Consider the following 230,686-nt stretch of genomic DNA (forward strand, 5'->3'; position numbering starts at 1 on the left):
CGATCGCGACGCCCGCCGAGGCGAATGTTTCGGTGCCCGAACGATATCGGGCCCACGATCACCAGCCGCGCTCGGCCAGACGGTGCGGCTGCGGGATCTCTTCGACGTTGATGCCGACCATGGCCTCGCCCAGGCCACGCGAGACCTTGGCCAGCACGTCCGGGTCGTCGTAGAAGGTGGTGGCCTTGACGATGGCGGCGGCGCGCTGTTCGGGGTTGCCGGACTTGAAGATGCCCGAGCCGACGAACACGCCTTCGGCACCGAGCTGCATCATCATGGCGGCGTCGGCGGGGGTGGCGATGCCACCGGCGGTGAACATGACGACCGGGAGCTTGCCGGTCTGCGCGACCTCACGAACCAGCTCGTACGGGGCCTGCAGTTCCTTGGCGGCCACGAACAGCTCGTCCTCGGACAGCGAGGTCAGGCGACGGATCTCGCCGCGGATGGTACGCATGTGGGTCGTCGCGTTGGACACGTCACCGGTGCCCGCCTCGCCCTTGGAGCGGATCATGGCCGCGCCCTCGGTGATGCGGCGCAGGGCCTCGCCCAGGTTGGTGGCGCCACAGACGAACGGGACGGTGTAGTTCCACTTGTCGATGTGGTTGGCGTAGTCGGCGGGGGTGAGCACTTCGGACTCGTCGATGTAGTCCACGCCCAGGCTCTGCAGGATCTGTGCCTCGACGAAGTGGCCGATGCGGGCCTTGGCCATGACCGGGATGGAGACCGCGGCGATGATGCCGTCGATCATGTCCGGGTCGCTCATCCGGGACACGCCACCCTGGGCGCGGATGTCGGCGGGCACCCGCTCGAGCGCCATCACGGCCACGGCGCCGGCGTCTTCGGCGATCTTGGCCTGCTCGGCGTTGACCACATCCATGATCACGCCACCCTTGAGCATCTCGGCCATGCCGCGCTTCACGCGGGCGGTGCCGACGGTGTTGGTGGTCTCAGGCGTAGTCACGAATGTCTCCTGTGTCATGGGCGCCAATCAAGTCGCTCGGATTCGGTTCACCGTCGATTCTAGAGCTGCCCGAAATCGGCCTTCATAGCCAGTTGAGCACCACTGGCCTTGTCACGACCAGCGGTGATGTGTTCACCGCGCACCGCTGGCCTTGTCCGATGGCCTGGCATTCACCGTGCCACGGCTCCGACCGCGTCCGCCACGGGGCCGCGCCGTGCCCGGTCGACCAGCACGATCGCCGCCGCGACGGCCGCCGCACCGGCGGCGCACCACAGCGCCGCGACCGGGGTCCGCGCGCGATCGACGGCCACGCCGGCAACGACCGGACCGAGCACCGCGCCGATATACCGGGACGCCGCGCGTCGCGCGCGGTGTCCGAGATGAGGCGGCATCGAGCGAATCATGGCCCGGGTACTGTCCCCCGCTGGGCCTCAGCGGATCGAGCGGACCACGTGCTGGGTGTCGTCTTCAGCCGCGGAAACGGCTTCGGTGAGGAGTTCGTCGAGGTGGTACGGGTAGACGGCCTCGCCCGCGTCGTCGAGTGCGCGGATGTCGTCGGCGGAGCACCAGCGGTGGTCGGTGATCGTGCGGCGCTCCAGGGCGGTCAGGTCCGCCGGGCGCCATTCGAAGCCCGGCGAACGCAGGCTGAAGAACAGTTCCTCGGAGCGGATCAGCTCGCCGTTGAACGGGAACACCGCGACCCGCCGCCACAGCGGACCGCGCAGCGCGGCGGGATCCACCCGCTGCCCGGTTTCCTCGTAGATCTCGCGCACCGCGGCGTCGCGCAGGTTCTCTCCCGGTTCGACGCCGCCGCCGACGGTGAACCAGAAGGCCACCTCGGGGATCATCGGGTCGTGACCACGCAGCAGCAGCACGCGGTTGTGCTCGTCGAGCAGCATCACCCGGGCGGAGGTGCGGGTGGTGTGCACGGTGAGGCCGGTGGCGGCGGCGGGCGTCGCGCGTTCGGTGATCTCGAAGTAGGTCGGCAGCGGCGCGGTACCGCCGAGGTGCAGGATGCGCACGGGCCTGCGGGTGCGCAGGGCCAGGGTGTCGCGCACGGCGTCGTTGTGGAAGCGCCGGGCGATCAGCACGCGCGCCTCGGCGTCGGCGAGTTCGGCCACCAGCTGCGGTCGCAGGTGGTCGATGTCGACGAGCGACAGCGCGGCGGAGAGCTGGTTCTCGATCGTTTCCCGGTCACCGCGATCGGCGCGTTCGGCCCGATCGGCGAGTGTGGCGAGCTGGGTGGCCCGTTCGGCCCGGCGGGGATCGGTACTCACCGGACCGGCCTCCGACATCGCCACCGCGCGAGCCACCACCGCCCGGCGGGCGAGCGCGGCATCGAGTGCCTGCCAGGACTGATCGGAGCGCACGTGCAGCCGGTCGAGCCGGTTCGCCGTGGAGTAGGCCCACACGCCGAGGGCCAGGACGAGCAGGGCGATCAGCCCGAGAACGAGGACGGTGGTCGCGGAGAAGGTGATCATCCGGCGGCCCGGACGCGGTTGTCGCCGACGGTGACGGTCTCGTACACCCGCAGGATCTGTTCGGCCACGACCGGCCAGTCGTAGCCCGCGACCACCTGGGTCGCGGTGCTGACCAGACGCGTCCGCGTCTCGTCGTCGGTGAGGAGCGTGTCGATGGCGGTGGCCAGCGCGTCGGAGTCACCGATCGGGGTGAGCATGCCCGCGGTCCCGTCGCGCAACACACGACGGAAGGCGTCGAGTTCGCTCGCGACCACCGGGGTGCCTGCCGCCATCGCCTCGATCAGGATGATCCCGAAACTCTCGCCACCGAGGTTCGGCGCGACGTACACGTCGGCACTGCGCAGCGCGGCGGCTTTCTCCTCGTCGGAGACCTGTCCGAGGAACCGCAGATGCCCGGCGTGCTCCCCGGCTTCACGGCGCAACCGATCCTCGTCACCGCGCCCGACGATGAGGATCTCCACGTCGGGATGGTGGTCGATGAGCGCGGGCAGCGCGCCGAGCAGCACGTCCATGCCCTTGCGCGGTTCGTCGTAGCGACCGAGGAACAGCACGGTGCGGCCCGCGCGCGGGTATCCGTCGAGTGGCTCACCGCGCGCGAACGCGGACACATCGACACCGTTGGGGATCTCGACCGCGTCGGATCCCAGCGCCTCGACCTGCCAGCGCCTGGCCAGCTCCGACACGGCGATCCGCCCACTGATCTTCTCGTGATACGGGCGAAGCACACCCTGAAAAGTACTGAGTACCAACGACTTCGTGGTCGAGGTGTGGAAGGTCGCCACGATCGGGCCCTCGGCGATCTTGAGCGCCAGCATCGACAGGCTCGGGGCGTTGGGTTCGTGGATGTGCAGCACGTCGAAGTCGTTGCTGTCGATCCAGCGCCGGATCCTGGTGTAGGCCATGGGTCCGAACGACAAGCGCGCCACCGACCCGTTGTAGGGAATCGCCACCGCGCGACCCGCCGAGACGACGAAATCGGGCAGCGGGGTGTCGTCGGAGGCGGGGGCGAGCACGCTCACCTTGTGCCCGCGTTCGATGAACACCCGGGCCAGTTCGACCACATGGGCCTGCACGCCGCCGGGGACGTCGAACGAATACGGGCAGATCATGCCGATCTTCACGGCTGCCCTCCCGCCTGCTGCGCGGTGATCCGCGACAGTCGTTCGGGCGACAGATCGCCTTCCCAGAGCGGTTGCAGCATGTGCCAATCGGCCGGATGCTCGGCGATATTGGCGGCGAACCGGTCGGCGAGTGCCTGCGTCGCGGCCGCCACCCCACCGGAAACATCCAGGGCCGGTTCGGCTTTCAGCCCCCAGCCTTCGGTGCCGTCCTCGTCGACAGTGAACCAGCCGTGCACGGGAACCAGCGCGGCGCCGGTCTCGATGGCCAGTTTCGCGGCACCGCCGGGCATCCAGGTGCGCTCACCGAAGAAGTCGACGGGCACGCCCTTGCCGGTGAGGTCGCGTTCGCCCATCAGGCACACGATCCGGTTCTGGCGCAGGCGTTCGGCGAGCGCGGCGAACGGCGGCTGCTCGCCACCGGTCAGCGGGAACACCTCGAAACCGAGGCTCTCGCGGTAGGCCACGAACCGCTCGAACAGCGATTCGGGCTTCAGCCGTTCGGCCACGGTGGTGAAGTTGTCGTAGTGCTGCACCAACCAGACACCGGCCATGTCCCAGTTGCCCGAGTGCGGCAACACCAGGATGAGGCCGCGGCCCTGCTCGAGCGCGGCGTCGACGTTCTCCAGACCACCGACGTAGTAGTCGATCTTCGTGTGGTCCATCGACGGCAGGCGGAACGCCTCACGCCAGTAGCGGGCGTAGGAGCGCATGCTCGCCCGCATCAGGTCGCCGGGGACCTGGTCGGCGGGCACACCGAGAACGCGAGCGAGGTTGCGGCGCAGCTGTTCCGGCCCGCCGCCGCGCACCGAACGATCGGCACCGAGGTCGAAGACCTTGCGCGCCATCCCTTCCGGCGCCGAACGCACGAGGCCCCAGCCTGCGGCATAGCCCCAGTCGCTCAACCGATCCGTGAGGCTCACGAGGCAGATCCCGCGTCCGGCTGCGGCGTCGGCGGAATCACCACGCGGGCGCCCGGCGAATTGCGCACCGCCAGCACCCGCTGGAACACCGTCACGATGCTCAGCACCGCCAGCACCCACATCGCCACGTACACGGCCCAGGTGAGCCAGTCGAGCCCCCAGTGCCCGCCGATGCCGGTGAGCCCGGCGCCGACCAGCACGATGACCAGACGGTCCGGGCGTTCGATGAGCCCACCGTCGGCGGACAGGCCGCTGGCCTCCGCACGCGCCTTGGCGTAGGAGATCACCTGCGAGGTGACCAGCACGATCAAGGTCAGCGCGAACAGGTGCTTGCTGTGCTCGTGATAGACGGCCCACCAGGCGAGTCCGCCGAAGATCGCGCCGTCGGCCACCCGGTCACAGGTGGCATCGAGGACGGCGCCGTACTTCGTGCCGCCGCCACGGGCGCGCGCCATCGCACCGTCGAGCATGTCGAACATGACGAACAGCCAGATGACCATCGTTCCCCAGAACAGGTGTCCGGAGGGGAACAGCGTCACCGCGGCCGCGATCGTCGCGGTGGTGCCGATCAGGGTCATCGCGTCCGGGGTGAGCCCCGTCCCGACGAGCGCTTTGCCCAGCGGCGCAGTCGCTTTCGCAAACGTCTGGCGGCCGAAGAAGCTGAGCACGGTCCTTATTCCTCCCACGCCTCCGCCAGCAGCTGCCGCGTGTCGCGCAACAACTGAGGCATCACCTTCACCCCGCCGACCACGGTGATGAAGTTCGCATCCCCGCCCCAGCGCGGCACGATGTGCTGGTGCAGGTGGTCGGCGAGCGAACCACCGGCCACCCCACCGAGATTGAGACCCACGTTGAATCCGGCAGGCCGCGAGACCTGCTTCATCACGCGGATCGCCCGCTGCGTGAAGGCCATCAGTTCCGCGCTCTCGGCGGTCGTGAGGTCCTCCAGGTCGGCTACCCGGCGGTAAGGCACCACCATCATGTGCCCTGGGTTGTACGGGTACAAGTTGAGCACGGCGTAGACATTCTCGCCGCGGGCGATGATCAGGCCGTCTTCGTCCGACATCTTGGGGATATCGGTGAACGGATGCCCGGTCGCGTCCTTGGGCTTGACCTCGCCGGTGATGTAGGACATCCGGTACGGCGTCCACAACCGCTGCAGGCGGTCGGGCTGGCCGGCCCCGGCGTCGACGATCGAGCCGGCCTCGGGGGCGAGGTTCTCGCTCATGCCTGAACCGCCGCGGAGACGACCTCGAACCCCTCGGCGGTGGGTGAGGCGTTCACGCGGTGGGCGACCCAGGTGGTGATGGTGGCGACCGCGTCGGCGACCGGCACACCGTTGACCTGGGTGCCGTCGCGGAACCGGAAGCTCACCGCGTCCGCTTCCACGTCACGCGCGCCCGCCAGCAGCATGAACGGCACCTTCTGCGCGGTCTGGTTGAAGATCTTCTTCTGCATCCGGTCGTCGCTGCGGTCCACCTGGGCCCGCACGCCGGCGTCGCGCAGCCGCTCGATCACCGAATCCAGGTGCGGCGCGAAGTTCTCCGCCACCGGGATGCCGACGACCTGTACCGGCGAGAGCCAGGCCGGGAAGGCACCGGCGTAGTGCTCGGTGAGCACGCCGAAGAAGCGTTCGATCGAGCCGAACAGGGCGCGGTGGATCATCACCGGGCGCTGCTTGGTGCCGTCGGAGGCGGTGTACTCGAGGTCGAAACGATCGGGCAGGTTGAAGTCGAGCTGCACGGTCGACATCTGCCAGGTGCGGCCCAGCGCGTCCTTGACCTGCACGGAGATCTTCGGGCCGTAGAACGCGGCGCCGCCGGGGTCGGGCACCAGGTCGAGGCCGGATGCCTCGGCGACCTTCTCGAGGGTTTCGGTGGCCTCGGCCCAGAGTTCGTCCGAGCCCACGTACTTCTTCGGGTCCTTGGTGGACAGCTCGAGGTAGAAGTCGTCGAGGCCGTAGTCCTTGAGCAGGCCGAGGACGAACTGCAGGGTGCTGGTGAGCTCGGCGTGCATCTGCTCTTTGGTGCAGTAGATGTGCGCGTCGTCCTGGGTCATGCCACGCACGCGGGTCAGGCCGTGGATCACGCCGGACTTCTCGTAGCGGTACACCGAACCGAACTCGAACATCCGCAGCGGCAGCTCACGGTAGGAACGACCGCGCGCGCCGAAGATCAGGTTGTGCATCGGGCAGTTCATCGGCTTGACGTAGTAGTCCTGGCCGGGCTTGCGGACGGTGCCGTCCTCGTTGAGCTCGGCGTCGAGGTGCATGGCCGGGAACATGCCGTCCTTGTACCAGTCGAGATGGCCCGAGATCTCGTACAGATGTCCCTTGGTGAGGTGGGGGGTGTTGACGAACTCGTAGCCCGCGTCGACGTGGCGCTGACGCGAGTACTCCTCCATCTCCTTGCGGATGATGCCGCCCTTGGGGTGGAACACCGGCAGACCCGAACCGAGCGCGTCGGGGAAGGAGAACAGGTCCAGTTCGAGGCCCAGCTTGCGGTGATCGCGGCGCTCGGCCTCGGCCAGCAGCTCCAGGTAGGCGTCCATCGCCTCGGTGGATTCCCACGCGGTGCCGTACACGCGCTGCAGGTCCTCGCGGTCCTGGTCGCCACGCCAGTAGGCGGCCGAGGAGCGGGTGAGCTTGAAGGCGGGGATGAACTTGGTGGTGGGAATGTGCGGGCCGCGGCACAGATCGCCCCACAGCTTCTCGCCGGTGCGCGGGTCGAGGTTGTCGTAGATGGTCAGCTCGTTGCCGCCGACCTCCATGATCTCGGGATCGTCGATGCCGGACTTGTCACTGATCAGCTCGAGTTTGAACGGCTCGTTCGCCAGTTCGACGCGGGCGTCGTCGATCTCCACGACGCGCCGCGAAAAGCGTTGCGCGCCTTTGATGATCTTCTTCATCCGCGATTCCAGCTTGGCCAGATCCTCGGGGGTGAAGGGCTTGTCGACCTGGAAGTCGTAGTAGAAGCCGTCCTTGATCGGCGGGCCGATCCCGAGTTTCGCGTCGGGGAACTCCTGCTGCACCGCCTGGGCCAGCACGTGCGCGGCCGAGTGCCGGATCACGCTGCGCCCGTCCTCGCTGTTCGCGGGGACCGGCTCGACGTCGGCGTCGTCCTCCGGAATCCAGGACAGATCCTTGAGCGCGCCGTCGACATCGCGCACGACCACGACGGTGTCGGGGCCCTTGGTGGGCAAACCCGCCTCCCGTACCGCCGCGCCCGCCGTAGTCCCGGCCGGCACTCGAACGAGGGCGACTGGACTGATGGGTGCAGAGGTGGTCACGGGGATGCTCTCCTTGACTTCGGTGCCGGGTCGATCCGGCAGTTCTCGCAGGGTCCTTCCCGCGCCCGCCCATGCTATCGGGAGCGCGCGTGGGCCGTGTCGATGGACCTAGGAGGTCCGAGCGCGCGCGGCGGCGGCCAGGTGTTCGGCTCGGTCGGCGGGCGAGCGTTTCGGGCAGCTCGTGCACATCTCGCGGCCGGGCGCCTCGAAGACCAGGCAGCACGAGGCGCGGCGGACGAAGGTGCGGCCCGCGACGGTGACGAACCGCGGTGCGGGCAGGCGCGCGCCCACGTCGGCGGCCAGCCTGGTCGCCGCGTCCGGGGAGCCTGCGTCCAGCGCCCGGTTGCCGATGGCATCGGCGACAACCGCCCACAGCGCCGGAATCCCGGCCCCCGACACCGCCGCGACCTGGGTGATCACGGCGGTCAGGGTGTCACGCAAGGCGGCAGCGACCTCGTCAGCCGCTGCCGCACCGGTCTCGCCACCTACGTCCGAGCGCACGGAACGGCCGGTGGCATCGACCGGCACGCGGTGGAACTGCGCGTGTTCGACACCACCGTCGGGCCGGACCACGCACTCGAATTCGCCCAGGGCGGCGACCGGGGCGGGCGTGCCCGCCGCGTAGGCGACGGCGATCTGCTCGACCAGTGTCGAGGCGACCATGCACCACCACAGGGTGCCCGCGACCCGGGGAACATCGGTGCCCCAGGTATGGCTCATCGCGTCGATCCGCGCCGCGATCCAGGCGGGGTCGGTGAGGACGTGGCCGGGAACAGTGCTCACGACATCAGGGGACTGTGTAACCATGGCCAATCGACTCCGATCCACCCTGCGACCATCGAAAATGTACCGAGCAGCCACAACGTCACGAGGACGAGGGCGAAGGTGCCCACCGCGCCGAGCACCTTGATGAACCAACCGCGCGAGGTGTACCAGTCCATGACGATCCGGTACTTGCCGCGCACCCAGGTCAAGGTGTGGTGGGCCCAGACGAACTCGGTGGCCAGGATGCCGAATCCCGCGAACACCAGCGCCCAGCCGGGTCCGGGGTACGGGATCGTGACGATCCCGACGAGCAGGACCAGCCCACCGACCACGCCGACGACGATGCGGTAGCCGAGGTCGAGGGTAGGGCGCTGGGCGATGTGTGCCCGGAAGGCGCGCCCGCGTTCCTTCAACCCGTCCCACCGCTCCGGCTCGGCCGTGGACTCCTCGTCCGCGGAGTCGGGGCCGTCGGTGACGCGCTCGGCGGCGGTCGGATCGCTGGTCATGATTTCCAGACTACGAGTCCGACCGCCGACCGGTCGCGGTGTCGTCAGCCGGTGACGGCGAGTGCGGCGTGATCGTCGATCGCGCTGACCCCGTCGAGCGTCACCTCGAGCACCCGCGAGGTCGCGATGTCGAAGAACAGCCCCGACACCGCCAATCCGCGCTCGGTCACCGCCCGGCGCACCGCGGGATTACGTCCCAGGGTCTCCAGCTGCACGGCGACATTGACCATGCTCAGCTGGTCCACCTCGTCGTACCCGGCCGCCCTGGCCGCCTCGGCCACGGGGTGGCCCGCGAGGAACCGTTCCAACGTCGGCTCGGCGTGCCGCAACCAGGAGCTCAAGCCGCCTTCGGTGGCGGCGGCGGAGTGCACCGCCTTCATCGCACCGCACGAGGAATGCCCGCACACCACCACCGAGCGCACCGCGAGGCTGTCCAACGCGAAACTCAGTGCCGCTTCGACGGAATCGTCACCGCTGACCGGGACCAGATTGCCCACATTGCGCACGGTGAACAGGTCGCCGGGACCGCTGTTGGTGATCACGTTGGGCACGATCCGCGAATCCGAGCAGGTCAGGAAGAACGAGTCCGGATCCTGACTGTCGTGCAGCCCGTCCAGATGCGATCGCACGACGTGCGCGTGGCCGCGATGGTAGGCCGCGACGCCCGCGGTCACCGCGTCGCCGCCGGACTTCTGGTGCCGCCACGGACCGAGTATCTCGTCGATGGCGGCGCGACCGAATCCGCGGATCGGCGGCGCGGCCGGGGTATCGGCCATCCGCGCACTGCCGATTTCGACGAAATCGACACGGCCACCGCCGCTTTCCTGCTGGCGCTGCCACTCCTCGATCGCCTCGAACGCGGCGTGATCGAGGAAGTCGACGGTCATCTCGACGGTCACCTCGGCGCCCGCGGGTACCTTCGCCAGCTCGCCCGACAGTTTCGGCAAGGCGAGGAAGGTGCACGAGCCGTCGATATGGACCTGCCAGCGCCCGTCGGGCAACGGGGTCGCCGCCACCTGCACGCGCACGACCCGCCACAGCAGCAGCCCGAACGCCAGGGCGAGGCCGATGACCACGCCTTCGAGCAGGTTGGTGAACACCACGCCGAGCACGGTCACCACATAGACCAGCAGGTCACCGGTGCGCCGGGCCAACCGGATGTGGGCCAGTTTCAGCAGCTGCATGCCGATGACGATGAGCAGACCCGCCAGCGCGGCCTTGGGGATCTGCTCCACCAGGCCGACCAGCGCCACCGAGAACAGCAGAATCCAGAGTCCGTGCAGCACGGTCGATGCCCTCGTGCGCGCGCCCGCCTGCACATTGGTGGCGCTGCGCACGATCACACCGGTGATCGGCAGGCCACCGACCAGGCCCGAGACGACATTCGCCGTGCCCTGGCCGATGAGTTCCCGATCGAATCCGGTGCGCGGACCGGTGTGCATCTTGTCGACCGCGACGGCCGAGAGCAGGCTCTCCACACTAGCGATCAATGCGATGGTCAGCACCATCATGGCGACGGCGGACCAGTTGCCCGAGGGCAGTTCCGGCAGGCCGAGCGCGTCGAAGACCGACCCGCTCAGGGCGATGCGCTCGACCTCGGGCAGACCGAGCGAGAGCACGGTGCCCACCAGCACCGCGACCAGCGGGCCCGGCACCGCGCGCAGCTTCGGCGGGACGTACTTCCAGCCGAGCATCACCGCGATCACCACGGCGCCGACGAGCGCGTCACTACCGTGCAGCGCGAGCAGCTGTCCGGGGAGTTCGATCAGGTTGCGCAGCGCGGTGCTGTGCGAGGAGCCGCCGAGCAGCACGTGGACCTGCTGCAGGGCGATGGTGATGCCGATGCCGGCCAGCATGGCGTGGACCACCACGGGGGCGACGGCGAGCGCGGCCCGCGCGATCCGGCTGAGCCCGAACAGGATCTGCAGCACACCGGCGGCGACGACGATGAAACAGGTGACGCGCCAACCGAATTGCGAGATGGACTCGGCGACGACCACGGTCAGACCCGCGGCGGGACCGCTGACCTGCAGGACCGAGCCGCCGAGCAGGCCCGCGACCACACCACCGATCACGGCGGCGACGAGACCGGCGGCGATCGGCGCGCCGGAGGCGACCGCGATGCCGAGTGAAAGCGGCAGTGCCACCAGGAAAACCACGATGGAGGCGGGCAGATCGTGACGCAACAGCGTCTGTTGCCACGCGGGACGGGACGACTCGTTCGACGAGCCGTCCGCGTGGGGCGGGGCAAGGTCGTTCTCGACAGACATTGACTCTCCTTCGCCGGCTCCCGGCGCTGGGCCGAGGCCGATCATCACGAGGACGGTGAAGCAAAGGGACGGGAGCATCGAAGGATCCGGTGCAACGGCGAACCGGGTTCGGATGGATCCAACCTATTAGTAAAGAATTGGCAAAGCCAGTGTGCCGCACACATAGTGGGTCTCGCCATAACGGCAGGCAGTGTGTGGTGTGACCCACAACTACCCCTCTTTACACCGGTTCGGCGGCGGCCCGACGGGCCTCGTCGAAGTCGGCGATCCCGTCGGCGGTGATCTCGATGACCCGCGCGGTCGCCAGGTCGAAGAACAGCCCCGACACCGCGACCCCGCGCTCCTGGATGCCACTGCGCACCGCCGGATAGTCGATCAGGGTCTGCACCTGCCGGGCCACGTTCACCATGCCGAGTTGGTCGACCGGGCCGAAGCCCGCCAGCCTGGCGGCCTCGGCGACGGGGTGACCAGCGTGGAACGCCGCCAGCGTGGGCTGAGCATGGGCCAGCCAGTCGTCGAGTCCGGGCCCGGCCTGCACCTGCCCGTACAGCGCTTCCATCGCTCCGCAGCCGCTGTGCCCGCACACCACCACCGAGCGCACGTCGAGCTTGTCGAGCGCGTAGATCAGCGCCGCTTCCACCGAGACGTCGGAGCCGCCCACCGGCACCAGATTGCCGACATTGCGCACCGTGAACAGGTCGCCGGGACCACTGTTGGTGATCACATTGGGCACGATGCGGGCGTCGGCGCAGGCCAGGAAGAACGTGTCGGCATCGGGCCGGTGCCGCAACCCGTCCAGGTGCGGGCGCATCAGGTGCGCGTGCTGGCGATGGTAGGCCGCGATGCCCGCGGCGATCGGGTCGACGCCGCCGCTGCGCCGCCACGGCCGGATCGCCTCGTCGACCGCTTTACGCGCATGGCCGTGCTCGGGGGGCCCGTCGTGGGTGCGGGCCATCCTCGCGGCACCGAGTTCGACGAAATCGACGGTGCTACCGCCGGATTCACGGGCGTCGGCCCATTCCGAGAGCAACTCGCACGCCGCGTGGTCGAGGAAGTCCACGCTCAGTTCGACGGTCACGTCCACACCCGCAGGCACCTTCGCCAGTTCGGACGTGAGCCGGGGCGCGGCCAGGAAAGTGCAGGTGCCCGCGATGCGCACCAGCCAGGTCCCGTCCTCGCGCGGGGCCGCGGCGATGGTGAACTTCACGACCCGCCACAGCAGCAGCGCGAAGGAGGCGACCAGTCCGATCAGCATGCCCTGCAACAGGTTCAGCGCGACCACGGCGATCACGGTGACCAGGTAGACGTAGATGTCACCGGTGCGGCGGGCACGTTTGATGTGCGCCAGCTTCACCAGCTGCACCCCGATCAGCACCAGCAGCCCGGCCAGCGCCGCTGTCGGAATCTGGCGGACCAGGCCGACCAGCACGATCGCGAACACCAGGATCCAGCCACCGTGCAGCACGGTGGCCGCCCTGCTGCGGGCGCCCGCGTTGGCGTTGGTGATGCTGCGCACGATGACCGCCGCGATCGGGAGGCCGCCCAGCACGCCGGAGACCATGTTCGCCGCACCTTGACCGAGCAGTTCCCGGTCGAAGTCGGTGCGCTGATCGGGGCGCAATTTGTCGACCGCGACGGCCGAGAGCAGCGTCTCCACACTGGCGATGAGGGCGATGGTGAGCATGGTGAGCGCGATCGGCAGCCACCCGCCGTGCGGCAGCGCGGGCAACCCGATGCCGTCGAGCAGTGAGCCGTCGAGGCGCACCCGTTCCACCGTCACCGGCAGCACCAGCGAAACCACCGTCGCCGCCACCACCGCGACGAGCGGGCCGGGCACCACCCGTACCCGGCGCGGCAGATACTGCCATCCGATCAGTACGGCGATCACGAGCAGCCCGACGAACAGGTCGCCCTTCTGCACCGACATCACCTGATGCGGGAGCGCGACGATGCTCGCCCACGGCGAGCTGACCGTCGCTCCGCCGAGCAGGACGTGGACCTGCTGCAGCGCGATCACCACTCCGATGCCGGCGAGCATCGCGTGCACCACGACCGGCGCGATGCCCAGCGCGGCGCGCGCGATCCGACTGAGCCCGAACAGAATCTGCAGGACACCCGCGCCGACCGTGATGAAACACATAGCAGCCCAACCGAATTGCTGAACGGCTCCCGCCACGACGACGGCGAGACTCGCCGTCGGCCCGCTGACCTGAACCTTCGAGCCGCCGAGCAACCCGGCGACAACCCCGCCGACAGCGGCGGCGATGAGCCCGGCGACCACCGGCGCACCGGAGGCCAGTGCGACGCCGAGCGACAGCGGCAGGGCCACGAGGAAGACCACGAGTGACGCTGGAAGATCTTGCTGGAGAACAGCTTTCATAGACGCACACGACATCGGGCGCGCCGTGGCGATGGTAGTGGTCGAAGTGGTGCCCGGATCATTGTCGGTCATCATTCTCCTTCGCCGGGGCGGGTGAGCTCCCGGTTCATCGGTCGAACATGCACTGGCAATTGATGCTGAGCTGCGAGCGAACGGCGGATCTGCAGCACTGCTCGAAGAGATCGGACCCCAGACACAGAGTCGGGTTAATAGTAAAGAACTTCCCAAGCATTAGAAAACGTTCTGGGAAGAATGGGACGGAATCGCCGTCGTTCTGTGACCTCAGTCACAGAGCAGGTTCTCGGCGAGCTGCCGTTGCGTCGCCTGGTCGAGACCGGCACGGGTCGCCCACGCGGTGGGGCCACCGTGCTCGGTGTCCAGGTGGGTCAGGAACTGGCGCATGGTGATCGCGTCGGCGGCGAACACCCAGGCGGGGAGCCGATCGGCCGCGTCGTCCGGTCGGGCAGGCCGGCCGTCGCGAGCCCGTAGCGCGGCGATGTTCGGGGTGGTCGCGGCGTAGTCGGCGATGATGTCGTCCGCGCGTACCCCGGCGACCGCGAGCAGTAGGGCGATCACCACCCCGGTCCGATCCTTGCCCGCGGCGCAGTGGATCAGCGCGGGCAGTTGGCCCGGAACCGAGAGCAGACGCAGCACGGCGGCGATGTTCTCGCTGCTGTGCTCGAGGTACTCGCAGTACCGGTCGAACATGCTCCCGTCGGGCGAGACCTCGGTGAGGTCGAGCCGCACCCGGTCCGCGCCGTAGACGTGCAGGTTCCGGTAGTCGGCGACGGCATCGACCACCGCACCCGTTCCGTCCGTGACGATCTCGTCCGGCGCGCGCAGGTCGACGACCGTGCGAAGTCCACAGTCGGTGAGCAGAAACGCCACGTCCCCGGCATCCAGCCGGGTGAGCAGATCCGACCGAAACACCCGCAAGCGACGCACCTGCCGCCCGTCCACCGTGCGCAATCCACCCAGATCGCGCGCGTTCACCGCACCGCGCAGCGGCAATTCCCGGCCCATCGCAGAACTCACACCGTTGGTCATCACAATCCCCGTTCTCACTTTTCGCAGCACCTGCTGCCAAACATTGATCAACGGTATTCGGTGCCGAGCATCCCCCATTCCGAAATCCGCTCTCCCCGAAGGAGCTTCCGACTATTTGCGCAGGTCAGAACCCTTCATACGTCGATTCGATCGCGAAATACGATGGACGGATCGAAATATTCGATACGAGTCGGCGGCAGCCGTTCTCATCGATACCGTCGGCACGAAAACTCCCGTGTCGAAAGGTATGTCGCATGCACCTGACAATCGTCGGAAATCGAGCCGGTATGCCCGCCGACGGCGCAGCCAGTTCGGGCTATCTGGTCGAAACCGGCCAGTCGAGAATTCTGCTCGACTGTGGTCCCGGGATCGCGGTGATGCTCGGCAACTACCTGCACGCGAGCCTGCTCGACGCGGTGGTGATCAGCCACCTGCATCTGGATCACTGCTACGACGTGCTGCCCATCGGCAAGCAGGCTATGCGCAGCGCCCCCGACGCCCCGGACCGCCGGATCAAGCTGTTCGTGCCGAAAGGCGCTCGCGCGAGACTGGATCAGCTCGCCGCGCTGTTCCCGGTGAAGACCTTCCCCGACCTGAATCGGGCGTTCGACCTGGCCTATGAGGTCATCGAGTACGAGCGCGGCGCTACCTACCCGCTCACCGATTGCAGCATCGAACTGGTGCCCATGGTGCACACCGAACCCGCCTGCGGGATCCGGATCGAAAGCCCTACCGGCAGTATCGCGTTCACCGGCGACACCGGCTGGAACGACAACCTCGTCGCGCTCGCCGCCGATGTCGACATCTTTCTCGCCGAGTCCACCCTCGCCGAGCCGGATCACACAGCTCACGGCCATCTGTGCGCCACCGAGGTCGGGCGGGCCGCCGCGGCCGCGGGGGCGCGCTCGGTGGTACTGACCCATCTCGGCTCGGCGCAGCCGCAATGGCAGCAGGCTCGACGCGACGACGTGGCCGCGGAGTTCGACGGGCCCGTACACCTGAGCCGACCCGGCATGCGGTTCTCGGTACCCGCCGAACAGCCGAGCTGAGCCCTACACCGCGACCGTCAATGTCGCGAGGCCGCGCAGGTTGATCCGGCCGTTCCAGGTCTGGTCGACCACCGCGGCCTCGGGAAAACGGGTCACGAAGCGCGGGAACACGATCCGGGCTTCCATCCGGACCAGGGCGGCGCCGAGGCAGTGGTGGATGCCCGCGCCGAGGGAGACGTTCTGGTGCGCGTTCGGCCGGTCCAGACGCAATTCGTCGGCGTCGGGGCCCCAGAATTCCGGGTCCCGGTTGGCGGCGGCCAGCGCGCCGATCACCCAGCTGCCCGCCGGGATCTCGTGCTCGCCGACGCGCAACGGTGTGACGGTGATCCGGCGCATCAGGTGCACCGGGGTGTCGAAGCGCATCAGCTCGTCGACGGCGCTCACCGCCAGGTCGGGCTCGTTCCGCAGCCGCCGCGCCTGGTCCGGATGCTGCAGCAGCGAGCGGATTCCGCTGCCGAGGTGGGTCACCGTGGTCTCGTGGCCCGCGATGTAGAGGAACATCACCTGCGAGATCAGCTCGTCCTCGCCGAGCATGTCGCCGTCGTCCTCGGCGCTGATCAACGCGGAGAGCAGGTCGTCGCCGGGGGTGGCGCGCTTCCAGCGGATCAGCTCACGAACCATGCCGAACAGTTCCTGGTTGGCGGCTCTGATCCGGTCCTGGGTCTCGGCGCTCGCGAACGGCTCGAACACCAGCACGATGGTCGCGGTCAGCTCGCGCAGGCGGGTGTGCTCGCCGACGGGGATACCGAGCATTTCCGAGATGATGGTGAAGGGCAGCGGAAAAGCCAGTTCGGCGATGACATCCGCGGTGCCCGCGGCGGCGATCCGGACCAGTGCCTCTTCGACGAGTTCCTCGACGCGCGGCTGCAGCGATTCGATGGCCCGCGGCGTGAAGGCCTTCGACACCAGCCGTCGCAGGCGGGTGTGGTCGGGCGGGTCCTGGTCCAGCATCGACAGCCCGCCCATCACCCGGCTCTCCTTGCGGACCTCGGCACTGCCGCTCTTCCACGCGGGCAGATGCCGCAGGTGCGCCTCGTCGACCGAGTGCGCCGAGCGCTGCAGCGCGGCCACATCGGCGTGCCGGGCGATGATCCAGAACCCGAGCGGATGTTGCTGCGCGGGTCCCGCGGCCTGCAGCTGGGCGTAGTGCGGATAGGGGTCGTCGATGAATCCCGGTGCGGTGGGATCGAAGACGTAGGTCTCGGTGCTCATTCCAGGTACCGCTTTCTCGCTGCTGCTCGCATAATTTTTCCGCTGCTCGTCTTCTGCACGGTGTTCGGCGCGGCGAGCACCACATCCGCCACGGCGAGTTCGTGCTCCTGCGTCACCGCGGCCCGGATGGCCCCCACGATGTCGTCGGCATCGGCATCGGCATCGGCGTCGCGCTCGAGCTCCTGGACGACGACCAGCTTCTCGCCGTCGCGCCCCGGTACCGCGAACGCCGCGCCGCTGCCGGGTCGCAGCGCCGGGTGCGCGCGGGCCACGGTGTGCTCGATGTCGTGCGGGTAGTAGTTGCGGCCCCGGATGATGATCATGTCCTTGAGCCGGCCCACCACATACAGTTCGTCGTCGACGATCAGGCCGAGGTCGCCCGTGCGCAGGTAGGCGCGCTCGGCATCGTCGGCGATGCGAGCCTGGAAGGTCGCGGCGCTCATCTCCGGCAGGCCCCGATAGCCCTGGGCCACATGGTCACCCGCCACCCAGATCTCGCCTGCCCGATCCGGCGGGCAGGGCTCGCCCGTCTCCGGGTCGACGATGCGCAGCGACTCACCCGGCAGCACCACACCCGAGCCGACGAGCGTGCGCCCCTGATCCGCGGTGGCCGCGACGTAGCGCCGGTCGGCGAGCGCGTCGATATCGGCGTCCAGCAATCGCGGACCGCGACCTTTCCCACTGGCCGACACCAGCAGGGTGGCTTCCGCGAGCCCGTAGCACGGGAAGACCGATTGGGCGCTAAAACCCAGTGGGGCAAAGGTTTTCGCGAACCTGTCCAGGGTCTCGGCGCGGATCGGTTCGGCGCCGTTGAAGGCGACCTTCCAGGAACTCAGGTCGAGATCGGGCAGCTCGCCCGCCGCCGCGCGCGCGACACAGGCATCGAAGGCGAAGTTCGGGCCGCCGCTGGTGTGCGCGCGATAGCGTGAGATGGCCTCCAGCCACCGCAGCGGCCGCCGGATGAACGTGGTGGGCGACATCTGGATACACGTGGCGCCCACATACACCGGTTGCAGCACATTCCCGATCAGGCCCTGGTCATGGAAGAAGGGCGCCCAGCCGACGACGGTGGATTCACGGTCGTGGCCGAAACTGTGCCGGATCATCTCCTCGTTGGCCACCAGGTTTCGATGCGTGACCATCACGCCCTTGGGCGCGGAGGTCGACCCGGAGGTGTACTGGAGGAACGCCACGGAATCCGGATCGAGTACCTCCGGCGCGAAAGCGTTTTCCGCCGTGGGCAATTCGTCGACGGCCAGCCACTGCCGAGCCGTGCACACCGGCTCGAGCACCGATCGCAGGGGCTCGAGCACCGCGCCGATCGTCAGCACGGCCGTGGGCGCGCAGTCGGCGACGACAGCGCGGGTCGAGTCCTGCACCTTGCCGCGACGCGGCGGATTCACCGGCACCGCCACGATGTTCGCGTAGAGGCAGCCGAAGTAGGCGGTGATGAACTCGACGGACTGCCCGAAGACGAGCAGGGCGCGATCGCCCGGCTCGCACCGCGCGCGCAGCAGGCTCGCCACCGCCATCGCCGCGTCGTGGAGTTCGCGATAGGTCGTGGTGGTGTGCTCGGCACCGTTGTCGTCGAGGAAGATGTAGGCGATGCGGTCCGGCTCGTCGACGGCGCGGCGCGCGAGGATGTCGGGAAGAAGCTGCACGTCGGTCCTCAGGTCAGGGCGGCGGTCATGATCGCCGCGATCGCCGCGCGGTGTCGATGGTGGAACAGGTGATCACCGGTGAACTCGTGCGTGGCGAACGGACCGTCGGTCAGCGTGCCCCAGGCCCACACTTCCTCCGGATCGGCGATCGGGTCCTCGGTGCCGTAGAAGGTCGTGATCGGGCAGCTGAGCCGGGGCTGCGACCGGTGGCTGTACTCCTCCGACAACTCCAAGTCCGCCCGCGTCAGCGGCAGCGCGTACCGCAGGAAGCTCGCGCTGCGGCCCGCCGCGCCCCACGCCCCCATCGCGGCCATCGCGTCGGCGAAGTCGTCGTCGGGCAGGCGATGCAGGACCGCACGACTCGCCGCCAGGTGCGGTGCGCGGCGACCGGACACGAACAGGTGGATCGGTGGCCGATCAGCGAGGGTCAGCGCGCGAGCCAGTTCATAGGCGATCAGCGCGCCCATGCTGTGGCCGTAGATCGCCACCGGCGTTTCACCCGATTGTGTTATCTGGCCGGTCAATTCGTCGACCGCGTCGCCGACCCGGCGCAGCGGCGGCTGCTGCGCGACGTCCTCGCGGCCGGGGAGCTGGACGCGGACCACCCCGATCTCGGGGCCGAACAGGTCGGGCCAGCGGTTGAACGACGACGCCCCGGCGCCCGCGTGCGGAATGCACACCAGTCGTACCGCCGCGGGCGCGGTGTCACTGCGCAACCACGATTTGACCAGTCCGGTGCCGGTCATGATGCCCGCCGCACATCGACGGGAAGGCTCTTCAGACCGCGCACGATGAAACTGTGGTCCTGCCACTCGAGTTCCGCCGACCGTGATTCCAGGTACTGCGAGCGGACGAACAGGTACTCGAAGGCGACCTGAGCCTGTAGTTCGGCGAGCAATCCGCCGAGACAACCGTGCATACCGTGGCCGAAGCCCAGATGTCCACCGCCGGTGCGGGTCAGGTCGAACTCGTCGGGCCGGGTGAAGACGTCGGGGTCGCGGTTGGCCGCGCCGAGGCACACCAGGATCTGCTCGCCCGCCGAGATCCTGGCCCCGTCGAGCTGGATATCGCGGGTGGCCAGGCGTTTGGTCAACTGCAGCGGCGGGTCGTAGCGCAGTGCCTCGGTGACCGCCGCCTCGACCGACTCCGGTCCGCGACGCAGCAGCGCCGCCTGCTCGGGATTGCGCAGCAGGGCGAGTGTGCCGTTGCCGATCAGCGATTTGGTGGTTTCGTTGCCCGCGACGAAGCACATGATGCAGACGAACACCAACTCCTCGTCGGACAGCACATCCCCGCCCCCGGTCCGCGCGGCGAGCAACTGGCTGATCAGATCGGTGCCAGGCCGGGCTCGTCGCTGCGCCAACACCGCGTCGATGGCGGCGGCGAACTCCTCGACCACCGCGCAGACCCGCTCGAAGTCCCCGGCTTTCATCATCCCGGGTTCGAGCAGGAATCGGATGTCGTGGGTCCACGGCCCGACTCGGCCGCGCAACTCCTCGGGCAGGTCCATCCACTCACACAGCACCGCGACCGGCAGCGGCGCGGCCAGATCGGCGATCACATCGAAGCCACCGTCGCGCCAGGCCCGCTCCATCAGGTCGCCGGCGACCCGGGTCACCAGCGGTCGCAGCGATTCCACCGACCGGGCGGTGAACACCCGGTTCACCAGTCCGCGCAGGCGCGCGTGATCGGGATTGTCGGTGAACACCAACGACTTACGCCCGAGACGTTCGATCTGCTCGACGCTGCAATGGCCGAGCCGCTCGGCCTGCCGGGTCACCAGGCTGGGGATCAGCCCGGCGCTGAACGAGCGATCGTGCAGTACGCCGCGAGCCTCGGCGTGCCGGGTGAGCACCCACATGCCGAGCGTGCGGTGCACCGGTTCGACCTCACGCAACTGCTGGTAGATCGGGTACGGGTCGTGCCGGAATTCGGCGCTGAACGGGTTGAACCGCACCCGGGTCCGGGCGGGCGCGACGGGATCGGACGACTGCGTGGTCATGCCGACCGCACCGGATGGTCGGTGAAGAATCCGCTGCGATAGGGCACCAACACCAATCGCAGCAGGCCGATCTTGCCCATCCGGAAACCGAGCGCCGACAGTTTCAGGTAGCGCGCGTAACGCGCGACCACGTCGGCGCCGACGAGCTCGGTGGCCTCGGCACGGTTCGCGCGCAGCCTGCGCGCCCACTGCTCACACGTCCAGGCGTAGTCGAGACGACCGTTGCTGATCGAACGCACCTCGAACAGTCCCTCTGCCGCGGCGGTGATCTCGGCCAGGGTCGGCAGGTCGGCGTCGGGGAAGATCTCCTGCTGCATGAAGACGCTGGCCTGATCGCGGGACATGTTCGCGTAGGCGATCGTCTGCAACGACAGCGTGCCGTCGGGCTCGAGCCAGTCCCGGCAGCGAGTGAAGAAGTCCCGGTACACGCCGATCTTCTGTTCCGGCGAGTCGTCGGGGGTGGCGAAGTGCTCGAAGGCGCCGATCGAGATGATGCCGTCGAATCGGGTGTCCGGCTCGTAGTGCACCCAGCTCTCGGTCCGCACCTCGACGCCGGGGTAGGCGCGCGAGCGGACGAACTCGGCCTGCTCGGGGCTGAGCGTGAGCCCGACGGACCGGGCGACCCCGGCTTTTGCCGAGCGTTCGAGGATCGCGCCCCACCCGCAGCCGATGTCGAGGACCGAGGTGGCGTGCTCGGCGTCGATCGCGTCCAGGTGGTATCGCAGTTTGCGATCCTGGGCGATTTCCAGTGTGTCGTCGGGGTTTTCGCGCAGGGCGCAGGAGTAGGACAGCGACTCGTCGAGCCAGAGGCGATAGAAGTCGTTACCCGCGTCGTAGTGGTGGCGGATCGCTGCGGCGGCCGCGACGGACCGCTCGATATGCACCGACATCGCTACCCCACACTCCGCCGGCTCTGCTCGTGCAGGTAGGCAGCGACGGCGTCGAGGTTCGGGTTGTCGAACAGGTCCTCGGGCGCCAGATCGACGCCGTAGCGGTCCTCGACTTCGATCAGCAGCGCCACGGCCAGGGCCGAGTCGATGCCGAGGCGGTCGAAATCGGTGGCCGGGTCGATGGTGGCGGCCGGTACCTCGAGCAGACTCGCGAGGTATTCCTGGCACCAGGTGACAATGGCTTCTTTACTCGTATCCATGGTGAGAATTCCTTAGATTCGCTTGGCTGCCATGCGTTCGGCGGAGGGCATTTTCAGGTCCCAGGCGAGACCACAGAACGCCAGTGTTCGGATGAGCCAGAAACCGGGGTCGAGTCGATACCAATCCAACCCGAAAGAGGGCGACTCCGGAAACGCGTGGTGATTGTTGTGCCACGACTCCCCCAGTGTCGCCAGGGCGAATACACCACCGTTGTGGCTGTTCTCGCGGGATTCGTACCGACGGGTGCCGAACATGTGCAGGAACGAATTGATCGCCCACACGATGTGCTCGAGAACGAAGATGCGTACCAGTCCGCCCCAGAGCAGGCCGGCGACCGCGCCGGTCCAGCTCATCGAGACCAGACCGCCGATCACCGTCGGGATCAGCAGCCCGAGCGCCACCCAGTAGTAGTAGAGGCGGGCGATGCGGACCAGGCCACGGTCCTTGATCAGATCGGGCGCGTAGTGCACCACGTTCGGGTACTCGTGGCGGCGCATCCACAGGAAATGCGAGTGGGCCAGGCCACGCAGGGCTCCGCGCAGGCCGTCACCGGCGAGGTTGGGTGAGTGCGGGTCGCCTTCGCGATCGCTGTACTCGTGGTGGCGCCGGTGCAGCGCGACCCAGGAGATGACCGGGCCCTGGCCCGCCATCGAGCCGAGGATCGCGAGCACCCACGTCACCCACGGCGCCGCTTTGAACGTGCGGTGGGTGAACAGCCGGTGATAGCCGACCGTGACGCCGAGCCCGGTGAGCAGCCACATCCCGAAGAGCAGGGCGAATTCCAGCACACCGAAGGGCCGGACCAGCAGGAAGGCGAAAGCTACGACGGTGCCGATGATCGGGAGAATATCGAACAGCAGGAAGTGACGTCGTTGCAGTCTATGAATATAGGGACTACTGATCGTTTTTCTGCGCGGATCGGGATTCATTGCTCAATTCACCTCAGGCGGTATAGAAACCGGGCGCAACATTATTACCGTAACCGGGGTTCAACGGTCGGCGACGGCGTGTGACAATTGCCGATCGTCGGATCGGAATTGTTTATGACGGACCAGCGACAGCGCCACACTCAGCGCGCCGAAGCAGATAGCGAACATCCAGATGCGATCGGCCCCGAAGATCGCGATGACGGCCCCGCCGATCGCCGAGCCGAGTGCGGCGCCGAGATACAACGCCGACCCGTTGAGCGACAAGAGCATCGGCGCCTGCTCCGGGCTCGCGTCGGCGATCATGCTGTGCTGCTGCGCGGGCAGGAACGCCCAGCCGACCACACCCCACATCGTGACGAAGGCGACGGTGGTCGCCAGGGTCTGCGCGGCGATCGGCTGCCACGTCAGGTTCACGGTGAACAGTGTCAACGCGCCGAGCAGGACCGGCCGGGCACCGAATCGGTCGACCAGCATGCTCCCGCCCCACAGACCGACGATCGCCCCGACGCCGTGCGCCATGATCAACGTGCCGACATGGCCCGCGCCCACCCCCTGGGCGTCGACGAAGATCGGGCCCAGATAGGTGAACATCATCAATCCGGCGGTCATCGCCGAGATCGTCACCGCGAGCCCCAGCCACACCGGTGGGTGCCGCAGGGGTGCGAGCCGCTGTCGCAGCGACACCACGGGTGTGGCCTCGCCCGCCGGAACCGTCAGTGCCACACCGACAGTGGTGATCAGCGCCACCACGGCCACGGCGACGAACGCCATCCGCCACGACGACAACCCGGCGACCCACACCCCGAGCGGCACGCCCGCCACGGTGGCGATCGAGATGCCGCCGAGGATCACCGCCAGCGCCCGGCCGCGACGATCCGCCGTGGCCATGCCGGCCGCCGCCGCGGCTGCCAAGGGGACATAGATCCCCGCGACGCACCCGGCCGCGACGCGCGCCACCGCCATCACCCCCGGCGCCCAGGCCACCGCCGCGAGCAGATTCACGACGGCGAACAGCGCGGTCGCGGCCAGCAGCAGCCGCCGGGGCGAGCGCACCCGCAGCACGGTGACCACGACGGGCGCGGCCAGGGCGTAGGCCAGGGAGTAGCCGGTGACGAACAGCCCGGCACCGGTGATGGAGACCCGCAGGTCGGCCGCCATCGGCGCCAGTACCCCGGCGACGAGGTAGTTGTCGGTCCCCGCGCAGAACGCGCCGAGCGCGAGCACCAGGACCGGCAGCCACCGAATCGACGACGGCGCGGCATCGGTGACGGTCACCGAATGCCCCGGCGCCTCACCAGGGTCGGGCGCCGGCATCGCGCAACTCCACGGCGACATCGATGAGTTCGTAGATCCGCATGCTCGGTTTCCAGACGCTCGCGTCGGCGATCACCCGGATCCGGCCGGGTCGCCGTTCGACGCTCTTGATGTGCACCTCGAGGGTCATCAGCTCGTCGCTCGCCAGGATCTGCCCGCGATACCGCCACGACAGCGACACCCCGACCGGGAGGACGAATTCCGGCGCGACCAGCTCGGCGGCGAGACCGGAGTCGACCGTCCACTCCTGCATCGCCTGGATCACCGCCTCGACCCCGAGCGAGCCCGGCATCACCGGGTCGAGGTAGAAGTGGTAGCCGAAGAACCAGTCGTCGGCGGCGACCGGACGGGTGGCACGCAGGTAGCCGAGCCCGTAGGTGCCCGCGCTGTCGACGGTCTCGATGCGGTCGAGCATCGCCAGATGCCCGACCGCGCACGGCATGCCGGTACCCGCCGCGCGTCTGGCCGCCACGTCGATCACGCGGACGTCGGGACGTCGGTCCTGGCTGTCGAGCCAGGTCGGCACGAGCTCGCCGTTGTCGAGTCCGTTCTGGTTCGCCAACGCCGGGGCGTTGAAGAACCCGAACAGCGACTGCCCCGCGTAGAACGGTTCACCGTCCACCGAGAGTTCGTAGGAGAACGTCTGCAACACGACGCCGACCAGGACGGTGGTGTCGGTCAGCCTGCTCGTCTGCTGAATCGTCTTGTCCCGCAAGTCGACTTCGCGCAGGACGGTCGCGGAGCCGTCGAGATTGCGCAGGCTGAAATCCTCCCCGGGCGAGGTGAGGGTCGCGCCGAGGAAGTAGCCGAGCAGCAGCGCCGATTGCAGCGAGGTCTCCATGTAGACGACGTTGGGCATGGAGGCATCGGCCGACTCGAGGTAGTACCAGGAATCGGCGGGCGAGTCGTACTCGGTGTGCGAGCTGCCCGCGTCGAGCTGTCCGCGTCGGCCGTCGACGGCCATCACGCGGTCGCAGAGCTGGAGTCCGTGGTTGGGCATGCGGGTGGCCCTGCGGCCGGCGTAGGCCGAGAACTCCGGGCCGAGCGCGATGCCGAGATCACCGCGGGCGCTGTGGGTCATGTGGAATTCGCCGAGCAGCGCACGCTGACCGAAGGCGTTGCGGCGGCCGAGGAATCGGGGAATCTCACCGCCGGCCTCGGGACCGATCGGCAGACCCGATTCCTCCGCGACCTCGAGGGTGAGGCCGTGCACGCGCGCCACCACTGCGCCCGCACACCGGATCTCGGCGTTGATCCGGAGCCAGGGACGCGGGAGCAGGTCGATCTGGACCACGTCGGCGATCAGCTCGACGGGGCCTGTCATCGGCGCGGACACAGTCACCTCGAAGGGTTCGCCCGCCTGGAATCGGGCCCCGGCCAGGCACAGCTGCAAGCCCGCGCGCACCGCGAAGACCTGGGCGGCCTGCCAGGTGAGCTCGGTTGCCGCGGTGACCGGATCGGGGCCGTCGACGCGGCAGGTGGCGCGCAATCGCCCTCTGGCCCATGGCCCTTCACGTCCGGCGATCTCGAGCACCTCGGTGAGGGTGGCGTGGGTGCCGTCGGTCAGCCGGATGTCGGGGTTGACGCCTTCCTGGTCGTAGGCCGGACCGAAGACAGCGGCTATCTCGCCCCTGCCCAGCGCCGCGAGGTCGGCGCCGTTCAGCGTGGTGATCGGCGTGCGGGCGAGGAACTTGAAGGCGTTCATGGTGGTCGCGGGCGCAGGCAGCTCGAAGACCACCGGGTGCCCGGGCGCCGCGGAGACCGCCAGACCGGTTGCCGGCGTGTAGTCCACCATCACCGCGAAGGACTGTTCCGCCCAGGTGGGCGACTCGGGAGTGATTTCCGTGTCGGTCCGGGCGATGTGCTCGCCGCGACCGAGGCTCGCGAGCGCGCGCCGCTGCAATGCGGTCTGCACGTCCATCGCCGACAAGTGCGCCGCCACCAGCTCGGAGCGGACCTCGTGCAGGAGGGCGGAAATGGGGTCGGCGGGTGTACCGCCCGCCGCCACCGGCACAGTGGCCGATGGCGCCGGTGCGGTGGCCGACTGCGCCGGTGCGGTGGTGTGTCGCACCGCGGGCACCGCCGAGCTGGGCGCCGGGGCCTCCGGCGCTGTGGATGACGATCGGGGGGCGGGGCTGACGGCCGGCTCCAGTGCCAGCGACCAGGCGAGGACGTCGAAGGGCTCACCGTCGAAGTCGAGGGTGTCCAGTGGTGTGATGGTCATCGGATCTCCATTCCTCACATCGACGATGCTCACGCGCGCTGCTCGCGCAACCGCACGGCCTCGGCGAACTTCTCGGTCATCTCCGGGGTGGCGATCACGGCGAGATCGGAGTAGCGCTGCAGCACAGTGCCGTTCGGATCACACGCCGTGACGGTCACGGTGACCTCGGTGCCGGTCGCGTTGGCACGCAGGTCGTCGACCACCAGCACGAACGAACTGTCGTCGGGCAGGGGGGCGAAGTACTCGATACGCCCGATCGACAGCGGCAGGCAGGCCGAGTTCATGAACCACACACCGAGCAACGCGCCGGCCTGGATCGCGACGTCGGCCAGCACCGGACTGTGCAGTGCCCCCGCGTAGTTGCCGGTGCCGAGGCGAGCGTCGGGGAGCTTGCCTTCCACGACGAGGCGGCGGTCGGCTCGTTCCAGGATGCGGCGCACGCCCTGCAGCAGCGGCCCGTGGAACAGGTCCGCGGCACGGTAGACGTCGAGCCCGTTCTCCGGTCCCACACCGATCGCGTAGCCCGGCCATTCGGAAACGACGGGGGCGGGCCATGTTTCAGCGGCGAGGAGGAAGGTGCCGGTGAAGTGCGACGGCGCCAGTGTCTTGCCCGGTTCGTCGCTGCGGATCCAGACCGTGACGCTCAGGCGATCGTCGACGACGATCCCCGCCTGCGCCTCGAGCCGGTAGGAGCGTTCGTCCTTGCCGTCGTAGACGATGCCCCGCAGTACCTCGAAGCCGGTGCATTCCACCACCCGCAGGCCCGGGTTGGCGCGCTCGAGCACATTGATCGCCCAGCCGAGTCCGGCGGCCGCCGGGAACACCGGGAACTTGCCGACTCGATGATCACCGATCACCGCATCGCCGGCCAGCGGCGCGAGATCACGGTGCGTGGTGAAAGAGCTTGTCGGGGTGAGGGTCACGGCCGTGGCCAGCGGTGCCGCGGGACCGACCAGCACCGACACGTCGTCGGCGCGACCGGGGGCGAACTGTTCGGCGAACATCCGGGCTCCGGCGTCCATCCCGAGCAGCGCGACACCGCGGGCGAGGAAGACTTCGCGCAACTGCGGAGTCACCATGCCGCCGTCCCACGCACCCCAGTTGACGGTGGTGACGTGTCCGGCCAGACCTTGCCGTCGCCAGCTGACCGCCGCCCGGTTGAGGGCTTCGTTGGCGACCGCGTAGTCGGCCTGACCCGGATTGCCGTACACCCCGGCCACCGACCCGAACAGGATGAGGTGTCCGAGCGTGGCCTCGCGCAAGGCGGTGACCACGTTGTACAGCCCGTCCAGCTTGGTCGCGAGGACGAGACGGATGTCGTCGGCCGTCTTGGCGGGGAGCAGGGAATCCGCGAGGGCGCCTGCCCCGTGCACGATGCCGGTGATCCGGCCCGCGTCCGGCGCGAGTGCCCGCTCGGTGGCGTCGGCGTCGGTGATGTCGACCGCGAGGTAGCGCACCCGTGCGCCGGTCTCGGCCACCGCGTCGATGGTCGCGCGGATCTCGCGCTGTGCCAGCAGGTTTCGGGTGAGGCGGTCGACCTGCTTGGGCGTCGGCTGCTCACCCGCGGCGCGCACGGCGGCGATGGCGGCAGCCTTGAGCGCGTCGTCGGCGACACCTGCCGCCCACTCCGGCTCGTCCTCGAGTTCAGTGCGGCCGAGCAAGAGGAACTCGCACGGCTTGCGAGCAGCCAGTTCACGAACACACCGCGCGGTCACTCCCCGTGCGCCACCGGTGACAACGAGAACATCGTCGGTGGTGAGGGCGAGTTCGGTGGCCGTGGCCGTGCTGTCGACTGCCTGCGGGCGCAGTGTCCAGCGGGTGTGCTCGGCGTCGACCCCGACTTCGCGAGCGTCGATCGCGGCGTCGTCGAGCTCGGCGAGGAAGGAGACGATCAGTGCCTCGTCGGTCAGTTGCGGCGAGAGATCCAATGCCCGGCAGAACAGCCCGGGCGCTTCCTGCGCGAGGGTCTTCACCAGACCGCTGACCCCGCCGACAACGGCGGCGGCGGCCGCTCGTTCACCGCGGTGGCCGAGCACGCCGTCGATGCGGGTGAGCGTCACGAACGCCGCCCGTGTCCCGGCTTCGGCGGTCGCGACCAGGCGGTCGTGCACCAGCGTGGCGGTGTGGATGGTATCGGCGAGCCGATGACCGCCCACCAGCCACTGGCTGTCCGCGGGCAGAACGGTCAGGCACAGATCCAGCCGCGCGACATCTTTCAGCGCGGACTCGATCGCCCCCCGCACGGTGGCGCCGTCCCATGCGGCTACGCCGGCATCGTCGCGGGCCGCGACGGCGGCCGTGTGCACGGTCCAGCCCTGCTGTTCGAGGCCGGTCGCGAGAGTCGCCGCGGTGGTGTCACCGTGGTCGAGGATCAGGGCCGTCCGCTCCGCGGCGTAGGGCTGGGAAAGGCGGTCGATGTCGGGAAGTGCGACCGGCACGATCCGCAGCAGCACCGGATCGTCTTCGATCCCGTCCTGGCTGGATCCCGGCTGAAACCCGTGTGCACCGGCGGCTTCCGACCCGCCACCGACCGTGGGGACAGCCGGGGTTGCGGCGGGAGCGGCGGAGCCGGCGACGAAATCGACGATGTCGTTCAGGGTACGCAATTCCGCGACCTGCTCCGGGCCGACCGCGGGCACACCGTCGATACGCTCAGCGACCGCACCCATGATCTGAACCCGCTTGATCGAATCCACCCCGAGATCGGCTTCCAGATCCAGCGACAACGCCAGCATCTCCGTCGGATAGCCGGTCTTCTCCGAGACGACCTGCACCAACACCGACCACACCGCGTCGGCATCGACCGCCGATTCGGTCGCAGGCGCTACAGGTGCCGAAACCACCGACGCGGCAACGAAGTCCACGATGTCGTTCAGGGTCCGCAGTTCCGCGACCTGCTCCGGACCGACCGCGGGCACACCATCGATACGCTCACCGACCGCACCCATGATCTGAACCCGCTTGATCGAATCCACCCCGAGATCGGCCTCCAGATCCAGCGACAACGCCAGCATCTCCGTCGGATAGCCGGTCTTCTCCGAAACGACCTGCGACAACACCGACCACACCGCGTCGGCATCGAGCGCGGGGCCGGTCGGCGCCGAAGCGGCACCCGGAACCGAAACCACCGATGCGGCGACGAAGTTCACGATATCGCTGAGCGTGCGCAATTCCGCGACCTGCTCCGGGCCCACGGCAGGCACACCCTCGATACGCTCACCGACCGCACCCATGATCTGAACCCGCTTGATCGAATCCACCCCGAGGTCCGCTTCCAGATCCAGCGACAACGCCAGCATGTCGGTCGGGTAGCCGGTCTTGTCCGACACCACCTGCGACAACACCGACCACACCGCGTCGGCATCGAGCGCGGGGGCCTCGCTCACCGTGACGGCGGCGGGCATCGCGGCCTGGGGAGCGGGCTCGATGTCGGCTGTCCGGCGCGCCGTGGCAACATCCGCTGCTCGTGTCGGCTGTGGTTCGGGAGTCGCCACAGCGTTCGGCGCCGAGGGCTCAGCGACTGTCCGGTGGTCGAGCAGCGTCGCCGCGGAGGTGTGACTGCCGTTCCCGTTGCCGGTGGGGAGTTCGGCGTGGAAGCCGTTCGTCCCGTTCGTGCTCGCGGTATCGACGGTCGGCGCCGGGGACCCGAGTTCGAGGCCGGACAGCGAGGCGAGGATCTCGTTGACCTGGACATGGGTCCGGCCGATCGCCAGGCTCTGTTCCTTGATCGCGTGCACGGTCTCGTGCAGGCGGTCATCGACGCCACCGGTGCGCTGGGCGTCGCGCAGAACCGAGACCAGCCCTTCGGCGACCTCGAGTTGACCCTGCGCGTACCGGCTGTGGATGTCGAGGTGCTGCTGGGCAGCCACGTCGTATCCGGTCGCGGGCTGATGCCCGATGGTCGACTCCGCCCGGACCGGCGCGGCGGCCGGAGCTTCGGCGCTCACCAGTTCCCGAGTGACGGCGGGTGTCCGCGCGGCCTCGTTCCGACCGGCGGCGTAGGCCTCGGTGGTGAGGCGCTCCCGCTCGGCGGTATGCGCTCGCGCGGCCACCTGCGCCTGTGCCGCGGCCTCGGCTTCGGCGGCCTCTCGCGCCTGCGTGACGGCTTCCAACACGAGCTGCTCCTCGATTCCCTTGCGGTAGAGGTCTTTCCGGGATTCCGGCACGAAATCGCGGCCGTTGAGCCGCACGACCATGCCGGGCGCCTCCGGCACCGCGAACGGTGCGGCGTCGTGGCGGTGGATGTCGACGATGGGCGCACCGAGCACCGCCAGTTGCAGCGCCGCCTTCTTGAGCGCCACGTCGCTGTCGCCGGTCGGGCCCTGATCGGTGGACAGGGCGATCACCTCGGCGCCGAGCGTCCGGCGCACGAGCGAGGTGAGCGTGGCCTTCGGGCCGAACTCGACGAACACGTTGCAGCCGTCGGCCTGCATGGCCCGCAGACCTGCCACGAACTCGACGGTTTCGAGCAACTGCTCGGTGAGCACGCGACGGTTGGTCGCGACCCGCGCACCGTATTCGGCGTCCCGGGAATTCGCGTAGATCTTGGTCTTGGGGGCGCGAATGGCGACGCTCTTCACCGCGGCCTTGAACGGCTCGACCGCGTGGGCGACGTAGCGGGTGTGGAACGCGCCCGCTACCGGCAGCTCGCGCACGGTCAGTCCCTGTGCCCGGCCCGCCGCGACGAACTCCGCGACAGCCGCGGTGCCGCCGCCGACCACCACCTGATCGGGTGCGTTGTGGTTGCACACGCTCACATCGGGATGATCGGCGAGGATCGCGCTGACCTGTTCACGGTCGGCCTGTACCGCCGCCATGGTGCCCGCATCGGTGTCGGTGTCGATCGCCATCGCCGCACCGCGTGCCCTGGCAAGGGTGAAGTAGTCGACGGTGTCCAGCGAACCCGCCGCCCACAGCGCGGTCAGCTCGCCGAAGCTGTGGCCCATGAACCCTTCGCACGTGAGGCCGCGCTCGGACAGGAACCGGTACTGGCCCACCGACAACGCCGCGATCGCGGGCTGCGCGAACTCGGTGCGCCGCAACGTCGCCTCCTGGGCGTTGCGCAGCTCGGGGTCGAACACCGGCGCCGGGAACACCACCGAGGCCGGCGGCCGGGCGGCGTCGGCGAACACGGCGTTGGCCTCGTCGAAGGCGGTGGCGACGGTGGGGTTGTTCAGCACCGCGGCCAGGCCCATGTCCACGTATTGGCTGCCCTGACCGGCGAACAGCGCGCCGATCTTCAGATCGGGCATGGCGCGCCGGCGGAAGACGATGCCGCGCGGATGCGTCCATTCGTCGGCGTCACCGGCGAGTTCGGTCACCGCCAGTGCGCGCAGTGCCGATGCTTCCTCGTCGTCGCGCGCCACGAACCCGACGCGCGCGTGCTCGGCCGGAATCCCGGCGTCACCGTTCGGGGCGGCGTCCGAGCTCAGCAAGCTCGCCAACTCGGTTGTCGAGGCGGCGTGCCACAGGTGGACTCGCGCGGTGCGGTGCATGGTGAGCGCGTGCCCGCGGTCGTCGCCGGCTTCCTCGAGGATCGCGTGAAAGTTGGTGCCGCCGAAGCCCATCGCCGACGCCGCCGCACGGCGCTGCGGCCGGTGCGGATCGCGGATCCACGGCCGGGTCCTGGTGTTGATGTAGAGCGGCGAGGAGTCGTCGAGCGCCTTGTTCGGCGCGGTGACATTGATCGTCGGCGGCAGCACCTTGTGGTGCAACGCCAGCGCCAGCTTGATCAGGCTGGCCGCACCGGCGGCGCCCTTGGTGTGCCCGATCTGGGATTTCACGCTGCCGATCGCGGCGTACCCGGTCTCGTCGGTGGCCTCGCGCAGCACCGCGTTCAAGGCGGCGAGTTCGGTCTGATCGCCGACGCGGGTGCCGGTGGCATGTGCCTCGAACAGCCCGATCGTGGCGGGCGAGCAGTCCGCGTCCTCGTAGGCGCGGTGCAGGGCGGCCTGCTGACCTTCGGCGCGCGGGGCGTAGATGCTCTTGAACCGCCCGTCGCTCGACGATCCGATGCCCTTGATCACCGCGTACACCCGGTCACCGTCGCGCTCGGCGTCGGCAAGGCGCTTGAGGGCGATCATGCCGATGCCCTCGCCGACCAGGGTGCCGTCGGCACTCTCGTCGAGCGGCTTGATGACACCGGACCGCGACAGCGCCCCGACCTTGCTGAAGCACAGGTAACCGAAGATCGAGTTCTCGGTGTCACAGCCACCGGTGATCATCATGTCGGCGCGACCGGACACCAGCTCGCTGATCGCGACGTGGACCGCCGACAGCGAGCTCGCGCACGCCGCGTCGACGGTGCAGTTCATGCCGCCGAGGTCGAGGCGGTTGGCGACCCGGCCCGCGATCACATTGCCCAGCAGACCGGGGAACGAGTTCTCCTCCCACGACGGGAAGGCGTCGGCGTACTTCTGCGCGATCTGTTCGGCGTCGGCCTGGGTCAGCCCACAACTGCGGATGACCTCCTTGAGCACCGGCGTCGACAGACGGGCCGCCAGTGGGTGCGACAGTGTCGTCGGTCCGGCGACGCCGAGAACCACACCGGTGCGCTCGGGCCGGTACCAGTCCGACCCGACGGCGCCCGCGTCGGCGAGCACGTCACGGGCGACGAGCAGGCTCAGCAGCTGCACGACCGTGGTGACCTCGAGCTGATTGGGCGGCAGCCCGAACTCGGTGACGCTGAACGGCATCTCGGGCACGAAACCGCCACGGCGGCAATAGGTCTTGTCGGGCGCCGTCGGGTCGGCGTCGTAGTAGTCGTCGAGGTTCCAGTGCGTGGCCGGCACGTCGGACATGCAGTCCGCGGCGTCGACGACGTTCTGCCAGAAGTCACGGAAGTTGGCGGCCATGGGGAACAGGCCGCTCAGTCCGACGATCGCGATCGGATTGTCGGCTAGTCGCCGCGTCATGGCCGGGTCTTCGGAGTGCCGAAGGTGGTCGTTCATGGTTGCTATCCCTTGTCTTCTGCTCAGAGTTGCGAAACTCGCACAGTCCGGACCTCGTCGATGAGGTCGGCCATCGCCGTACCGATGAGCTGATGGCCCGCCGGGCTCGGATGCATGCCGTCCGGGGACCACATGACCGGGTCCGCGGTGATGGGTGCGTTCACCAAATCGAGTCGCACGAGATCGAACTCGTGGACGAGGTCGTCGAGATAGTCGTTGGCTTGCGCGAATCGCGACCGCAACACCGTGCGGACGGATTCGGGCAGGCCGGGCAGGCGGTCCGGGATATTCGGCCAGTTCGTGGTGAACACCAGCCGATCCGGGCGCGCCAGCCCGGCATAGATATGACGCAGGTTGCGGCGGAAGCGATCCGGGTCGTAGTCGGTGACCAGGTCGTTTCCGCCCACGATCACGCCGATCAGCGCAGCATCGGCGGCCAGGGCGATCGGCAGTTGCCGGTCGACGACATCCTGGGTGGTGGCCCCGTAGGAGCCGAGGTTCAGTATCGCGCCGGAAATTCCGAGCAGGTGCTCGACGTGCGCGACAAATCCCGCGAAGGAGCCGTCGGCGTTGACCGAACCGCCGCGCCCCTCCGCGAAACTGTCACCGAGCACCATCAGCTCATACGTTGGCACCGAGCAATTTCGCGATGCGTTCCGGCGCGAAGAATTCCTCGCCGGTCATTCCGCCGCCGACCATCGCATAGAAGTCCGTGGCATATTCTTCGTTCTTTTCCAGCGCACGGAAAACGGCCAGCAATTGCGGAGTCAGTTCCAGCGTGGAAATCGTGCAGGTGAACTCGAAACTCGACTGCGATTTCTCGTCACGCTCGCGCTGGTAATCGGCGAGCGCCTCGGCCATCGGTCGCTGATCGCTCAGACCCTCGTGCACCCGCTCGGCCAGCAGCGCCGCGTAATCGAACGCGTCGGAGATGCCGAGCCCGGTGAACGGGTCCTTGTGGTACCCCGCGTCCCCGACCAGCGCCCAGCCTTCGCCGTGCGACTGGCGGCGGTAGTTGTCCGGGTACCGCATCGGGGTGAAACGCTCCTCGCGCTTGCCCTTGGTGACCAGTTCCTCGGCGAACTCGGGCAGGATCTCGCGAGCGACCTTCACGAAGTTGGCCTCGACGTCGGCACGGAAATCAGCGTAGGTGTCGATCTTGCGCATGACCGCCACGAGGGTCTGGTCGTTGTGGGTCGGCCAGATGCCGATCTGCTGCTTGTCGCCGATCCGGCTGTGGAACTCCGACACCGACAGGCCGCTGAAGTAGCTGTAGTAGATGAAGCACTCGGCCGCGACCTTCGTGTAGGTCTCGGCGCCGACAGCGTTGGCGACGAACGAGTTGGTGCCGTCGGCACCGATCACGATGCGGGCCCGCTCCTCGGCGATCTCACCACCGGCGACCGAACCGCGAATACCGACGACCACACCGTCTTCGATGATCAGTTCGCTGACGGTGTACCCGGTACGCACCTCGGCGCCGGCCTCCCTGGCACCCTCGACCAGGATCGCGTCGAGTTCGGTGCGCCGCGGCGCGTAGGTGGCGTCGATGCCCTGGATGGGATCGGCGAACCCCGCGATGACGATGTCGAGGTAGGACACCGTCATGCGCTTGATCGCCGGCACACCGGTGGCGATCAGCTTGTCGAGCAGGCCCCACTGGGCCAGCCGGGCCAGCCCGCGCTGCTGAATGTAGTGCGTCGAGATGGTGTCGCTCGGGAACGTGGCACGGTCGACCACCAGGACTCGATGCCCCTGCCTCGCCAGCAACATGGCAACCGGTGAACCCGCGCATCGCGCGCCGACAACAATCGCGTCATACATCAGGGTGACTCCTCAGTAAATGAAACGCTTATGGCCCCGGATGCGATTTTACGGAGTCGAACCGCTCGATCCGCGTACCGATTTCCAATCGGATTACATGAATAGATGTTCCAGAACAATGATTTCGAATATTAGCGATCCGGCAGCTCGGATGAATAGTTGAATTCAACTTCCGTTCATCACGAAAAACGGTTCGATATGGGCTAATTGGGGCATGCCAACTGGAAATGAACCGGCCCCCGGAATCGCCGCAGCACAGGCTCGGCTGACGAATATGACCGGTGCCGCGACGCCGGACTACGAACAGATCCGCAAGACCGTCGACACGCTCGTCCCGTTCGTGAATCTGGTGGGCGTGCGCATGACCGAGCTGGGCCCCGGCTCGGCGGTGGCCGAGATCCCCGAGGCACCGGCGATGAGCAATCACCTGGGCACGGTGCACGCGGGCGCGCTGTTCCTCGCCGCCGAAGTCGCCTGTGCCGGTGCGTTTTCCGGCATCATCGCACCGCGCATCCTGCACGTGCGGACCTTCGTGCTGCGCAGCACCAAGGCCACCTTCTTCCGGCCTGCCCGCGGCCGGATCCGCGCCAGTGGCACGGTGAGCTCCCCGATCCTGGCCGAGGTGGTCGGGCGCAGGACCGAGGAGCAGTTCGATATCACCGGAAAGGCGCTGCTGCACGACGACAGCGGCGCCTTGCTCGCCAAGGTGGATCTCGAGTACTTCTGCTGGCTGGGCGCGGCTTAATCCGGATACAGCGTGGTGATGACGGCGCCGAAGTCGGCTTCGATCGCCGCGCGACGCAGCCGCAACGAGGCCGTCAGCTGACCCTTCTCCATCGAGAAGTCCTCCGCGAGAACGGCGAACCGGCGAATCGACTCCGCACGGGAGACGAGCCGGTTCGCCGCCTCGACACCGGCGGAGATCTCGGCGAGCAACCGGGCGTCCTCGGTCGGGACCCCGCCGGACACGTCCACGCCGTGCTCCGCGGCCCAGCGAGCCAGCACCACCGGATCGACGGTGATCAAGGCGGTCACATACGGTCGGCCTTCACCGACGAGCATGCAGTTGCTCACCAAGGCGTGCAGGCGAACCCGGTCTTCGAGCGGCGCGGGCGCCACGTTCTTGCCGCCGCTGGTGACGATGATCTCCTTGCGCCGGCCGGTGATGAACAGGAATCCGTCCTCGTCGAGCCGGCCGAGATCGCCCGTGGCCAACCAGTTCTCGGCCGAATGGCCGCCGTCGGGCCAGTACCCGGGGAAGACCTGCGGGCCCCGGACCAGGATCTCGCCGTCGTCGGCGATCGCGACGGTCGTGCCGGGCACCGGTCGGCCGACCGCGCCTGCCCGATTGGCGTGCGGCGCACTCATACTGACCGTCGACGACGCCTCGGTCAGCCCGTACGCGCCGATGATCTCCACACCGATGCCGGTGAAGAAGTCCGCCGTCGACGGTTCCAGCGACGCGCCACCCGCGACCATGTGCTCGAGCCGCCCGCCGAGCATGCCACGCCACTGTTCGTCGATCCGGGCGTCGATCACCGCGTCCGCCGGTGGCTGCTGACCGCGCCTGCGCGCATGGCCGACAGCGATCGCCGCCGCCTCCGCGGCGTCGTACCGATCACCGCCGAGGGCCTGACGCGCCGCCTTGCGGATCTTCTCCAGGACGTAGGGGACACCGATCAGGAACGTCGGCCGAAAGATCGGCAGTTCGGCGGGCAGTTGCGCGGGAGTGGCGACCAGGCCCGTGCGGACTCCGGCCAATACACACCCGAACTGCACGACCCGCCCGTACACGTGCGCGAGCGGGAGGAACAGCAGTGTCGACGCGGGATCCGCTGGGGTGCGGCGGAATACGGTGTCGAGGAGTTCGACCACGTTGGCCGCGGCGGCGAAAATATTGCGGTGCGTCAGCAGACAGCCCTTGGGGACGCCCGTGGTGCCGCTGGTGTAGACGATCGTCGCGACATCATCGGCGCGCACTGCCAGCCGACGCTCGGTGGCCTCGGCGTCGGCGATCACCTCGCCCTGCTCGACCAGCGCAGGAAACGACGAACCGAGCAGCCAGGCCCGGCCGCGCAGATCTCCCGCCGCCGCACCGATCAACTCGCACTGTTCGATCGTCTCCACGAAACACGCGCTGGGACGGGCATCGGCCACGATGTGCTGGATCTGCTCGGCCGACGATGTCGGATACACCGGTACGGCCATCGCGCCCACGCTCAGCACGGCGAAGTCCGCCGCCGACCATTCGAAACCGGTCCCGCCGAGGATCAGCACCCGATCGCCTACGCCGATCCCGTTGGCCAGCAGGCCCTTCGCGAGTTCGAGGACGAGCCGGGCGAACTCGTCGTAGCCGACGTCGAGCCAGCCCTCTGCCGTTCTCCGGCTGAACACCACGGCCGACGGGTCGGCAGCGGCCTTGGAGAACACTACGTTGGCCAAGTTGTCGTCATCGGCCATGGTGACCAGTGGCGCGACACTGTATTCCTGCGCGACCCGCAGTCCCTGCACGGCGCCGGCATCTTGCACGGCGCTATCCCCCTGCACGGCGCTATCTCCCTGCACGGCGCTACTCATCGTGACTCGATGCTGGTCAGCGGGGCCGGAACGTAGGTCGAGCAGCGGCCCGGGAGTCGCACGCCCGCCGCGCGCAACTGACTCACGCGGGTGGCGAACGCCGCACCGTGCATGATCTGCAACCCGACCTCGGCGACATGGCGGTGCGCCGGTGCGGCCAGGTAGGTGCCGGCGACCCAGTCGTTGAACGCGCCCATCGCGGGCCCGCACCAGATCTGATAGTCGAGGGTGCGCTCGGGCGTCGCGGCCGTGCTCCAGCCCGACGACCGGCCCAGATACCACCGGAAGATCAGTGCCATCCGGCGTTTCGGGTTCCCTTCGGCGCGCGCGATCTGCTCGGGGTCGCGCTCACGGAAGTAGCCCAGGCAGTCGTTCCACACCTCGTCGAAGGAGCGGGCCAGGATCCGCTGCTCGATCTCGGCGCGTTCGGCGGCGGGGATCGCCTCGATGCCGTCGTAGCGCCGATAGGTGTCGTACAACCGCCGTGCGCGGCTCGCGAACATCGTGCCGCGTTGCAGCACCTGCACGTCGACGCCGAGTTCGAACATGTCCGACGAGGGCGCCATGGTGGTGTCGGCGACGCCCGCCGCGGCCAGCAGCTGCTTCGCCGTCTCCGACTGCGCCGCTTCGACAGTGGCCTGATTGACCGACCCCGTGACCACGTAGGAGGCACCCATCGCGAAGGCCGCCGCGGCGGCCGCCGGAGTGCCGATGCCACCGGCCGCGCCGACCCGGACCCGCTGGGCGAAACCGTATTCACGCTGGATCCGTTCGCGCACCGCCAGCAGCGACGGCAGCAGCACCACCAGCGGACGGCGGTCGGTGTGGCCACCGGAGTCCGCCTCGCCGGTGATGTCGTCGGCCATCGGAACCGACGCCGCCAGCTGCGCCTGCTCGGCGGTGATCTCCCCCGCGTCCAGCAATCCGCGCACCAGATGCTCCGGCGCCGGGCGCAGGAACAATTCGGCCACCTCGGCGCGAGACACCTTGGCGATCACCCGGTTCCGGGCGATCACCTGGCCGTTCGGGTCACGGTGCAGGCCGGCCAGCCGGTAGCGCACCACCTGCGGGGTCAGGTCGAGGAAGGCCGACGCCTCCACACAGCGCACCTCGTGGCGCAGGCACGCGTCGACGATCGCCCGCTCCAGCGCGTTCTCGCTGGGACTGTGGATCAGGTTGCAGGCGAAGGGTTTTCCCGGCGCCTCACGCCCGATCGTGGCCAGGGCCTCGTCGATCCGGGCGGGCAGCACACCGGCGGCGCCGAACGAGGCGAGCAAGCCGGCGCGCGCCATCGCGACCACCATCGGCGCCGAGGCGATCCCGTTGGCCATCGCACCGGCGTGGTAGGCGAAGTTCACGCCGTGGGTCTGCCGGAACTCGTTGTTGCCCAGCGTTTCCGGCCGCAGCGCCGGAGCCGCTGCCAGCACTTGCGCACCGCGAGCGGTGCCGGCGTCGGTGGTCACCGCGACACCGCGTTCGTCACGGACCACGAACACCGGCTTGTCCAATTCCGACAGCGCACGGTAGATGGAGTTGTCGTCCCTGGCGAGCGCCGAGGGTGCAAGGGAAGTCGTCACTGTGCCAATCCTTCTGAGAGCCCGAGGGCAGAGGTCGCTATCGAGAAATGCCACGAACGGTCGGCGCCGCGAACGACGCACGTCGGCGCCCGGGTTGGTCGGCCGTCCTGCGGCGAGGCGGGCAGCCATCGCTACCGAGTCGGCCGACCATCGCTGAGCGATCGGCCTGCGCTACCGACCGAGATCGGTCTTCGATGCCGAGTGGATCGGCCATCGCTACTGGGGCGGTCGGCCTTCGGCAACCCAAGCCGCGACTGCGGGCGCGACCAGTTCGCTGTCCTTCACCCACGACGCATGGCCGATGTGGGTGAAGCCCGAGGCCCGATCGATGTGCCAGCGATGCTGATCCGCCGCGCCCATCCGCTTGCTCAGGAACCGCACCGTGGACTCGGGGCCCAGCGGGTCGCCGTCGAGCGAGATGAGCAGCACCGGCAGCGTGAATTCGCGCAGCAACCGGTCGTAGTCGCGGGCACTGCCGCTGGGCCGGTAGTTGCCGGTTCGCAGGTGCCGGGCCCAGTCGATCATCACGCCCGCGGTCATCGGCCCGATGCCGCCACCGCCGGTCCACCGGCCGCGCAGCCGGGTGACCGCACCGACCGACCAGCCGCGCGCCAGCACCTCGAGGCGCCTACGCAGTTCGAACGACCACCAGTACACCGAACCGGTACCGATCGTCGTGATGCTCGCGACCCGATCCGGTTCGGCCGCAGCGAACAGCAACGCGAGCTGTCCGCCCAGGCTGTGCCCGAACAGGTGCAGCGGCGCCTCGGGGAACCGCTCGCGCAGCGCGTCCGCCACGGCGGGCAGGTCGACCTCGATCAGCTCGCGATAGCCGAACCCGGGACCTTCCCCCAGTGCGGGCAGGCTGTCGCCCTGCGCGCGCAGATCGAGGACAGCGGCCGTCAGTCCGGCCGCGTGCAAGGCCGTGACCAGCGGCAGGTAGTACTTGGCCTTGATGGCCATGGCAGGCAGGATCAGCACCACCGGTGCGGCCGGATCCGCCTGCGGCAGCAGGCGTACCGCCAGGGTGGCGCCATCGGGGGTGGCGACGGTGGTCGATTCCAGCCCGACGATCTGGGCGCGTTGCTCGCTCATCACGCCTCCGCGGCCAGCGTGCAGACGTAGTCGAGCGCCACCTTGCCGACCAGCACACCCGCGGTGTCGTACATCAGCGCCCGCGCGTCCACATCCAGCCGCTGGCCGCCCTTGGCCGCCAGTACCGTCGCGACGTCGCTCGGGTCGATGACCCCGATCGCCCGGATCCGGCCGAGGGCGGGCTTGCGGAACGACAGCCGCGCGTCGCGCAGCACCAGGGTGTCGATGGCCGACAACCGCGACGCCAGCGCGCCCACGAAGGCGCACGCGCCGGCGATATCGGCGGCCAGGAATTGCGCACCGGCGTGCACGGTACGCAGATGGTTCAGGACGTAGGGCTCGTCGGGAATTTCCACGATCGCGCGGTGCGGACCGATTTCGGTGATCTCGGTCCCCGCGTGGGTACCGAAGGGGACCAACTTGCTCACAATTCGCTGCAGATGCAAGAAGTCGGGGTTATCCGGATCGATCGCCTCGAATACCGAACCGAGGGTGGCTGAGGTTTTCAGTTCAGGTGCCATGAAATAATTGCACCATCCGCACCCGCCGATTCGGATTTCCATTGCCGATCTCAATCGACCGAATGGTAATCAACTCGCCAGCGGTTCTCCGTACACCTTGCCGCGGATAGTGGATTGCAGGAAATTCTTCGTCGAATCGAGGCTGTCCAGGAATACCTGCACCACTTCGTTGGGACTGTCGACGCGCCAGGCGACCTGTAATTCCACCACCGGTTCCGGATCGACGAGGGGAACCACCTTCAAGCCCATCGGCCGCGGCTCGTCCATGCTGATGAACGACGCGAACCCCACATACCGGCGGGCGGCCACGGTGATCTCGGTGGCCACCGAGTCGTTCATGTACTCGGCGACCTTCGGGAACGCGCCCGCCCGCTCGCCCGCGGTCATGATGGCGTCGTACATCGCCGGGCTCACCTCGCGGTTGAACAGCACGCACGGCGTTTCGGCCAGTTCGCGGATCGAGATCGAGGACCGGTCGGCCCACCGGTGCCCCTGCCCCACCAGCGCGCCGATGCGCATCTGCAGCAGACACCGCGACAGCACCGACCCGCCGTTGGACGCACCGCCGTAGAGCAGCCCGACATCGAGCTCCCCGCGCGTGAGAGCGGTGAGCTGCGGCCCGGAGCGACCCGAGCTGAGTTTGGTGGTGATGTTGGGATAGTGCGCGTGCAATTGGGCCAGTGACCTGGGCATGATGAGCTGCCCGGCCCGCCCGTTGAACCCGATGTTGATCTTGCCCATCCGCCCGGCCGCGATGTCGCGGACGGTGTTGGTCGCCGAGTGCACCTCCCCGAGAATCCGTCGCGCGTCGGCGCGGAACGCCTCGCCCGCGGGGGTCAGCTGCACCACCCGCGACGTCCGCGACACCAGTTCGACGCCGAGATGGCGTTCCAGGCGCTTGAGTTGCTGGCTGAGTGACGGTTGCGTGAGATGGAGCCTGGCGGCCGCCCTTCCGAAGTGCAGTTCGTCAGCGATGGCAAGAAATGCCTCGATATGCCGTGTCTCCATAGTGCGCGCCTCGCGTGATCAGGTACGTGACTCGTCCGAGATATGCACCTTGTATAGCGGCACCGCACGTCATCGGGGAACGGGCCCGTGAAGCCCAGATGAGCAGCGACCGAATTCCTGCCGACCCTGCGGCGTGTCCACCCCGCCTCGCGGTGACCGGTGCCGCGAGCGGCACCGTGAACACGGTCGATTCGGCACTCGAATCGCTGACTCGGAAAAACCCGATGATCCCCGTCTTGACAGGGCGATCCATTTCGTACCGCAATTGATCAATAATGCGTTCCGCGTTGTCGCCCGCGACACCGGAGTGGAAGACTTTTATCCGGTGCAGGCGAAGTAATTTCGACGCCGATTTTCGAAGGAGCCCAGAATATGACGACCACGGTTGCCAGCCAGCACGACGCCGAGTCGACACTGGCCGAACTGTTCGCTCCCGATACCCGACCCGATCCGTATCCCGTCCACCGCGCACTGCGCACGAAGTCCCCGTTGGTCACCAAAGGCGGCGACCTCGTGATCATCGCCAACTACGCCGATTGCCAGCAGGTGCTGCGCGACCCGTCGGTGCGCAACGACCCCAAGCTTTCCCGGCTCGGCAAGGATCACCCGGAGCGCTCGGAGTCCCTGCTGTTCCTCGATCCGCCCGCGCACACCCGCATTCGCCGACTCGTGTCGAAGGCCTTCACACCCAGGGTTATTCGGGCCTCGCAGCCGCAGATCCACTCGATCGTGGACGAACTCATCGAAAATATCGCGAGCAAGAGCGAATTCGACGTGATCTCCGAATTCGCGCTGCCCCTGCCGGTGCGGATCATGTGCGCTCTGCTCGGCATCCCCGTCGAGGAGTTCGGCGACTTCGAACCCGCCGCCCGCAGGCTGGGCCGCGTCCTCGACTTCAACCTCGTCGTCCACAACGACGATCTCGACGACGCCGAGGGCGCGCGCAACGAGCTGATGAACTACCTGGTCAACCTGATCTCCCGCAGGCGCGGCAACCTCGGCGACGACCTGCTCTCGCGGCTCATCGAGGTCGAGGAGGAAGGCGAGGTGCTCAGCGAGGGCGAACTGCTCGCCACCTGTGTGCTGCTGATGGTCGCCGGCCACGAGACCACCGCCAACCTCATCGCCAACGGCGTACTCGCCCTGCTCCAGAATCCGGACCAGCGCGAGATCCTCGCCGCCGACCCCGAATTGGGCATCAGCGCCGCCGACGAGGCGTTGCGCTACGACGCGCCGATCCAGTTCGTGATGCGCATCGCCACCCGTGACATGGAGGTGAGCGGCACCGCGATCACCCCCGGCACCGCGATGCTGGTGCTGCTCGCCGCGGCCAATCGCGATCCCGAGCACTACCCCGACGCCGACCGCTTCCTGGTCGCCCGCGGCGCGGCCGACCACCTCGCCTTCTCGGCCGGGGCGCACTTCTGCCTCGCCGCGGCGCTGGGCCGGGCCGAGGGCGCCGCGGCGCTGTCCGCCTTCGCCGGGCGGGTGATCGACCCGGTGCTCGTCCCGGGCTCGCTGCGCTACCGGCCCAATGTGAACCTGCGTGGCATCGACGCTTTGACCGTCACGCACGGCGGAGTTCGTCTCCGTTGATCTCCGATTCGACCACCCCCTCCACAGAAAGCCTGTTATGAACTCGCACCACCACGGCCGTAAGGCCGGATGGGGGATCGTGCTCGTCGCGGTCACCACGCTGCTCGCGGCCTGCGGCCAGAACAGCTCGGCCCCGGTCGCGGCCGACGACCCGGTGACCATCACCTTCCTGTCCTACACCTACGGACAGACCAACCCGCTGGGCAAGGGCATCGAGAAGTTGATCAACGACTTCCAGACCGCCAACCCGAAGATCACGGTCAAGCCGCAGTCGGTCCCGACGGCCGACGCGCTCACCAAGCTCCAGAGCGAAGTGGTGGCGGGCAACCCGCCCGATGTCGCGCAGATCGGCTGGAGCAAGGTCGCGCAGGCCTCGCAGACCTTGCCGCTGCGCTCGCTCGAAGAGGTCGCCGGCACCGATGAGTGGAACAAGCACATGGCGGGCTTCGTGCCGTCGGTGCTGAAGGCGACCCCGGTCGCCGGTGCGAAGAAGCCGGTCGCGATGCCGTTCATGATGGCCACCCCGGTGGTCTTCTACAACGCCGACCTGTTCACCGCGGCCGGGCTCGATCCCGCCCAGCCGCCCAAGACGATGGCCCAGCTCAAGCAGGCCGCGCAGGCGATCAAGGACAAGACCGAGGCGCAGGGCGTGTACGTCTCGGCGGCCGACCCGGGCAAGTCCGACTACCTGACCCAGTCCCTGGTCAACAGTGCCGGTGGCGCGCTGGTGTCGAGCAGCGGTGAAGTCACCGTCGACTCGGCCCCGGTCATCACCGCGCTGTCGACGATCCAGGATCTGACCAAGTCCGGTGTGCAGCCCGCGGTCGACTTCGCTTCCGCGCAAAGCGCTTTCAACTCGGGCAAGCTCGGCATGCTGGTCACCACCGGCGGCGGTCTGCTGACCCTCGACGCGGCGGCCAAGGGCAAGTTCGCCCTGCAGGTGGCGCCGCTGCCCGCCTTCGACAACCTGCCTGCCCGCCCCACCTTCTCCGGGTCGGGCCTGACGGTCGTGGCCAAGGACGCCGCCAAAGCGAAGGCGGCGTGGAAGTTCGTGCAGTTCATGACCAACGACGAGAGCTTCAAGCTCATCGCCTCGCAGATGGGCTACCTGCCGCTGCGGACCGCGGCGGAGTCCTCGGCCGATCCGCGGCTCGGCTCGGCTGTCAAGCAGATGGCCGATCTGGCTCCCTACACCGCCTTCCCGGGCAAGCAGTCCAACCAGGGCGTCGTCATCCTCCAGGACGAGGCCGTCGAACCGATCGTCCTTCGCGGCGCCGACCCGGCGGCGACCCTGCGCGCCGCCGCCGCGAAGATCCGCGGACTCAACTGAGTTCACGCACCCTCCGCTGACCACCACCCCCTCGAAGAGAGACACCGTTGTCACACCAGGTATTCGCACACACGCCGCCGAACGGTTCGACCGACGGCGGCGCGATCCCGAACAAGATCGGCCTGACGGTCAATCCGTGGTCGGGAAAGCAGCTCCTACGCTCCGATTTCGAGGAGATGCGCGAATTCCTCGATGAGGCCGCGACCGCCGGGTTCGGCTATGCCGAACTCGGCGGCTGCGGCCTCGGGGTGGTGATCGGCGGACAGGTGCAGCGCTCCCGGCTGGCGGCGCTACGCGACGCGCTGGCCGATTGCCGAGTCCGGCTCACCCTGCACAGTTCGTGGCATTCCTCCGGACGCACCGGCAATCTGCTCGACACCGGGTCCGCGTCCTCGCAGCAACTCGGTCTGCTGGCGGATCTGGAGATCGCCGCCGCGATCGGCGCCGAGGTGCTGGTCTACCACGCCGGAGTGCTGCCGAGCCTCTACAGCGACGGTGCGGCACTGACCGAGGGCATGGCGACCGAGCGCACGATGTTGCGTGAGCTCGCCGACGAATCCGGCGCGCGCGGGGTCACGATCGCGATCGAGAACCGGGCGCCCGGTCCTGCGGTACTCACCCGCCGTTCCTACGGGATGCGGCTGGATCTGGTCGCCGAGCAGGTGCGCCAGATCGATCACCCCGCGGTGACGATGTGCCTCGATGTCGGCCACGCGTACCTGTCGGCCGGCTACCTGGACTACGACTACCTGGCCGCGATCCGCGAAGTCGCCCCGGTTGTCGGCCACATTCACCTGCACGACAATTTCGGCCGGATGCCGCGCCAGCCCGACGCGAACCCGTACGAACTCGAACTCCTCGGTGAGGGCGATCTGCACCTGCCGCCCGGCTGGGGCACGATCCCGCTGGACGAGGTGCTGGCGACGCCCTTCCCGCACGACCCGGCGATCATCATCGAGATGCGCCACGCCCGCCACCACGCGGAAGCCCTGCACACCACCCGGCGGCTGCTCGATGCGCGAGCCCGGTCATGACGCTCACCAAGGACCCCGAGGTCACGCCGAAGGCGCGCGTGGCCGAACGCCCCGCCGCGACCGGGCTCGCCTGGCTGTACTTCTCGCCGACCATGCTCTCGATCACCGTGTGGGTCTACGGGCCGCTCGTGTTCACCGCGGTACTCAGCTTCCTCGACTGGAACCTGGTGTCACCCGACATCGCGTTCAACGGCCTGAAGAACTACGAAACCCTCATCACCGAACCGGAATTCGGCAACGCAGCCTGGAACACCCTGAAGTACGCGCTGTTCGTGCTGCCGTTCGCGACGGTGGTGCCGTGCGCGCTGGCCATCGCGCTGTGGAAGCGCCCTGGCCGGATGAGCGAGTTCTACCGGATGCTGCTGTTCCTGCCGGTCGTGCTCGCGCCGGTGGCCAACGCGTTGTCGTGGCAGTTCATCCTGGACCCGCTGTACGGAACCCTCAATCAGGTACTGGGGTTCGCCGGGGTGGAACCGATCAATTGGCTCGGTGACCCCGCCACCGCGCTACCGACCGTCGTGGTAGTGACCGCCCCGAAAGTGGTGGCGCTCAACACCTTGCTCTTCGGCGCGGCGCTGGCGAACCTGGACCGCCGCACCATCGACGCGGCGCGCCTCGACGACGCCACCGAGGGCGAGATCACCCGCTCGATCATCCTGCCCCAGCTGCGACGCCCGATCATTCTGCTCGGACTGCTGTCGATGGTGGTGGTGTGGCCGTGGCTGTTCACCAATATCGGGGTGCTCACCCGAGGTGGGCCGAGCAATGCCACCGACAACGTCTACTACCGGCTCTACACCTACGGTTTCACCTTTTTCGACGCGGGCACCGCATCGGCGGCGGCCATCGTCATCGCGCTCGCGTTCGGGCTGCTCCTGACCGTTCACACCCTGCTCTCGAGGAGATTCCGTGCGACGCGGTGACGCGATCGGCAGACACCTGCTACTGATCACAGCCATTGTGCTGATGCTGTTCCCGGTGGCGATGGCCTTGGCCACCTCGTTCAAACCGGTGTCGACCATCTTCGATCTGAATCCGATCCCGCTTCCGGCGAGCTTGGAGAACTACGAAATGGCAGTGGGCAAGTTCCCGATCGGCACGCTGCTGTGGAACACCTTCGTGATGGCCGCGGGCGTCACCATCGCGACGATGCTCGTCGCCCTGCCCGCCGCCTACGCGCTGGTGCGCTTCGACAAGGCGCGCGGCCGTGGTTTCGTCCTCGCGGCCGTGGGCATTTCGCTGCTGATCCCGCCGCAGGCGCTGATCATCCCGCAGTTCCTGATGACCACGAAACTGGGCTGGCAGGGGCACACGATCGGGGTGATCATCCCGCAGCTCGGCGTCAGCGCGCTCGCGGTGCTGTTGCTGCGCGACCACATCCGTTCGGTGCCGCAATCGCTGATCGGCGCCGCCGTGCTGGAGGGCGCTACCTCGTGGGAGGTCCTGCGGCACGTGGTCCTCGGCGTGATGCGCCCGGCACTGGGCGCGGTGGCGATCCTGCTGTTCATCAGTACGTGGAACGAGTTCCTGTGGCCGCTGCTGGTGATGCCCGATCCCGAGGACACCACCATCCAGCCGGGTCTGGCGCTGTTCCTCGGCCCGGAGAGCGCGGACTACGGACCGATGCTCGCCGCGGCGATGCTGGCCTCGCTGCCGGTCGTCGTGATCTATGTCCTGGCGTCGCGACGGATCGCGGACGCCTTCCTTCATTCAGGGGTTCGGTAATCGACATGACCAGTCTCAGTGTGAGCGAGCCCCCGGTGCTGACCACCGAGCTCGATCTCTCGGCCGGCGTGGTGCTCGACGGCATCACCAAGCAATACGACGAGGACCGCCCGGCTCTCGACGTCGACCTGCTGCATGTGCCCGGACAATCGCTGACGGTGCTGGTCGGCCCGTCCGGCTGCGGCAAATCGACCGCGCTCGGCGTGGTGTCCGGCCTGATCACCCCCACCGCGGGACGGGTGCTCATCGACGGCGCCGACGTCACCGAGGTGGCGCCGGGACGACGCGGAGTCTCGATGGTGTTCCAGGATTTCGCGCTGTACCCACATATGACCGTCGAGCGCAATATCTCCTTCGGCCTGCGGCTCGAGGGCAAGCACAACCGCAAGTCCGGGCTGGACCGCACCGAGATCGAACGACGGGTGGCCGGCGCGTGCGACAGCCTCGGCCTGAGCGAACTGCGCCACCGCAAGCCCGCTCAGCTCTCGGGCGGTCAGCGTCAGCGCGTCGGGCTGGCCAGGGCGATCGTTCGGCAGCCGAAAGTGCTGCTGCTCGACGAGCCGCTGTCCGCACTCGACGCGCAGCTGCGCCAGCAGGCCCGGGTCGAGCTGGTACGACTGCATCGCGAGCTCGGCAATACCGTCGTGCTCGTCACCCATGACCAGCTCGAGGCCTTGTCGATGGCCACCCACCTGGTGGTGATGAACAACTCGCGGGTGTTGCAGGTCGGTAGTCCGGCGCAGGTGTACCGGCGACCGGTCGATCTGTTCGTCGCGACGTTCCTGGGTAGCCCGCCGATGAACCTGGCGACGGTGACGATGAACGACGCCGGGGACGAGATGACCGGGCGCGGACTGGAAGTACTGCTCCCCCAGGCTGTCCCCGGTGTTCCCGCCGAACTGACACTGGGCTGGCGGCCCGGTGACGGCACGCTCCGTGACCACGACGGCCCGGGCTTGCTCGTGCACGGTGTGGTGGAGCTGGTCGAGTTCACCGGCGACTCCAAGATCGCGCAGTGCACCGGCGAATCGGGTCGCTGGGCCGTGACGCTGCCCGCCAACGATCCGGCTCCGGCCGTCGGCGCGCGGATCCAGGTGTTCGTCCCGGCGCACCGGCTGCACCTGTTCGACCCCGACACCGGCTCCCGGGTAACGGCTTTCGATGCACCTGCTGATCACCAACGATGACGGATACCGCGCGCCGGGGCTCCTGGCGTTAGCGGAAGCCGTGCGGGCGCTCGGCATCGACGCGACGGTGGTAGCACCGAGCGGTCCGATGTCGGGCGCGAGCCAGTCCCGGCGCAGTGGCGTCGCAGTGGAGTGGGAGTGGGCCGCGCCGACCGCCGGAATTCCCACGATTCAGGTGGGGTCGACCCCGGCGGCCTGCGTGGTGTTCGCGCTGACCTCCGGGGTCCTGGCGCCGGTGGATCTGTGCCTGAGCGGTGTGAACGCGGGCGAGAACATCGGCGCCACACTCAATGTCAGCGGCACCTACGGTGCCGTCCAGGAGGCGGGAGCGCGCGGTGTGCCCGGCATCGCGCTCTCGCGCGAGTTCGGTGGTCCGTGGAACGCACCGCACGATTGGGATTGGAGCTGGGTCCCCGAGGCGACAGCCGGCGTACTCACCACGCTGCTCACAGCGCGGGCGGGCTGGTTCACCGCGAACGTCAACCTGTCCGGCACCGACCGGGGCGCGGATCCGGCCTACACCACGGTCAGCCGCGCGCTGTATTACACCGATGTCTTCGACATCGCCCAGGGCGCCATCCTCAGCACGATCGGTTACCGCGCCGAGGATCTGGCGCCCGACGACGACATCCACGCCTTCGCCGAGCAGCGGCGGACCAGCATCACCCTCGTCCGGCGGGCTTGAACGGTTCGGACCGCAACGCGGTCTTGACGATCTTCCCGCCGGGGTTGCGCGGCAACGGCGCCGTGCGCACCGAGAAGTACTGGGGCACTTTGAAATCGGCGAGCCGCTCGCGCAGGTGGTCGAGCACGGCGGCTTCGTCGAACTCGACGCCCTCGACCGGCACCACCACCGCGCCGACCTTCTCGCCCATCATGTCGTCGGGCACCCCGACCACCGCGGATTCGCCGATGCCCGGGGCGCCGGCGAGGGCGTTCTCCACCTCGACGCAGTACACGTTCTCGCCACCACGGTTGATCATGTCCTTGGCCCGATCGGCGATCGACACCAGCCCTTGCTCGTCGATGCGGGCGAGGTCACCGGTGCGCAGCCAGCCGTCGACGAAGGTCGCGGCGGTCGCGGCGGGGTTGTTCCAGTATCCGGCGACGACAGTGGCGCCGCGGATGAGCAGTTCGCCGACTCCGCTGACCGGATCGGGCGTTTCGATGGCCAGGTCGATGATCGGCGCGGCGAACCCCACCGATTCCGCGTGTTCGGTGGCCCACTCGTGGGGCAGGTAGGTCGCGATGGACGAGGTCTCGGTCAGACCGAACCCGTTGGCCAGCCGCGCGTTCGGGAAGTGCCGGGCGATCTCGGCGACCAGCGCGGGCGCGACCGGCGCGCCGCCGTAGGCGACCCGGTTCACCGCGCTCAGATCGAAGTCGGCGAAGTTCGGCTGCCGAAACGCAAGGTAGTAGATGGCGGGAGTGTTGGTGAGCGAGGTGACCCGCTCATCGACAATCGCGCGGAGGAAATCCTGAATCTTGAACTGCGGCAGGATGATCGTGCTGCCGCCGATGGCCAGCTGGGGAATCAGCTGACTGTTGCAGGCGGTGACGTGGAACAGGGGCACCGAGACCAGGTTGCGCAGGGTCGGGCCTTCGTCGGCGGCGATGTGGGCGAGCCGGCGCACGTTCTCCACGGTGGACAGCAGGTTGCGATGCGTGGTCATCGCTCCCTTGGGTCGTCCGGTCGTCCCACTGGTGTAGAAGATCGCGGCCAGATCCGTGGGACCCGCACCCTCGTGGACGTAGGGATCGCCCTGGGGCAGTGCCTCATTCGGCCGCAGACTGAACGCGGCGTCGGAATCGGTGAGGACATAGTCGATTTCGGGGTCGGCGAACCGGGTGTTGACCGGCACGGCAACCGCACCCGCGAGCACGATTCCGAGAAAGCCGACCACCCACTCCGTTCCGGCGTTCAACAGGATGGCAACACGGTCGCCCGGCTGAATTCCCTTGTCCCGCAACCCACCCGAGACCGCGGCGGCCCGGTCCCACAGTTGCCGGTACGAAAGTCGCTCGCCACCGATCTCGACGACGGCTTCCTGCTCGGGCCACGTCTGCACGGTGTGGCGCAGCATGTCCACCAGGGAATCGGGCAGGTCGGCGTAGTGCGCGATACCGTGCTCGTCGCGAAAGATCCCGGCGGTGCCGAACGGTTGCACGGTCATCGCGCACCCTGCGGGTTCAGCAGCGCGGCGAGGTTGTCCTCGGCGAAGAAGTCCCGGCCGCTGAGCCCGCCCGCCATCATCCGGAACCACTGCTGCGTGTGCTTCGCGCTGCTCGGCAACGCGCGCATCACCTCGACGTGCTTGTCCGGCAGCACCAGTCGCGAGGACTCACAGGTGAACCGGTACATCGGCTTGCTCGACCGATCCCGCTGCGCCTGATAGTCGGCGAGCGCTTCGTCGAGTGGCCGCGCCGCCGACAGCCCCTCGTGCGCCCGCTCGGCGAGCAGGTCGGCGTAGGTGAACGCGTCGCTGATCCCGAGGCCGGTGAACGGGTCCTTGTGATATCCGGCGTCGCCGACCAGCGCCCAGCCGGGGCCGTGTGATTCGCGGTAGAAGTTCTCCGGATAGCGGGCGATATAGAACCGTTCGTCGCGTTCGCCGGTGTCGAGCAGTTCGGCGAGGTCGGGCGCGGTTTCCTTGAACGCCAACGAGAAGTTGCGCTCGACATCGGCGCGGAACGGCGCGAACCGGTCGACGTATTGCACACACCAGATCAGCGTCTTGCCGTCGTGGGTCGGCCAGCCACCGACCGCCTGCTTGTCGCCGATCCGCAACTGGCTCTGCATGGTCAGGCCGGACCAGTACGAGTAGGCGGTGAAGGTCTCCCCCGGGATCACGTCGTATTTCTGAGCCCCGGTGAGCTGGGCGACGGTGGACGCGTATCCGTCGGCGCCGATCACGAGGCGAGCATGTTCGGTCACCGGTTCGCCGTCGCGGTCGCGGCCGACGATGCCGGTGACGAACTCACCGTCGCGCACCAGATCTGTCACGGTGACGCCTTCGCGCAGATCGACCCCGGCCTCGCGGGCGGCATCCTGCAACAGCTTGTCGAGCACGATGCGCCGCGGCGCGTAGGTCTCGGCGATACCGTCGATCGGGTCGGAGAAGCCTGAGAAGTGGGCGTCGGCGTAGGACATGGTGATCGAGTGGATGGGCGTGCAGCCGGTGGCTTTCAGCCGATCGAGCAGGCCCCAGTCCCGCAGCCGCGCCAGACCACTCTGCCGCAGCATGTGAGTCGACACGGCGTCTTTGGGAAACAGCGCCTGGTCGACGCAGAGCACCCGGTAGCCACGCCGCGCGAGCAGCATCGCGACTGTGGCGCCGGCGCAGCGCGCGCCGACAACAATGACATCGTGCACAGTTTTCGACCTTTCAGGCATCGAGCACGAGACGGTCCGTGCGCGCTCGGGAAACGCAGATCATCATGGTTTTGCCCGACTCTTGTTCAGCCGGGGTGAGCACCGAATCACGGTGCTCGACTTCGCCTTCGAGCACGGTGGTCTCGCAGGTCGCGCACGTTCCCTCACGGCACGACCACAGCACGTCGGCGCCCGCCCGTTCGAGTGCGTCCAGGACCGACGACCCGGCCGGAACCTCGATGGTCCGGCCGGAACGGTTGAGCACGACGGTGCTCGTCCGCTCGGGTCCGGTGGCCGCGATCTCCTTCGGATGAAAACGCTCGACCCGCAAGGCATCCGCGACACAGTGCTGCTCGACCGCGGCCAGCAGCGGCTCGGGGCCGCAGCAGTACACGAGCGTGCCCGAGGTCACCGGCGCGAGAATCTCGGCCAGTGGCATCAGCCCGACGTCGTCCTGCGCGTAGCGACGAACCCGCGCACCGTAGGCGGACAGCTCGCCGGCGAACGCCATCCGCGCGCCGGTGCGGCCGCCGTAGTGCAGTTGCCAGTCGGCGCCGCGCTGCTGCAGTTCGCGGATCATCGGCAACAGCGGGGTGATCCCGATACCGCCGGCGATCAGGAGGTAGCTCGCCGCCTGCGTGAGCGGGAAATTGTTGCGTGGCTCCCGGATCTCCAGCAGCGTGCCCGGCCGCACGTTCTCGTGCATCCACGCCGACCCGCCGCGGCCCTGCTCCTCGAGCAGCACCGCGATGCGATAACTGTCCCGATTCGCGGGATCGCCACACAGCGAGTACTGGCGAACGACGCCGTCGGGCAGGACGACGTCCACGTGCGCACCCGGTGCCCACGGCGGCAGTGGCGCGCCGCCGGGGTCGGTGAGCACAAAGGACAGCACGCCCTCTGATTCGTAGGTGATGGACCGAATTCGCACAATCGCGCTGATCACACGACGAGTCTCGCAGGGGTTCGGCGGCCCGCGGGGATTGATACTTTCAACGAATTGCCGGATTGAAATGGGGTCGATCGGCTATCGGCGGTCAGCGGGAGAAACGATCAGGAATCGAGAAGTTTCCAGGTCGGCGCCGTGTCAGCATTGTTTTCCATGGATCGACGAAAGGGTTTTGCGATGAACATCACCTGGGTTCGGCGAACTCATCGCGTGCTCGCCGTCGCCTTCCTCGCGGCCGTGCTAATCACGGTGCTCGGATTGTCGCTCAGCGGGCCCGAATGGGTGGTCTACCTGCCGCTCGTTCCGCTCGCCGGGCTGTTCCTGTCCGGTGCGTCGATGTTCGTGCGGCTCTTGCGCGGCCCGCACCCACTGTCGGCGTTCGGCGACAGTGCGGGTCGCGTCCGTCAGGTGCATCGCTGGTCCGCGGTGGTATTCGTCGTCACCGTTGTCGCCACGGTGATCGCGCTGGCACAACCGGAGCCGATCGTGTGGATCTCCTACCTCCCGCTGATCCCACTCGCCGGGCTCTTCCTGTCCGGCTCGTTCATGTTCGTGTCGCCGCTGGTACGGGCGCGGCGCGCCCACTAGCTGGGTGACTCCCGTCAGCCGATGTCGACCACTCGCGCCCATGCGGGTGGGCTGTCCGGGACGTAGTCCGGGTCGTCGTGGCGCCACGCGCGTTCTCGGCGGAAGAGGCCGACGACGGTTCGGCAGGCCGGTTGGTGGGAGGGCCAGGGGGTTTGGCCGTCGGTCAGGGCGACGAGTACGTCCGGGCGGGTGCGCAGGGCCTGGGTGAAACCGGTGCGCAGGTCGGTGCCGCCACCGCCGATCAGCGTCATGCCCTCGGCCTGGCACAGCGGGTGGGCGATTCTCGCCGCCGCGTCGCAGGAGAACACGGTGACCAGGTCGCGGCGGCCGCCGACGGCGCGGATGATGGCGGCGACTTCGAGCAGGGCGCTGCCCAGTTCGTCGTCGCTGACCGAGCCCGAGGTGTCGATGACCACGCTGACCTTGGGTGGGGTGCGACGCAGGCTGGGCAACACGATGCCGGGGAGTGCGGTGGAGCGGCGGGCGGGGCGCCGGTAGGTGTAGTCCTCGCCGACGCCGGGAGCCGAAGCGGCCGCGCGCAGTGCCGCGCCGAGCAGGTCCCGCCACGGCTGGGAAGGATGCAACGCCTCCTTCGCCCAGCGCCGCCACCCCTGGGGCGCGTCTCCCGGACGCCCGACGATGCCCTGTGCCACCAGGAATCGGACGCCGTCGCGCTGCTGTTCGCTGAGACCGTCCGCGCCGTCGGGTCCCAGCTCCCATTCGCGGTCCGATCCGTCCGCGCCGCTGCCGCAGTCGAGCCACGCCATGTCTTCGGTCAGCCGCCCGAGGCGGAACTGACTCAGGTAGTCCTCCATGAGTTGCCCCGGATCCAGCCCCAATGTGCTGGGCAGCACGGCGCCCTCGGGCCAGACCAGCCCGTCACCGAACGCGTCGTCGTTGATCTCGGCGTCCGCGGCGATGTTCATGCGCAGCCGCTCCCCCGGACCGGTCAGGTCGTGGGCGTGGGCGTAGCGGTCGCTGCGCACGTGATGGTCTCGCAGCAGGTGCGACACCTCGTGCACCAGGATCGAAGCCAGTTCTTCCACCGGTGTGTAGTCGACGAATCGTGGCGAGACGTAGCACCGCCAGTGTTTGTCCACGCCCATCGTCGGTGACCTCGGCGACTCGACGATGTGCAGCGCGTACAGAGCCGTCGCCAGATAAGGGCGGGCCGAAACCGCCTGCAGCCGTGCGGCATACAGCTTGCCGAAATCCAGTCCGGTGGCGTCCGCTGTCATCGGCCCGCCTGCACGGCAACGCGGGCCGCGGCGCGATCGGCACTCTGCGACACCGCCACCACCCCGGCCAGCTGTTCGATCGCCGCGGGCACCTCCCAGTTCTCGCGGCGCAGCGTGGCCAGCGTCGTCGCGGGAACAACCACCAGGTCGGGTGCTCCGGTTTCCACGGCTTTCACCAGCAGCGACCAAGCCGCGTCCCATCGAGCCCGCTCCGGTCGTTTGCGCACCGCCGCCACCACACCGTCGAGAACGGCCTGACGCAGGTCGCCCCGGGTCGGCAGTTCAGCGGCGACCGGATCGGCCAGCAATGCTTCCGGGTCGGGCAGATCCATCCGATCGATGCTGGTGAGCAGTTCGAAACCGGGCCCGTCACCGACTGTGCCGCGGATCAACTGCGACAGCACATCACGACTCGCGTCGGCCGCGGTGGCGAAGGCGATCAGCCGCACGGTCATCTCCCAACTCCGCGGTGACGCCCAGGCACCGCCCCGCCGGGTTTCGGTGGTGGGCATCTGGTGCACGAGCTTGGGCCGAGCCGCGAGCAAGGTGCATACCGCGCGACGGGCGAATGCGACCGCCTCCGGCAGGCTTTCGGCCGCGAGCCGCGGCAGGGTCGCGTGTGGCCAGGTTCCGCCGAGGCCGCGGACGACGACGTCGTGTTCGTGAGTCCACTGCAGGTGCACGAATCGGTTCGCCAGCGGCGGGCTCAGCTCCCAGCCGTCGGCGGCCGACGAGCGTGGGTTGGCGGCCGCGACGATGCGCACACCCGGCGGCAGTTCCAGTGCGCCGACCCGCCTTTCGAGAACGACGCGCAGCAGCGCGGCCTGCACGGCGGGCGGCGCGGTGGACAGTTCGTCGAGGAACAGCAGGCCGCGCCCGGCCCGCACGAGCCGAACCGCCCAGTCCGGCGGCGCCATCGGCACCCCCTGGGTCGCGGGGTCGTCGCCGATGATCGGCAGGCCGGAGAAGTCCGACGGCTCGTGCACGCTCGCGATCACCGTGGTCAGCGGCAGTTCCAGGGACTCCGCGAGCTGGGTCAGGGCAGCGGTCTTGCCGATGCCCGGCTCTCCCCACAGCAGCACCGGCAGGTCGGCGGCCACAGCCAAGGTGAGCGCTTCCAGTTGCGTGTTGGTGCGCGGCTCCGTCTTCACCGCACCCAGCAGGGCAAGGAGTTCGCCCGCGACGTCGAGCTGGGAGTCGGTGGCGCGAGTCGGAAGCGGGCAGAGGGTATGAACAGTCATGTGTGCATCACCTTTTGGGTTCGGAGGAATTCGATGGGCGAGCTCAGGCGGAGCGAGCCCGCCCTCGGGGTCTGTCGATGAAGTACGAGGTCGGCGGCGCGAAGGCCGCACGAATCCGCGGTCGAGGCGAGGTCCCGGCGACCCGCGGATCAGCCGGTCGTACCAGGCCCACACGACCCCACCTGTCAGCGAGACAAGGCGTGGCCCTGATGGCCCGGACGCCAACTCAGCGCAAGGCCAGGCGTTTCGGACGTGCGCGACGACCCTTGCGGTCGTAACGGTCGGGAAGAACGTGGCCGCGGCCGGGTGCGGGTAGACCGGCCCGGAACAGACCATAGGTAATCCGTTGCCGTACAGCGGCTTCGAGTGCGTCGCGAAGTGGTCCGTCGCGCAGCGTCGCGTCCGCGCCGAGCTGGGCTTCGACGATGGTGAGGGCGCCGTCGATATCGCCGTGGTCCAGGCGGTCGCAGACGCCGACGAGCCAATCCGGTTGGCGCAGTGACCGGTCGATGGCCTGGAGGCAGGGCATCGGTGTTCCGGTCAGGGCCGCCAGGAGTTCTTCACGCCGGATCTCGGTGGGGTCGTGATCCAGGGCGGCGAGCACCCCGTTCACCAACCCGATCCGATGACGTTCGCCCCGGCACTCCACGATCCGATGACCGGCGGCGGTGGTCCCGGAGGTCGCGGTCGGCGCGCCGTCACAGCCGAGCGCCGAGGCGACCAGCGGATGCAGTCGATCGGCGGCGATCGCGCCCGCGCGCAGCAATTCCAGGTCGGGGAGCACCCAGGTCGCCGCGTCGGGCAGAACCGGGAGGGCGGAGATTCCGCCACGCGGGTGTTCCCTCGAAATCCGCACGGCGAGTGGGTCCTCCGCACGCACGTCCAACACGAGGCGCTTGCGCGCACCACACCGCACCAATACCAACCCGGACCGGCGCCCCTCGGCATGCAGCAGAATCCCCGCTTCGTCCGCCCACCGGTCGACGGCGCAACCCGGGGGTGCCGTTGCGGACACAGAATCCCTGGGGTCGTCGCCTGCCGCAAGCCCTTGGGCGGCGAATTGCCCTGCACCAGAACGGGTTCGCAACTCTTCCACCCTGCGCGAATCCCACAGGTGACGGTGCAGGTCGAGCCGGTAGCGACTGCTGGGTCGGGGGTGTGGGTGCATGCGCGCGCTGGCGACGGGGCTCGCCGTGTCCCACAGCGCGAGGCTGATCCGCTGTCCGGCGGCCGCCCAGGCCGGTGGCGTACGGACCACCAGATACACGGAATCCGCACCGTCACACTGCGTTACGTCACCGGCCGCGCTGTCGAGGCCGGCGATGCCCCCGGATTCGTACCGAGCCAGCGCCATCGTCAACCCGGGTCGCAACAGACCGTCCGGCGCGATTCTGGGTAGATGCCAGCGCAACAGGTCCGGCGCCAGATATCGCAGGTCGGCCCGTACCCGGGCGGCGAATCCTCGACCGTGGGTCCGCGCCAACGTCCGCAGATCCACATCGAGATCGACGTGCGCAGCGGCGCAGGCCCCCGACCAGTCACCGACGAGCCGCCGTGCGGTGGCGGCCTCGATCATGGCGGACGGCACAGCGAGTTCGCGCACGCGCGACCAGAGGTCGAGGCGCGCATCGTCATAGGACGTTCGGGAGGACTGCTGATATTCGGTGAATTCCCCGCGTTCACGCGGGACAGAAGCCGGTTCGATGACCGGCGTGGGGCTCAACGGCCCGGGCGCAGAACGCCCTTTCGACTCGATGTCATGTCGCCAGTATGCACAACAACACGCGAGCCGACAAGCGGTGCTGGTCGGGTCGCGCGGTCTGCCACCGAGTCGACGAGGCAGGCGGGCCCTGGTCACCGACCAGATGCCCGCCTTGCCGGCGGGCCGCTATCGCGCGTCGGTGAGCTCGCGCACGTCGGACTGCGCACCCAGTTGCGGGTAGGTCGGGTATTCGATGCCCGAGATGTACTGCACGGTCCGCACCACCTGGCACGAGTAGCCGAATTCGTTGTCGTACCAGACGTAGAGGATGGCGGTGTCGCCCTCGACGATGGTGGCGTTGGCGTCGATGATCGAGGCCGCCCGCGAGCCGATGAAGTCGCTCGAGACCGCGTCGGTGGCGGCTGTGTAGTCGAGGTTGCGGCTCAACGGGCCCGCGAGGGATACCTGACGCAGGTACGCGAGCACGTCTTCCTTGGTCGTGTCCTGCTTCAGCTGCAGGTTCAGGATCGCGACGGAGACGTCCGGGGTGGGAACGCGGATCGAGTTGCCGGTGATCTTGGCTTTGAAGTCCGGCATCGCCTTGGCCACCGCGGAGGCGGCGCCGGTCTCGGTGAGCACCAGGTTGAACGGCGCGGAACGACCGCGCCGATCGGCCTTGTGGTAGTTGTCCAGCAGGTTCTGGTCGTTGGTGAACGAGTGCACCGTCTCCACGTGTCCACGCACGATGCCGAACTCGTCGTCCATGGCCTTGAGCGGCGGCACGATCGCGTTGGTCGTGCAGGAGGCGCAGGAGAAGATCTGCTGCGACAGGTCCAGGTCGCGGTGGTTGACGCCGTGCACGATGTTGGGCACGTCACCCTTGCCGGGCGCGGTGAGCACGACCTTCGCGATGCCGGGACGCAGGTGCTGCTCCAGGCCCTCGCGGTCACGCCAGCGACCGGTGTTGTCGATCAGGATCGCGTTGTCGATGCCGTAGGCGGTGTAGTCGATCGTCGTCGGGTCATCGCTGTAGATGAACTTGATGACGTTACCGTTCGCGGTGATCGTGTCGTTGTCGGTGTCGACCTTGATCGTGCCGTTGAAGTGCCCGTGCACCGAGTCGCGACGCAGCAGCGACGCCCGCTTGGCCAGGTCGTCGTCGCCGCCCTTGCGCACCACCACCGCGCGCAGGCTCAGCCCGTTGCCCGACCCGGCCTTCTCGATCAGCAGCCGGGTGACCAGCCGCCCGATCCGCCCGAACCCGTAGAGCACCACATCACGCGGTCCCTGCGACACGGCCTTGTTGCCGTCGCTCACCTCGGCCAGCACCGAGGTGGTGAACTCCTCGACCGACAGGCCCCGCTCGTCGGCGTGAAACGCCATCACCAGCTGGCCCAGGTCGATCTTGCACGGCCCCAGATCCAGCCGGCTGATCACCTCGAGGAACGGCAGGGTCTCGTCCACCGACAGCTCTTCGCCGCCGATCTGGCGCGCGAACCGATGCGTCCGCAGGATGCTGATCACCGACTTGTTCACCAGCGACCGGCTGTGCAGCAGAATCGTCACACCCTTGCTGCGGTACAACGTCCCGATGATGGGAATCATCGCCTCCGCCGCAGCTTCCTGAGCGTTCCAGCGATCAAGTTGTTCGGTAGTCAACACACGTCCTCTGGGTTCATCGATACTTCCGCTGCATCGATGCTAGTGAGCGCGGAATTTTCACCGTGGGCCACTCCCCACCGGTGAGATCGTGCGCACTGTGCTGAGAGGAATGCCCGCGATCGGGCGACTGTGACCCGCGGCACCGAACACGGCTCAGAACTTGCCGGTGTGGTGCTCGACGCGGTGGCCGAGCCGGGCGGTGAACTCGGCGATGAATTCGTCGGTCAGCGGTGGCCAGCCCCAGAAGTCGAAGGCAAGGGCGCCGAGGGCGAAGCCCCACGGCCATTGCCAGTCGGTGATCGCGCCGGCCGTACCGCACGCGGTGCATGCCACCGCACCGGTGCCCGTCTGCTCCCACCCTTCGATCGCGTCCGAAAACGGTTGCCACACTGCGGGATCAGGTTCCCAGGCCCGCGGGTAGTCGATGATCACCGTGCTTGCCCGGCAGCTCGGGCACGTCGCGTCGGCCGGGGCGATCTCACCCTGGCCGCCGTAGTGGGCGTGGCGGCCGACGATGACCCCTACCGGGGCGGGAATCCACTCGGCGCCCCAATCCTGGGCGATCTCCGCCCACGCGGGCCCTGCCACATACCCTTCGTCGACGTGGAGGCTGTACATCGCGTCCGCCGAGGTCTCCCGCAGCAGCCACCCCCGCGACACCATCCAGTCGATCGTCGCCTCCGCCGACGCTTCGGCATCCGCCGCGGCCACATCGAGATCGACGATCCGTTCGAAGTTGTCACCCACCCTTCGCATCCTGCCACCGCGGTCCGACAGAGTGTGGCGCACGCCAGCACCGCGGGTCGATGCTGTGGTCAGGTCGCGGCAGCCCAGCGGATCGACGCGGGTTCCACCCTCGCGCACAACGGGTTTCCGGTCGCGTCCGTGAGGCCGAGACGAGCCTCGAGCACGCCCGATTCGGTCGCGGCCGCCAGCGTCTCTGCGGGAACGTCGGCGAGCATCAGTTTGGCGCGCCGGAACATCGTGAGCGTTGCGGTGTCCTCGTCGCTGACCCAGCTGAGGTAGAGGAACCGCTCCCCCGGTCGGCCCTGGACGTAGGGCCCTCGGACGTCGGTCTCGTGGACGGTGCACTCGACCGTCCACGTGACGGTTTCCGAGTCACCACGCTGTAGGTCGAGCAGCTCCTGTGGCCGGTTCCTGCGCTGCACGCCGACATGAATGTTCGAGTACGCCGTCTCGATCCCGGGCGGTCGACAGGACGACCCCGGCAGCTGTGTCCCCACGATTCGGATACGCATTCCGCGATTCTCCCGCACGCCTGCGCCGATTTCCGCGCAATGTTCGACGACGCAGCGGAGTCCGCCGATTTCACCGCGGAGCTCAGTCCACGGCCACCGCTTCGGTCGAAGCAGGCTGTGCCGCTTCGGCTTTCGCGAGCGATCCCGGCCACCACACCTTGTCGCCCAGCAGCGCGAACAGCGCGGGGACAACCAGCGTGCGCACCACGAACGTATCCAGCAGGATGCCGATCCCGACCACGATGCCCAACTGGGTCAGGGTGATCAACGGCAGCACACCGAGCACACAGAACACCGCGGCCAGCACCACACCGGCGCTGGTGATCACGGCTCCGGTCGAGGCGACCGCGCGCACCATGCCCTGGGTGGTGCCGTGCGCGCCCGCTTCCTCGCGGGCCCTGGTGACCAGGAAGATCGTGTAGTCCACCCCCAGCGCGACCAGGAACAGGAAGCCGAACAGCGGCACGTTCGTGTCCAGGGCGGGGAAGCCGAAGATCGTGCCGCTGATCCAGCTGCCCGCACCGAGCGCCGCGAGCGCGCTGAGCACCGTGACGCCGACGAGCAGCACGGCGGCGGGCACCGCGCGCAGCAGTGCCAGCAACACCAGCAGCACAACGGCGAGGATGAGTGGAATGACCAGCGCCTGGTCACGGCGGGCGGCGTCGCGGATGTCGAGCGCTTCGGCGTCCGTACCGCCGACGAGGGCCTCGGCGCCGGGGACGGTGCCGACCGCCGTCCTGATCGCCTCGATGGTGGTGAACGCCGCCACCGAGCCGGGCGGCGCCTCCAGAACGACCGACCACCGTGTCGCACCGTCGGCAGAGGTACCGGTAGCGGTGGCGCGCGAAATGCCCTGTACGCCGTCGAGGGCCGACTGGATCCGGGTGGTGGTTTCGCTGCGCGCGATCACCACGGCGGGATCCGACGAGCCGGACGGGAAGTGGTCGGCCATTGTTTCGAGCCCGTCGACGGACTCGGCCTCGACGCGGAACTGCTCGGTCTGCGAGAGCCCGATATCGGTGGTCGCGAGCCCGGTCGCGAAGACGATCAGCACCGCCGAGGCCGCCCCGGCCACGACGGCAGGGCGGCGCACCACCCGCTTCGCGACGACCGCCCAGACGCCCTGCTCGGCCGCGTCGCGACCGTCCGCCTTCGGCACGAACGGCCAGAAGACCCGCCGACCGCACAGTGCCAGCGCCGGCGGCAACGCGGCGAGCACGAAGATCAGCGCCACCACGAGTCCGGCGGCGGCGAACGCGCCGAGGCTGCGGGTGTTGGGAAGCAGCGCCAGCAACAGCGTCAGCAGAGCCAGGACAACGGTGACATTGCTGGCCACGATGGCGGGCGCGGCATGGCGCACCGCGGCGCGCAAGGCCACTCGATGATCGGTGTGGCGATGCAGTTCGTCGCGATACCGCGATACCAACAGCAGCGCGTAGTTCGTTCCCGCCCCGAAGACCAGCACGCTGGTGATGCCCGACGTCGAACCGTCGAAGGCGAGCCCGGTGAGCTCGGCCAGGAGCGTGCCGACACTGGTGGCGACGCGGTCGGCGAGCCCGACCACCGTCAACGGCACCAGCCACAACACCGGGGAGCGATAGGTGACGATGAGCAGGGCCATCACCACGATCGCGGTGACGATGAGCAGCAGCGAGTTCGCACCGGAGAAGGAGTCGGCGATATCGGCGCCGAAGGCCGGTCCGCCGGTGATCTGCACGCGCAGCGCATCGGGTAGATCGGTACTGACGGCGGCGCGCAGTTCGTCGACCCGATCGGTGAGCGCGAAGCCGTTGAGCTGTGCGGACACCGGAATCTGGGCGAGCGCGGCCCGCCCGTCGGGAGCGAGCATCACCCGGGGATCGTCGGTCGGCGAACCACCCGCGCGGGTGAGCGCCGCGTCCACTGCCGTGAGATCGGCCGGTGTCAGCGGACCGCCGTCGTCGCGGGTCGCCACCATGATCGCGGCGGCGGTTCCGGCATCGGGAAACCGTGCCGCGGCCTCGGCGGCCAGGGCGGATTCCGCCGATCGCGGCAACGACACCGGGGCCTGGCCCGCGCTGTCGTTGCTCCCCGCCAGCGCCATCACCGCCATGGCGGCCGCGACGACAGCGAGCAGTACCGCCCACGATCGCCGACCGGTGACCAGCCCGGCGAACCGGTCCCAACCGTTTCCGTCACTCACTCGCATCACGCCGAAACTATTTCAGAAACTTAACTAATTGGCAATGCCGGCGGCTCCGACGGCTAAGCTGCCTGTCGGACAGAGAGGAGGCCGCGCGTGGATGACGACACCGCCGACACGAACCCGGCCGCCGACCGGACAGCGCTCGAGACCGGCATCGCCCGGGATCTGCGTGCGCTGACCGCGATCTCCGAACAGATCGGTCATGTCTTCGCGCGATCGAACGACCTGCGCCCGAACGATTTTCGCGCCCTGATGCACGTCGCCACGGCCGATGCCGAGGGCTCACCGGTGAGCGCGGGCCAGTTGAGCAAGCTGATGGGCGTCTCCGCGCCCGCCGTCACCTACCTGGTCGAGCGCATGATCGAATCCGGGCACCTCGACCGCGTGCCCGATCCGGCGGACCGACGGCGGGTCAACCTGACCTATACCGACCACGGCATGTCGGTCGCCGCCGGATTCTTCGGACCACTCGGTTCCCGCACCCGCGACGCGCTGTCCGCCCTGCCCGACAGCGACCTGACGGCCGCGCACCGCGTGCTCGTGAGCGTCACGGCCGCACTGCGCGAGTTCTACGCCGAACTGCCGGAGCCAGGGCGAACCGCCGAATAAACGTGTCCGGAACCGGCATACGCGACCGCTCGGCTCGACACGGCGCCGACGTCCAACGGGCCCGCTCGACCTGCGATCGGACACGCGTGTCGCCCTCTCCGCCGGTAGCCCTCAGGGAATAGCCTGGGCTGGTCAGCAGCATTTCCGACCTTTGTTGCCGCCGAATCGGTGTCCACGGTCGGCCGAATTCTTCTCCGCCTCGAACACCACAAGCGAGGGAGTTGGCTGTGTCGGATTTCATTCTCACCGCAGGCACCGTGATCACCATGGACGAGGACCGCCCCCGCGCTGACGCCGTCGCGGTCTCGGGTTCACGCATCGTCGCGGTCGGGTCGCTGGCCGAGTGCGTGTCGGCGGTGGCCCCGGACGCCGAGGTCATCGATACCGGCGCGCGAGCGTTGCTGCCGGGGTTCGTCGAACCGCACGGGCATCCGTTCCTGGGCGGGGTCCTCACCCAACCACCCATCGCACAGATCACCCCGTGGGTAGCGCCGACCTGGGACGATGTGGTGGCCGTGTTCACAGCGGCCATCGCCGCGACCGACCCGTCGACGCCGTTGGTGTTCAACGGGTTCGACGCACTGCTCCAGGAACACGCGGCACCGACAGCATCGGACCTGGACGCGATCTTCGGTGATCGGGTGGCCGTGGTCCTGGACAACTCCGCGCACGGCATCTACTTCGACACCGCGCTCATCGAGCGCTACGGCTGGTCCGACAACCCGCCACCGGACCCCGACGGCGGTCACTACGGCCGCAATCCGGACGGCTCGCTCGACGGTCAGGGCTTCGAAGTGCCGGTGCTCACCGCGGTCATGACGCCGTTGATCGCCGAGATGCCCAGCCCGCTGCTCAGCGGCGCCGGGTTCTTCGCGGCGATGTCGCGCGCCGGGTACACCACGACCTCGGACATGGCCTACGACCCGCAGACCGCACACGACTACGAAACACTGGCCGCCACCACATCGTGCCCGCTGCGGGTCAACCTGTGGGAGATGTCGACCACCGACACCTACACCGAGCCCGAGACCTTCGCCGCCGGCGACGAGATGCTGCGCAAGGCCGGCGTCAAACTCTGGACCGACGGTGCGGTCTGGGTGGGCAGTGCGGCGACGTCGTTTCCCTACCTCGATACCGACGCGACTCGGCGCGCCGGTATCGACCCGGCGACCGCGGGCGGCACCGGTTCGCTCAACTACACCCGATCGCAGCTGGACGAGATTCTGGACAAGGCCGCGCCCGCGGGCTGGCAGATGTCGTTCCATTCCAACGGCGATCTGGCCGTCGAGCTGGCCCTGGACGCTTACGAGGCAGCGTTGCAGCGCCACGGCCTGACCGGCACCGATCACCGGTGGCGGATCGAGCACCTGGGCGGAGCGAGCCGCGCGCAGATGGACCGAGCGGCCCGGCTGGGCGTGCACGTGTCGCTGTCACCGTTCCAGTACTACTTCTGGGGCGATCTGCTCGACGGCGCGATCTTCGACCACGAACACGGCAGCCGGTGGCAGCCCACCGCCGACGCGCTGGCCTCGGGGGCGTGCGTGTCCCTGCACAACGACGGGCCGGTCTCGCCACCGTCGCCGCTGGTCAACATCCAGACCGTCGCCTCCCGACGCACCCGCGCCGGCACCGTACACGGCGCCGATCAGGCGATTCCGCTCGAGGACGCGATCCGCGCGCAGACGATCAACGCCGCCCGAACCCTGCGCCGCGATCACCTGATCGGGTCCATCGCGGTCGGCAAGCTGGCCGACTTCGTCGAGTTGTCCGGTGACCCCTACGAGGTCGACCCGGCCACGTTGGGCGAGACCGCCCGGGTCAACGGCACGTGGGTGGGCGGGCGCCGGGTCGACCTCGACGCGTTCCTGGCCGCAGTGCCGAACAGCGACACGACCCCGCGCCCGAGCGCGCGCCTCGGACCGTGCTGCTGAGCCTGCGCCGACCCTGGACCGAGGGGAATCCCTGAGCTGAAGCTCCGGGTCGGGACCTGATGTGCCCGACCCGTCCCGACGGGAGCATCGAAGAATGGAAACCGTTGGCAATCAGGATATTTCAGGAACCGTTCGACCGCGTCTCGGTGTCGCGACGCTGGCATCGGCTGTCACGGTAGCGGGCTTGCTCGGGCTCTCGACGGCAACCGCGTCCGCGGACACCGCTGTCAGCTGTTCGTGGGCGGGCACCCCGTACACACAGGGAGCCACCGTCGTCGCCGGTGGCTGGACCTTCACCTGCGGCCGATCGCAGGCCGGGGACGCGCGCTGGGATCGCGGAGCATCGACGCATCGGACGAGCACGGTCGCCAATCCGGGCGCCGCCGCCGAGCCCACCGGCCGCTTCAGCGCGGGGGCGGTCCAGCCGGGCACCGGATACAACGACTATTGCGTGGGTGAGCAGCTCGTCAGCGGTCGGGAAGCCGTCTACGAAGCCGTGCCGGACGGGCGCGGCCTGCGCTGGCGGCAGGCGGGTCCGATCACACAGTGGCGTTTCGAGCAGGGCGACGGCACTGCCCCGGCGGGCCGGTCCGCGAGCGAGTGCCGGGTGGATCCTCAGTTCTGAGCAGCATCGACGGCGATGGGGTGATCCGGCGTCGGCGCGGACACGCTTCGACAACGCCGAGGACACGACCCTGGTTCTCCGGGCGAAGGGGAGAAATGATCGAACTTGACCGGCACTCCCCGGCCATCGGCACAACGTGGAGGTTCGAGCGATGTGGAACGCGATTGTTCAGATCTGTGGATTCTTGATCATCGGCGCCGTGGTCGGCGTGCTCGCCAGGGTGCTCAAGCCGGGTAAGGAGAACATGAGCATGGGCATGACCCTGGTGCTCGGCATGGTGGCGGCGCTGATCGCGGGCGTTATCGCCAGCCTCATCGGCGTCGGCTCCATCACCGAGCTCAACTTCTGGGGCTTCGTCCTCGCGGTCATCGCGGCGGTGGTGCTGCTGTTCGCGGCCGAGTCGATGGGCGCCCGCAAACACCCGCCGGTGGCCTGAGCCGAACGCGTCGGCGCTCGCCCGTCGCCGTGACCTGGCGACGAGGTGCAGCGCCCCCTGTGCGGCGCCGCTGCTCGGCGGGCCTCGGCCGGTAGTGCCGAGGCCCGCCGCAGCGCGGTCAGGTGATCTGCTCCGCGACCTCTCGATCGGCGTCGCGTGCTCCGGTGATCGCGGCCACCTTCGCGAACGACTCGGCTGGATCGCTGCCGACGATCTCGTGTTCGAACTCGCTGACGGTTCCAGGCCAGGCATTGGTGACCGTGCCGTCCGCGCGTTTCCACCATGCCGTCGCCGCACCGTCGCACCAGATGGTCCGGGCGAGAGCATGATCCAGACGGTCGAGGTAGCGCGCCATCGCCCGCTCGGTCACCTCCACCGGCGCACCCCAGTCCGCGCTGAGGGCCAGACAGCGCGTGATGTACCGGGCCTGGTGTTGCTTGACCGCGGGGTTGCTGTTCGACGGAGTGAACGAGTGCGGCCCCGCGATCATGTAGAGATTCGGAAAGCCGGGCACCGCGAGTCCGTAGAAGGCGGCCGGTCGACCTCGGCGCCGCCACCGGTCGTGCAGATCCACTCCACCACGGCCACGGATCCGCACCCCGGCGAGGAACTCCGGCGCACGGAACCCGGTGGCCCACACGATGACGTCGGCGCGGCGCTCGGTGCCGTCGACAGTGCGGATCCCGTCGGGGCCGAGCCGGTCGATGCGGTCGGTGACCAGTTCGACGTGTGGCCGGGTCAGCGCCGGATAGTATCCGCTGTCGAGCAGGATCCGTTTCTCCCCGATCCGGTAGTTCGGTGTGAGCTTCGCGCGCAGTTCACGATCGCGCACCTGCCACCGAAGGTGGGCGCGCGCAACGAGTTCGGCCGGTCCCGCCGACCACCCCGCGCGCATGATCGGCGCGAGAACCAGATCAGCCGCGTGGTAGATCCCGGCCCGATACAGGTCGTGCAGACCGGGCACACGCGTCAGCGCCCACCGCGACAGCGGACCGAACGACGCGGCGGGCTTGGGCAGCACCCAGGACGGGGAACGCTGATACACGGTGACACCGGCCGCGACTCGGGCCAGCTCGGGAATCATCTGCGCCGCCGAGGAACCGGTACCGACGACGGCGATCTGCCCGCTCAGGTCCGCGGTGTGATCCCACCGTGCGGAGTGGAACGCGCGGCCGCCGAAGGTCCGCGCTCCCCGCAACCGAGGAATCGCGGGTCGATGCAGTTGGCCGAGCGCCCACACGACCGCGTCGGTGCGGATCCGCTCCCCGGTGGTCGTGGTCAGGGTCCAGGTGCGGTCGGTGTCGCTGTAGTCGGCGGCCATCACGGCGGTATCGCAGCGCAGATGCGCACGCAGACCGTTGCGGTCGGTGACCTCCCGCATGTAGGTCAGGATCGCCTGCTGATCCGGATAACGCACGCGAACGTCTCGATAGGGGTCGAAGGCGAAGCAGTACAGGTGCGCGGGCACATCGCAGGAACAGCCCGGATAGGTGTTCTCCCGCCACACCCCGCCGACCTCCGGTCCTTCTTCGAGGATCAGGAAGTCGCGCACCCCGGCCTGTCTCAGCTGCGCGGCCATGGTGAGCCCACCGAAGCCCGCCCCGACGACAACTACTTCGTGGGTGATCGTGGGCCCGGTCATCGGCGGACGCCATAGGGGCGCGCGAGAATGACGAGTACATCTACTGTGGTCATCGCAGAGTTCTCCAAGTGTCTGCATCTGCTCTGCGGGCGGTGGCGACCGCCGTGCAGAGCTGTTTTCGGGTGTCTCCCCGTGCTCGCGGGGAGGCACCCGATCCGGTATCCGAGGGAGAATGCGCGCTGAATGCGGCGACACGACCCCGGTTGAATTCGCGAGCAGAGGGGTCGACAACGACCCTTCCGCCTTCACCACCGCGGCGGTCCACGGCCGAGTCCCGGGTGCGCCGAAGACGACATTGTTGCCCACGAAATCACCACCCGGACAATCGAATTGGGCCAGGTCATACCGTGAACTCCTCCAATGCTCGGGAACGGCCGCGCATGATTCGCTTGCTTCCGGACTCGGGAGTTCACTCCGACCGGCGCGCACGCGACTTGTCCCCGCCCCACCAGCAACGGCAATCATCCGGCAATCGAGCCGTTCGGCAGGCGGTCTCGGTCGAGCCGGGGTGTCGTCGCGCTTCGGGCCGGCATGCGCCACCGATCCGGCGGCCCACCGCTATTACGAGTGGCCACCACGTCAGTCAGCCGGGGGTTCGCGGAAGGCCGCGAGCGCGGATTGCGAACCTGAAACATCGCCGCATCAAGCGGCGAGTCTCCGGTAAACTCGCTGCGTGTCGAGCTAGACGGATCGTGGGCGATCGAACTCCGATCGCGAGCACCACCCTTCAGTCGGCGCTGCGCACCGGCGTGCCGCGCAATCCGCCGTCCCTACCGAAGTACGCGATTGCCTGTCATTGCGACCTGTCGGAGTCTCGGAGATCCGCGATGGCGGAATATCGCCGCAGCAAGGGGCTTGCCATGACCGAGCGCAATCCTTCCGCAAATCGTCCCGTTCCCGAAGAAGAGCCTTTCGCGCGGCAAGCCGCTGCCGAGGGGATCTCCGTGCTGGCGGCGATCATGCTGTTCATCGCCGCGGCGGCCTCCATCCTCGAGGGCATCTCCGCGATCGCCGAGGACGAGTTCTATGTCGCCGGCTTCAGCTACGTCTACGAATTCGACGCGACCACCTGGGGCTGGGTTCATGTCGTCCTCGGCGTGATCGCCATCGTCTGCTCGATCGGTCTGATGTCGGGCACCGCGTGGGCGCGATACGCGGCGGTGGGCATCGCGGCACTGGTGATCATCGCGAACTTCTTGTCCCTGCCCTACTATCCCGCGTGGTCCATCGTGATCATCGCGATCAGCGTGGTGGTCATCTGGGCCGTCACCGCCTGGCAGCCCGCTCGCCACGACCGGGCATGATGCCGAAAACTGCACAACGCGAAAGCCGCAGGCCAAGGCTCGACCGTCACACCGCGCGGCCCCCGGCAGCTAATCTGAAATGAAACTGTGTCTGAAAACCTCGGCGAAACCGACTGCGAGTGGCGAGAATTGGCCCCGACGGACGGTTCGGCGCAACTCGGCACCTGTCGTACGTCACGAATTCCCTTCGGCAACAGAGGAATTGGACGATGGACAGGTTGTCGAGATCCGCCGCGGCGATGCTGGTTGCCGCCGTCGTCGCGGTCGGGACCGCGGCGGTCGGCGTCGCGCGGGCGGAGACACCCAGCACGCAGCCCTGCACCCCGTACACGGCAATCTTCGCGCCGGGGACCTGGGAGACCACGCCGGGCGCCGATCCCGGGGTGCCCGTCGGGATGCTCCAGCCCGTCGGCGATGGCCTGCAACGGCAGTTCGGCCGGGACATCACCGTGCGCTATGTGCCCTATGCCGCCAGCGCTTTCGACCTTGGTCTGAGCTACGCGGAGTCCCTGGGCACGCTGGAATCCCGCTTGCACCAGATGATGCGCGGCCTGTGCCGCTCGACGCGGGTTATCCTCGCCGGCTACAGCCAGGGCGCGGACGGCATCGGCGATCTCGCCACCGAGATCGGCAATGGCGACGGCCCCATCGATGCCGATCGAGTGGTCGGTGTCGGACTACTGGCCGATCCACACCGCGATCCGAAGACCACACTCTCCCTGGGCAATCCGCAGCCCGGCCTCGGCATAGCCGGAACGCGAAGCCGGGATTTCGGTGCGTTGACAGACCGGGTTCGCACCCTGTGTACCGACGGCGACCTGTACTGCTCCCTCGATGCCACCACCTCCCCGTTCCTCGCTGTATTGGGCCGGGTCCTGAGCGGTGATCCCGAACCGATCGCGAATGTCATCCCCGCCACGGTCGATCCCAGCAGCCTGATCGCTCAGGCTGTCACCATGGGCGCCGGCTGGACCGCCACCGCGGCGAACCTGCCTACCATTCTCGACAACCTCACCCACCTCTCGGAATTCATCGCGGCGGGTGACATTCGCGGTGCGCACCGGACCGCGAATGCCCTGAACGTTGCCCTGTCCCCGTTGGTCGAGGCCGCCGCGGGTGTGGACCGAGTCCTGGTCGCCCAGGTCATCCGCGCGGCCGCCGCCGTCGACCCCGCTGGTTGGACCGCAGCCGTCAGCGTCATCGCCGACGCCCTCGTGCCCATCGATTTTCTGAGCATCGCCGACAGGGTGGGCCGAATTCAGGAAATCCTGTGGCGTGCGGTCGAATCCCTCGATCGCAACGACCCCCTCGCCGCCGCCACCGACCTGGCGACCTTGGCCGCCACCGGCGCCGACCTCACAGGTTCCGTGCTCGGCCCTGTCGCCGCCGGGCTCCGAGCAGACCTCCGCGCGACCACCCGAACCCTGCTCAGCATCGCCGACCCCGCCACCATCGACGAGCTCGTCCAGCTGGCCCGCCAAGGCGTGGACATGGCCAACTTCTACGCCTCCGAGGCTCACGTCGACTACGGCGACGACGTCCTGATCCTCCTGAACTACCTGAGCTCCCAGGTCGTTTCGTAGCCTCGCTGGTGTGTCGGCTCGACCTGCATCGAGCCGACACACCAGCATTCAGATCAGCACGTCACGGCATCGCCGACCGAGTTGTCGAGACGCACCCCCAGAACTCTCGACAACTCGCCGACATTGTCGGCACTGGGTGTCACCACATCGCGCTCCCACCGGCTGATCTGGTTTCCGTCCGCGATTCCGATCCAGTCGGCCAACTCCGCCTGGGTGAACCCGGAGGCCATCCTTGCCGCCCGAATCGCTTTGCCGATCGTGGACATGGTCTCCCCTTTCTCTCGATGCCCTCCGCGCGGACCGCATCGGCGCGGGTGCCCGTCGGCGAACCCTCGTACTCCTGATGCGGTCTCGCGCAGCCACATTCGAAAGGTATCGGCGAATCGGCCTGCGAAGGAGGCTGTGACTGCACGGCAACTGACTGTGCACGCACAAACGTGCGTGCATCCGGGCGCGGAACTCCGGCTACTTCGGTGGGTTGCCCACATCGGTGGCGCTGCGGCGCCAGTCACGGGGCGTCATCCCGAATGCCTCGCGGAATCGCCGGGCGAAGTGGGCGGCGTCGCGGAAACCCACGGCGCCGGCCACAGACGCGATGGACCGGTGCGCGTAGCCTCTGTCGATCAGCATGTCGCGGCCCCGGACCAGGCGTTGTTCGATGATCCACTGCTCGAGGCTGATACCCGACTGTGCGCAGACTTTGTACAGGTGGCGCACAGAGATGTTGTTTCCGGCGGCGATATCGGGGATCTTCAAGTCCGAATCCGACAGGTGGGTCCGCACATACCCGAGGATCTGCTCGATCAGCAGCTGCTCCGGGATGGCGGCGCCGTCACCCGGCCCCCGGCCGGCCGCCGAGATCAGTAGCGCCCGAACCATTTCCAGACACGACTCACCCACGGAAGCAGCGGCCGGATCCGTTTCGAGCTGGTCGGCGATCCCGACCAGATGCTGGATCTGCGCCGTGACCATCGGGTACAGCGGCGACGCCGCCAGCCGCCCATGCGCCGCGACGACCGTTTCCGCGGAAATGCCGAGGCGCTCCCTGGACAGCTGCAGGCACAGCGTTCCGCCGAGACCGTGCCAGCCGGAGGCGAACGTCGTGGCCAGGTCGATCACTTCGCAGGCGCCGGGCTCGATCAGCGTTTGCGCACCGAACTGTTCGTGCCTGCGAACCTGTCCGTTCTGCACGGTCACCGTCAGGGTGTCGCTGGGCGTGGTTCGCTCATGCCGACTGGTTCGGCAGACCTGATGACCGGATACCTCCGAGCGAGTGAGCGCGATCGGACCCAGCATCCAGGCCTGATGACGGCTGACCACTTCGGCCGGCGAATCCCACATCTGCAGGGTGGCCCCGATATCGGCTTCCTGCAGAATTGCGGTGACCGCCTCCCGCCGGTCCGCCGGCGTGAAGTAGTCGGAGTCGATCAGCACTGCCATTTGTGATCTCTACTTCGGATTCTCGTCGGCGGTGGTGTCCCTCCCATCGCCGGGCGCTGCGCGTATTCGGGTGGTGGCGATTCGGGGGTCTGTAGTCGGCGATGCTATCGCGCCGTGGCGCGCCCGGAGCCCGATTCGGCAGGGTTGCCGCACCGACTTCACCGGCCCACAGTGGCGTGTTCCCTTGCCGTGGTAGGCCGTAACGCCAGGATTCGACGTTCGGCAGGTGTCGCCGTCGCAGCCCATTCCGGCCGTATAGCCGCATAGATGCACACGTCGCGCCACCGACCCTGGGTTCGGTACAGCTGACGCAGCCGCGCCTCCGGCGTCAAGCCCACTCCCGACATCACCGTGTCCATCACCGGATGATCGTGGCGGTGCCCCGCCCAGACTCGGTGAATCCCGAGCGGCCCGAAGGCGAATGCCGCCAACAGCCGCCCTGCCTCGATACCGCCCGCGCGCAGCGCCCCCTCCGGAACCACGACCAGACCGCCGATCATCGCGTTGCTGCCGAAATCCTCCACCAGCAGGCCGATGGTGCCGACCATGGTGTCCTCACCCGGCGCCGTGATCGCCAATGTGTACTTGCGCCGCGGAGTCTCGCCTCGGGAACGCAGGGCGGCGTCGAACGACGTCGCGGCCGCCCGCACGCCCATGCTGTCGGTGCCCATGTATCGGGTCAGGTGCGGGTCGGTGAAGATCCGCTGATAGACGCCCAGATCACCGGCACGGAGATCACGCAACCGCAGCCGCGGACCGACCAGTTCCACATTGCGCAGATCGATCGTCAACGGACTTCCTCCATCACCCGCACGAATGCCGGAGCGATCTGTGGGCCTACCGCGGGGATCAGCTCGTCGAGGTCGATATAGGTTCGCCCCGACGGGATCAGCTCGCCGAGCAGGATCCGGCGAGCCGTGTCCGCCACCAAGGCGCCGCCGAGCATCACCCCGGAGGCGAGCTGCGGCCAGCTGCACAGGCTTCGGCCGATCTCACCGACAGCGTCGCGCATCGCCGGACTCAGCCGCGGCTCATCGACCACTGCCAGCAGAAGAGCCAGCAGCTCGCCCCGGTTCATCCCCGCGACATCGGACGAGGTCGACCCACCGATGCGGCCGTGGAACAGCGGGCGATGGGGTTCGCGATCGAAACGCTCCACATCCAGCAAGCCGCGATCGTTGGTGTCCATCAGTACCGGGATCTCTCGGCGCCGCGCGTACTCACGGGCAGCGACTTTCGCCCATACCGTGTCGCATTCCTCCACCAGCAGATCCAGCGGACGGGTGCCCTCCACTCCGTCGAAGAACGGCCCGATCGATTCCTCGGTCAACCCGTCGGTGAACACCTCGATATCGAGATAGGGGTCGATCTCGAACATCTGACGCGCCGCCAGCACGGCCTTGGAGACCCCGAGATCGCCCACCCCGGCCCGCAGCCGGTTCAGATTCGACAGCCCGACGGTGTCGAAGTCGGCCAATCGGAACGATCCGCCGACCCCTTCCATCGCCAGCGTCACAGCCGCGCTGTTGCCCACCGACAGCCCGATCACACCGATTCGGCGCTCACGCAGGACTCGCTGCTGCACTCGGTCGATCTTGTTGCGATTCCGATCTGTCCGTACCCGCTGGAAAACCTTGCGCGGCAGCACATGTACCAACCTGCCGTTCCACGGATAGAACACCCACGTCCCCCACTGCCACAACGGAGTCCCGTCACAGATCCGACGACGGGACGCCACCAGTGAGCCGGTCGACTGCGCGACCGCAGGGTCCTCGCAGCGGATCAGTTCGTCGAGCTGATCTTCGATCGTGTCGTGCACCGCACTGACCGAACCCGACGCTGTCAGCGCTTCGAGATCACGCAGCCCTTCCGGGCTCGATGCATCGAGCAGCTCGGGACGGAAATGCGACGTCGCGGCGCCGGGCGTGAGTGCCGCCGGACGCGGAACCGAGCGATGCCAAACCATGTGTGCACAAACCTCCGACCCTCATGAGGCGAACGGCCACCCGCTCGCCCCTGTCGACCAGGACGCGCAAAGGATACACACAGCACACCTTCAGCAAACCGACCTTCGGTCCACCGGCATGGCGCGACAATACCTCCGGCAAACTGGGACTATGACCAATTAAGTCGGCACGAAAGGCGACCCGTTCCACCGCTCTTTCTCACTATCGCAATAATCCCGCAAGCATCGATTCCAGGGTCTCGGGCGCCGACGACCGCTCACTGGCGCCCGGTTCACCAGAGCGGACACAGTTCGCACCGGCCGGCCACCCCGGGGACGGACTTCCACCGGCATGGCACAGAACAGTCCGGCTACACCGGCGGCGCAGTGGACCCGAGGCGCACCATTTGCTCGAATCGGAGCGATACCCTTGAGCAAGGGAGTCTTGATGGAAGGAGCTGACGTGGGGCAACTGTGCCGCATCGCGTATAGCCGCTCTGTGATCGCCCGAGGCTGATCTCGAGCTGCCGATGTCCGAGCCGATCGACCTGGTCGATGCAGCCGAACGAACCCGCACCGCGCTCGCCAGTGCCGTGGCGGAACTCTCGCAGGCTTGGGCGGCCGGTTCTCCACCCGACCTCTCGGCGTTCCTCCCCGGAGAACCCGCGGCGCGGCACACCGTTCTGGTCGAACTGATCAAGATCGACCTCGAATACCGCTGGCTTCGGTATCACTTTCCCAAACGACTGATCGAATACCGCGCGGAATTCGCCGAACTGCGGGATGGTCCGCTGCCCGCCGAGCTCGTCTATGAGGAATTCCATGCCGTGCGCCGCGGATCGGAGGCGACCGATGCGGCTCCCACCGCGGATGCGGTGACCGCGGGGGCGACCAGCCCCGACCTCGTGAGCGACTACCACAGCACGATCATCGCGCGTCCCGGCGCGCAGGTTCTGCTCGACGCCGTCGATGTCGGCGACCACGTCGACGACTTCGACCTCCTGATGAGGATCGGCGCCGGCGCCTTCGCCCAGGTCTATCTCGCTCGGCAACAATCGATGCAGCGACTCGTCGCGGTCAAGATCTCCCACAACCACGGCATCGAACCGCAGACTCTCGCCCAGCTGGACCACGAATACATCGTGCGCATCTTCGACCAGCGGCTCATCGCCGACGGCCAGCTGAAGCTGCTCTACATGCAGTACCTACCGGGCGGGACGCTGCTCGACGTGCTGCGGTTACGCCGCTCGACGCCGTCGCAACGCCACGGTGGGCAACTGCTGCTCGACGCCGTCGACGAGGTCCTCGCCGCGAAGGGTGAGGTCCGGCCGACCGAATCGGCGATCCGGACCAGGACCGCGGCACTGACCTGGCCGGAGACCGTCGCCTGGCTGGGTCGCCGACTCGCGGACGCGCTGCAGCACGCGTCCGAGCGAGGGGTGCTGCATCGAGATATCAAACCCGCGAATGTGCTGCTGAGCGCCGAGGGAGTGCCGAAGTTGGCCGACTTCAACGTCAGCTTCAGCCAACGGGTCAAGGGCACCAGCCCCCTGGCCTACTTCGGCGGATCCCTGGCGTACATGTCGCCCGAACAGCTCGAAGCCTGCCATCCGGACCTGCCCGCGACCGCTTTCGATCTCGATACTCGCAGCGACATCTTCGCGCTGGCCGTCATGCTGTGGGAATTGCTCACGGGGCGGCGGCCCTTCCCCGACGAGACCTCCGCGGGCGAGTCGGAGACGTCGCTGGCCCGCATGCTCGAATTGCGGCGCCGACCGGTAGAGGCGGCATTCTTGTCGGAGCTTCCGCCGGATTGCCCCATGGCGCTGCGCCGCGTGCTCCTGAAATGCCTGTCGCCCGACCGCGAGGACCGTTATTCGTCCGGTTCGGAAGTGGCCCAGCAGTTCGACCTGTGCCTCGAGAAGAGGGCCCGCGACCTCGTCGATCCGCCGCCGGACAGTTGGCGAACGCGACTGTCGCGATGGCCCACCCTCACCCTCTGGCTGTCATCGATGGTCGGTGTCGGCCTGGCTACGCTGTACCTGGCTGTGCACGCCCAGGAACTGATCAGAGAGCGCCTGCCCGATGCCGCGAACGCGCAGATCAACAGGGGCGTGATGGTGTGCATCCTCTGTGGCTTTCTGCTGGCCGTTGTCATCTACGTCTGCATTTCACGTGATCAGCTCGAGGTTCTTCGCGGCTTGCGCAAGGGCAGACGCTACGACGAGGCAAGGCTCGCGCGGGTGCGGTCACGGACACTGCTGTGGGGCGACCTGTGTGCGCTCAACACCCTGCTGTCCGCGCTTCTCGCCACCGGGACGGCCGTGCTGCTGCTGCGCTGGTTCACCGATCTTCCGGTGCGGTTGCAGGTCCATGCGGCGATGACTGTTCTGGTGGCGGGCACCATCTCGGTCGCCTACACCTTCTTCCTTTCCACGTTCTATCTCGTCCGCTGCGTCTATCCCCGCTACCTGCGCCACGGGCGCATGACGGAGCGCGACTCCGCCGACTTGCGCTGGCTGCGCCGCAGGACCACGGTCTACCTCGCGGTGACGGCGTCGGTGCCGGTGGTCGGGGTGCTGGCCGGATTCAGCTTTCTCGAACCCGAGGAGCTGTGGCTCGTGCGCGATTCGGTACTGGGGCTGTGCGCGGCCGGCGGGCTCGCCTTCGTCGCCGTGTACTGGTTGTTCCGGAAGCTGGACGCGGACCTGCGCGCGCTCAGCCGGGTGGTCTAGCGATCAACCCATGGCGACCTGGATCCGTCTGCCACGCTTCCCGTGCCGCAGGCAGGGAACCAACATTTCTTCACGCATATTGCACAAAAATGGCACTAGTCGATGACTCCTCCGGGAGCCCTCCGTCAACTCGCCCGCCACCATCGAGCTGCCTCCACCCCGAGCAGGGAAGAGTCGACGACCAGGGGCGGCCTAGTGGGCGAGTTGGTCCTCTGTGACGCGTCACTGAGCGTACTGCTCGCCGAAATGCGCGAAGCCGTCACTCGCTACGGACCTGTCATGGCGCCATCCACTCGGTCGACGACCGGCCAGCTCGCCAACGACTTACTGGGCGTGGAGACGTCCGACTTCGCTCTCGTCGACCGGGATCGGCAGTAACAAGCTCGCCGAAGCCGTGCGCGACATCGCCGTCCTACACAACGTCCTCGACACCAACCCGGTCAACAACGTCGCTTGCGGCAATCGGTCGACCGCGGCACTCTTCCCGCGCCTCGGGGGGCTGCGCGTCGGCGTGTCCCGGATCCGAGCAGGACCGAGCCGTCGGCACATCTCGCGCGTGCGCGCCTGTGATGCCTACCGGAGCAGCGGGCGTGCATCACCGGCGCCGGCGGGCTCCGAAGGCGATCTGTCATCGAGCAAGGTGAGAGGTAAGAACACGTGCGCTGTGACTCCGCCGTGGTCCGACTCGGTGAGTCGAACCTTGATCTCGTTGCGGCCGGCGAGGATCGAGACCACGATCAACCCCATGCGCGCATCGCTGGACAGGTGCATGATGCCGAAATCCGGTGCGCTGTCGAGAATTCGATTGATTCGGTTCAGTTCCCGCGGGGACAGTCCCCGCCCTTGGTCGGCGACCTCGACGACGGCGCCACCTTCGACGAGTCCGCCCGAGACCGTGACGGGTGCGGTCGTGGATGAGAAGTAGGTGGCGTTCTCGACCAGCTCGGCGAGCAAGTGGATGGTGTCGGCGACGACGCCGCCGTTGACCGAGACATCAGGGAAGCGGTTGAGTGTGACGCGCGTGTAGTCCTTGGACTCGGTGATCGCCCCCTGCACGACGTCGCTGAGCGGCACCGGATATCGCCATTGCCGTCCGGGACGTTCACCGCCGAGAATGATCAGGTTCTCGGCGTTGCGACGTTCGCGAGTGGCCAGATGGTCGAGTTCGAACAGCAGCTCCATCTTGTCCGGGTCCTCCTCGTGAGCTTCCGCGGCGTCCAGAACTTCCAGCTGGCGAGACGCCATGGCTTGGCTGCGGTGTGCGAGGTTCAAGAAGATCGCGTTGACCGCGCCGCGGGTCCGGGCTTCGGCCATCGCCGCGGACACCGCCGCGCGCTGTGCGGTGTCGAAAGCCTGTGCCAACTGCCCGATTTCATCGTCACCGAAGTCGGATGGAGGTAGAGCCGAGGTCAGATCGATCGCCTCACCAGCACCGATCCGGGACATGATCGCAGGCAGCTCGGTGTCCGCGACGGCCAACGTGTGCAGTCGAAGGCGTCGGAGTCGTCGAATGAGTCCACTCGCCAACCATGAGGTCAGAACGAACGCCACGGCGGCGATGATCAGCGCTGCGAGCATGGTCAGGGCGGAGGTGCGCACGGCGTTGTCCGCGATGTCGGTCGCTCGCTGTTGGACACCGGCGAAGTTGGTGCGCCACAGCGTCAACAGGCCGTTCACCATCAGCCCCAGAATCTGCTGTGCCGCCACGGAATCGGTGGGCAGCGGCTCGGTGGGGTCGTCGCGGTCCGACGGGGCGGGGGCAGCGCCTCTGGCCACGACGGCGTTCTCGAACTCGACCAATTGTCTCCACTGCGGGCTGGAGGTCAGTTGCACGAGCCTCTGCCGGATGGTGGGATCATCCTTGTGTGCCAGTGAGTCCAGGTCGGCGTGGTAGGCGCCGACCCTGGTGGCAAACGCTTGCAAGGCGGCCTGGTCGAGTGCTGTCTCTGCGTCTGCGGCCGCGACGAGTGCGTGCACCGCGGAGATGGCGTCAGCTGTGCGCAGCAAGGTCGCGGTCGTGGTCAAAGCGATAGTGCTGTCCACGTCGGGAGCTCTGGGGACCAATGCCTCGACCGCGATCGTCCCGGTCGCGGTGAGCAGGCTGTATGCCTGGTACACCTCGTCGACTGTCGAGGTACCGCTGACCGTACGCGCGCGCACGGCGCCGAGTCGGCGGACCGTGTCACGCAGCTGGTGAGCGGAATCGTCGAACGCTCCGGTGGTGAGTTCGCCGAGTGACGATGCGGCCTCCAGCAGTGCCGTGCCGGCGGCGTCGACGCGAAGGCGCTGGGCGTTGAGCTCGTCGGAGCCGAGTTCCGGCCGTGCGACGCGAGCCATCGCGAATCGACGTTCCCGCAGCATGGCTTCACTGAAGTCCACCGCCTGCGGCGCCACTCGGAGGATGAGTTCGGCCCACGCCCGGTTCTGCCGGTTCTCCTCGATGAGGTGCAGGCCTACCACGATCACCGCAGTAGCGAACACGATGCTCGGGATGAGCACGATGGCCATCACCCGTGCGCGAATTCCTGTCAGCGGATTCGATTTCGCCGGGCGCGCGGCAGGGTCGTGGCGGATCGGAGTGTGGGTCCGACCACCCCGTGTGCGCCGGAAGCGGGCGGCGCCGGCTCGTCGCGCGTTCGATTCCTTCCGTTCCAGCTGGTCTTTCATTGCCCACTCCCATCAGTTGATGAGAGAATCACATGCGATGTAAACATCAGTCAAGTGGCGTCGTGAGAGTGTCATTCCCGCTACTCGACTCGGTCGGACATCTCAGCTCCGTCGGCACCTCGGGGATCGGGGCAGGCGAGGACGACGGCGAGCCGTAGGCCGCCGAGTGGGCTCGTGATCAGTTCCGCGCGTCCGCCGTGTAGTTCGGCCTGCTGCGCGACCAGGGCGAGGCCGAGGCCCGATCCTTCGCGGGCCGCGCCGGAGCCCCGCCGGAATCGACCGAACACCACGTCGCGTTCGTTCTCGGGCAACCCGGTGCCGTTATCGTCTACCGCGAGCAGGAATCCGTCACCGGTTCGGTGGACGGAGATCTCGATTCGGGTGGCGCGGCCGTGGCGGACCGCGTTCGTGATCGCGTTATCGAGAATCAGGCGGATCCCAGCCGGGGAACAGTGGCAGTCCGCCCGTTGCTCGCCGGAGACGGCCAGGTGGAGTTCCGGATGGGTCCGTGCCGTGTCCGCGACGACCGAGTAGGCCAGCTCGACCACGTCGGACGGTTCACTGATGTGGCGCGATGTCAGTTCACCGGCGGCGAGCAGTTCCAGCGCCACGAGCGTCGATTCGACCCGGCCGTGTTTGCGGAGCGCGTCGTCGAGGATCTGCGCGCGCTCGGCGGGCACCAGTTCGACATCCCGCGCGATCTCGATGTCCATGCGGATGGCGGTGAGCGGGGTTCGGAGCTCATGGGCGGCCGTATTCGCGAACGTGCGCGCTGTCTCGAGAGCCGAGATCGTGCGCTGCTGCGCGGAGTCGATCCGCGCGAGCATCGACCGGACCGAACCGGCGAGTCGATCGGCTTCCCGCACACGGAACCATCCTCTCACCTCGGGCAATTCGTCACCGGCATCGATCCTGCGGGTCAGGTCGATCAGTGGCCGGATCGCCCGGCCGCCGAGTAGCCATCCCAATCCCGATGCCACCGCGATCGCCGCCGCCCCGGCGAGCAGGACGCGCTGACGCTGCTCCCGGGTCACCGATTCCGCCGCGGACAGTGGCGCGGCAACGGACACGAGGTGCGGGCCGATCGGAGACTGCTCCACCGTCATGGTCTTGACGCGGTAGCCGGCATCGTCGAGCACCAGGGTCTGGTGCCCCTCGGGCAGCTCCGGCAGTCGCGTGGACGTGCTGGCGAGAACGGCGCTGTCCTGGTGCAGGGTGATGGCGGCGACGCCGCCGTCGCGCACGCTGCCGATGAACAGTTGCGCGGTACCGACATTCGCTTCGACCAGGCCGGTGATGATGTCCAGTTGCTCGTCGACGTGCCTGATGTTGTTCCGCTCGATCGCGACGAACAGGAAGACGGCGAGCGCGCCGACGACGAGCGTCGTTCCCGTCGCCGCCGCCACCGCGACCCGCGTTCGCAGCGAGAGATTCCCCCTCACGGCCCTTCCTCCCGGAGGACGAACCCGACAGCGCGCACCGTGTGCAGGAGGCGGGGCACGCCGTCGTCTTCGAGTTTGCGGCGAATGTGCCCCACGACGACATCCACGACATTGGTCTGCGGCCGAAAGTCGTAACCCCACACCGTCTCCAGCAGCCGGTCGCGGGTCACGACCTCCCCGTGATGGGTGGCCAGGACACTGATCAGCTCGAATTCCCGCCGTGTCAGCGGAATCTCGCGGCCACGGACCGTCACCCGCAGCGCCGCGAACTCGACCCGCAACACCCCGATGGTCACCGAGTCCTGCGCGGTGCTCCAGCCACTGCCGCGGCGGCGCAGCAGCGCACGCAACCGCGCGGTCAATTCGACGAAGTCGAACGGCTTGGTCAGGTAGTCGTCGGCGCCCAGCTCGAGCCCTTCGATCCGGTCCGATACCCGCGTGCGAGCGCTCACCACACAGATGGGCACGTCGTTGCCGAGTGCGCGCAGCGCGGTGATGAAGGCCAACCCGTCCAGTCCCGGCATCTCGATATCGAGTACCACCACGTCGGGCGTCTGCTCGCGGGTCACCGTCAGTGCGGCCGCGCCGTCGGCCGCGGTACACACCGCGAAGCCGTTGAGACGCAGACCACGTTCCAGCGATTCACGAACGTCGGCGTCGTCGTCGACGACCAGCACCATCCCGCTCGCACCCGGGGCCGCGGAACCCTCGCGGGCGTCCACGGCGCGCGGCCGCACCGTTCGCGCCGTGGTTGCTACGTGCACCTGAATTCACTTCCTCTGCCGGTCGAAACGCTTCCTGTCGGAGGTTTACCGATTGCTTGAGAGTTCTCTGACGACGATTGACTGATCAGATGATCATCTGTGACGTTTTATACCACCAGGGCGCAGTTCCGCCGATGACGCCGGTCACGCTCCTGCCGACCTCCCCGAGACGAACGGAGCCAGACCGGTGCGGACGAACATGCACACCGCGGCCATCGCGTTGGCGGCCGGTGCGGCCATCGCGCTCACGACCGTGCCCGGCACGGTGACGGGCAGCGCCGCCGCGGATCCGGGCTGCCCCGGTCTCACGGTCATCGCGATCCCTGGCACCTGGGAAACCGGCGAAGCCCGGCACACCCCGGGCCCCGGCATGCTCGCCGGCGTCACCGACGGCCTCCCCGCGAGCCAACAGGTCGCCTATGTCGACTATCCCGCGACGGCCTTCCCCTGGGAGGGCAAGGTCTACGGCGCTTCGCAGCGGGTCGCCGTCGACACCGCGCGCGAGATGATGCGAACCATCGCCGACCGCTGCTCCGGCACCGATTTCGCGCTGGTCGGCTACAGCCAGGGTGCCGACGCCGCCGGTGATCTGGCGGCGGAGATCGGCAGAGGCGGCGGGGTCGTGTCGCCGGATCGCGTGCAGGCCGTCGGCCTGCTCTCCGATCCCCAGCGGTCACGGGCCGATGCCCAGGTCGGCCCGCCCGCCCGCGGCGTCGGCGTCCGGGGGCCGCGCCCCGACGGGTTCGGCTCGATCACGGCTCGAGTCCGCACGATCTGCGCCGTCGGCGATCTGTACTGCTCGACCGACGACGAGGACTTCGTCATCGCCATCGCCGGCACCCTGGCCGGAGTTTCCGCCGACCACCCCGACGATCTGCCCCGCTACCGCAGCAGAGCAGCGGAAATGCTGACCGCCCTGCGATCCGCCGACGAACAGGGCGAGCTCACCGACCAGGCCCGCGATGAACGCGCGCGACAGCTCGCGCACTTCTACGGATCCGGAACGCACATGTCCTACGGCAGCTACCCCGTCGACGGCCGGCACACCGCCGTCACCTGGCTGCACGACTGGCTGTCCGCGCTCGGCTGATCCGACCCACCAGACCCTCCCCGGGAAATCTCCGCCACGAAGAAGGAACAGAAATGCGCATCAAGCACTTCACCGCCGTCTCAGCGATCCTGATCGGCGCGCTGGCCACCGGCACCGGGACGGCCTACGCCGACCCGGCCGACGACCTCGGCGTCGTGAACTACACGACGACCACGACCGACACGTCCACGCTCGTCCAGATCGACGCGGGCTCCCTGGTCGTCGAGGACGGCGCCCTGAAGGTGAAGGCACCGGACGGCAAGGTTCTCGCCGGCACCGAACTGAAGTTCCGCGTCGACGAATTCGTCTTCCCCATCGGAGCTGAGATCAACGAGCGGACTGCGACGCTCACTCCGCAGTTCACCCTGGACAAGGCCCACTATGAGCCGGTCGCCCTGCCCTACGAGGAGCAGGCCACCTGGAAGAACGACTACGACCGTGAGCGCGACGCCTGGGCCCGCATGACGAGCACGATCGGACTCGGCGCCTCGATCGGCGCCATGGTCGGCGGAATCGGCGGCGCGGCGGTCGGTTGCGTCATCGGCGGCGCGACCGGCGCGACACTGACCGGCGCGCTCGCGACCATGTTCAGTGGACTCCCGTCCGAGGTGCAGGGCTGCATCGCGGGTGTGGCGGCCGGTGGTTTCCTCGGCGTGCTGGCGGGACAGCTGCTCATCGCCGCGCCCGTGGCGATCTACGCCGCGGTCCAGTACTACACCACGATCAACCAGCCGTCGGTGCAGAGCCAGCAGCAGTCGAAGTAGCGGTCGGAAAGCCGGGCGCGCGGTGGGCCCCGCGCGCCCGTGGCCTTCCACTTCGAGCTGAGCCTCCGCCCGGTGACCAGTATCGAACTGGCTCCGACAACCCATGAAAAGAGACGAAGCGTTGATAGCGCTCTCCCGAATGACATTGTGGCTTGCCCTGTTCTCCTTGCTCACGTTTCTGCTCGTAGCGACACCTCGGTCGAACGCCGCGTTCGATCCCGTCGGCGTCGACTTCTGGGTCGACTCCGATATGGGCCCCGTCAAGACCCGCGTATTCCGCGCGGCCGACGGCAACACCCAGCGCGTGGTCTACGCCCTCGACGGAATGTGGGCACGTGAGGACCTCAACGGCTGGGAGATCGAAACCGAGGTCGCCAGGACACTGACCGAGAACAACATCAATGTCGTGCTGCCGGTCGGCGGACAATCCAGTTTCTATATGGATTGGGATCGCCCGTCGTACCTTCCGGAGGGCGCCGTATCCGAAATCGCCGGTGATTCCGCACCCGACACCGGGCCGGGAAAGTCCTACACCTACACCTGGGAGACACTGTTGACCCGGGTCTTGCCCGCCGCCCTGCACGAACGGCTCGGCCTGTCCCCGACCCGCAACGGTGTCATCGGACTCTCGATGGGTGGTAGCGCCGCGTTCGCGCTCGCCGCTCATCATCCCGCCCAGTTCAGCTATGCCGCGTCCCTGTCCGGATATCTGAACCCGTCGGCTCCGGGCATGCGCGGAGCGATCTCGGCCGCCATGGCCAAGGCTGGTGGGTACAACATCTCGTGCATGATCAGCTCGCCGACCTCCGACAAATGGCAGTGGATGGATCCCATGTTCCTCGCCCCCGCTCTCATCCGGAACGGGACCGAGCTGTGGGTGTCGGCCGCCAACGGCGTGCCGTCCGAGGCCGGGGAGCCGAGCAAGCAGGCCGCGGAGGGCTCGGCACTCGAGACGCTGTCCCTGACCAACTCACGGTCGTTCCAGACACGCATGAAGTCACTGGGCGCCACCACCGTGACCTACGACTTCCCTTCCTCGGGTGTCCACGCCTGGAAGTACTGGGAAGCCCAGGTCGTGAAGATGCTGCCCGTCCTGTCCGGCGCCATCGGCTGAGCCGACCCTTCGCGCCGGTCGGTCGCTGTGGGTGCGACGCCGGGCCCACAGCGACCGCCACACCCACGCCACGAGTCGCACGCATCGGTACTGAATATCCGATCAGTTATGATTGCTGCGGCAACTCGAGGTGGAGGGCAGATGACAGCCGAGCAGACCACACCCACGCGTACCGATCGTCGCCGGGAACGCACGCGCAATGCGCTGCTCGGCGCTGCGCGGAAGTTCTTGTCCGAGGGCAAGTCATCGGTCAGCATCAAGGAGATCACCGACGCCGCGGACGTCGGTTTCGGCTCCTTCTACAACCACTTCGACTCCAAAGAACAGCTCTTCGACGAGGCCGTGCGGTCCGCGCTGAACGTCTACAGCACGATGCGCGACCAGGTCGTGGCTCGCTACGACGACCCGGCCGAGGTCTTCGCGGTCAGCTTCCGGCTGACCGGACGGCTACAGCGCCGACTTCCCGAGATGGTGCGCGTGGTCCTGCATTCCGGCATGGGGGTCATGTTGCGCGACGAGGGGCTCGCGCCCCGTGCCCGTCAGGACATCGTGGCCGCGCAGGAGGCAGGGCGCTTCGAACCGATGGATCCCGATCTGGCCGTCATGGCGGCGGGCGGAACGCTGCTGGGACTGCTGCAACTGCTCGACGCCGATCCGGATGCGGACGCGGCGGCACTCGCCGACGACATGGCATATCGAGCCCTGCGCATGTTCGGCGTGAACAAGCGAACCGCGCAGCGCCTCAGCTCCGGACCACTCCCCCAGCTGCCCGCCGACCCCGATCTGCCCCTCGGGGCCGGCGAGTAGACCCACACTCGGTCCGGCCGGGACAGATGCGGACAGGCGTCACCGGTTCGGGTCGAACTCTTCGGTTCCGAGCACGAGGCGCAGTCCGGAAATCCCGGAATGCGCTCGTGCGTAAGCGAGTTCGCGGCTGATGTCGCCGACATTGTTGATGATGGGCAACCCGAGCCCCACAGTCGAGAGCGTGCCCACCGCTCGTCCTTCGGCGTCGAGGAAGGCGCTTCCGCTGTCACCCGGAATGCCGGGCGTCGGCGATTTCAGGGCGTGGGTCCACCCGCCGAGTGAGCTGTCATCGGCGAAGCTCTCACCTCGCTGCGGCGACAGCCCGGGGAGGCCACCCCGGATTCTCGAGTTGCCATAGCTGTAGACGTGTTCGCCCTCGGGCGTGCCGGTGGTGTTGAGACCGGTGGGACCGCCCCAGTACGGCACGCTCGGATTGACCTGATCGACGAGGCCGGGGTCGATCTCGATCAGCGCGAAGTCGTTGTACGCGCAGGCATTCGGGTCCGCTTCGCCGAGTTGCCGCATCGTCAGCCAGCTGCTGTAGGCCAGCCGGCCGGTGCCGATGGTGGTGCCGTCGGAACGGAGTGAGCCACGGCGGGTGAAATCGACCGCGGTGTCGAGCGGCTGACTGGTGGCCGTACATCCGTCGGTTTCGGTGGATCCGCCCGTTCCGGCGCAGTGCGCGGACTGGCCGAGGTAGACCCTGTCGGTGTCGTCGACGAACACGTAGTTCGTCGTGCACTGCCCGCCTCCGTGCGTGTTCGCTTGGATCCCGGGGGTCAGGACGGCCGAACCGGCGGCCGCCCACCGATGACCGGCGTCTTCCGGGGTGACCACCTCCGCCGCGACGGGACTCGTCGTCCGGGGCGACGTCGCGACCGTGCCGCTCGCACCGGACTCCCGCGATCCTCCCGGTACGCCGATTCCACACCCGGAGATCAACAGTGACGCGGAGCACATGACTCCGATCACAGGCAGGGCGACTACGCGCTGCAGGTTCGACATCTCGACCCGGTCCCTTCTGCCGGTGCGGGGCATGGAGCAGCGCGCCGACCGGGCGATATTTTATGACTGTTTCATCAATAATGATGGTCAGTTCTATAAACTGCAACGACGCCGCACCGAGAGTGACGGGAGTCATCCCGATCCGAGCCCGACACTCCGGGCGTATTTGATGATTTCATCACCAGATCGTGTCGATGCTTCTATCATTTGTGATCGCATCATCATTTATTGGAGCGCGAAGGGACCCGTTCATGCTGGGCAGAAAGAAGGCCGGGTTCCACTGGCTGTGCGTCGCGGGCGGAGCAGCCGCCCTCACCCTCGGCGGTTGCTCCGCCCTGCCGACATCGACGCCTCCCACCAAGATCACCGCGGATTTCGAGAACATCGCGGGCATGTACGAGGGCAACGAGATCATGGTCCTCGGCCTCGCGGTCGGCAAGGTCGACAAGATCGTCCCCAAGGGCACCTACGTCGAGGTCCACATGACCGTTGACGCAGGCATCGAGATCCCGAAAGACGCCATCGCGGCGATCATCTCGCCATCGATCGTCACCGACCGCCACATCGAGATCACCCCGCCCTACACCGGCGGCGGTACCCTCGAATCCGGCGATCACCTGCCGCTCGCGCGGACCAGGACCCCGGTCGAGCTGGACACGATGATCAAGACCATCGACCAGTTCGCAGCCTCGCTCGAGCCCGAACCCGGCCAGGAGGGTCTCGGCCCGCTCTCAGGCCGGGCGCTCTACCCGGTGCTCAACGGCAACGGCCAGAAGATCCGCGAAACCCTCGACGCGCTCTCAGGTGCTTTGAAGGTCGGTGTCGACAACAAAGACGCCATCGCCAACATCATCATCAAGCTCAACGAGCTCACGACGATGCTGGCCGACAACGACCAGTCGGTGCGCGACTTCAGCGACCGGATGACCGCCATGTCGGGGCTGCTAGCCGAGCAGGCGCCCGGCCTGCAGGCAACACTGGACCAGCTCAACGCCTTCCTGGCCAACACCAGCATCGCATTCGCCGGGCACCAGGACGAGCTCGCCGCCTCACTCGCCGGTTTGACCAATGTCACCAACCAACTACGTGCGAACTCCGGCGCGCTCACCGAGATCGTTGACCTCACTCCGCTGCTCATGGAGAACATCGACCGCACGATGGACAAAGACGGAAGGTACTTCCGCCAGAACGTGCTGATCGGAACCGCCCTGTCGGGCGAGATCATCAGCGTCTTCTGCGAGCGGATCCAGATGCGCGCGGACGGCTGCCGCACCGGCAACATGCAGGACTTCGGTCCCGACTACGGACTCACGGCCGCCCTGCTGGGGCTGACGAAGTAGCCCGCACCCAGCGCGAAGCTGCTGACATTTTCATCACTATAGCTAGAGAGTCGTCGTAACTGATACTATCATCACATAAGTGCCGATGGTGTAGCCGCAGATCTCTCCACCATGAACGGAAGGACCCGATGAACGCGGACCGAATCGACGTGCATCAGCACATGATCCCGCCGGTCTATCGCGACGCGCTGCGCCGCCACGGCATCACCGCCCCGGGTGGCCGGGATCTGCCGGACTGGTCGCCGGACTCGGCTCTGAGCCTGATGGCGACTGCGAGGATCGGCTCGGCGATTCTGTCGGTGTCGACACCCGGAACCACCTTCCTTACCGATCCCGCCGAGGCCACGACGCTCGCCCAGGCCCTCAACGACTACTCCTGCGAGATCTCGGCCGCCCACCCGGGACAGCTCGGATTCATGGCCACCTTGCCCATGCCCGACGTGCGAGCGTCCCGGCTGGAAGCCGAACGAGCCCTCGATACTCTCGGCGCCGACGGAGTGGTGCTGCTCGGGAACTCCGCCGGGGTTTATCTCGGCGCCGAGGGCCAGGACGAACTCTTCCGCGCGCTCGACGACCGTCGCGCGGTCGTTCTGGTACACCCGGCGGATCTTCCCGGCGAGTCGGTTCCCGGAATCCTGCCCTTCGCCGCGGACTTCCTCCTCGACACGACCCGGGCCGCCTACCTGTTGGTGCGCAACGGGATTCGACGTCGGTACCCGAACATCAAGTTCATCCTGTCGCACGGTGGCGGCTTCGTCCCCTACGCGGCCCACCGGCTGGCGCTCACCATCTTCAGCGAAACCGGAGTGAGCCCGGCCGACCTGATCGACGAGTTCGCCGGGTTCTATTTCGACACCGCGCTGTCCTCGAGCGCGTCGGCCCTGCCGAGCCTGCTGTCGTTCGCCCGGCCGGGCCACGTCCTCTACGGCAGCGACTGGCCGTTCGCCCCCGATCCGGCGGTGCTCTACTTCGGCGGCGGCCTCGACGCCTACGCGGGTCTCGATGACGCCCAGCGCCGTGCCGTCGAGCGCGTCAACGCACTCACCCTGTTCCCCCGTTTCGGTGCCGCCCCGGCCATCGCACCGTCGACGCCGGTGCTGAACCGGGTTCGGAGCACGATTCGGCGCCAAGCCTTCCGTGGCATCGCACGGGCGATCGGTCCACGAGCGTAGGCCGGAGGAAGGTTCGATGACAGCCGAACCCATCACACGGAATCGGGTGGACCGGCGACGGGCACGCACGCGCAACGCGCTGCTGGCCGCGGCGACCACACTGCTGGCCGAGGGGCGGACCGCGGTCAGCATCCAGGAGATCACCGATGCCGCCGATGTCGGATTCGGGTCGTTCTACAACCATTTCTCCTCGAAGGACGAGCTGTTCGAGGAAGCCGTCCGCGCGGTGCTGAACACCTACGGCGTGCTGCGCGATGGCGTGGTCGCGGCATACGAGGATCCGGCGGAGGTGTTCGCGGTGAGTTTCCGGATGACGGGCCGCATGCAGCGCGACTTTCCCGAAGGCGTCCGCGTGATCCTGCACTCGGGCACATCGATCCTCGTTCGCGATGAGGGCCTCGCTCCCCGTGCGCGCCGCGATATCGCGGCCGCGCAGCAGGCGGGCAGGTTCGACCCGATGGATATCGAGATGGCCATGATGGCTGCTGGTGGGGCGCTGCTCGGGCTGCTCCAGCTACTGGATCGCACGCCCGACGCCGATGCCGGGGAGCTGACCGATCAGGTGACCAGCCGGGTGCTGCGCATGTTCGGGATGTCCAAGGAGGCCGCCGAGAGGCTGGCTACGAATCCGCTGCCCCGTGATCTGCCGAAGCCCCTCGGGTAACCACCAGCATCGCCATACTCGTCAGGAGCTCGATCAGGCTCGACGGCGGCAGCTCGGGGACGCACGACAGGCCTTCGCGCGCGACAGCGTTGACCGTCGCGGTCAGCAGCCCGACGGTGTCGTCGGCCGGACGTGAACCTCTCGCCGCCAGGAAACTCCGGATGTGTCCCGCCCATCGGTGGGCGTGCGCGCGGCACTGCTGCTGTGCGAGTTCACCGACACCGCTCACCTCGAGCAGGGCGAACCTGGCGCCGTACGGCTCACTCTCGATCGCGGCGAAATAGGCGATCAGGGCGGCGCGCAGTGCGACGACCGGTTCGACGGGTCCGGTCTGGTCCGCGAGCGCGCGTGCCACCGCGGCGGCCGCCCTGTCCTGGATCCGGGCATAGGCCGCGACGAGCACCTCGTCGAGAGTGTGGAATTCCTCGTAGAACTGCCGCTTCGACAGCGACGCCGACGCACAGATATCGCTGAGCGAGCAGCCGAAACAGCCGCGCTCCGCGCAGACGCGGGTGGCCGCGTCGAGGAACTGACGCCGTCGTCGCGCCTTGCGCGTCGCGACGGTCTGGCCGCCGTACCGCCTGACATCGGCGGCGGTCGTGGCACACCCGTGTTCCGACTCGTGGGGACGGCGGTCCCGGCCTCCTGTGACAAAGGCCGGGACCGCGTCACCTTCCGGTCCGCGCGAGCCGGAAGTCTCAGTGATCACCGACCAGGTCGAGCGCGATATCGGCGATCATGTCTTCCTGTCCGCCGACAAGCCCTCGCCGACCGGCGACGGTGAGCAGCGTGCGCACGTCCACGCCGTAGGTGGCCGAGGCGTTCTCCGCATGGCGCAGGAAGCTCGAGTAGACACCCGCGTAGCCGAGCGTCAGCGTTTCGCGGTCGACCTGGACGGGCCGATCCATCAGCGGCCGGACCAGATCGTCGGCCGCATCGGTCAGCTGATCGAGGTTCGCGCCGTGTTCCCAGCCGGTCAGGTCGGCGACGGCGACGAACGCTTCGAGCGGAGTGTTGCCCGCCCCGGCGCCCAGTCCGGCCAGGGATGCGTCCACCCGGGTCACGCCCTCCTCCACCGCGACGACACTGTTCGCCACGGACAGCGAGAGGTTCTGGTGGGCGTGGATACCGATTTCGGTGTCGGGCGTGAGCACGCCGCGGTAGGCGCGCACGCGTTCACGAACACCGTCCATGGTGAGGCGCCCGCCGGAATCGGTGACGTACACGCAGTGCGCGCCATAGGATTCCATGAGTTTCGCCTGGTCGGCCAAACCTTCCGGGCTGTTCATGTGACTCATCATCAAGAAGCCGGACACGTCCATGCCGAGTTCGCGCGCGTAGGCGATGTGCTGGGCGGAGATGTCCGCCTCGGTGCAGTGGGTGGCCACCCGCACCGAGCGCACGCCGAGATCGAACGCGCGACGCAGGTCCTCGATGGTGCCGATGCCGGGCAGCAGCAGGGTCGTCAGCCGGGCGAACCGCACCGCGCCCGCGGCGGCTTCGAGCCATTCCCAGTCGGTGTGGCTGCCCGGCCCGTAGTTGAGGCTGCCGCCGTGCAGCCCGTCACCGTGGGCGACCTCGATTGCGTCCACGCCCGCGGCATCGAGCGCGGCGGCGATCCGGGCCACCCCGGCGGGATCGATGCGGTGCCGCAGTGCGTGCATCCCATCGCGCAGGGTGACGTCCTGCAGGAAGATTTCGGCGCTCATCGGACACTCTCCTTCGTGGATGCCGCGATCCGCTCCGCGACGCGCACGGCGGCCGAGGTCATGATGTCGAGATTCCCGGCATAGGCCGGCAGGTAGTGCGCGGCACCCTCGACCTCGAGGAACACGCTGACCTGGTGGGTGACCGGAGTGTCGCCGACCAGGGTGCGCAGCGGAGCTCCGGCTTCGACGGGCGTGATCTGCACACCCTGCTTCAACCGGTAGCCCGGCACATACGCGGCGACGTCGGCCACCATGGCCAGGATCGACTCCTTGATCCGCGTGTGGACCTCGGCGTCGGCGGTGTCGATGAGCGCGAACACGGTGTCGCGCATGATCAGCGGCGGTTCCGCGGGGTTGAGCACGATGATCGCGCGTCCGCGCTGGGCGCCGCCCACCGCGGCGATCGCGGTCGAGGTGGTCTCGGTGAACTCGTCGATATTGGCTCGGGTGCCGGGGCCCGCGGATTTCGACGCGATCGAGGCGACGATCTCGGCGTAGGGCACCGCGGTGACCCGGGCGATGGCCGCGACCACCGGAATCGTCGCCTGACCACCGCAGGTGACCATGTTGACGTTGTCGGCCGCCACATGCTCATCGAGGTTCACCGCCGGAACGACGAACGGGCCGATCGCGGCGGGAGTCAGATCGATCAGGCGTTTGCCGAAGGGGGCGAGGGCGGCGGCGTTGGCCTTGTGCGCGCCCGCCGAGGTGGCGTCGAAAACGATCTCGATGTCATCGAAATCCGGTAGCCCGATCAAACCCTCGACACCATCGGAGGTGATCTGCACACCCAACCGGCCGGCGCGGGCGAGCCCGTCGGAATCCGGGTCGATGCCGACCATGGCGGCCATCTCGAGTGTGTCGGACAGGCGCAAGACTTTGATCATCAGATCGGTGCCGATATTGCCCGATCCGATGACGGCGACTTTGGTGCGGCTCATCGCTGTTCCTCCAGGGTGAAGTCGACGGTGCCGAGCGGCCCCGAACGCTGAGTCAGTTCGGCGTGGACCCGCGCGCCGGGCACCAGCGGCGCCATCGGCCCCAGCGCGCCGGAGAGCACGATCTCGCCCGCGCGCAGCGGATCTCCCAGCGCCTGAGCGGTGCGCGCGAGCCAGACCAGCGCCAGCAGTGGGTCGCCGAGGCAGTCCACGCCTTTTCCGCGCGAGACGATCTCGCCATCGATGCGCATGGCCATCGTGATCTCACGCGGTTCGAAGTCATCGAGGGAGAGCCGCTGTTCGCCCAGCACGAACCAGCCGCTCGAGGCGTTGTCGGCCACGGTGTCGCCGAAGGTGATGTCCCAGCCCGCGATTCGGCTGTCCACGATCTCGAGTGCGGGTGCGGCGTAGTCGATGGCGCCGCGCACCGAGATGGGATCGAGGTCGTCACCGGTCAGGTCGGCGCCGAGGACGAAGGCCAGCTCGGCCTCGATCTTGGGCTGCAGCAGCCTCGGCCGCTGCGACAGCGGCGTCGTGCCCGCGTCCATGTCGCCGAAGAGCACGCCGAAGTCGGGCTGGTCGACACCGAGCTGACGTTGCACCGCCGTGGAGGTCAATCCGATCTTGTGCCCGACGACGCGGGCGCCCTCGTCGATCCGTCGGCGAGTGCCCAGCCTCTGCACCGCGTAGGCCAGGTCCACGTCGTCGGCGCCGATCAGGTCACGCACCGCGGCCACGGGCACGCCCAGCTGCGTCGCGGTCGCCAGTCGCTCGGCGGCGGCGAGGACGGCGGGCAGTTCGCTGGTGGTCGTGGTCATCGGGCTTCCTCCAGGGGGCTCGGCGCGGCGGACGCCACGACGCGCAGGGGGCTGTGGTTCGCGGTCGACATCGCGGGCGTGACGGCGAGGCGGGCCAGCAGTGCGGTGACCAGCTCGCTCGCGTCGGATTTCGCGCTGATCCCGAACACGTATCGGTCCGGGCGGAGCAGGACCGTGCCACCCTGGGCGACACCGGCTTTGGCGAACCACCGGGCCATGTCCCCGGTGTAATCCTCGACGTCGGCGTAGTCGGTGGCGGCGACCCGGGCGTCGCCCGGCTCGCCCTGCGGACGGCCACCGGTCGCGTACACGGTGACGAACTGCGCGCCGAGTATCTGCAGGGCATTGCGCTGGGCGACACTGAGTCCCGCACGCGGATCGACACCGTAGCCGACGACGGCGAAGCCGAGGCCGAGCGCTTCGTCGAGGCGCTGGTGGCGGCCGTCGAAGGTGCGGATCTCCGGCTGCGGTGCCAGCGTGCCCTCGACGCCGCGCGTCAACTTGCGCGGGAGCCCGAAGTAGGCACCGCGCTTGAACCGCGGGGACGGCTTCATCTTCGCCTCCCGGATCCAGGTGTTGAGTCCGGGGACCTTCAGCGCGGTGGCCAGGGCGATATCGCGGGCACCCGCGGCGAGCTTGTTGTCGATCGAGACGAGGCTCTTGTTCAGCACCGACAGATCGATCATCGCCTTGGCGTGGGGCCGACGCTCGGTCTCGTAGGTGTCGAGGAGATCGAGACTCGCACCGTGCCCGATGATGGCGCCGAGCTTCCAGGACAGGTTGTCGGCGTCGCGGACACCGGCGTTCATGCCCTGGCCGATGAATTGGGGCGTCATGTGCGCGGCGTCGCCGGCGAGCAGGACGCGTCCCTCACGCCACTGGTCGGCGACCACGGCGTTGAAGGTGTAGACCAGTTTGCGCAGCACCGTCACTTCGTCGGGATCGACGTAGCGGGCGATGAGACTGCGGACCTGGTCGGGGTCCTCCATCTCCTCTTTGCTCTGCTCATCGTTGAGCATGAACTCGAAACGGTGATGCCCACCAGGCTGCGGACACGACACCGTCGGCAGCTCGGGATCACAGACGAAGTTGAAGTACGGCAGATGCCGGAACGCGTCGACACCGTCGTTGGCGAGCAGATCGACCACGAGCCAGCGTTCGGGGTAGCTCGTACCGGTCATATCGATACCCAGCTGCGTGCGGACCACGCTGCGGCCGCCATCACAGCCGACGAGGAACTTCGCCCGTACCTCTTCCGAGGTGGCCGCATCGGTGTCGGCGGCGTGTTTGCCGTACCCGGTTCCCTGGCATTCGGCATGCCGCACGAGCACGCCGTCGGCGTCCTGATCGAAACCGAGGACCTCCCGGCCGCGGCGAACCGTCACGTGCGGGTAGCGCTCGAGGGCGTTCTCGAGCGTGTTCTCCAGGTAGGGCTGGTACAGGAAGTTGGCCACCGGCCAGCCCAGCGGGCGCGAGACCTGGTTGAACTGGGCGAGCACCGAGCCGTCGCGGCGCACCCACTGCACGGTGCAGTCGAGGTTCATCTGCGCCGAGGCTTCGTCGGCGACACCGGCGGTCTGGAAGATCCGCATGCCTTCGTCGTCGGTGTACACCGCCCGCGCCAAGCCGTAGAACTCCGGTTCGCGCTCGAGTACCAGGACCCGCACGCCGCGACGGCCTAGCAGGTTCGCCAGGGTCAGCCCGGTGGGCCCCAGTCCGACGACTACCACGTCGTAGTCGAACGATGTCATCGCGCCATGCCTCCGGTGAGTTGGGGGACAGTGATCTCGGGGGTCCGCAGGGTCCGAACGACCTGCCGGAACTGCGTGAACTTGTCCAGCACGGTCTCGCCGACCGGCGTGTGACCCCAGATACTGATGCCCTGGTAGGTGGTCGGCTCCCACGTCGATTCGCGTTCCGGGCCGAACACGATCGGATTCCAGCCGACCTCGAGTTCGAATCCGGACGGGGTGACGCAGTAGAAGGACAGCTCACGATCATTGGTGTGCTGGCCGACCGACCAGGCCATCCGGAAGCCGAGATCGGTGACCCGCCCGTAGGCGGCCAGCACGTCGTCGAGGGAGCCGGACTGAATGTTGATGTGCTGCACCCGGGTTCGGATCGGGTCGATCTTCACTCCGCGGATGTTGGCGATCGCGATCGAGTGGTGCCGCTCGTTCACCCGCAGGAACCGGATCTTGAGCTTGAGGCCGGAGACGTTCTCGTCGATGTAGTCGCTGAGCCGGGAGTCGAAGACCGTCTCGTAGTAGCCCCGCAGTGATTCCGGTTCCCTCGACACGATCGCGACATGTCCCATGCCGGCTTCGCCGGTCACCCACCCGGAGCTGAGCATGCGCAGCGGCTCGGGCGTGGTCACCGGGACGGTGAAGATCTCCTGCCGGATCCCCTTGGGGCCGGCGAACCGCCACAGACGCTCCACGCCACGACGGGCCGCGTCCTCGGCACTGCCTTCGGCGATCGGCACGCCACGATCGGACACCCGCGCGATGATCCGGTCGAAGGTTTCGTGATCGTCGACCTGCCAGCCGACGGCCGTCACGTCCTCCTGCGGACCCTGCTCCACCAGGAAACGGCACGCGTGCTCATCGAGGCGGAACCGCAGCGTGGAGCTGTCGACGTCGTCGGCGTGCATGCCGATCGCGTCGACGCCGAAGCGACGCCACTCGCCCAGCCGCGCCGACTCCACAACGACGTAGCCCAGGTGCACCGCCCCGAAGACCGACCCGTCGCCGGGTACGAGGCCGCTCATCGCTCGGCCTTCAGGTACGCGATCGCGAGGGTGTTGAACAGTTCGGCCCGCTCCCACTGCGCCCAGTGCCCGGTACGCGCGACCAGGTAGAGGTCGCAGTTGGGCATCGTCTCGGCGAGCATCCTGCCCCCGGACGGCCGGTTGACCTTGTCGTCCTCGCCCCACACCACCAACGTGGGGTGCGCCACCTCGCTCAGGCGCGAATCCCGGGTGAAGTCCATCCGCCAGAGCGTGCGCAGGGCGAACAGGCCCGAGGGCCGGCGCAGCGGCGGGTTGGCGACGACCTCGGGGTCGATGCTGGCCCGGTAGCGCTCCTCGATCACTTCGTCCGGCACCGTCGCACCGTCGTACACCAGGAACTCACGGATGAAGCGGATGATCTTCTCGCGACTCGGGCCACTGCCGGGGTAGTACGCGAGGAGCTCCTGCAGACCCTTGGTCGGCAGGGCGCGCGTGGAACCGACGCCGCCGGGGCCCATCAGGATCAGGCGGCCGACCTTGTCGGGGCGGTCCATCGCCAGCCGCAGCGCCGCTGCCCCGCCGTAGGAGTTGCCGATCAGGTGCGCCGAGTCGATCTGCAAGGCGTCGAGGAACTCGCCGAGCACACGCGCCAGGTCGCCGAAGGGATCGGACTGGTCGACGTACTTCGACGACCGTCCGTAGCCCGGCATGTCGAGCACGAGCACCCGGAAGTGCTGCGCCAGCGCCTCGATATTGCGCGAGTAGTTCGACAGCCCGGTCGCGCCGGGGCCGCCGCCGTGCAGCAGCACGACCGCGGGTCCTGATCCGAACTCGGTGAAGTAGATCTCGCGGTTGCCGACCTGGACCGTGCGCCCGGTGTCGACTCCCTTGTCGATGCTTGTCACGATGTACCTCCCAATGCAGTTGATAATATCATCACCTCCGATCGAATCCACGTCAAGTGTTTCTGATGAAATACTCAGAACTGGTGGTTTGACCGGTTCTCATCCGAGCAGCAGGACACGGTTCGCGGTCTGGCGATCCATCTCGTCCTGCATCACCCGACGCACCCGCTCGGCGAACTCCCCCGGCGACTCCCCAACCTCCGGCCCCATCGCAGGCAGCACCGCGGTCCGAACCTTGGTCGGCAGCGGGATATAGGGGAACAACCCCGCGATTCCGACGGTGAGCCCCCACGGCAACGACAGCGTGATCGGGAGCCGCTTGAGCCGCAGCGCCTTGTCGAGGCGAAGCAAGCGCGCCAGCGCACGACCATCGGACAGGCAGATCAGCGACTCCCCCGCCCCCGACGTGACCACCGGAACGATCGGCACCCCCGCCTGGATCGCCAGCCGCGCGAAACCGGTCCGCCCGTCGAAGATGATCCGGTTGCGCTCGCCCCACGACTTGAACGCGTCGACATCACCCCCGGGAAACACGAGGACATGCTCGCCACGCGCGAGGGCCGCCAGGGCGTTATCACCGGTCGCGGGCTCGGCCCCCATCTTGGCGAGCAACGGGCCGAGCCCCATCGCCCAGGCCATGTGATGCGTCAGGACGACCGCCCGTCGCGGATCCCCGATGCGGACATAGGCCGATCGCGCGGCCAGGACATTCAGATCGAAGACACCGCCGAAGCCGTGGTTGGCCACGAACAACGCCGGCCCCGATGCCGGTTCGAGCACGCCCCCTACTTCGTGGCGGTGATACCACCGGAACGCCCCGAGCAGAATCCTCACGACAACCGGCGCCCGCGCGGATTCGACCCCCTTCCCACCCTGCGGCGCGTCGTCGAACGGCTCATCGTGAAGCGGCTGAACACCACTGTCAGGCACTACTTCTCACTTCCCGCGCTTGTCGCCGCGCTGTGACACGAACACCGGACAGCACTCCTATCAATGATCGCAACATTGATATTTTGATCATATTTGATCAACACATTCATATGACTGTGAGTTCACCCACTGGGGCCGGTCGTGCCCGCCATCGGACGACGAGGCCATGCGGTGGCCACCCCCGACGGCACAGCCCCGGTACGCCAGACTGGGAGACGATGAGCACCAGCACCCCGGGCGGCCACGCGATTCGCCGACGTCCACGCGACCGCCGCGCCACGATCCTCACCGCGGCCGCCGACGCCTTCGCCCGGGCGGGCTACCACGGCACGTCCATGGCCGAGATCGCCACCGCCGTCGGGATCTCCTCGGCGGCGCTGTACCGCCATTTCCGCAACAAGCAGGAGTTGCTCGGCCACTGCCTGATGTCCGGCATGGACGCGACGGTGTCCCGGCTGGAGGCCGCCGCGGTCCAGGACGCGAGCGGGCATCGGGTCTTCGAGGAACTCGTCGCCATCGCGCTCGAGCTGCGCGGGCTGCCGAGGCTGTGGCAGCTCGAGTTCCGCAACCTCACCGCCGCGCACCGCTCTTCGGTGTTGATCCGGGCGGTTCGATTGACCGGCTACCTGCGCCGGGCAGTGCGCGCGCGGCGCCCAGAACTATCCGACCATGATGTCGAGCTGCTGAGCTGGTGCGTTCTCTCGGTGGCGGTCAGCCCGTCGTACCACCGCCAGCAGTTGCCGCCGACGACATTCACCTCGGTGCTCGACGCCGCGATCCTGCGACTCCTCGCCACCGAATTGCCTCCGGGCGGGACCTCGCCCCGCACGTCGCGTCCGGCGCCGCCGCTGTCCCCTGAGTTCGAACGAATCACCCGGCCCGAGCGCCTCATCGGCGCGGCGGCGCGCCTGTTCAACACGCGAGGCTATGCCGCGGTGGGCATCGAAGACATCGGCGCCGCCGTCGGCGTGAGCGGACCCGCGCTGTATCACCACTTCGCGAGCAAGGCCGACCTGCTCAACGAGATCATCGTGCGCAACGAGCAGTGGATCGGCCTCTACACCTCCCGCGCACTGGCCGAGGGCCGCGACGCCCGCGAGGCGGTACATCTGCTGATGGAATCGTTCGTGGGATTCGCGCTCCAGCAGCCGGACCTGCTCGGTACCACCGTCAGCGAGGTCGGACACCTACCGGAACCGCAGGCCACGCGCTACCGCCGGATCCATCGCGACGGCATCCTGAACTGGGCCCGGCTGTTGCAGACGGCCCATGCCGAACTGCCACTCCCGCAGGCCCGCATCCTCGTCCAGGCGATCGGCACCGTCGTGATCGACGCCGTGCGCAACCCGCGCGCCCTCGGCCACCGGAATCTCGCGGGCGCGTTGATCGCCATCGGTGACCGGATCGCCCTGCACGACTGACTCGCTCATCAGCTTAGCGGTGGTCAACTTAATGCGAGAACGACGATCTCATGATCTGGTACCAGCGGCTCTCAGATTGAATCTACTTAGCCGAAAATAACTTACGGTTGCGTAGCGCTTCGGCGCGAACCCACAATGGCCCACGGCGCGCATCGGATCCGCGCATTCCACCTCACTCCCGGTCGTCTCGACCGGCCTGTCGAAGGGACTCGGCCGTGGGCCACTACAAGAGCAATGTCCGAGACCTCGAGTTCAATCTGCTCGAGGTCTTCGGCCTGGCGGACGTGCTGGGCAGCGGCGCGTTCAGCGACCTCGACGGCGACACCGTGCGCACGATGCTGGTCGAAGCAGCGCGGATCGCCGAGGGTCCGGCCGCCGCGTCGTTCGCCGACGCCGATCGCAACCCACCTCGATTCGACCCCGCGACCCACACCGTGCGACTACCGGATGCGTTCAAGCGCTCGGTACGGGCGTGGCAGGACGGCGAATGGTGGCGCATCGCGAAATCCGAGGCCATCGGCGGTATTCCGGCGCCTCGAATGCTCGCCTGGGCGATCAGCGAGCTCATTCTGGGCGCCCAGCCGGCGGCGTACATGTACCTGACCGGGCCCGGTATGTCCGATATCGTCGACCGCATCGGCACCGAGGACCAGCGCCGCTGGGCCAGGATCGCTGTCGAGAAGAGCTGGGGCGCGACCATGGTCCTGACGGAGCCCGACGCAGGCTCCGACGTCGGCGCGGGCCGCACCAAGGCGGTCCAGCAGGAGGACGGCTCCTGGCATATCGAGGGCGTCAAGAGGTTCATCACCGCGGCCGATGCCGACGATCTGTCCGACAACATCATCCACCAGGTCCTGGCCCGCCCCGAGGGCGCGGGCCCGGGCACCAAAGGGTTGAGCCTTTTCCTGGTGCCGAAGTTCCACTTCGACTCCGAGACAGGCGAACTCGGTGATCGCAATGGTGTGTTCGTCACCAATGTCGAGCACAAGATGGGACTCAAGGCCTCGGCCACCTGCGAGCTCACCTTCGGCGGCCACGGCGTGCCCGCGAAGGGCTGGCTCGTCGGCGAGGTGCACAACGGCATCGCGCAGATGTTCCAGGTCATCGAGGAAGCGCGCATGATGGTCGGCACCAAGGCCATCGCGACCCTGTCGACCGGTTACCTGAACGCGCTGGAATACGCCAAGACTCGCGTCCAAGGCACCGACCTGACCCAGATCGCCGACAAGACCGCACCGAAGGTGACCATCAGCCACCACCCGGATGTTCGGCGCTCGCTGATGATGCAGAAGGCCTACGCGGAGGGCCTGCGCGCGATCTATCTCTACACCGCCGCCCACCAGGATCCCGCAGTCGCCCAGCATGTCTCGGGCGCGGACGCCGAGCTGGCCGCGCGGGTCAACGATCTGCTGCTGCCGATCGTCAAAGGTGTCGGCTCCGAGCGCGCCTACCAGTACCTGACCGATTCGCTGCAGACCTTCGGCGGCTCCGGCTTCCTGCAGGACTACCCGATCGAGCAGTACATCCGCGACGCCAAGATCGACTCCCTCTACGAGGGCACCACCGCCATCCAGGCGCAGGACTTCTTCTTTCGCAAGATCGCCCGCGACCGCGGCGTTGCCCTGGCCCATATCGCCGACCAGGTCCGGGCGACCGCCCAGCCCGAATCCGGCACCCCCGAGTTCAAGGTCGAACGCGCGATTCTGCTCACCGCGCTCGACGACGTGCAGGCCATGACCGCCACCTTGACCCAGCACCTGCTCGCGGCCGCGAACGACAGTCGGGAGCTGTACAAGGTCGGTCTCGAATCGGTCCGTTTCCTGCTGGCGGTCGGCGATCTGCTGATCGGGTGGCGACTGCTGGTAGCCGCGGAAATCGCTTCGGCCGCACTCCCGTCCGCCGGATCGGACCGCGACTTCTACGCGGGCAAGATCGCGGTGGCGTCCTTCTTCCTCCGAACCGTGCTGCCCCGGCTCGGTGCCGACCGTGCCGTGATCGCGGATATCGACCCCGCCATCATGGATCTCGACGAGGCCGCCTTCTGATCGCGGGACCGGCGCCCACCATGACCTGGTCGGCGCCGGTCCGCGCAGAACTCACTGCTTGCCGGCCGCCGGGACAGCCCGGCGTTCGAGCCCCTTCCGGTCGTAGAAGATCGTCGCGGCCAGGCCGAGGACCAGTCCGATCAGCAGGCCGAGCAGGGCCATCCACACGCCGTGCGCCAGGCCCGAACTCGCCCGGGCGTCGTAGTAGAGGATCGCCCGCACCGCGATGAAGATCTGGTGCATCGGTTCGAAGGTCGACAGCCACGCCATGGCCTGGGGCGTCGCCTCGATCGGCACGGTTCCGCCCGCGGAGGGCAGGCCGAGGACGATGAACACGATGAGATTCACGAGCATCCCGGCCGCACCGAAGATCGCCAGGATGGACAGCGCGGTGATCCCGACCGCCACGATCGCGAGCACGCCGTAGAGGAACAGCATCGGAGCACGCTCGATCGACATCCCCAGCAGCGTCGCGACGGCCAGGTAGATCCCGGACACCACTGGCGCGACGACCACCAGAATGCCCCATTTGAGCAGCAGCGTCCGCACGCGCGAGATCGGAGTCGCCGGGTAGTGGACGTACCAGGGCCCGTATTCGGTCGGCGCGAAGCCCAGTGCCGAGTCCACCATCGCGTGGATGATCATCGCGCCGGTGAACCCGGCCAGCAGCAACAGCAGGGTGTAGAAGAACGCCGACAGTCCCCCACCGGCGCCGTCGGGAAGCTCACGGAACGGCACGACCAGCACCGAGACGGGCTCGGCCAGGGCGAGTCGGCTCACGCCGGAGAGCTGGGTAGCGGGTGCGCCCGATGTCGGCTGGAGCTGGTTCTGCACCCGGTCGAGCAGTTGCGCGCCTACCGCTTTGTTCGCCGCGTCCGTCGCCTGAGTGGTGATGCGCAGCATGATCTGCGTGGCGTAGGCACCCGCCGCCGGATTCGATTCGACGGTGATGACGGGCCAATCGACATCGCCGGGCACGACACCGGCCGCGCCCAGGATCGACACACGCTTGGTGAAGTCACTCGGGATGACGATCGCCCCGTAGATCTCGCCGTTGAGCATGGCCCGATGCAGCTCCGGCAGGCCCATCTCACGCAGCGCGACCTTGTCGGCGGGGATCTGCTGAACCATCGAGGCCGCGATCTGATCGCCGACGTTGACCTGCTCACCTCCGACGGTGTCGCCGACATCGAGGTTGACCAGTCCGATCGGGAAGTCGTGCATGTTCTTCTCCGGGTCGACGATGTATCCCAGATACATGGTCGCCAGCAGTGCCGCGAGCACCGCGACAACAGCACCGGGACGCAGCCACCTCGCAAGATTCCTACCGGTGATCGCCATGGAACCACTCCTCTACCGTCAGCTCGGCAACTTCGTCGCAACCCACCACGTCGATCATCGAGCACCGGCTCTTGGCAGGTCAAGCTATTCCTGATGAAAAGATCAGCACGTGTCGCCGGATACCGGGAGCTCGGTGGCGCCGCCACGGAGTTCGACCCGGATTCCCGTGTCGGCCACGGTCACGGACTCCGGTCGAAGCCCGAGCGGATAGTCGCGCAGGCTCTCCGTGAGCAGGTCGGCGATCTCGTTCGCCAGTTGCGGCGGGACCCCGCGAGAAGAGACGATCTCGACGCGGATCACCCCGTCTTCGATGTAGGGGCGCAGCCGCACCGACACCACGCCGATGACCCCGGTGACATCGACCGTGCCGTCGGCTGCGGACATCCTCACCTCCCCGGCCAGCCCGTGCAGCGTGCGCTGGATCGCCTCGGCGCTCCAGTCGACGCGCGCCTCGGAGCTGCCCACGGTGGCCGAAGCCCCGCCCTGCGCCATCGAGACCTGATGCAGTGTGGCATGGACCGCCATCCCGACCGCCGGACCGAACTGCGCGTCGTCGCCGTCCACGGTCAGCTCGGGAATCCGCTGGTCGATCAGACTGAACACGACGGGTCGCGGACCGAGATCCACGTCCACCGAGGAGCCGAGGTCGTCTCGCAGGCCGGCCGCGAGGCAGCCCTCGATCCGGTTCCGCAGATACAGCTCGACCGACACGATCCCGATCGTCGCCAGCACGAGCGAGACGACCAGGCCGAGAGTGATGCCGCGCGCGATTCGTCGCCGCACACTCCCACCGGGCACGTTGCCGGTGTCGACGGGATCCAGCTCTCGAAGCTTCATCAGTTCTCCTCCAGATTCCCCCTGGCGGGCCGGGGAGACGATCCCGGGCACAATCGCCACACCAACATGGTGATGATGAAATCATCATATCTGACGCAAAGCTCCATGTTGCGTGACGTCGCGCACACGCTTCCTGTCGGAGGTCTGCGGATCGCCTGAGAATTCTCTGGCAGCAATTGACTGACCATGTCGTCATCTATGACGGTCTATAGCAGCAGTGAGCGCCTCCGCCGATGATGCCGGTCGCACTCCCTGCCCAGACCCTCCGGCGGAACGACCTCGGTGCAAGAAGACCGGTTCAGCCACGTATCGCATCGCATCTGATACTTTCATCAGCGATTCGCGCATCGCTTCGCCCGATCAGCTCGATCGAGCACTCCCCACCCCGCAGCCCATCCCCGTTCGGGCGGACTCCGACCGCGCCGAGCGGGACTTCGCGATGCGACCGAAACAACCGAAGGAAAGGACATTCTCGTGAACGAATCCGATACTCCATCGCGCGCCGGCGTGAGCCGCCGCCGCATGCTGGGAGGAGCTGTCGCAGGCACGCTCGGTGTCGCCGCGGCCACGGCTCTCCCCCTCGGTACGTCGACCCGGTTCGGCGCGGCTGGAACCGCCCGCGCCCAGCAGCCCGCTCCGAGCGGTACCTACCGCATCGATCTGCATTCCCACGTCTTGCCACCGGACTACCGCGCGGCACTGCTCTCGCATGGGCACTTCACGATCGGCGGCTATCCCACGCCCCAGTGGTCGCCCGAATCCGCGCTGGAATTCATGGACTACTACGGCATCCAGGCGCAAGCCCTGTCGGTGTCCGATCCCGGCGTCGGTTTCCTGCCCGCGGGTAAGGAAGCCAACGACATGGCCCGATACTGCAACGACTACGTCGCCGGACTCACCAAGCAGCACCCCACCCGCTTCGGTTCCTTCGCCGTCCTGCCCATGCCGGACATCGCCGCCTCGGTCGCCGAGGCGATCTACGCCCTCGACGTCCTGCACGCCGACGGCATCGTCCTGCTGTCCGCCTACAACGGCGTCTATCTGGGCGATCCGCTCTACGAGCCCTTGATGATCGCGCTGAACGACCGCAAGGCCTACGTCTTTGTCCACCCAGCCGCTATCCCGGACGACGCCAAGCCGAAGCTGCCCCTGCCCGACTTCCTCGAAGAGTTCACCTTCGACACCACCCGGGCCGCGACGATGATGATGCTGACCGGCGTCACCCAGCGGTACCCCAACATCCGGTTCCAGCTCTCCCACGCCGGCGGCACCCTGCCTTTCCTGTCCTGGCGGATCGGCGTCGCCTCCGAGACGGCCATCGGCGAGAACTGGCCCGAGGGCCTGGGCAAGCCGTCGCTGCTCGACACGAAGACCCAGATCTCGCGATTCTTCTACGACACGGCTCTCAGTGCCTCCAATGCCGCGATGTCGGCGGTGTCGGCCGTGACCACGCGTGACCACATCGTCTTCGGCTCCGACTGGCCGTTCAGCGCGACCACCCTGCCGCAGTCCGGAACCCACGACCCCGCCCCGGGTCTCAGCGACATCTTCGACGCCGAACAGCGCATGGAAGTCGAGCACCACGCCCCGCTTCGCCAGCTTCCCAGGCTGGCCGCGGCGGTCAACGCGGGCTGATCTCCACGTCTGACCACGGGTCGGGCGCGGGGCTCCCCACGCGCCCGACCCGGGCCGACTTGGACCGACCTACGACCCGGCGGCGGACGCGGAACGTGCCGCCGGAACTCAGATCTCCGGCAAGGCACGTCGACTGATGTCGTGAGCCTCTTCCGCGCCGAGCCCGAGCATGCGCAGGAGGTCTTCGGTCACCTGGTCGACGGCCGCGGCGTCGTCACGGTCCGTCTGCTCGTGCAACAACTGGCCGAGGCGCAGCGCGGCGCCCGACACGATCACCAGCGCGAGTTCGACATCGCGCACCCGGAACCGACCAGCGCGCATACCTATCTCGATATCCCGGCGTGCTCGTGCGGCCACACCCCTGTCCGACCCGGCGTAGACCAGGCCCTCCGCGAGCAGAACCTTGCTGGCGGTGGGTTCACGCCGATGTACCCTGCCCACCAAACGAAAGCTCTGCGCGAAGACGTGCGCCGGGTCTTCGAGGTCTGCCGTCAGTTCGTCCAGCGCACCACCGAGCCGGTCGAGCACCTCCCCTACTGCCACCTGCAGGAGTTGCTCCCGGCTCGAGAAATGGTTGTAGAACGACCCCATGCCGACGTCCGCGGCCTGGGTGATCTCCAGAATGGGCACATTGAGCCTGCCCTGCGCGATGAAGACCTGCGCCGCCGCGACGAGCGCTGCCCGAGTCCGGGCTTTCCGCCGCTCCAGCCGATTGGTGCCGCCAGCGTCATCCATCGTGCCCTCCACACCGAGCCAGTCGATTACCGATCACACAAATGACCACTATCTCATAGTTGATGCTATCCTCCAGATGATCTCAACTGATGCATGCGTCTTAAGTGATGATATCGTCAGTATATGAGCAGCTGATCGGCTAGAAGAAAGTAGCGTTCATGGCACACACCGTTCTCCGTGCGATCGACGGCTGGTGGCTGCTGACCTCTGCGGGCGCGGCCCGGATCGCCACCGACGCCACCACGACCGCCGCACTTCTCGCCGACCGCTCCGCGATCACCCAGGCGGCGCGAACCACCGATCCGGTCCCAGTGCACGAACTCTCGTTGGTCTCCCCGGTCACGGTCCCGTGCCGGGTGGTCGCCCAGATGACGAACTTCGCTTCCCACGTGAAGGATTCCGGCGGAGATCCCGGATCGGTCCCGCTCACCTTCTTCAGGAAGGCATCGGGATCGATCAGTGGCCCCCACGACGAGGTCGTCCGTCCGAGCCACGTGCGACTCTTGGACTACGAAGTCGAAATCGGGTTGGTGTTCGGCAGGGAAATGCCCGTCGGTACCGAGATCGACTCCGACAATCTCGGCGACTACATCGCGGGACTCGTCGTCACCAACGACATCTCCGCGCGCGACGTGCAATTGCCGCAGACCCAGTACTACGAGGGCAAGTCGTATCCGACGTTCACCCCGACGGGACCGGCACTGGTCCTGCTGGAAGCCGACGAACTCGACCGGTTCGTCGACTTGCGGCTACGGCTGTGGGTCAACGGCGAGAAGCGCCAGGACATGACCGTGGCCGACATGATCTACCAACCGCTCGAGACCGTGCGGGCGCTGTCGCGATTCCAGCGGATGAGTGCCGGCGATCTGCTGCTCACCGGCACTCCGGTGGGAACCGCGATCAGCGCTCCACCAAAACCGGTGGAGATCATCGGCGCGATACTGCCACCCAAGATCAAGTGGAAACTGTTCTTCGACCGCCAGGCCAAGAACCCGAAGTACCTGCGCGACGGTGACGTCATCGAAGCGACGGTCGCCACCGATGACGGCGCGATCGATCTCGGAAGACAACATACGACCGTGCGGTACGCGTAGCGATCGCCTTGGGCAAGCACTCCCTATCGGATGGCTCTCGACCGGCCGATCAGCCAGGTCGACCGAGCCGGGTCAGCGCCAGCCTTCGGGGACGTGCCCGAACTCCCACGAAGAATGACTGACCGCTGGGAAAGGCCCTGTTTATCGGACCTCAGCGCCTCCGACCAACGGCCCCCGACCCGACTACCTGCAATCCCGTGTCCACGGAAGGCACATCGGTCGTGGGATCCGAGCCTCAGCCGACAGTGCGGAATCCACGGTCGACATAGACCAATGGAGCCGGTATCGGGTTGGTTCGAGCAACGGTGACCTGCCCGATCAACACCATATGGTCACCTGCCTCGTGTCGATTGACTGCGCGGCAATCGAGGGTAGCCAACGCATCCCCGACCACCAACGCACCGCCAGGCGCGCGTGTGAGTTCGCCACCGGTGAATTTCTCTCCCAGGCTGCCGGCGAACCGGCGGGCGGTGTTCTCCTGGTCCGCAGCGAGAACACTGATCGCGAACCGCTCGACCCGAGCGAAAACGGGATACGAGCGAGCCTTGCGTGCAAGGCAAACCAACAACAGTGGCGGATCGAGCGAGACCGAGCACAACGAACTGGCGGTGAACCCGTAAGGCATGCCGTCCTCGTCCTCGGCGGTGACGACCACGACGCCCGAAGGAAATCGCGACATCGCCAACCGGAAATCGTCAGCGGAGCACTGCTGCTGTTCGGCCGTGGTCACGCGGGTACCTCCTGACGAGTCGTGGAAGGGTTTCGGGTGCTGGCGGCGAACACACCAAGGGCCACCACACTCGCGCCGATCCCCAGCGCTACCACCGCGTGCCAACCGAACTGAGCCCACAACGCCGCGCCCAGCGCCGAACCGGCACTGATACCGGCGAACCGAGTGAAGAAGTACAGCGTGTTGAGTCGGCTGTGGTCGCGGGCTGCCGCGCCGAACAGTGCGGCCTGATTCACGACTTGGTTGCCCCACAATCCGACATCGATGAGTATCGCGCCGAGGACGACTACCGGCCAGCCAGGTGGCCCCGCAATGACGAGCCAGCCCACGACGAGCATGCTGATCAAAGCCGTCTGGGTCAGGCGAACCCCGTGCTGGTCCGCGATGCGACCGGCGACCGGCGAAGCCAGTGCACTCACCGCGGCGATCATTCCGAAGGCTCCCAAAGCCGCCGAGCCGAACCCGAATTCGGAATGGAGCTCGAAGGTGATCGTGCTCCAGAAGGCGCCGAAGGCGATCCCGACCAGGCCACCCGAAACGCAGATTCCCGCGACGGCGGGCCTGCGAATCAGCACGGCCATCGAGCGCATCAGCTGCGGATAGGTCAACGATTCGGTCGATTGTGCGGTGGAGGGCAGCGCCCGCAGGAGCAGTACCGTCACCACGATCATGGCCGCCAGCGAGCACCAGTATGCGCTGCGCCAGCCCACCCATTCGGCCATAGCTCCCGCGTAGGCACGGGAGCAGACGATGCCGATGAGCAGACCTGCTTGCAGGATTCCGACCGTCCGGCCCCGCGCTGCGTCGCCGCCGAGCAGCACGGCCAGCGGGATCACGACTTGCGGGATCGGGGTGAACAGGCCGACCAGGAAGCCCGCGACCACCAGTGCCGTGATCGACGGTGCCAACGCGGAGCAGACGAGTGCGGCGCCCGTCAGTCCCATCATTGTCAGGATCAGGGGCCGTCGGTCCCTGATGTCACCCAACGGCACCAGCAGCAAGATGCCGAGGGCATAGCCGATCTGAGTTGCCGAGAGCACAAGGCTCGTGGTCTCGGCCGTCGCGCCCAGATCGGCGCCGATCTGCGGCAGCAACGGTTGTGTGAGATAGATGTTGGACGAAGTCACTCCGCAGGTGATCGCCAACAGCACAGTCAACCACCGTGACACACCGTTCCCGTTCATCACCCGGTGACCGGATCCGGATCCACCGCGACACCGGGCACGACGGTGAACTCGGCGTCGAGCGGGCCCTTGCTGCGATAGACCGCGAGCGTGTCCCGCAACGCGGTCAAGGAGATGCCGCGTTGCGAGCCCGCGGCGATCTGTGCGCGCTCGGGATGGGAGAAGTAACTTCCGCCGCTCTGGTGTCTGCCCGCCGCGATCGCGCCCGGTAGGTCGGCGAGCACGGCCGAGAGCAGTTCGGTTCCGCTGCGGTTCACGACGTCGTCCTGATAGATGACGGACCGGCCCGCGTCAGGGACAGCCAACTGGCCGATGATCGGGCCCGCGTCGATCTGTTCGTCCTCGATCAGATGCGCGGTGATTCCGAAGGTTCGGTCGTTCTCGATGGCCGAGAACAGCACCGGCCACAACCCGCGGCACACCGGCAGCGGAGCTGCGTGCAGGTTGACCACGCCGTGGGCAGGCAGATCGATGACCCGCTGCTTCAGGATCTGGTCGAACCAGTAGATGACGATCAGATCGATGCCTTCGGCACGCATCGCCTCGATCACGTCCGCGCCGTTGACATTCTGCGAATGAACATGGCGCAGGTCGTTGCGCTCGCACAGTTCCGCCACCGAGAGGCGGTCGCGTTCGCTGCCGGTCACCGCCGAGCGAACCCTGTCGAAGCTCAGCCATGCGTTGTAGAACTGGAACGACGACAGCAGGTAGCCCGCGAAGCCGAGCCCGGAGCGGCGAATGTGCTGGACGGCCTGTTGGGCGGCACTCCCCCGGGCCGGGCGGGTGACGTCGGAGGTGACGATCATCCTCACCTCCGGGTGGCGCGCCACGATTTCCGCCATGGCTGCCCCGGTCTGCGCGCACTCGACGGTGAACAGCGCGATCCGGTATTCGCTCATCGCGCACCAGCTTTCTGTAGTTGGGTGTGGATGTAGTCGGCGAGCGCGTCGAAGGACGCGGTGGTGTCGGGAGCCATGTCGTCGTCCCACTCGACGCCGAGTGTGTCTTCGAGCTCGACCATGAATGCCAGCAGTTTCATGCTGGTCAGCTTCAGCGCACGGATGCTCTGAGGGCCGGTGGTGTCGACGTTCGCGGGCACCGCACCGTCGGTGACCTCGCGCAGTACTTCGACGAGACGGTTGACGAGTTCTGTGTGGGTCACGCGGCGTCCAGTCGCAGCGCGGCGCGCACGACGGCAGGCCAGGTCGACGGGTTGGTGCCGTGCGCGTGGATCAAGGCGAGAGCGATCCGTTCGAGTCCGAAGGCCGCACAGGCGGTGTGGGCAGGTTCGCCGGCGACGGTGATGTCGAACGGTTCGCCGAAGTGCTCCTTGTGGCAGTTGGCACTGGCGACCGCTTGCACGAGTCCGTCTCCGACGGCGACGCACTGCTCGTATTTGAGCTCCTGTTCCTTCTGTGTGGCGCTCATCAGTCGACCCGCCGCGCCGAAGAACGGATCACTGGCGGGAACCACCGACACCTCGAGACCCAACGATTCCAGCCAAACACGCTGCCGCTGGACCCATTCGTCGCGCCAGGCGGTGCAGTCGTCGGCACCGGCGATACGCACGAATTCGCGCATCCGGAAGCTGCGCAGCCGACCGAGTTCGTGAGTGCCCTCCTGCCGATAGCAGTGTGCTTCGGCGGTGAGCACGGTCGGTGCGTCGAGGTCCTGGCCCTCGAACAGCGGGTAGACGTGATAGCAGGTGGCAGGCAGTACGCACAGATCGCTGATCTGCTGGTCGTCATGCCAGTGGCCGGCCTCGGCCGTCCGAGCGGCATCCAACTCGCGCCACCGCTTGGCCGAGCCGGTGAACGAGTGGATGGTGCCGAGCAGATCGGGGAAGGTGTCGACATAGCCGACACGTTCGAGCAGCGATCGCGAAATCACCGGCGGCACCGCCAGTGGCGTCGGCTGCTGGGGAGCGGCGAGTTCGAGCAGCGCGGCGCGCATGCCGGAGATGATGGTGTCGAAGGCATGGTTGGTCACGCTGACACCCGGTGTTTCCGAGGCGATCAGCACGGCGTCGGGGGACGCCAGCAGGGTGTTCGGGGAGATGGTTTCGATGCTCATGGTCATCCTCGCTTCAGCAGGGCAAGTTGGGTATTGGTGGCGATGAGCCGCTCGTTGCCGATCATCAGCCGTGCGGAGTACAGGTCACGCAGGTGACGAGCGACTGACAGCGGGCCCGCTTCGGCGTAGCCGGCCATCCCGCAGATCTCGAGGGCGAGTTCGACGACATCGACCGATCCTCGGGAGACGAGCACCTTCAGGTCGTTGAATTGCATGGTCAACCCAGGCCCACCGAGGGTGTCCAGCGCCGCTGGGTCATCCCAGATCGGGGCATACCGGCGGACCGAATCGGCCAGCAACGCTTCGAGTTGGGTCAGGATTCGGGCCGCATCGGCCAGTCGCACATCGGTGGTTCCGCGTTTGCGGACCGCGGTTTGGGCGCGTTTGAAGGCATCGGCGGCGACGCCGATCCATACCGCGGCCCACAGGATGTGTGAATGGGGCACCATCGTGGCTGCCGCGATCGTGTCGAACCCGGCGGGCAGCACATGCGAAGCAGGAACCACGGCGTTGAAAGTAAAAGCAGGACTACAGGTTCCGCGCATGCCCATCGGATTCCACCCGGGTCCGGTCGGGACGAGCTCGCTCGACGAGGCATCGGCCAGAACCGCCACCTGGTCACCCGCGTCCGCGTCGGCACGGCGGCGTGCGGTCACCAGGTAGGCACCGGCGTGCGCACCGTAGGACACGGTGGGCGCTTTCTTCCTCAGCGCGGCGCGATCACCGTCGAATTCGACCGCGGCCGTCGAGGTGCGCAAGCTACCACCCACACCGACCTCGGAGGTGATCGAGGCGACGAGCGTGCCGTCGGTGACGTAGCGGGTCAGGGTGGCGACGAGTTCGGTACCGTCACCGTGGTGGCGTGCAATGCAGGCGATTTGGACTTGGTGCATCGCCCACACCATCGCCGATGCCGAGCACCCGCGGCCCAGTTCCTTCGCGACGCCGACTTGCTCGTTCAGCGACAGCTCTGCTCCGCCGTACCGACGTGCGACGGCCGCGCCTAGCAATCCTGCCTCGTGGATCGCCGCGACGGATTCGGCGGGAAACACCGCTTCCCGGTCGACGGTGGCGGCATGTGCGGAAAGCACCTGTGCTGCAACTGTCTTCGCGACCCTGATCGGGTCGCCGATCGTCATCGGCTCACGACCGACCGTGGTCGTCATGCCGACACCATCGTGTCGTCGTCGATCTGAGTCCGCACCGCGGCGGCGATCGAAGCGACAGAGGTGAATGTCGCTCGGGTAAGCAGCGCTTCGGGAAACTCGATGTCGAATTCGTCCTCGACGGCCATCATGACGTTCACGCTGTGCACCGAACTCATGCCGGCCGCCCACAGATCGGTGTCGGTACCGATGATGGTCCCGGCCGCGCCGAGCGAAGTGTGGGCCAGTACGAGCGAAGTGATGCGTTCTTCCATCGCTGTCCTCCTGTGGTTCTCGTAGTTCAGAGGGGGTCGATCGTGGTGGTGAATTGCAGGGCGACCATCGCGATCGCGTAGTCGCCGTCGTGGCTGAGGCTGACCGAGCCACCGACACACCCGTGCGCCAGTGCTGCGGCCCTGGTGTGCTCGTGTAACCGCAGCATCGGCCGGCCGTCGTCGTGGCTGACGGTCTCGATCTCGCGCCAGCGCAGCGTCGGTAGCGCTGAGGCCAGCGCCTTGAACGTGGCCTCCTTCGCCGCGAACCGGGCTGCCAGCGACGCGGTACCCGCAGTGCCTTGTGCGGCGCAGTAGGCGCGTTCGGTATCGGTGAAGACCCGGTACAGGAATCGCTGTCCGTGGCGGGCCAGCACCTGCTCGAACTGCGGTTGATGGACCAGGTCGACGCCGACTTGCGCGAAGCTCACGTGCGGATGCGGTCAGCGGCCAGATAGTCGGTGAGCATGGCGTTGAATGCCGTTTCGCGACCGTGCAATTCGGTGAGCAGTCGAGCCAATCGCGCCGGGCGCGGTGCCGCGTTACCCGAGGCGATCTCTCTGGCCATGGTGTGCGCCAGATACCAGCGTCGCGACAGTCCTGCCAATGCTTTGGCCACATCGGGAGCCCACGACCGGTCCAGGCCACCGACCAATTGCCCGAGCACGAGCCGTTCGGCGGCGACATCGGCGACATCGGCGACGCCGTCACCAGCTTCCACGTCCACCGCGAAAGCGGCGGCGATGCCGAGTTCGCCGCGGTGAGCCGCGACTTCGGTAGCCAGCAGCTCGATGATCTCGGCTTGATCAGCGGGCCGACCGGCGAGGCCGGAGCAGACAATCGATACGCCTGCTCCAGCCTCGCTCATCCGCGACGCGGCGTAGGCGGCCAGGTTCATCCGCCGCGGTTGTGGATGGTTCATGGCATCGGCAACGACCACGTAGTCGTCATGATGTTCGAGCACGGCAACGGCATGGGTGAGGTGCTCGAGATTCTCATACGGCGACGGGATGTCGAACGAATCCAGCCCAACGATCAGATCGCTTGTCGCAGCGAGGCTCTCGCGCTCGAATCGGATCGCGTCCGACCAATCGGTATGGTGATGCGAGTTCAGCGACAAGCCGGTCACCCGTGCGGTGTTGGCCACCGTGCGCTCGCCACCGGTGAGCCGAGTCGCACTCCGGCGCCCGAATCCGAGCGCCGGGCCGAGTGCACTCAGCGGTTCGGCGACACCCCGTTTGCCGAGGATGTTCGCCAGTGCCTGCAGGAAGCACGTGGCGAACGGGGTGTCGCCCTGCATGGTCAGCCCACCGCCCAACGCCCCGATCATTCCGATGCCTCCTGCAGTACCCGAATCTTGCGCAGCGGCGCCGGGAAGTACCAGTTCCAGCGGCCGAGCATGGTCATCGTGGCGGGGACGAGGATCAACCGGGTGATCGTGGCGTCGACCGCGACCGCGACAGCGCAGGCGATGCCGAGCTGCTGCACCACCGGAATACCGGTCACCCCGAAGGCGGCGAATACCGCGATCATGATCACCGCGGCGCTGGAGATGACGCCGGCGGTGCTCCCGACGCCTTCGGCGACCGCACGCCGATCGTCACCGGTGGCTTCCCACCGTTCCCGGATACGAGACAGCAGAAACACTTCGTAGTCCATCGAGAGGCCGAAAACGACAGCCAGGACCAGCGGTAGCGCCAGGCTCTGCACGTGTCCCAGCGGCTCGATGCCGGTCAGGTCCTTCAACCAGCCCCATTGGAACAGTGCGACGATCACACCGAATCCCGCGCCCACCGAGAGCATGTTGGTGACAATCGCTTTGAGCGGAAGCACCAGACTGCGCAGCAGCAAGGCCAACAGCAGATACGACAGCACCAGCACGAGAGCTGCCACCATCGGCAGCCGCTCACGAACGAGATCGATCAGGTCGACGCCGCCGGCGCCGGCGCCACCGACAGCGACCTGTGCGGTGCTCTCGATTCCGGTGGCGGGAACGATCTCGGAGCGCAGCGATCGCACAAAGGCGCGCGCGGCATCGCTCTCGTAGTCGGCGCGCAGCACGACAGCCAGCACACGGATGTCACCTTCGGCGCCGATAACCTCTGCCGATTCGACCAAGGAGTCAGCGCGCAGGGCAACAGCCAGTCGTCCGGTGTCGGCATCGACCGCACCCCCCTCGCGGGCTTGCAGGGTGATGACGACAGGCGCGTCAGCACCCGGCCCGAGCAGCCGGTGCGCGGTTTCAGCGGCCTGGCGTGCCGAATTCTGCCCCGGCAGCTGACGCAAGGTGTCATCGCCCATCCGCAAGGACAAGACCGGCGCGATGAGCAGCGCGAGAACGCCGAGCGCGAGAACCGTCGCAATGACCGGTCGTTCGACGACACGGACAGTCCAGCGGTACCAGAAGGTTGATTCCAGGGGTCGTTCGACCGCGCCGGCCTTGACTCGGCCGATCCGGGTGGCGAGCAGCTCGAGCAGCACAGGCAGCAACGTGACAGTCACCAGTACAGCAACGCAGACCACCAGCACCGCGCCGAGCGCCATGGAACGCAATGCCGCGTTGTCGATGATGAACACACTGCTCAGTGCCGCGACAACCGTCGCGCCGCTGGCTACCACCGCCATCCCCGACGTGCGCATACTGATGGCGCGAGCTTCCGCTACGCTCGCTCCGCCTCGCAGTTCCTCCCGGAACCGCACCACGACGAACAGCGCGTAATCCACCGCGACGCCGAGGCCGATCATCGACGACATGTTCACCGCGAAAACAGACATCAGCGCGTGTTGGGAGATCAGGTAGATCGCCGCACCAGTGACCGCCAAGCTGACGCCCGCGATCACCAGCGGCAGTGCCGCGGCCGCCAACGAGCCGAAGATGACCAGCAACATGATCAGAAGGACCGGCATGCCGATCATCTCGGCCTGTTTCAGACCGCTTTCGGAGACGTCGTGCAGCGCCGCCGCCTGGGCTCCGCGCCCGGCGACCTGAGTCCGGCAACCCTGCTCGCCCGACGACTCATCGAAATGATGGGTGAGGTCGCGACCCGCGTCGATCGCACCGTTCCATCCAGTCGCCACATGCAGTGGAATCGCCAGTTCACGGCGCCCCGCCGCGGCAGCCTGTTGCGCCGCGACCGCCGCGGTCGCGGGCACCGAGACGGCGCTGCCACCAGCGCCGACCTGGGCCAGTGACCGCTCCAGTTGCCTGCCCGTCGATTCCGGGGCGACGTCGCTGTCGCACCGGATGACCAGCAGCAGCTGTTCCTGGGACAAGGCCGGGAACTTCTCGGCAACCAGTTGCTGAACCTGCTGGGATCCGCTGCCCGGAACCTCGTAGCCGCCGGCAGTGAGCCGGTCGGACTGGTGCAGCATCAGCGGCAACGCGGCCGCGACCAGCAGCAGCCATGCCGCGACGACCCACCAGCGGTACGCGCCGGTGAGCTGAATCAGTTTCCTCACCTGCGGCTACTTCGCCCGAGCTTCGGTGGCGGCGACGAATCCCGCGACCGAGGACTGGAATCGGTCGGTAGCCTCGAAGAACGGCAGATGGCCACAGCCTTCGATGATGTCGACACTGGCCTCAGGCAGGATTTCCGCCAAGGCGTGCAGCGAGGCAGGGCTGTTGCAGAAGTCGTCGTCGCCATTGAGAAGCAGTGCGGGCGCGGTGATCGAGCGCAACAGATCCGCGTCATCGCTCGCATCGATCGACTCACGCAAGTTCTCGGCGAGCTGCTCGGCAGTGTTCATCGCCAAGAAGCGCTCACGCAGCGCCAGGTAAGTGGCGTTGCCGCCGAGCGCGAGCATCTTGTCGCCGAACACCAACGGATAGATCTGATCGAAAAGTGCTCGCGGACCGCCGGTTTCGACAGAGGCCAACCAGGACTTCGCGATACGACGACGACGATTGGAGCCCCACGGGCTCAGCGGCGTGCCGATCAGCACCAGCCCGGCGACACGATCAGGGTGTGCCACCGCGAAATCACGACAGATCAACGTCGAGATGGATGTACCGACCAGGTAGGTCTTCTCGATCCCGAGGTGATCGAGCAGCGACAGCAGATCGTCGGTGTGTTGACCGAAGCCGAGCGCGGCATCGCCGGAAGTTCCCTGATTACGCAGGTCGTAGGTGAGGACCTGGTGGTCTTGCACAAGATTGCCGGTAAAGGCACGCCACGCCGTACTCACCACGTAGATCGTGGACACGAAGGTAATGCTGGGGCCCTGCCCCTCGACCTCGTAGTACAGCTCGCAACCATCGGCCGTGCGATGGACCGGGCTACCCTCCCGATAGCTCAAATCCACCGCTTCGATGCGGTCAGCTTCCATCATGTTGCTCATCTGCATGCCCCTTGCGCACAGCAAAGCAGAGGCGCACAGCGCCTCCACTTCGACCTGAGAAAGTAGAGACCCCACCCCGGGGTTCCACGTGTCATCGAATTCAGGAATCCAACTGACCCAACGGTTTACGCCGTTGAAGCCCGGCCACAGTCGGCCGTCATCCCCCGTTACCGATCTGCCCCTCAGTAACGCCTGTGACTTTACGTCACAGATATTGAAACCCGCAACGCGACAACACCGTGCCCGCCCTCACACTCGATGCCGTAGCAGATCCATCGTGATGACAGTCTCAGCAACGAACATCAAGCGTCAGATCTCGACATGGCTGATTGCCATGGTCTTCCCACGCAAACACGAAACTCTCACTCCCCAAACAGGCCGCCGCGGCGGGGATCCGGATCGCGTCATCGTCGCCGCACCGACCCCGATGGTTTCGCCGAATCCTGGACCTACGACCGCGAAAACAACCACCTCGCCCACACCAACCGCAACGGCGGCACCACTCGCTACACCTACGGCGGGTTCGACAAGATCGCGACCCGAACCGACCCTGACGGCTCAACCACCCGATATCTGTACAACTCCGAACGCCAACTGACGGCCGTCATCAACCCCCTCGGCCAACGCTGGACCTACCAGTACGACCTTGCCGGCCGCCTGACCGCTGAAACCGACTACACCGGCGCCACGACAGCATTCACCCCCGGCGAACACACGAACCTGCACCCCCGCACGGGACTTCACGACCGGAACCGGATCGGATCCGAAGACGGAACCCGCAGCATCAGGCTCGGAAATCATGAAATGAGCAGCGAGCCAACCAAATTTCACTACCACGAAGAAACATGGACCTACAATCCATCCGCAAACGCGTGGCACCTCGACAACCGAGTTGTCCGAGTGCCCTTCCCGAAGGGAACATGGTGATGCTGGTTACCCTGCTGACCGACATGCCGACCGGCACATCGGGACTGGTCAGATCACGCAGCGGCGACTGGCCCGCAGTGTGGGCCGGACGGAACCCCGGAGTAGCGGGCGTCCAGTACGACGTGGAGATCGAACTGGGCGACGAGGTCTCAGAAATTCATGTTTATGATTCCGATGCACCTGAAGAGGGAATCTATCTGAAGGATGGTCAACTCATGGTTTGTGGTACAGTCACAACCATTTTCGACGACGGAATCGTTGCACTTGACCTTAAATCCGGAAACCTTCTAATCGAAGCCAGCAATCCACTCCCCACACTCCGTGTCGGTCAAGTAGCTTGCGCTTCTCCCAGCGAAATATCCTTATTCCCAACCGACATCTGAGCCTCACTCCATGGGATGGGGGTGCCGGACTGGTCAGCACGCCGGCAGTGATCGAGGGTTCACCGATGCATGTCGAGGCGGTCGGAGCCTGCCAGCGAGAATGACAGAACTCGGCGCCCGCGTTGATCCCAGGGGTTCCGCATGCATCTTCGTGAATCAGCCTCCCGTCCAAGCAAAGCCGCCTACGTTGATGCCGTGAGCCACCGCAGCCGCCTGTGCCACATCGTCATCGACGCCGACGACCTCGACGCCGAAGTCCACACACTCGAAGCACTCGGAGCCATCCGCTACGATCACCAACGCGAGCGCCGATTCGAATTCTGGATCCTGCAAGACCCCTGGAAGAACGAATTCTGCTTGCTGCACACCGAATTCCCCACACTGCTGTCCCAGCGGCCGACATGGACCTAGCAGCTCGCACCGAAATCGAAGACGCCCGTCCGCGCGACATCGGCAAAGATCAGGGTTCACCGCGTACCGAGGGGCACACGATTTGAGCGAGATCGCACTCGATCCGATCGCGAGCACGCGAGAGCTCGACCGGGTGATGTGGGTCCAGTCGCGCGGGCTATGGGACCTGCGGACTAGTTCGAGAACCCGGCATCGGCTCAGCAATGAATGCCCTCGAGCGCGGAAGCGCCCTGCCGATCGTCCCGGATCTGCCCGTTACCACGATCATTGAGATTCTCCTTGCCATAGCGGGCAGTAAATCAGCCCCCAGTCTGTGGACCCCCAACTCAGGACAGGACAAATGCCCGCCGGCTGCGATCCGATCGCTGCCCCGCCGAGGTCACGATGCCGACGCGGTAGCTGCCCGCGAGGGCGCCGAGGACGCGCTTCGACCTCATCTGCCACTGTTCCCGCCAGGTCAGCTAGCCATTGTCCGCCACGATCATGTCGACTGTTTGTGCTGCACAACGCCGGTTCTCGCCCACCCCACCGCGCCCGCCACGCTTTGCCCAGCCGACGACGTAGAGCCCCTCGATCGGCTCACCACTCACCGGCGAGACGACCCGGCCATGATGGTTGTCGACAGCGCCGTCGGATCTCAACGCAACACCCGGCAACGGTTCACAGGTGAACCCCGACGCCATGATGACCGAATCGGCGGTGACGACGTTTCCTGCCGCGGTCTTCAGTCGGACTCGACCTCCGGCGGCGACCTTGTCTGTGTCGAGGCGAATGCGGCCCTCAGCCGTTGTCAGCGCGGTCACTTCCTGTCCGAAGATCAGCTCGACCGACAGCCGCGCTGAGCGCGTCGGCGCACTGCCCTCTCGCGCGAATGCGGATAGCAGGCGGGCGAGTGGATTCTTCGAGTCGACACCGATCCGCGTCCCACCGGTGTCGACAGAGATATCGACATCGAGCTGGCTCAGTTCGTGCAGCGCTGAGAAGGTGAATGAGGGCTGAGACGCCGACGAACGTGCGACGATGACCACCCGGCTGATCGGCGCGCCTGCCCGAGTAAGGATCCGTCGCTTGGCGATGGTCGTGGCGATATCCAGCGCGACATTCCCGCCACCGACGATCACCGCGGTCGGTCCGGCCAACAGCCCGACCGGTCCGGTGCCGTCTGTTTGTGCGGCGTAGGCGGCGGCCAGCACATCGATGGCTTGATGGACATCCGTGGTTGCCGCCGCGGCGATCTCTCGCGGCCGAGTGGCTCCGTGTGCCAGAACCACCGCGTCGTATCGCTTCAGAAGCGATTGCATCGTCACCTCGACACCGACACGGGTATCGAACCGGGTCTCCACCCTGGGGTCGGCGAACGGCACATCGAACAAACGGGCCATCTGCCGGATCCCCTGCTGATCTGGTGAGACCGCGGTCCGCAGCAGCCCGCCAAAGTGAGAGCTCTGTTCGAACACTGTTATCTGCACAGAGCTGGAGCGTTGCAGCAGCTCGCGCACCGTGTACATCGCGGCCGATCCGGCGCCGACGATCGCGACGCGAATCGGGCCCGAGCCCAAGGCTGTCGGGATCGCCGGTGTAGTGATGCGCGGTGATCGCGATGTCGCGAGCAGGTCGAAATACACGCCGCTTTGCTCGGCGTACGTCTGCTCGGTCTCGGTCAGCGCCGTGTCGGGCTTGATGGCTTGTGCCGGGCACGCATCGACACACGCCGAGCAGTCGATGCACGCGGCAGGGTCGATATACAGATGCTCGACGAGCTCGAATTCCGGTTCGCCGGGTGCGGGATGGATGCAGTTCTGCGGGCAGACCTGCAGGCAGGACCCGTCTTTGCAACAGTGCCCGAGAATCACGAAACTCACTGCGGGTCGCCTTTCACAGCAGGTTCGACTTGCGGTAGATGGTGCGTGCGACCGTATTCAGCAGTCCTTCGCGGGCGAGGAACTCCACCAGGGGTGCAGTCGCCCGGCGGAACATCATGCGATGCTGCTCGTTTCGGTCGATGTCGTCCTTCACCGCACGCCAGTCGAGCCCGAGATCCAGGTAGACTTTCTTGTTGACCAAGCCTCTGGCGATGACGTGCGCGCCCACGGCGATCAGAACAGCACTGACATTGCGACGAACCGACGAGACACTGCGCAGGTGATCTCGGATCTTCTGGCGCGCGAAGCTCATGTGACGCGATTCCTCTACTACGTGCACGTGTGAACTGCGTCGGACCGCGGGAGCAACTCGGTCGTCGATCGACCAGTCGCGTTGCATCACATCGAAGATCTCCTCGCCCGCCAGGACGATTCCGTAGGCGACCTCTCCCCAGGCGAAGGTGCGAAACAACCAACCAACGACGACAAGCAGACGATCCAGGGGGCTGTGGCGCTCACCGAGGCGTTCGATCGCAGCGACGAACATCAGCGAGTGCAGGTTCTCGTCGGCGCATTCGTTGAACAAGAACTTCACATCCGCACGTGTCGGGTCGACGCTGTGATTGCGGCGGAGCAGAACGATCTGCAGTGCGACTTCCAGCCAGATCGCCACGCCGAGAAAGTGAGAGACCTCGCGTCGGGTCAGCTGCATCCGCTCGGTCTCGGCCATCCGATTCCAGGTCGGTGTTCCATAGAGCGGGGACCATTCCGGCGTCATCCCATACCAGTCAAGATCGATGTGGGCGTCGGTTGAGTCGTTGCGTAGGTCGAACGAGAGCCGTTTCGCGGACTCGAAGAGTTCTCCGTACAGGGGTGTGGAATCTTCTGGCGTGGGCATATCAAACTCTCCAAATCGACGCCCGTGCAGCATGGTTCGCGTGCACGACTATCCGAGGACTCGGGTGCGTCAGTTCCAACGGTGATTTCGGCTCGTTAGTTCGTCATCCGACGGGTATGTATACGGCCGATCGGTACATCTCGTGCACCACGAGCAAAACCTGGCGAACGTCAGCGAATGTCAGGACCGTCGTGGTGGACATGTTCGGCTCGAACGAATGTCCACGCGGTCAATGCAGTGAACAGTCGCCAGTGAGAGGCATGCGTTCCGGGCAGGCCGGTCAGGGCCAAGATCCGGCGCATGCGGTAGTCGACGGTGTTGGGATGTATGCACAATCGACGGGCACTTCTTTTGCGATCGAATCCCTGGCGAACAAGCACCTCCAAGGTCTGCAGCAGCTCTGGGTGCTCATCGAGAGGCTTTAGAAGCGACATTAGGTGGTCGCGCCCAGGTCCAGGGCGCGTGACCTGGTACTCCACAGCCAGTTCTCCCAGCCTGTAGAGCTGCGGCTCCTTGCGGAGGCGGATGGCGAGGTCGAGTAATTCGTGAGCGGTCCCGGCCGCTTCCGAGATCGAGGCGGTCGCGGACTCGACGGCGACCGTAGTGGTGGCCTTTCGCGCGGCCGCAGACAACAAGGCGGGCAGGTCACCGATCCGACGACCCAGGTCCGAGGAAGCAGGAATCAGGATCGTGCCGTAACCCGGGCCCAAGAGTGCCGGTACCGGAAACCCGCATTCGGCCGCCAGGCATCGGCGGATGTCGTCCAACCGAGCCTCGGGGATCGCGGTCGCCCGATCGGTCAGGGCCGCGTCCGGCGGTGGGGAGAATCCGGCAGCGACGACGACGAACGTGTTGGCGGTGGGGATCTGGAAGTGTCGGGCGATCGATAGGTTGATGCGGCTGCCGGACAGCAGCGACATCGCGAACTCGTTGAGTGCGGCAGCTGTGGCGCTGTCTTCCGAGTGCATAGGTGCACGGAGGTTGTCATCGATTGTCAGCATCAGATCTCCAGTCGCGCGTCACGTCCGGTCCCGGGCCCCGCTACGGGACCGGACGTGTTGTCATCGGTTCGAGGTCATCGCTTGGCGGCGGCGTCGGCGATGGCGCGGAAGGCGTGGATGGCTTCGCCCATGTTGACTTCGGAGTTGAGGTCTTCGCTGTTCTTGACGATCACGATGCCGTCTTTGGGCGAGACGTAGATGAACTGGCCGAGGATGCCGATCGCGGAGTAGTCGCCGCGGTCGCCGTCACCGAGCCACCACTGATAGCCATAGCCGTAGTTGTTCTCCGAGCTTTCGGGCTTGTCGGGGCGCAGGTTGTGCGGCTGCAAGTGCGGGGCGGAGGCGTGGGTGGAGTCTTTGACCCACTGCGCGGGCAGGACCTGCTTGCCACCGGCCTGGCCGTCGCGTAGATACAGCAGCCCGAACCGGGCGAAGTCGCGAACAGTCGCGTGATAGCAGCAGTAGCCGACGGCGTTACCCTTGTAGTCCTTGCCGATCAGCGCCGAGGTCTCCATCCCGGCCGGCTTCCAGATCCGATCCTCGACGTAGTCCGAGAGCGACTTACCGGTTGCCTTCGACACGACCCAGCCCAGGACGAAAGTATCCATGGAGTCGTAGTTCCACTTGGTTCCCGCGGGCCGCTCGCGTTTGATCTCCTTGGCCTGGTCGGTCAGCGACGTGCCGGCAACCATGCGGATCGTGGTGGCGGTCGAACCCTTGGTGGGGTTGGTGTAGTCGGTTTCGTCGTAAGCGGTGCCCGACGACATCTGCAAGACGTTGCGGATACTTACCCCGTTGTAGCCACTTTTCGCCAGGTCCGGGACGTATTTGGTGACCGGGTCGTCGATCGAAGCGATCCGCCCCTCCGACACCGCGATGCCCAGCGCGGCGGAGGTGATGGACTTTCCGACCGACCACGAGTTGAAGCGGCTGGTGGCCGAATAGCCGCCGAAGTAGCGCTCATCGAGGATCTGGTTGTCCTTCATGACCAGGAATCCCCTGGTCGAAGAACGATCGAGATAGTCGGCGACAGTGCGGGTCTTGCCGTTGTATACGTAGGTCGCATCGAGGGCTTTGAGCCCCTGCGCGGTCAGTGACTCGGGCCGGTTGGCGGCGTCTGCGGTGTCGGTGAAGTAGAAGGGCACGTGCGGCAACAGAGGCAACGGCAAGGCGCCGTCGGCGTGTGCGGGTGCCGCCCACGGCGCCGACAGCACCGCCGCCGCCGAGATCGCGACGACCAAACTTCGCTTGAACATTCGTTCTCCGTTCATGTGAGGTGGCCAGAATGCAACCATTTGTCACCACTGGTGTCAACAGTGGTGCTTAAATCGCAGGTATGCTGACGCGATGCCGACCAGTCCTGCCGCCCCTACCCGAAAGCGCCGTCCACGAGGTGTTCTCACCCCGGATCGGATCATCGAGGTGGCGATGGGAATCATCGAAACCGACGGCTCCGATGCCCTCACGTTCCGGCGGCTCGGCACAGAGCTCGGAGTCGACCACACCGCGGTCTTGCGCCACTTCCGCGGCAAGGACGATCTGATGCTCGCCCTGGCAGACAGACTGATGGCCGAAGCGCTCAGCGGTGTCGAGGTGAGCGACGACTGGCGAGCCACCCTCAAAGGGTTGGCGCAGCGTGTGCGGCTCGCCTGTCACGCACACCCGCAGGTCGCAGTGGTGGTTTCCGGGCGGACCAGCCGCAGAGCATCGGAATTCGAAGGCGCCGAAATCGTCCTCGGCGCTCTGCTACAGGCAGGCCTACAAGGCCGCGAAGCCGCATCCTGTTACCGAGCCCTGGTCGAGATCGCACTGGCCTACGCATCCATGGAAGCCACACTCATGGCTCTACCCGCCGACTCCATGGCCGGTGACCGCGACGCCTGGAGCCGTGAATACCTCGCCTTGTCCCCGACTCGATATCCCAACATCGCCGCGGTCGCGCCACACCTGGCCGAGGTCGACGAGGAAGACCAATTCGACGTCGCGCTCGACCTGTTCATGGACGCCATCGAGGTACGGGCAGCTCGTAGGTGACATCGCCCCCTGCCCGTAGGTCGCACTCGAGAAGGTCGCTGTGCTGAACACGCAGAGACGTTCATTGAGCGTGATCGGCCTGGACCCGGTCGATGTAGGCATCTACACCCGGTACACCAGAGCCATCAACTGGAGATAGGCGTCCTCGGCGAGATCCCTCACCACGTGCTCATGATGGATCTTCGGAGCCACGAGCACGTGTCCCAGCACGGTCGGATACTTGCACAGAAACGCGATGTCGTTCTCGGTCTCGGCAACCACCTCGTGCCATCCGTCGCTCCCCGGGCTTGCGGCCACCTCGCAGATAAAGCAGGAGCTCGACTGAACTCGATGCGCATATGCCACCACATCGAACGGAATACGTTGCATACCAAACGATTCTGCCGACTCAGCTAGGACGCTGCCACTCCCGGCCGAACCGCGCGGCAGTCACCTCGAACTGAGCATGCCGACTGCCGTCGTCCATCCACTCTTCGGCTGCCGAATACCGGCGTCAAAGCCCGATCCCGGCCGGCCCAGCCGGCCGAAGCGCGACTTATTGCCGGTCCGCGGGCAACGCCCCTGCTCGTATTGCACGAAATCGGCCGGCCAACACGAAAGACGTACCCGTCCATCCATGATGCATAGTCCCAGTTGGTTTCAAGCCAGCAGGCCCAGGAAGACCTGCGACAGCACGTTGAGCCGGCGTGCCGACGCTCGAAGGAGGGTTCCGAGAAGCAGATCCGGATAGCAATCGAAGACATCAACGCAGCGATGTGGCCATTCCGCCACGCGATTGAGCTGATTTGCGCCAGTTCGTCGGCTGAAGCTACCGAGCTTTACGCACCGCGCGGAGCGGGCAGACGAAGGCGATTGTGACGGGCAACACTTCTCGTCGGGCTTGTCGAGCACGATCGGCTACCCCGCCAGTCAGCGTCGAAGCCCCCGAAACTGAACGCTATTGCACGTATATTGCACGGCCAGCGCCAAAAAGACTCCGACCTGCGCTTTATGGTGGTCCCAGCTGGTTTCGAACCAGCGACCTTCCGCGTGTGAGGCGGACGCTCTCCCGCTGAGCTATGGGACCGAACACTTGCCGGGCGGATTTTGAGCCGCTCGAACGAGATGGAACATTAGCACGGGGGGCCGGGATGACACCAAATCGCCTTGTGAAGCGGGGTTTCGGAGAGAGGAACCTCGCTGGTGTCGATGCCCGCGCTCGCGCGCGTGTACGCGCGGGCGGTCGATCGATGGTCCGCACACTCGACGCTCGGGCGGTATCATGGCTAGATGCGCATATCTATGTTCCAGAATGTGATCATCAGGGTCGCTGGGCGGCGCGGCTCGATGTGGACGACATGCGTGTAATTCATATTTAGGGCGGTTTACCAGGCGATTTGTAGTCTGCGTCGAACGTCGGCTAATGTTCTCCTCGCACCGCAGAGAGCAGCAAAGCCGCCAGGCCGAGCCGCTCCCCTAAGTGTGAAGTAAATGCGGATGTGGCGCAGTGGTAGCGCATCACCTTGCCAAGGTGAGGGTCGCGAGTTCGAATCTCGTCATCCGCTCGAGAGGTAGGTAAGGCACTAGCCCCATCCTCCTTTGTACGGTGGAGTGGCCGAGTGGTGAGGCAACGGCCTGCAAAGCCGTGCACACGGGTTCGATTCCCGTCTCCACCTCGCGCGATTAGCTCAGCGGGAGAGCGCTTCCCTGACACGGAAGAGGTCACTGGTTCAATCCCAGTATCGCGCACCACCGTACCGAGTCAGGCCCCCTTTCGAGGGGGCCTGACTTGTTTGCGTTACCGGTCCAGCGAGCCGAGCCTGTAACCCAGATCACTCTCGGCACGGATTCCCGGTGAGCTCCCCTAGTATCGGCACACGGCATCGCCGGGCGGGTCCGGTGCGGGGACCGGCGGCATGGAGGGGCAATCGAGTGAGGCAGATCCTGTTATCGGCGGGGATCGCTCTTGTCGTCACCATCACGCTCACGCCGGGGCTGATCCGGGTCTTCGCGCGGCGAGGGTTCGGGCAGGAGATCCGGATCGACGGACCTGCCAGTCATCAGGCCAAACGCGGAACGCCGACGATGGGTGGGCTGGCGATCGGGGCCGGGGTGTGGGCCGGGTATCTCGGGTCGCATCTGATCGGGTTGCTGTGGGACGCACCGGGGCCGAGCGCGTCGGGCGCGCTGGTGCTACTCCTGGCGTCGGCGCTGGGTGTGGTGGGTTTCCTCGACGACTCCATCAAGCTGCGCAAGCACCGCAACCTCGGGTTGACCGCGGCGGGCAAATACATCGGGCAGATCGGCGCCGCGGTGGTGTTCGCTGTGCTCGTGCTGCGGTTCCCCGGCGCCACGGGGCTCACGCCCGCCGGTCGCAACCTGTCCTATGTCCGCGACATCAACACCATCACCTTCGCGTCGCTGTTCTTCGTGGCATTCATCGTGTTGCTGGTGGTCGCGTGGTCGAACGCGGTGAACATCACCGACGGTCTCGACGGACTCGCGGCTGGGTCGATGAGCCTCACGCTCGGCGCGTACGTGGTGATCACGCTGTGGCAGTACGACAACTCGTGCGAGATCAGTCCCGGACGCGCCTGCTACACGGTGCGCGATCCGCTCGACTTGGCGATGGTCAGTGCCGCGGGGGCGGCGGCGTGCATCGGTTTCCTGTGGTGGAACGCGGCGCCGGCCAAGATCTTCATGGGCGACACCGGGTCGCTCGGCCTCGGCGGGCTGCTGGCCGGGTTGTCGATCACCAGCCGCACCGAACTGCTGGCCGTGGTGATCGGGGCGCTGTTCGTCGCCGAGATCATGTCGGTGGTGTTGCAGATCGTGGTGTTCCGCACGACGCATACGCGGCTGTTCCGGATGGCGCCGTTCCATCATCACTTCGAACTCAACAACTGGCCCGAGACCGCGGTGATCATCCGGTTCTGGGTACTGGCCGGGATCGCGTCGGCGACGGGGCTGTGCCTGTTCTACAGCGAGTACCTGACCTCGCTCTAGTTGTCGGGGCCTGCGGCTACGCTGACTCGATCGAGCGAGGGAGGTCGCCGCTGTGAGTGCCGAGATCGTCAGGCCACCGGGTCACGATATCGCCGCCGACGTCTCGTTCGAGCTCGAGGAGCTCGACGATCTGGTCGGCGAACTGCTCACCGACCATGCCGAACGCGCCGCCCGTGACGCGCGGATCGTCGCGCTGCGCCTCGGGATCGGAGGGCAGCGCCCGGAGACCCTCACCCGGATCGGCGCCCGCTACGACCTGGCCCGCGACAGGGTCCGCCAGCTGTACGCCAAAGCGGTCGGCCGGATCGTGCGTGACGCCGCCCGCGCCGGGCACCGGTCGGCGCAGGTGTTCGCGCACCGTTATCCGGTCGAGGCGGGTGATCTGCGCCTGGTGCGCATGCTGCTGGCCGAGACCTACGCGACCGATACCGACCTGGTGGCCATGGAATGGTCCTACCTCAAGCTCCGGCTGGCCGGACACGAACCGGGCGACGCCAAGCGAGTGGCCGGCTATGTGATGCAACGAATCCTGGGCTGGCAGAAGAAGACTGCCAGCATCTTGGCCAAGCTACAGGTGCCGGCGGACGGCGCCGACGATCTGCGGGCGCTGCTGGCCGACGTGGAGTGGGCGACCGGATCGCCCGCCCCGCTGCCCACGGAGTCGGCGCGCGTGGCCGATGGTGACGACGACGGCCGCGGCCGGTTCTACTTGGCGAAAGCAGGCCGCGACGTCGCCTACGACTCGGCCATGGCGGCCCGGCTACTGCGGACCCTCGATGCAGACCCGGCGGTGGCGGCGTTCCAGGAAGAACCGACCGCACTGACCTATCGCTTCGCCGGCGAAGACCAGGTGCACTATCCGGCCGTGGCCGCACAGCTCACCGACGGCCGCGCGATGCTCATCGACGTGGTTCCGCTGGGCCGCACAGCCTTCCACCACAACCGGATCCAGAGCGAACTCGGCCGCGCCTACGCACGCGAGCACGGCTGGGGCTGGCTCGTCTGGACCGGGAGCGCGATCGGTACACCCCAGCTCGAAGCTCGCCCGGTCGACGCCTCGATCGAGCAACGCCTGGCCTCCGACCTGGACCAGGGCCCCTACGATCGACAGGCGCTGGCCACGGTCAGTGCGGACACCGGCCTCGACCTCCTCGACCTTGCCGGCCTCGTGCTCCGCAACGACTGGCAGTGGGACCGGTTGCCGATGCGGCTCAGCGCATCACCATCGCGCCGACCATCACGGTGAGGACCAGCAGCATCGCGCAGCAGGTGAGCCACTGCCACTGATCCAGGGTGCGATCCATCCGGCCGATGCTCGCGCGCAGGCTCGCCGCGACGCGCTGCTGGGCGAGGAGTTCGCTGCGCAGTCCTGCCATGGTGATGGCTTCGGCGTCGGCGTTCACCCCGGCCCGATCGATCCGGTTGTGCAGGCGGCCGACCAGTCGCTGCTTGTCGCGTACGGCCTGGCGCGAGACCGCCAGCTCCACCCGCTGATCGCGCAACTCGGTGCGCTGGTGCTCGATCATCGCGGCCTGTGCCGCGGTGTGCCGTTCCCAGGTGCCCACGTCGGACCACCCTCCTGTCGTGAGATCCGCGTGCCCCCAGTGCATTGCGCCGGACACCCAGTCTTCGAGAAAATCACGCAACTCGGTACCGCCGCCGGCCGGGGCGGCGAAACCGGTCTTGCCCGCGGCGAGCATGCCCTGGTCAATGCGGTAATCGGCGGCCGCGGGCGAGAAATCGGCGATGCCGACCGCGGGGACCAGCGGCACCCAGAAACCCTGCGGGCACACCCACAGCACATCGTCGATTCCGGCCGCCTGCAGGCGTTTCCGGTGTGCGCGGGCCGCGGTGATGTCGAGCGGGCCGCTGCGCACCTCGACCACGCAGCGCCGGTCGCCGCGGCGCCAGTAGATATCGACGGGGATATCGCCGATCTGTGCGTCGACCTCGGCCTCGTCGGCGCCCGCCGCCGTGAGCCTGCCGCAGATCCAGTGCTCGAGACGCTGCGTATTCCATTGGGTCGCCGCACATTCGGGGCAACCACAGCCATAGCCGGTGCGTTCGGTGACGGCGCGGCGGCTGCCCTCGGAAATCCCCAGTTCGTCGAGCAGCGCTCGACGTCCACACGCCACCTGGGTCTCGCTCAGCCGCTTCGTCCTCACACCATCACTCCCTCACCAAGGGACCTGTCGTAGGCTCACGCGCACGTCCTGGACATCAGGTTCCCGCAGCCATCGAAAAGGCGCCAGCCCCCTTGACCCGCGTTCGGGTGCGTCATCGCCTGGTGATTGAGGTCACAAACGCGACTCTGCTTGTATATCAAGCCATTTCATTGTGCCAACGTCGCACGAAGACGCCTAATTCTTGATCATTTCGATACACAGACCCGGCCTGTTGCGTGTCCGTTTCATCCTGATTGAGAATCAGTTCGGCGCGTCGCGGAAGCGGTCACGACAACACGTGCTGTTGCTCCGGTGGATATGATCGCTGCGGCCGAGGCGGGCACGCTCGGGCGACCACGGGAAGTAGGGTGTGCATGAACCACGCTGAGCACGACGAGTCCATCGGGTCGATGCTGGCGAGTATCGCCACGGCGCTGCGCGAAGTCAGCGACAAGCTCGATATCGTCGCCGCGCGGGTCCAGCTCGATGTACCCACCTTCCCGGTCGACGAGGATCTGCCCGACCACACCCGGATCAGGCGGCTGGAATCCTGGGCATTTCGTGCGTCACAGGACATTTCACGCCTGAGTTCCCGGCTCGACGCCCTCGACAACGACGGTGAGCCCGATTCCGGCCGTCCGGCGCGGAGCACGCCCAGCCGTCGCGAAATTCGCGAAGCCGCGGAGGCCGCCGAACGCGCGGCCGACGGACTCGACGACCACCGAGCGGCCCCCGAGTCATTACCACCTCATCGGGACCGCGATACCGACAGCTCCCGGCCCCCGCTCGAACGCCGCAACTCCCCTGTCCGGCCGGCCACCGATCACCTCGGCGACCCCACCGCGCTGGCCGCGACGCCGATCCCGCGCACGGCCCAGGTCGAGGCGGCGCCCCTGGGTCAACCGGCGTCGCTCGATACCGACTCGATCGCCGCGGTCGGTGGCAACGCGGCCGCCGGCGAACCGTCCGGTCGCCGACCCGCGCCCGTGCGGCTCAGCAGTACCGGCGAGCGGGTCTCGGCGGGCAATGGGACCTCGACGAACGGAGTCAACGGCACCGCGAAGGGTCTGGCCGGCGACATCGCGTCCACCCGAAACGGCACCCCGGTGCCCGCCGTGATCGGCACGGTGCTGACGGCACCGGTCGTCGACCACGCGGCAGAAGCGAGTGCGCCGACAGCTTCGAAGCCCACCGCGACGGTGCTCTCCGAGGATCGCCCGTCCACGTCGGGTGTCGACAACAGCACGCCGTCCTCCGCAACCAACGACCCACTACCCGGGAGCGCGGAGGTGAGCGCCCTCGTGCGGGAGAGCGGCCCCAACGGGTTCGGGCTCGGTTCCGGTGCGATGAAGCACGTTCCGAGCTCGCCGGTCGACGACCGGTCGGCGCGGCAGGCGCCCGGAGATCCGCAGACGGCGGAGATCAGCCCCGATGCCGTGATCGAGCGGGCTCGCCCGGTGAAGAAGCCGACGGAGAGCTCGGCCACAGCAGACGGCAGACCGAGCGTTGCGTCGCCGGAGAAGCTGTCCGCCAACGGGAACGGTGTCGCGCGGCCCGCGCCGACCGAACCCGTCTCTGCTGCCGAGGACCACCTGTCGTCGGGATTCACCGGCGAGCGATCCGCGACGCCGCCGAATGGCAAGCCGGTCAATGGATTCGAGTCCCACATCCCGCCGGCAGCTGAAGTCCGCCCGGACACCTCGGTGGGTGCACAGCCCGCGGGCAACACCGCCAACGGCATCCACTGGTCTTTCACGGAGGAACCGGCACCCCCCTCGCCGACCCCGGACCGAAACGGACACGCCCGCAACGGCTTCACCACCGACTCCGCGCGCCGTGCCGAGTCCCTCTTCGACGATTTCACCCCGCGCGACCGCATGACCACCGGTGAATCATCCGAGCCACCGACCGTCTCCGGGCCGCCCCCACGCCTGACTCCACCGACAGAACTCACCACACAGCCGAACCAGGTGCCGGTGGATTCGGCGCGCACCCCCGGTCCGTCTCACGTCAACGGCGTCGGCCACAGCACCGCGTTCCCGAACGCCGATCGACCGGCGAACACCGCCGCCCTACCCGACCAGGAGCCGCGCAACAACCACGCGACGCTCACCGACCACGATCGTCCGTCCGCGGACTTCGATCCACCGACTCTCGGCCTGCCGACCGGACGCGACGGGTCGGCGAGCAGCCCCGATCCCCTCGAACGCCCGGCCGCCGACCCGGTTCCGCCCACCGCCACCGACTCGGCCGGTATCACCGTCACCGGCACCTACCGCGCCTTCGACATCGAACGCGCCCACGTCGACAAGCTGCAGGCGATGCTGGACGAGCTGAAACGCTCGGCAGGTCTCCCACCAGGCCGCCGCGACGTGTTCGGCCCGCCGACACCGGACGTGGGTTAGACGCACCTTCGTCTCCGCTCGGGACGTGAGCAGCTGAGAAACGAGCATCCCAGGCGAATCGCCTCCTCCGATCCGACTGCGCACCACTGCAACCCCATCAGGTGCGCGCGTCCATCTCGCACCGGTCACATGCGAGCGGCGGACGAATGTTCCGGGGATGTCTGTCAGGCAGGTGTCGCCAGCGGAACCAGACCTGGACCGACCTCCGGCTTCGGAGGTTCGTGCAGGACTGTGCCGATGAGGTCGCGCAGGGCGCGATGACCGGCGTCGGCGGTGTTGCGTGGATGCCACGCCATGGCGACGACGGGGGCCGGAAGCGGCAGCGGGATCTCGAACATCGCCAAGCCGAGCGCGGCGCGTGCGGCGCGGGACACGAGTTCCGGTGCGGGGCAGATCAATTCGGTCGACGCGAGGGTGAGCAGCGCGGTGGGCAGGTCGGCGACGGTGGCGACCACGCGGCGGGTGCGGCCGTGCAGGGCGAGGCGGTCATCGATCGGGCCGTGCGTGCGACCGGTGGGTGACACTTCCAGATGGCGTGCCGAGGCGTAGGCGGCGACGGTGGGGCGGTCGACGGCGAACGGGTGGTCGGGCGCGGCGACACCGATCCAGCGGTCGGTGAACAGGCGCTTGACCACCGTTTCCGGGTCGGTCTGCCCGATCATGCCGACCTCGACGTCGACTCGGCCGTCGCGCAGCGCCACCGCACCGTCGGCGGCATCGGCCGCGAGCAGCCGCACGGTTACCCCGGGCAGCTCTGCGTGGACCGCCGCCAGTAGCGGACCGGACAGGCTCGCGCCGACCGAATCCCCCACGCGGACAACGAAATCACGATGCCTGCCCGGCCCGTTCCCATCGCGGGCGGTGAGCAACGACCGGCCCTGATCGACCAGGCTCGCCACATCGTGGCGCAATTCGAGGGCCCGCGGCGTGGGCACCATCTGTCTGCCCGAGCGAACGAGCAGCGGATCGCCGAGCACCTCGCGCAGCCGGGTGAGAGTGCGACTCATCGCCGAGGTCGAGGTGTGCAGTCGCCTGGCCGCCTCGGTCACGCTGTTGGTGTCGAGCAGCGCGTCGAGAGCGAGCAGCAGGTTCAGATCCAGCGCGTCCACGGGAGGATTATCACCAACGCACCGATCGCCGTCGGCGTTGCCGACGGCGATCCGGCGTGTCGGCTACCGCTCCGCTACGGGCGCCGGTGCGGGCGCCACGGGGGCGGCCACCGCGCGATTGCGCAGCACCCCGCGATAGGACGACGGCCGCACGGGTCGCACCCACTGCGCCAGCCGCGACATCAACGGCAGCGGCGTGCCGAGATCGTCGAGCATCTCGTCGATATTGGCCAGCGAGAACGGGACCACCGAGGCACCGTGCGCGTGGTTGCCCTCACTGCGTTCACGCGACCACTCCAGGCGCGCATCGATCTCGTTGTTCATCAGCTCGGCCATCGGCGGCACGAACCGGCCCGTGAGCAGCCCGGCGATCCAGTGCGCGCCCACCTCGGCGCTGAGGGCGCTCACATTCGAGCTGTTGTAACCGGCGAAGCTCAGATTGGGGATCTCCACCGGCAGGATGTGGCGGTAGAGCCGGAAATCGCTCACGTCGTCGGTGAGGGCGCGCCGCACGAACGGGGTGAGGAACGGCACCTCCTGCCGGTATCCGGTGGCGCAGAGGACGATCTCGGCCAGTTTCAGGCTGCCGTCGGCCAGACGCACCGCGGGTCCGTGCGGTCCACCGATCAGTTCGGTGATCTCGGTGTCGCGGTGGACGCTGATCCGGCCCGCCTCGACCTGCTCGGCGAAGCCCTCGGTGGCCAGGCTCGCGCTGCTGGTGCCGATCTCGGAGATCGGGCTCGTCGGTACCAGATCGAGCTCACGCAGCCGCAGCTTGCGCGTCACCCGCTCCTGCAGCAGGTCCATGTTCGACTGGCGCAGCGAGAGACGGTCGAGCAACCGTTCGACGCGGTGCGGGAAGCGGGACGGGAAGTGCGCCTCCCCCGCGCGGGTCAGCAGCAGACGTTCGTAGTCGGCGCCGAAACCGAGCTTGCGCGGCATCTTCCAGGTGAGTCTGCGCGCCACCACGGTGGTCTCGTCGGCGATGTGGCTGACGGCCTCGGCCACATCGCACGCGGACTTGCCGTAGCCGAGCACGACCACCGAACGATCACGCGCCTGTTCGACATCGTGGAATTCCGAGACATGGCACAGTCGCCCACCCGCGGCACGGAACGCCGCGGTGCCGGCCAGGTCGGGCATCACCGGGTCGCTGTAGACGCCGTTGGCGACGATCAGGTGATCGCAGGTGGTGCGGTGCACCCCTATGTGGTCGCGGATCTCGAGCAGCCAGCCGCTGTCGACCGGGTCGGCCGCCACCACCTCGGTGCCCAGCCGCAGGTGCGGGCCGAGGCCGAACTCGTGCACGTATCCGGCCAGGTAGGCCTGCATCTGCTGGCCGTCGGGCCAGCGGGGGAAATCCTCGGGCATCGGGTGATCGCTGAACGCGTACGTGGATTTGCTGTTCTGCGCGCGAAGTCCCGGATACCGGCGGGTGGCACTCCACACACCGCCGACGTCGGGGGCCCGGTCGAAGACTTCGACCGGGAACCCCGCCTGACTCAATACCTTCGCGCAGGCCAAACCCGCCATTCCCGCACCGACGATCCCGATGCGGCTACCGCTCGTCATGCGCAGGAGACTACTCGGACCAGTAGGTGAGGTGCCACCGCGCTGGACAGCCCACAGTCGGTGGGACAGTGCCCGACCCAGCCGTAGTGCCGCCGCGCTGTCGCGATCCACAGTCGCGCCGCGGCCGGGGTGACCCGTGCTGTACTGGAAGGATGACCAACAGTTCCGTCGTCGTCGACCGAGCCGGACTCTGGGACGCCGAGGCGCTCAGCGATGTGGCCGCCGCGACATTTCCGCTCGCCTGCCCGCCCGAGGCCACCGTGGGCGATATCGAGATCTTCCTCGAGCAGATGCTGTCGGGCGAACGCTTCGGCGAATACCTGTCCGACCCGACCAGGACCGTGCTCAAGGCCGTCGAGGGCGACGAGATCGTCGGCTACGCCATGCTCATCGCGGGCAGACCGAGCGACCCCGACGTCGCCGCGCAGGTGAGCGCGGGCGAGGTGGTCGAGCTGAGCAAGATGTATGTCCTGCCCGGACACCACGGCAGCGGCGTCGCCGCGGCATTGATGGACGCCGTGGTCGACACCGCGCGTGACTCGGGCGCCGAGACGGTCTGGCTGGGGGTCAACCAGGCCAACGAGCGCGCGCAGAAGTTCTACGCCAAGCACGGCTTTCGGCAGGTGGGCACCAAGACGTTCGTGGTCGGCAACCAGCTGCACTCCGATTTCGTCTTCGAACGCGCGCTCTGACCGGCTGTGGGGTCAGGCGGCCGCGGCCTCGAAGCGCGAGAGCGCGAGCAGACGTGAGATCGCGCGCAGGTACTTCTTGCGGTAGCCGCCGTCGAGCATCTCCTTCGAGAAGATCTCGTCGAGCTTGACGCCCGAAACCGTCACCGGGATGCTCGCGTCGTAGAGGCGGTCGGCCAGTACGACCACGCGCAGCGCGACGGCCTGATCGGTCACGGTGTGCACGTCGGAGATGAACACCGAGGCCACGCCCTGGATCAGCGCGCCGAACTTGGACGGGTGCAGCGTACTCAGATGCTTCAGCAGCACGTCGAATTCGTCGAGCGTGGAACCCGGGGTGGTCGCGGCACGCTCGACGAGCACGTCGTTCGAGGTGGGTTCCGGCGCGGGCGGCAGGTCGCGGTGCCGGTAGTCGGGCCCGTCGACGCGCACCGGATCGAAGATCGAACCGAGCTTCTTGATCTCACGCAGGAAGTCCGATGCCGCGAAACGCCCCTCGCCCAGCTGGCCGGGCAGCGTGTTCGACGTCGCCACGATGGAGACGCCACGGGCCGACAGCTCGGTGAGCAGTCGCGAGACCAGCATCGTGTCGCCCGGATCGTCGAGTTCGAACTCGTCGATGCACAGCACGCTGTTGGCCGAGAGCCGCTCGACGGCGTTGTTGAAGCCCAGCGCGCCGACCAGGTTGGTGACCTCACCGAAGGTGCCGAACGACTTGGGCGCCGGGGAGCTGTGGAAGATCGAGGCGAGCAGGTGGGTCTTGCCGACGCCGAAGCCACCATCGAGATACAGGCCGGCGCCCGAGACTGCCTTCTTCTTGCCGAAGAGGCTCTTCTTCGAGGCGGCCTTGTGGATCTTCGCCACCTGACCTGCGAATTCCTCCGCCTTGGCTACCGCGGCCGCTTGGCTCGGTTCCTTGGGGTCGGGGATGTAGGAGGCGAAGCTGACCTCGTCGAACATGGGCGGGGGCACCATCTGCGCGACGAGTTGGTCGGCCGGGACCTCCGGATGGCGATCGACAAGGCGTTCTTGCATGGACAAATCGTACGGACGTGGTTGCATCGATCCCTATGCAGCGTATCCACAATGTGACCCAGCTCGCAGACCTCGACGCCGACGCACTGGCCAGGTGCTATGCCTACCCACGGCATCTGGACGGTCCGTGGGTACGGGCGAACTTCGTCAGCAGCATCGACGGCGCGTTCACCGTCGACGGTGTTTCGGCAGGCTTGGGCACCGAGGCGGACAAGACAGTGTTCACGGTCCTGCGTGAACTGGCCGACGTGATCGTGATCGGCGCGGGCACCCTGCGCGCGGAGAACTACGGCGGCGCGCACCCCGACCCGCAACGGCGCATCGCGCACCATCGGCACGGGATCGGTGGTCACCCCGACGGCACCCCGCCACCGATCGCGGTGGTCACCGCGACCGCCAAGCTCGATCCGGGGTCGAAGTTCTTCACCGACGCCGAGGTGCCGCCGCTGATCGTCACCACCAGCCACGCGGACCCGAAGCAGGTCAGTGCGCTCGAGGACGCGGGCGCGCAGATAGTGGTCGCCGGTGAGGCCGCGATCATGCCCGCCGCGCTGATCCGGGTGTTCGCCGAGCGCGGTCTGCACCGGGTGCTGTGTGAAGGCGGACCGCATCTTTTCGGGCAGCTGGCCGAGGCCGGCCTGGTCGACGAGCTCTGCCTGACCACCGCCCCGATGCTGGTCGGGGGTGCGGGCGGGCGAATCTCGCTGTCGGCGAGCACTTTCGACCTGCCGATGGCACGCAAGCAGCTGGTGCTCGCCGAGGACGGCACCATCGCGGCCCGTTGGGCCCGTCGATGAAACCTGGCGCCGAACCTGGCAGTGTGTAGCGCATGCGTTGGACTCGGGCCGCGGCAACGGCCGCGACACTGTCGATCATGCTCGCGGGCTGTGGAGCCGGGCCGTCGGATCGGCCCGTCGTCGCCGTCGAGCGTCCCGGGGCAGGCGGCGCGCAGACCGAAGCGCCCGCGCCGCAGGACCTGGCCAAGGCCGAGGTGCCCAAAACCGATCTGGCCTGGCGTGATTGCACCGCGGCCACGTTGAGCTCGCTCGACTTCGGCGCCGCTCCGGCGGGTCTGGTCCTCGAGTGCGCCGAGTTCTCGACCCCGATCGATACCGCGGGCACCGTGCTCGGCACGTTCCGGGCCGGCGCCCTGCGCGCTCGCCTGCCGCAGACGCCCACCGATGCGGCCCCGTTGGTGCTCACCTCCGGTTCGGACCGTTCGTCGGCCTCGACGCTGGCCGGTCTGGCGATCGGGCCCAACAGCGCGTTGCTGGCCGCGCAGCCGATCGTCGCGGTGGATCGACGCGGCATCGGCGCCTCCCAGCCCATCGACTGCATTCCGGCGCAGCTGCGCGCGGTGATGACCGACCTCGGACAGACCGGGGTGGGCAGCGCCGATCAGGTCGGCGCCGTCGCGGGCTTCAGCCAGGACGCCACCATCGCCTGCCGCGATTTCCTGCAGCCCTACGAGGGCACGTTCGACGCGCCGCACGCCGCCGACGACATCGAGCAGCTGCGCAAGCAATGGCAGGTCGAGAAGATCAACGTGCTCGGCGCGGGCAACGGCGCCAAGGTGGCCCTGAGCTATGCCCGCCGCTACGGCGACCACCTGGCCCGACTCGTGCTCGACGCCCCCGAACCCGTCGGCGCGGACGCCACCACCATGGCCGAGGCGCGGGTCACCGGCGCCGAAGCGGCCCTCACCGCGTTCGCGCAGCGCTGCAAGGCCGCCAACTGCGCACTCGGCGCCGATCCGCGGGCGGCGATCGTGGCGCTGATGAACAAGGCGAACAGCGGCGGGCTCGGCGAGATCTCGGCCGCTGACCTGTCGACCGCGCTCACCGGTTTCCTGTCCAGTCCCCGCGGCGACCAGGCGAATCGGGTCACCGCCATGGCCGACATCCTCGCCGCCGCCGACCGTGGCGATCGCGGACCGCTGTCGGCGATGGTCGTGCGCGAAGCCGCCGCGATCACCTCCGACGGCGAGTTCGTGAACCGGTGCACCGACAGCCAGCAGCCCCCGACCGCGGACAAGGCCCGTGAACTCAGCGAGACGTGGGCGAGCAAATATCCGGTATTCGGGCGCAATGCCGCCATCGGGCTGATGGTCTGCTCGGCCTGGCCGGTCTCCACCGCGGCGCCGCTGCCGACGAAACTCGACTTGCCGGTGCTGGTGTTCGCCGGTGCCGCCGATCCGATCGTCGGCGGGGCGGCCGCCTCGGTGACCGGTGCGCTCGGCTCGGCGGGCGCTCGGCATGCCACGATGACCTGGCAGGGCTGGGGCCATCCGGTCGTCACCCACTCCGGGTGCGCGCAGAAGGCCGTCAACGACTACCTCGCCGAGGGGAAACTGCCCGCCGACGGCGGTGCCTGCCCGGCCTGATCGGGCCGGGGCAACCATCCGGTTCCGGCGCGTCATACGGGTCCGGCGACACCATCGCAACCCGATTCGGTGTACCGTGCCCCAGTGTTGTTCCGACAGCTCGAGCCCCGTACCGCTCGCACCTCCGCCGAGGTGATCAAGTTCGCGCTCTGGCCCTTCGCGGTCATGATGGTGCTGAACCGCGTCTTCATCAAGGCGATCAACGGTTTCGTCACCGACGACTACCGGCCTGTGTACAACGCCTCGTTCGAGTTCCTGAACGGCAGGCCGCTGTACACCGCCGACTTCTCGTCGGTCGACCCGCACTATCTCTACTATCCGAGTGGAACGCTGCTGATCGCGCCGGTCGCGATCATCGACTACGAGCTGTCACGCTGGCTGTTCATCGGGCTCAACGCCGTGGCGATTCTGCTCGCCTGGTATCTGCTGCTGCGCCTGTTCAAGTTCGGTCTGGGCTCCATCGCCGCGCCCGCGCTGCTGCTGGCGATGTTCGCTTCCGAGACGGTGACCAATACGTTGGTCTTCACCAACGTCAACGGCTGCCTGCTGCTGGCCGAGTTGGCGTTCATCACGCTGCTGCTGGCGCGCCGGGACCTCTGGGCAGGCGTGGCGCTGGGATTGAGCATCGCGGTGAAACCGACGCTGGCACCGTTACTGCTGGTCGCAGCCGTTCGCGGCCAGTGGAAGGTGTTCATCACCGCGCTCGGTGTGCCGCTGGTGCTCACCGCGATCGCCTGGCCGCTGTCGGCGGACCCCGAGAAGTTCTTCACGCACGTAATGCCCTATCTGGCGGAGACCCGCGACTACTTCAACAGTTCGGTGGGTGGCAACGGGCTCTACTACGGATTGCCCGAATGGCTGATCCTGCTGGTCAAGGTCCTGATGGCCGGTGTGGTCGCGGTATCGCTGTGGCTGCTGTGGCGCTACTACCGCCACGACGAACTGTTCTTCGTCACCACGTTCTCCGGGGTGTTGCTCACCGCGTGGTTCCTGCTGCCGTCGCTGGGCCAGATGTACTACTCCATGATGGTCTTCCCGTTCCTGATGACCGTGGTACTGCGCAATTCCGTCCTGCGTAACTGGCCCGCGTGGCTGGCGATCTTCGGGTTCATGACCTACGACAAGTGGCTCTCCGATCGCTGGCAGGGCGTCGGCCGCAATCTCGAATACCTGCGGGTGACCTTCGGGTGGGGCCTGCTGCTCATCGTCGTGTTCTGCGTGCTCGGCGACCGGTATCTGGCGGCGCGTCGCGAGGGCAGGCTGCAGTTCGGAATCGACCCGACGTGGATCGAGAGTGCGCCCGATTCGCGGGACGGCACCGATGAGCCCGCGCCCGTCGCACCGGTCGAGGACACTGCGCCGCCCCGCGAGGATCCGGTGGCGCCGGTCGAGGATCGCGAGCCCGCGCTCAAGTAGTTACCGGCCGGTGACGCACCGCTCACGGCGCGCACCGGCCGAAACCATTAGCGTGGAGCCATGAGTTCCGATACTTCGTTGCCCACGCCGCGCATCCAGCTGACGCCGCAGCAATGGCGGGCGAAACTGGATCCCGAGGAATACGCGGTCCTGCGCGAGGCCGCCACCGAGCGTCCGTTCATCGGCGAATACACCGACACCAAGACCGAGGGCGTCTACACCTGTCGTGCCTGCGACGCCGAATTGTTCCGCAGCACAGAGAAATTCGACTCGCACTGCGGGTGGCCGTCGTTCTTCGATCCCGCCGATTCCGACGCGGTGATCCTCAAGCCCGACGACACCCTGGGGATGCGCCGGGTCGAGGTGGTCTGCGCGAACTGCCACAGCCACCTCGGGCATGTCTTCGAAGGCGAGGGCTACCCGACGCCCACCGACCAGCGCTACTGCATCAACTCGATCTCGTTGCGCCTGAAGCCCGCCGCCGAATAGCGGTCACACGAGACCGCGCACGTCCCACACCCACACACCGCCCACCTGCTCGGCCGGTACGCCGAGCAGGTCGTCCACGGTGCGACGCAGGGCATCATCGCTCTGTGACGGCGGCAGCACCAGCACATCGGCGCCCCAGTAACGCAGGTCCGCGACGGCCTGCTCGCGCCGAGCTCGGTCGATGACCGGAACCGTACCGGTCTTGCGGACCAGCATGAGCAGAACGGCGGTGGATCGGGGGTCGGCGCCATAACCGGCCCCACGGTCCGCGCCGACCGGGCCGACGAAGTAGCCGCCGACGAGCGGGAAGGCGAAGTCGGCGTCGATCTGCCATCGCAGCGCGATCGAATCTCCCGAGGTGGGCGGCGGTACGATCACCACCGAGCCGTCCGAGACGTACTGCCGCACAGTGCCGTCGGCGAAGAACGCGGGCGTCCGGGGGGCGTTCGGTGACGGGCAGCACGGTCGGCGCGATGGGCAGCAGCGCGAAGGCCAGGGCGCAGAACCAGGCAACGGGTCGCCGCCGCGTGGCAGCGGTGCGCAGCGATTCGATCGCCCGCTGAGTGCCGAGGACCAGGACTATCGCGATGGCCGGAATGGCTATCATGGCCAACCGCGATTCGATCATCCCGTTCAGCGGCGAGATCCATCCGAAGGCCAGCCACGGCATCGGAATCATCGAATACTCACCCTCGCCGAAACGCACGACGCCGTCGAAGGACAGCACAATGCCCATCGACAGCGTCGTGAACACCACCCCGACGATCACGGCGGCCCGCACGATGCGCTCACGCCGCAGGTAGCACACGGCCGCGGCGACGAGCAGCAGTAGCGGCCAACCGAAGTAGGTGTTGTCCTCGGTCGGATTGATGCTCACATCGGGGCCGAACGAGAACATGCTGCCCGCCGATTCCGGCGAGAACTGCACCAGCGACAGAATGTCGTTGCCGACCCGGCCGATCCCCACGAATCGATACGACTGCGGTCCGGCGAACTGCCACCACAGCCCGAAACCGGTGAGCGTCAGCGTGATCAGCGCCGCGAGCAGTATCGACGGGGCCGCCGCGCGCGCTGTGCGCGCGATGGCACGCGGGGTGCGCAAGTAGGCCAGGGCGAAGGCCGCGAAGCCGAGCGCGAAGATCAGCAGCGGCTCCTCACCCAGCGTGAGCTGCAGCGCGACCAGCAGTCCGAGCGCGACGGCGGCGCGTGGCTGCCAGACCGGTCGCGACCCGACGGTGTTCTCCGCGTGCCTTGCCATCCTGATGACCCGCACAGCGATGAGCGGAAGCAACACCAGAAAGACGAAATTCGCGTGCCCGTTGGTGTGCGCGATCATCGCGGGTGCGAAGCCGCAGAACAATCCGCCGATGGCCGCGGCGAATTTCGAGCTCACCAGCTCGCGCGAGAATGCCCAGTACCAGGCGAACGCTGTGCTGAACAGGCCGAATGTCAGCGCCGACACGAAGGTGACGGTGGGCCCGAACAGCAGCGTGATCGGGGTGAACGGCACCCCCCAGCCGTACATGAGGGTATTGGCCATCATGTTGATGCCGTCGGGATAGTTCTGCAGCTCGGTGCTGAACGGACTGTCGAGGTGGGTGAGGTTTCGCGCGGTGATGGCGTAGAACCACTCGTACAGCGTCTGGTCCTGATCACTCTTGCTCAGGTAGCCACTGCTCGGGTTCCACCACAGCCCGGCGAGGACGAAGACCGCGAGCGACAGGTAGCAACCGGCGACGATCAGGTCGGTGCGCGCCGAGCGCAGCCACTGCACCGGAGTTCGCCGCGACTCGACCGTTTCCGGTGCGGTTCGATCGGTCACTGCTGTGTCGGATCGACCCTCTTCGGTTCGATCCGTTCCCCACCCTGATACCACGCGCGAATCTCTCTCACCCTCAACGCCACAATCGGCCCGCTCACGATACTCGAGTGGGAGACCGCGGCGATACCAGGCCGAGGAGAAAGCCCCTCTCCACGGAGAGGGCCTTCGGTGTCTGCGCCGCTTACGGCAGTGCGGTGAGCAACTGTTCGACCTCGACGCGCGGACCGGTGAAGAACGGCACCTCTTCGCGCACGTGCAACCGCGCCTCGGTGGCCCGCAGGTCACGCATCAGGTCCACGATCCGGTGCAACTCGGGGGCCTCGAAGGCGAGGATCCACTCGTAGTCGCCCAGCGCCATCGAGCTCACGGTGTTGGCCCGCACATCCGGGTACCCGCGCGCTTCCTTGCCGTGATCGGCGAGCATCTTGCGCCGCTCCTCGTCGGGGAGCAGGTACCACTCGTAGGACCGCACGAACGGGTAGACGCAGATGTAGTTCCCCGCGTCCTCGCCTGCCAGGAACGCGGGAATGTGGCTCTTGTTGAACTCCGCGGGCCGGTGCACCGCCACATTGCTCCAGACCGGCGCACTCGCCCTGCCCAGCTCGGTGGTCCGCCGGAAATCGGAGTACGCGGCCTGCAGGTCCTCGACCCGCTCGGCATGTGTCCACAGCATGAAATCGGCGTCGGCCCGCAGCCCCGCCACGTCGTAGATCCCGCGCAGCACCACGCCCTTGTCGGCGAGTCCGTCGAAGAACTCCTGTGCCTCCTTGATCGCCCCGGCCCGGTCCTCACCGAGCACGCCCGGCTGAACCTGGAACACCGAGAACATCAGGTAGCGAATGGTGGAGTTGAGAGCCTGGTAGTCGAGTCGCGCCATGGATCTATGGTGCCACTGCGGCGTTTTCGCCCGCGGTCGGGGCTCAGTCCCCTACCGGTCTGCTCGCCCGCCACGGCGACGACTCGTCACTGCCGAACACCGAGGTCACCGTCGTCGCCTCACCGTCGTGAAGTTCGACCGGACCGAGATCGGGATCGAGAATCAGGCTTCGCTCGTTGCGCTGCTCACCGGCAATGGTCACAGCGGGCGATCATGCAGTACCGCTATCGCCGATGCCCGCTGACACGCCGCTGGTCAGCCGGAGAAGCTGTCGAGTCCGGTGAGCTCACTGGACAGGGTCCAGAGACGGGCGGCGGCAGCGGGGTCGACGGCCCACGGTTTCACACCGCCGGCGAGCATGTCGTCGTCAGTGGCGACTTCGGCGACATCGCAATCCTGGCAATACGCACCGCCGTACTCCGCGAGCGGTGCGGCGGTCGCCGCCCAGACTGCGGTCGCCGCCCCCTGCGCCGGGGTTTTGAAGCCCACGGCCTGACTACCGTCCGTGCCGATCCAGCCCTGCGAGATCTGTTCCGCACGGGCGATATGGCGTTGCAGTGGCGTGAGGATGCTGCCCGGGTGCACGGAGTACGCGTTGATCCCCGCTGCCGCGCCGATCGCGTCGAGGTGGGTGGCGAACAGCGCGTTGGCGGTTTTGGACTGACCGTAGGCTCTCCAGCGGTCGTAGTGGCGGCTGAAATGGACGTCGTTCCAGCGGATATCGGACAGGAAGTGGCCCGACGATGCCACCGCCACCACACGAGCCCCGCTCCGGGCCAACGCCGGACGCAAACGGTTGACCAGTGCGAAGTGCCCGAGATGATTGATCGCGAAGTGCGCTTCCCAGCCCGGCCCGATATCCCGGCATGGGTAGGCCATCACCCCGGCGTTCGCGATGATGACGTCGATGCTCCGGCCGGTATCGAGAAAGCGTTCACTGAACACCCGCACACTGTCGAGATCGGCCAAGTCGAGTTCATCGACCTCCGCGTTATCGACGTCGCACAACGCTTTTCGCGCCGCTTCGACCCGGCGGGCCGGCACGACCACCTGCGCCCCGGCACGCGCCAACGCCGCGGTGGCCTCCTTGCCGAGACCTGAATAACCACCGGTGACCAGGACCGTCTTTCCCGTGAGGTCGACGCCGTCGACGACTTCGCCGACCGTGCTGCGCGGTCCGAACCCGCTACCGATTCTGTGCTGCTCTGTCATCGCCATGCGCTGACGGTAAAATCTAGAGTGCGATCTAGGTCAAGCTGTGAGGACGCACGAGATGAACGGGCTGTCTATCGGTGACGTCGGGCGGGCCACCGGCCTCGGGGTGCACGCCTTGCGATACTTCGAACGGGAAGAACTTCTGTTGCGCCCGATCCCCCGGTCTCCCGGTGGACAGCGCGTCTACGCACCGGCCGACGTCGAATGGCTCCTGCTCTGCAACCGCCTCCGCGAGTCCGGCATGCCGATCGCGACCTTGCGAGTCTTCGCCGGGCTCGTTCGCTCGGGACCGGGAAACGAGCAGGAGCGACTGGCGTTGCTCGAGGCTCACGAACAGTCCGTCCGTGACAGGCTGGCCGAGCTGGCGGCCGACCTCGAGGTGATCCACAACAAGGTCGTCACCTATCGCAAGCATGTCGAAGAGGGCACCGCGGTCGGAGTCTGGTCCCCCGAGCCACCGAGCTGACAGACGGCGATGTTTGTTCCGTGGCAGCTGCGCGGCCGGCCACGACTAGCTTCCGCCGTTCACGCTGAGTACCGCCAGATCTTCGATCCCTCGGTAGTGAATGCCGGTCATGCCGAGAGACCGTGCGGCGGAGACGTTTTCCGGCCGGTCGTCGATGAACACGCAGCGGTTCGGTGCGACACCGGCCGCTTCAGCAGCGATCTCGTAAATGCGCAAGTCCGGTTTCGCGATGCCGACGGCCGCACTGCTGATCACGGTGTCGGCGAAATCGGTGAGACGCATCCGGGCCAGATGGATGTCGAGGTTGTCCATCGCATTGGTGACCAGGACCAGCGGGACGCGGGCGCGGACCTCTGTCAGCAGATCCCTGACCTGCTCATCGACCCAGAAGTCGACAGCGGCGAAGGCGTCGACCGCCCGGACCGCATCGGGGTGACCGCCGAGCGCGGCGGTGATCGAAGCCAGCCACTGCTCGGCGGTGATCTGTCCGAGTATGGCCGGGCGGATCTGTTCCGGGGCGAAGGCGGTGGCCAGCACGGGCAGCCCGTAGTGCTCCTCGATGTCGCACTGACGGTCGTGGTCGAATTGACGGAGCACGCCATCCAGATCACACAGCACCGCTTCGAATCTCTGCATCGTCCCAGTCTGCCTGTGCCACGGGGTGACTCACAGCGATCACGCGGCGCCGGTATCGCCTGCCGCCGAGGACACGCCACGAAGCCGGGCCGGAGCGAGGTACCGGAATGGATCGGCCCACACATATCCGGTCGCCGCCGGCATCGGGATCAGCGCTGCGTGCTCGCGATGTACGCGGTAGCCACGCGTTCCGCGGCGGCGGTTCCCGACGCGACGCAGGCGGGAACACCGACACCGTGCAGGTAGGCGCCCGCTACCGCGATGCCGTCGAGGGGGGCGATAGCCGACTCGAGAGCCGCGATCCGCTCGGTATGGCCGGGGGCATACTGCGGAAGGCCACCGGGCCACCGTTGGACGACCGCTTCGATCGGGGTGATCGGGATGCCGGTGACGGTGGACAGGTCGGCGACAGCCGCCGCGATGAGGTCGTCGTCGGTCCAGGAGAGCGGCTTGTCATCGCCGAGACGGCCGAAGGAGGCGCGGACCAGCGCGACGTCACGCTCGGCCAGATGCGGCCATTTGCGACTGGACAGGGTGAATGCCTTGGCGCGCAAGGGCTCTCCGGTGGCGACGAGGATGCCAGAGTTGTCCGGTAGCGCGGTGTCGCGTGGCAGGGCCATCGCGACCAGCGCCGACGAGGACAGTTCGATGCCCGCGGCGGCTCGGGCGGCCTCGGGCGCCACGTAGTGCAGCAGGCGGGCGGTCACCGGGGCAGGCGTAGCGATGACGACACCTTCGACGGCGCCGATCGGGTCGACCACCCAGCCATGGGGTCCGCGGGCGATTCTGGTTGCGGCGGTGGTCGCGACAAAACGCGCGTCCGAAGCCTCGGTCAGTGCGGCCAGCAGGGCTCCGTAGCCGTCGCGCAGCCCACCGAATACCGGGTCCGAGCTGGGCGCGGGCATCGCCGCACCGACAGCCTCCGTAAGACTCGACGCGCCGTCGTCGAGCGCTGCGGCAAGAGTGGGTAACGCGGCGCGGACACCGATCGAAGCACTGATTCCCGCATAAACCCCGCCCAGCAACGGATCGACGCTCCGCTCGACCACCTGCCTGCCGAACCGGTCACCCACCAGAGTCTGCACGTCGATGTCGCAGCCTCGATCCCAGCGCAGCGGCCGCTCCGGCTCCGTGGCGACCCGGGCGAGCGTCGCATCGTCGACCAGCCCGCGCAGCGACTCGGCATCAGACGGAATCCCCATCAGGGTGCGCCCCGGCAACGGATGCGCCGACCCCTGCGCCCAGATCAGCGGCCGTTTCCCCGCGGGCCGCACCAACTGGTCGGCCAGGCCGAGTTCGCTCATCAACTCGATCACCTCGGGCCTGCGCCCCACGAAGGCCTCGGCGCCGAGATCCACTGGCCCCCCGGACAATTCACGAGTGTGCAGCACGCCGCCGACCCGTCCGCTCTGCTCGAGCACGACGATGTCGGTGTCCTCCCCCAACCGCTGCCGCAACCGATAAGCCGCGACGAGCCCGCTGATTCCGCCCCCGATAACCGCGATCCGCATGTACCGACCGTAGCCGTGCGACACGTCGCCCGGTGCGACGCACCGGCTCCGATGTCGGCTGGGTCACCAGCGCGTCTGGTTCGTGAGCCGAAGCTACAGGGAGTGCACCAACTCGACCAGGGCGGTCAGCACACCGGGATCGGTGTCGGGCAGCACGCCGTGGCCCAGGTTGAAGATGTGCCCGGTCGCACCGAGCGTGATCGCCTCGTCGGCTTCGCGCACGATCCGCCGCGTCTCGGCCTCGACAGCGTCGAACCCGGCGAACAGGATCGCGGGATCCAGATTGCCCTGCAAGCCTTTTCCGGCACCGACCCGGCGCACCGCATCGGTGAGCGGCACCCGCCAGTCGACACCGACCACATCGGCACCGGCCTCACCCATGGCACCCAGCAGTTCGCCCGTGCCGACGCCGAAGTGAATGCGCGGCACCCCGGCCGAGGCCACCTCGGCGAACACTCGCTCCGAATGCGGCAGCACGTACTCGCGGTAGTCGGCCAGCGAGAGCGCGCCCGCCCAGGAATCGAACAGCTGCACCGCGTCGACCCCGGCCGACAACTGGGCCTGCAGGAACGCGATGGTGATGTCGGTCAGGGCGCCGAGCAGGGCGTGCCAAGTCTTCGGGTCGGCGTGCATCATCGCCTTGGTGCGCTCGTGCTGCTTGCTCGGCCCACCTTCCACCAGGTAGGAGGCGAGGGTGAACGGGGCGCCCGCGAAACCGATGAGCGGGGTGTCGCCGAGCGCGCCGGTGAGCAGTCGCACACCTTCGGTGACCGCGCCGACCTCTTCGGGGCGCAGCCGCGGCAGCGCGCGCACGTCGGCTTCGGTGCGCACCGGGGAGGCGATGACCGGGCCGACACCGGGCACGATGTCGAGGTCGATCCCCGCGGCTTTGAGCGGAACGACGATGTCGGAGAACAGGATTGCCGCGTCGACGCCGTGGCGGCGGATCGGCTGCATGGTGATCTCACACACCAGCTCCGGGTCGAAACACGACTCGAGCATGCCGATGCCCTTGCGCAGTTCCCGGTACTCCGGCAGCGACCGGCCGGCCTGACGCATGAACCACACCGGGCGCCTGCTGGGCGTCGCGCCGGTGGCGGCGGCCAGGAAAGGGGCATCGGTCAACCGGCGGCGGGTGTAAGTGCTCATCGCCGTTCATCCTAAGCGTCGAGCCCGCGGGAACCTCACGCCCCGGCGGGTGTGGGACCGACCACACGTTCCACCGATCGAGTCGTCGATACCCGCCGACCCCGCTCACATCGCACATCGTGCATCGCGCCGACGCCGAGAATGCACCCTACGCAACGCGACCCGCACGCAACGCGCACGGCGGCGCGCCTCCGACGGCGCCGGGCACCCACGGTCTACCGTTCCTCCTCGTGACACCGCTCGACATCCGCGACGGCGCCGCACCGACCGGGGGAACGCCCCGCGAGCCTGCTTCTTTTCGGGCGGCGGTCGATGCGATGGGCACCGCAACAGTGCACCCCCGAATCGAGCTGGCGCCGATCCGTCCCCCGCAACGGTTGGCGCCGTTCTCCTATGCGCTCGGGGCGGAGGTCATCCACCCCGACAGTCCGGTGGTGCCCACCGACTCCGAGGGCGACGCGTTCGGCAGGCTGATCCTGCTCCACGACCCCGACGGCGACGAGGCCTGGAACGGTGTGTTCCGGCTCGTCGCCTACATCCAGGCCGACATCGACGCCGCATTGGCCGCCGACCCCCTCTTACCCGAGGTGGCGTGGAGCTGGCTGGTCGACTCCCTCGAATCGCGCGGCGAAGCGTTCACCGCCCTCGGCGGCACGGTCACCGCGACCAGTTCGGTCCGCTACGGCGATATCGCGGGCCCACCCCGCGCGCACCAGCTCGAACTGCGCGCGTCGTGGACGGCCACGACCACCGAGATGCGCCGACACGTCGAGGCATTCTGCGAAGTGCTGGCCTTCGCCGCCGGGTTACCCCCCGCCGGGGTCACTCATTTACGACCGGAGTCCTATACCCGCACCGATCGCCCTTGATCGCCACGTAGAGTTCACGTTTATGTCGGTCGCCGAGGAACCCACCGCAGCAGAGCCCCTGCTCGCCCCTGCCGAGGGGGTTCCACCTGTGCTGGCGACCGCCGACGAGGTCGCCGCGGCCGCCAAAACCCTCGCCGCGGGCACCGGTCCCCTGGCTGTGGACGCCGAACGCGCGTCCGGTTTCCGCTATTCGGCAAGGGCGTACCTGATCCAGCTCCGCCGTGAGGGCGCGGGCTCGTTCCTCATCGACCCGATACCCGTCACCGACGCGCTGACCCCGCTGGCCGAGGCGATCAACGACCTCGAATGGGTCCTGCACTCCGCCGACCAGGACCTGCCCGGCCTCGCCGAACTGGGTTTGCGCCCCGCCCGCCTGTTCGACACCGAACTCGGCGGCCGCATCGCCGGCTACGAACGCGTCGGCCTGGCCGCGATGGTCGAAAACCTCCTCGGCCGCTCCCTGCGCAAGGGCCACGGCGCCGCCGACTGGTCGAGCCGCCCGCTGCCCGACGAATGGCTCAACTACGCCGCCCTCGACGTCGAACTACTCCTCGAACTCCGCGACACCGTCGCCGCCGACCTCGACGCCCAGGGCAAACTCGACTGGGCCGCAGAGGAATTCGAGCACGTCCGCACCATGGACCCGCCCGCTCCGAAAGCCGACCGCTGGCGCCGCACCTCCGGCATCCACACCCTGCGCCGCACCCGTCAACTGGCGATCGTGCGCGAACTGTGGACCACCCGCGACGAACTCGCCCGCGCCCGCGACGTCGCCCCCGCCCGCATCCTGCCCGACTCGGCCATCGTCACCGCCGCCACCAGCGAACCCCGCTCGATCGCCCAACTGCGCACCCTCCCCGTCTTCGGCGGTCCCCGCCAGCGCCGCTACTCGCGCGACTGGCTGGCCGCCGTCGAACGAGGCCGCACCCTCCCCGACAAGCAACTCCCCCCACTCACCCTCCCCTTCGACGGCCCGCCCCCGGTCAACCGCTGGGAACGCCGCGACCCCATCGCCGCCGCCCGCCTCACCACCGCCCGCGGCGCCATGGGCGAACTCTCCACCGAACACTCCATCCCGGTAGAGAACCTGCTGTCCCCCGAACTGGTCCGCCGTCTCTGCTGGGACGGGCTCCCCGACTACAAGAACGTCGGCACCCCCGAAGAGTTGTCCGCGAAGATCGAGGCCTTCCTTCTCGCCGGCGGTGCGCGCCCATGGCAACGCACCCTTGCGGTTCCAGCCTTGACAAGCGCACTGACTCCGGCATCCGACTAATCCGGCACCGGCCGAGGTTGGTCGGCAAGCGGACATCACCGCCGCGCACTTGCTTATCGCGATTGGCTTCCCTCAGCGCAAGGTGCAAGCCGACACGGTCTGCGAACTGCTTCACGATCGGTGCCGTCTGCCAGGATTCCGTCGGCTGCTGTCGACGGCGTCGCAACCGGATTCGCCTCAGCGAGAGCTGCGGCAATAGGGTTTCGGCCCGTACGCATACGATCAACCTCACATATTCACGTTCGTGGGTCGCAAGATTGATCTCCCAAGCGTAGTCCGGCGAGAATTCCCTACCCTCCTCATTCGCCGCGGCCACAACATCAGTACCAGCGTGCGTCATGTGTGGATTTCATCACGAAAGTTCAGATCCTTCCGCCCGACCAGTCCACCGCGAGCTTCGGTCGCGGTGAGGAAGACATCGAAATAGATCTTCTCGTCGCTCTTCTATTTCGAAACAAAGCTTTCCCCGCCGCTTCCCCCGGTTGGAATGCGGGCAATTCGCAGGTGCCCCGCGAATGAATTCTCTACCAGGACCGAGTTACTTGCAGAATATATCCAGAACTCCGGATCTCGATCGAATATCTCATCAAAATGACTCAATATAAAGTCGGTCCCAATCGCAACCGTCGGCAATGTGAGACTACCCCAGAATATTAGCACTCGGCCGTCCCCGGGCAGGAATCTACGCAAGGCACTGGCCGATTCTTCAATATTAAATTCGATATCTGCAAGAATGAGCGATTCCTGCTTCGAACCCATTTGACCGTACCATCGGAATTCCACGGAAACCGACCAAGGCTCGCTCGCTCGCACGCAACATGCTCATGGACACCGAGCAGCCGTACTCCGGTCCTGCCAATCCACGAACGATGGCGACCACCTTCATGTCGAGCGAGTCTAACCAGCGTTTCGGCAACAGATCGGGCCGCGATCCGTACAGATCTTCGATTGTCACACGTTGCCTCCCATTAGTCGCGGAAGTAGAAATGTTGGAATTCTATATTCAGCTAGGACATTAGCAGTGCACCATAGGGAGCCATATATTTGATGCCAGGTCCACTAAATCCAAAAGGCCACGGTTTGGTATTCCATTTCGTAGACGCGTAGGCAATTCACGAGATCGTTCGATACGATTGCAACGTCGTTCTCCCTCACATCGAATAGCTCGTCTATCCATTCGCTAGACGAAGCCAAGCACTCCGCCCACGGAAAGTGTTCCATTCCCGTGCGGAACAGGAATTCTTGCCCAATACCCGATAATTCCAAAATCTGCCTACGCCACTCGGACACCTCTGTCGTATCTAGCGTGTGGTCGGCCAGCGATTGCGGAACAGCGTCCATGCTTGTACACGAAATGAAGTACTCCCTCATGCGAATTGGAATATCGCCGTTGGTACGGTACCGAACTATTTCGATGTTCCGGAATCGAACCAATAGTCGATCTGCCAATTTTCGCTCACGAAGCAACGCCAGCTTGCTGCGAAGTTCCTCACTCGCCATCTACTACTCTCCCGTATAGTACAAGTGGTGGTCACCACCGACCGACTTGTAAATCTTACCCCGCATGTCTTGGCTATTCGGGCCGATTACGTTTACGTCTTCCTGCGGTTGACCGGCATGGAAGTGCGGGTGAGGAGCTTGTGGGTCATTGGTGTGCTCTACGATTACTCGACTTCCTTCAGGCGTTTCATACTGATAGTAACGCCCGTGAGCACCTGGATTTTCCGAGTAGTGATAATTGCTGTGATTTTGCCTATTGTAGTCGTCACCGACCTCCCATTGATGAGTTGGCTGCTGAGAACGAGGAACGCCGGCGCGATCCAGTGCTGCGTTAAATGCCTCTCGCCGGGAATCAAAATATTGGTTGTCCTTACACGCGAGCCCTAGAGGATCGAGCCACGTAAGCGGATTATGAGGATAGACATTGGGATTGGGAGACGGCGAGAGCCCCAACGGATCCTGTGTAAGGTACCTAGCCGACTCCGGATCGTAATACCGATGGTAGTTATAGTGAAGACCTGTTTCGGTGTCGTATTGTTGCCCCTGGAACCGATGGGGCATTTCAGGGCCAGTCCACACGGTTCTACCCCAGAGAGTGCTGGTGGCCGTTGAGGCGATTTCGCCGCTGACGGGGTCGGCGAGATGAGTGGGGCTGCCTTGCAGGTTGGTGACTATTGCCCAGAATTGGCCGTCGACCGATTGGGTGAGAGGGATGTGGGACGTGGGATGGTTGGTCCAGGTGTGGATTCGGACGTATGAAGGGGTAGTGGTGGATTGTTCGGTGAGGTGGACTCCGTCCCAGGCGAATTCGGTGCGGGTTTCGCTGCCGTGATGTTGTTTGGTCGTACGTCGGCCGAAGGGGTCGTAGGTGTAGGTCCAGGTGGCGTTGTCGGGGGTACTGACTTCAATGAGTTGGTCAAAAGCGTTATAGCGATAGTGCCAGATGGCGGGTTTGCGGGAGATCCGGGTTTTCTCTTTGCGGATGAGGCGGCCGGCGGTGTCGTAGTGGAAGCGCGTGCGGCCGGCGCGTACGAGGAGATTCTCGCGGTACTCGAACCGCGAATCACTCGCAGGTTCGGCGGGGTTATATTCGGGGACAACGGGATCAGATGGTGCCGGTAACGTGTAAATGTCGGCGGTGACGAGGTTCGACAGAGCGTCGTAGCTGTATTGCTCGGAGGCACCGCCGCCTGGAACATCGATGTGAGTTATGCGCCCGATCGCATCGAGGGTGTAGTCGCGCCGACGTCTGTTGGAGGGTGTCGTGATGGTGTGGCTGGTAATGTATCCGTCTGGGCGCCAGGCATATTCGTCGCGTTCGAGTAGCCGGATCGGGTCAGCGGTGCGGGGGTCGAGTTGGATGAGTTCGCGGCTGAGGGTGTGACCGGCGGGGCTATAGGTGTTGTGTTGGCCTATTCCGACGGTGTGCCAACTGTTTTGGCGGCCGTTCGAATCATGGGTGAAGTCGAATCGGTGGCCGTTGGTGGTCAGGGCGGCGATCCGACCGGTCGGGGTGTGTTCGTAGTCGGTCGCTGCGCCGCTCGGGGTTGTATACCGAACGCGGCGGCCGTGCTCGTCGTAATCGTAAGTGAGGGGGCGTCCGTCGACGTGTTGGGTCAAGACTCGTCCAGCCGGCGAGTAGGCGAAGGTGACCGCGTGAATAGTGTCGTCGTACACACCATTTCGGGCTGTGGTGAGTTGTCCGGTCTGGGTATATGCGTTGGTGATCCATTCGCCGGTATCGGTGCTGACGCCGGCGAACCTGCCGAGGATGTCATAAGTGTGGCGGCGTTGGACCCCGGTGGGTGTGGTGATGATGGCGGGCCGATTGAGGAGGTCGTGTTCGGTCTGGGTAACTGAGCCGTTGTAGTCGGTTTCGGTGCAGACGTTGCCGGACGGGTCGTATTCGTAGGTCCAGGTGTCGCCGAGGGGGTTGGTGACCGAGGTGAGTCGACGTTCGGTGTCGTGGGTGTAGGAAGTAACTGCACCATCAGCGGTTTCGCGAGTGGCGACCAGATCGAAAGTGCCGTAGGTGTAGCGGGTGATGGCGCCGATCTGGTTGGTGTGGGTGAGCAGGTTCGCTTCGCTGTCATAGGCCCACGACTGTGCGGTGCCGTCAGCATCGTTGCGCGACACCAGCTTTCCCTCGACCGAGTACTCCTTAGTGCTGATGTTGCCGAGGGGATCGGTGATTGTGACCGGTCGGCCGAACATGTCGCGCTCGACGGTGGTGACAGCGTTCCCAGGTTCGGTGATTCGGATCGGTAGCCCGGCCGCATCGACATCAATACTGGCGGCGGCACCGGTCGAGAGCGTGATCGACGCCGGAGCACCGCACGGGTGGTGGGTGTAAGCGGTCGAGACGCTGTCGGCGTCGGTGGTGGTGGTGGGATTGCCGGTCTCATCATAAGTGCGGGTGATGGTGGTGCCGTCGACATCGGTGATCGTGGCAGGACGTCGCGGTGCGGCGTAGCTGACTGTGATGGAAGCATTGTCGGGGCGTCGAACCAGGACCAGGTCACCGTCGGGGTTGTAGAGGTAGATGGTGGTGTTGGCGTAGGCATCGACGTAGCGGACCGGTTGGCGGTACTCGTTGTAGTCGGTGATCGATGTCGCGCCGCGTGGGTCGATCAGGTTGCGCAGGCAGAGGTCTTCGTCGAATTCGAAGGTGGTGGTGGCGCCGAGGGAGTTCGTATGGTGGGTGCGCGAGCGCCCGAATTCGGGAAGCGGTTCATACGCGAAAGTCGCTGACAGGATGCCGTCGGTGCCGACCTGCTTGATGACCCGTCCGGATCGGTCGTAGCTGTTGTGCATTTCTGTGCCGCGGGAGTCGCGCCATGACAGCATGCGGTGTTGTTCGTCGTAGCTGAAGGTCGTAGTCGCGGCGACACCGTTGGTCACGGCGACGAGATCACCTGCCGTGTAGCCGAATTCGCGGACAATGGTTTCGAGCGCTTCACCGGTCGGGGTCGTACCGAGCACTGTCAGGGCGGTAACACGGTCGTCGGTGGTGTCGATCCGGACGCGGTACCCGCCGGAGTGGGTGACTTCGGTGGGGTGGCCGGTGTCGCTGTAATGGAAGGTGATTCGGTTGTGGTGGCGATCGGTGATCTCGGTGATCGGATAGGTGCCGAGAGGGGTTTCCGAACCGGCCGACGCTGCGGTGGGCCGAAAGCTCCAGGTGAGCTCGCGGTCTGGGTCGTGAACTGAGTATCCGCCTGTTTCGGTGCGGGTCATGGTTGCGCGAATGCCCTTGTGTACCGGACGAACTGGGAGGTCCGGGGCGGTGTGGGGGAACTGCCACAGCTCACCGTCGGGTCCGACGAAGCGGACTCCGACCTGGTCGACTTCGACCCGCATATCCAGTGTCGCGGCCCAGGAAGGCCCGAACCATCGGCCGAAGCGATACGACGAGCGATGGCGACGGGTGAGTACCAACGCCAACACGCCGGGGAGTTCGACATCGGTTGCAGGAAGGAGGAACTCACCGGTCGCGACGTCGACCGGGTCACCGCAGTCGGTGGTTTGCTTCGCGGTCTTGTTCAGGTCCGGCTTCTCGGAGCCGGACTGGTCGGGAAGCTTGCTCGTCTCCGGCGTGCTCGCCGGTTTCGTGGTCCCTGGGGTGTCCGGGTTATCAGTTGTCTTCGACGGTGTATCAGGTGTACTGGCCGGATTCGTGGGCGTGTCCGGCTGTTTCGTAGTCGACGGTGTTGTCGAGGTGTCGGTGTTCTTCGCGGCCGCAGGACTAGTGGTGGTGGTGTCAGCGTTCTTCGAGGTCTTCGACGGGGTATTCTTGAACGCCTTCGCGATATCACCGAACGCCGACTTCAACTGCTTGAGCAACGGCTTCAGCTTCGACATCGTCTTAGCCAACTTCGAGAACAACTTCGAAATCGTCGCGACAGTCTTCGCGATATACGCGGTGGCCTGGACCGCGACCAACGGAGTCGCCAAACCGACCGAGAACACCAACTCCGCCGCCCACACCGCAAGGCGACCGACGGTTTGGGCGACCAGGTCACGCACGGTTTCGCGGACCGCGGCCACGATCCCACCCGCCATCCGGATCGCCGAGGCTGCCGCGGTCGCGGCGGTGTTGGCCGCGGTGAGCAGGTTCGTGGTGTTCGACGCCGCTGACTTGTAGGCGGTGGCGGTTTGACCGGTCCAATCCGCGACATCGGCTGTGACCGCGGCGTTTTGGGCGGTCGCTACCTCGCTGATCCGGGCGGCGACGTTGTCCCAGGTTTTAGCGTAGGCCTCGATCTGGGCGGGATCGCCGGCGATCCAATCCAGTGCATCTTGGAGGGGTTGGCAGTGTTCGATCAACCAACCCACGCCGTAACCAGCCAAGGTACCGAGCGGGTCGACCACCAGGGAGACTGCTTCGGCACCGAGACCGACGACACCCAGACCGACTTCGATCCAGGAACCGCCCGAGATCGCGTCGGACAGGTCGGTGACCGAGCTGACCAAACTGATACCGGTGGACCAGTCGGTGGTGTCTTCCTTCGCCGCGATCAACGGGTTCGCGGCCATTACAGACCGGACTCTTGAGTCTTGAGCGCAGTGGCGTTGGTGGTGTCACGGGTAGTGAACGCATCAGCAACCGCAGTCAGGTTCGAACTGGTGTCACCGAAGGCATCGATCGCGGCCTGGATCGCGTCGATGCCATCGGTCTCGACCGAATCGACGAACAACGGCCCGAGGAAGGCACACAGTTTCCCGAACGCATCCGAGGGGGCCGAGACGGCTTGGGCTGCTTCGAGTGCTTCGGTCAACCCCGAACCAGCCGAGGTGACGTTGGTGGCGTGGGTTTTGATCTTGTCCGGGGAGATGCTGAGTTCCCCGCCTGCGCTTGTCATCTTCGCTGCCCCGCCCCTCGTGTGATGCCACCCCAGGACGGCAGGCACACCCTGCCCGCGACCTGCGATGTCGAACCTGATCGACCAGGCCACAACGACCGGAAATACCGGTATGTCAGACCTGCGGCACGCAGTGCCAATGGCCGAGCGTAGCGGATACGACAGGGTTGGTCCGTGCGGTGAAATCGATGGAACCGGAAGGGGCTTCGGTGCGTCTAAGGGTGTGAAGGAGTGCCATCTCAGTGGCCGATTGAGTGTGATGCTGTGGGTGGGGTGGATCGATGTTCGAGCGCATGACTCGCCACCGTCGGGTGTCGCCGTGGGTTGTTGTCGAAGGTTGTCTGCACTCTCGCACGGCGGAACTCGGTGGAGTCGAGGAGGTTTCATGGGGCGGGGGCGGTGAGGTGAATTGGGTGCAGTGGTGTCGTAGGCTGTGCGCAACGACGGGGTGGCCGAGTGCGGGGAGCATGCGGACGGCCGTGGGTTGGTGCGGGCTCGGCCGGACGGTGTGGCTCGGTGATCGGGGAAGACGGAGGATGCTCGTGCGGCGACGGTCTGTGTTGGTGAGCGCGGTGTTGTGTGGGGTGCTTGCGGTGGCGGGGTGTTCTTCCACTGAGAGTGGGAACGCGCAACCGAGTGCGACCACGGATCAAGCTGCGGCTACCGCTGCATTGTGGGATCCGTGCACGCAGATCCCCGACTCGATGCTTACGAGCCTAGGGTTGGATGTGGCATCCGAGCGGTCGGGGATTCTTGGGGCAGAAGAACCAGGGTGGAAGATCTGCGGGTGGGAAGATGCCGAGTTCCCTCCGAATTACGGCATCCACGTGTATTCGACGATCCACACTGTCAAAGAAGTGCGAGAAAAACCTACAAATATCGCATTTACTGATGTCGTCGTCGCGGGACGTAGCGGCGTGCAGTACCGGCAAACCCACAACGACGCGAACGAGGAATGCTCCATCGCATTCCCGACCGCAAGCGGGCTCGCACAAATCGACCTGCTGAATATCAGTACGAAGTCGAAGTCGATGCCGCCCTGCGAGCGTCTCGATCCCATTGCCGAAGCGATTGTTCCACTGTTTCCGAAGTGAACCATCTAGAAGATTAGGGGGTGCGATGGCTCCAACTGATGAGAAGTCCCGCTGGCAATACCTGAACGAGGAGGCAAAAGCTGGTCGCCTCTACCTGGATCCCTCGGTTGCGACAAGCTGCCGCGATGCGAGCAACAATCAGATAGCGCTGTTCATCCGGCTCAAGAGCGACCTGCAACCGCTATCGACGGTCACCGGCCTTGGACGGTTCACTGCCGCCGACGAACTCGCCAAGATGCTGGGCATGAAAGCCATTGGTGGAGAACGAGATTTCAACACCGCCTTCGAGGAACATATCGCGGTCCTCGAGCTCATCCGCGACACCATCGAGATCTCGGTGAAGAAGTACGAAGACCAGCAAGTAGCCCAAGCGCAAGCGCTGACTTCACAGGGCGCCAACCTTCCCAGTGGTGGTTAAGAATGTCATTCTTGGACAATGTCGTCGGTAGGGCAGTCGTCAACTCCATTCCGGGAGGTAGCACATACCTCTCGTTGAAGGATTACGCCGACGGTAGCAAGCCGACCCGCTCGACGGACGAGAGCCCGGACGCGCATATCGCACGGAATCGGTTGGCGGAGTTGAAAAACGAATTCGACGGCGCCTATCAGAAGCCGCAGGTCGTCTCGTACGACGAACCGAGTCAGATGTCGGACCTGTACGAGCGGGTCTCCGCGATGTCGATGACCGATGTCAACACGCTGCACACCCGCTGGGAGACCCTGCGCAACAAGCTCGAACAGGGTTTCAAGACCTACGACGCCGAAATCGGGAAAGCGATCGGGGAGAAGTGGACCGGTAACGCGGGAGCCAGCGCCGGTGCGGGCATCAAGGACTATGTCGAGAAGTCGGGAAACCTGCTGTCGTCGGCGCAGATGATGGCCGAGAAGGTGAAGGTGGTCGAGTCGGCCATGCAGATCGCCAAGGATCGGGTCCAGCCGCACGAAGGCTCCACGCTCAGCGGGATCGCGAGCTACATCCCCGGACCCACCTGGAAGATGGACAGCCACAACGCCGATACCGCGAAATCGGAAGGGGCGGAGGTGGTCAAGGGCATCTATTACGAGGCGATCAAGATCGCGGACACCGACGTCCCACTCGTCCCCCAGCCGTACAACCCCTTGGATACCGGCTCGAAGCCGGGCGATGACAACGGCAGCAAGGACGACACCACCGACAAGAAGTCGACCACGCAACAGCCCACCACCGAACAGCCCACGACCGAACAGCCGACCACCGAGACGCCGACGACGGAGGACCCCTCCGACGACGACACCGGCGACGACACGACACCGTCGAGCACGGAGCCTGCGGCGACGACACCGCAGTCCACCGTGCCGACCACGCCGACTTCACCGACCGGCACCACTCCCGCGTCGACGACGCCGATGGGGACCGGCGGTTCTCCGGGTGGCGGTTCGCCCGGTGCGGGGACACCGGGTTCCGGTGTGCCAGGAGCGGCCGTTCCGGGCACTCCGGGTGGCGCAGCTGCGGGAAAGGGCGGTGCCGGTGCAGGAGGGGCGGGTTCCGCCGGTTCGGGCCGCGGGATGTCGGGCATGGGCGGTATGGGTGCCGGTGGCGGGAAGGGCGGGAAGGGCGATGACGAGAAGGAATCCGGGACGAAGGACTATCTGATCAATCAGGAGAACGGTGAAGAACTCACGGGGCTCAGCGAGGATCAGCGGGCCAAGACGGTGCCACCGGTGATCGGCGCATGAGCCAGGGACAGTGGCAGTTCAGTGCGCTCGGGTTCACGGTGCTGTGGCGCGCGGCGGATCGCGATGTGCTCCCCTATCCGTTGCAAACGCAGGCGGACGCGGTGACCGTGGACGACTACGACCGGCTGTGGCAGGACGAGGCCCACCGGATTCTGCCGATGTTCGACCACTCGCTGGACGCGGCGCTGCAAATTCTGCTCGAGCCGGAAGCGCGATTCGAGCTCGCCGGGTACGGCGACGGGGAGAAGTTGCGGTCGTTCGCGGCGGTGCGGGGGCAGCAGGCGGTGCTGGTGGAACAGCAGCGGGTGCCGCTCGACCACGAGGGCGGTGACATCCGGATGAGCATGCTCGAGATCGAACAGCTGCCCGACAAGCTCCTTGCCCGGCTGCCGAAGACGGGGGCGGCGGGCGGGGACGTGTTCTCGATGAACAGCAACGACTTCGACGAGGAAGCACCCTACGATCCGTGGGCGGCCGACCGGCGCACGCCGCAGCAGAAGGCGGATGATTTCTTCGGGCGACCCCGGTCGACGCTGGTATACGTGGCGGGCTATCCGGGCGCCGCGACGGACAACCGGCCACAACCCGGACAGGGCTTCCACGTGATGGATTTCCCGGATGGGCGCTACCTGGTCACCGAACGAGGCTCTGTGATCAAGGCGCGACCGGGTGATACCGGCGATGCCCGAGGGTCGTTGGTGCGGTTGATGAAATCGGCCATCGCGATCTATCGCGAAGACAACGAACCCGCCTACCGATAGACACGCATCGACCCCTGCCATGAGTCACGGCAGGGGTCGATGGCGTTACTGGGCCGGGGTTCGGTGCGCTTGTTCGACGAATTGGTTGGTGTAGGTGGCTTCGAGGTCGATGCGGTCCCGGACGGGGGCCACATTGCGGGAGTATCGGCCCAGGATGCGGAGGACGTTCTGGGCGCCATCGGGTTTCATCAGGCCGTCGCCGTTGAACATGCCGATCGAGTCGCGGATGGATTTCGCGTAGAGGGCGGGGTCGCTGCCGGCGTATTGGGACGGCATCTTCGCGGCGATCTCGTCGGGGTTGTGGGTGTCGATCCAGCGCAGGGTCTGGACGAAGGCGCTGGCCAGTTTCTGGACGATCTCCGGGTGCGCGGAAACGGTGTCACACTTCATGTACAGCGATGAGGCGGGGTACAGGCCGCCGAGTGCGGCGCGGGTGCCTTCCTCGTTGCGCATGTCGGTGAGGATCTTCGCGTCACCGGACTGGACCATTTTCGCCACGGTGGGGTCGGTGGTCATGCCCGCGTCGATGCCGTCGTGGTTCATGCCCGCGATGAAGGTTTGTCCCGCACCGACTTTCACCCTGGTGTAGTCGGAGGTGCTCAGACCCTCCTGACCGGCCAGCGCCTGGGTGAGGAAGTCGGTCGACGAGCCGAGCGAGGTGACGCCGAGGTTGCGGCCGCGGAAGTCGGCGGGCGAGCGTATGGCGTCGGCGTCGGCGGTGGAGACCAGTTCCACTTCGCCTGGCACGTCGGCGAATTGGACCACGGTCTGCAGGCACTGGTCTTTGGCCTGGAGATCGATGGTGTGGTCGTAGAAGCCGACCACGGCCTGGACGTCACCGGTGAGCAGGGCGGTTTCCGCGCTGGCGCCGGACTGCTCGCCGAGCAGCTTCACGTCGATGTCGTTGGCCTCGAACGCACCGAGCTGCTGGGCGAGCATCGCGGGCAGGTAGATCACCTTCTCCAGACCGCCGACCATGATGGTGATCTGGGGTCTGCCGTCGGCCATCGGGATGGACCGCGAATCGCGGCATCCGGTGGCCAGCAGCAGCGAACTGATCGCGAGCAGCGCCAGTGCGAAGGGCTTGCGGTATCTCATCGTCTACACCCCGTGACCCGACTGTGCCTGCGAGGGACGCCATTTCAGCAGCCGCCCTTCCGCGAAGCCGATGAGCGATTCCGCGATCAGGGCGACCACGGTGATGATGATCATGCCCGCGTAGATGCCTGCCGCGTCGAAGGTGCCCTGGGCGTTGGAGATCAGCAGGCCCAAACCTTTACTGGCACCGGCGTATTCACCGACGACCGCGCCGATCAGCGCGAACCCGAAGGCGGTGTGCAGGCTGGACAGGATCCAGGTCGTGGCGCTGGGCAGCACGATGGAGCCGAGGATCTGACGTTTACTCGCACCCAGGATGCGGGCGTTGTTGATGACATTGCCGTCGACTTCCCTGGCGCCGGTGAAGGCGTTGAAGAACACGGCGAAGAACACCAGCACCACCACGGTCGCGACCTTGGAACTCAGACCCAAGCCGAACCAGATGATGAACAGCGAGGCCAGCACGATGCGGGGCACGGCGTTGAGCGCCTTGATGAACGGGGCGAGCACGTCGGCCCAGTAGCGGCTGCGGCCGAGCAAGGTGCCCAGCACGACACCGGCGACGGTGCCGATCACGAAGCCGAGCACGGCTTCCTGCACGGTGGTGAAGATCTGCAGCCAGATCGACCCGAACTGCGTTCCCTCGGTGAACCATTCGACCAGCCGATCCCAGATCAGGGAGGGCTTGGAGTAGAAGAACGGGTCGATCCAGACGCTGGCGACCAGCTCCCACGATCCCAGCCACAGCACGATCAGCGCGGCCCGCAGACCCCACACCCGCAGCTTGGACTTGCGGTTCTTGGCCTTCACCCGGGCCAGGATCTGCTCCTCGGATTCCGCCTCGACCTCCGGCGCTGTCGCGGCGATCGCGGTCATCGTCTCAAGCGACACGGGTCGCTCCCTTCGTGCGAGCCGCCTCGACCTGATCGCGCAGCGTTTCCCAGATTTCCCGGTAGAGGTCGCGGAATTCCTCGGTGAGGCGCACCTCTTCGACATTGCGCGGACGTTCGAGGGTTACGCGGAAGTCACCGCAGACGGTCGCGGGGCTCGCGGTCATCACCACGACCCGGTCGGCCAGGGCGATGGCCTCCTCGAGGTCGTGGGTCACGAAGATCACCGCGGCGTCGGTGCCTGCCCACACGCGCAGCAGTTCGTCCTGCATGAGCTGGCGAGTCTGGACGTCGAGCGCGCTGAACGGCTCGTCCATGAGCATGATCTCGGGTTCGTTCACCAGGGTCTGGGCCAGTGCCACGCGCTTGCGCATGCCGCCGGAGAGCTGGTGCGGGTAATAGTCCTCGAATCCAGCAAGACCCACGATGCGCACCCATTCGGCGGCCTTCGCCTTCGCCTCGGCTTTGGACACGCCACGAAAGCGCGGGCCGAGCGCGACATTGTCGAGCACGCTGCGCCACGGCAGCACGGCATCCTGCTGGAACATGTAGCCGATGCGTCGGGGATGCCGTCGACATCCTTGCCGCGCACCAGCGTGCGCCCCGCCGAGGTGGGCTCGAGGCCCGAGACCAGGGAGAGGGTGGTGGACTTGCCACAGCCGGTCGGGCCGACCACCGCGACGAATTCGCCTGGCGCGACGGTGAAGTCGATGTTCTTCACCGCGGTGTGGATGCCACCGTCGGTTCCGGGAAAGCGCTTCGTCGCGCCCCGGAGTTCGATGAGTGGATTGCTCATTGCTGCTCCTGTGTCCGGCGCCGCCTTGGTGTGATGCGCGGCCGCTATCGAAAGGTAAGTGTTGTGGGTCACAGGGCGCGCGCTTGTGCGCACAACCGGCGCAAGCAGCGATACGGACGTTGTGCGCATTGTGCTCATGGTCACCGGGGGTGCCTACACTGAGCCGGTGAGGCTGTTCCCCCGTGGTGTCCGGCTGCGGACGCAGATCGTGTTGCTGCAGGTCGCGCTGGTGGCGTTGATCCTGGGGCTGGCGTTCGGGGTGTTCGCCTACCTGAGCGATCAGCGGTTGTCGGCCGAGTACGGGCAGCGGGCTCTGGCCATCGCGCGCACCGTCGCCAGTGATCCGGTGGTGCGCGAGGAGGTCGCCCGGTACGCGGCGCTGGAGCCGGGGCCATTGCTCCGCGCGGAGCTCGCGAGCGGGGAACTGGAGCAGACGGCCGAGGCGGCGCGCCTGCGGACGGGGGCACTGTTCGTGGTGATCACCGATGACGCGGGGTTGCGGTTGGCGCATCCCGACCCGGCGCGGCTGGGTCAGAAGGTGAGCACGGATCCCTCGGAGGCGTTGGCAGGGCGCGAGGTGGTGATTCGCGAGCACGGCACACTCGGCGACTCGGTGCGGGCGAAAGTGCCGGTGCGCGAGCCCGGTTCGGATCGGGTGGTGGGCGAGGTGAGTGTCGGCATCTCCACCGAGGCGGTGAGCGATCAGCTGGTGAGCGACCTGCGCCGGGCCGCCGTCCTGGTGATGGGCGCGCTGTTCGCGGGGATCGCGGGGTCGGTGTTGCTGGCACGGCGGTGGCACGGGTTGACCCTGGGCTTGCAGCCCGCCGAGCTGGCCGAACTGGTGCGCGAACAGGATGTGGTGCTGCACGGGATCGGCGTGGGGGTGGTCGCGGTCGATGCCAGGTGGCGCACGACGGTGATCAACGACGAGGCGCGCGCCCTGCTCGGAATCGACGGGGACAGTGGACGTTCGGTGGATTCGATCGGGCTCACGCCGCGCGTGCTCGAGGCGTTTCGCGCCGCCGACGGGCAGCCGGTGCAGGCGGCGGTCGGCGATCGGATCGTCGTGGTCACCGCCAGGACGGTGACCCGCGAGGGGCGCGCGCTGGGGGCGGTGCTCGATGTGCGCGATCGGACCGATGTGGAGTCGCTGACCCGGCAGCTGGACGCGGTGCGGTCGATGAGCACGGTGTTGCGAGCGCAGCGGCACGAGTTCGCCAACCGATTGCATCTGCTCAGTGGGTTGCTGCACGGCGATCGGCCCAGCGAGGCCGCGAAATACATCGACGAGCTGCTCGGGTCGGGGCCGCTCGGTGCCGCGATGCCGGGGATCGATGCGGTGCGCGATCCGTATCTGCAAGCGTTTCTCGCCGCCAAGGCCGCTCATGCCAGGGAGAACGGGGTGTCGTTGCGGCTGGGGCCGAGCACCTGGGTGGACGCGAATCTCGGTGCGCCGGTGGATGTGACGACAGTGCTGGGCAATCTGCTCGACAATGCCATCGATGCCGTGCGCGTCGTCGAAGCCGCCACGGGGCCGGACGTGCCCGCCGAGTTCGACGCACGCATCCGCGATGATTCCGTGGCGGACGAGTCCGGCGCGCAGGCCCGCGCGCTCGTCGAGGTCGAGTTGGTGCAGGAGGGATCCACGCTGCACATCACCGTCGCCGACAGCGGCCCGGGAATCGGACCGGAATTGGTGGATTCGCTGTTCGCCGACGGGGTTTCGACGAAACACGGTGGCGGGGTGCCAGGGGGTCGCGGGGTGGGGCTGGCGTTGTCGCGGCAGGTCGCTCGGGCGCTCGGTGGCGATGTGTGGTTGGCCTCGGCCGCCGGCACCGGTGGACAACTGAGCGGGGCGGAGTTCATCGCGCGCCTACCCGGCGTGCTCAGCGAGGGAGAAGTGTCGTGAACCGGCCCGACTACACCGTGCTCGTGGTCGATGACGACTTCCGGGTGGCGAACATGCATGCCGGAATCGTCGGCGCGCTACCCGGATTCGCTGTCGGCGCGGTCGTCAACACCGTTGCCGCCGCCCGGCAGGCACTCGCCACGACCGCCATCGATCTCGCCTTGGTCGACGTCTATCTGCCGGATGGTTCGGGCATCGACCTGGTACGCGAATTGCACTGCGACGCCATGATGCTCACCGCTGCCACCGAATCGGCCACGGTCCGCGCCGCCTCGGCGGCGGGAGCGCTGGCGTATCTGGTGAAACCGTTCGATCACACCGTCCTCGCCGCCCGACTGGCCGGCTATGCCCGTTACCGCAGAATCCTCGCCGTCCCCGAGGTGAGCGCACGCGAGGTCGACGCGGCACTCGACGCGCTGCGGCCCACCCCGGCCACCCCGGACCGGGGCTCCGCCGCCGCCTCTCCCACCAGGGAACTCGTACTCCGAGCGGTGCAGGGGGCCACTGCCCCGATGTCGGCGGGCGAGGTCGCCACCGCCATCGGAATCTCGCGGGCCACCGCCCAGCGCTACCTGGCTGCCCTCGTCACCACCGCCGATCTACGCATGCAACTTCGCTACGGCACCACCGGCCGGCCCGAACAGGAATACTCCCCGATCCGCCGCACGCCCTGAGCGACGCGTCTCGGCAGCCCAATACGTGCCGAGAGACCCGGCGGCACAAAATCAGTCGACCCGACGGTGGCCCGACAACTAGCGTTGATCCTCGCCGTCACACCGCCGTCGAAAGGTCATGCCGTGCTCGAAGCCGAAGCGATCGCCGCCAACCGCGCGAATTGGGACGACCGGGCCGACGTGCACGCGCGTTCGCGGATGTACGACGTCGACGCCTTTCTGGCCGATCCGGACGACATTTCCTCGGTGGTGCGCAACGATCTCGCGGTACTGGCCCCGCACCTACCGGAATCCGGGATCCGGGGGCGATCCCTGCTACATCTGCAGTGTCACATCGGGACGGACACCGTGTCCTGGGCGCGATTGGGCGCGATCGAGGTACACGGACTGGATCTGTCGCCGAACTCGCTGCGGCACGCCGCGCGGATCGCCGAGGCCGACGGTCGCGACATCACCTGGGTCGAAGGCGACGCGCGGTTCGCCTCCTCCCTGCTCGATCGGCGCTTCGACACCATCGTGACCAGTGCGGGAACCATCGTCTGGCTGCCGGAGCTCACCGCGTGGGCGCGGTCGATCCATGACCTGCTCGAACCGGGCGGGGTGTTCGTGATCCGCGACGACCATCCGATTCTGGGTGCGATGCAGTTCGAACCGTGGGAGATCGACGACGACTATCTCGGCGGTGGCGGCGCTCGCAGCTACTCGGACTCGGGGACCTACACCGAGGAATCCGAAGGGCAGATCGCGCACACGACCAATCATGAGTGGCGCCACGACCTGGGCGAGATCGTCGGCGCGCTGCTCGGAGCCGGGCTCGTCATCGAGGCGCTGACCGAGCTGCCCACTATGGACTGGCCCGCGTTCGCCGATCTCGTACCCTGCGAGCAGGGATGGACATTGCCCGACGGCGCACCGCGCATCCCGTTGAATTTCGCCGTCGTCGCCCGGCGGCCCGGCCACTAGACGCCGTCGGGCCGCGCGGTCTCAGGCATCCTCACCGAGGGCGTGCAGGATCGCGCGGGTCTTCTCGTCGCGGGCCGACACGCCCTGCTCGTACTGCTGCTCGCCGTTGCCGTACGCGGCGTCGACTTGCTGGACCACCATGCCCATGGCCGACTTGTCCGGTGAGCCGATGTCGAAGGTCATCTGGGAGCCGACGTTGTCCATCAGATGGCGGATGCCCGCGGGGCCGCCGCCGAGGTTCATGCCCTCGAACGGGCCGACGGTGGCCCAGCGCAGTCCGAGCGAAGCTTTGACCAGGTCGTCGAGGTCTTCCGCGGCGATGATGCCCTGTTGCACCAGGTAGATCGCCTGGTCGTTGAAGACCTTCTGCAGGCGGTTGCCGACGAAACCAGGGATCTCGCGCTGCAACCGGATCGGTGTCTTGCCCAGCTCGCGATAGACCGTCATCGCCCGGTCCATCGCCACATCGGTCGTCTTCGCGCCGGGAACCACCTCGACGAGGGGCATCAGGTCCGCCGGGTTGAACGGGTGGCCGATCAGGATGCGGTCCGCCGCGGAGCTGCCCTGGGCGATGTCGGTGGGCAGCAGCGAGGACGAGGAGGAGGCGAGCACCACGTCGTCGGCGGTGGCTGCGGCCAGCTCGGCGAAGACCTCGTGCTTGAACTCGAGCCGTTCCGGGCCTGCCTCCTGCACATAGTCGACGCCCTCGGCGGCCGATCCGGCCTCGGCGTGGGCGGTGACCGGCAGACCCGGCAGATCGTCGGCCACGATCTGTTCGAGGTCGGGTCGCGGATCGGCCAGTGCGACGTCCCAGCCGCCCCGGGCGAAGAGCCTCGCCCAGCCGATACCGATCACGCCCGCCCCGACGATCGCCACCTTCGCCATGAACTCTCCCGCCGATCGGAATCCCGAGTGGACCGTTCGGCAGCGAGGGTACGCAACGCCCGAGGCGGACAACGCCCGACACGCGGCGGGCGTTATCCGGCTCTGATCAGCGTGATTGCAGCCAGCCGCCGATTCGCTGGGCGATGGAGTCGGGGGTGAGGCCGAGTTCTTCGAGGATCTCGTTGCGGGAGGCGTGGTCCAGGAACTGCTGGGGCACACCGAGATCGCGGGTGGGGACGTCCAGGCCCGCGTCGCGCAGGCGAGCGGAGACGGTGGAGCCGATGCCGCCGTGCAGGCCGCCGTCTTCGACGGTGACCACGAGGCGGTAGTTCTCCGCGAGCTTGACCAAGGTGTCCGACACCGGGATGACCCAGCGCGGATCGACGACGGTGACCGAAATGCCTTGGGGTTCGAGAAGTTCGGCGACCTTCATCGCGGTGTCGGCGAACGGGCCGACGGCGACGATCAGGACGTCACCGTGCTGGGACTGGGCGGAGCCCGCACCGGGCACGGCCAGTCGCAGCACATCCAGCCCGTCGAGACGTTCCACGGCCGTGATGTCCTCGGCGACACTGCCTTTCGGGAACCGCAGCACGGTCGGGCCGTCGGAGACGGCGAGCGCTTCGGCCAACTCCTCCCGCAACGTGGCACCGTCGCGCGGGGCCGCGACCCGGATGCCGGGGATGATGCCCAGCAGCGAGAAGTCCCACATGCCGTTGTGGCTGGCGCCGTCGGGGCCGGTGATACCCGCGCGATCCAGCACGACCGTGACGGGCTGCTTCAGCAGTGCCACGTCCATCAGGAGCTGGTCGAACGCGCGGTTGAGAAAGGTGGCGTAGATGGCGACCACCGGGTGCATACCACCCAGTGCCAGACCGGCGGCCGAAGCCATGCCGTGCTGTTCGGCGATGCCGACGTCGAACATGCGCTCGGGGAAGCGTTCGCCGAACGCGGCCAGGCCGGTGGGGCCCGGCATGGCGGCGGTGATGGCGACGATGTCGTCGCGGCGCGCACCGTGTTCGATGAGCTCCTCGGAGAACACCGCGGTCCAGCCCTTGGCCTTCTTGCCCGCCAGCGGGCGGCCGGTGAGCGGGTCGATCGGGTCGCAGGCGTGCATCTGGTCGGCGACGTGGTTCTCGGCGTGCTCGTAGCCGTTGCCCTTGCGGGTGACCACGTGCACGACGACCGGACCGCCGAAGTCCTTGGCGCGCCGCATCGCCGCTTCGAGCGCGACGAGATCGTGGCCGTCGACCGGGCCGACGTACTTCATGCCCAGATCGGAGAACAGTTCCTGCGGGCTCACCGCGTCTTTGATCCCGGCCTTGAGCGCGTGAACCATCGAGTACGCCGAATCACCCACGGCGGGAATGCTTTTCAGGATGCGTTTCCCGGCGTCGAGCGCGTGCTCGTAGGCAGGCTGGGTACGCAGGGCGGTCAGCCGGTCGGCGAGTCCACCGATCGTGGGGGCATAGGAACGGCCGTTGTCGTTGACCACCACCACCACCGGGCGATCGGGCGCACCCGCGATGTTGTTGAGCGCCTCCCAGCACATACCGCCGGTGAGCGCGCCGTCCCCGACGATCGCGACCGGGGTGCGGTCCTGATCGGTGAGCGCGAACGCCTTCGCGAGGCCGTCGACGTAGGACAGCGCGGCCGACGCGTGTGAGGACTCGACCCAGTCGTGTTCGCTCTCGGCGCGGCTCGGGTAGCCCGACAGACCGTCACGGCTGCGCAGCGAGTCGAAGCGATCCTTGCGACCGGTGAGGATCTTGTGCACATACGCCTGGTGGCCGGTGTCGAAGATCAACGGATCGGCGGGCGAATCGAAAATCCGGTGTAAGGCGATGGTCAGCTCGACCACCCCGAGATTGGGGCCGAGATGGCCTCCGGTGGCGGCGACCTTCTGCACCAGGAACTCGCGGATCTCGTCCGCCAGTTCCCGCAGCTGCGGCACGCTCAGCCGGCGCAGATCTTCGGGTGAATCCACCCGCGACAGCACTCCCACCTGAACTCGCTCCCTCCGGACTACATTGTGATCAGCCCAGTGTATTTGCCCGCGGGACGGGCACAGGCTCGCGGGCCCTTCCCAGCACGGGCACGGCGAGCGCTACGGTCGCGACGACGATACCGCCGCAGGCCCGGTGAACAGGACGCGCGGGCGGAAATCGGGTTCGACCAAGGCTTACCTCACCGAGTTCTGGGCTGTGAGGACAATCTCCCCCGCGCGTCCAGGACCGGGCCACCAGCGCTGCGACCTACAGTGACGCTGTGACTCGACCGCACGGCGCGACGCGCACGATCGACCCGGGTGTGGTGGCGGGCATGCTCGACGAGGTGTACGCGGTCTGTCGCGACGACACCTCCGGCGCACCCGCCGACTACATCCCCGAGCTCGCCGCCGTCGCACCGGATTCGTTCGGACTGTGCCTGGCGACCGCCGACGGACTCGTCTACCAGGTCGGCGACACCGGCATCGGGTTCACCATCCAGTCCATCTCCAAGCCGTTCACCTACGCGCTGGCGCTGGCCGATCGCGGACTCGACGGGGTGGCCGAGCACATCGACGTGGAGCCGTCGGGTGAACCGTTCAACGAGATCAGCCTCGAACCCGACACTCAGCGCCCGAGCAACCCGATGATCAACTCCGGGGCCATCACCGCGGCCTCGCTGATCGACGGCCGCGACGCCGCCGACAAGTTCGAGCGGGTCCGTCGCTGCTACTCCCGCTTCGCCGGGCGCGAGTTGACGATGAACGAGGCGGTCTACGAATCCGAAGCCCGCACGGGGTACCGCAATCGGGCGATCGGGTACATGTTGCGCTCGGTCGGCATCATCGACGTCGATCCGGACGACGTGGTCGACCGGTACTTCCGGCAGTGCTCGATCGAGATCACCTGCACCGATCTGGCCGTGATGGCGGCAACCCTGGCCGACAACGGAGTCAATCCGAAGACTCGTGAACGGGCGCTGTCGACCTCGCTCACCGAACGGGTGCTCAGTGTGATGACCACCTGCGGCATGTACAACGCCGCCGGTGACTGGGTGACCACGGTCGGGCTGCCCGCCAAGAGCGGGGTCGGCGGCGGGATCATCGCGGTGCTGCCCGGTCAGCTCGGGATCTCGGTGTATTCACCGAGGCTGGACGGACAGGGCAACAGTGTGCGCGGGGTGGCGGCGTGCCGGGAGCTGTCGCGCCGGCTCGAACTGCACTTCTGTCACGTGACCCGATCGGCGCGCACCGCGATCCGCGCCGACTACTCGGTCGCGCAGCTGCCGTCGCGACTGCGCCGCACCCCCGAGGATGCCGAGGTGCTGGCCGCCCATGGTGACCGTGCGCGGGTCTACGAGCTGCACGGCGACCTGTTGTTCGCCGGTGCCGAACGGGCGGTGCGGGCGATCGAAGGCAACGCCGACGAGCTCGACGCGCTGGTGATCGACCTGCGCCGGGTCGGTGAGGTGAGTCAGGTGGCTCGCGGGATGGTCGAGCAGTTGCAGGCCGAGCTGGTGCGCCGGGGCAGCCGGGTGGCGCTGGTCGATCCCGATGCCAAGCTCGGTCACGAGGTGTCGAGTCTGGATCCGGACGATCCGCGCGGGCGGGTGTTCGTCGATCGCGACACCGCGACCGAATGGTGTGAGGACATCGTGCTCGACCGGCATCGGCCGCCGGGAACGCGCGCCGCCGCGTCGATCGACCTCGACGAGCATCCGCTGCTGGTGGGACTCGCCCCCGCCGACCGGGACCGGCTGTGCGCGGATTTCGTCGCCCGCACCTTCGCCCGCGGCGAGGTGATCGCCGAGCGCGGCGAGCCACGGTCCGGGCTGTACCTGATTCTCGCCGGGCGGGTGCGGGCCACCTTCGCCGGTACCGACGGGCGGGTGCACCGGTTGGTGACGTTGTCGTCGGGGATGTCGTTCGGCGAGATCCCGATGTTGACCGGCGAGAATTTCGTCAACGACATCGTCGCCGAGACCGGGCTGCGGGTGGCGGTGATGAGCACGGCCGTGTTCGACGAGCTCGCCCAGCAGCACCCGCAACTGAAACTCGCCCTGCTGCAACGGCTCGCGGCCGGGGCGTACGCGCAGATGGAAGCCACTGTCCGAACCATCTCGGGCAACGCCGAGAACTACTGACCGCCCGGCGGAACTCGGTCCTCACGCGAGACGTTGAGCAGCACAGCAGCCTTCGACCGACAGGAGTACCGCGGTGAGCAAGAAGTCCTGGCAGGCGAGCACGACCACCTTCGGGCGCGGCGTGGTGCGCGCGGTCCCCGATCTGATCCGGTTGACGTTGTCGGTGGAATCGCGCGCCGACACCGTCGCCGGGGCCTACGGGCGTGCCGGTGACCGGGTGAGCGCGGTCGTCGCGGCACTGCGAACCGCCGGGGTGAGTGACGCGGACATGGCCACCAGCGGCCTGAGCGTGCGCACCGAAACCGTCTACACCGACAACGGGCGCAACGAGATCGCCGGATACCTGGCCTCCACCGGCCTCAGTGTGTCGCTGCGCGAAGGCACCGGCATCGACCCCGCCGAAACGGTCGCCGCCGCGGTGAACGCGGGCGGCGACGACGTCCGCCTCGGCGGCCTCACCCGGGGCGTCGCCGACCCGGCCCCCCTGCTCGAGCAAGCCCGCGACGCGGCCTACGACGACGCGAAGGCGAAAGCCGAGCAGTACGCGACCCGCGCCGGGGTGAGCCTGGGCGCTGTCCTCCAGATCACCGAGGACACCTCACCGCCGACGTCCCGGGCCTACGACATCAGCGCGGAAATGGACTCCTCCCCCATGCTGATGGCCCGGGCCGGCTCCCCGGTTCCCGTGGTCCCCGGCGAAACCGAAGTCGGCGCAAGCGTCCGCGTCACCTGGGCCCTCGACTAGCGCGGCCGGTCTACTCCGGCTGCGCGAGCAGCGCTTCGACGGCGCGTTCGGCACTCTGGACGGCGCTTTCCATCGTGGCGCACCAGTCCGTGCGGGTCCAATCGCCGGCCAGCATCAGGTTCGGGACCGAGGTGCGCTGGTCGGGGCGCAGGTTGTCGGTGCCGAGAACCTGGGAGAAGGTCGCCTTCGGCATCTTCACCACATGACCGGTGACGACCTGAGCGTCGGCGGCTTCCGGGTAATAGCGGCGGATGAGATCCATTTGCTCGGCGACGATCTCGCTGTTGCTCTTGTGGATCTGCTCGTAGGCGCCGCTGGTCGTCAGGCAGTACAGCCAGGTGCCATCGGGCGCGCGCTGATGCATGCGCTGCCGGTCGAAGACCTGATCGATCACTCCGGTGCCGCCGATCAGCGCCTCCATGGCCGACTTGGTTTTCAGCGGCCGGTCCAGATACAGGTTCGTGCTCACGATCGGGGTGAACCCCAGTTTGTCTGCGGCAGCGTAGATTTCGGCATGTTCGGGCAGGTCGTCGAGGAGCCCGCCGATATTGGTGTTCGGAACCGCGCAGATCACCGCGTCGGCGTCGACGACCGAGCCGTCCGCCAGCTGCACCCCGGTCGCCTTGCCGTCGACGATGACGACCTTGCGGGCCACCGCCCGGTAGCGCACGTCGACCCCGTGGCGTTCGAAAACCTTCTCGGCACCGGCGATGTAGAGGGTGTCCAGATCCACGGTGGGGTAGCCGATCGTCACGCCTGTGCGCGTCCGCATCCCGATCCGGACCCCGGTGGCCAGCACATCGGCGAACACCTTCGCCGACTCCCTGTCCACCGGTTCCGCGGCGATGCCGAGCGCGAGCCAATCCCACAGGGCCTCGCGCGCTTTCGGCGGCATCGCCAGCCGCCGGAACCACTCGTCGGTGGTGATGTCGGCGAGGTAGGCAGGCTGCCACAGCGCTTGGCGCACCAAGGTGAGCGCGGAACGCAGCGCACGCAGCCGCTCCAGCGGTCCCGCGTCGGGATGCGCACCCATCAGTGTGCGCACGGCTGCGAAACCCTTGGTGTGCAACATGACTGCGCGACCACCCGGCCAGCGCAGGCTCCCCGCGCCGGGGAATTCCACGTGGTGCCGCGTGCCCACGCTCTCCAGATACCGCCACAGGCTCCGGTACCCGCTGGCCACCACGTGCTGGCCGTTGTCGGCGAGGTCGTCCACCTCGGCGACCCGCATCGCCTGCGTGCGGCCGCCGAGCCGACCTCGCCGCTCCAGCAGGGTCACCTGTTCACCGGCTTCCGCCAGCCATACGGCGGCGGCCAGCCCGGCCAGCCCACCCCCGATGACAACGAACCGGCGTGCGTCGTTCACGTCCACCATTGAGACAATGTAGCGCGAACTCTCTCTTTCTATCGGTGGAATCGTCCGGGATCACCGAACACTCAGCGGTCGAGCAGCGCGACGCATTCGACATGGTGCGTCGCCGGGAAGGCGTCGAAGGCCCGCAGCTCCGCCAGGTGATAGCCGGCATCCAGGTACAACCCCAGATCACGAGCGAAAGCCGCCGGGTCGCAACCGATATGAACGATCCGGCGCGGATCGGCATCGGCGACAGCGGCGACGACATCCTTGCCCGCCCCCGCCCGCGGCGGATCGAGCACCACGACATCGGGCCTACCGGAAGCACTTCGAGCCCACGGCTCGACCCGCTCACTACGCAATTCCAGCCAGGGCAGATCCCCCAGCGCCGCCACTCCGTCGACAACCGCCGAACGAGCGGATTCGACACCGGTCACCGCCCCGGTCTGCCCCACCTGCTCGGCCAAGCGGGCAGCGAACACGCCCACACCGGCGTAGAGATCCCACCCCGAACCGCCGGGAGCGAGCCCCGACCACTCGGCGATCAGGTCCGAATAACATTGCGCCGCACCGCGATGCGCCTGCCAGAACCCGGTCGCCGACAACTCCCAGCGACGCCCCGCCACATACTCGACGACGCGACCCGAACCCTCGACCACACACTCCTCACGAGGCGCGTTCATCGCCGACTTCCGCGAAGCCGCCCGGTCCCGGATCGCCCCACGCTCGTCACCCGTCGGCGGCGCCGACTCACGACGACGCCCCGGCCGCTGGCCACGACCGCGGCTCGCGCCACGCGGTGTCTCCGGGCGACCGGCGGGACCGGAAGCAGGAGTCTCGGCCAGTTCCACGATATGACGAACACCGTCACCGTCGAGCGCGACGACCAGATCGGCCCCCGGCGTCCACAACCGGTCCGCGACGCCGTCGAGCGCACCGGCGACAGGCTGCGGGCAGCGCAGATCCGCGATCACCTCGGTGCTGCGGTGACGGTGCACACCGGCGCGCCCCGCGCCGTCCACGACCAACCGCACCCGCGTGCGCCAACCACCGGTGACCTCACCCGAATCACCGGCGATCGGCTCGACCGTCACCTCACGCTCGATCTTGGCCAACCGGCGCAACTGCTCTTCCACCACCGTGGCCTTGAGCGCGCGCTGCGCCGCGGGCGTCGCGAAGGAGAAGTCACAGCACCCCGCACCGCCCGGCCCGGACACCGGACAGGTCGCGGGCACCCGGTCCGGGGACGCCTCGATGATCTCGACCGCGTCGGCCCGGCAGAACGAACCGCCGCGATCCTCGGTCACCCGCGCCCGCACCAGCTCACCGGGTAGCCCGTGTCGCACGAACACGACCCGGCCCTCGTGGCGCCCGACGATGAACCCACCGTGCCCGGGCGCCCCGAGGCGCACCTCGAATTCTTGTCCGCTCCAATCACTCACGGCCACACCCACTCTCACCCTCGACCGGCGCGCCGCTCATTCGCGACGTCCTGGTCGTTCGAAACCTCGGCGCACCGAACCCGGTGCGTTCACATCGGCTGCCTGCTTGGCCCTGGTGGAGGAACTGAGCTGCCACGGCACGCTCGTCACCATCACACCGGGCTCGAACAGCAACCTGCCCTTCAACCGCAGCGCGGACTGGTTGTGCAGCACCTGCTCCCACCAGTGGCCGACCACGTATTCGGGAATGAAGACGGTGACCACGTCGCGCGGAGCGTCCTTGCGCACCCGCTTGACGTACTCGAGCACCGGCTTGGTGATCTCGCGATAGGGCGATTCGATCACCTTCAACGGCACGTTGATCTCGCTGTTCTCCCATTCGCGCACCAGCTTGCGGGTGTCGGCGTCGTCGACGTTGACCGTCACCGCTTCCAGCGTGTCCGGGCGGGTGGCGCGCGCGAAGGCCAGCGCGCGGCGCGTGGGCAGATGCAGCTTGGAGACCAGGACCAGTGAGTGGGTGCGGCTGGGCAGCACGCCGTCCCAGTCGGATTCGTCGAGTTCGCGCGAGACCGAGTCGTAGTGCTTGTGGATCAGCTTCATCACGACGAAGATCGCCACCATCGTCAGGATCGCGATCCAGGCGCCGGCGAAGAACTTGGTGACCAGCACGATCATCAGCACGGCGCCCGTCGCGGTCAGACCGATCGCGTTGATCACCCGGGAACGCATCATCTGCCTGCGCTGTGCCGGGTCGGTCTCGGTACGCAGCAGGCGCGTCCAGTGCCGCAGCATGCCGGTCTGGCTCAGCACGAACGAGACGAACACACCCACGATGTAGAGCTGGATCAGCTTGGTCACCTCGGCGCCGAAGAACACCACGAACGCGATCGCGGCACCCGAGAGGAACAGGATGCCGTTGGAGAACGCGAGCCGGTCGCCACGGGTGTGCAGCTGACGGGGCAGGTAGCGATCCTGGGCCAGGATCGAACCGAGCACGGGGAAACCGTTGAACGCAGTGTTGGCGGCCAGCACCAGGATCAGGGCGGTGACGATGGTGATGAAGAAGAACCCGATCGGGAAGCCGTGGAACACCGCTTCGGCGATCTGCGCGATGAGGGTCTTCTGGTGATAATCGGCGGGCGCGCCGACCAGGTGCGCGGGGTCGTGCGCGTACACGACGCGGATCTTCTGGGCCAGGATGATGATGCCCATCAGCAGCACGATCGCGATGGAACCCAGCAGCAGCAAGGTGGTCGCGGCATTGCGCGACTTGGGTTTACGGAACGCGGGCACACCGTTGCTGATGGCCTCGACACCGGTCAGCGCCGCACAGCCGGAGGAGAAGGCACGCGCGATCAGGAAGGCGAAGGCCAAGCCGTAGAGGTGCTCGTCTTCGGCGTTGAGCCCGAAACCGGCGGACTCGGCCTGGATGTCGTCGCCGAGCACGTAGGTACGGAACAGGCCCCAGGCCAGCATCGCGAACATGCCGAAGATGAACGCGTAGGTGGGAATCGCGAAGGCGGTCCCCGATTCGCGGATGCCACGCAGGTTGATCGCGGTGAGGATCGCGATCGCCACGACCGCGAACAACACCTTGTGCGTGGCGACGAACGGGATCGCCGACCCGATATTGGACGCGGCCGACGAAATCGACACCGCCACGGTGAGCACATAATCGACCAGTAGCGCGCTGCCGACCGTCAAACCGGCATTGGGCCCGATGTTCTTCGTCGCGACCTCGTAGTCGCCGCCACCAGAAGGGTAGGCGTGCACGTTCTGCCGGTAGCTGGCAACGACCACCGCCATCACCAGGGCTACGGCAAGACCGACCCACGGCGCGTACACGTAGGCCGAGATGCCCGCCGCCGACAGCACCAGGAAGATTTCCTCCGGGGCATACGCGACCGACGACATCGCGTCGGAGGCGAAGACCGGAAGAGCGATACGCTTGGGCAACAACGTGTGGCCGAGCGAATCGCTACGGAACGGCCTGCCCAGCAGCACACGCTTGGCTGCCGTCGTCAACTTGGACACCGGGCTGAGCATAGAGGAGTTCACCAGCACCTTCGCGCGCACGTTCACCGGCGTCACGGCGATGTCCGGATTGTTTGCCCCGCGTCGGCGCGGGGAAAATGGGCGATGGGAGCATCCGGCGGGTACGGTCCTTGCCGGACGCCACGGGTAGGCAAGGAACGAGGGTGCACGGTGTACGTAGTGATCATGGGGTGCGGGCGTGTCGGCTCGTCACTGGCGCGTGCGCTGACCCGGGTGGGTCACGAGGTCACGGTCATCGACCGGGATCCCACCGCCTTCCGCCGCCTCGGTGAGGGCTTCACCGGGCAGGAGGTGATCGGCGTCGGCTTCGACCGTGAGGTGCTGACCCGCGCGGGGATCGAGCGCGCCGACGCCTTCGCCGCGGTGAGCTCCGGTGACAACTCCAACATCATCTCGGCGCGAGTGGCCAGAGAGATGTTCGGCGTCGAACGTGTCGTCGCTCGCATCTACGACGCCAAACGCGCCGAGGTGTACGAACGACTCGGCATCCCGACCATCGCCACCGTGCCGTGGACCACCGACCGGTTCCTGCGCACCCTCATCGGTGACAACTCGACCACCACCTGGCGCGACCCCACCGGCGCGGTCGCGGTGACCCAGCTGACCCTGCACGAGGACTGGTCCGGTCGCACGGTGCGCGATCTGGAACGCGACCTGCAGGTGCGGGTGGCGTTCATCCTGCGCTTCGGCCAGGGCCTGCTGCCCGAATCCAAGACGATCGTCCAGGCCGACGACGTCGTCTATGTCGCGGCCACGTCCGGCACAGTCGGCGAGGCAATCGCCCTGGCCGCCAAGGCCCCACTGAGCGAGGACTGAACACATGAAGGTCGCCATCGCCGGAGCGGGCGCGGTCGGGCGCTCGATCGCCAGGGAACTCCTACGCGGCGGACACCGCGTGATGCTGCTCGAACGCCAGCTCGACCACATCGACCCCGCCGCCATCCCCGACGCCGTCTGGGTGCACGCCGACGCCTGCGAGCTGTCGCTGCTGGAGAACGCCGATCTCGAGACCTACGAGGTGGTGATCGCGGCCACCGGCGACGACAAGGCGAATCTGGTGCACGCCCTGCTCGCCAAGACCGAGTTCGGGGTGCGCCGGGTGGTGGCGCGAGTCAACGATCCGCGCAACGAATGGCTGTTCAACGAGTCGTGGGGCGTCGACGTGGCGGTGTCGACGCCGCGGCTGCTCGCCTCGCTGGTCGAGGAGGCCGTATCGGTGGGTGATCTGGTGCGGCTGATGACGCTGCGGCAAGGGCAGGCCAACCTGGTCGAGATCACCCTGCCCGCCGACACCCAGCTGGCAGGCAAGCCGGTGCGGACTTTGAAGATGCCGCGCGATACCGCGCTGGTGACGATCCTGCGCGGTGGCCGGGTCATCGTGCCGCAGCCCGACGATCCGTTCGAGGGTGACGACGAACTGTTGTTCGTCACCTCGGTGGAGGCCGAAGAGGATCTGCGCCTCACGCTGGCGACGCACGGCGTGCGGCCGTAAGTCCCTACGCCACTTTCAGTTCCGCGCGCAGCTTGTTGAGCGCGCGGTGCTGCATCACCCGGACCACGCCAGGGCTGGTGCCGATGGCCTCGGCGGTCTGGGCCGCGCTCCAGCCGAGCACGATGCGCATGTGCAGCACCTCTCGGTGATTCGGCGCGAGCACCTTCATCAGTTCGAGGGTGGCGGCGCGGCGCTCGTAGGCCAGCACCCACTCCTCCGGACCCGCCGAAGTACTGGCGCTGTCGGGCAGCTCGGCCGTGGGGTAGGCAGTGTGCTTGCCGCGACGGAACGCGTCGGAGACCTTGTTGGCGGCGATGCCGTAGACGAAGGCCAGGAACGACTTGCCCTGATCGCGGTAGCGCGGGATGGCGGTGACAGTGGCGATCAAAACTTCCTGGGTGACATCGTCGGCGGTGACGGTGAGATGCCCGGTGGTGCCCATCCGGGCCGAGCAGTACCGGCGGACCACCGGGTGCACCAGGCGCAGGATCTCGGCGACGGCGTCGCGATCACCGGCGGCGGCCGGGCCGATCAGCGCGTCGAGTTCGGCGCCGAGGCGCTTGCTCTCCGACAGCACGGGCGCCGGGGTCTTGGCGGCGTCGCGGCGTGCTGCGGTGGCCGGTCGCTCATTTCGGTGCTCGGTTGCCATCATGGTCGCCGGTCCTCTCACGATCATCGCGTTTTTCCTACGCATTGATCGTGCGACGAACAGCCGGTCGCGACCAGATACCCCAGGGTGGGTACTTCCCCACCTCCGGCGGCGCGCTGACCACCCTTACGCGGGCACGGATTCCGTTCCGGCGCCGGGCTTGTCGGCTTTCTCGGCGGGCAGGTGCCCGGCGCGGCGCACCGCCCACACGGTGACCACCAGGGCGACCGCGGTGAGCGGCCAGCCCATGCCGATCCGCGCCACGGCCAGCCAGGTGGTGTGGTCGGTGTCGTAGAGCTGCGACTGCACCAGGTAGCGGGCGCCGAACACGACCACCCAGACCGCGGTGGCCAGGTCGTAGAGCTTGCGGATGCGCTTGTCGGTCCGCCAGCGGTGACCGTGCCCGTTGAGCGCGCCCCAGATCACCCCGACCAGCGGCCTGCGCAGCAGGATCGACACCGCGAACACGCCCGCGTACACCAGGCTGGTGTAGATGCCGAACAGGAAGAAGCCCTTGGCCTCCCCCACTCGCTGGGCGATGAGCGCGCACAGGCCGACGCCGAGGAAGCCGGAGACGGCAGGCTGGATGGGGCTGCGCTGCACCAGTCGCCAGATCAGGATGGCGGCGGCGACGCCGAGAGCGGCCCAGATGGCCACGGTGAGGCCCGCGAAGGTGTTCACCGGGACGAAAACCAGAACGGGGAGGGTGGAATAGATCAGGCCGCTGAAACCGCCGAGCTGCTCGAGCAAGGTTTGTTCGGCCTTGTCGACCTCGGTGTCGATCTCCGGGTCCACCTGTTCATCGGTGACCACGGGCAACGCCACGGTGGCTTCGGGGTCCGCGGCAGTGCGGTACTCGTCGCTGGAGGGCATACGTCAGCTGTTCCCGCGCAATTCGTAGTAGGGGTTGAAGATCACCTTGCGGCCGTCGCGGTCGCCGACGCGACCACGGACCAGAATGCGCCTGCCCGGTTCGATACCGGGAATGCGCCTGCGCCCGATCCACACCAGGGTGATGGCATCGGTGCCGTCGAAGAACTCGGCCTGCACGGTGGCACCGGCCGCCTTGGGACACGCCTCGACACTGCGGAGTCTGCCCAGAATCGTCGCCTCTTCGCCACGACAGCAATCCTTGGCCCGCCGGGCACCGGACGCATCGGCCGTCTCGGCCAATTCCTCGGCGTCGAGCTGGTCGATATCGGCGGTGAGACGACGACCGAGTCGGCGAAAATATCCCGAGTCCGGACCCGATCCCGACTTGTGTCCGCCCGTGGATGACGACATGTCACGCTTCTCCCGCTAGTTGGCCGTACACCGCCACTGTAGATGGGCAAACGCCCGGCCGCTACGCTCGGTCGGTGTTGCGCACCCCACCCCAGGTCACCGTGGTCGCCCTGCCGGGGACCGGCTCCGACGCCGATTTCGCGGCCCGCGCGTTCGGGCCTGCCGCCCTCGCGTACGGACTCGCCTTCCACGCCGTCGAACCGGACCCGCAGGCCGTGATCGGGAGCTGTACCGCGGCTTTGGACGCTGCCGCGGCGCGCGGTCCGGTCCTGGCCGCGGGCATCTCCCTCGGTGCCGCGATCGCACTCGACTGGGCAGCCGAGCACCGTACCGCGGTAGTCGGTGTCATCACAGCATTACCCGCCTGGACGGGTGCCGAAACCGCCGCGTGCCCAGCCGCGTTGAGCGCCGCGGTTACCGCCGAGCAACTGCGAGCCGACGGTCTGGAGGCGGTGCTGGAGCGAATGCGCGCCTCGAGTCCACCCTGGCTGGCCGACGCACTGACCCAGTCCTGGCGCGGGCAGTGGCCACATCTGCCCGCCGCGCTGGACGAGGCCGCCGCGTACGCGTGGCCGTCGCTGGACGACTTGGCGGGCAACGACGTGCCGGTCGCCGTCGTCGGCGCCGGCGACGACCCGGTCCACCCGATCGCCGTCGCTGAGGAATGGGCGGCAACATTGCCGTCAGCCCGACTGCACCGGGTGACACTCGCCGAGCTGGGCGCCGACCCGGCGATCCTCGGGCACACCGGGTTCGCAGAGTTGAGCGCGCTGCTACCAGCGACTCTCACGCAACGAACAGCCTTGCAGGACAACTGATTTCGCGAACACATGGGTAACTCGTTCGGATATCCCCGACACCACACCCGCTCCGAACCGCAGGCCCAGGTCACCAGCCGAACCGCCTCCCCACGACCGGCGAAAGTCGCGGAGAGGCGGCGGAGCCACGCCTAGTTCAGGCCGAGTTGCTGCATGGCCGAACCGTCCGCGCCTCGACGCGGCTCGTCCGGCAGTTTCGGCGGGAGGGCCGAGGGCGGCGGAGCGGCCGCGGCGGCCGCCTGGGCCTCGAGCGCGTCCTGCTGGGCCTGGACCTGCTGCTGATGGGCGGCGGCCAGCTGTTCGGCCAGTTCCTGGGGCAGGACCACCGGGAGCGGGTCGCGCACGGGCAGGGGGTCGGTGCCGCGGCGGACCACGGCGTCGGCCAGGACCGCGCGGGCAGCGGTGATCAGCGGGCTGCGGTCGTCGACGGCGCCCTTGGGGCCTGCGGCGACCAGCCGGATCATCCAGCGAGGACCGTCGACACCGATGAAACGCAGGTCGGCGCCCTCGGTGATCGCCTTGACCTCGCGGCCCCACGGGCCCTTCTCGACAGCCACGCTCGCGCCGTCACCGCGCAGCGACTCCGCCAGATCCGCGGCGACCGTGCGCCACTGACCCGCCGACTTGGGCGCGGCGTAGGCGGCGACCGTGAGCCTGCCGTGCTCGGTGGCCAGGTGCACCGCCTGCGGGGTGCCGTCGGGACTCATCTCCACCTGCAACTGCCCGCCCTGGGGCACCGGGATGAGCACCGAGCCGAGATCGAGGCGACGCGAGATGGCCTCGTCGGAGACCTCGCTGATGTCGTAGGGGCCCGCGGCGGCATCGGGGGCATGGTCGAAATTGCCGTAGATGCGCTCATCGGTCGGAGCGTCGTCGAAGTCCAGGCGCGCGAAGTCGGGGCGCTGGAACTCGTCGGTGTCGTACTCGTCGGAGTCCGCGTCCAAGTCGTAGTCCGCCTCGTCGTACTCGACGTCGTCGTACTCGACATAGTCGTCGGCGGCGTCGTCACGCGCGCGCTTCTTCTTTCCGAACAGACCCATCACGCCTCCTTGTCGGCCAGGCTGGCATGCCCGCCGCTCGACCCGTACCCGCCGGTGCCACGGGCGGTGTCGTCGAGATCGTCGACCTCGGCGAAGTCGACCAACTCGACCCGCTGCACCAGCAACTGCGCGATGCGGTCGCCGCGACGCAGCTCGATGGCGGTGCGTGGGTCGTGGTTGATCAGGCACACCTTGATCTCACCGCGGTAACCCGCGTCGACCGTGCCGGGCGTGTTGACCACCGACAGACCGGCCTTCGCCGCCAAGCCGGACCGGGGGTGGATCAAGCCGACCGTGCCCATCGGCAACGCGATCGCGATCCCGGTACCGACCAGCACCCGCTCGCCCGGTTCGATGATCACATCCTCGGTGGTACAGAGGTCGACGCCCGCGTCACCCGGATGGGCACGCGTCGGCACAGGGATGCCGGGATCGAGCCGCCGCAGCGGAATCGGTGCAAGTGCGTTCACATCGGTCGAGACTACGCGGTCGAGGCCGGACCTTCTCGTCGCAGCCCTGGTGCGGTGACCTAGTGTTGAGGGGTGCCCGACCAGCCCCATTCCCCGACGACCGCGACCACAGACACCGACCACGGCGCGCCGAGCGCGCAGGGTCCGTCGCCCTACTCCGAGCGCCTGTGGGTGCCGCTGTGGTGGTGGCCGGTCGGCTTCGCGATCGCGGGCCTGCTCGCAGCCGAGATCCATATGGGCGCGCCGGGTCTGCGGGCCTGGCTGCCGTACGTGTTGCTGGCGCCGGTCCCGGTCTGGATTCTGTTGTGGATGAGCAGGCATCGCCTGGATGTCACCGTGGCCGACGATGGTACGGCGGAACTGCGCGTCGACCGCGCCCACCTACCGGTGAGCTTCGTCGCGCGCGCCGCGGCCGTCGCGCCGACGGCCAAGAGTGCGGCGCTGGGCCGACAACTCGACCCCGCCGCCTATGTGCAGCACCGGGCGTGGATCGGCCCGATGGCATTGCTGGTGCTGGACGACCCGGACGACCCCACGCCGTACTGGTTGGTCAGTACGCGTAGGCCGGACCGGGTCTTGGCCGCGCTCGGACTCCCGAGCGCGGGCTGACCCTTCCTCGCTGATCCCTGCGGATCAGTCTGCGTAGCCCATGCGGGTCGATCGACCGCACGGTGCCACGCACTTGCCTGCCGCTAGAGCGCGCAATCCATGCAGATGAGCTGTCCACCCTTCTCGGTGGCCAGTCGGCTGCGGTGATGCACGAGGAAACAGCTCGAGCAGGTGAACTCGTCCGCCTGCTTCGGGACCACCCGAACGCTGAGTACCTCGTCGGACAAGTCCGCGCCGGGAAGCTCGAACGATTCCGCTGTATCGGATTCGTCGATGTCCACGACGGCGGACTGCGCCTCGTTGCGGCGGGCCTTCAGCTCCTCGAGCGAATCCTCCGACACCTCGTCGGATTCGGTGCGCCGCGGTGCGTCATAGTCGGTTGCCATGTCGTCTTCCCCTCAGTCCTTACTCCGTATATCCCGGATCAGTCGATTGCCGTAACCCCGCAGGGTTCCGGCGTTCGTACCGCCCCGCCGGTGGTGCACCTCACACGTGCACCGGTCGTCTATCAGGTTCGATCGACCAGCGATCTACTCCGACAGCGTTCGGTAAACGCAGGACATGCCCTTGTTGTTCCCGCGACCGACCACCGTTTCACCGGTAAATATTCGATCTGGGCGGCCAGACAATAGCGGACCGATGGACGAAAGTCGCAATCAAACCCGCGCCGAGCCGAAACCGACGACGAATCGTCACCTGCCGGGAAACTCGCCGAGACCTCCCCGACTCGCGCACCGCCGCGGGACTCGTAGAGTGAGCGCGTGGTTTCACTGATCACCGAAGGCAGCGCGACAGATCGCGACGGCAAACCCTTTCCGCGGCGGCGGCCCGAGCTCTGGCTCGCGCTCGTCCTCGTGCTGGCTCTGGTGAGCCTGTTCGTCTGGATCACGGCATTCCGAACCCGTGACGACAGCAACGAACCGATGGCGTGCAACGCGCCGAGCACGCCGACGGCCACCAACGCGCCGCAGCCCGCGGCACTGGGTACCCGGGTGGGTCCGACGCGACTCGCCGAGGTCGACCCGGCGGCCCTGTCGGAGTCGCGGGTGCGGGTGTTCAACGCCAACGGCAAGAGCGGCCAGGCGGGCAACATCGGCGCGGCACTGGCCGACCTCGGCTTCGCCGGCGCGCCGGGGACACAGGTCGGTAACGATCCGGTCTATGTCAGCGGCGACCTCACCTGCACCGGTCAGATCCGGTTCGGTGTGAACGGGCGGCCCGCGGCCGCGTCGGTGCAGTTGATCGCGCCCTGCGCCGAGCTGATCGAGGATCCGCGCACCGACGACACCGTCGACCTGGTCCTCGGGCAGGCGTTCGGTGAATCATTGCGACCCGGCGCCGACGCCGAGGCCGTGCTCCGGTCGCTCAAGAACCTGGCCCCCGGCGCGAGCTCGTCCTCGATCGACCCGGACCTCCTCGACGCCGCACGCGAAGTCAAGTGCTGAGCGCTCTAGTCCGGTAGCGCCGTCGGCGCGCCGACCCGGTCGAGCAGGTCGGTGAGGTCCCCGGCGATGCCGGGGGCCGCGACGACGGTCAGTTCGCCCGCTGCCCCGCCGACGGTGACCGGGGGGACGTGCACGACCGCACCCGCTTCGGCGGCGATGAGGGCACCCGCCGCCCAGTCCCAGGCGTTGAGGCCGTGCTCGTAGTACGCCTCGAGCCTGCCCGAGGCGACATGGCACAGGTCCATGGCGGCGGCGCCGAGGCGGCGGATGTCGCGGATCCGCGGCAGGATCTCGGTGAGCAGCTGCGCCTGGCGGGCCCGGCGCGCGCTGCCATAGGCGAAGCCGGTGGCTACCAGGGCCACCGAGAGCGAATCCTCGCTACTGCAGCGCAGTGTCACCCGGGTGCCGTCCGGTCGCACAGCGTGCGATCCAGCGCCCAATGCGGCGCTGTAGGTGGTGGCGGCGGCGACGTCCACCACGGCGCCCGCCACGGGCTTGCCGTCGACGACCGCGCCCACCGAGACGGCGTAGCCGGGCAGCCCGTAGAGGAAGTTCACGGTGCCGTCGATCGGGTCGACGACCCAGGTGACGGCCCCCGGCGCGGTGGCGCCGACATCGCCGCCGCCCTCCTCCCCCAGAATCGCGTCGCCGGGCCTGCGCTCGGCGAGCAGCTTGCGGATCAGCTGTTCGGATTCGGTGTCGACGATGGTGACCGGATCGGTGACGTGCCCCTTGGTGGCCACGGCGCCTGCCACGGGTCCGTCGTCGGCGAATACCTCGGGCCTGCGGGCACGCACGTGCGCGGCGGCCGTCTCGGCGAGCTCGACGGCCAGGCGCCGCAACTGCTCGTAATCGGCGGATGTGGTGGGGGCGGTTACGGTCTCGGGCTCGGTGTATTCGGGCACCCACCCATCGCATCACATGTCGTGGCTCGTCGCGCGAGGGGTGACTACCGCTACTCTTCTCCCTGGTGTCTGCCAGGCACCTCGACCACGTCAGCAAGGGGTTGAACCATGTCCACTCGGGGGCACGCATTCGGTATCGATATCGGCGGCAGCGGGGTGAAGGGCGCCGAGGTCGATCTGGCCACCGGCCTGCTCACCCATGAGCGCATCAAGATCCCGACACCGCAGCCGTCGACGCCCGACGCCGTCGCCGGGGCGGTCGCCGAACTCGTCGCGCAGGCGGGGTGGGAGGGCCCGGTGGGTATCACCATGCCGTGCGTGGTGCTCGACGGCCACGCCAGAACCGCGGCCAACATCGACCAGGCCTGGATCGGCACCGACGCCCGCGCGTTGTTCGCGAAGGCGCTGGGCGGGCGCGAGGTCACCGTGCTCAACGACGCCGACGCGGCGGGACTGGCCGAGGACCGCTACGGCACCGCGCGCGACCTCCACGGGCTGACGCTGCTGCTCACCTTCGGCACCGGCATCGGCTCCGCGCTGCTCTACGACGGCGTGCTGGTGCCCAACTCCGAGCTCGGCCATCTCAAGATCGAGGGCGTCGACGCCGAGGATCTGGCCGCGGCCTCGGTCAAGGACAACGAGGACCTGACCTACCCGGAGTGGGCGCAGCGGGTGAGTCGCGTGTTGGGTCACATCGAGGATCTGTTCTGGCCGAAGGTGATCGTGGCGGGCGGCGGCATCAGCCGTGATCACGAACAGTGGATTCCGTTGCTCACCAACCGAACTCCCGTGATTCCGGCCGTATTGAAGAACACCGCGGGTATCGTCGGCGCGGCGATGGCCATCGATGCGGGCCTCGCGCCGTAGCCCGGCGCGGCCTGCGACGCAACGCCTGGGTGGCATCGTGCCATGAGTACCCTGGTTGGATCGTTACAATGGAACACGTCCGGCGGTGAGCCGGTGAAACCTTCCGGCCGCGGCCGGTCGCGAGAAGGTCGGTGAACGAGCGCCGACTTCCCCGGCCGACGCATCGCCGGTGCAACCCGACCGACCGCTCCGCCGGAAAACCACTCTGGCGTGACGCCGCACGAGACCGTCACGAAAGGGCGTACGTGGTAGCCACGAATACCCGTCAGACCGCCGACTCGGCCTCCGACGCCGATGCCGACGACGCCGTAACCCCGGCCAAGAAGGCGCCGGCTAAAAAGGCCGCTGCCAAAAAGGCGCCGGCGAAGAAGGCCGTAGCCAAGAAGGCGCCGGCGAAGAAGGCTGCCGCCAAGAAGGCTCCGGCCAAGAAAACCGCCGCGAAGAAGGCGACCTCGGGCGAGGGCGGTGAGGAGCAGCTCGACGACGAGTCGGTCGAGGTCGACGATCTCGGTGATCTCGAAGTCGCCGAAGACGAACTCGTCGGCGAGGAAGTCGTCGTCGAAGACGTCACCGAGGAAGCCGCCGAGGTCGCCGATACCGCGGAGCCGTCCGAGAAGGACAAGGCTTCCGGCGATTTCGTCTGGGACGAGGAGGAGTCCGAAGCGCTGCGTCAAGCACGCAAGGACGCCGAACTCACCGCCTCCGCCGACTCGGTGCGCGCCTACCTCAAGCAGATCGGCAAGGTCGCGCTGCTCAACGCGGAGGAGGAGGTCGAACTCGCCAAGCGAATCGAGGCCGGCCTGTTCGCCGCGGAGAAGATGCGCGAGTTCGCCGAGGCGGGCGAGAAGCTCTCGGTCACCACGCGCCGCGATTTCAACTGGATCGTGCGCGACGGCAACCGGGCCAAGAACCACCTGCTCGAGGCCAACCTGCGACTGGTCGTCTCGCTGGCCAAGCGCTACACCGGCCGCGGCATGGCGTTCCTCGATCTCATCCAGGAAGGCAACCTGGGTCTGATCCGCGCGGTCGAGAAGTTCGACTACACCAAGGGTTACAAGTTCTCGACGTACGCGACGTGGTGGATCCGTCAGGCCATCACCCGCGCCATGGCCGACCAGGCCCGCACCATCCGTATCCCGGTGCACATGGTCGAGGTCATCAACAAGCTCGGCCGCATCCAGCGCGAGCTGCTCCAGGACCTGGGCCGTGAGCCCACGCCGGAGGAGCTCGCCAAGGAAATGGACATCACGCCGGAGAAGGTCCTCGAGATCCAGCAGTACGCGCGTGAACCGATCTCGCTCGACCAGACCATCGGCGACGAGGGCGACAGCCAGCTCGGTGACTTCATCGAGGATTCCGAGGCGGTCGTCGCGGTCGACGCGGTGAGCTTCACCCTGCTGCAGGATCAGCTGCAGTCGGTGCTGGAGACGTTGTCCGAGCGTGAGGCGGGCGTGGTGCGGTTGCGCTTCGGCCTCACCGACGGTCAGCCGCGCACCCTCGACGAGATCGGTCAGGTCTACGGCGTCACGCGTGAGCGCATCCGTCAGATCGAATCGAAGACGATGAGCAAGCTGCGCCACCCGAGCCGTTCGCAGGTTCTGCGCGACTACCTCGACTAGGTTCCACACAAGAGGCCCGCACCACCGAATCGGTGGCGCGGGCCTCTTTTTTGTTTCCTCCGCTACATTCCTAGCGGTCTGTTTTATCCAGTAAATCGGTGAGTAATCTTTTCGTGATCAAACCCACACTGCTGGATTGCACTGTGGAGGACCCGGATTGGCGATCTTCGACGTATTGTCACACCCAGCTTTTCGTTCTACCGCCTCAAGTCTGCGGTATCGGCATTGAGGGTTTTTCGCGCGTGCTCGACATTTACCACTTCAGCTACGGCTGGATCACCCCGGTTCTCGCCTACTTCATGTCCGTCACGGGCTGTCTGCTCGGACTGCAGTGCGCGGCCCGCGGTCGCAATGCCACCGAGGGACGGGTCGGCTGGCTCATCGGCGCCGCGATCGCGATCGGCGGGACCGGGATCTGGGTCATGCATTTCATCGCGATGCTCGGCTTCACCATCCGCGGCACCGAGATCCGCTACGACATCCCGTTGACGCTGTTCAGCGCGATCACCGCGATGGTGGTGGTCGGAATCGGGCTGTTCATGGTCAACAAGCCGCAGCCGACCCTGCGCTCACTGCTCACTGGTGGCGTCATCACCGGCCTCGGTGTCGGGACCATGCACTACACCGGCATGTACGCGATGAGGTCCAGCGCGACCGTGCGATACGACCCGGCGATCGTGGCCCTGTCGATGGTGATCGCGGTGGTGGCTTCGGTCGTGGCGCTGTGGTTCACGTTGCGCGTCAAGGGTTTTCTCGCCACCGTGGGTGCGGCACTGATCATGGGTGTGGCCGTGTGCGGCATGCACTACACCGGGATGGCCTCGATGCACGCGCACACCGGACATCAAACCGCGCCCGCGACCGGCGCCGAGGCGATGCAATTGCTGGCGCCGCTGATCGGGGTGAGCAGCATCGTCACCATGCTCGTGCTGATCAGTGTGAGTCTCACCGAGATCGAGAACGAGGAAGCGCTGCCGCGCATGTGGCTCACCTCGCGGCACCGGCCCCAGCCGCGGCCGGCCGCGCCCGCGCGCCCGGCCGCGCAGTACGCGCCGCCGGTCCAGCACGAGTACCGCACCGAGGAATTGAGTTACGACGGTGCGGGCGCCTGGCCACGCCGGGTCGTCGACTGATCAGGTCGTCGCGACACCCGAACGGCGCCTGACGAATTCGGCCACCGGCTCGACGACCCGGGCCGCGATCGGGCCAAGGATCGCCATCAGCAGCACATAGGCGGAGGCGAGCGCGGCCAGCTTCGCGTCGGCCTTGCCGTAGGCGACCGCCAATCCGGCGATGACGATGGAGAATTCGCCGCGCGCCACCAGCGCGGCGCCCGCCCTCGCCCGACCCATCTGCCGGATTCCCTGCCTGCTCGCCGCCCACCAACCGACCGCGATCTTGGTGCCGGTGGTCACCACCGCCAGCGCGACCGCCCAGGCGAACACCGGCGGGATCGCGGTTGGGTCGATCGACAGACCGAACGCGACGAAGAAGATCGCCGCGAACAGATCACGCAGTGGCTCCAGCAGTTTCGCGGCCTCGTGCGCGGTGGACCCCGAGATGGCGATGCCGAGCAGGAACGCGCCGACCGCGGCCGAGACATTGAGCGCCGAGGCCGCCCCGGCCACGAGCAGCGCGGCGCCGAGCAGCTGGAGCAGGAACACCTCGCGATCGGCGCTGTCGAGCACGGCCGAGACCACCCGCCCGAACCGCAGCGCCACCACGAGCACCACCGTGATGGTCGCCAGCGCGACCGCGAGGGAGATCAATCCGCTCAGCAGGCTCAACCCGGCCAGCATCATGGTCAGGATCGGCAGGTACACCGCCATCGCGAGGTCTTCGAGCACAAGGATCGACAGCACCACGGGCGTCTCGCGGTTACCGAGACGGCCCAGATCGTCGAGCACCTTGGCCACGATCCCCGACGACGAGATGTAGGTGACCCCACCGAGCACGACGGCGCCGAGCACACCCCAGCCCATGATGAGCGCGACCGCGACCCCGGGCAGGGCGTTGGCCACCAGATCGAGCACTCCGGCGGCCCAGGAGCGCCGCAGACCGGTCATCAGCTCGGGGGCGGTGTACTCGAGCCCGAGCAGCAGAAGCAGCAGCACGACGCCGATCTCGCTCGCCATGTGCCCGAACTCGGTGGCGGCGTCGAGCTCGATGAAACCGCCACGACCGAACGCCAATCCGCCCAGCAGGTACAGCGGAATCGGGGACATCCCGAAGCGGCCCGCCACTCGCCCGCAGATCCCCAGCGCGAACAAGATCACGCCGAGCTCGAGCAGAGCCAAGGCCTGCGAGGTCACGGCGGTCAGCCGTGCACGAGAATCTTCGCGGCCGCTTCCAGGCCGTCCGGGGTGCCGACGACCACGAGCAGATCACCCTCGGTGAAGGTGAAGTCCGGGCCGGGTGACGGGTGGAGCTGACCGGCGCGCATCACCGCGACGATCGAGGTCTTGGTGCGGGTGCGCATGCCGGTCTCGCCGAGCGTCCGGCCCGCGTAGGGGGATTCGTCGACGATGGCGAGCTGGCGGGTGGTGATGCCCGGCAGATCGCGATGGTCGTCGTTGAGTTTGGCGACCAGCTGCGGCGCGCCGAGCAGGTTCGCCAGCACCGACGCCTCGTCGGTGGACAGCGGCACCTGGGCGGCGATGGCGTCCGGGTCGTCGGGTTTGGACACGATCAGATCGATGTCACCGTCGCGGTGGGCGACCACCCCGACGCGGCGCCCCGACCTGACTTCGAAATCCTTGCGCACTCCGATGCCCGGTAGCGCTGTGACGTCGACGTTCACACCGTCAACAGTAGACGCGCCCGGCCGCGATTGTGGTCTACGCCACTCCCTCCCGGCGCGGTGTGCTGAACACGCCGTCGGATCCGGGCAGATACGGCTGCGCGGCCAGCACCGCGGCGACCGGCAGCGCCGCGTAGAGGTGCGGGAACAGCATCGACGACGGGTCGCTCGGCACGCCCGGTTCCCACTTCACCGCACCGGTGAACGCCGCCGGATCCAGCCACAGCACGACCATGTCGGCGCGCCCGGCAAAGAGTCGATTGGCGGGCAGGTGGACCTGCTCCGGGGTGGACAGGTGCACGAAGCCCGCGTCGGCCAGCGAAGGCGGTCTGCGTTCGCCCACGCGGCGAGCTTCCTCCCATTCTTGGGAAGAACACAGGTGAACAAGGGTGTGAGTGTCGGATGTCACGGGTAATCTCCGGGTAGACAACAGGTTCGGACGGTCAAGACCCTGTCACAACTCGATCGTGTTCGGCCCGCTTCGGTGCTCGGCTCGTCCGTAACGAGCAACACCGCAGCGAGCGACATATCGGTGAGCGGCAGGTTCGAGTGGGAGGTGGCATCAGCGCTTCGCGGGTGATCGGTGGGTGCTCGAGACCGACGACCGGCGGGTGTTCGCTTTCAGCGAAACCGCAGGTCTGTTATCGAAAACACAAAGATTCACTTCCGGGAACAAAGCCTGAACCCCGAACGTCTGACAGAGTAGTCGTACCACTGCTGGGAAGTAGCGGATGCGAGCCGCGTGGAGTGACCACGAGGCCCACACCTAGGCGAACGGCCACGCAGCGCCGGGAGCCGGGACGGAGGAGTCATGCCAGGAACACTGACCAGCACCCCACTGACCGCACTCGATCGTTGCGATCGCTGCGGGGCGGCTGCCCGAGTGCGTGCCGTGCTTCCCGCGGGTGGCGAGTTGCTCTTCTGCCAGCACCACGCGAATGAACACATGGACCGCTTGCGCGAACTCGAAGCCGTGCTCAACACGGACGAAGCTCCCGCGATCTGACCACTCCTCGCGTCCGAAACAACCACATCTGACAACAGAAAACTCCCGACAGCGGGCGACCCGGACAGGGCGCCCGCTGTCGCTGTATCCGGGTATCCCGGCTATCGGGCGTCGGCGAGAATGCCGTCGACGAGGGTCGCCACGCCGTAGTCGAACGCGCCCTCCGGGTCGGCGGGCGCCTGGTAGTGCTCGCCGACGGCCGTACCGACCCGCCCGGCGAGCGGGAATTCGCCTGCGGGCATCACCTGGGCCAGCAAGGGGCCGTTGACCTCCCACCATCGGGCGTCGCTCAGCTGCGCGGCGGCGCCCGCGGCCGCGATGGCGAGGCGGGCATTGCCGGTCGCGAAGTCGGTGAGGACCGCGATCGCGCGGTCCATGGCCAGATCGCTCAGGCCGATGCCCTCGATCGCGGCCAGCTGATGTTCGTAGCGGCGCATCCGGGCGGGGCCGAGCACCTGGCGCCACGGGGACACCGCGAGGAGCCAGGGGTGCTCGATCAGCTCGGCCCTGATCCGGGTGGCGACGGTGATCATGCGTTCGCGGACCGGCAGGTCGGCCGGGATCGGGGAGTCCGCGGCGGCCACGGCGTCGACCATGAGCACGATCAGGGCGTCCTTGCTGGGGACATAGGTGTAGAGACTCATCGCGCGCAGACCGAGTTGCGTGGCGACCGCGCGGATCGTCAGCTTGTCGATGCCGTCGCGGTCGGCCAGGGTGATACCCGCCGCCACCACATCGTCGACGGTGAGCCCGGGTTTCGGGCCGCGCGCGCCCGGCTTCGACGGCAAGGAGTGCCGCCACAGCAATTCGAGGATCCGGGTGGCCTGAGCGGTCGATTCCCCGTCCTGGTCAGCGGGCACGAGCCATCCTCTCCGGAGATTGTTTCGAGCGTTCGGGAACAAACTCAGTACAGTGTACGTTGTTCGGTTGTTCGTGCTGCCCGATCAGAGGAGAACGTTCTGCCCGCCATTCAGGCCACCTACCTTCCCGACCGTCACCTGTTCGCCCTGTGGACGTGGACCGGGCACGACACCGGCCCCGCGCCGACGGGGGTCGGCGATCCGGAACAACTCACCCTCGCGCTGCCGGTCGGCGAGCGCGGGGCGATCGAAACCGTCGAGGTGGCGACCGCGGTGGTCACCCCCGCCGAGCTGGCCGACGTCACCCTCGGCGACCTCGCCCCGTCCGCGCTGGCCTGGCGCGCGTCGATGACCGACGAGCGGTCCTTCGCCTTGCCCGCCGCCGCGCACGCCGTCCCCGATGCGGTCGGCACCGCGATCGTGTCCGCCGAGCGGGCGGCGCGGGTCTTGCGCGAGACGCGGGCCCTCGACGGGGAGCTGGCGGGAGTTCTCGATGCCACGCTGCGGCCGTATCAGGTCCGCGGGGTGGGGTGGTTGCGCGAGACCGTGTCGGCGTTCGGCGGGGCCGTGCTGGCCGACGAGATGGGGCTCGGGAAGACGGTGCAGACCATCGGGTTCCTGCAGGGCCGCTCCGACGGTCCGCAGTTGGTGGTGTGCCCGACCTCGCTGGTGGGCAACTGGGTGCACGAGATCGAACGGTTCGCACCGGGGTTGAAGGCGGTGTCGTGGCGCGGTGGCGCGGTGCCCGCCGGCGCGGGGACGGTTCTCGTGACCGGGTATCCGACCCTGCGGCTACACGGGGCGGCACTGACCGGTGAGCAGTGGGCCACCGTGGTGTTCGACGAGGCGCAAGCGCTGAAGAACCCGCGCACCCAGGTGTCGCGGGCGGCGCGCGCGCTGACCGCCGACGCGAAGGTCGCGCTGACCGGAACGCCGGTGGAGAACCACCTCGACGAACTGTTCGCACTGCTCAACCTCACCGTGCCGCGACTGTTCGCGCATCGCACGCAGTTCCGGCGCCGGTTCGTGCGGCCGATCGAGGAGGGGTCGGCCACGGCCGCGGCACGACTCAGGGACGCCGTCGAGCCGGTTGTCCTCGGACGCAAGAAGCTTCAGGTGGCGGCGTCACTGCCCGCGAAGATCCACAGCGATCTGCTGTGCGATCTCACCGCCGAGCAGGAACGGGTGTACGACGCGGTGCTCGCCGACGCCCTCGATGAGGGCTTCGGCTCCGGCCTGCAACGACAGGGACGGGTACTGGCCGCGCTCACCCACCTCAAGCAAGTGTGCAACCACCCCGGACTGGTTTCCGGCGACCTGGGCGAACTCGCGGGCCGTTCCGGCAAACTCGACCTGTGCACCGACATCGTGGCCACCAACCTCGACACCGGTGACCCCACGCTGATCTTCACCCAGTACCGCAAGACCGGCGACCTGCTGGTGCGGCACCTGGCCGAGCAGTTCGGCATCGACGCGCCGTTCTTCCACGGTGGGCTCGACGCGACCCAGCGCGGCGACCTCGTCACCCGCTTCCAGGCGCCGGACGGGCCGGCGGTACTGATCCTGAGCCTGCGCGCGGCGGGCACCGGCCTCACCCTCACCCGCGCGGCCGATGTGATCCATTTCGATCGCTGGTGGAATCCGGCGGTGGAAGCGCAGGCCTCGGACCGGGCGCACCGGATCGGGCAGACCCGCACCGTCACCGTCACCACCCTCACCAGCGCCACCACGGTAGAGGAGCACATCGCCGCGATGCATACCCGCAAGTCCGCGCTGACGGACCTGTCCGATGCGGCGGGCATCGCCGAACTGGCCCGCCTCGACGACGACGCCCTCGTCGACATCCTGCGCCGGAAGCGAGAGAACTGATGGCCGACAACGAATTCGGTTACACCCAGTGGGGTCGGGATTGGGTGCGCCTGGCCGAACCGCTGCGCCAGACCCGGCCGGAACCACTGCTGCCCCGCGCCCGCAGCATCGCGCGCAACGACGGTGTGCGCGTCGAGATCGAGGGGCGAACGGTGCGCGCGCACCTGCATCGCGGCGGTCAGGCCTCGATCGCGCACGTCGAGGTGGCGCCGCTGTCGCGGGCGGCGGTGACCGCGATCGGCCAGACGATCACCGACCCGACCGTCCTCACCGACGAGATGCACCGGGCATTGGTCGACGCGGGCCACTCCCCCGCGCCGACCCTGGTGAGCGCCGATTGTTCCTGCTCGGCGCGGACCGCGCGCTGCCTGCACGTGTTCGCGACGCTGTACACGATCGCGCGCGGGGTCGACGAGAATCCGCGCCTCGCACTGGAATTGCAGGGCTACTTCGACGCGACCGCCGAATCCGACGCGCCCACCCAGGAACAACGCTGGACTCCCCTGCACACCCTCGACCCGGCCGACTTCTTCGACATCGTCCGCTAGGCGGTCGGCCGACGAGACCTCCTGGAACGCAACGGGTTATCCGTGAGTCCTGCCGATCCCGCTCGACGAAGCCGGCATCCGGAAGATACACAGAGCCCGTTCGGGCTGCGCCCGCCGCTCAGGCGTTGGTGCCGCCGTCGACGGTGAGGATCGCGCCGGTGATCGATCGGCCCGACGGACCCGCGAGGAAGGCGACGAGGTCGGCCACGTCGGCGGCGGCACCGAAACGGCCCAGCGCGTTGAACTCCCGTTGTGTAGGGGCGTGCCCGCTGTCCGCGGGGTTCATGTCGGTGTCGGTCGGTCCGGGCTGGACGAGGTTGACCGTGATGCCGCGCGGACCGAGCTCGCGCGCAAGGGCTTTGGTGAAGCCGTTGAGGGCCGACTTGCTGAGGTTGTAGAGCGACAGTCCACCGAAGAGCGCGCGTTCGGACAGGTTGGAGCCGATGGAGATGATCCGGCCGCCGTCACCGAGGTACGGGAGGGCGGCCTGGCCCGCGACGAAGGCGGCGCGGGCGTGGATGTTCAGCGCGCGGTCGATCTCGTCGAGGGTGAACTCCGCGTAGGGCTTGGCCGGGAAGATGCCCGCGTTGTTCACGAGGATATCGAGCCCGCCCAGTTCGCGCGCGGTCTGTTCCACGGCGGCGACGACCGCTGCGGCGTCGCCGCTGTCGGCCTTGATCGGCAGCGCCCGCCTGCCCAGCGCCTCGATCTCGGCGGCGACCGCCTTTGCGGCGACCTCGTCGCGCTGATAGGTGAACGCCACATCGGTGCCGGCGGCGGCCAGTGCGCGGGCGATGGCCGCGCCGATCCCGCGGCTCGCGCCGGTCACCAGGGCCACGGTGTTGCTGCTCGTCATCAGGTTTGCTCCAATTTTGTAGTAGTCGATACACAAATAGAGAAGCGTATCCACAGCACCCTCGTCAAGAGTTTCTTACCGATCGACACAGAAATAAGTGGGCGGGCCGTCCGCCGCCGCGGGCACGGTATATTTACCGATCGGCACAGAAAGGTTTCGCATGGCAGAGCGCGGGCGCCCCCGAGGCTTCGATCGTGAGGTCGCGCTGCGTCGTGCGATGGAGGTGTTCTGGGAGCTCGGCTACGACGGCGCCTCGATGAGCGACCTCACCGCCGCCATGGGCATCAACTCCCCCAGCCTCTACGCCGCCTTCGGCGACAAGGAGGCCCTGTTCCGCGCCGCCGTCGAGCTCTACCGCCGTACCGAGGGCTCCTACACGGCCACGGCGCTGCGCGAGCAACCCACCGCCTACGCCGCGATCGAGGCGATGCTGCGCGACAACATCACCCACTACACCGACCCCGGTCTACCCAACGGCTGCATGGTGGTCCTCGCCGGCGCGACCTACACCACCCGCAACGCCGCGGTGCGCGAATTCCTGGTCGAAGCCCGTCGCCACACCACGGCCGACATTCGCGCACGTCTCGATCGCGGCGTCACCGACGGCGATCTCGCCGCCGACACCGACACGGCTTCGCTGGCCATGCTGTACAGCACCGTCCTGTACGGGTTGTCGATCCAGGCCAGAGACGGCGTCAGCCCCGGCGAACTCAGCGCCGCCGTCGACAGCGCGCTGCGCACACTCGACGCCGCGACACGCTAGGCGAAGCCCGCGGGCCGGCGCGTCGGCGAGGTTCGGTCTCTCAGAGTCGACGCAGGGCGGCGATACGTTCACCCAACTGATCGACACTCGCCAATGCCGTAGGAGGACCACCACATTCGCGACGGAGTTCGCCGTGGATCACGCCGTGGGGTTTGCCGGTGCGGTGGTGGTGCATCGCGACGAGGCTGTTGAGTTCGCGGCGCAGCTCGCCCAGTTTGTCCGAGGTGGCGACACGTTCGGCGACGGCCGCGGGCTGGGGGGCGGACTCCTGCGCGGCACTACGGTCGGCCAGCTGACGGGTCTGACGGTCGCGCAGGAGAGCACGCATCTGGTCGGCGTCGAGCAGACCGGGAATGCCGAGGTAGTCGGCTTCCTCGTCGCTGCCCGCGATGGTGGCGGTGCCGAAGGAGGAACCGTCGTAGATCACCTGGTCGAGCTCGGCGTCCGCGGCGAGGGCGACGAAGGACTTCTCGTCCTCTCCGGGCTCGTCCTTGGCCTTGTTCGCGTCCATCAGGAGCTCGTCGTCGAGGCCGTCCTTCTCGCGGTGCGGCTTGCCGATCACGTGATCGCGCTGCAACTCCAGCTGCGCGGCCAGGTCGAGCAACACCGGCACCGACGGCAGGAACACGCTCGCGGTCTCGCCCGGCTTGCGGGCACGCACGAAACGGCCGATGGCCTGCGCGAAGTACAGCGGCGTCGAGGCGCTGGTGGCGTAGACGCCGACGGCGAGGCGTGGCACGTCGACACCCTCGGACACCATGCGCACCGCGACCATCCACGGCTGGGTGCCCTTCCCGAACTCGCCGATGCGCTGCGAGGACTGCGGGTCGTCCGAGAGCACCACCGACGGCCGCTCGCCACAGATGTGCTCGAGCAGTTCGGCGTAGTCGCGGGCCCGCTCCTGATCGGTGGCGATCACCAGACCGCCCGCGTCGGGCATGCCCGACGCGCGCAGCTGACGCAGGCGCACATCCGCCGCGCGCAGCACCGCCGAGATCCAGTCACCTGCCGGGTCAAGGGCCGTGCGCCAGGCCCGCGCGGTGTGTTCGGCGCTGAGCGGTTCGCCGAGGCGGGCGGTGTGTTCCTCGCCCGCGCTGTCGCGCCAGTGCGCGTCACCGGAGTAGGCCAGGAACACCACCGGACGCACGACGCCGTCGGCGAGCGCGTCGGCATAGCCGTAGGAGTGGTCGGCGCGCGAACGCGGGAACCCACCTTCGTCGGGCTCATAGGTGACGAACGGGATCTTCGAATCGTCACTGCGGAACGGGGTTCCGGTCAGCGCCAGTCGGCGCGTCGCGTCGCCGAACGCCTCCTCGGTCGCCTCGCCCCAGGTCTTGGCGTCGCCCGCGTGGTGGATCTCGTCGAGGATCACCAGCGTGCGACGGTTCTCGGTGCGCACCCGGTGTCGTGTCGGGTGGGCGGCGACCTGGGCATAGGTCACCACGACGCCGTGATAGTCGCCGGAGGTCGCGCCGGTGGAGTTGGAGAACCGCGAGTCCAGCTGGATCCCGGTGCGCGCGGCCGCGGCGGACCACTGGTGCTTGAGGTGCTCGGTCGGCGCGACGACGGTGATCTGATCCACCGTACGATCGGCCAGCAACTCCGCGGCAACACGCAGCGCGAAGGTGGTCTTACCGGCGCCGGGCGTCGCGACCGCGAGGAAGTCACGCGGCTTGGTGGCCAGGTACTTCGTCAATGCGCGCCGCTGCCAGGCGCGCAACGAACCCGACGGGGCACCTCCCGCGGCAATCTCGCCCGGTGTCCCCGCTTGCTTCGCCGTAGCGGCGCCACCCGACCCAGTCACGCAGTCGACCCTAGCCGCCCGATGCGGCGTGTCGCCAAACCGACGCGGGGTGGGCGACAGGCATCACAACCGCGCCCGTGGTCACCGGCCATTTACCTGTTACCCGCCGACACGATGCCCGGCCCGCACCACACAGACCCCCAACGTGCGGGATGCTTGACACCGAGATGAACAACGACCAGGTCCCGGCTGCCGACGCGGCACACCCGCCGCAGGCGCCCCCGCCCCGCGACTCGCCCGCGCGCCCTGCGGTCGGCGCGCGGGCCGCTCCGCAACGTCGCAGCGATCACGCGCCGTGGGTGCGATGGCTCGCTACGGCATGGCGACTGGTGGTCCGGGTCGCGGTCAAGTGCTGGGACAACTCGATATTCGCCAAGTCCGCGGCGGCGGCGTTCTGGCAGACCCTGTCGCTGGCACCACTGCTGCTCGGCCTCCTCGGCAGCCTCGGCTATGTGGGCGGATTGTTCGGGCCCGACACCGTGCAGATCGTGGAGAGCAAGATCATCGCGTTCAGCCGCGAGTTCTTCAGCCCGTCGGTGGTCTCGGACCTGATCGAACCGACCGTCGACGACGTGCTCGGCCGAGGGCGCGGCGCGCTGGTGTCGGTGGGTTTCGTGCTGTCGCTGTGGGCCGGATCCTCGGCGATGGCCACCTTCGTCGACGCCATCGTGGAGGCGCACGGACAACAGGACGCCCGTCATCCGATCTGGCAGCGGATCTTCGCGCTGCTGCTCTACGTGCAGTTCCTGGTGGCCGCGGTGCTCATCCTGCCGGTGATCGCACTGGGTCCCACCAGGATCGGGCGGGTGCTGCCCGAAGCGTGGCGGGAGCCGGGATTGCGGCTGATCGACACGTTCTACTACCCGATCGTCGGGCTGCTGCTGATCGTCGGGCTGACCACGCTCTACAAGCTGGCCCTGCACAAATCACTGCCGTGGCATCGGCTGTTCGGCGGCGCGCTGGTGGCCGGGGTCTTCTTCATGGCGGCCAGCGACCTGCTGCGCCGGTACCTGTCGTGGATCACCGCCACCGGGGTGAGCTACGGCGCGCTGGCCACCCCGATCGCGTTCCTGCTGTTCACGTACTTCCTCGGCTTCGCGGTGATCCTGGGCGCGGAGTTCAACGCCGCCGTTCAGGAGTTCTGGCCTGCCCGGGCCACCCGGATCGAGCAGGTCAAGGAATGGATCACCAGCCAGGTGCGGGGTGACGACGACGATGACGATAAGCACGACGAAACCGCCGGGGCCTGCTCCGAGGCACCGGCGTCACCGACCGAGTCCTCGGCTCAGTCGCCGTCCTTGCGCAAGCCCTCGTAGACCTTCTTGCAGTCCGGGCACACGGGCGAGCCGGGCTTGGCCGAACGCGTCACCGGGAAAACCTCGCCACACAGGGCGACGACCATCGTGCCCATCACGGCACTTTCGGCGATCCGGTCCTTCTTCACGTAATGGAAGAATTTCGGGGTGTCGTCGCTGGTCGTCTCGTCGGTCGTGGTTTCCGGGCGTACCAGAGTGTCTGTACTCACGCCTTCCATGATGCCGCATCCCGGCCCCGGGCCGCTGACCAGCCGCGTGTGCGCTCGATGACGCCGAGTGGAAGACTCGGGGTATGCAGTCCTACGGCGATGTCCCAGGCGCCGACGAACCGAAGCCGGACCCGGAAGTGACGATCCCCCCCGAGCCCAAGTCCTCGCGTGGGTTCTTCCGGCCCGCCCCCGCCGAACACGCCGTGCTGATCACCGAGGCCGCGCCCTCGCTCGACGACCAGCATCGCGCCAGAGTGCGCCGCTACACGTTCATCATGGCCTTCCGGATCCCCTGCCTGATCCTGGCCGCGATCGCCTACAGCGCGTTCGAGAACCCGCTGCTCTCGATCCTGATCATCGCCGCCTCGGTGCCGCTACCGTGGATCGCGGTGCTGATCGCCAACGACCGCCCGCCGCGGACCAAGGACGAACCCAGCCGCTGGGACGGCCGCACGAACCAGATCGCGCTGGAATCCGGACAGCACAAGACCCTGGAATAGCGGCTGGGTTCGGCTACTCGGCCGTTGCCGGTCTGCGGACCAGCATCGACATGACCGCGGCGATCCCGCAGAGCGCACCCGCCACGTACCAGGCGAGGTCGTAGGAGCCCTGGACGTCGCGGATGAAGCCCGCGCCGGTGGCGGCCACGGCGGCGCCGACCTGGTGGGCGGCGAAGACCCAGCCGAACGCGATCGGGCCGTCCGCGCCGAAGAGTTCGCGGCACAGCAGCACGGTCGGCGGGACGGTCGCGATCCAGTCCAGGCCGTAGAACACGATGAACACCCACATGCTCGGCTCGGTGTGCGGCCCGAGCAGCGACGGCAGGATCAGTAGCGAGAGCCCGCGCAGCGAGTAGTAGCCGAGCAGCAGGTAGCGCGGATCCACGCGGTCCGAGAGCCAGCCCGAGGCGATGGTGCCTGCCACATCGAAGATCCCGACCAGGGCGAGCAGTCCGGCCGCGGTGGTCGGCGGCATGCCGTGGTCGTGGGCCGCGGTGACGAAATGGGTGCCGACCAGGCCGTTCGTCGAGGCCCCACAGATCGCGAAACCGCCCGCCAGCAGCCAGAATCCGGGTCGGCGCGCGGCCGAGGCGAGTACCTTCAACGCCCGGTTGGCACCGCCCACGATCGGGACTCGCGCGCCCGCGTCCGAATCGGTCGGCGCCCCGTACGCGCGGACACCGACGTCGCTGGGATAGTCGCGCACGAACAGCCAGACCAGCGGCACCACCGACAGCGCCACTGCCGCCACGATCAATGACGGCAGCCGCCAGCCGTGCTCGGTGGCCAGCATCGACACCAGCGGCAGGAACACCAGCTGACCGGTGGCGCCCGCCGCGGTGAGCACTCCGGTGACCAGGCCACGACTCCGGACGAACCAACGGCCGGTGATGGTCGCGACGAACGGCATGGACATCGACCCGACGCCGACACCCACCAGCAATCCCCAGGTCGCCACCAGCTGCCATGCCTGGGTCATGAACACCGTCAGCCCGCTGCCCGCGGCGATCAGCACCAGCGCCGAACACACCACCTTGCGGATGCCGAATCGATCCATCAGCGCGGCGGCGAACGGCGAGATCAGGCCGTAGAGCAGCATGTTCAGCGAGATGGCGGTGGAGATCGTGGCGTGTGACCACCCGAATTCGGTGTGCAGCGGCTCGATGAGGACGCTGGGGACCGAGCGGAAGGCGGCCGCGCCGAGCAGGGCGACGAAGCCGACGCCCGCCACGATCCACGCGGGATGGAGTCGACGACGTTCGTCGGTGACCGATGCCGGTGCGGAAGTGAGGTTGTCGGCCGGGTCGTCGCCGGTGGGCGGCGCGGGCGCACGTAAATCGGTCACTCGGCCAGCGTGCCGGATCGACGGCGGGCGAGCGAGTGGCCGGTGTGACATGTTTCGTCAATATCCTGCCATCGACGGGGTCGGTCGGGCGCGCGCGAGCGAAACGCGGCACGAAGGCCGTGACAGCGGAGCCCCGCGCGCTGAACCGACAAGGCTGTCGACAGCGGAGCGCGGGCCGCCTACCGTTCGGACAGGACCACCCGAGCTGCCCGACAGGACAACCGAATCCGGCCGACGGCTTCCGAGGTGCCCTCATAGCGGAAGGGAGACAGCATGATTCGCTGGACCTGGGCCTTTCTCGACCGACCCGTCGATACTTTCGCCGACTGCGCACGATTCTGGGCGAAGGTCACCGACTCCACCGTCTCGCCACCGCGCGGCGAACACGATGAGTTCATCACCCTGCTGCCCGCCACCGGGCCCGCGTGGATCAAGATGCAAGCCGTCCACGACGACGGCGGCATCCACCTGGATCTCGACGTCGACGATCTCCCCGCGGCGATCGCGACCGCGACCGGGCTCGGCGCCCACGTGATCGCCGAGATGGATGACTACACCGTGCTGGAATCGCCTGCCGGACAGACGTTCTGTCTCATTCCGTCTACCGAGCCCGCCGGTCTCGGTCCGGCGCCGATCACTGTGTCGACCGCGCCCGATGGCACAGTGACCCGCCTCGACCAGATCTGCCTCGACCTGTCCCCCACCGACATCGACGCCGATACCGCCTTCTGGCAGACACTCACCGACTGGACCCACAAGCCCGGCCGCCGCCCGGAATTCTCGCGCCTGCGCGGCCCCGACCAGCCACTGCACTTTCTGCTCCAGCGCCTGGATGAGCCCGGCCCCACCGGCGCGCACGCCGACCTGGCCTCGTCGAACATCACCGCCACCGCGGCCTGGCACGAATCCCTCGGCGCCACCCGGGTCACCGATACCGAACACTGGATCGTCCTGCGCGACCCCGGAAATGCCTTGTACTGCGTGACATCCCGGGACCCGTACACCGGCTGAACCACCGCAGACAGCGACCTGCCGCGAGCACAGCCGATGTGCCACTGCGACCCAGCGGCTTTCCATCCAGTCCGTGAGAGGAACTAGCTACCGCGGTATTCGGGTGAGTCCGGGGTCTGCGCACGCGACGACACGCAGTGGCAGCTGGTCGTTCTCGGTGCTCGTGGCCCTGGCAGAGTGGTCGGGTGCCTACGAACCCGACGATGACCGACTCCCCGCTCACCGCGCTGTGCCCGGACCTGCGCACCGCGCTGATCCGGGTCGGCTACGACGCCGACACCCTCGTCGAGGCGTTGGGTCCCGATGTGCATGCGGCACTGAGCCGTTCGGAGCCGGTGCCGGTGCGGCGGGCGGCGCGGGCAGCGGGCGACCTCGGCACGCTGGTGCGGTTGCTGCTGCTCGGAGACGTCCTGCCGGAGCGCGACGTCGCGACCGCACTGGCGCCGGTGCGCATCGACGCGGCGGTGGCGGCGGGTCTGCTCACGCGCGACGGTGACCAGGTGCGGGCCGCGCTGGATCTGCGGCCGCTCGATGCCGGCGCGGGTACCCGGTGGATCCTGTCCGATCTCGACGATTCGATGCGGCGGCGCACGCTCACCGAGGATCACGTCCTCGGCGTCGGGCACGCGTCGCTGTCGTTGCTGCGCGCCACCCCCACCGAACCCGTCGGCACCGTGCTGGATCTGGGCACCGGCTGTGGTGTGCAGGCCGTGCACGCGGCGGGTTACGCGGGTCGGGTCACCGCCACCGATGTCAACGCACGGGCCCTGTGGCTGGCGCAGGCCACGGCCGCGCTCAACGAACTCGATATCGAACTGCTCGAGGGGTCCTGGTTCGAGCCGGTGGCGGGGCGACGCTTCGACCAGGTCGTGGCCAATCCGCCGTTCGTGGTCGGTCCGGCCCGCATCGAGCACACCTATCGCGACTCCGGGCTCGCCCTGGACGGGGCCAGCGAGCTGGTCATCGGGCAGGCGCCCGAGCTACTGGCCCCCGGCGGCACGGCGGCCATGCTCGCCGCCTGGGTGCACGTGGACGGCGAGGACTGGCGTCGGCGCGTGTCGAGCTGGTTGCCCGCGCACGGCGTCGACGCGTGGGTCGTACAGCGCGACGTCGCCGATCCTGCCCTCTACGTCGGTACCTGGTTGCGCGACGCGGGCCTGGACCCGCGCGACCCGGCCGCCCAGGAACAGGCGGTGCGCTGGCTCGACGCCTTCGAGGCCGCCGATGTCGAAGGTGTCGGGTTCGGGTTCGTCTACCTGCGCGCGATCGACGGCCCCACCGAACTCCTCGCCGAGGACCTCACCCACGGTTTCGACGACCCGCTCGGCACCGAGGTGGCCGGGTACTTCGCGCGGTCGGCGTGGTTGCGCGCGGTGGCCTCCGACGAAAGCCTCGCGTGGGCATCCCGTTTCGCGCCGAGCCCGGCGACCGCGCTGGAGCGGGTGTATCTGCCCGGCGAGTTCGGCTGGACCGAGCAGGTGGCCCGGCTTCATCGCGGCGACGGACCACGCTGGCAGCACGAGGTCGACGAGTCGACGGTCGCGCTGGTCGCGGGAATGCGGCCCGACGGGCTGCCGTTGTACGAACTGATCGAACTACTCGCCCTCGCCGACGGAGCAGAGCAGGTCACGCCGGAATTCGCCGCCCAGGCCCTCGGTGTGGTCGCCGGACTCGTCCGTCACGGACTGGTGCGGCCCGTCTGAGCCGCCCCGCGGTGGCAGCGAGTTCCGACCAGGACCCTCTTCTCAGGAACTTCTCAGCCGTTGGGGTGGGAACCAGCAGCTCAGAGCGGTTTATCGACCGCGGGATCGGGAACTTTCTCTAAGTCGGGTCCGTTGATCGGAGTGAGACACCACCGACAGGAGGCAAGTCATGACAAGCCCCGCCACCACTCGTTTGCGCCCCAGCGAGGCCGATATCGACGCCCAGAGCCCCGCAGCCGATCTGGTACGCGTGTACCTCAACGGAATCGGACGCACGGCACTGCTCACGGCGGCCGACGAGGTCGAATTGGCCAAGCGCATCGAGGCGGGCCTGTATGCCCAGAACCTGCTGTCAACCAGTAAGCGGTTGACAGCGGCTCGCAAGCGTGACCTGGCGATTCTGGTTCGCGAGGGCTCTGCCGCCCGCTCGCACCTGCTCGAGGCCAACCTGCGTCTGGTCGTATCCCTGGCCAAGCGCTACACGGGCCGCGGCATGCCGCTGCTGGACCTGATCCAGGAGGGCAACCTCGGACTGATCCGCGCGATGGAGAAGTTCGATTACGCCAAGGGCTTCAAGTTCTCCACTTACGCCACCTGGTGGATCCGTCAGGCCATCACCCGCGGCATGGCCGATCAGAGCCGCACCATCCGGCTGCCCGTGCACCTGGTCGAACAGGTGAACAAGCTCGCCAGGATCAAGCGGGAACTGCATCAGCAGCTGGGCCGCGAGGCCACCGACGCCGAACTCGCCAACGAGTCGGGCATCCCGGTGGAGAAGATCGCCGATCTGCTCGACCACAGCCGCGACCCGGTGAGCCTGGACATGCCCGTCGGCAACGACGAGGAGGCTCCCCTCGGCGACTTCATCGAGGACTCCGAGGCCACCTCCGCCGAGAGCGCCGTCATCGCCGGCCTGCTGCACCACGACGTGCGCAGCGTCCTGGCCACCCTCGACGAGCGCGAACAGCAGGTCATCCGCCTGCGCTTCGGTCTCGATGACGGCCAGCCGCGCACCCTGGACCAGATCGGCAAGCTCTTCGGCCTGTCCCGCGAGCGGGTCCGCCAGATCGAGCGCGAGGTCATGTCCAAGCTGCGCAAGGGCGACCGCGCCGACCGCTTGCGCGCCTACGCCAGCTGATCCGAAAACTCGACGGCCCCGCGGGGTCGTCTGCCGAAACGCCGACCGGCGACCGCGCACCCCTCCCCTCCGGGTCGCGAGCCGGTCGGCGTTGTTCGTTCCACCGGACCGATCGGCCATCGTTCAGGCCAGCCGACGGGGGCCGGTGTCGAAGCGGCTCGGTTCCGGGCCGATGCGCGCTCGGGCGTAGATGATCTCCGCCGAGGCCGAGGCGGCCAGGACGGGGTCGCAGGAGAGTTCGCGCATCTGGGGGATGTCGTCGAACAAGGCCGAGATGCGTTGAGCCAGCGCGGCCAGCGCGGCTTTGTCCACCCCCACTCTGCCCGGCCCGTCCGAGAGCAATGGCGCCGCGCGTGGTGCGTCGATGAGCGCTGTCGCTTCCTCCTCGGTCAGCGGTAGGGCGCGGTAGGCGCGGTCGCCGAGCAGGTCGATGATCATGCCGGACAGGCCGAATTGGATGACCGATCCGAACGAGGGGTCGTCGGTGACGCGCAGCACGCAACCGACACCCTTGGTCGCCATCTTCTGCACGTGCAGCAGTGGATCGCCACAGATCTCCACCAGGTCGGTGTAGGCCTGCCGGACCGTCTCCGGTCCCCACAGATCCAGACGCACGCCGATCAGATCCGGTCGGCGCCGCCACAGCTCCCCCGTGGCCTTCGCCGCGACCGGATATCCGAGTTCCTCGGCCGCGGCGACCGCCTGTTCGGCATCACGCACAGCCCGGAACTCGACCACGTCGATGCCGTAGCACCCGAGTAGCCGCACCGCTTCCTCGTCGGTGAGCCACCGCCCGCCCGACTCGGCGAGCCAGCCCTCCACCAGCGCCGCCGCGGCCGCGGTGTCGATTCCTGGCGGGCGCACCACCGGCGAGATCGGCCGATCCCGCCAGCGCGCGTACCGATCCACCCTGGCCAGCGCTCGCGCGGCTCGCTCGGGATCCGGATAGGAGGGGATGGACCCGCGGGCCGGCGCGCCCGCGGTGGTACGCACCGCCAACTGTCGCGGAATGCCCGATTCCGCGACGAACGTGGTGAGCACCGGCTTGCCCGGCGCCGCCGCGGCTGCCGCCCGCAAGGCGTCCCCGAAGCCTTCCATCGGCACCGGAACGGGCGGGGCGACCACGACGATCACCGCGTCGACCTCCTCGCTGCGCAGCGCAGCCAGGACCGCTTCCCGGAAGTCGGCCGGTGTCGCCTCCGGGCCGAGATCCACCGGCCCGTCCACGATCGCACTGTCCACGCTCCGTGCGGCCGGGCCGAGGTCGCCCTCGGTGTGGCTGGTCGGCCCGGCGCTGTCCGCGGTCCGGTGAGCAGGCCCCGCACTGCCCACGATCCGCTGGGACGACCCGGCGCTACCACTGGTCCGGTCGGCCGGCCCTACGCCACCTCTCGTCCGATCGGGCGTCCCGGCGTTGTCCCCGGGCCGGTCGGCCGGTCCGCTGCCCCTGCTTCGGTCCGGCGCCCCGGCGCTGTCCCAGGGCCGGTCGGCCGGTCCGCTGTTCCTGCTTCGGTCCGGCGCCCCGGTGCTGTCCCCGGGCCGGTCGGTCGTCCCGGCATCGGCCGGGCCCCGGCTTCCCCGCCGGGCGCCGCGCAATCCCCACGCCGTCCGCCCGGCACGATCCGCGCCTCGCTCGGCGCGCTCGCCCGGCCGAGCGCTGCGTAGGTCCGGCTCCGGCGGCCGCGCGGCCTGCACACCGCGTTCGGTGGGCCGGGCTCCGGGACCTCGGTCGACCGCGGTGACGGGCCGGTGCACCCGCAGCCCTTCGCTACGGGCGGCGTCGATGGCCAGCCAGTTCAGCGCGGCGCTGTTGCCGACGACCGCGACCCGGGGGCCCTTCGGTAGCGGCTGACAGGCCAGCAGCGCGGCACAGTCGAACAGTTCGGAGATGGAGTCGACCTGGATGATTCCGGCCTGACCGAAGAGGTCGCGGACCACGATGCGGTCCATGTCGGCGCCGGCCGCGAGGCGGCCGCTGCTCACCGCGACGATCGGTTTGCCGCGGGCCACCCGGCGTGCCAACCGGGAGAACTTGCGTGGGTTACCGAAGCTCTCCAGATACAGCAGGATCACTTCGGTATCGGCGGCGGTGTCCCAGTACTGGAGCAGGTCGTTGCCCGAGACGTCGGCCCGGTTTCCCGCCGAGACGAACGTCGACAGACCGAGGTTGCGGGCCGCGGCCTCGCCGAGGATCGCCGCGCCGAGGGGGCCGGATTGGCAGAAGAAGCCGATTCGCCCGCGCTGGGGTAGCACCGGGGCCAAAGTCGCGTTGAGACCGACCGCGGGATCGGTGTTGGCGATGCCGAGCGCGCTGGGTCCGACCACACGCATCCCATGCCCGCGCGCCGCGGCGACCAGGTCGTGTTCGGCGGCCAGCCCAGCTGCCCCGGTCTCGCCGAAGCCGGCGGTCAACACGACAAGGCCCTTGACTCCCTTGGCCATGCAATCGTCGAGGACCGCCCCGATCGCGGCGGGTGGCACCGCCACCACCGCCAGGTCCACCTCGTCGGGGATCTCGCTCACCGCGGCGTAGGCGCGCACGCCACGGACCGAGCGCCGGTGCAGGTTCACCGGGAACACGGGTCCGCTGAAACCGCCTGCCAGCAGATTCGCGAATACCGCGCCGCCGACCCGGGTCTGTTCCGGTGACGCGCCGATCACCGCGACCGAACCGGGTGCGAGCAGATTGCCGACACTGCGTGCTTCCGAGGCCGCCTCCCGCGAATCCCGCACGGTGCGCAGCGCTTCGGTGGGGTCGATGGCGAATTCGAGGTGTACCTCGGAACCGTCACGACTGCGCTGCAGTTGGTAGCCGGCCTCACGGAAGACCGTGATCATGGCCTCGTTCTCGGCCAGCACCTCGGCGACGAAGGCGATCACCTCGTTCTCGGCGGCGGCACCGGCGAGGTGTTCGAGCAACACCGAGCCGAGCCCACGCCCCTGGTGCTCGTCGGCGACCACGAACGCCACCTCGGCCGCGCGTGGGCCCGGCCGGGCGAGCAGTTCGTAGCGGGCCACGCCGATGATCGCCGTGCCGAGCACCGCGACGAGACCGACCCGATCGCGGTAGTCGACGTGGGTGGTGCGGTACATGTCCTTCGGCGAGATCTGCGGGTACGGACCGAAGTAGCGCAGATACCGGGTGCGATCGGACAGGCCGGTGTGAAAGGCCGCGAGCGCGTCGGCATCGGCGGGCACGATCGGGCGCACCCGGACCACGCCACCGTCGGCGGCGAGCACATCGCCGTACCAATGTTGGGGCGGCGCAGGCGGATTCGCGGGCGTGTCGGAGGTATCGGGTAGCAGTGGCTCAGTCACGAGGATCCTCCGGATCGAGCCCGAGCAGGCCGAAACTCGCCCGCCGGGTGGCCGTGATCGCGGTGTCGACCGCGCGCTGCGCGCGGATCTGGCCCGCGTCGCCGATCTCGGGTGTGCCGCCGGGACCGTCCCAGGCCCGATAGGCGGTGTCGCCTCCGTCACCCATGGTCGTCGGTGGTTGCACACGTGGCGCGGATGCCCGCACCTGGTCGATCCAGTCGGCGGGCACCGGCGTTTCGGGGGCGAGCGGCCGGTCCAGTGCCGCGGCGAGCAGGTGGGTCCAGGCGCGCGGCACCACCCGCACCACGCCGTATCCGCCACCGCCGATGGCCAGCCACCGCCCTTCGGCGTATTCGTCGGCGAGGTCGCGCATCGCGAGGAAGGCCGCGCGCTGACCGTCGACGGTGAGCTCCAGATCGGCCAGCGGATCTTCGCGGTGGGTGTCGACACCGCACTGGCTGATGATGATCTGCGGCCGGAACGCGGCGACCGCACCGGGCACCACCGCGTGAAATCCCCTCAGCCACTGCGCGTCCCGGGTGCCCGGCAGGAGTGGCAGATTGATCGAGGTACCTTCGGCCGCCCCGACCCCGGTCTCTTCGGGCCAGCCGGTATTGGGCCACAACGTCGCCGGATGCTGGTGTATCGACACCGTGAGCACCCGCGGATCGGCGTAGAACGCGCGTTGCACACCGTCGCCGTGGTGGACGTCGACATCGAGGTAGGCGATGCGGTCGAAGCCGTGGTCGAGCAGCCACGAGATGGCGATCGCGGCATCGTTGTAGACGCAGAACCCCGCCGCCGAATCCGGCATGGCGTGGTGCATTCCACCGCCGATGCTCACAGCCCGCCGGGTACGGCCCGCCGCGATCTCCCTGGCGGCGGCGAGAGTGCCGCCGACGATCACCGACGCCGCCTCGTGCATCTTCGGGAACACCGGATTATCGGCGGTTCCGAGCCCGTAGAGGACGTCCTCGGGCGTCGGCGGGCCCTGTCCGGCCCGGCGCACCGCCTCGATGTAGGAGCTGCTGTGGACCCGCATCAGATCGGCCTGGGTGGCCGCGTCGGGTGCCAACGGCTCGACACCATCGAGAAGACCTAGGCTTTCGGCCAGCGACATGGTGTATTGCAGGCGCGCCGGCTTCATCGGATGCTCCGGACTCCAGGTGTAGCCGAGGAATCGCTCGGTCCACACGACGGTCCCACTGGTTTCGCTGCGCGGCGACGTGACCATGGTCGCCACGCTAGCCGGAAGCAGCAGCCCCCGTGCGGCGTTGACATGCAGTAGAAATAGGGCCGCTGGTCCGACGGGCGGACCGGCGTTCGCGCGTGGGTAGAATTCGTGCTGACGAAGGGGTATCAGGTGAAGGATCTGGTCGACACCACGGAGATGTATCTCCGTACCATCTACGACCTCGAGGAAGAGGGCGTGGTGCCGTTGCGGGCACGCATCGCCGAACGCCTCGAGCAGAGTGGTCCGACGGTGAGCCAGACGGTCGCGCGGATGGAGCGCGACGGCCTGTTGCTCGTCGCGGGCGACCGCCATCTCGAGCTCACCGACAAGGGCCGTTCCATGGCCGTCTCGGTGATGCGCAAGCACCGGCTCGCCGAGCGGTTGCTGGTCGACATCATCGGTCTGGACTGGGAGAACGTCCACGCCGAGGCGTGTCGCTGGGAACACGTGATGAGCGAGGAGGTGGAGCGGCGCCTGATCGAGGTGCTCAACCACCCGACCACCTCGCCCTACGGCAACCCCATCCCGGGCCTGGACGAACTCGGCCTCGGCGACGTGTCCGCCGCCGAGGAGAAGCTGATCCGGCTCTCCGATCTGCCCAACGGCGCGCTGCACGCGGTGGTCGTGCGCAGGCTGGCCGAGCACATCCAGACCGACCCGGAGGTCATCGGGCGGTTGCGTGAGGCGGGCGTGGTGCCCGACGCACGCGTTACCGTGGAGACCAAGCCGGGTGCGGTGCTGATCACGGTGCCGGGCCACAACGGTTTCGAACTGTCCGAAGAGATGGCGCATGCCGTCCAGGTGAGGCTGGTCTGATTCGTGAAACTTCTTGTCACCGGCGGCGCCGGCTACGTGGGTGGCGGTTGCGCCGCCGTGCTGCTCGAAGAGGGCCACGAGGTGGTCGTGGTCGATGACCTCTCGACCGGTAACGCCGACGGTGTGCCGGCCGGTGCCCGGTTCGTCGACGGTGATATCGCTGTCGCCGCCCCCGATCTGCTGCGTGCCGAATCCTTCGACGGTGTTCTGCATTTCGCGGCGCAGTCGCTGGTCGGCGAGTCGGTGGAGCAGCCGGAGAAGTACTGGCACGGCAACGTCGTGAAAACGCTGACGCTGCTCGAAGCGATCCGTGAGACCGGAACCCCCCGCCTGGTGTTCTCCTCCACCGCCGCGGTGTACGGCGAGCCCGAGCAGGTCCCGATCACCGAGGCCTCGCCCACGCGCCCCACCAATCCCTACGGCGCCAGCAAGCTGGCCATCGATCACGCCATCACCTCCTACGCGGTGGCGCACGATCTGGCCGCGACCAGCCTGCGCTATTTCAACGTGGCGGGCGCCTATGCCGGGCTCGGCGAGAACCGGGTGGTGGAAACGCATCTGATCCCCCTCGTATTGCAGGTGGCGCTGGGTCATCGCAAGGCCATTTCGGTGTACGGCACCGACTGGCCGACGCCGGACGGTACGTGCGTGCGTGACTACATCCACATCCGCGACCTGGCGCAGGCGCATCTGCTCGCGCTGTCGTCGTCGCAGCCGGGCACGCACCGGATCTGCAACCTGGGTTCGGGCACGGGTTTCTCGGTGCGCGAAGTGATCTCGGCGTGCGAGCGGGTCACCGGTCTGCCGATCGAGACGATCGACGCGCCGCGCCGCGCGGGTGACCCGGCCGTATTGATCGCCTCCAGTGACCGCGCGGTCGCCGAACTGGGCTGGCGACCCGAGCACAACGACCTCGACGAGATCGTCTCCGACGCCTGGGATTTCCTGCGCTCCCTCGGCACGAAGGCCCACAGCGCTCGCTGACCTGCCTGCCTCACCGGGTGATCGGGCCGATGTCGACCCCGAGATCGGCGGCGATCTGGTGACCACACAGCGCGAGTCTGCGCAGCCGTTCGGGCCGCAGTCCGGTCTGTAGCGAGGTCTCCAGCAGCACCGCCATCGCGTGCTCGGCGTCGGCCTCGACGGCGGCGCCGATCGCGACGCCGGCGAACGGTCCGTCGCCGCGCAGGTAGGCACTGAAGCCGAGCAGCGACGCTGCTTCGGCGCGGTCGGTACCGGGTGTCGCCCTGGCCAACTGCGCCCACAGCCGCTCGGCGGCCTCGGCGTGATCGCCGACCGCGAGGCCGTACACGGCGTCGCGGATCGGCCGGTCGCGCAGGGTCGCGGCCAGTCGCGCGAGTTCGCGTGCGGCACGCGGTGCGCCGGACGCGGTGTCGGCGATCTGCCACAGCACCCATTCCAGTGCCCGCCGCTGGTAGGCCAGGGCGTTACCGGCGCGCGTCGCCGCCGCCAGCCCACCCCGGTAGCGCGCGTCCGCGGGCCCGAGCTGAGCGCGCACGCGCGCGCTCAGCAGCTCGTCGGGAACCATCAGCGCCGTCATCTCCTGACGCGAGCCACGAATCTGCTTGCCTTCCAGCACATGTGACACGGCCACGATCGAGGACGACGGATCGGCGACCAGGCCGGTCCCGACCAGGCCGAACACACTGCGGTAGCGTTCGCCCGCCGCGATCGCGGGAACCGACCAGGCGCCGCGGACCGCGATCCCGTCCTCGGCCAGTACGTCGATCAATTCGGCCGCGCGCAGGACCTCCTCGCTCTCGAACTCGGCACGGTCCTCGACGAAGACGGCGAGCACCCCGGTCGCCTCTTCGCGCAGGCAGATCGATGCCAGGCAGGCGGTGAACTGGTCGAGCAGCCGGATGTCGGTGGCCACGTCGAGGTCGAAGCGCACCACCGCCTCGATCGCCTCGGCCGCACCGCCCGCCACCTCGTGCAGCACGGCGACGACGAGGGACCGTTCGGGGACGAAGCCGAGCATCGCGGGCAGGGCGGCGATCAGCTCACCGGGTTCGTCGACCCGCAGCGGTGGGCGCGGCAGCCCGCCGGGATAGCGGGGAGTGGATTCGGCGCAGCCGAGTGCGCGGGGAAACGGTCCGGAGCGCTTGACCCGGCGGGTGGGGTTCGTCGAAGGCGTCATGGCTCCACGGTGCCCGCCGGCTCCCCCACACCGGGTGCACCGACCTGGGCTTTCATCCGCCCTGTGTGTAGTGCCGAAGCTGTGGACCGATCCCGCTCCCGGCCATGCGCGGCGGGCGAACCTGTCACCGCCTGGTGGTAGGCGCTTCAGCTACCGCGTACGGCGGCGGCGGTGGTGGCGAACATCTCGTCCACTGCGGCCGTATCCGGTTGTCCCGCACCGAAGGTCATCGACGTCACCGTGATGCGCACGTCGCCGATCTGCCCGATCGAGGTCTGCATCGTCTGCGTCAGCCCCGCACCGCCGACTTCGGGAACCACGGTGCGCCGCAACGCTATCGCGTCGTCGGTACCGGTCGGCGCGGTCCGGTCGAGCGCGGTCGTGACGGTGGACCCCGCACCCGCCCGCCGAACCTGGATCAGCCCGCACTCACCGAGTCGATCGCGCAGCGACGACACCGGTTCGGCGCTCCGCGACAACTCGACGGTCAGGGTGGCCCGGCTCGCGTCATCGGTCCCGACCGCCACCGCCGCGGGCTCCCCGCCGGGCTCTGCCTCGACCGGTGTGCATTTCGCCGGGCTGACGGTCGCGCCCGCCCCCACTCCGTCGAGATCGGCCGCGGCCGCCGTCGCCGCCTGCGCGGGCAGCACGACCGCCGGATACCGGGCCGGAAACTGCGACGGCGCGGGCAGCAGCTCGGCCAGCGAACCATCGATCTGCCGCACCGATACCGCGCTCTCGGCGACCGGTGTCCCGCTGACGCTCTGCGCACACCCGGTGAGCGCGAAGGACACGGCCACCAACCCCAGCCACCAGCGGCGCAGGCCCGGATCACCCGCGCGGATCGGTGTCACCTGCGCCACGTTCACACCGTCCACTGTGCCCCACCGCCTCGATCGGCCCGGTCGCGCCACGCCGGGCGGCGGCGCGGCACACCCCGGTCCCCCGCACCGGGCGGGAATGCGCGAGGTGTCCATGCTGTTGCCTAACAGGACGAGCCGTCCCCGGCCGTGTGTGATGGCACTGCTCGCGTGGGGGACAATGGAGATCCGCTTCCCCACCCCGCGAGCGATGGTGGACCGCGCAGGAAGGAGAAACGCGATGGATGACCAGTCGCATATGTACGAACTGGAGTTTCCGGCGCCGCAGTTGTCCTCGGACGACGGTGCGGGCCCCGTGCTGGTGCACGGTCTGGAAGGTTTCACCGACGCCGGGCACGCCGTGCGTCTGGCGACGACCCATCTGCGCGAGAGCCTCGAATCGGAGCTGGTCGCGTCGTTCGATGTCGACGAGTTGCTCGATTACCGGTCGCGCCGCCCGCTGATGACGTTCAAGACCGATCATTTCGCCGACTACGCGGAACCGGAACTGAACCTGTGGGCGTTGCGCGACACCGCGGGCACCCCGTTCCTGCTGCTCTCGGGCCTGGAACCGGACTTGCGCTGGGAGAAGTTCACCACTGCGGTGCGGCTGCTGGCCGAACAGCTCGGTGTGCGCCGCACGATCGGCCTGTCGGCGATTCCGATGGCGATCCCGCACACCCGTCCGCTCGGTGTCACCGCGCATTCCTCGGATCGTTCGCTGATCGGCGAGCACCAGCGCTGGCCGGGCGAGTTGCAGGTGCCGGGCAGCGCGTCGTCGCTGCTCGAGTACCGGATGGCGCAGCACGGCCACGAATCGCTCGGATTCTCGGTGCACGTGCCGCACTACCTGGCCCAGACCGATTACCCCGAGGCCGCGCAGACGCTGCTGGAGAACTTCGCCGACAACGCGGGCCTGGATCTGCCGCTCTCCGCGCTGGGTGAGGCGGCCGCGCGCGTGCGCGAGCAGGTCGCCGAGCACATCGCGGGCAACGAGGAGGTGGAGACGGTCGTCACAGCGCTGGAACGCCAGTACGACAGCTTCGTCACCGCCCAGGAACGCCAGTCCAGCCTGCTGGCCGCCGACGGTGAACTGCCCAGTGGCGAGGAACTAGGGGCGGAGTTCGAGCGCTTCCTGGCCGAGCAAGGTGGTTACGACGACACCTCCGGCGAAGGTAAAGACTGACCCCCACACCCACTAGGGTGGTCGGAGTGGATCTGACCGACCTACTGGAAATTCCCGGGACCGACGCCGACGCGCTCTACGAGTCGTTCGCGGCGTGGGCTGCCGAGCAGGGCACAACCCTGTATCCAGCGCAGGACGAGGCGCTGATGGAGTTGGCGTCGGGGTCCAATGTCATCCTGGCGACGCCGACCGGCTCCGGAAAGTCTCTGGTAGCGGTCGGCGCGCACCTGTTCGCCATGGCCAACGGGCAGCGCAGCTACTACACCGCACCGATCAAGGCGCTGGTCAGCGAGAAGTTCTTCGCGCTGTGTGAGGTGTTCGGCGCGGAGAACGTCGGCATGGTGACCGGTGACGCGGCGGTCAACGCCGACGCCCCGATCATCTGCGCCACGGCCGAGATCCTGGCGAACCTGGCGTTACGCGAGGGCGCGGCAGCCGAGGTCGGGCAGATCGTGATGGACGAGTTCCATTTCTACGCCGACCCGGACCGCGGCTGGGCGTGGCAGGTGCCGATCATCGAACTCCCCCGCGCCCAATTCCTGCTGATGTCGGCGACATTGGGCGAAGTGGACTTCTTCGCCGCCGATCTCGAGGCGCGCACCGGCCGCTCCACCACGGTGGTCGCGGGCACCGAACGTCCTGTCCCGCTGACGTTCTCGTATGTGCGCACCCCGATCACCGAGACTCTCGAAGAGCTGGTGACCACCCACCAGGCGCCGGTCTACGTCGTGCACTTCACCCAGGCCGCCGCACTCGAACGCGCGCAGGCGCTGACGAGCGTGAACTTCGCCTCCCGTGCAGAGAAGGACGCGATCGCCGCCGCCATCGGCGAGTTCCGGTTCGCCTCGGGCTTCGGCAAGACGCTGTCGCGGCTGATCCGTCACGGCATCGGTGTACACCACGCGGGGATGCTGCCCAAATATCGCCGCCTCGTGGAGAAGCTCGCTCAGGACGGGCTGCTGAAAGTGGTGTGCGGCACCGATACCCTCGGCGTCGGCATCAACGTCCCGATCCGTACCGTGCTGCTCACCGGTCTCACCAAGTACGACGGTGTGCGCACCCGCAGGCTCAAAGCGCGTGAGTTCCATCAGATCGCCGGGCGCGCGGGTCGCGCGGGCTACGACACGATGGGCACCGTGGTGGTGCAGGCTCCCGAGCACGAGGTCGAGAACACCCGCCTCATCGCCAAGGCGGGCGACGACCCGAAGAAGCAGCGAAAAGTGGTGCGGCGCAAGCCGCCGGAGGGTTTCGTCTCGTGGAGCGAGGAGACCTTCGACCGGCTGATCGCCGCCCCGCCCGAGCCGATGGTGTCGCGCTTCGCGGTGACCAACTCGATGTTGCTCAATGTGATCGCCCGCCCGGGCAACTGCTTCTACGCGATGCGTCACCTGCTCGAGGACAACCACGAGCCGCGTCCCGCGCAACGCAAGCACATCCTGCGAGCCCTGCGCCTGTACCGGTCACTGCGCGATGCCGGTGTGGTGCAACAACTGTCCGAGCCCGACGCGAAGGGCAGGATGGCGCGGCTCACCGTCGACCTGCAACGCGATTTCGCGCTGGACCAACCACTGTCACCGTTCGCGCTGGCCGCGTTCGACCTGCTCGATCGCGACAGTCCCACCTACACACTCGACGTCGTCTCGCTGATCGAGGCGACCCTCGAGGACCCGCGCCAGCTGCTGATGGCTCAGCAGCACAAGGCTCGTGGTGTCGCCGTCAACGAGATGAAGGCCGACGGGATCGAATACGAGGAGCGCATGGAGCTGCTCGAGGAAGTCACCTGGCCCAAGCCCCTGGCCGAGCTGATCGATCCGATGTTCGAGACCTACCGAGCCGGCCACCCCTGGGTGTCGGAATTCGCGCCGTCACCGAAGTCGGTGGTGCGCGACATGATCGAACGCGCGATGACCTTCGCCGAACTGATCTCGCACTACGAACTGACCCGCTCCGAAGGCGTGGTGCTGCGCTACCTCGCCGACGCCTACCGCGCCTTGCGCCGCACCGTGCCCGACGCCGCCCGCACCGAGGATCTCGACGACCTCACCGAATGGCTCGGCGAACTCATCCGCCAGGTCGACTCGAGCCTGCTCGACGAGTGGGAACAGCTCACCAACCCCGGCGCCGAGAACGACGCCCAGCAGATAGCGTTCGGTGCCGAAACGGTGCGCCCGATCACCGCCAACGAACGCGCCTTCCGGATCATGGTGCGCAACGCCATGTTCCGCCGGGTGGAGCTGGCGTCGCGACACCGCTGGTACGAACTCGACCAACTCGGCACCGGCCCCGAGTGGGCCGAGGACTTCGCCCCCTATTTCGACGAGTACGCCACGATCGGCACCGGCCCCGACGCGCGCGGCCCACAACTGTTCGGGATCGAGCAGCGGCCCGGTTTCTGGCATGTCCGCCAGGTGATCGACGACCCCGCGGGTGATCACGGCTGGGCGGTCACGGCGATCGTGGATCTCGAGGAATCCGATGCCGCGGGCGAGGTGGTGTTCGACGAGGTCACAGTCACGGCGGGATGAGTAATACCAGTTGCCTATGACGAATATGACGAATGTTTGACGGATTCGTTGTTGGGTAGGCGCCGCTGATAGTCTCTCCCGGCTGCCGACCGAAAGTTCACCTGTGCCCGAATCCCCGTACCTTGTCATCGACCCCGAGCGGGTACGTGCCAACTACCGAACCCTCGACGCCGCCGTCGCTGTCGGCACCCGGATCCGGTACGCGGTCAAGGCGGCGCCGGTGGCGGAACTGATCACCCTGCTCGACGACGAGGGCGCCGAATTCGACGTCGCCAGCATCGGCGAGATCGACCAGTGCCTCGACCTCGGTGTCGCGCCCGAGCGGCTCTGCTACGGCAACCCGATCAAGAAGAGCGCCCATATCGCGCGCGCCTTCGCCCTCGGGGTGCGCCGCTACGCCTTCGACACCGAGGACGACCTCGACCGCATCGCCGAGCACGCGCCCGGCTCCGAGGTCGAGTGCCGGTTCCTGTCCTCGGCCCCCGAATCACGGACCCCGTTCGGCACCAAGTTCGGGTGCGCGCCCGCCGAAGCCCTGCGGCTGCTGGTGCGCGCCCGGGATCTGGGCCTACGGGTCGGCGGCCCCTATTTCCACGTCGGCTCCCAGCAGCTCGACCCCGCCGCATGGCGGATCGGCATCGAGCAGGCGGGTGCGATCGTCACGGCGTTGGCGGACAAGGACATTCACGTCACGGCGGTCAATGTGGGCGGCGGTCTGCCGATCTCCTACGTCGACGCCGCCCCCGAACTCGACGCGATCGCGGCCGCTATCTCCGGTGCCGCCGCCGAGTTCCTGCCCGCGGCCATCGGCCTGATCGTGGAACCCGGCCGTGCGCTGGTGGGTAACGCGGGCACTGTGCACGCCGAGGTCGTCGGCGTGCGATTCGCGCCGGATGGCCGGCGCTGGGTGTATCTCGACATCGGCCGATACAACGGTATGGCCGAGACCGAGAACGAGTACATCGCTTACCGTTTCGTCACCGATCGCGACGGCGATCCGGTGTCGGAGGCGGTGGTCGCGGGTCCGACCTGCGACGGCGACGATGTACTGTATCAACGCACGAAGGTCCTTCTGCCGACCACGTTGCGAGCCGGTGACCGGATTCAGATCCTGCACACCGGCGCCTATACCGCGAGTTATTCGTCGGTGTCCTTCAATGGTTTTCCGCCCTTGACCGTTCATGTCTCGGGCGCTGAGCGAGAGTGAGTTTGCCCATGACGGCGGAATTCACCGGTTGGCACGTGCTGGCCGAGTTCGGTGGCGTCGACACAGCCCTGTGTGACGATCTCGAACGACTCGAATCGGCGTTGCGTGAGTCTCTGATCGCGGCGGGCGTCACCATCTGCGAAGTCGTTCACAAAAAGTTCGATCCGCAGGGGGTGACCGTCCTCGCGCTGTTGTCGGAGTCTCACGCCTCGATTCACACTTATCCGGAGTCCGGCGACATCTTCGTCGACGTCTTCACCTGCGGCAGCATCGGTGCGGGCGCGACGAAAGCCGTCGAGTTGCTCCGAGACAAGTTGTCCCCCACCACAGTTCGGATGCAGACGGTCCAGCGTGGCCACGGCGCCGAGAAGATCTACGAACCGGTGGGCGACGGCCTGACCCGGATCTGGGATCTGCACGAGGTGATCGTGGATACGAACACCCCGTTCCAGCACATGGTGATCGCGCGGACCGATCAGGGGATCTCCCTGTTCTCCGACGATGATCGCCAGTCCACCGAGTTCTCCCAGGTCACCTACCACGAGGCCATGATGGTCCCGGCGTTCGTGCTGGCGGAGAAGCTCGACCGGGTGCTGATCATCGGTTCCGGTGAGGGTGTGGCCTCGCAGATGTCGGTGGCGGCCGGGGCGACCCTGGTCGACCATGTCGACATCGATCAGCGCGAAGTGGAGCTGTGTGCCGAGCACCTGCCCTACGGCTACACCACCGACGAGCTCGCCGCCGCAGTGCGGCACGAGGGCCCGGTCCATGTGCACTACGCCGACGGCTGGGACTTCCTGGCGAACGCGCAGGCGGCGGGCACCCGCTACGACGTGATCGTCATCGATCTGCCCGACGAGCGTGTCGAGGACGCCCAGCACAACCGCCTCTACGAGTCGGAGTTCCTGTCCCGATGTAAGGCGCTGCTCGCCCCCGGCGGCGTGCTGTCGGCGCAGGCCGGCTGCGCGACCATGTGGCGCAACGAGACGCTGAAGCGTTCGTGGGGTCGTTTCCACGAGCAGTTCGCCACCGTGGTTCCCTACGGCAGCGACGAGCACGAATGGACCTTCCTGTTCGGCCTGAACGAGAAGATCGACGACCCGGTCCGCGGTATGCGCGACCGTCTCGCCCTGCTCCCCTACCGCGCCGAGACCATCGACGCGCGGGCTCTGGAGCGCGGCGCGGTCGAGCCGTACGCCCTGCGCGACCGGTAGGGAATCCGCACCGACAACGGGCCGGGACGTGTGATGCGTCCCGGCCCGCTGTCCTGGGTCCGGCGAAACCGCACCGGGGCGCGCCGCGGCTTGGCACCATGCGAGGACCGAGTTTCGACAGAATCGAGTCCGCCCATGAAGCCGACACCGTTGTCCGCGAACGGTCTGATGCCGGTCCACCGGCCATCTGACCGACGCCCGCGCCTCGATGCCCTGTCCACGGCGGGTATCGCCGCGTTCACGGAGCTGTTCACCGCGGCGCCGGAGACGACAGCATCAGATTTCGGCCGGCTGACCGGCGATCTGGTGATGCGATCTTTTCCCGCGACCGGCTCCCGGTTGCTCGGACCGCTGATGGACCGTCCCACCTACTTCTGGGTGGGCAAGTCCTTTCGTCACGTGGACGGCGGGATGGCATTCGGGCACAACATCTTCCGCCTGCTCGGCGGCATGCGGGCGCTCAACTTCGTGGCAACGGTCGGCGCATCCTCGGTCGACGGACGTGCGGCCGTGCGATTGGACTACGACGATCTCCGGGCCGGAAAGCCCGGTCCCGCCCACCGGATCTACGACGAGTTGCGCGAGATCGAGCCGGGTCTGTGGCTGGGACCCAGCTACTTCAAGCGCGGTGCGACACTGACGTCCATGGGCTGGTTCGCCCTGGATGCCTCGATCGAGTTCGACGGTCCACTGTGAGTCGGCCCCGCGCTCTCGCCCGGAGACGGTACCGAGCCGGGGCATGCCCGGCCCGGTACCGATGACTCACTCCGTGGCGGCTCGACGGGCGCGATACTCGGCGACGTTCACGCCACCGACGCCCCAATCCGTCAGCGGCACTTCATCGATCACGACGTAGGTGCTGTCGGGGGCCTTGCCGAGTACCTCGAAGAGCAGATCGGTGACGCCCTTGATGAGCTGCGACTTCTGTTCCGTGGTGACATTTTCGTCGGTGACCTTGATGTTCACGTACGGCATGAGCGTGTCCTTTCGATGGGTGCAGCTCTCACAGGATGACCGGCGTTCGGCGCGCTGCGCACCCGAATCCGTTGTGTAGTAGGTCTTTTCGCTGACTCAGGCCGCTCGGCCGGAAATGAAGCCGCCGTCGACGGGCAGGATGTGGCCGGTGACGAACTCGGCGTCGGCGAGGTACAGCACGGCCGCGGTGGTTTCGGTGACGTCGCCGAGACGGTCGAGGAGGGCGAACCCGCCGAAGACAGCCTCGTTACCGCTCGCCAGCAGCGGCGTGCGCACGAAGCCGGGGGCGACGGCGTTGACGCGAATACGGTCGACTGCCAGTTCGGCCGCCAAACTTGTGGTCAAGGCGTGGATCGCGCCCTTGCTGGCCAACGGCGCGGAGGCGGGGATATCGGCGATCGCGTGCGTGACGAGCACGGTGCCGATATTGACGATGCTGCCGCCCGCACCCTGCTCACGAAGCCGCCGGACCACGGCCTGCGTGGTGAAGTAGGTGCCTTTCAAGTTGCCGTCGAGGTAGCCGGTCAACTCGTCGGCGGTGACCTCGGTGAACGGCTTCGCCGCGAACGTGCCCGCGTTGTTGACCAGCACATCCACCCCACCGAATCGCTCGACCGCGGCCGCGACCAGCGCCGAACCCGTTGCGGGCGAGCCGATATCGCCGACGACGACCGCCGTGCGCTCGGGCGCGCCCAACTCCTGGGCCACCGCCGCGAGCTTCGCGGCATCACGCCCGTTGAGCACGACATTGTCGCCGCGCTGAACGAAGGCACGAGCGATGTCGCGCCCGATCCCACTGGAGGATCCGGTCACGATGGCCGTTTTGATGGTGGACATGGTGTCTTCCCTTTCATTTGATACGACCGGTCGTCTTGGAATAGACACGCAGCAACCAGCCGGTCCGCCCGACCCTGATCAGGGCCGGAAGTAGTCGTCCAGCAGACGGTTCAGGCACTTGTGCAGCGGCTCGACGGTGCGCTGCAGCTTCATCCGGATCACGGCGCCCTCCCACGATTCGAGGAGCAGGTCGGCGAGGTCGACCGCGTCGATATCGCCGCGCACCGAGCCGTCGGCCTGCGCGGCGCGCAACGCGGCCGCGACACTGTCACGCCAGGCCACCCAGGCACTCGACAGTTCTTCCCGCAGCACGTCACTACCTTCGAGCTCGGCCGCGAGGTTCGCGAGCAGGCAGCCGCCGGTGAAGTCGGTGCGCACGAATTCGGCGGTCTGCCGCGCGAAGAAGACGCGCACGCCACCGAGGGGATCGGCGGTGGCGCCGAAGGCGTCGGCGAGGTTGCGCTGGATGCACAGTGAATGATGCTCGATCACCGCTCGAGCGAACGTCTCTTTGCTGTCGAAGTAGTTGTAGAACGAGCCTTTCGGCACCCCGACCTTGTCGAGCACCTGCTTGATGCCGGTGCCGTGATAGCCGTTGGACAGCAGATCGGCCGCGCCCTCCTCGATGAGAAGCGCTCTCGTGTCGTCGCTGCGCCGTGGTCGTGCCATGCGCAGAACTATACGACCGGTCGTCTAGGAATAGCAAGGTGCGCGTACGCGCGCTACGCGGAAGGCGGCTGGCCTCCTGTTCGCATCGCGCGGTCCACGCCGATCTCAGTCGTCGTCGACACCGCGTGCGGCGAGGGCTTCTCCCATCGCGTCGGCGGTGCGCAATGCCCGTACCAGCACGGGCGTGACCAGCGCGGTCGCCGACCACGACACCCCGCGGGCTCGCCGAGCCTCGCCGACATCGTGGACGATCTGCGCCAGCAACGGAACACACCGGATGGCCAGTGCCAGAAGCAGGCTCACCCGCTCCGGATTCACTCCGACGCGGCGCAGCGGGCCGAGCGCGCGGGTGAGCGCATCGAGCATGGCGCTCACCCGTGTGGTCACCGTGACCAGCGCAGCGAGGGCCACCGACACGAGCAACACCCCGCACACCACCACGGCCCGCGCCGGCGAGGTGGTGAGCAGCTGGAACACCCCGATGATCGCGGTCATCCACAGCACCGGGCGCACCTGGGCGAAGGCCACCCGCCAGGAGACGCGGGCGAGCGCGAACAGACAGGCCACCACCGCCGCGGCGACCAGCACAGTGAGTGGACCGCGGACGAACACCGTCATCGCGAGGATCGAGACCAGCAACAGCGCCAGCTTCACCCCCGCCGGCATCCGGTGCAGCGGCGAGTCGCCGGGGCAGTACAGGCCGATCATTCGATCAGGTGCCGATACGCGTCGATCGCCGCCGGCGGTGCGCCGTCGAAAACGACGCAACCGTTGTCCAGCACCACGACTCGATCGAACCCGTCGAGCAGTCCGAGCTGGTGGGTCACCACGATCACCTGCTGGTCGAGGGAGTTCAGCGCCTGCGAGACCCGCCGGGCATTGCGTAGATCGAGCAGCGTGGTCGGTTCGTCGGCCACGATCACCTCGGGCTCGCGAATCAGTGCGGAACCGATGGCCAGCAGCTGTTTCTGTCCACCGGAGAGCAGGTGCGCCGGGTGGTCGGTGTGCTCGGCGAGGCCGAATCGGTCGAGCATCCGCTGTACCCGGGCGGCGATATCGGTCTTGGTCAGGCCGCTGCGGCGCAGCGAGAACGCGAGGTCCTCGGCAACTGTCGGCATCACGATCTGGGTATCGGGGTCGGTGAACACGAAGCCGACCTTGCGCCGCACCTGCGCGCCCTTACGGGCGACGTCGAGCCCGTCGACGGTGACGGTGCCTGCGGTCGGCTTCAGCAGTCCGTTGAGCATGCGGGCCAGCGTCGATTTGCCCGAGCCGTTGGCGCCGATGAAGCCGACCCGGCGTTCGGTGATCCGCAGATTTATCTCACGCAGCACGGTCCGGTCACCGAAACGATGCCCCACCGCGTCGACGACGATCTCGCTCACGACGCGCGGCGATCAGCCACGGATCAGCCCGGGATACGCGCGATGCACGCCCTTGGCGACGACCGTGGCGATCACGACCTTGGCGAGGTCACCCGGGATGAACGCGAAGTTGGTCGACACCGCCGCCCACGGGCTGAGATCGGTGCGCACCAGCAGTCCCGCGGTGCCGAACAGGTAGATGATCACGATGCCGCCGAGTGCGTTGATCAGCAGACCGAACACGATCGGATACTTCGGCAGGATCATCGCGGTCAACAGACCGATGACCAGCGTCGCCGGAATCCAGCCGATCAGGTAACCCGCCGTGGGCGAGGCCAGTGCGGTGAGTCCGGTGCGGCCGCCGGACAGCAGCGGCAGCCCGATCATGGTCAGTGCGATGAACACCGCCACCGCGGCCGTGCCCTTACGCGCACCCAGGATCGCGCCGGTGAGGATCACTCCGAGCGTCTGCAGCGTGATCGGTACCCCGCTGAACCCGACGGTGATCGCGCCGGGCAGGCCGAGCGCGGCGATCAGGGCGGCGAACACCGCGATCTGCGCCATGTCCCGTGCGGTGAAGGTGGCTGCCCACTTCGGGGATTTCTCGACTTCGGGCACGGCGGACATCCTTCGCTACACAATTGAACAACGTTCAAGATAGCAGGCGACCAGGTCGGTCTCGCAACCGGAGCGTGTAGGCGGACCTCACACGGTCATTGATCCAGTCGCGCGTTGAGAATCCGGGCGATCTCGGCGATCGCACCTGGTTGGGTCATCTCGAGGTGGGCTGCGTCGATGTCGAAGCTCGACACCTGCCCGCGGACCACCCGCGCCCATCCCTCGTGACCCGCGACGTCGGATCGCCGGTCGCGTGTCGCGGTGAAATAGAGCATGTCGCTGTCCAAGACCGCCGGACGCCACGCACCGGCTGCCCGGACCGCCAGGTTGTAGGCATCGGTCAGGCGCTGGATCCGTGCGGCGTCGATGCCGAGGCTGCTTCCCAGATGTCGTTCGATCAGGTCGGCAGCCTCCTCGGCTGTCGCATCGGGGTCGATGAAATCGACGCCCATGACCGGGCCGAGATTGCTGATCAGCTCGCCGGCCGTCACGGCGCGCAGCGTCGATTCGTCGACACCGCCGACTTCGGCGTCCAACAGTGCCAGCAGCGCGACCTGTTCACCGGCGGCGCGCATCTCGACGGCAATGGCATGGGCGATCGCACCACCCAGTGACCAGCCGAGGAGGTGATAGGGGCCGTGTGGCTGAACCGCGCGAATCTCGTCGAAGTAGCGTGCTGCCATTTCTTCGATCGATGTGGGACCGGGGATCTCACCGCCGATCTGTGGCGCCTGGATGCCGTAGATCGGTCGGCCGTCGGAGAGGTAGCGGTCGAGTGTGCGGTAGCACCACGACAGGCCGACGGCCGGGTGGATACAGAACAGTGGCGCTCGGTCACCATCGGTCCGGATCGGCAACAGCGTGTCGAAGCCGGCATCGGTCCCGTCGACGGTCGAACCGGAGCGGATTCTGGATTCGATCCGCTTGGCCAGGTCGGCCGGGCAGGGATCGGACAGCATCCAGCTGATCGGCACCTCGTAGTCGAGTTCCTTGCGCAACTCGCTCACCACTTGCACCGACTTCAGCGAGTTACCGCCCAATGCGTAGAAGTCGTCGTCGGCGCCCACCCGATCCACGCCGAGCACCGTTCCGAAGGCCCGTGCGACCTCGCCTTCCAGCCACGACGAGGGCTCCCTGAACTCCGCTACCGAGAGCACCGGCTCCGGTAGCCGCAGACGGTCCAGCTTGCCCGACGAGTGGAAGGCCACCGAGTCGAGCACCATCATCGTGGCGGGCACCATGTAGTCGGGCAGTTTCGTCGCCGCGTGCGCGGCCACCGCCGCGGTATCGACCGTCGCGCCCGCGACAGGCACGAGGTAGCCGACCAGGTGCTCCATCGTACCGATGGGGCGCACCACCGCGATCGCCCGCGCGACGCTGGGGTGCTCGGAGAGTACTGCCTCGATTTCACCGAGTTCGATGCGCAGGCCGCGCAGCTTCACCTGGAAATCGGTGCGGCCCAGGTAATCCAATTCGCCGGTCCGGCGCCAGCGCACCAAGTCGCCGGTGCGGTACAGGCGCCTGCCGTCACCGTACGGATCGGGCACGAACCGTTCCGCGGTGAGGCCCGGGCGTGACTGGTAGCCGCGCGCGAGCTGGGTGCCCGCCAGGTACAGCTCCCCGGCGACGCCGGGCGGTACCGGATGTAACCGGTTGTCGAGGACGTATGCCCGCGTGTTCCATACCGGTGAGCCGATCGGCATGGTCGCGCTCTCGGCTTCGCTCACCCGATGCGCGGTCGAGCACACGGTGCATTCGGTCGGCCCGTACAGATTGTGCAACTCGACCCCGGGCACCATTCGCCGTGCCGCGGCCACCGTCTCGGGGTCGAATGCCTCGCCGCCCACCAGCAGCGTCCGCACCGACTCGAGCGACTGCGCAGGCGCCATGTCCGCCAGTACCGCCACCATCGACGGCACCAGCGCGGTGACCGTGACCCGCTGGGCGGCAATGGTTTCGGCGAGATAGGCCGGGTCGGTATGCCCGTAGGCTCGCGCGATCACCAGCCGCGCGCCCACCGCCAGCGGCGCGAACAACTCCCACACCGACATGTCGAACGTAGCCGGGGACTTCAGCAGCGCGACGTCTTTCGGCGTCAGCGCGTAGGTCTCGTTGACCCACCGCACCTGGTTGACCACTGAACAGTGCGATACCGCGACGCCTTTCGGTCGCCCGGTCGACCCCGAGGTGAAGATCACGTACGCGACATTGTGCGATCGCAGCGGCGCGAGCCGATCGGCGTCGGTGACCGGCCCGTCGTCGAATCCCGACAGCTCCAGCCCATCGAGGGACGACAGCTCCAGCGCCGGTGCGGCGATGGACAGCATGTAGTCGATGCGGTCTGCCGGCAGGTCCGGATCGACCGGCAGGTATCCGCCCCCGGCGGCGTGCACCGCGTAGATGGTGACGACCTGGTCCAGTGAACGCCGCATCCGCAGCGCCACCAACGACTCCGGCCCCACTCCGCGGGAGATCAACCACCGCGCCAACCGATTGACGCGGGACGCGAATTCCGCATAGGTCAATGTCTGCTCTCCGGCTGTCACCGCGGGCCGATCCGCTCGCGCCAGCACGGAGTGAGCGAAGAGGGAGGGGAGCGTCTCCTCCGGCTGGAGGCTGTAATCGGTCGAATTCCACTGCGTAAGGATGGTTTCGCGCTCATCGTCGCCGAGCAGATCCACTTCGCGCACCGGCTGTGTCGCATCGGTCACCAGTTCGCCGAGCAATCGCAGCAGGCGATCGACGATCGCTGTCGCTGTCGTGGCGTCGAAGAGGTCGCTCGCGTAGATCACCCCACCGCTGATGCCGGCCGGGTCACCGGCGGAGTCATAGGAATCCGACATCGTGATCAGCAGATCGAACAGCGCGATGTCGGTGTCGGCCGTCACGGCGGACGCCGAGAGCCCCGGAAGTTCGAACTGGGCCCCGCCGACGTTCTGGAATGCCAGCATCACCTGGAACAGTGGATGGTGGGCGTGCGACCGCACCGGGTTCAGCTCTTGCACCAGCCGCTCGAACGGAACATCGGCGTGTCCGAACGCGGCCAGATCGGTCCCCCGCTGGTGTTCGAGTAGCTGGGTGAACGTCATCCCCGGCGTCAACCGGGTCCGCAGCACCAGGGTGTTGACGAACATCCCGACCAGATCGTCGAGTTCGGGCTCGCCGCGTCCGGCGAACGGAGTGCCGATCGCGATATCGTCCGTATCGGCCAGCCGGGCCAGCGTGGCCGCCAGCGCGGCATGGAAGACCATGAACAGCGTCGTGTTGTGTTCTCGCGCGACCTGCTGCAATCCCGCGTGCAGATCGGCACCGACACTGATCGGCACGCTCGCGCCCGCATGGGTCTGCACGGGCGGACGCGGTCGGTCGGTCGGCAGCCCCAGCAATACCGGGAGCTCGGCCAACTCGAGGGTCCAGTAGTCGATCTGGGCACGGAGCAGCGACTGGGGATCGTCTTCGGACCCCAATACCGTCCGCTGCCAGATCGCGTAGTCGGCGTACTGCACCGGCAACGGCGGCCGGCTCGGCGACTCCCCGAGCAGGTGAGCTGTGTACGCCGTCATCATGTCCCGTGCCAGCGGGCCGAGCGAGGACCCGTCGCAGGCGATGTGATGCACCACCACGGCCAAGACCCACTCGTCCCGCCCGAGCTCGAACAACCGCACCCGCACCGGCGCCTCGACCGTCACATCGAACACCGTCGAGACGAACGCCGACAACGACTCGGCCAGTTCGGGTTCCGCGACCGAGGTCACGGTCAGCGGCGGATACGCGTCAGCGGCGGAAAGGACCACCTGCGACGGCTCGCCGTCGGCATACGGGTATACGGTCCGCAGTACTTCGTGCCGATCCAGGACATCCTCGATCGCCGCGCGCAACGCGTCGAGATCCAGCTGTCCGGACAGCCGCAGCACCATCGGAATGCTGTAGGCGGCCGAGCCGGGCTCGAGCCGGTTCAGGAACCACATCCGCTGCTGTGCGTACGACAGGGGAATTCGCCGCGGCCGTGGCTGCGCGGTCAGCGCTACCCGACCGGTATCGGCGTGCGATTCGGCGCGCGCGGCCAACCTCTCGACCGTCGGCGCTTCGAAGATCATCGACACCGGGATGGTCACGTCGAGCGCAGCACCGATCCGCGCGGCTACCCGGGTGGCCACCAGGCTGTTGCCGCCGAGGTCGAAGAAGTCGTCGTCGGCGCCGACGGGACCGTCGTTGCCGAGGACGTCGGCGAAGACGCCCGCCACTATTTCCTCCGCCGGTGACACCGGTGCCCGGAACCGCTTGGCCTGGACGACGGGTGCGGGCAGGGCCGCGCGGTCGAGCTTTCCGTTCGGCGACAAGGGGATCGCGTCGAGGATCATCACTGCGGCGGGCACCAGGTACGACGGCAGCGCCTCGACCAATGCCGCGCGCAACTGTTCGCCCGAGATGCTCGCGCCGGTTTCGGGGACCGCGTAGGACACCAACTGTGCCGGACCGGTGCCCGCACGCCACGGCACCGTGACCGCGTAGGCCACCTCCGCCTGGGCGTTCAGCACCGCGTCGATCTCGCCCAGCTCTACCCGGTAACCACGGATCTTCACCTGGAAATCGTTGCGCCCCAAGAACTCCAGATCGCCGTCGGTCTTCCAGCGCACCACATCACCGGTCCGGTACATGCGGCGTCCCGGTTCCCCGAACGCAAGCGCCACGAACCGCACCGCGTCGAGAGCCGCCCTGTTCAGGTACCCGCGCGCCAGCGCCGGACCCGCGAGATACAACTCTCCGGCCACCCCCACCGGCACCGGCCGCAGCCGGTCATCCAGGACCAGTGCCTGGATCCCCGGCAGCGGGACGCCGATCGTCGGCCGATCATCCGGTTGCAGTGCGCGCGTCGCCGTGGCGAGCATCGTGGCCTCGGTCGGCCCGTACAGCACCTGGAACTCCCGGGCGCCCGCGACGTCGGTGCCCGCCCACCGGCTCACCAGATCCGCCGGGACCTCCTCACCACCGGACAACACCATCCGCAAGTCGTCGAGCCCGGCCGGATCCACCGACGCGAGCGCGGCCGGGGTGATGAAGGCGTGGGTGACCCGCTGCACGCGCAAGAACTCGGCCAGCTCGTCGCCGCCGTAGATCCCCGTCGGCGCCACGATCAGCGCACCGGCTCGACTGGCCGCGATCAGGATCTCCATCACCGCGGCGTCGAACGACGGCGACGCGAAATGCAACACCCTGGACGTGTGCCGCAGCTCTCGGTCGGCGCGCCGCCCCGCGACGAAGCCGGCGATGCCGGAATGTGTGACGGCGACGCCCTTCGGCACTCCGGTGGATCCGGAGGTGAAGACCACGTAGGCGACATCCGAGGCCCGCAGCGGCCGCGTCCGCTCGTCGTCGCCGATCGGGCCGCTCGCCGCCGCGTCGATCCGCGCGGCGACGGCCGGGTCGTCGAGCACGATCCAGTCCACCGAATCGGGC

200 protein-coding genes, 4 tRNA genes and 1 pseudogene (1 of these 205 cut by a window edge) are annotated in these 230,686 nt (G+C 67.6%); 80 read left to right on the forward strand and 125 right to left on the reverse strand.

The window, feature by feature from the left end; all coding sequences use genetic code 11:
- Nucleotides 1-58: 58 nt before the first annotated feature.
- The 13 genes from pdxS to ACWGCN_RS09345 form a co-directional block, all read right to left on the reverse strand.
- Nucleotides 59-979 (reverse strand): pyridoxal 5'-phosphate synthase lyase subunit PdxS, encoded by a 921-nt coding sequence (pdxS, locus tag ACWGCN_RS09285; RefSeq protein ID WP_056810852.1) that lies wholly within the window; start codon nucleotides 977-979, stop codon nucleotides 59-61.
- A 152-nt stretch (nucleotides 980-1,131) separates the two neighbouring features.
- Nucleotides 1,132-1,353: a hypothetical protein gene (locus ACWGCN_RS09290; protein WP_452458262.1), complete on the reverse strand. Its 222-nt coding sequence runs from the start codon at nucleotides 1,351-1,353 to the stop codon at nucleotides 1,132-1,134.
- Between the two features lie 39 nt (nucleotides 1,354-1,392).
- Nucleotides 1,393-2,439, reverse strand: a complete 1,047-nt coding sequence (locus ACWGCN_RS09295) for an NUDIX hydrolase (protein WP_379312721.1) — start codon at nucleotides 2,437-2,439, stop codon at nucleotides 1,393-1,395.
- A complete protein-coding gene (locus ACWGCN_RS09300) occupies nucleotides 2,439-3,563 on the reverse strand; it encodes a glycosyltransferase family 4 protein (RefSeq protein ID WP_379312717.1) in 1,125 nt (374 codons plus the stop codon). Before ACWGCN_RS09300 ends, ACWGCN_RS09295 begins: the two co-directional genes overlap by 1 nt.
- Nucleotides 3,560-4,483: a phosphatidylinositol mannoside acyltransferase gene (locus tag ACWGCN_RS09305; RefSeq protein WP_378988936.1), complete on the reverse strand. Its 924-nt coding sequence runs from the start codon at nucleotides 4,481-4,483 to the stop codon at nucleotides 3,560-3,562. Before ACWGCN_RS09305 ends, ACWGCN_RS09300 begins: the two co-directional genes overlap by 4 nt.
- A complete protein-coding gene (pgsA, locus tag ACWGCN_RS09310; protein WP_378988934.1) occupies nucleotides 4,480-5,151 on the reverse strand; it encodes a phosphatidylinositol phosphate synthase in 672 nt (223 codons plus the stop codon). The genes ACWGCN_RS09305 and pgsA overlap by 4 nt, the downstream gene beginning before the upstream one ends.
- A 5-nt stretch (nucleotides 5,152-5,156) precedes the next feature.
- Complete coding sequence (locus ACWGCN_RS09315; protein WP_378626868.1) at nucleotides 5,157-5,711, reverse strand: HIT family protein; 555 nt, start codon at nucleotides 5,709-5,711, stop codon at nucleotides 5,157-5,159.
- Nucleotides 5,708-7,771: a threonine--tRNA ligase gene (gene thrS / locus ACWGCN_RS09320; protein WP_378988932.1), complete on the reverse strand. Its 2,064-nt coding sequence runs from the start codon at nucleotides 7,769-7,771 to the stop codon at nucleotides 5,708-5,710. The genes ACWGCN_RS09315 and thrS overlap by 4 nt, the downstream gene beginning before the upstream one ends.
- A gap of 108 nt (nucleotides 7,772-7,879) precedes the next feature.
- On the reverse strand, nucleotides 7,880-8,554 hold the full coding sequence (locus ACWGCN_RS09325) for a (2Fe-2S)-binding protein (RefSeq protein ID WP_378988930.1): 675 nt from the start codon (nucleotides 8,552-8,554) through the stop codon (nucleotides 7,880-7,882).
- Entirely contained in the window at nucleotides 8,551-9,042 is a 492-nt protein-coding gene (locus ACWGCN_RS09330; RefSeq protein WP_379312715.1) for a TIGR02611 family protein, read from the reverse strand. The genes ACWGCN_RS09325 and ACWGCN_RS09330 overlap by 4 nt, the downstream gene beginning before the upstream one ends.
- A gap of 44 nt (nucleotides 9,043-9,086) precedes the next feature.
- On the reverse strand, nucleotides 9,087-11,312 hold the full coding sequence (locus ACWGCN_RS09335) for a SulP family inorganic anion transporter (protein WP_378988926.1): 2,226 nt from the start codon (nucleotides 11,310-11,312) through the stop codon (nucleotides 9,087-9,089).
- 220 nt (nucleotides 11,313-11,532) lie between these two features.
- Nucleotides 11,533-13,692, reverse strand: coding sequence for a SulP family inorganic anion transporter (locus tag ACWGCN_RS09340; protein WP_379312713.1), 2,160 nt, complete (start codon nucleotides 13,690-13,692; stop codon nucleotides 11,533-11,535).
- A 282-nt stretch (nucleotides 13,693-13,974) separates the two neighbouring features.
- The gene (locus tag ACWGCN_RS09345; protein WP_387442731.1) at nucleotides 13,975-14,739 is read right to left on the reverse strand and encodes a tyrosine-protein phosphatase; all 765 of its coding nucleotides are present in this window, start codon (nucleotides 14,737-14,739) and stop codon (nucleotides 13,975-13,977) included.
- A 254-nt stretch (nucleotides 14,740-14,993) separates the two neighbouring features.
- On the opposite strand from ACWGCN_RS09345, the gene ACWGCN_RS09350 reads away from it, so the two are divergent.
- Nucleotides 14,994-15,788, forward strand: coding sequence for an MBL fold metallo-hydrolase (locus tag ACWGCN_RS09350; RefSeq protein WP_379312994.1), 795 nt, complete (start codon nucleotides 14,994-14,996; stop codon nucleotides 15,786-15,788).
- A 3-nt stretch (nucleotides 15,789-15,791) separates the two neighbouring features.
- Here the strand turns inward: ACWGCN_RS09350 and ACWGCN_RS09355 are convergent, their stop codons facing one another.
- The 12 genes from ACWGCN_RS09355 to ACWGCN_RS09410 are packed head-to-tail and all read right to left on the reverse strand — an operon-like array spanning nucleotide 15,792 to nucleotide 35,055.
- The gene (locus ACWGCN_RS09355) at nucleotides 15,792-17,000 is read right to left on the reverse strand and encodes a cytochrome P450 (protein WP_379312993.1); all 1,209 of its coding nucleotides are present in this window, start codon (nucleotides 16,998-17,000) and stop codon (nucleotides 15,792-15,794) included.
- Nucleotides 16,997-18,661 carry a fatty acyl-AMP ligase gene (locus tag ACWGCN_RS09360; protein WP_379312992.1) on the reverse strand — a complete coding sequence of 555 codons (1,665 nt, stop codon included), beginning with the start codon at nucleotides 18,659-18,661 and terminating at the stop codon, nucleotides 16,997-16,999. Before ACWGCN_RS09360 ends, ACWGCN_RS09355 begins: the two co-directional genes overlap by 4 nt.
- Nucleotides 18,662-18,669: 8 nt before the next feature.
- On the reverse strand, nucleotides 18,670-19,407 hold the full coding sequence (locus ACWGCN_RS09365) for a thioesterase II family protein (RefSeq protein ID WP_379312991.1): 738 nt from the start codon (nucleotides 19,405-19,407) through the stop codon (nucleotides 18,670-18,672).
- Nucleotides 19,404-20,663: a cytochrome P450 gene (locus ACWGCN_RS09370; protein ID WP_452458264.1), complete on the reverse strand. Its 1,260-nt coding sequence runs from the start codon at nucleotides 20,661-20,663 to the stop codon at nucleotides 19,404-19,406. The genes ACWGCN_RS09365 and ACWGCN_RS09370 overlap by 4 nt, the downstream gene beginning before the upstream one ends.
- Entirely contained in the window at nucleotides 20,660-21,553 is an 894-nt protein-coding gene (locus ACWGCN_RS09375; RefSeq protein ID WP_379312989.1) for a class I SAM-dependent methyltransferase, read from the reverse strand. The genes ACWGCN_RS09370 and ACWGCN_RS09375 overlap by 4 nt, the downstream gene beginning before the upstream one ends.
- A 2-nt stretch (nucleotides 21,554-21,555) precedes the next feature.
- Nucleotides 21,556-21,813 (reverse strand): acyl carrier protein, encoded by a 258-nt coding sequence (locus ACWGCN_RS09380; protein ID WP_056810906.1) that lies wholly within the window; start codon nucleotides 21,811-21,813, stop codon nucleotides 21,556-21,558.
- 12 nt (nucleotides 21,814-21,825) lie between these two features.
- Nucleotides 21,826-22,743: an acyl-CoA desaturase gene (locus ACWGCN_RS09385; protein ID WP_379312987.1), complete on the reverse strand. Its 918-nt coding sequence runs from the start codon at nucleotides 22,741-22,743 to the stop codon at nucleotides 21,826-21,828.
- A 60-nt stretch (nucleotides 22,744-22,803) separates the two neighbouring features.
- Nucleotides 22,804-24,057 (reverse strand): MFS transporter, encoded by a 1,254-nt coding sequence (locus ACWGCN_RS09390; RefSeq protein ID WP_379312986.1) that lies wholly within the window; start codon nucleotides 24,055-24,057, stop codon nucleotides 22,804-22,806.
- Nucleotides 24,035-26,281, reverse strand: coding sequence for a beta-ketoacyl synthase (locus tag ACWGCN_RS09395; RefSeq protein WP_452458265.1), 2,247 nt, complete (start codon nucleotides 26,279-26,281; stop codon nucleotides 24,035-24,037). Before ACWGCN_RS09395 ends, ACWGCN_RS09390 begins: the two co-directional genes overlap by 23 nt.
- A gap of 29 nt (nucleotides 26,282-26,310) precedes the next feature.
- Nucleotides 26,311-33,231: an SDR family NAD(P)-dependent oxidoreductase gene (locus ACWGCN_RS09400; protein ID WP_452458266.1), complete on the reverse strand. Its 6,921-nt coding sequence runs from the start codon at nucleotides 33,229-33,231 to the stop codon at nucleotides 26,311-26,313.
- A 23-nt stretch (nucleotides 33,232-33,254) separates the two neighbouring features.
- A complete protein-coding gene (locus tag ACWGCN_RS09405) occupies nucleotides 33,255-33,866 on the reverse strand; it encodes a GDSL-type esterase/lipase family protein (protein ID WP_449967089.1) in 612 nt (203 codons plus the stop codon).
- Nucleotides 33,853-35,055 (reverse strand): NAD(P)/FAD-dependent oxidoreductase, encoded by a 1,203-nt coding sequence (locus ACWGCN_RS09410; protein ID WP_378988896.1) that lies wholly within the window; start codon nucleotides 35,053-35,055, stop codon nucleotides 33,853-33,855. Before ACWGCN_RS09410 ends, ACWGCN_RS09405 begins: the two co-directional genes overlap by 14 nt.
- A gap of 214 nt (nucleotides 35,056-35,269) precedes the next feature.
- On the opposite strand from ACWGCN_RS09410, the gene ACWGCN_RS09415 reads away from it, so the two are divergent.
- Nucleotides 35,270-35,800, forward strand: coding sequence for a PaaI family thioesterase (locus ACWGCN_RS09415; RefSeq protein ID WP_378988894.1), 531 nt, complete (start codon nucleotides 35,270-35,272; stop codon nucleotides 35,798-35,800).
- Here ACWGCN_RS09415 and ACWGCN_RS09420 read toward each other — a convergent pair.
- The 5 genes from ACWGCN_RS09420 to ACWGCN_RS09440 form a co-directional block, all read right to left on the reverse strand.
- The gene (locus ACWGCN_RS09420; RefSeq protein ID WP_452458267.1) at nucleotides 35,797-37,602 is read right to left on the reverse strand and encodes an AMP-dependent synthetase/ligase; all 1,806 of its coding nucleotides are present in this window, start codon (nucleotides 37,600-37,602) and stop codon (nucleotides 35,797-35,799) included. The genes ACWGCN_RS09415 and ACWGCN_RS09420 overlap by 4 nt on opposite strands.
- Nucleotides 37,603-37,628: 26 nt before the next feature.
- The gene (locus ACWGCN_RS09425; RefSeq protein ID WP_452458268.1) at nucleotides 37,629-39,209 is read right to left on the reverse strand and encodes a PfaD family polyunsaturated fatty acid/polyketide biosynthesis protein; all 1,581 of its coding nucleotides are present in this window, start codon (nucleotides 39,207-39,209) and stop codon (nucleotides 37,629-37,631) included.
- A 216-nt stretch (nucleotides 39,210-39,425) separates the two neighbouring features.
- A complete protein-coding gene (locus ACWGCN_RS09430) occupies nucleotides 39,426-40,304 on the reverse strand; it encodes an alpha/beta hydrolase family protein (RefSeq protein WP_378988889.1) in 879 nt (292 codons plus the stop codon).
- The gene (locus ACWGCN_RS09435; RefSeq protein ID WP_378626832.1) at nucleotides 40,304-40,825 is read right to left on the reverse strand and encodes a DUF4442 domain-containing protein; all 522 of its coding nucleotides are present in this window, start codon (nucleotides 40,823-40,825) and stop codon (nucleotides 40,304-40,306) included. The genes ACWGCN_RS09430 and ACWGCN_RS09435 overlap by 1 nt, the downstream gene beginning before the upstream one ends.
- Nucleotides 40,826-40,894: 69 nt before the next feature.
- Entirely contained in the window at nucleotides 40,895-41,833 is a 939-nt protein-coding gene (locus ACWGCN_RS09440) for a LysR family transcriptional regulator (protein WP_378626831.1), read from the reverse strand.
- Nucleotides 41,834-42,205: 372 nt separating this feature from the next.
- Between ACWGCN_RS09440 and ACWGCN_RS09445 the strand changes: the two genes are divergently transcribed.
- Genes ACWGCN_RS09445 through ACWGCN_RS09475 form a run of 7 tightly spaced genes read left to right on the forward strand, consistent with a single transcriptional unit; the run spans nucleotide 42,206 to nucleotide 49,390 of the window.
- Nucleotides 42,206-43,429, forward strand: a complete 1,224-nt coding sequence (locus tag ACWGCN_RS09445) for a cytochrome P450 (RefSeq protein WP_452458269.1) — start codon at nucleotides 42,206-42,208, stop codon at nucleotides 43,427-43,429.
- A gap of 37 nt (nucleotides 43,430-43,466) precedes the next feature.
- The gene (locus ACWGCN_RS09450) at nucleotides 43,467-44,759 is read left to right on the forward strand and encodes an extracellular solute-binding protein (protein WP_378988885.1); all 1,293 of its coding nucleotides are present in this window, start codon (nucleotides 43,467-43,469) and stop codon (nucleotides 44,757-44,759) included.
- Between the two features lie 47 nt (nucleotides 44,760-44,806).
- On the forward strand, nucleotides 44,807-45,793 hold the full coding sequence (locus ACWGCN_RS09455) for a sugar phosphate isomerase/epimerase family protein (protein ID WP_452458270.1): 987 nt from the start codon (nucleotides 44,807-44,809) through the stop codon (nucleotides 45,791-45,793).
- On the forward strand, nucleotides 45,790-46,716 hold the full coding sequence (locus ACWGCN_RS09460; protein ID WP_452458271.1) for a carbohydrate ABC transporter permease: 927 nt from the start codon (nucleotides 45,790-45,792) through the stop codon (nucleotides 46,714-46,716). The genes ACWGCN_RS09455 and ACWGCN_RS09460 overlap by 4 nt, the downstream gene beginning before the upstream one ends.
- Entirely contained in the window at nucleotides 46,703-47,518 is an 816-nt protein-coding gene (locus tag ACWGCN_RS09465) for a carbohydrate ABC transporter permease (RefSeq protein ID WP_452458272.1), read from the forward strand. The genes ACWGCN_RS09460 and ACWGCN_RS09465 overlap by 14 nt, the downstream gene beginning before the upstream one ends.
- A 5-nt stretch (nucleotides 47,519-47,523) precedes the next feature.
- On the forward strand, nucleotides 47,524-48,705 hold the full coding sequence (locus ACWGCN_RS09470) for an ABC transporter ATP-binding protein (protein WP_378988877.1): 1,182 nt from the start codon (nucleotides 47,524-47,526) through the stop codon (nucleotides 48,703-48,705).
- The gene (locus ACWGCN_RS09475) at nucleotides 48,680-49,390 is read left to right on the forward strand and encodes a 5'/3'-nucleotidase SurE (RefSeq protein WP_378988875.1); all 711 of its coding nucleotides are present in this window, start codon (nucleotides 48,680-48,682) and stop codon (nucleotides 49,388-49,390) included. Before ACWGCN_RS09470 ends, ACWGCN_RS09475 begins: the two co-directional genes overlap by 26 nt.
- On the opposite strand, the gene ACWGCN_RS09480 is transcribed toward ACWGCN_RS09475, so the two are convergent.
- From ACWGCN_RS09480 to ACWGCN_RS09490, 3 genes are read right to left on the reverse strand one after another with little or no spacing between them, the layout of a single operon-like run.
- Nucleotides 49,368-50,879, reverse strand: coding sequence for a class I adenylate-forming enzyme family protein (locus tag ACWGCN_RS09480; RefSeq protein ID WP_452458273.1), 1,512 nt, complete (start codon nucleotides 50,877-50,879; stop codon nucleotides 49,368-49,370). The genes ACWGCN_RS09475 and ACWGCN_RS09480 overlap by 23 nt on opposite strands.
- Complete coding sequence (locus tag ACWGCN_RS09485; RefSeq protein ID WP_378988871.1) at nucleotides 50,876-52,078, reverse strand: FAD-dependent oxidoreductase; 1,203 nt, start codon at nucleotides 52,076-52,078, stop codon at nucleotides 50,876-50,878. The genes ACWGCN_RS09480 and ACWGCN_RS09485 overlap by 4 nt, the downstream gene beginning before the upstream one ends.
- A 13-nt stretch (nucleotides 52,079-52,091) precedes the next feature.
- On the reverse strand, nucleotides 52,092-53,024 hold the full coding sequence (locus tag ACWGCN_RS09490) for a PDR/VanB family oxidoreductase (RefSeq protein WP_378988869.1): 933 nt from the start codon (nucleotides 53,022-53,024) through the stop codon (nucleotides 52,092-52,094).
- A gap of 180 nt (nucleotides 53,025-53,204) precedes the next feature.
- Here ACWGCN_RS09490 and ACWGCN_RS09495 point away from each other — a divergent pair, with 180 nt between their 5' ends.
- Nucleotides 53,205-53,615 (forward strand): hypothetical protein, encoded by a 411-nt coding sequence (locus tag ACWGCN_RS09495; protein ID WP_378988868.1) that lies wholly within the window; start codon nucleotides 53,205-53,207, stop codon nucleotides 53,613-53,615.
- 14 nt (nucleotides 53,616-53,629) lie between these two features.
- Here the strand turns inward: ACWGCN_RS09495 and ACWGCN_RS09500 are convergent, their stop codons facing one another.
- From ACWGCN_RS09500 to ACWGCN_RS09530, 7 genes are all read right to left on the reverse strand, one after another.
- Nucleotides 53,630-54,853 carry a vWA domain-containing protein gene (locus ACWGCN_RS09500; RefSeq protein WP_452458274.1) on the reverse strand — a complete coding sequence of 408 codons (1,224 nt, stop codon included), beginning with the start codon at nucleotides 54,851-54,853 and terminating at the stop codon, nucleotides 53,630-53,632.
- A complete protein-coding gene (locus tag ACWGCN_RS09505) occupies nucleotides 54,850-56,094 on the reverse strand; it encodes an AAA family ATPase (protein WP_452458275.1) in 1,245 nt (414 codons plus the stop codon). Before ACWGCN_RS09505 ends, ACWGCN_RS09500 begins: the two co-directional genes overlap by 4 nt.
- Nucleotides 56,095-56,320: 226 nt before the next feature.
- Nucleotides 56,321-57,817, reverse strand: a complete 1,497-nt coding sequence (locus ACWGCN_RS09510; RefSeq protein ID WP_452458276.1) for a hypothetical protein — start codon at nucleotides 57,815-57,817, stop codon at nucleotides 56,321-56,323.
- 165 nt (nucleotides 57,818-57,982) lie between these two features.
- The gene (locus tag ACWGCN_RS09515; protein ID WP_378989131.1) at nucleotides 57,983-59,401 is read right to left on the reverse strand and encodes a glyceraldehyde-3-phosphate dehydrogenase; all 1,419 of its coding nucleotides are present in this window, start codon (nucleotides 59,399-59,401) and stop codon (nucleotides 57,983-57,985) included.
- A gap of 210 nt (nucleotides 59,402-59,611) precedes the next feature.
- Entirely contained in the window at nucleotides 59,612-60,205 is a 594-nt protein-coding gene (locus ACWGCN_RS09520; RefSeq protein WP_452458277.1) for a hypothetical protein, read from the reverse strand.
- Nucleotides 60,206-60,273: 68 nt separating this feature from the next.
- Nucleotides 60,274-60,717 carry a DUF5990 family protein gene (locus ACWGCN_RS09525; RefSeq protein WP_452458278.1) on the reverse strand — a complete coding sequence of 148 codons (444 nt, stop codon included), beginning with the start codon at nucleotides 60,715-60,717 and terminating at the stop codon, nucleotides 60,274-60,276.
- Between the two features lie 82 nt (nucleotides 60,718-60,799).
- Nucleotides 60,800-62,905 (reverse strand): MMPL family transporter, encoded by a 2,106-nt coding sequence (locus ACWGCN_RS09530; protein WP_452458282.1) that lies wholly within the window; start codon nucleotides 62,903-62,905, stop codon nucleotides 60,800-60,802.
- Nucleotides 62,906-62,995: 90 nt separating this feature from the next.
- Between ACWGCN_RS09530 and ACWGCN_RS09535 the strand changes: the two genes are divergently transcribed.
- From ACWGCN_RS09535 to ACWGCN_RS09550, 4 genes are all read left to right on the forward strand, one after another.
- Nucleotides 62,996-63,511 carry a MarR family winged helix-turn-helix transcriptional regulator gene (locus ACWGCN_RS09535; protein WP_387442669.1) on the forward strand — a complete coding sequence of 172 codons (516 nt, stop codon included), beginning with the start codon at nucleotides 62,996-62,998 and terminating at the stop codon, nucleotides 63,509-63,511.
- Between the two features lie 227 nt (nucleotides 63,512-63,738).
- Nucleotides 63,739-65,442, forward strand: a complete 1,704-nt coding sequence (locus tag ACWGCN_RS09540; RefSeq protein WP_452458279.1) for an amidohydrolase — start codon at nucleotides 63,739-63,741, stop codon at nucleotides 65,440-65,442.
- Between the two features lie 94 nt (nucleotides 65,443-65,536).
- On the forward strand, nucleotides 65,537-66,067 hold the full coding sequence (locus ACWGCN_RS09545) for a hypothetical protein (RefSeq protein ID WP_452529001.1): 531 nt from the start codon (nucleotides 65,537-65,539) through the stop codon (nucleotides 66,065-66,067).
- Nucleotides 66,068-66,218: 151 nt separating this feature from the next.
- Entirely contained in the window at nucleotides 66,219-66,503 is a 285-nt protein-coding gene (locus ACWGCN_RS09550; protein WP_378988847.1) for a GlsB/YeaQ/YmgE family stress response membrane protein, read from the forward strand.
- A gap of 118 nt (nucleotides 66,504-66,621) precedes the next feature.
- On the opposite strand, the gene ACWGCN_RS09555 is transcribed toward ACWGCN_RS09550, so the two are convergent.
- Nucleotides 66,622-68,145 (reverse strand): flavin-containing monooxygenase, encoded by a 1,524-nt coding sequence (locus tag ACWGCN_RS09555; RefSeq protein ID WP_379315727.1) that lies wholly within the window; start codon nucleotides 68,143-68,145, stop codon nucleotides 66,622-66,624.
- An 860-nt stretch (nucleotides 68,146-69,005) separates the two neighbouring features.
- Between ACWGCN_RS09555 and ACWGCN_RS09560 the strand changes: the two genes are divergently transcribed.
- Both ACWGCN_RS09560 and ACWGCN_RS09565 read left to right on the forward strand, forming a co-directional pair.
- Nucleotides 69,006-69,449 (forward strand): DUF7144 family membrane protein, encoded by a 444-nt coding sequence (locus ACWGCN_RS09560; protein ID WP_378626797.1) that lies wholly within the window; start codon nucleotides 69,006-69,008, stop codon nucleotides 69,447-69,449.
- 209 nt (nucleotides 69,450-69,658) lie between these two features.
- Nucleotides 69,659-71,032, forward strand: coding sequence for a cutinase family protein (locus ACWGCN_RS09565; RefSeq protein ID WP_452449170.1), 1,374 nt, complete (start codon nucleotides 69,659-69,661; stop codon nucleotides 71,030-71,032).
- Nucleotides 71,033-71,085: 53 nt separating this feature from the next.
- Here ACWGCN_RS09565 and ACWGCN_RS09570 read toward each other — a convergent pair whose 3' ends face one another.
- The 4 genes from ACWGCN_RS09570 to ACWGCN_RS09585 form a co-directional block, all read right to left on the reverse strand.
- On the reverse strand, nucleotides 71,086-71,298 hold the full coding sequence (locus tag ACWGCN_RS09570) for a helix-turn-helix domain-containing protein (protein ID WP_378988841.1): 213 nt from the start codon (nucleotides 71,296-71,298) through the stop codon (nucleotides 71,086-71,088).
- Between the two features lie 199 nt (nucleotides 71,299-71,497).
- A complete protein-coding gene (locus ACWGCN_RS09575) occupies nucleotides 71,498-72,472 on the reverse strand; it encodes a helix-turn-helix domain-containing protein (RefSeq protein ID WP_378988839.1) in 975 nt (324 codons plus the stop codon).
- 158 nt (nucleotides 72,473-72,630) lie between these two features.
- A complete protein-coding gene (locus tag ACWGCN_RS09580) occupies nucleotides 72,631-73,263 on the reverse strand; it encodes a GNAT family N-acetyltransferase (RefSeq protein ID WP_378988837.1) in 633 nt (210 codons plus the stop codon).
- Nucleotides 73,260-74,438: a ThiF family adenylyltransferase gene (locus ACWGCN_RS09585; protein WP_452459119.1), complete on the reverse strand. Its 1,179-nt coding sequence runs from the start codon at nucleotides 74,436-74,438 to the stop codon at nucleotides 73,260-73,262. Before ACWGCN_RS09585 ends, ACWGCN_RS09580 begins: the two co-directional genes overlap by 4 nt.
- 509 nt (nucleotides 74,439-74,947) lie before the next feature.
- Between ACWGCN_RS09585 and ACWGCN_RS09590 the strand changes: the two genes are divergently transcribed.
- Entirely contained in the window at nucleotides 74,948-77,152 is a 2,205-nt protein-coding gene (locus tag ACWGCN_RS09590; RefSeq protein ID WP_452459120.1) for a serine/threonine-protein kinase, read from the forward strand.
- 573 nt (nucleotides 77,153-77,725) lie between these two features.
- On the opposite strand, the gene ACWGCN_RS09595 is transcribed toward ACWGCN_RS09590, so the two are convergent.
- The 3 genes from ACWGCN_RS09595 to ACWGCN_RS09605 all read right to left on the reverse strand — a co-directional run bounded on the left by ACWGCN_RS09595 (nucleotide 77,726) and on the right by ACWGCN_RS09605 (nucleotide 81,941).
- Entirely contained in the window at nucleotides 77,726-79,819 is a 2,094-nt protein-coding gene (locus ACWGCN_RS09595; protein WP_452459121.1) for a nitrate- and nitrite sensing domain-containing protein, read from the reverse strand.
- 80 nt (nucleotides 79,820-79,899) lie between these two features.
- The gene (locus ACWGCN_RS09600) at nucleotides 79,900-81,261 is read right to left on the reverse strand and encodes a sensor histidine kinase (RefSeq protein WP_452459122.1); all 1,362 of its coding nucleotides are present in this window, start codon (nucleotides 81,259-81,261) and stop codon (nucleotides 79,900-79,902) included.
- Complete coding sequence (locus tag ACWGCN_RS09605; RefSeq protein WP_452459138.1) at nucleotides 81,258-81,941, reverse strand: response regulator transcription factor; 684 nt, start codon at nucleotides 81,939-81,941, stop codon at nucleotides 81,258-81,260. Before ACWGCN_RS09605 ends, ACWGCN_RS09600 begins: the two co-directional genes overlap by 4 nt.
- 271 nt (nucleotides 81,942-82,212) lie before the next feature.
- On the opposite strand from ACWGCN_RS09605, the gene ACWGCN_RS09610 reads away from it, so the two are divergent.
- The 4 genes from ACWGCN_RS09610 to ACWGCN_RS09625 all read left to right on the forward strand — a co-directional run bounded on the left by ACWGCN_RS09610 (nucleotide 82,213) and on the right by ACWGCN_RS09625 (nucleotide 85,800).
- Nucleotides 82,213-83,115 carry a cutinase family protein gene (locus ACWGCN_RS09610; RefSeq protein WP_452459123.1) on the forward strand — a complete coding sequence of 301 codons (903 nt, stop codon included), beginning with the start codon at nucleotides 82,213-82,215 and terminating at the stop codon, nucleotides 83,113-83,115.
- A 53-nt stretch (nucleotides 83,116-83,168) separates the two neighbouring features.
- Nucleotides 83,169-83,879 (forward strand): hypothetical protein, encoded by a 711-nt coding sequence (locus tag ACWGCN_RS09615; RefSeq protein ID WP_378871200.1) that lies wholly within the window; start codon nucleotides 83,169-83,171, stop codon nucleotides 83,877-83,879.
- Between the two features lie 139 nt (nucleotides 83,880-84,018).
- Nucleotides 84,019-84,993, forward strand: coding sequence for an alpha/beta hydrolase (locus ACWGCN_RS09620; protein WP_452459124.1), 975 nt, complete (start codon nucleotides 84,019-84,021; stop codon nucleotides 84,991-84,993).
- 141 nt (nucleotides 84,994-85,134) lie between these two features.
- Nucleotides 85,135-85,800 carry a TetR/AcrR family transcriptional regulator gene (locus ACWGCN_RS09625; protein WP_378871194.1) on the forward strand — a complete coding sequence of 222 codons (666 nt, stop codon included), beginning with the start codon at nucleotides 85,135-85,137 and terminating at the stop codon, nucleotides 85,798-85,800.
- Nucleotides 85,801-85,839: 39 nt separating this feature from the next.
- Here ACWGCN_RS09625 and ACWGCN_RS09630 read toward each other — a convergent pair whose 3' ends face one another.
- Nucleotides 85,840-86,805, reverse strand: coding sequence for a hypothetical protein (locus ACWGCN_RS09630; protein ID WP_452459125.1), 966 nt, complete (start codon nucleotides 86,803-86,805; stop codon nucleotides 85,840-85,842).
- Nucleotides 86,806-87,056: 251 nt separating this feature from the next.
- On the opposite strand from ACWGCN_RS09630, the gene ACWGCN_RS09635 reads away from it, so the two are divergent.
- The 3 genes from ACWGCN_RS09635 (at nucleotide 87,057) to ACWGCN_RS09645 (ending at nucleotide 89,981) form a co-directional block, all read left to right on the forward strand.
- Nucleotides 87,057-88,145, forward strand: coding sequence for an MCE family protein (locus ACWGCN_RS09635; protein WP_452459126.1), 1,089 nt, complete (start codon nucleotides 87,057-87,059; stop codon nucleotides 88,143-88,145).
- Between the two features lie 128 nt (nucleotides 88,146-88,273).
- Nucleotides 88,274-89,317, forward strand: a complete 1,044-nt coding sequence (locus ACWGCN_RS09640) for an amidohydrolase family protein (RefSeq protein ID WP_378988792.1) — start codon at nucleotides 88,274-88,276, stop codon at nucleotides 89,315-89,317.
- Nucleotides 89,318-89,333: 16 nt separating this feature from the next.
- Nucleotides 89,334-89,981 carry a TetR/AcrR family transcriptional regulator gene (locus tag ACWGCN_RS09645; RefSeq protein WP_452459127.1) on the forward strand — a complete coding sequence of 216 codons (648 nt, stop codon included), beginning with the start codon at nucleotides 89,334-89,336 and terminating at the stop codon, nucleotides 89,979-89,981.
- Here ACWGCN_RS09645 and ACWGCN_RS09650 read toward each other — a convergent pair.
- The 8 genes from ACWGCN_RS09650 to ACWGCN_RS09685 form a co-directional block, all read right to left on the reverse strand.
- Complete coding sequence (locus ACWGCN_RS09650) at nucleotides 89,938-90,690, reverse strand: TetR/AcrR family transcriptional regulator (RefSeq protein ID WP_452459128.1); 753 nt, start codon at nucleotides 90,688-90,690, stop codon at nucleotides 89,938-89,940. The genes ACWGCN_RS09645 and ACWGCN_RS09650 overlap by 44 nt on opposite strands.
- The gene (gene dmpG / locus ACWGCN_RS09655; protein ID WP_452459129.1) at nucleotides 90,680-91,690 is read right to left on the reverse strand and encodes a 4-hydroxy-2-oxovalerate aldolase; all 1,011 of its coding nucleotides are present in this window, start codon (nucleotides 91,688-91,690) and stop codon (nucleotides 90,680-90,682) included. The genes ACWGCN_RS09650 and dmpG overlap by 11 nt, the downstream gene beginning before the upstream one ends.
- Nucleotides 91,687-92,631: an acetaldehyde dehydrogenase (acetylating) gene (locus ACWGCN_RS09660; RefSeq protein ID WP_449967185.1), complete on the reverse strand. Its 945-nt coding sequence runs from the start codon at nucleotides 92,629-92,631 to the stop codon at nucleotides 91,687-91,689. Before ACWGCN_RS09660 ends, dmpG begins: the two co-directional genes overlap by 4 nt.
- Nucleotides 92,628-93,446 carry a 2-keto-4-pentenoate hydratase gene (locus tag ACWGCN_RS09665; protein ID WP_452459130.1) on the reverse strand — a complete coding sequence of 273 codons (819 nt, stop codon included), beginning with the start codon at nucleotides 93,444-93,446 and terminating at the stop codon, nucleotides 92,628-92,630. The genes ACWGCN_RS09660 and ACWGCN_RS09665 overlap by 4 nt, the downstream gene beginning before the upstream one ends.
- Entirely contained in the window at nucleotides 93,443-95,197 is a 1,755-nt protein-coding gene (mhpA, locus tag ACWGCN_RS09670) for a bifunctional 3-(3-hydroxy-phenyl)propionate/3-hydroxycinnamic acid hydroxylase MhpA (RefSeq protein WP_452459132.1), read from the reverse strand. Before mhpA ends, ACWGCN_RS09665 begins: the two co-directional genes overlap by 4 nt.
- Nucleotides 95,194-96,216: a VOC family protein gene (locus ACWGCN_RS09675; protein ID WP_452459133.1), complete on the reverse strand. Its 1,023-nt coding sequence runs from the start codon at nucleotides 96,214-96,216 to the stop codon at nucleotides 95,194-95,196. Before ACWGCN_RS09675 ends, mhpA begins: the two co-directional genes overlap by 4 nt.
- Nucleotides 96,213-97,073, reverse strand: coding sequence for an alpha/beta fold hydrolase (locus ACWGCN_RS09680; protein WP_378989127.1), 861 nt, complete (start codon nucleotides 97,071-97,073; stop codon nucleotides 96,213-96,215). The genes ACWGCN_RS09675 and ACWGCN_RS09680 overlap by 4 nt, the downstream gene beginning before the upstream one ends.
- Nucleotides 97,074-97,181: 108 nt before the next feature.
- The gene (locus tag ACWGCN_RS09685) at nucleotides 97,182-97,862 is read right to left on the reverse strand and encodes a lysophospholipid acyltransferase family protein (RefSeq protein WP_452459134.1); all 681 of its coding nucleotides are present in this window, start codon (nucleotides 97,860-97,862) and stop codon (nucleotides 97,182-97,184) included.
- A 368-nt stretch (nucleotides 97,863-98,230) separates the two neighbouring features.
- Between ACWGCN_RS09685 and ACWGCN_RS09690 the strand changes: the two genes are divergently transcribed.
- Together ACWGCN_RS09690 and ACWGCN_RS09695 are read left to right on the forward strand one after the other, a co-directional pair.
- Nucleotides 98,231-99,433 carry a TetR/AcrR family transcriptional regulator gene (locus ACWGCN_RS09690; RefSeq protein ID WP_387442626.1) on the forward strand — a complete coding sequence of 401 codons (1,203 nt, stop codon included), beginning with the start codon at nucleotides 98,231-98,233 and terminating at the stop codon, nucleotides 99,431-99,433.
- 215 nt (nucleotides 99,434-99,648) lie between these two features.
- Complete coding sequence (locus ACWGCN_RS09695) at nucleotides 99,649-101,478, forward strand: acyl-CoA dehydrogenase (RefSeq protein WP_452459135.1); 1,830 nt, start codon at nucleotides 99,649-99,651, stop codon at nucleotides 101,476-101,478.
- Between the two features lie 51 nt (nucleotides 101,479-101,529).
- Here ACWGCN_RS09695 and ACWGCN_RS09700 read toward each other — a convergent pair whose 3' ends face one another.
- Complete coding sequence (locus ACWGCN_RS09700) at nucleotides 101,530-102,819, reverse strand: YhgE/Pip domain-containing protein (RefSeq protein ID WP_452459136.1); 1,290 nt, start codon at nucleotides 102,817-102,819, stop codon at nucleotides 101,530-101,532.
- 102 nt (nucleotides 102,820-102,921) lie between these two features.
- The gene (locus tag ACWGCN_RS09705) at nucleotides 102,922-103,656 is read right to left on the reverse strand and encodes an LmeA family phospholipid-binding protein (protein ID WP_452459137.1); all 735 of its coding nucleotides are present in this window, start codon (nucleotides 103,654-103,656) and stop codon (nucleotides 102,922-102,924) included.
- 474 nt (nucleotides 103,657-104,130) lie between these two features.
- Between ACWGCN_RS09705 and ACWGCN_RS09710 the strand changes: the two genes are divergently transcribed.
- Nucleotides 104,131-105,291, forward strand: coding sequence for an amidohydrolase family protein (locus ACWGCN_RS09710; protein ID WP_378988768.1), 1,161 nt, complete (start codon nucleotides 104,131-104,133; stop codon nucleotides 105,289-105,291).
- 108 nt (nucleotides 105,292-105,399) lie between these two features.
- Here ACWGCN_RS09710 and ACWGCN_RS09715 read toward each other — a convergent pair whose 3' ends face one another.
- Nucleotides 105,400-106,026 carry a TetR/AcrR family transcriptional regulator gene (locus ACWGCN_RS09715; RefSeq protein ID WP_387442616.1) on the reverse strand — a complete coding sequence of 209 codons (627 nt, stop codon included), beginning with the start codon at nucleotides 106,024-106,026 and terminating at the stop codon, nucleotides 105,400-105,402.
- A gap of 158 nt (nucleotides 106,027-106,184) precedes the next feature.
- Between ACWGCN_RS09715 and ACWGCN_RS09720 the strand changes: the two genes are divergently transcribed.
- Nucleotides 106,185-107,120 carry a fumarylacetoacetate hydrolase family protein gene (locus ACWGCN_RS09720; RefSeq protein WP_452459607.1) on the forward strand — a complete coding sequence of 312 codons (936 nt, stop codon included), beginning with the start codon at nucleotides 106,185-106,187 and terminating at the stop codon, nucleotides 107,118-107,120.
- 235 nt (nucleotides 107,121-107,355) lie between these two features.
- On the opposite strand, the gene ACWGCN_RS09725 is transcribed toward ACWGCN_RS09720, so the two are convergent.
- Genes ACWGCN_RS09725 through ACWGCN_RS09775 form a run of 11 tightly spaced genes read right to left on the reverse strand, consistent with a single transcriptional unit; the run spans nucleotide 107,356 to nucleotide 116,862 of the window.
- Entirely contained in the window at nucleotides 107,356-107,850 is a 495-nt protein-coding gene (locus tag ACWGCN_RS09725; protein WP_387442613.1) for a flavin reductase family protein, read from the reverse strand.
- Nucleotides 107,847-109,034 (reverse strand): MFS transporter, encoded by a 1,188-nt coding sequence (locus ACWGCN_RS09730; protein ID WP_449967478.1) that lies wholly within the window; start codon nucleotides 109,032-109,034, stop codon nucleotides 107,847-107,849. The genes ACWGCN_RS09725 and ACWGCN_RS09730 overlap by 4 nt, the downstream gene beginning before the upstream one ends.
- Complete coding sequence (locus ACWGCN_RS09735; RefSeq protein WP_378988760.1) at nucleotides 109,034-109,933, reverse strand: formyltransferase family protein; 900 nt, start codon at nucleotides 109,931-109,933, stop codon at nucleotides 109,034-109,036. Before ACWGCN_RS09735 ends, ACWGCN_RS09730 begins: the two co-directional genes overlap by 1 nt.
- Nucleotides 109,930-110,196: a hypothetical protein gene (locus ACWGCN_RS09740; protein ID WP_387442606.1), complete on the reverse strand. Its 267-nt coding sequence runs from the start codon at nucleotides 110,194-110,196 to the stop codon at nucleotides 109,930-109,932. Before ACWGCN_RS09740 ends, ACWGCN_RS09735 begins: the two co-directional genes overlap by 4 nt.
- Nucleotides 110,193-111,107, reverse strand: coding sequence for a class-II aminoacyl-tRNA synthetase family protein (locus ACWGCN_RS09745; protein ID WP_387442604.1), 915 nt, complete (start codon nucleotides 111,105-111,107; stop codon nucleotides 110,193-110,195). Before ACWGCN_RS09745 ends, ACWGCN_RS09740 begins: the two co-directional genes overlap by 4 nt.
- Before the next feature lie 2 nt (nucleotides 111,108-111,109).
- On the reverse strand, nucleotides 111,110-112,273 hold the full coding sequence (locus ACWGCN_RS09750; protein ID WP_387442602.1) for an acyl-CoA dehydrogenase family protein: 1,164 nt from the start codon (nucleotides 112,271-112,273) through the stop codon (nucleotides 111,110-111,112).
- The gene (locus ACWGCN_RS09755; protein WP_378988751.1) at nucleotides 112,270-112,527 is read right to left on the reverse strand and encodes an acyl carrier protein; all 258 of its coding nucleotides are present in this window, start codon (nucleotides 112,525-112,527) and stop codon (nucleotides 112,270-112,272) included. The genes ACWGCN_RS09750 and ACWGCN_RS09755 overlap by 4 nt, the downstream gene beginning before the upstream one ends.
- A gap of 26 nt (nucleotides 112,528-112,553) precedes the next feature.
- Nucleotides 112,554-112,955 carry a holo-ACP synthase gene (acpS, locus tag ACWGCN_RS09760; protein ID WP_378988749.1) on the reverse strand — a complete coding sequence of 134 codons (402 nt, stop codon included), beginning with the start codon at nucleotides 112,953-112,955 and terminating at the stop codon, nucleotides 112,554-112,556.
- Nucleotides 112,952-113,854 (reverse strand): hypothetical protein, encoded by a 903-nt coding sequence (locus ACWGCN_RS09765; protein WP_452459606.1) that lies wholly within the window; start codon nucleotides 113,852-113,854, stop codon nucleotides 112,952-112,954. The genes acpS and ACWGCN_RS09765 overlap by 4 nt, the downstream gene beginning before the upstream one ends.
- Nucleotides 113,851-115,983, reverse strand: a complete 2,133-nt coding sequence (locus tag ACWGCN_RS09770; RefSeq protein ID WP_387442597.1) for an MMPL family transporter — start codon at nucleotides 115,981-115,983, stop codon at nucleotides 113,851-113,853. The genes ACWGCN_RS09765 and ACWGCN_RS09770 overlap by 4 nt, the downstream gene beginning before the upstream one ends.
- Nucleotides 115,984-115,989: 6 nt before the next feature.
- Nucleotides 115,990-116,862: an alpha/beta fold hydrolase gene (locus ACWGCN_RS09775; RefSeq protein WP_449967222.1), complete on the reverse strand. Its 873-nt coding sequence runs from the start codon at nucleotides 116,860-116,862 to the stop codon at nucleotides 115,990-115,992.
- A 321-nt stretch (nucleotides 116,863-117,183) separates the two neighbouring features.
- On the opposite strand from ACWGCN_RS09775, the gene ACWGCN_RS09780 reads away from it, so the two are divergent.
- The 3 genes from ACWGCN_RS09780 to ACWGCN_RS09790 all read left to right on the forward strand — a co-directional run bounded on the left by ACWGCN_RS09780 (nucleotide 117,184) and on the right by ACWGCN_RS09790 (nucleotide 118,583).
- The gene (locus ACWGCN_RS09780; RefSeq protein WP_452459605.1) at nucleotides 117,184-117,789 is read left to right on the forward strand and encodes a hypothetical protein; all 606 of its coding nucleotides are present in this window, start codon (nucleotides 117,184-117,186) and stop codon (nucleotides 117,787-117,789) included.
- Nucleotides 117,789-118,172, forward strand: a complete 384-nt coding sequence (locus ACWGCN_RS09785; protein WP_452459604.1) for a hypothetical protein — start codon at nucleotides 117,789-117,791, stop codon at nucleotides 118,170-118,172. The genes ACWGCN_RS09780 and ACWGCN_RS09785 overlap by 1 nt, the downstream gene beginning before the upstream one ends.
- A gap of 195 nt (nucleotides 118,173-118,367) precedes the next feature.
- Entirely contained in the window at nucleotides 118,368-118,583 is a 216-nt protein-coding gene (locus tag ACWGCN_RS09790) for a VOC family protein (RefSeq protein ID WP_452459603.1), read from the forward strand.
- 461 nt (nucleotides 118,584-119,044) lie between these two features.
- On the opposite strand, the gene ACWGCN_RS09795 is transcribed toward ACWGCN_RS09790, so the two are convergent.
- The 4 genes from ACWGCN_RS09795 to ACWGCN_RS09810 all read right to left on the reverse strand — a co-directional run bounded on the left by ACWGCN_RS09795 (nucleotide 119,045) and on the right by ACWGCN_RS09810 (nucleotide 123,600).
- Nucleotides 119,045-120,445: an FAD-dependent oxidoreductase gene (locus ACWGCN_RS09795; protein ID WP_452459602.1), complete on the reverse strand. Its 1,401-nt coding sequence runs from the start codon at nucleotides 120,443-120,445 to the stop codon at nucleotides 119,045-119,047.
- A gap of 13 nt (nucleotides 120,446-120,458) precedes the next feature.
- Nucleotides 120,459-121,376 (reverse strand): AurF N-oxygenase family protein, encoded by a 918-nt coding sequence (locus tag ACWGCN_RS09800; RefSeq protein ID WP_378988735.1) that lies wholly within the window; start codon nucleotides 121,374-121,376, stop codon nucleotides 120,459-120,461.
- A gap of 137 nt (nucleotides 121,377-121,513) precedes the next feature.
- Entirely contained in the window at nucleotides 121,514-122,344 is an 831-nt protein-coding gene (locus ACWGCN_RS09805; RefSeq protein ID WP_387442586.1) for a PucR family transcriptional regulator, read from the reverse strand.
- A 74-nt stretch (nucleotides 122,345-122,418) separates the two neighbouring features.
- Entirely contained in the window at nucleotides 122,419-123,600 is a 1,182-nt protein-coding gene (locus ACWGCN_RS09810) for a serine hydrolase domain-containing protein (protein ID WP_378988731.1), read from the reverse strand.
- 91 nt (nucleotides 123,601-123,691) lie between these two features.
- Between ACWGCN_RS09810 and ACWGCN_RS09815 the strand changes: the two genes are divergently transcribed.
- Nucleotides 123,692-124,378: a TetR/AcrR family transcriptional regulator gene (locus ACWGCN_RS09815; protein ID WP_378988729.1), complete on the forward strand. Its 687-nt coding sequence runs from the start codon at nucleotides 123,692-123,694 to the stop codon at nucleotides 124,376-124,378.
- 102 nt (nucleotides 124,379-124,480) lie between these two features.
- Here the strand turns inward: ACWGCN_RS09815 and ACWGCN_RS09820 are convergent, their stop codons facing one another.
- A complete protein-coding gene (locus ACWGCN_RS09820; RefSeq protein WP_452459601.1) occupies nucleotides 124,481-124,747 on the reverse strand; it encodes an HIT family protein in 267 nt (88 codons plus the stop codon).
- Between the two features lie 622 nt (nucleotides 124,748-125,369).
- Nucleotides 125,370-125,444, reverse strand: a tRNA-Val gene (locus ACWGCN_RS09825).
- Between the two features lie 406 nt (nucleotides 125,445-125,850).
- On the opposite strand from ACWGCN_RS09825, the gene ACWGCN_RS09830 reads away from it, so the two are divergent.
- From ACWGCN_RS09830 to ACWGCN_RS09850, 5 genes are all read left to right on the forward strand, one after another.
- Nucleotides 125,851-125,922 (forward strand) — tRNA-Gly (locus tag ACWGCN_RS09830).
- 40 nt (nucleotides 125,923-125,962) lie between these two features.
- A tRNA-Cys gene (locus tag ACWGCN_RS09835) sits at nucleotides 125,963-126,033 on the forward strand.
- A gap of 1 nt (nucleotide 126,034) precedes the next feature.
- Nucleotides 126,035-126,109, forward strand: a tRNA-Val gene (locus ACWGCN_RS09840).
- 180 nt (nucleotides 126,110-126,289) lie between these two features.
- The gene (gene mraY / locus ACWGCN_RS09845; protein ID WP_452459600.1) at nucleotides 126,290-127,363 is read left to right on the forward strand and encodes a phospho-N-acetylmuramoyl-pentapeptide-transferase; all 1,074 of its coding nucleotides are present in this window, start codon (nucleotides 126,290-126,292) and stop codon (nucleotides 127,361-127,363) included.
- Nucleotides 127,364-127,415: 52 nt separating this feature from the next.
- Nucleotides 127,416-128,609 (forward strand): hypothetical protein, encoded by a 1,194-nt coding sequence (locus ACWGCN_RS09850; protein WP_452459599.1) that lies wholly within the window; start codon nucleotides 127,416-127,418, stop codon nucleotides 128,607-128,609.
- Here the strand turns inward: ACWGCN_RS09850 and ACWGCN_RS09855 are convergent.
- Nucleotides 128,575-129,528, reverse strand: a complete 954-nt coding sequence (locus tag ACWGCN_RS09855; protein ID WP_452459598.1) for a hypothetical protein — start codon at nucleotides 129,526-129,528, stop codon at nucleotides 128,575-128,577. The genes ACWGCN_RS09850 and ACWGCN_RS09855 overlap by 35 nt on opposite strands.
- 374 nt (nucleotides 129,529-129,902) lie before the next feature.
- On the opposite strand from ACWGCN_RS09855, the gene ACWGCN_RS09860 reads away from it, so the two are divergent.
- Nucleotides 129,903-131,933: a hypothetical protein gene (locus ACWGCN_RS09860; RefSeq protein ID WP_452459597.1), complete on the forward strand. Its 2,031-nt coding sequence runs from the start codon at nucleotides 129,903-129,905 to the stop codon at nucleotides 131,931-131,933.
- Between the two features lie 164 nt (nucleotides 131,934-132,097).
- On the opposite strand, the gene ACWGCN_RS09865 is transcribed toward ACWGCN_RS09860, so the two are convergent.
- Nucleotides 132,098-133,042, reverse strand: a complete 945-nt coding sequence (locus tag ACWGCN_RS09865; protein WP_378988719.1) for a LysR family transcriptional regulator — start codon at nucleotides 133,040-133,042, stop codon at nucleotides 132,098-132,100.
- A 63-nt stretch (nucleotides 133,043-133,105) separates the two neighbouring features.
- Complete coding sequence (locus tag ACWGCN_RS09870; RefSeq protein ID WP_452529002.1) at nucleotides 133,106-134,614, reverse strand: flavin-containing monooxygenase; 1,509 nt, start codon at nucleotides 134,612-134,614, stop codon at nucleotides 133,106-133,108.
- A 152-nt stretch (nucleotides 134,615-134,766) separates the two neighbouring features.
- Here ACWGCN_RS09870 and ACWGCN_RS09875 point away from each other — a divergent pair, with 152 nt between their 5' ends.
- Nucleotides 134,767-135,306, forward strand: coding sequence for a GNAT family N-acetyltransferase (locus ACWGCN_RS09875; protein ID WP_378988715.1), 540 nt, complete (start codon nucleotides 134,767-134,769; stop codon nucleotides 135,304-135,306).
- Nucleotides 135,307-135,318: 12 nt separating this feature from the next.
- Here ACWGCN_RS09875 and zapE read toward each other — a convergent pair whose 3' ends face one another.
- Nucleotides 135,319-136,338: a cell division protein ZapE gene (gene zapE / locus ACWGCN_RS09880; protein ID WP_378988713.1), complete on the reverse strand. Its 1,020-nt coding sequence runs from the start codon at nucleotides 136,336-136,338 to the stop codon at nucleotides 135,319-135,321.
- Between the two features lie 35 nt (nucleotides 136,339-136,373).
- Between zapE and ACWGCN_RS09885 the strand changes: the two genes are divergently transcribed.
- The 4 genes from ACWGCN_RS09885 to msrB all read left to right on the forward strand — a co-directional run bounded on the left by ACWGCN_RS09885 (nucleotide 136,374) and on the right by msrB (nucleotide 140,626).
- The gene (locus ACWGCN_RS09885; RefSeq protein ID WP_452458447.1) at nucleotides 136,374-137,135 is read left to right on the forward strand and encodes a pyrimidine reductase family protein; all 762 of its coding nucleotides are present in this window, start codon (nucleotides 136,374-136,376) and stop codon (nucleotides 137,133-137,135) included.
- A 32-nt stretch (nucleotides 137,136-137,167) separates the two neighbouring features.
- Nucleotides 137,168-138,721 (forward strand): alpha/beta hydrolase, encoded by a 1,554-nt coding sequence (locus ACWGCN_RS09890; protein WP_378988708.1) that lies wholly within the window; start codon nucleotides 137,168-137,170, stop codon nucleotides 138,719-138,721.
- A gap of 84 nt (nucleotides 138,722-138,805) precedes the next feature.
- Entirely contained in the window at nucleotides 138,806-140,137 is a 1,332-nt protein-coding gene (locus ACWGCN_RS09895) for a glycosyltransferase family 87 protein (protein WP_378988706.1), read from the forward strand.
- Between the two features lie 60 nt (nucleotides 140,138-140,197).
- The gene (gene msrB / locus ACWGCN_RS09900) at nucleotides 140,198-140,626 is read left to right on the forward strand and encodes a peptide-methionine (R)-S-oxide reductase MsrB (protein ID WP_378626732.1); all 429 of its coding nucleotides are present in this window, start codon (nucleotides 140,198-140,200) and stop codon (nucleotides 140,624-140,626) included.
- 94 nt (nucleotides 140,627-140,720) lie between these two features.
- Here the strand turns inward: msrB and ACWGCN_RS09905 are convergent, their stop codons facing one another.
- The 4 genes from ACWGCN_RS09905 to ACWGCN_RS09920 all read right to left on the reverse strand — a co-directional run bounded on the left by ACWGCN_RS09905 (nucleotide 140,721) and on the right by ACWGCN_RS09920 (nucleotide 144,543).
- Nucleotides 140,721-142,448, reverse strand: coding sequence for a glycosyl transferase (locus tag ACWGCN_RS09905; RefSeq protein WP_452458448.1), 1,728 nt, complete (start codon nucleotides 142,446-142,448; stop codon nucleotides 140,721-140,723).
- A 181-nt stretch (nucleotides 142,449-142,629) separates the two neighbouring features.
- Nucleotides 142,630-143,325, reverse strand: a complete 696-nt coding sequence (gene hemQ / locus ACWGCN_RS09910) for a hydrogen peroxide-dependent heme synthase (RefSeq protein WP_378988701.1) — start codon at nucleotides 143,323-143,325, stop codon at nucleotides 142,630-142,632.
- A gap of 43 nt (nucleotides 143,326-143,368) precedes the next feature.
- Nucleotides 143,369-143,527, reverse strand: a complete 159-nt coding sequence (locus ACWGCN_RS09915; RefSeq protein ID WP_378626730.1) for a hypothetical protein — start codon at nucleotides 143,525-143,527, stop codon at nucleotides 143,369-143,371.
- 53 nt (nucleotides 143,528-143,580) lie between these two features.
- Entirely contained in the window at nucleotides 143,581-144,543 is a 963-nt protein-coding gene (locus tag ACWGCN_RS09920) for an oxidoreductase (protein ID WP_452458449.1), read from the reverse strand.
- Nucleotides 144,544-144,598: 55 nt separating this feature from the next.
- Between ACWGCN_RS09920 and ACWGCN_RS09925 the strand changes: the two genes are divergently transcribed.
- Entirely contained in the window at nucleotides 144,599-145,006 is a 408-nt protein-coding gene (locus ACWGCN_RS09925; protein WP_452458450.1) for a MerR family transcriptional regulator, read from the forward strand.
- Between the two features lie 45 nt (nucleotides 145,007-145,051).
- Here the strand turns inward: ACWGCN_RS09925 and ACWGCN_RS09930 are convergent, their stop codons facing one another.
- The 3 genes from ACWGCN_RS09930 to hemE form a co-directional block, all read right to left on the reverse strand.
- Complete coding sequence (locus ACWGCN_RS09930) at nucleotides 145,052-145,642, reverse strand: HAD family hydrolase (RefSeq protein ID WP_387442558.1); 591 nt, start codon at nucleotides 145,640-145,642, stop codon at nucleotides 145,052-145,054.
- A 149-nt stretch (nucleotides 145,643-145,791) separates the two neighbouring features.
- The gene (locus tag ACWGCN_RS09935; RefSeq protein WP_452458451.1) at nucleotides 145,792-147,153 is read right to left on the reverse strand and encodes a protoporphyrinogen oxidase; all 1,362 of its coding nucleotides are present in this window, start codon (nucleotides 147,151-147,153) and stop codon (nucleotides 145,792-145,794) included.
- A gap of 93 nt (nucleotides 147,154-147,246) precedes the next feature.
- Nucleotides 147,247-148,302: a uroporphyrinogen decarboxylase gene (gene hemE / locus ACWGCN_RS09940; RefSeq protein WP_378988691.1), complete on the reverse strand. Its 1,056-nt coding sequence runs from the start codon at nucleotides 148,300-148,302 to the stop codon at nucleotides 147,247-147,249.
- 317 nt (nucleotides 148,303-148,619) lie between these two features.
- Between hemE and ACWGCN_RS09945 the strand changes: the two genes are divergently transcribed.
- On the forward strand, nucleotides 148,620-149,171 hold the full coding sequence (locus ACWGCN_RS09945) for a DUF3000 domain-containing protein (protein ID WP_378989124.1): 552 nt from the start codon (nucleotides 148,620-148,622) through the stop codon (nucleotides 149,169-149,171).
- A gap of 22 nt (nucleotides 149,172-149,193) precedes the next feature.
- Nucleotides 149,194-150,444 carry an HRDC domain-containing protein gene (locus tag ACWGCN_RS09950; RefSeq protein WP_378988689.1) on the forward strand — a complete coding sequence of 417 codons (1,251 nt, stop codon included), beginning with the start codon at nucleotides 149,194-149,196 and terminating at the stop codon, nucleotides 150,442-150,444.
- 444 nt (nucleotides 150,445-150,888) lie between these two features.
- Here ACWGCN_RS09950 and ACWGCN_RS09955 read toward each other — a convergent pair whose 3' ends face one another.
- The 3 genes from ACWGCN_RS09955 to ACWGCN_RS09965 form a co-directional block, all read right to left on the reverse strand.
- A complete protein-coding gene (locus tag ACWGCN_RS09955; RefSeq protein WP_452458452.1) occupies nucleotides 150,889-151,203 on the reverse strand; it encodes a hypothetical protein in 315 nt (104 codons plus the stop codon).
- Nucleotides 151,204-151,947: 744 nt separating this feature from the next.
- Nucleotides 151,948-156,480 carry a DUF6531 domain-containing protein gene (locus tag ACWGCN_RS09960; RefSeq protein WP_452458453.1) on the reverse strand — a complete coding sequence of 1,511 codons (4,533 nt, stop codon included), beginning with the start codon at nucleotides 156,478-156,480 and terminating at the stop codon, nucleotides 151,948-151,950.
- The gene (locus ACWGCN_RS09965; RefSeq protein ID WP_452458454.1) at nucleotides 156,480-156,899 is read right to left on the reverse strand and encodes a type VII secretion target; all 420 of its coding nucleotides are present in this window, start codon (nucleotides 156,897-156,899) and stop codon (nucleotides 156,480-156,482) included. The genes ACWGCN_RS09960 and ACWGCN_RS09965 overlap by 1 nt, the downstream gene beginning before the upstream one ends.
- 443 nt (nucleotides 156,900-157,342) lie before the next feature.
- Between ACWGCN_RS09965 and ACWGCN_RS09970 the strand changes: the two genes are divergently transcribed.
- The 4 genes from ACWGCN_RS09970 to ACWGCN_RS09985 all read left to right on the forward strand — a co-directional run bounded on the left by ACWGCN_RS09970 (nucleotide 157,343) and on the right by ACWGCN_RS09985 (nucleotide 160,377).
- Nucleotides 157,343-157,900: a DUF3558 domain-containing protein gene (locus ACWGCN_RS09970; RefSeq protein ID WP_452458455.1), complete on the forward strand. Its 558-nt coding sequence runs from the start codon at nucleotides 157,343-157,345 to the stop codon at nucleotides 157,898-157,900.
- A 25-nt stretch (nucleotides 157,901-157,925) separates the two neighbouring features.
- Nucleotides 157,926-158,318: a hypothetical protein gene (locus tag ACWGCN_RS09975; protein ID WP_452458456.1), complete on the forward strand. Its 393-nt coding sequence runs from the start codon at nucleotides 157,926-157,928 to the stop codon at nucleotides 158,316-158,318.
- A gap of 152 nt (nucleotides 158,319-158,470) precedes the next feature.
- Nucleotides 158,471-159,616, forward strand: a complete 1,146-nt coding sequence (locus ACWGCN_RS09980) for a hypothetical protein (protein ID WP_387442539.1) — start codon at nucleotides 158,471-158,473, stop codon at nucleotides 159,614-159,616.
- Entirely contained in the window at nucleotides 159,613-160,377 is a 765-nt protein-coding gene (locus tag ACWGCN_RS09985; RefSeq protein ID WP_452458457.1) for an ESX secretion-associated protein EspG, read from the forward strand. The genes ACWGCN_RS09980 and ACWGCN_RS09985 overlap by 4 nt, the downstream gene beginning before the upstream one ends.
- Nucleotides 160,378-160,422: 45 nt before the next feature.
- Here the strand turns inward: ACWGCN_RS09985 and ACWGCN_RS09990 are convergent, their stop codons facing one another.
- The 3 genes and pseudogenes from ACWGCN_RS09990 to ACWGCN_RS10000 all read right to left on the reverse strand — a co-directional run bounded on the left by ACWGCN_RS09990 (nucleotide 160,423) and on the right by ACWGCN_RS10000 (nucleotide 163,086).
- Nucleotides 160,423-161,475 carry an ABC transporter substrate-binding protein gene (locus tag ACWGCN_RS09990; RefSeq protein ID WP_452458458.1) on the reverse strand — a complete coding sequence of 351 codons (1,053 nt, stop codon included), beginning with the start codon at nucleotides 161,473-161,475 and terminating at the stop codon, nucleotides 160,423-160,425.
- A gap of 3 nt (nucleotides 161,476-161,478) precedes the next feature.
- Nucleotides 161,479-162,366, reverse strand: coding sequence for an ABC transporter permease (locus tag ACWGCN_RS09995; protein ID WP_378988671.1), 888 nt, complete (start codon nucleotides 162,364-162,366; stop codon nucleotides 161,479-161,481).
- Nucleotides 162,356-163,086 (reverse strand): annotated as a pseudogene (locus ACWGCN_RS10000) (ABC transporter ATP-binding protein). The gene ACWGCN_RS09995 and the pseudogene ACWGCN_RS10000 overlap by 11 nt, the downstream one beginning before the upstream one ends.
- On the opposite strand from ACWGCN_RS10000, the gene ACWGCN_RS10005 reads away from it, so the two are divergent.
- The 4 genes from ACWGCN_RS10005 (at nucleotide 163,010) to ACWGCN_RS10020 (ending at nucleotide 166,707) form a co-directional block, all read left to right on the forward strand.
- On the forward strand, nucleotides 163,010-163,195 hold the full coding sequence (locus tag ACWGCN_RS10005) for a hypothetical protein (RefSeq protein WP_452458468.1): 186 nt from the start codon (nucleotides 163,010-163,012) through the stop codon (nucleotides 163,193-163,195). The pseudogene ACWGCN_RS10000 and the gene ACWGCN_RS10005 sit on opposite strands and share 77 nt — an antisense overlap.
- 102 nt (nucleotides 163,196-163,297) lie before the next feature.
- Nucleotides 163,298-165,070: an ATP-binding protein gene (locus tag ACWGCN_RS10010; RefSeq protein WP_452458465.1), complete on the forward strand. Its 1,773-nt coding sequence runs from the start codon at nucleotides 163,298-163,300 to the stop codon at nucleotides 165,068-165,070.
- The gene (locus ACWGCN_RS10015) at nucleotides 165,067-165,744 is read left to right on the forward strand and encodes a response regulator (RefSeq protein ID WP_452458459.1); all 678 of its coding nucleotides are present in this window, start codon (nucleotides 165,067-165,069) and stop codon (nucleotides 165,742-165,744) included. Before ACWGCN_RS10010 ends, ACWGCN_RS10015 begins: the two co-directional genes overlap by 4 nt.
- A 123-nt stretch (nucleotides 165,745-165,867) precedes the next feature.
- Complete coding sequence (locus tag ACWGCN_RS10020; RefSeq protein WP_379314774.1) at nucleotides 165,868-166,707, forward strand: class I SAM-dependent methyltransferase; 840 nt, start codon at nucleotides 165,868-165,870, stop codon at nucleotides 166,705-166,707.
- Nucleotides 166,708-166,728: 21 nt separating this feature from the next.
- Here ACWGCN_RS10020 and ACWGCN_RS10025 read toward each other — a convergent pair whose 3' ends face one another.
- Together ACWGCN_RS10025 and dxs are read right to left on the reverse strand one after the other, a co-directional pair.
- The gene (locus ACWGCN_RS10025; RefSeq protein WP_452458460.1) at nucleotides 166,729-167,592 is read right to left on the reverse strand and encodes a 3-hydroxyacyl-CoA dehydrogenase NAD-binding domain-containing protein; all 864 of its coding nucleotides are present in this window, start codon (nucleotides 167,590-167,592) and stop codon (nucleotides 166,729-166,731) included.
- Between the two features lie 106 nt (nucleotides 167,593-167,698).
- Entirely contained in the window at nucleotides 167,699-169,597 is a 1,899-nt protein-coding gene (gene dxs, locus ACWGCN_RS10030) for a 1-deoxy-D-xylulose-5-phosphate synthase (protein WP_452458461.1), read from the reverse strand.
- Nucleotides 169,598-169,914: 317 nt separating this feature from the next.
- On the opposite strand from dxs, the gene glsA reads away from it, so the two are divergent.
- Together glsA and ACWGCN_RS10040 are read left to right on the forward strand one after the other, a co-directional pair.
- Nucleotides 169,915-171,723, forward strand: a complete 1,809-nt coding sequence (gene glsA, locus ACWGCN_RS10035; RefSeq protein WP_452458466.1) for a glutaminase A — start codon at nucleotides 169,915-169,917, stop codon at nucleotides 171,721-171,723.
- Between the two features lie 73 nt (nucleotides 171,724-171,796).
- Complete coding sequence (locus ACWGCN_RS10040) at nucleotides 171,797-172,468, forward strand: SIMPL domain-containing protein (RefSeq protein WP_452454179.1); 672 nt, start codon at nucleotides 171,797-171,799, stop codon at nucleotides 172,466-172,468.
- 10 nt (nucleotides 172,469-172,478) lie between these two features.
- Here the strand turns inward: ACWGCN_RS10040 and hpnE are convergent, their stop codons facing one another.
- The 3 genes from hpnE to ACWGCN_RS10055 form a co-directional block, all read right to left on the reverse strand.
- Entirely contained in the window at nucleotides 172,479-173,843 is a 1,365-nt protein-coding gene (gene hpnE, locus ACWGCN_RS10045; RefSeq protein ID WP_379318454.1) for a hydroxysqualene dehydroxylase HpnE, read from the reverse strand.
- A gap of 62 nt (nucleotides 173,844-173,905) precedes the next feature.
- A complete protein-coding gene (locus ACWGCN_RS10050) occupies nucleotides 173,906-175,264 on the reverse strand; it encodes a class I SAM-dependent RNA methyltransferase (protein ID WP_452458462.1) in 1,359 nt (452 codons plus the stop codon).
- A gap of 36 nt (nucleotides 175,265-175,300) precedes the next feature.
- Nucleotides 175,301-177,298, reverse strand: coding sequence for an APC family permease (locus tag ACWGCN_RS10055; RefSeq protein ID WP_378988650.1), 1,998 nt, complete (start codon nucleotides 177,296-177,298; stop codon nucleotides 175,301-175,303).
- 171 nt (nucleotides 177,299-177,469) lie between these two features.
- Between ACWGCN_RS10055 and ACWGCN_RS10060 the strand changes: the two genes are divergently transcribed.
- Both ACWGCN_RS10060 and ACWGCN_RS10065 read left to right on the forward strand, forming a co-directional pair.
- The gene (locus tag ACWGCN_RS10060; RefSeq protein WP_056811222.1) at nucleotides 177,470-178,135 is read left to right on the forward strand and encodes a potassium channel family protein; all 666 of its coding nucleotides are present in this window, start codon (nucleotides 177,470-177,472) and stop codon (nucleotides 178,133-178,135) included.
- A gap of 4 nt (nucleotides 178,136-178,139) precedes the next feature.
- Nucleotides 178,140-178,811 (forward strand): potassium channel family protein, encoded by a 672-nt coding sequence (locus tag ACWGCN_RS10065; RefSeq protein ID WP_067458738.1) that lies wholly within the window; start codon nucleotides 178,140-178,142, stop codon nucleotides 178,809-178,811.
- Between the two features lie 4 nt (nucleotides 178,812-178,815).
- On the opposite strand, the gene ACWGCN_RS10070 is transcribed toward ACWGCN_RS10065, so the two are convergent.
- The 3 genes from ACWGCN_RS10070 to ACWGCN_RS10080 all read right to left on the reverse strand — a co-directional run bounded on the left by ACWGCN_RS10070 (nucleotide 178,816) and on the right by ACWGCN_RS10080 (nucleotide 180,744).
- Entirely contained in the window at nucleotides 178,816-179,460 is a 645-nt protein-coding gene (locus ACWGCN_RS10070; RefSeq protein ID WP_449967491.1) for a sigma-70 family RNA polymerase sigma factor, read from the reverse strand.
- Nucleotides 179,461-179,586: 126 nt separating this feature from the next.
- On the reverse strand, nucleotides 179,587-180,333 hold the full coding sequence (locus tag ACWGCN_RS10075) for a DUF3159 domain-containing protein (RefSeq protein ID WP_378988646.1): 747 nt from the start codon (nucleotides 180,331-180,333) through the stop codon (nucleotides 179,587-179,589).
- A gap of 3 nt (nucleotides 180,334-180,336) precedes the next feature.
- Nucleotides 180,337-180,744: an OB-fold nucleic acid binding domain-containing protein gene (locus tag ACWGCN_RS10080; RefSeq protein ID WP_067458744.1), complete on the reverse strand. Its 408-nt coding sequence runs from the start codon at nucleotides 180,742-180,744 to the stop codon at nucleotides 180,337-180,339.
- Between the two features lie 74 nt (nucleotides 180,745-180,818).
- On the opposite strand from ACWGCN_RS10080, the gene ACWGCN_RS10085 reads away from it, so the two are divergent.
- The gene (locus ACWGCN_RS10085) at nucleotides 180,819-181,562 is read left to right on the forward strand and encodes an alpha/beta fold hydrolase (RefSeq protein WP_449967316.1); all 744 of its coding nucleotides are present in this window, start codon (nucleotides 180,819-180,821) and stop codon (nucleotides 181,560-181,562) included.
- Nucleotides 181,563-181,693: 131 nt separating this feature from the next.
- Here ACWGCN_RS10085 and ACWGCN_RS10090 read toward each other — a convergent pair whose 3' ends face one another.
- Both ACWGCN_RS10090 and dut read right to left on the reverse strand, forming a co-directional pair.
- Complete coding sequence (locus tag ACWGCN_RS10090; protein ID WP_452458467.1) at nucleotides 181,694-182,596, reverse strand: DUF3710 domain-containing protein; 903 nt, start codon at nucleotides 182,594-182,596, stop codon at nucleotides 181,694-181,696.
- Nucleotides 182,597-182,601: 5 nt separating this feature from the next.
- Complete coding sequence (dut, locus tag ACWGCN_RS10095) at nucleotides 182,602-183,072, reverse strand: dUTP diphosphatase (protein ID WP_358063315.1); 471 nt, start codon at nucleotides 183,070-183,072, stop codon at nucleotides 182,602-182,604.
- A gap of 72 nt (nucleotides 183,073-183,144) precedes the next feature.
- Between dut and ACWGCN_RS10100 the strand changes: the two genes are divergently transcribed.
- Nucleotides 183,145-183,681 carry a DUF3093 domain-containing protein gene (locus ACWGCN_RS10100; protein ID WP_378988640.1) on the forward strand — a complete coding sequence of 179 codons (537 nt, stop codon included), beginning with the start codon at nucleotides 183,145-183,147 and terminating at the stop codon, nucleotides 183,679-183,681.
- An 83-nt stretch (nucleotides 183,682-183,764) separates the two neighbouring features.
- On the opposite strand, the gene ACWGCN_RS10105 is transcribed toward ACWGCN_RS10100, so the two are convergent.
- Nucleotides 183,765-184,067 carry a DUF4193 domain-containing protein gene (locus ACWGCN_RS10105; protein ID WP_056811237.1) on the reverse strand — a complete coding sequence of 101 codons (303 nt, stop codon included), beginning with the start codon at nucleotides 184,065-184,067 and terminating at the stop codon, nucleotides 183,765-183,767.
- Between the two features lie 375 nt (nucleotides 184,068-184,442).
- Between ACWGCN_RS10105 and cei the strand changes: the two genes are divergently transcribed.
- Complete coding sequence (gene cei, locus ACWGCN_RS10110) at nucleotides 184,443-185,126, forward strand: envelope integrity protein Cei (protein ID WP_378626688.1); 684 nt, start codon at nucleotides 184,443-184,445, stop codon at nucleotides 185,124-185,126.
- Nucleotides 185,127-185,131: 5 nt separating this feature from the next.
- On the opposite strand, the gene ACWGCN_RS10115 is transcribed toward cei, so the two are convergent.
- On the reverse strand, nucleotides 185,132-186,031 hold the full coding sequence (locus tag ACWGCN_RS10115; RefSeq protein ID WP_452458463.1) for an inositol monophosphatase family protein: 900 nt from the start codon (nucleotides 186,029-186,031) through the stop codon (nucleotides 185,132-185,134).
- 108 nt (nucleotides 186,032-186,139) lie between these two features.
- Between ACWGCN_RS10115 and ppgK the strand changes: the two genes are divergently transcribed.
- The 3 genes from ppgK to ACWGCN_RS10130 all read left to right on the forward strand — a co-directional run bounded on the left by ppgK (nucleotide 186,140) and on the right by ACWGCN_RS10130 (nucleotide 189,650).
- Nucleotides 186,140-186,898 (forward strand): polyphosphate--glucose phosphotransferase, encoded by a 759-nt coding sequence (gene ppgK / locus ACWGCN_RS10120; RefSeq protein ID WP_452458464.1) that lies wholly within the window; start codon nucleotides 186,140-186,142, stop codon nucleotides 186,896-186,898.
- A gap of 245 nt (nucleotides 186,899-187,143) precedes the next feature.
- On the forward strand, nucleotides 187,144-188,517 hold the full coding sequence (locus tag ACWGCN_RS10125) for an RNA polymerase sigma factor (RefSeq protein ID WP_378626684.1): 1,374 nt from the start codon (nucleotides 187,144-187,146) through the stop codon (nucleotides 188,515-188,517).
- Between the two features lie 242 nt (nucleotides 188,518-188,759).
- Entirely contained in the window at nucleotides 188,760-189,650 is an 891-nt protein-coding gene (locus ACWGCN_RS10130) for an MHYT domain-containing protein (protein ID WP_378988634.1), read from the forward strand.
- On the opposite strand, the gene ACWGCN_RS10135 is transcribed toward ACWGCN_RS10130, so the two are convergent.
- Genes ACWGCN_RS10135 through ACWGCN_RS10145 form a run of 3 tightly spaced genes read right to left on the reverse strand, consistent with a single transcriptional unit; the run spans nucleotide 189,651 to nucleotide 191,726 of the window.
- Entirely contained in the window at nucleotides 189,651-190,829 is a 1,179-nt protein-coding gene (locus tag ACWGCN_RS10135; RefSeq protein ID WP_378988632.1) for a cation:proton antiporter, read from the reverse strand.
- 5 nt (nucleotides 190,830-190,834) lie between these two features.
- A complete protein-coding gene (locus tag ACWGCN_RS10140; RefSeq protein ID WP_101466659.1) occupies nucleotides 190,835-191,317 on the reverse strand; it encodes a cation:proton antiporter regulatory subunit in 483 nt (160 codons plus the stop codon).
- 37 nt (nucleotides 191,318-191,354) lie between these two features.
- The gene (locus ACWGCN_RS10145) at nucleotides 191,355-191,726 is read right to left on the reverse strand and encodes a DUF952 domain-containing protein (protein WP_378988630.1); all 372 of its coding nucleotides are present in this window, start codon (nucleotides 191,724-191,726) and stop codon (nucleotides 191,355-191,357) included.
- 402 nt (nucleotides 191,727-192,128) lie between these two features.
- Between ACWGCN_RS10145 and ACWGCN_RS10150 the strand changes: the two genes are divergently transcribed.
- The gene (locus ACWGCN_RS10150; RefSeq protein WP_378988628.1) at nucleotides 192,129-192,323 is read left to right on the forward strand and encodes a DUF7455 domain-containing protein; all 195 of its coding nucleotides are present in this window, start codon (nucleotides 192,129-192,131) and stop codon (nucleotides 192,321-192,323) included.
- Between the two features lie 101 nt (nucleotides 192,324-192,424).
- Here ACWGCN_RS10150 and ACWGCN_RS10155 read toward each other — a convergent pair whose 3' ends face one another.
- Entirely contained in the window at nucleotides 192,425-193,183 is a 759-nt protein-coding gene (locus tag ACWGCN_RS10155; protein WP_378988626.1) for a TetR/AcrR family transcriptional regulator, read from the reverse strand.
- A gap of 138 nt (nucleotides 193,184-193,321) precedes the next feature.
- Between ACWGCN_RS10155 and ACWGCN_RS10160 the strand changes: the two genes are divergently transcribed.
- On the forward strand, nucleotides 193,322-195,052 hold the full coding sequence (locus ACWGCN_RS10160) for a DEAD/DEAH box helicase (RefSeq protein ID WP_452458536.1): 1,731 nt from the start codon (nucleotides 193,322-193,324) through the stop codon (nucleotides 195,050-195,052).
- Entirely contained in the window at nucleotides 195,052-195,600 is a 549-nt protein-coding gene (locus ACWGCN_RS10165) for a hypothetical protein (RefSeq protein ID WP_378988624.1), read from the forward strand. The genes ACWGCN_RS10160 and ACWGCN_RS10165 overlap by 1 nt, the downstream gene beginning before the upstream one ends.
- Nucleotides 195,601-195,718: 118 nt before the next feature.
- Here ACWGCN_RS10165 and ACWGCN_RS10170 read toward each other — a convergent pair whose 3' ends face one another.
- Entirely contained in the window at nucleotides 195,719-196,456 is a 738-nt protein-coding gene (locus tag ACWGCN_RS10170; RefSeq protein WP_452458534.1) for an SDR family NAD(P)-dependent oxidoreductase, read from the reverse strand.
- A gap of 160 nt (nucleotides 196,457-196,616) precedes the next feature.
- On the opposite strand from ACWGCN_RS10170, the gene ACWGCN_RS10175 reads away from it, so the two are divergent.
- A complete protein-coding gene (locus tag ACWGCN_RS10175; RefSeq protein WP_387442491.1) occupies nucleotides 196,617-197,219 on the forward strand; it encodes a TetR/AcrR family transcriptional regulator in 603 nt (200 codons plus the stop codon).
- Nucleotides 197,220-197,259: 40 nt separating this feature from the next.
- On the opposite strand, the gene ACWGCN_RS10180 is transcribed toward ACWGCN_RS10175, so the two are convergent.
- Nucleotides 197,260-198,969 carry a DEAD/DEAH box helicase gene (locus tag ACWGCN_RS10180; protein WP_378628281.1) on the reverse strand — a complete coding sequence of 570 codons (1,710 nt, stop codon included), beginning with the start codon at nucleotides 198,967-198,969 and terminating at the stop codon, nucleotides 197,260-197,262.
- A 206-nt stretch (nucleotides 198,970-199,175) separates the two neighbouring features.
- Between ACWGCN_RS10180 and ACWGCN_RS10185 the strand changes: the two genes are divergently transcribed.
- Entirely contained in the window at nucleotides 199,176-200,339 is a 1,164-nt protein-coding gene (locus ACWGCN_RS10185; protein ID WP_452458533.1) for a YihY/virulence factor BrkB family protein, read from the forward strand.
- Here ACWGCN_RS10185 and ACWGCN_RS10190 read toward each other — a convergent pair.
- Nucleotides 200,309-200,548 carry a DUF3039 domain-containing protein gene (locus tag ACWGCN_RS10190; protein WP_056815556.1) on the reverse strand — a complete coding sequence of 80 codons (240 nt, stop codon included), beginning with the start codon at nucleotides 200,546-200,548 and terminating at the stop codon, nucleotides 200,309-200,311. The two genes, ACWGCN_RS10185 and ACWGCN_RS10190, sit on opposite strands and share 31 nt — an antisense overlap.
- 83 nt (nucleotides 200,549-200,631) lie before the next feature.
- Here ACWGCN_RS10190 and ACWGCN_RS10195 point away from each other — a divergent pair, with 83 nt between their 5' ends.
- Entirely contained in the window at nucleotides 200,632-201,048 is a 417-nt protein-coding gene (locus ACWGCN_RS10195) for a DUF3099 domain-containing protein (protein ID WP_378988616.1), read from the forward strand.
- A gap of 13 nt (nucleotides 201,049-201,061) precedes the next feature.
- Here the strand turns inward: ACWGCN_RS10195 and ACWGCN_RS10200 are convergent, their stop codons facing one another.
- Nucleotides 201,062-202,393 (reverse strand): MFS transporter, encoded by a 1,332-nt coding sequence (locus ACWGCN_RS10200; protein WP_452458532.1) that lies wholly within the window; start codon nucleotides 202,391-202,393, stop codon nucleotides 201,062-201,064.
- 273 nt (nucleotides 202,394-202,666) lie between these two features.
- Here ACWGCN_RS10200 and ACWGCN_RS10205 point away from each other — a divergent pair, with 273 nt between their 5' ends.
- From ACWGCN_RS10205 to ACWGCN_RS10215, 3 genes are all read left to right on the forward strand, one after another.
- The gene (locus tag ACWGCN_RS10205) at nucleotides 202,667-203,404 is read left to right on the forward strand and encodes a VOC family protein (RefSeq protein ID WP_452458531.1); all 738 of its coding nucleotides are present in this window, start codon (nucleotides 202,667-202,669) and stop codon (nucleotides 203,402-203,404) included.
- A 203-nt stretch (nucleotides 203,405-203,607) separates the two neighbouring features.
- On the forward strand, nucleotides 203,608-205,107 hold the full coding sequence (locus ACWGCN_RS10210) for a DUF7782 domain-containing protein (RefSeq protein ID WP_452458530.1): 1,500 nt from the start codon (nucleotides 203,608-203,610) through the stop codon (nucleotides 205,105-205,107).
- Between the two features lie 169 nt (nucleotides 205,108-205,276).
- On the forward strand, nucleotides 205,277-206,245 hold the full coding sequence (locus ACWGCN_RS10215; protein ID WP_378626663.1) for a sigma-70 family RNA polymerase sigma factor: 969 nt from the start codon (nucleotides 205,277-205,279) through the stop codon (nucleotides 206,243-206,245).
- A 123-nt stretch (nucleotides 206,246-206,368) separates the two neighbouring features.
- Here the strand turns inward: ACWGCN_RS10215 and ACWGCN_RS10220 are convergent, their stop codons facing one another.
- Complete coding sequence (locus ACWGCN_RS10220; protein ID WP_452458529.1) at nucleotides 206,369-209,563, reverse strand: GNAT family N-acetyltransferase; 3,195 nt, start codon at nucleotides 209,561-209,563, stop codon at nucleotides 206,369-206,371.
- Nucleotides 209,556-210,797, reverse strand: coding sequence for an acetoin utilization protein AcuC (locus tag ACWGCN_RS10225; RefSeq protein ID WP_452458528.1), 1,242 nt, complete (start codon nucleotides 210,795-210,797; stop codon nucleotides 209,556-209,558). The genes ACWGCN_RS10220 and ACWGCN_RS10225 overlap by 8 nt, the downstream gene beginning before the upstream one ends.
- 129 nt (nucleotides 210,798-210,926) lie before the next feature.
- Between ACWGCN_RS10225 and ACWGCN_RS10230 the strand changes: the two genes are divergently transcribed.
- Together ACWGCN_RS10230 and galE are read left to right on the forward strand one after the other, a co-directional pair.
- A complete protein-coding gene (locus ACWGCN_RS10230; RefSeq protein ID WP_378989121.1) occupies nucleotides 210,927-211,613 on the forward strand; it encodes a metal-dependent transcriptional regulator in 687 nt (228 codons plus the stop codon).
- Between the two features lie 3 nt (nucleotides 211,614-211,616).
- Nucleotides 211,617-212,597 (forward strand): UDP-glucose 4-epimerase GalE, encoded by a 981-nt coding sequence (galE, locus tag ACWGCN_RS10235; protein WP_378626657.1) that lies wholly within the window; start codon nucleotides 211,617-211,619, stop codon nucleotides 212,595-212,597.
- Nucleotides 212,598-212,607: 10 nt separating this feature from the next.
- Here the strand turns inward: galE and ACWGCN_RS10240 are convergent, their stop codons facing one another.
- Both ACWGCN_RS10240 and ACWGCN_RS10245 read right to left on the reverse strand, forming a co-directional pair.
- Nucleotides 212,608-213,774, reverse strand: coding sequence for a DUF4192 domain-containing protein (locus ACWGCN_RS10240; protein WP_379313821.1), 1,167 nt, complete (start codon nucleotides 213,772-213,774; stop codon nucleotides 212,608-212,610).
- Nucleotides 213,775-213,920: 146 nt separating this feature from the next.
- Nucleotides 213,921-214,643, reverse strand: a complete 723-nt coding sequence (locus tag ACWGCN_RS10245) for a sensor domain-containing protein (RefSeq protein WP_452458527.1) — start codon at nucleotides 214,641-214,643, stop codon at nucleotides 213,921-213,923.
- Nucleotides 214,644-214,875: 232 nt separating this feature from the next.
- Here ACWGCN_RS10245 and ACWGCN_RS10250 point away from each other — a divergent pair, with 232 nt between their 5' ends.
- From ACWGCN_RS10250 to ACWGCN_RS10270, 5 genes are all read left to right on the forward strand, one after another.
- The gene (locus tag ACWGCN_RS10250; protein ID WP_378988602.1) at nucleotides 214,876-215,820 is read left to right on the forward strand and encodes a PAC2 family protein; all 945 of its coding nucleotides are present in this window, start codon (nucleotides 214,876-214,878) and stop codon (nucleotides 215,818-215,820) included.
- Between the two features lie 26 nt (nucleotides 215,821-215,846).
- On the forward strand, nucleotides 215,847-218,345 hold the full coding sequence (locus ACWGCN_RS10255; protein WP_378988600.1) for a DEAD/DEAH box helicase: 2,499 nt from the start codon (nucleotides 215,847-215,849) through the stop codon (nucleotides 218,343-218,345).
- Between the two features lie 103 nt (nucleotides 218,346-218,448).
- On the forward strand, nucleotides 218,449-219,552 hold the full coding sequence (locus tag ACWGCN_RS10260) for a type III PLP-dependent enzyme (protein ID WP_378626650.1): 1,104 nt from the start codon (nucleotides 218,449-218,451) through the stop codon (nucleotides 219,550-219,552).
- A gap of 8 nt (nucleotides 219,553-219,560) precedes the next feature.
- Entirely contained in the window at nucleotides 219,561-220,766 is a 1,206-nt protein-coding gene (speD, locus tag ACWGCN_RS10265) for an adenosylmethionine decarboxylase (protein WP_378988598.1), read from the forward strand.
- Nucleotides 220,767-220,901: 135 nt separating this feature from the next.
- Complete coding sequence (locus ACWGCN_RS10270; RefSeq protein WP_378988596.1) at nucleotides 220,902-221,462, forward strand: hypothetical protein; 561 nt, start codon at nucleotides 220,902-220,904, stop codon at nucleotides 221,460-221,462.
- Between the two features lie 66 nt (nucleotides 221,463-221,528).
- On the opposite strand, the gene ACWGCN_RS10275 is transcribed toward ACWGCN_RS10270, so the two are convergent.
- The 7 genes from ACWGCN_RS10275 to ACWGCN_RS10305 all read right to left on the reverse strand — a co-directional run.
- Nucleotides 221,529-221,741: a tautomerase family protein gene (locus tag ACWGCN_RS10275; protein WP_378988594.1), complete on the reverse strand. Its 213-nt coding sequence runs from the start codon at nucleotides 221,739-221,741 to the stop codon at nucleotides 221,529-221,531.
- 96 nt (nucleotides 221,742-221,837) lie between these two features.
- Nucleotides 221,838-222,578, reverse strand: coding sequence for an SDR family NAD(P)-dependent oxidoreductase (locus ACWGCN_RS10280; protein ID WP_387442459.1), 741 nt, complete (start codon nucleotides 222,576-222,578; stop codon nucleotides 221,838-221,840).
- Between the two features lie 78 nt (nucleotides 222,579-222,656).
- Nucleotides 222,657-223,247, reverse strand: coding sequence for a TetR/AcrR family transcriptional regulator (locus ACWGCN_RS10285; protein WP_378988590.1), 591 nt, complete (start codon nucleotides 223,245-223,247; stop codon nucleotides 222,657-222,659).
- A 105-nt stretch (nucleotides 223,248-223,352) separates the two neighbouring features.
- The gene (locus ACWGCN_RS10290) at nucleotides 223,353-223,955 is read right to left on the reverse strand and encodes an energy-coupling factor transporter transmembrane component T family protein (protein WP_452458526.1); all 603 of its coding nucleotides are present in this window, start codon (nucleotides 223,953-223,955) and stop codon (nucleotides 223,353-223,355) included.
- Nucleotides 223,952-224,632 carry an energy-coupling factor ABC transporter ATP-binding protein gene (locus ACWGCN_RS10295; protein ID WP_452458525.1) on the reverse strand — a complete coding sequence of 227 codons (681 nt, stop codon included), beginning with the start codon at nucleotides 224,630-224,632 and terminating at the stop codon, nucleotides 223,952-223,954. The genes ACWGCN_RS10290 and ACWGCN_RS10295 overlap by 4 nt, the downstream gene beginning before the upstream one ends.
- Nucleotides 224,633-224,644: 12 nt before the next feature.
- Complete coding sequence (locus tag ACWGCN_RS10300; protein ID WP_387442451.1) at nucleotides 224,645-225,238, reverse strand: biotin transporter BioY; 594 nt, start codon at nucleotides 225,236-225,238, stop codon at nucleotides 224,645-224,647.
- 86 nt (nucleotides 225,239-225,324) lie between these two features.
- On the reverse strand, nucleotides 225,325-230,686 hold the final stretch of the coding sequence (locus ACWGCN_RS10305) for an amino acid adenylation domain-containing protein (RefSeq protein ID WP_452458535.1). 12,770 nt of this gene lie beyond the right edge of the window; the window shows 5,362 of its 18,132 coding nt (coding positions 12,771-18,132); its start codon lies beyond the right edge, outside the window — the gene reads right to left on this strand; it ends in the stop codon at nucleotides 225,325-225,327.

This window comes from Nocardia sp. NPDC055050, from assembly GCF_053608345.1.

Bases quoted from the DNA above. Each gene is read 5' to 3' on its own strand.
- ACWGCN_RS09715 (WP_387442616.1), bottom strand. From the start codon at position 106,026: ATGGATGACGCTGGCGGCACCAATCGGCTGGAGCGGCGGAAAGCCCGG.
- pdxS (WP_056810852.1), bottom strand. From the start codon at position 979: ATGACACAGGAGACATTCGTGACTACGCCTGAGACCACCAACACCGTC.
- msrB (WP_378626732.1), top strand. From the start codon at position 140,198: ATGAGTTCCGATACTTCGTTGCCCACGCCGCGCATCCAGCTGACGCCG.
- ACWGCN_RS10210 (WP_452458530.1), top strand. From the start codon at position 203,608: ATGACCGACTCCCCGCTCACCGCGCTGTGCCCGGACCTGCGCACCGCG.
- ACWGCN_RS09450 (WP_378988885.1), top strand. From the start codon at position 43,467: ATGAACTCGCACCACCACGGCCGTAAGGCCGGATGGGGGATCGTGCTC.
- ACWGCN_RS10070 (WP_449967491.1), bottom strand. From the start codon at position 179,460: ATGGCAACCGAGCACCGAAATGAGCGACCGGCCACCGCAGCACGCCGC.
- ACWGCN_RS09620 (WP_452459124.1), top strand. From the start codon at position 84,019: ATGACATTGTGGCTTGCCCTGTTCTCCTTGCTCACGTTTCTGCTCGTA.
- ACWGCN_RS09970 (WP_452458455.1), top strand. From the start codon at position 157,343: ATGCTCGTGCGGCGACGGTCTGTGTTGGTGAGCGCGGTGTTGTGTGGG.
- ACWGCN_RS09935 (WP_452458451.1), bottom strand. From the start codon at position 147,153: ATGCGGATCGCGGTTATCGGGGGCGGAATCAGCGGGCTCGTCGCGGCT.
- ACWGCN_RS09820 (WP_452459601.1), bottom strand. From the start codon at position 124,747: ATGCAACGTATTCCGTTCGATGTGGTGGCATATGCGCATCGAGTTCAG.
- ACWGCN_RS09810 (WP_378988731.1), bottom strand. From the start codon at position 123,600: ATGTTCAAGCGAAGTTTGGTCGTCGCGATCTCGGCGGCGGCGGTGCTG.
- ACWGCN_RS10105 (WP_056811237.1), bottom strand. From the start codon at position 184,067: ATGGCAACCGACTATGACGCACCGCGGCGCACCGAATCCGACGAGGTG.
- ACWGCN_RS09505 (WP_452458275.1), bottom strand. From the start codon at position 56,094: ATGACTGTTCATACCCTCTGCCCGCTTCCGACTCGCGCCACCGACTCC.
- ACWGCN_RS10250 (WP_378988602.1), top strand. From the start codon at position 214,876: ATGGATGACCAGTCGCATATGTACGAACTGGAGTTTCCGGCGCCGCAG.
- ACWGCN_RS09290 (WP_452458262.1), bottom strand. From the start codon at position 1,353: ATGCCGCCTCATCTCGGACACCGCGCGCGACGCGCGGCGTCCCGGTAT.
- ACWGCN_RS10240 (WP_379313821.1), bottom strand. From the start codon at position 213,774: ATGACGCCTTCGACGAACCCCACCCGCCGGGTCAAGCGCTCCGGACCG.
- ACWGCN_RS10215 (WP_378626663.1), top strand. From the start codon at position 205,277: ATGACAAGCCCCGCCACCACTCGTTTGCGCCCCAGCGAGGCCGATATC.
- ACWGCN_RS10165 (WP_378988624.1), top strand. From the start codon at position 195,052: ATGGCCGACAACGAATTCGGTTACACCCAGTGGGGTCGGGATTGGGTG.
- ACWGCN_RS09440 (WP_378626831.1), bottom strand. From the start codon at position 41,833: ATGGAGACACGGCATATCGAGGCATTTCTTGCCATCGCTGACGAACTG.
- ACWGCN_RS09430 (WP_378988889.1), bottom strand. From the start codon at position 40,304: ATGAGCGAGCAACGCGCCCAGATCGTCGGGCTGGAATCGACCACCGTC.
- ACWGCN_RS09395 (WP_452458265.1), bottom strand. From the start codon at position 26,281: ATGACCATCACACCACTGGACACCCTCGACTTCGACGGTGAGCCCTTC.
- ACWGCN_RS09945 (WP_378989124.1), top strand. From the start codon at position 148,620: ATGGGCACCGCAACAGTGCACCCCCGAATCGAGCTGGCGCCGATCCGT.
- ACWGCN_RS09925 (WP_452458450.1), top strand. From the start codon at position 144,599: ATGAACGGGCTGTCTATCGGTGACGTCGGGCGGGCCACCGGCCTCGGG.
- ACWGCN_RS09875 (WP_378988715.1), top strand. From the start codon at position 134,767: ATGACCAACAGTTCCGTCGTCGTCGACCGAGCCGGACTCTGGGACGCC.
- ACWGCN_RS10290 (WP_452458526.1), bottom strand. From the start codon at position 223,955: ATGATCGGCCTGTACTGCCCCGGCGACTCGCCGCTGCACCGGATGCCG.
- ACWGCN_RS09885 (WP_452458447.1), top strand. From the start codon at position 136,374: ATGCAGCGTATCCACAATGTGACCCAGCTCGCAGACCTCGACGCCGAC.
- ACWGCN_RS09805 (WP_387442586.1), bottom strand. From the start codon at position 122,344: ATGCTGACAATCGATGACAACCTCCGTGCACCTATGCACTCGGAAGAC.
- ACWGCN_RS09690 (WP_387442626.1), top strand. From the start codon at position 98,231: ATGAGCACCAGCACCCCGGGCGGCCACGCGATTCGCCGACGTCCACGC.
- ACWGCN_RS09720 (WP_452459607.1), top strand. From the start codon at position 106,185: ATGGCACACACCGTTCTCCGTGCGATCGACGGCTGGTGGCTGCTGACC.
- mhpA (WP_452459132.1), bottom strand. From the start codon at position 95,197: ATGACATCGTTCGACTACGACGTGGTAGTCGTCGGACTGGGGCCCACC.
- ACWGCN_RS09530 (WP_452458282.1), bottom strand. From the start codon at position 62,905: ATGCGAGTGAGTGACGGAAACGGTTGGGACCGGTTCGCCGGGCTGGTC.
- ACWGCN_RS09890 (WP_378988708.1), top strand. From the start codon at position 137,168: ATGCGTTGGACTCGGGCCGCGGCAACGGCCGCGACACTGTCGATCATG.
- ACWGCN_RS09645 (WP_452459127.1), top strand. From the start codon at position 89,334: ATGACAGCCGAACCCATCACACGGAATCGGGTGGACCGGCGACGGGCA.
- ACWGCN_RS09335 (WP_378988926.1), bottom strand. From the start codon at position 11,312: ATGTCTGTCGAGAACGACCTTGCCCCGCCCCACGCGGACGGCTCGTCG.
- ACWGCN_RS09355 (WP_379312993.1), bottom strand. From the start codon at position 17,000: ATGAGCACCGAGACCTACGTCTTCGATCCCACCGCACCGGGATTCATC.
- ACWGCN_RS09415 (WP_378988894.1), top strand. From the start codon at position 35,270: ATGCCAACTGGAAATGAACCGGCCCCCGGAATCGCCGCAGCACAGGCT.
- ACWGCN_RS09370 (WP_452458264.1), bottom strand. From the start codon at position 20,663: ATGACCACGCAGTCGTCCGATCCCGTCGCGCCCGCCCGGACCCGGGTG.
- ACWGCN_RS09315 (WP_378626868.1), bottom strand. From the start codon at position 5,711: ATGAGCGAGAACCTCGCCCCCGAGGCCGGCTCGATCGTCGACGCCGGG.
- ACWGCN_RS09560 (WP_378626797.1), top strand. From the start codon at position 69,006: ATGACCGAGCGCAATCCTTCCGCAAATCGTCCCGTTCCCGAAGAAGAG.
- ACWGCN_RS09700 (WP_452459136.1), bottom strand. From the start codon at position 102,819: ATGGCGATCACCGGTAGGAATCTTGCGAGGTGGCTGCGTCCCGGTGCT.
- ACWGCN_RS09745 (WP_387442604.1), bottom strand. From the start codon at position 111,107: ATGAGCATCGAAACCATCTCCCCGAACACCCTGCTGGCGTCCCCCGAC.
- ACWGCN_RS10195 (WP_378988616.1), top strand. From the start codon at position 200,632: ATGCAGTCCTACGGCGATGTCCCAGGCGCCGACGAACCGAAGCCGGAC.
- glsA (WP_452458466.1), top strand. From the start codon at position 169,915: ATGCTCGACGAGGTGTACGCGGTCTGTCGCGACGACACCTCCGGCGCA.
- ACWGCN_RS09675 (WP_452459133.1), bottom strand. From the start codon at position 96,216: ATGAGCGGCCTCGTACCCGGCGACGGGTCGGTCTTCGGGGCGGTGCAC.
- ACWGCN_RS09735 (WP_378988760.1), bottom strand. From the start codon at position 109,933: ATGAGCGAATACCGGATCGCGCTGTTCACCGTCGAGTGCGCGCAGACC.
- ACWGCN_RS09555 (WP_379315727.1), bottom strand. From the start codon at position 68,145: ATGACCGGGCCCACGATCACCCACGAAGTAGTTGTCGTCGGGGCGGGC.
- ACWGCN_RS10065 (WP_067458738.1), top strand. From the start codon at position 178,140: ATGAAGGTCGCCATCGCCGGAGCGGGCGCGGTCGGGCGCTCGATCGCC.
- ACWGCN_RS10170 (WP_452458534.1), bottom strand. From the start codon at position 196,456: ATGACGAGCAGCAACACCGTGGCCCTGGTGACCGGCGCGAGCCGCGGG.
- ACWGCN_RS09605 (WP_452459138.1), bottom strand. From the start codon at position 81,941: ATGGTGCTGGTCGTCGACGACGACGCCGACGTTCGTGAATCGCTGGAA.
- ACWGCN_RS09765 (WP_452459606.1), bottom strand. From the start codon at position 113,854: ATGATCGGGGCGTTGGGCGGTGGGCTGACCATGCAGGGCGACACCCCG.
- ACWGCN_RS10025 (WP_452458460.1), bottom strand. From the start codon at position 167,592: ATGGCGAAGGTGGCGATCGTCGGGGCGGGCGTGATCGGTATCGGCTGG.
- ACWGCN_RS09800 (WP_378988735.1), bottom strand. From the start codon at position 121,376: ATGCTGCACGGGCGTCGATTTGGAGAGTTTGATATGCCCACGCCAGAA.
- ACWGCN_RS09665 (WP_452459130.1), bottom strand. From the start codon at position 93,446: ATGACCACGACCACCAGCGAACTGCCCGCCGTCCTCGCCGCCGCCGAG.
- ACWGCN_RS10270 (WP_378988596.1), top strand. From the start codon at position 220,902: ATGAAGCCGACACCGTTGTCCGCGAACGGTCTGATGCCGGTCCACCGG.
- ACWGCN_RS09475 (WP_378988875.1), top strand. From the start codon at position 48,680: ATGCACCTGCTGATCACCAACGATGACGGATACCGCGCGCCGGGGCTC.
- ACWGCN_RS09630 (WP_452459125.1), bottom strand. From the start codon at position 86,805: ATGTCGAACCTGCAGCGCGTAGTCGCCCTGCCTGTGATCGGAGTCATG.
- ACWGCN_RS09575 (WP_378988839.1), bottom strand. From the start codon at position 72,472: ATGGCAGTGCTGATCGACTCCGACTACTTCACGCCGGCGGACCGGCGG.
- ACWGCN_RS09365 (WP_379312991.1), bottom strand. From the start codon at position 19,407: ATGACCGGCACCGGACTGGTCAAATCGTGGTTGCGCAGTGACACCGCG.
- ACWGCN_RS09860 (WP_452459597.1), top strand. From the start codon at position 129,903: ATGAACCACGCTGAGCACGACGAGTCCATCGGGTCGATGCTGGCGAGT.
- ACWGCN_RS09960 (WP_452458453.1), bottom strand. From the start codon at position 156,480: ATGGCCGCGAACCCGTTGATCGCGGCGAAGGAAGACACCACCGACTGG.
- ACWGCN_RS09410 (WP_378988896.1), bottom strand. From the start codon at position 35,055: ATGTATGACGCGATTGTTGTCGGCGCGCGATGCGCGGGTTCACCGGTT.
- ACWGCN_RS09500 (WP_452458274.1), bottom strand. From the start codon at position 54,853: ATGACAGCGGACGCCACCGGACTGGATTTCGGCAAGCTGTATGCCGCA.
- ACWGCN_RS09390 (WP_379312986.1), bottom strand. From the start codon at position 24,057: ATGCCGGCGCCCGACCCTGGTGAGGCGCCGGGGCATTCGGTGACCGTC.
- ppgK (WP_452458464.1), top strand. From the start codon at position 186,140: ATGTCCACTCGGGGGCACGCATTCGGTATCGATATCGGCGGCAGCGGG.
- ACWGCN_RS09515 (WP_378989131.1), bottom strand. From the start codon at position 59,401: ATGATTCCCATCATCGGGACGTTGTACCGCAGCAAGGGTGTGACGATT.
- ACWGCN_RS09470 (WP_378988877.1), top strand. From the start codon at position 47,524: ATGACCAGTCTCAGTGTGAGCGAGCCCCCGGTGCTGACCACCGAGCTC.
- ACWGCN_RS09920 (WP_452458449.1), bottom strand. From the start codon at position 144,543: ATGGCGATGACAGAGCAGCACAGAATCGGTAGCGGGTTCGGACCGCGC.
- ACWGCN_RS09785 (WP_452459604.1), top strand. From the start codon at position 117,789: ATGCTGGTTACCCTGCTGACCGACATGCCGACCGGCACATCGGGACTG.
- dmpG (WP_452459129.1), bottom strand. From the start codon at position 91,690: ATGAGCGCCGAAATCTTCCTGCAGGACGTCACCCTGCGCGATGGGATG.
- ACWGCN_RS09815 (WP_378988729.1), top strand. From the start codon at position 123,692: ATGCCGACCAGTCCTGCCGCCCCTACCCGAAAGCGCCGTCCACGAGGT.
- ACWGCN_RS09975 (WP_452458456.1), top strand. From the start codon at position 157,926: ATGGCTCCAACTGATGAGAAGTCCCGCTGGCAATACCTGAACGAGGAG.
- ACWGCN_RS10285 (WP_378988590.1), bottom strand. From the start codon at position 223,247: ATGGCACGACCACGGCGCAGCGACGACACGAGAGCGCTTCTCATCGAG.
- ACWGCN_RS09435 (WP_378626832.1), bottom strand. From the start codon at position 40,825: ATGGCACCTGAACTGAAAACCTCAGCCACCCTCGGTTCGGTATTCGAG.
- ACWGCN_RS09590 (WP_452459120.1), top strand. From the start codon at position 74,948: ATGTCCGAGCCGATCGACCTGGTCGATGCAGCCGAACGAACCCGCACC.
- ACWGCN_RS09775 (WP_449967222.1), bottom strand. From the start codon at position 116,862: ATGAGCAACATGATGGAAGCTGACCGCATCGAAGCGGTGGATTTGAGC.
- hemQ (WP_378988701.1), bottom strand. From the start codon at position 143,325: ATGGCGCGACTCGACTACCAGGCTCTCAACTCCACCATTCGCTACCTG.
- ACWGCN_RS10275 (WP_378988594.1), bottom strand. From the start codon at position 221,741: ATGCCGTACGTGAACATCAAGGTCACCGACGAAAATGTCACCACGGAA.
- ACWGCN_RS10185 (WP_452458533.1), top strand. From the start codon at position 199,176: ATGCTTGACACCGAGATGAACAACGACCAGGTCCCGGCTGCCGACGCG.
- ACWGCN_RS09730 (WP_449967478.1), bottom strand. From the start codon at position 109,034: ATGAACGGGAACGGTGTGTCACGGTGGTTGACTGTGCTGTTGGCGATC.
- speD (WP_378988598.1), top strand. From the start codon at position 219,561: ATGACGGCGGAATTCACCGGTTGGCACGTGCTGGCCGAGTTCGGTGGC.
- zapE (WP_378988713.1), bottom strand. From the start codon at position 136,338: ATGCAAGAACGCCTTGTCGATCGCCATCCGGAGGTCCCGGCCGACCAA.
- ACWGCN_RS09985 (WP_452458457.1), top strand. From the start codon at position 159,613: ATGAGCCAGGGACAGTGGCAGTTCAGTGCGCTCGGGTTCACGGTGCTG.
- ACWGCN_RS09345 (WP_387442731.1), bottom strand. From the start codon at position 14,739: ATGACCAACGGTGTGAGTTCTGCGATGGGCCGGGAATTGCCGCTGCGC.
- ACWGCN_RS09550 (WP_378988847.1), top strand. From the start codon at position 66,219: ATGTGGAACGCGATTGTTCAGATCTGTGGATTCTTGATCATCGGCGCC.
- ACWGCN_RS10075 (WP_378988646.1), bottom strand. From the start codon at position 180,333: ATGCCCTCCAGCGACGAGTACCGCACTGCCGCGGACCCCGAAGCCACC.
- ACWGCN_RS10300 (WP_387442451.1), bottom strand. From the start codon at position 225,238: ATGTCCGCCGTGCCCGAAGTCGAGAAATCCCCGAAGTGGGCAGCCACC.
- ACWGCN_RS10080 (WP_067458744.1), bottom strand. From the start codon at position 180,744: ATGTCGTCATCCACGGGCGGACACAAGTCGGGATCGGGTCCGGACTCG.
- ACWGCN_RS09615 (WP_378871200.1), top strand. From the start codon at position 83,169: ATGCGCATCAAGCACTTCACCGCCGTCTCAGCGATCCTGATCGGCGCG.
- ACWGCN_RS09950 (WP_378988689.1), top strand. From the start codon at position 149,194: ATGTCGGTCGCCGAGGAACCCACCGCAGCAGAGCCCCTGCTCGCCCCT.
- ACWGCN_RS10175 (WP_387442491.1), top strand. From the start codon at position 196,617: ATGGCAGAGCGCGGGCGCCCCCGAGGCTTCGATCGTGAGGTCGCGCTG.
- ACWGCN_RS09545 (WP_452529001.1), top strand. From the start codon at position 65,537: ATGGAAACCGTTGGCAATCAGGATATTTCAGGAACCGTTCGACCGCGT.
- ACWGCN_RS09445 (WP_452458269.1), top strand. From the start codon at position 42,206: ATGACGACCACGGTTGCCAGCCAGCACGACGCCGAGTCGACACTGGCC.
- ACWGCN_RS09585 (WP_452459119.1), bottom strand. From the start codon at position 74,438: ATGGTTTGGCATCGCTCGGTTCCGCGTCCGGCGGCACTCACGCCCGGC.
- ACWGCN_RS10205 (WP_452458531.1), top strand. From the start codon at position 202,667: ATGATTCGCTGGACCTGGGCCTTTCTCGACCGACCCGTCGATACTTTC.
- ACWGCN_RS09755 (WP_378988751.1), bottom strand. From the start codon at position 112,527: ATGGAAGAACGCATCACTTCGCTCGTACTGGCCCACACTTCGCTCGGC.
- ACWGCN_RS09375 (WP_379312989.1), bottom strand. From the start codon at position 21,553: ATGTCGGTGCATATCGAGCGGTCCGTCGCGGCCGCCGCAGCGATCCGC.
- ACWGCN_RS09625 (WP_378871194.1), top strand. From the start codon at position 85,135: ATGACAGCCGAGCAGACCACACCCACGCGTACCGATCGTCGCCGGGAA.
- ACWGCN_RS09385 (WP_379312987.1), bottom strand. From the start codon at position 22,743: ATGAATCCCGATCCGCGCAGAAAAACGATCAGTAGTCCCTATATTCAT.
- ACWGCN_RS09930 (WP_387442558.1), bottom strand. From the start codon at position 145,642: ATGCAGAGATTCGAAGCGGTGCTGTGTGATCTGGATGGCGTGCTCCGT.
- ACWGCN_RS09595 (WP_452459121.1), bottom strand. From the start codon at position 79,819: ATGAAAGACCAGCTGGAACGGAAGGAATCGAACGCGCGACGAGCCGGC.
- ACWGCN_RS09780 (WP_452459605.1), top strand. From the start codon at position 117,184: ATGGCTGATTGCCATGGTCTTCCCACGCAAACACGAAACTCTCACTCC.
- ACWGCN_RS09705 (WP_452459137.1), bottom strand. From the start codon at position 103,656: ATGAAGCTTCGAGAGCTGGATCCCGTCGACACCGGCAACGTGCCCGGT.
- ACWGCN_RS09955 (WP_452458452.1), bottom strand. From the start codon at position 151,203: ATGGGTTCGAAGCAGGAATCGCTCATTCTTGCAGATATCGAATTTAAT.
- ACWGCN_RS10010 (WP_452458465.1), top strand. From the start codon at position 163,298: ATGGTCACCGGGGGTGCCTACACTGAGCCGGTGAGGCTGTTCCCCCGT.
- ACWGCN_RS09870 (WP_452529002.1), bottom strand. From the start codon at position 134,614: ATGACGAGCGGTAGCCGCATCGGGATCGTCGGTGCGGGAATGGCGGGT.
- ACWGCN_RS09330 (WP_379312715.1), bottom strand. From the start codon at position 9,042: ATGACCAGCGATCCGACCGCCGCCGAGCGCGTCACCGACGGCCCCGAC.
- ACWGCN_RS09350 (WP_379312994.1), top strand. From the start codon at position 14,994: ATGCACCTGACAATCGTCGGAAATCGAGCCGGTATGCCCGCCGACGGC.
- ACWGCN_RS09460 (WP_452458271.1), top strand. From the start codon at position 45,790: ATGACGCTCACCAAGGACCCCGAGGTCACGCCGAAGGCGCGCGTGGCC.
- ACWGCN_RS09660 (WP_449967185.1), bottom strand. From the start codon at position 92,631: ATGAGCCGCACCAAAGTCGCCGTCATCGGATCGGGCAATATCGGCACC.
- hpnE (WP_379318454.1), bottom strand. From the start codon at position 173,843: ATGGTGGACGTGAACGACGCACGCCGGTTCGTTGTCATCGGGGGTGGG.
- ACWGCN_RS09565 (WP_452449170.1), top strand. From the start codon at position 69,659: ATGGACAGGTTGTCGAGATCCGCCGCGGCGATGCTGGTTGCCGCCGTC.
- ACWGCN_RS09635 (WP_452459126.1), top strand. From the start codon at position 87,057: ATGCTGGGCAGAAAGAAGGCCGGGTTCCACTGGCTGTGCGTCGCGGGC.
- ACWGCN_RS09380 (WP_056810906.1), bottom strand. From the start codon at position 21,813: ATGGATACGAGTAAAGAAGCCATTGTCACCTGGTGCCAGGAATACCTC.
- ACWGCN_RS09495 (WP_378988868.1), top strand. From the start codon at position 53,205: ATGAACATCACCTGGGTTCGGCGAACTCATCGCGTGCTCGCCGTCGCC.
- ACWGCN_RS09400 (WP_452458266.1), bottom strand. From the start codon at position 33,231: ATGAACGACCACCTTCGGCACTCCGAAGACCCGGCCATGACGCGGCGA.
- ACWGCN_RS10280 (WP_387442459.1), bottom strand. From the start codon at position 222,578: ATGTCCACCATCAAAACGGCCATCGTGACCGGATCCTCCAGTGGGATC.
- ACWGCN_RS09525 (WP_452458278.1), bottom strand. From the start codon at position 60,717: ATGCGTATCCGAATCGTGGGGACACAGCTGCCGGGGTCGTCCTGTCGA.
- ACWGCN_RS10150 (WP_378988628.1), top strand. From the start codon at position 192,129: ATGCCAGGAACACTGACCAGCACCCCACTGACCGCACTCGATCGTTGC.
- ACWGCN_RS10225 (WP_452458528.1), bottom strand. From the start codon at position 210,797: ATGGTCACGTCGCCGCGCAGCGAAACCAGTGGGACCGTCGTGTGGACC.
- ACWGCN_RS09570 (WP_378988841.1), bottom strand. From the start codon at position 71,298: ATGTCCACGATCGGCAAAGCGATTCGGGCGGCAAGGATGGCCTCCGGG.
- ACWGCN_RS09640 (WP_378988792.1), top strand. From the start codon at position 88,274: ATGAACGCGGACCGAATCGACGTGCATCAGCACATGATCCCGCCGGTC.
- ACWGCN_RS09990 (WP_452458458.1), bottom strand. From the start codon at position 161,475: ATGAGATACCGCAAGCCCTTCGCACTGGCGCTGCTCGCGATCAGTTCG.
- hemE (WP_378988691.1), bottom strand. From the start codon at position 148,302: ATGAGCACTTACACCCGCCGCCGGTTGACCGATGCCCCTTTCCTGGCC.
- ACWGCN_RS09750 (WP_387442602.1), bottom strand. From the start codon at position 112,273: ATGACGACCACGGTCGGTCGTGAGCCGATGACGATCGGCGACCCGATC.
- ACWGCN_RS09340 (WP_379312713.1), bottom strand. From the start codon at position 13,692: ATGAAAGCTGTTCTCCAGCAAGATCTTCCAGCGTCACTCGTGGTCTTC.
- ACWGCN_RS09480 (WP_452458273.1), bottom strand. From the start codon at position 50,879: ATGACCGTGCAACCGTTCGGCACCGCCGGGATCTTTCGCGACGAGCAC.